At 72.4% G+C, this 226,215-nt stretch carries 205 protein-coding genes, 8 tRNA genes, 7 pseudogenes and 1 riboswitch (3 of these 221 only partly in view); of the genes and pseudogenes, 154 read left to right on the forward strand and 66 right to left on the reverse strand.

The features are described from left to right. A protein-coding gene (locus tag ACFYUZ_RS14715; protein ID WP_389308918.1) for a SulP family inorganic anion transporter crosses the window boundary here: on the forward strand, positions 1-760 show its 3' portion. The gene continues 710 nt to the left of window position 1, outside the view; only the last 760 of its 1,470 coding nucleotides appear in the window; its start codon lies beyond the left edge, outside the window; the stop codon is at positions 758-760. Positions 761-1,151: 391 nt separating this feature from the next. Here the strand turns inward: ACFYUZ_RS14715 and ACFYUZ_RS14720 are convergent, their stop codons facing one another. Then, positions 1,152-2,780 (reverse strand): amidohydrolase, encoded by a 1,629-nt coding sequence (locus ACFYUZ_RS14720; protein ID WP_389308920.1) that lies wholly within the window; start codon positions 2,778-2,780, stop codon positions 1,152-1,154. A gap of 246 nt (positions 2,781-3,026) precedes the next feature. Further along, positions 3,027-3,686 carry a TetR/AcrR family transcriptional regulator gene (locus ACFYUZ_RS14725; protein ID WP_389308922.1) on the reverse strand — a complete coding sequence of 220 codons (660 nt, stop codon included), beginning with the start codon at positions 3,684-3,686 and terminating at the stop codon, positions 3,027-3,029. A 69-nt stretch (positions 3,687-3,755) separates the two neighbouring features. On the opposite strand from ACFYUZ_RS14725, the gene ACFYUZ_RS14730 reads away from it, so the two are divergent. Then, complete coding sequence (locus ACFYUZ_RS14730) at positions 3,756-5,186, forward strand: purine-cytosine permease family protein (RefSeq protein ID WP_389308923.1); 1,431 nt, start codon at positions 3,756-3,758, stop codon at positions 5,184-5,186. A 62-nt stretch (positions 5,187-5,248) separates the two neighbouring features. On the opposite strand, the gene ACFYUZ_RS14735 is transcribed toward ACFYUZ_RS14730, so the two are convergent. The 3 genes from ACFYUZ_RS14735 to ACFYUZ_RS14745 all read right to left on the reverse strand — a co-directional run bounded on the left by ACFYUZ_RS14735 (position 5,249) and on the right by ACFYUZ_RS14745 (position 8,293). Continuing rightward, on the reverse strand, positions 5,249-5,929 hold the full coding sequence (locus ACFYUZ_RS14735; RefSeq protein WP_389308925.1) for a gamma-glutamyl-gamma-aminobutyrate hydrolase family protein: 681 nt from the start codon (positions 5,927-5,929) through the stop codon (positions 5,249-5,251). A gap of 33 nt (positions 5,930-5,962) precedes the next feature. Continuing rightward, positions 5,963-7,396 carry an ethanolamine permease gene (gene eat, locus ACFYUZ_RS14740; protein ID WP_389308927.1) on the reverse strand — a complete coding sequence of 478 codons (1,434 nt, stop codon included), beginning with the start codon at positions 7,394-7,396 and terminating at the stop codon, positions 5,963-5,965. 168 nt (positions 7,397-7,564) lie between these two features. Then, positions 7,565-8,293 (reverse strand): FadR/GntR family transcriptional regulator, encoded by a 729-nt coding sequence (locus tag ACFYUZ_RS14745; protein ID WP_389308928.1) that lies wholly within the window; start codon positions 8,291-8,293, stop codon positions 7,565-7,567. A gap of 89 nt (positions 8,294-8,382) precedes the next feature. Between ACFYUZ_RS14745 and ACFYUZ_RS14750 the strand changes: the two genes are divergently transcribed. The 4 genes from ACFYUZ_RS14750 to ACFYUZ_RS14765 all read left to right on the forward strand — a co-directional run bounded on the left by ACFYUZ_RS14750 (position 8,383) and on the right by ACFYUZ_RS14765 (position 13,315). Then, a complete protein-coding gene (locus tag ACFYUZ_RS14750; RefSeq protein ID WP_389308930.1) occupies positions 8,383-9,747 on the forward strand; it encodes a glutamine synthetase family protein in 1,365 nt (454 codons plus the stop codon). An 85-nt stretch (positions 9,748-9,832) separates the two neighbouring features. Further along, entirely contained in the window at positions 9,833-11,197 is a 1,365-nt protein-coding gene (locus ACFYUZ_RS14755) for an aldehyde dehydrogenase family protein (RefSeq protein ID WP_389308931.1), read from the forward strand. Next, positions 11,194-11,976 carry a 3-oxoacyl-ACP reductase gene (locus ACFYUZ_RS14760; RefSeq protein WP_389228302.1) on the forward strand — a complete coding sequence of 261 codons (783 nt, stop codon included), beginning with the start codon at positions 11,194-11,196 and terminating at the stop codon, positions 11,974-11,976. The genes ACFYUZ_RS14755 and ACFYUZ_RS14760 overlap by 4 nt, the downstream gene beginning before the upstream one ends. A gap of 88 nt (positions 11,977-12,064) precedes the next feature. Next, complete coding sequence (locus ACFYUZ_RS14765) at positions 12,065-13,315, forward strand: haloacid dehalogenase-like hydrolase (protein WP_389308933.1); 1,251 nt, start codon at positions 12,065-12,067, stop codon at positions 13,313-13,315. Here the strand turns inward: ACFYUZ_RS14765 and ACFYUZ_RS14770 are convergent. Continuing rightward, positions 13,312-14,514: an amino acid deaminase/aldolase gene (locus tag ACFYUZ_RS14770; protein WP_389308935.1), complete on the reverse strand. Its 1,203-nt coding sequence runs from the start codon at positions 14,512-14,514 to the stop codon at positions 13,312-13,314. The genes ACFYUZ_RS14765 and ACFYUZ_RS14770 overlap by 4 nt on opposite strands. A gap of 129 nt (positions 14,515-14,643) precedes the next feature. Between ACFYUZ_RS14770 and ACFYUZ_RS14775 the strand changes: the two genes are divergently transcribed. Genes ACFYUZ_RS14775 through ACFYUZ_RS14785 form a run of 3 tightly spaced genes read left to right on the forward strand, consistent with a single transcriptional unit; the run spans position 14,644 to position 18,117 of the window. Then, a complete protein-coding gene (locus tag ACFYUZ_RS14775) occupies positions 14,644-16,170 on the forward strand; it encodes a hypothetical protein (RefSeq protein WP_389308937.1) in 1,527 nt (508 codons plus the stop codon). Beyond that, positions 16,167-17,348 (forward strand): type VII secretion-associated serine protease mycosin, encoded by a 1,182-nt coding sequence (mycP, locus tag ACFYUZ_RS14780; protein ID WP_389308939.1) that lies wholly within the window; start codon positions 16,167-16,169, stop codon positions 17,346-17,348. Before ACFYUZ_RS14775 ends, mycP begins: the two co-directional genes overlap by 4 nt. A 34-nt stretch (positions 17,349-17,382) precedes the next feature. After that, entirely contained in the window at positions 17,383-18,117 is a 735-nt protein-coding gene (locus ACFYUZ_RS14785) for an SseB family protein (RefSeq protein WP_389308941.1), read from the forward strand. Positions 18,118-18,121: 4 nt separating this feature from the next. On the opposite strand, the gene ACFYUZ_RS14790 is transcribed toward ACFYUZ_RS14785, so the two are convergent. After that, a complete protein-coding gene (locus ACFYUZ_RS14790; protein ID WP_041128341.1) occupies positions 18,122-18,490 on the reverse strand; it encodes a DUF1844 domain-containing protein in 369 nt (122 codons plus the stop codon). A 270-nt stretch (positions 18,491-18,760) separates the two neighbouring features. Between ACFYUZ_RS14790 and infC the strand changes: the two genes are divergently transcribed. From infC to ACFYUZ_RS14840, 10 genes are all read left to right on the forward strand, one after another. Further along, entirely contained in the window at positions 18,761-19,492 is a 732-nt protein-coding gene (gene infC, locus ACFYUZ_RS14795) for a translation initiation factor IF-3 (protein ID WP_373412947.1), read from the forward strand. A 125-nt stretch (positions 19,493-19,617) separates the two neighbouring features. Continuing rightward, entirely contained in the window at positions 19,618-19,812 is a 195-nt protein-coding gene (rpmI, locus tag ACFYUZ_RS14800; protein ID WP_041128339.1) for a 50S ribosomal protein L35, read from the forward strand. Positions 19,813-19,918: 106 nt separating this feature from the next. After that, positions 19,919-20,305 carry a 50S ribosomal protein L20 gene (gene rplT, locus ACFYUZ_RS14805; RefSeq protein ID WP_225799578.1) on the forward strand — a complete coding sequence of 129 codons (387 nt, stop codon included), beginning with the start codon at positions 19,919-19,921 and terminating at the stop codon, positions 20,303-20,305. A gap of 149 nt (positions 20,306-20,454) precedes the next feature. Beyond that, entirely contained in the window at positions 20,455-21,294 is an 840-nt protein-coding gene (locus ACFYUZ_RS14810) for a TrmH family RNA methyltransferase (RefSeq protein ID WP_389308943.1), read from the forward strand. A gap of 81 nt (positions 21,295-21,375) precedes the next feature. Next, positions 21,376-22,539 (forward strand): ATP-binding protein, encoded by a 1,164-nt coding sequence (locus ACFYUZ_RS14815; RefSeq protein ID WP_389308945.1) that lies wholly within the window; start codon positions 21,376-21,378, stop codon positions 22,537-22,539. 156 nt (positions 22,540-22,695) lie between these two features. After that, positions 22,696-23,835 (forward strand): phenylalanine--tRNA ligase subunit alpha, encoded by a 1,140-nt coding sequence (gene pheS, locus ACFYUZ_RS14820; protein ID WP_389308947.1) that lies wholly within the window; start codon positions 22,696-22,698, stop codon positions 23,833-23,835. Continuing rightward, positions 23,835-26,366 carry a phenylalanine--tRNA ligase subunit beta gene (gene pheT, locus ACFYUZ_RS14825; RefSeq protein WP_389308948.1) on the forward strand — a complete coding sequence of 844 codons (2,532 nt, stop codon included), beginning with the start codon at positions 23,835-23,837 and terminating at the stop codon, positions 26,364-26,366. Before pheS ends, pheT begins: the two co-directional genes overlap by 1 nt. A gap of 283 nt (positions 26,367-26,649) precedes the next feature. Continuing rightward, positions 26,650-27,717, forward strand: a complete 1,068-nt coding sequence (locus ACFYUZ_RS14830; protein ID WP_389308950.1) for a PP2C family protein-serine/threonine phosphatase — start codon at positions 26,650-26,652, stop codon at positions 27,715-27,717. A gap of 318 nt (positions 27,718-28,035) precedes the next feature. Beyond that, entirely contained in the window at positions 28,036-29,376 is a 1,341-nt protein-coding gene (locus tag ACFYUZ_RS14835) for a transcriptional regulator (RefSeq protein ID WP_389308952.1), read from the forward strand. Between the two features lie 63 nt (positions 29,377-29,439). Beyond that, entirely contained in the window at positions 29,440-29,970 is a 531-nt protein-coding gene (locus ACFYUZ_RS14840; RefSeq protein ID WP_389308953.1) for an NUDIX hydrolase, read from the forward strand. 145 nt (positions 29,971-30,115) lie between these two features. Here the strand turns inward: ACFYUZ_RS14840 and ACFYUZ_RS14845 are convergent, their stop codons facing one another. Beyond that, complete coding sequence (locus ACFYUZ_RS14845; protein WP_389308955.1) at positions 30,116-30,976, reverse strand: 3-hydroxybutyryl-CoA dehydrogenase; 861 nt, start codon at positions 30,974-30,976, stop codon at positions 30,116-30,118. Positions 30,977-31,176: 200 nt separating this feature from the next. On the opposite strand from ACFYUZ_RS14845, the gene ACFYUZ_RS14850 reads away from it, so the two are divergent. Next, complete coding sequence (locus ACFYUZ_RS14850) at positions 31,177-32,457, forward strand: glycoside hydrolase family 10 protein (protein ID WP_389308956.1); 1,281 nt, start codon at positions 31,177-31,179, stop codon at positions 32,455-32,457. A gap of 4 nt (positions 32,458-32,461) precedes the next feature. Here ACFYUZ_RS14850 and ACFYUZ_RS14855 read toward each other — a convergent pair whose 3' ends face one another. Together ACFYUZ_RS14855 and ACFYUZ_RS14860 are read right to left on the reverse strand one after the other, a co-directional pair. Next, on the reverse strand, positions 32,462-32,665 hold the full coding sequence (locus ACFYUZ_RS14855) for a DUF1918 domain-containing protein (protein ID WP_389308958.1): 204 nt from the start codon (positions 32,663-32,665) through the stop codon (positions 32,462-32,464). 93 nt (positions 32,666-32,758) lie between these two features. Further along, on the reverse strand, positions 32,759-33,781 hold the full coding sequence (locus tag ACFYUZ_RS14860; protein ID WP_389308960.1) for a DMT family transporter: 1,023 nt from the start codon (positions 33,779-33,781) through the stop codon (positions 32,759-32,761). Here ACFYUZ_RS14860 and ACFYUZ_RS14865 point away from each other — a divergent pair. The 6 genes from ACFYUZ_RS14865 to ACFYUZ_RS14890 all read left to right on the forward strand — a co-directional run bounded on the left by ACFYUZ_RS14865 (position 33,780) and on the right by ACFYUZ_RS14890 (position 39,249). Then, entirely contained in the window at positions 33,780-35,216 is a 1,437-nt protein-coding gene (locus ACFYUZ_RS14865) for a PLP-dependent aminotransferase family protein (protein WP_389308962.1), read from the forward strand. The two genes, ACFYUZ_RS14860 and ACFYUZ_RS14865, sit on opposite strands and share 2 nt — an antisense overlap. Before the next feature lie 104 nt (positions 35,217-35,320). After that, positions 35,321-35,782 carry a GNAT family N-acetyltransferase gene (locus ACFYUZ_RS14870; protein WP_389308963.1) on the forward strand — a complete coding sequence of 154 codons (462 nt, stop codon included), beginning with the start codon at positions 35,321-35,323 and terminating at the stop codon, positions 35,780-35,782. Positions 35,783-35,851: 69 nt separating this feature from the next. Continuing rightward, positions 35,852-36,427, forward strand: coding sequence for a histidine phosphatase family protein (locus ACFYUZ_RS14875; RefSeq protein ID WP_030691956.1), 576 nt, complete (start codon positions 35,852-35,854; stop codon positions 36,425-36,427). Positions 36,428-36,469: 42 nt separating this feature from the next. Then, positions 36,470-37,633 (forward strand): methyltransferase, encoded by a 1,164-nt coding sequence (locus tag ACFYUZ_RS14880; protein ID WP_389308965.1) that lies wholly within the window; start codon positions 36,470-36,472, stop codon positions 37,631-37,633. A 152-nt stretch (positions 37,634-37,785) separates the two neighbouring features. Beyond that, positions 37,786-38,805: an MDR family NADP-dependent oxidoreductase gene (locus ACFYUZ_RS14885; RefSeq protein ID WP_389308967.1), complete on the forward strand. Its 1,020-nt coding sequence runs from the start codon at positions 37,786-37,788 to the stop codon at positions 38,803-38,805. A 39-nt stretch (positions 38,806-38,844) separates the two neighbouring features. Beyond that, positions 38,845-39,249: a MerR family transcriptional regulator gene (locus tag ACFYUZ_RS14890; RefSeq protein ID WP_389308969.1), complete on the forward strand. Its 405-nt coding sequence runs from the start codon at positions 38,845-38,847 to the stop codon at positions 39,247-39,249. 22 nt (positions 39,250-39,271) lie between these two features. Here the strand turns inward: ACFYUZ_RS14890 and ACFYUZ_RS14895 are convergent. The 3 genes and pseudogenes from ACFYUZ_RS14895 to argG all read right to left on the reverse strand — a co-directional run. Then, a pseudogene (locus tag ACFYUZ_RS14895) lies at positions 39,272-39,548 on the reverse strand (ATP-binding cassette domain-containing protein); the annotation flags it as partial. A gap of 142 nt (positions 39,549-39,690) precedes the next feature. Further along, positions 39,691-40,599: a sigma factor-like helix-turn-helix DNA-binding protein gene (locus tag ACFYUZ_RS14900; protein WP_389308971.1), complete on the reverse strand. Its 909-nt coding sequence runs from the start codon at positions 40,597-40,599 to the stop codon at positions 39,691-39,693. A 164-nt stretch (positions 40,600-40,763) separates the two neighbouring features. Continuing rightward, positions 40,764-42,218 (reverse strand): argininosuccinate synthase, encoded by a 1,455-nt coding sequence (argG, locus tag ACFYUZ_RS14905; RefSeq protein WP_389308973.1) that lies wholly within the window; start codon positions 42,216-42,218, stop codon positions 40,764-40,766. Between the two features lie 213 nt (positions 42,219-42,431). Between argG and argC the strand changes: the two genes are divergently transcribed. Genes argC through ACFYUZ_RS14930 form a run of 5 tightly spaced genes read left to right on the forward strand, consistent with a single transcriptional unit; the run spans position 42,432 to position 47,244 of the window. Then, the gene (argC, locus tag ACFYUZ_RS14910; protein WP_389308974.1) at positions 42,432-43,460 is read left to right on the forward strand and encodes an N-acetyl-gamma-glutamyl-phosphate reductase; all 1,029 of its coding nucleotides are present in this window, start codon (positions 42,432-42,434) and stop codon (positions 43,458-43,460) included. Next, positions 43,457-44,608, forward strand: coding sequence for a bifunctional glutamate N-acetyltransferase/amino-acid acetyltransferase ArgJ (argJ, locus tag ACFYUZ_RS14915; protein WP_389308975.1), 1,152 nt, complete (start codon positions 43,457-43,459; stop codon positions 44,606-44,608). The genes argC and argJ overlap by 4 nt, the downstream gene beginning before the upstream one ends. Further along, entirely contained in the window at positions 44,605-45,510 is a 906-nt protein-coding gene (gene argB, locus ACFYUZ_RS14920; RefSeq protein ID WP_389308977.1) for an acetylglutamate kinase, read from the forward strand. Before argJ ends, argB begins: the two co-directional genes overlap by 4 nt. Next, positions 45,507-46,706 carry an acetylornithine transaminase gene (locus ACFYUZ_RS14925; RefSeq protein WP_389308979.1) on the forward strand — a complete coding sequence of 400 codons (1,200 nt, stop codon included), beginning with the start codon at positions 45,507-45,509 and terminating at the stop codon, positions 46,704-46,706. Before argB ends, ACFYUZ_RS14925 begins: the two co-directional genes overlap by 4 nt. A gap of 7 nt (positions 46,707-46,713) precedes the next feature. After that, positions 46,714-47,244: an arginine repressor gene (locus ACFYUZ_RS14930; protein ID WP_389308981.1), complete on the forward strand. Its 531-nt coding sequence runs from the start codon at positions 46,714-46,716 to the stop codon at positions 47,242-47,244. A 10-nt stretch (positions 47,245-47,254) separates the two neighbouring features. Here ACFYUZ_RS14930 and ACFYUZ_RS14935 read toward each other — a convergent pair whose 3' ends face one another. Genes ACFYUZ_RS14935 through ACFYUZ_RS14945 form a run of 3 tightly spaced genes read right to left on the reverse strand, consistent with a single transcriptional unit; the run spans position 47,255 to position 49,990 of the window. Further along, complete coding sequence (locus ACFYUZ_RS14935) at positions 47,255-47,944, reverse strand: L,D-transpeptidase (RefSeq protein WP_389308983.1); 690 nt, start codon at positions 47,942-47,944, stop codon at positions 47,255-47,257. Between the two features lie 46 nt (positions 47,945-47,990). After that, positions 47,991-48,599 carry a pyridoxamine 5'-phosphate oxidase family protein gene (locus tag ACFYUZ_RS14940; protein WP_389308985.1) on the reverse strand — a complete coding sequence of 203 codons (609 nt, stop codon included), beginning with the start codon at positions 48,597-48,599 and terminating at the stop codon, positions 47,991-47,993. Positions 48,600-48,643: 44 nt separating this feature from the next. Next, positions 48,644-49,990 (reverse strand): hypothetical protein, encoded by a 1,347-nt coding sequence (locus ACFYUZ_RS14945; protein WP_389308986.1) that lies wholly within the window; start codon positions 49,988-49,990, stop codon positions 48,644-48,646. A gap of 138 nt (positions 49,991-50,128) precedes the next feature. Between ACFYUZ_RS14945 and argH the strand changes: the two genes are divergently transcribed. After that, complete coding sequence (argH, locus tag ACFYUZ_RS14950; RefSeq protein WP_389308988.1) at positions 50,129-51,556, forward strand: argininosuccinate lyase; 1,428 nt, start codon at positions 50,129-50,131, stop codon at positions 51,554-51,556. 11 nt (positions 51,557-51,567) lie between these two features. Here argH and ACFYUZ_RS14955 read toward each other — a convergent pair whose 3' ends face one another. Continuing rightward, positions 51,568-52,077 carry an HAD domain-containing protein gene (locus tag ACFYUZ_RS14955; protein ID WP_389308990.1) on the reverse strand — a complete coding sequence of 170 codons (510 nt, stop codon included), beginning with the start codon at positions 52,075-52,077 and terminating at the stop codon, positions 51,568-51,570. 85 nt (positions 52,078-52,162) lie between these two features. Between ACFYUZ_RS14955 and ACFYUZ_RS14960 the strand changes: the two genes are divergently transcribed. Both ACFYUZ_RS14960 and ACFYUZ_RS14965 read left to right on the forward strand, forming a co-directional pair. Beyond that, positions 52,163-52,714 (forward strand): TetR/AcrR family transcriptional regulator, encoded by a 552-nt coding sequence (locus ACFYUZ_RS14960; RefSeq protein ID WP_389308992.1) that lies wholly within the window; start codon positions 52,163-52,165, stop codon positions 52,712-52,714. Beyond that, positions 52,711-54,255, forward strand: a complete 1,545-nt coding sequence (locus ACFYUZ_RS14965; RefSeq protein WP_389308994.1) for an MFS transporter — start codon at positions 52,711-52,713, stop codon at positions 54,253-54,255. The genes ACFYUZ_RS14960 and ACFYUZ_RS14965 overlap by 4 nt, the downstream gene beginning before the upstream one ends. Before the next feature lie 73 nt (positions 54,256-54,328). On the opposite strand, the gene ACFYUZ_RS14970 is transcribed toward ACFYUZ_RS14965, so the two are convergent. After that, entirely contained in the window at positions 54,329-55,000 is a 672-nt protein-coding gene (locus ACFYUZ_RS14970; RefSeq protein WP_384897171.1) for a lysophospholipid acyltransferase family protein, read from the reverse strand. Positions 55,001-55,241: 241 nt separating this feature from the next. Between ACFYUZ_RS14970 and ACFYUZ_RS14975 the strand changes: the two genes are divergently transcribed. The 3 genes from ACFYUZ_RS14975 (at position 55,242) to ACFYUZ_RS14985 (ending at position 57,735) form a co-directional block, all read left to right on the forward strand. Then, the gene (locus tag ACFYUZ_RS14975) at positions 55,242-56,414 is read left to right on the forward strand and encodes a glycerophosphodiester phosphodiesterase (protein WP_389308996.1); all 1,173 of its coding nucleotides are present in this window, start codon (positions 55,242-55,244) and stop codon (positions 56,412-56,414) included. Positions 56,415-56,595: 181 nt separating this feature from the next. Further along, positions 56,596-57,210, forward strand: coding sequence for a sigma-70 family RNA polymerase sigma factor (locus tag ACFYUZ_RS14980; protein WP_389309337.1), 615 nt, complete (start codon positions 56,596-56,598; stop codon positions 57,208-57,210). Between the two features lie 36 nt (positions 57,211-57,246). Continuing rightward, the gene (locus ACFYUZ_RS14985; protein ID WP_389308998.1) at positions 57,247-57,735 is read left to right on the forward strand and encodes a GNAT family N-acetyltransferase; all 489 of its coding nucleotides are present in this window, start codon (positions 57,247-57,249) and stop codon (positions 57,733-57,735) included. Here the strand turns inward: ACFYUZ_RS14985 and ACFYUZ_RS14990 are convergent. Together ACFYUZ_RS14990 and ACFYUZ_RS14995 are read right to left on the reverse strand one after the other, a co-directional pair. Further along, positions 57,732-58,154 carry a hypothetical protein gene (locus tag ACFYUZ_RS14990; RefSeq protein ID WP_389309000.1) on the reverse strand — a complete coding sequence of 141 codons (423 nt, stop codon included), beginning with the start codon at positions 58,152-58,154 and terminating at the stop codon, positions 57,732-57,734. The genes ACFYUZ_RS14985 and ACFYUZ_RS14990 overlap by 4 nt on opposite strands. Before the next feature lie 2 nt (positions 58,155-58,156). Beyond that, the gene (locus tag ACFYUZ_RS14995; protein ID WP_389309002.1) at positions 58,157-58,519 is read right to left on the reverse strand and encodes a hypothetical protein; all 363 of its coding nucleotides are present in this window, start codon (positions 58,517-58,519) and stop codon (positions 58,157-58,159) included. Positions 58,520-59,123: 604 nt separating this feature from the next. On the opposite strand from ACFYUZ_RS14995, the gene ACFYUZ_RS15000 reads away from it, so the two are divergent. The 8 genes from ACFYUZ_RS15000 to ACFYUZ_RS15035 all read left to right on the forward strand — a co-directional run bounded on the left by ACFYUZ_RS15000 (position 59,124) and on the right by ACFYUZ_RS15035 (position 70,185). Then, positions 59,124-60,176 (forward strand): methionine ABC transporter ATP-binding protein, encoded by a 1,053-nt coding sequence (locus ACFYUZ_RS15000; RefSeq protein WP_389309004.1) that lies wholly within the window; start codon positions 59,124-59,126, stop codon positions 60,174-60,176. Continuing rightward, positions 60,173-60,841: a methionine ABC transporter permease gene (locus tag ACFYUZ_RS15005; protein ID WP_041128301.1), complete on the forward strand. Its 669-nt coding sequence runs from the start codon at positions 60,173-60,175 to the stop codon at positions 60,839-60,841. The genes ACFYUZ_RS15000 and ACFYUZ_RS15005 overlap by 4 nt, the downstream gene beginning before the upstream one ends. A 92-nt stretch (positions 60,842-60,933) precedes the next feature. Then, positions 60,934-61,788 carry a MetQ/NlpA family ABC transporter substrate-binding protein gene (locus tag ACFYUZ_RS15010; RefSeq protein ID WP_389309007.1) on the forward strand — a complete coding sequence of 285 codons (855 nt, stop codon included), beginning with the start codon at positions 60,934-60,936 and terminating at the stop codon, positions 61,786-61,788. A 221-nt stretch (positions 61,789-62,009) separates the two neighbouring features. Next, positions 62,010-62,645 carry a GNAT family N-acetyltransferase gene (locus ACFYUZ_RS15015; RefSeq protein ID WP_389309009.1) on the forward strand — a complete coding sequence of 212 codons (636 nt, stop codon included), beginning with the start codon at positions 62,010-62,012 and terminating at the stop codon, positions 62,643-62,645. A gap of 71 nt (positions 62,646-62,716) precedes the next feature. Continuing rightward, positions 62,717-63,958 carry a precorrin-6y C5,15-methyltransferase (decarboxylating) subunit CbiE gene (gene cbiE / locus ACFYUZ_RS15020; protein ID WP_389309011.1) on the forward strand — a complete coding sequence of 414 codons (1,242 nt, stop codon included), beginning with the start codon at positions 62,717-62,719 and terminating at the stop codon, positions 63,956-63,958. 333 nt (positions 63,959-64,291) lie between these two features. Further along, positions 64,292-67,795, forward strand: coding sequence for a nicotinate-nucleotide--dimethylbenzimidazole phosphoribosyltransferase (gene cobT / locus ACFYUZ_RS15025; protein WP_389309013.1), 3,504 nt, complete (start codon positions 64,292-64,294; stop codon positions 67,793-67,795). Between the two features lie 231 nt (positions 67,796-68,026). Next, positions 68,027-69,259 (forward strand): uroporphyrinogen-III C-methyltransferase, encoded by a 1,233-nt coding sequence (cobA, locus tag ACFYUZ_RS15030; protein ID WP_389309014.1) that lies wholly within the window; start codon positions 68,027-68,029, stop codon positions 69,257-69,259. 107 nt (positions 69,260-69,366) lie between these two features. Continuing rightward, on the forward strand, positions 69,367-70,185 hold the full coding sequence (locus ACFYUZ_RS15035; protein WP_389309016.1) for a TrmH family RNA methyltransferase: 819 nt from the start codon (positions 69,367-69,369) through the stop codon (positions 70,183-70,185). Positions 70,186-70,213: 28 nt separating this feature from the next. On the opposite strand, the gene ACFYUZ_RS15040 is transcribed toward ACFYUZ_RS15035, so the two are convergent. Continuing rightward, positions 70,214-71,389: a serine/threonine-protein kinase gene (locus ACFYUZ_RS15040; protein ID WP_389309018.1), complete on the reverse strand. Its 1,176-nt coding sequence runs from the start codon at positions 71,387-71,389 to the stop codon at positions 70,214-70,216. Between the two features lie 503 nt (positions 71,390-71,892). On the opposite strand from ACFYUZ_RS15040, the gene ACFYUZ_RS15045 reads away from it, so the two are divergent. From ACFYUZ_RS15045 to ACFYUZ_RS15055, 3 genes are all read left to right on the forward strand, one after another. After that, positions 71,893-72,057 (forward strand): hypothetical protein, encoded by a 165-nt coding sequence (locus tag ACFYUZ_RS15045; protein ID WP_030691991.1) that lies wholly within the window; start codon positions 71,893-71,895, stop codon positions 72,055-72,057. A gap of 192 nt (positions 72,058-72,249) precedes the next feature. Continuing rightward, the gene (locus ACFYUZ_RS15050) at positions 72,250-73,263 is read left to right on the forward strand and encodes a phosphotransferase family protein (RefSeq protein WP_389309020.1); all 1,014 of its coding nucleotides are present in this window, start codon (positions 72,250-72,252) and stop codon (positions 73,261-73,263) included. A gap of 67 nt (positions 73,264-73,330) precedes the next feature. Beyond that, positions 73,331-73,612, forward strand: a complete 282-nt coding sequence (locus ACFYUZ_RS15055; protein WP_030691993.1) for a zf-TFIIB domain-containing protein — start codon at positions 73,331-73,333, stop codon at positions 73,610-73,612. Between the two features lie 52 nt (positions 73,613-73,664). Here ACFYUZ_RS15055 and ACFYUZ_RS15060 read toward each other — a convergent pair. The 6 genes from ACFYUZ_RS15060 to ACFYUZ_RS15085 form a co-directional block, all read right to left on the reverse strand. Beyond that, positions 73,665-73,739 (reverse strand) — tRNA-Val (locus ACFYUZ_RS15060). A 29-nt stretch (positions 73,740-73,768) separates the two neighbouring features. Next, positions 73,769-73,840 (reverse strand) — tRNA-Val (locus ACFYUZ_RS15065). Between the two features lie 27 nt (positions 73,841-73,867). After that, positions 73,868-73,942, reverse strand: a tRNA-Val gene (locus tag ACFYUZ_RS15070). 34 nt (positions 73,943-73,976) lie between these two features. After that, positions 73,977-74,048 (reverse strand) — tRNA-Val (locus ACFYUZ_RS15075). Between the two features lies 1 nt (position 74,049). Next, a tRNA-Cys gene (locus tag ACFYUZ_RS15080) sits at positions 74,050-74,123 on the reverse strand. Between the two features lie 39 nt (positions 74,124-74,162). Beyond that, positions 74,163-74,235: transfer RNA gene (locus tag ACFYUZ_RS15085), tRNA-Gly, on the reverse strand. 278 nt (positions 74,236-74,513) lie between these two features. Between ACFYUZ_RS15085 and ACFYUZ_RS15090 the strand changes: the two genes are divergently transcribed. Genes ACFYUZ_RS15090 through ACFYUZ_RS15100 form a run of 3 tightly spaced genes read left to right on the forward strand, consistent with a single transcriptional unit; the run spans position 74,514 to position 77,290 of the window. After that, entirely contained in the window at positions 74,514-75,581 is a 1,068-nt protein-coding gene (locus tag ACFYUZ_RS15090; RefSeq protein ID WP_389309022.1) for a chorismate-binding protein, read from the forward strand. After that, positions 75,578-76,408 carry an aminotransferase class IV gene (locus ACFYUZ_RS15095; RefSeq protein WP_389309024.1) on the forward strand — a complete coding sequence of 277 codons (831 nt, stop codon included), beginning with the start codon at positions 75,578-75,580 and terminating at the stop codon, positions 76,406-76,408. Before ACFYUZ_RS15090 ends, ACFYUZ_RS15095 begins: the two co-directional genes overlap by 4 nt. A 42-nt stretch (positions 76,409-76,450) precedes the next feature. After that, positions 76,451-77,290: a GNAT family N-acetyltransferase gene (locus tag ACFYUZ_RS15100; protein WP_389309026.1), complete on the forward strand. Its 840-nt coding sequence runs from the start codon at positions 76,451-76,453 to the stop codon at positions 77,288-77,290. A gap of 6 nt (positions 77,291-77,296) precedes the next feature. Here the strand turns inward: ACFYUZ_RS15100 and ACFYUZ_RS15105 are convergent, their stop codons facing one another. Next, complete coding sequence (locus ACFYUZ_RS15105) at positions 77,297-77,812, reverse strand: DsbA family protein (protein ID WP_389309028.1); 516 nt, start codon at positions 77,810-77,812, stop codon at positions 77,297-77,299. Positions 77,813-77,961: 149 nt separating this feature from the next. Here ACFYUZ_RS15105 and ACFYUZ_RS15110 point away from each other — a divergent pair, with 149 nt between their 5' ends. After that, a complete protein-coding gene (locus ACFYUZ_RS15110) occupies positions 77,962-78,375 on the forward strand; it encodes a hypothetical protein (protein WP_389309030.1) in 414 nt (137 codons plus the stop codon). Between the two features lie 122 nt (positions 78,376-78,497). Then, positions 78,498-78,662, forward strand: a complete 165-nt coding sequence (locus tag ACFYUZ_RS15115) for a hypothetical protein (RefSeq protein WP_352023408.1) — start codon at positions 78,498-78,500, stop codon at positions 78,660-78,662. Positions 78,663-78,713: 51 nt separating this feature from the next. Here ACFYUZ_RS15115 and ACFYUZ_RS15120 read toward each other — a convergent pair whose 3' ends face one another. Next, on the reverse strand, positions 78,714-79,271 hold the full coding sequence (locus tag ACFYUZ_RS15120) for a CGNR zinc finger domain-containing protein (protein ID WP_030691999.1): 558 nt from the start codon (positions 79,269-79,271) through the stop codon (positions 78,714-78,716). A gap of 191 nt (positions 79,272-79,462) precedes the next feature. Continuing rightward, on the reverse strand, positions 79,463-79,876 hold the full coding sequence (locus tag ACFYUZ_RS15125; protein WP_015032345.1) for an SsgA family sporulation/cell division regulator: 414 nt from the start codon (positions 79,874-79,876) through the stop codon (positions 79,463-79,465). 190 nt (positions 79,877-80,066) lie between these two features. Between ACFYUZ_RS15125 and ACFYUZ_RS15130 the strand changes: the two genes are divergently transcribed. Beyond that, positions 80,067-80,489, forward strand: coding sequence for a TIGR02611 family protein (locus ACFYUZ_RS15130; RefSeq protein WP_093877043.1), 423 nt, complete (start codon positions 80,067-80,069; stop codon positions 80,487-80,489). Positions 80,490-80,543: 54 nt separating this feature from the next. Continuing rightward, positions 80,544-80,618 (forward strand) — tRNA-Val (locus tag ACFYUZ_RS15135). Positions 80,619-80,668: 50 nt separating this feature from the next. Here ACFYUZ_RS15135 and ACFYUZ_RS15140 read toward each other — a convergent pair. Next, positions 80,669-83,353 carry an SCO7613 C-terminal domain-containing membrane protein gene (locus tag ACFYUZ_RS15140; protein WP_389309033.1) on the reverse strand — a complete coding sequence of 895 codons (2,685 nt, stop codon included), beginning with the start codon at positions 83,351-83,353 and terminating at the stop codon, positions 80,669-80,671. Between the two features lie 92 nt (positions 83,354-83,445). Between ACFYUZ_RS15140 and ACFYUZ_RS15145 the strand changes: the two genes are divergently transcribed. Together ACFYUZ_RS15145 and ACFYUZ_RS15150 are read left to right on the forward strand one after the other, a co-directional pair. After that, positions 83,446-83,892 (forward strand): SRPBCC family protein, encoded by a 447-nt coding sequence (locus tag ACFYUZ_RS15145; protein WP_389309035.1) that lies wholly within the window; start codon positions 83,446-83,448, stop codon positions 83,890-83,892. A gap of 39 nt (positions 83,893-83,931) precedes the next feature. Then, positions 83,932-84,003: transfer RNA gene (locus tag ACFYUZ_RS15150), tRNA-Val, on the forward strand. Positions 84,004-84,058: 55 nt separating this feature from the next. Here the strand turns inward: ACFYUZ_RS15150 and ACFYUZ_RS15155 are convergent. Further along, entirely contained in the window at positions 84,059-84,787 is a 729-nt protein-coding gene (locus tag ACFYUZ_RS15155; protein WP_389309037.1) for a 3'-5' exonuclease, read from the reverse strand. Between the two features lie 121 nt (positions 84,788-84,908). Here ACFYUZ_RS15155 and ACFYUZ_RS15160 point away from each other — a divergent pair, with 121 nt between their 5' ends. From ACFYUZ_RS15160 to thrS, 3 genes are all read left to right on the forward strand, one after another. Beyond that, complete coding sequence (locus ACFYUZ_RS15160; protein WP_388852174.1) at positions 84,909-85,475, forward strand: DUF4365 domain-containing protein; 567 nt, start codon at positions 84,909-84,911, stop codon at positions 85,473-85,475. Next, positions 85,475-86,788, forward strand: a complete 1,314-nt coding sequence (locus ACFYUZ_RS15165; RefSeq protein WP_389309039.1) for a hypothetical protein — start codon at positions 85,475-85,477, stop codon at positions 86,786-86,788. Before ACFYUZ_RS15160 ends, ACFYUZ_RS15165 begins: the two co-directional genes overlap by 1 nt. A gap of 147 nt (positions 86,789-86,935) precedes the next feature. Next, positions 86,936-88,912 carry a threonine--tRNA ligase gene (gene thrS / locus ACFYUZ_RS15170; RefSeq protein ID WP_389309041.1) on the forward strand — a complete coding sequence of 659 codons (1,977 nt, stop codon included), beginning with the start codon at positions 86,936-86,938 and terminating at the stop codon, positions 88,910-88,912. Between the two features lie 12 nt (positions 88,913-88,924). Here thrS and ACFYUZ_RS15175 read toward each other — a convergent pair whose 3' ends face one another. Then, positions 88,925-89,611: a potassium channel family protein gene (locus ACFYUZ_RS15175; RefSeq protein WP_389309043.1), complete on the reverse strand. Its 687-nt coding sequence runs from the start codon at positions 89,609-89,611 to the stop codon at positions 88,925-88,927. Positions 89,612-89,676: 65 nt separating this feature from the next. On the opposite strand from ACFYUZ_RS15175, the gene ACFYUZ_RS15180 reads away from it, so the two are divergent. Beyond that, the gene (locus ACFYUZ_RS15180; protein ID WP_030692008.1) at positions 89,677-90,240 is read left to right on the forward strand and encodes an HIT domain-containing protein; all 564 of its coding nucleotides are present in this window, start codon (positions 89,677-89,679) and stop codon (positions 90,238-90,240) included. A 27-nt stretch (positions 90,241-90,267) separates the two neighbouring features. Here ACFYUZ_RS15180 and ACFYUZ_RS15185 read toward each other — a convergent pair whose 3' ends face one another. Beyond that, positions 90,268-91,923 (reverse strand): hypothetical protein, encoded by a 1,656-nt coding sequence (locus tag ACFYUZ_RS15185; protein ID WP_389309045.1) that lies wholly within the window; start codon positions 91,921-91,923, stop codon positions 90,268-90,270. Between the two features lie 176 nt (positions 91,924-92,099). Beyond that, the gene (locus ACFYUZ_RS15190) at positions 92,100-94,316 is read right to left on the reverse strand and encodes an elongation factor G-like protein EF-G2 (RefSeq protein WP_389309047.1); all 2,217 of its coding nucleotides are present in this window, start codon (positions 94,314-94,316) and stop codon (positions 92,100-92,102) included. A 280-nt stretch (positions 94,317-94,596) separates the two neighbouring features. Between ACFYUZ_RS15190 and pgsA the strand changes: the two genes are divergently transcribed. The 16 genes from pgsA to ACFYUZ_RS15270 all read left to right on the forward strand — a co-directional run bounded on the left by pgsA (position 94,597) and on the right by ACFYUZ_RS15270 (position 110,375). Beyond that, complete coding sequence (pgsA, locus tag ACFYUZ_RS15195) at positions 94,597-95,259, forward strand: phosphatidylinositol phosphate synthase (protein WP_389309049.1); 663 nt, start codon at positions 94,597-94,599, stop codon at positions 95,257-95,259. Between the two features lie 5 nt (positions 95,260-95,264). Next, the gene (locus ACFYUZ_RS15200; RefSeq protein WP_389309339.1) at positions 95,265-96,170 is read left to right on the forward strand and encodes a phosphatidylinositol mannoside acyltransferase; all 906 of its coding nucleotides are present in this window, start codon (positions 95,265-95,267) and stop codon (positions 96,168-96,170) included. Next, the gene (locus tag ACFYUZ_RS15205; RefSeq protein WP_389309051.1) at positions 96,167-97,321 is read left to right on the forward strand and encodes a glycosyltransferase family 4 protein; all 1,155 of its coding nucleotides are present in this window, start codon (positions 96,167-96,169) and stop codon (positions 97,319-97,321) included. The genes ACFYUZ_RS15200 and ACFYUZ_RS15205 overlap by 4 nt, the downstream gene beginning before the upstream one ends. Before the next feature lie 161 nt (positions 97,322-97,482). Continuing rightward, a complete protein-coding gene (locus ACFYUZ_RS15210) occupies positions 97,483-98,118 on the forward strand; it encodes an MBL fold metallo-hydrolase (protein WP_389309053.1) in 636 nt (211 codons plus the stop codon). An 11-nt stretch (positions 98,119-98,129) separates the two neighbouring features. Next, a complete protein-coding gene (locus tag ACFYUZ_RS15215) occupies positions 98,130-98,672 on the forward strand; it encodes a hypothetical protein (protein WP_116161985.1) in 543 nt (180 codons plus the stop codon). Positions 98,673-98,786: 114 nt separating this feature from the next. After that, entirely contained in the window at positions 98,787-99,701 is a 915-nt protein-coding gene (gene pdxS, locus ACFYUZ_RS15220; RefSeq protein WP_030693057.1) for a pyridoxal 5'-phosphate synthase lyase subunit PdxS, read from the forward strand. 6 nt (positions 99,702-99,707) lie between these two features. Next, complete coding sequence (gene pdxT / locus ACFYUZ_RS15225) at positions 99,708-100,295, forward strand: pyridoxal 5'-phosphate synthase glutaminase subunit PdxT (RefSeq protein ID WP_389309055.1); 588 nt, start codon at positions 99,708-99,710, stop codon at positions 100,293-100,295. Positions 100,296-100,358: 63 nt separating this feature from the next. Continuing rightward, positions 100,359-101,111, forward strand: coding sequence for a YebC/PmpR family DNA-binding transcriptional regulator (locus ACFYUZ_RS15230; protein ID WP_389309057.1), 753 nt, complete (start codon positions 100,359-100,361; stop codon positions 101,109-101,111). Between the two features lie 113 nt (positions 101,112-101,224). After that, positions 101,225-101,788 (forward strand): crossover junction endodeoxyribonuclease RuvC, encoded by a 564-nt coding sequence (gene ruvC / locus ACFYUZ_RS15235; RefSeq protein WP_190159928.1) that lies wholly within the window; start codon positions 101,225-101,227, stop codon positions 101,786-101,788. Then, the gene (ruvA, locus tag ACFYUZ_RS15240) at positions 101,785-102,417 is read left to right on the forward strand and encodes a Holliday junction branch migration protein RuvA (protein WP_093877060.1); all 633 of its coding nucleotides are present in this window, start codon (positions 101,785-101,787) and stop codon (positions 102,415-102,417) included. The genes ruvC and ruvA overlap by 4 nt, the downstream gene beginning before the upstream one ends. Before the next feature lie 27 nt (positions 102,418-102,444). Further along, a complete protein-coding gene (gene ruvB / locus ACFYUZ_RS15245; RefSeq protein WP_389309059.1) occupies positions 102,445-103,536 on the forward strand; it encodes a Holliday junction branch migration DNA helicase RuvB in 1,092 nt (363 codons plus the stop codon). A gap of 165 nt (positions 103,537-103,701) precedes the next feature. Further along, positions 103,702-104,169: a preprotein translocase subunit YajC gene (yajC, locus tag ACFYUZ_RS15250; protein ID WP_389309061.1), complete on the forward strand. Its 468-nt coding sequence runs from the start codon at positions 103,702-103,704 to the stop codon at positions 104,167-104,169. Positions 104,170-104,313: 144 nt separating this feature from the next. After that, positions 104,314-106,065, forward strand: a complete 1,752-nt coding sequence (gene secD / locus ACFYUZ_RS15255; RefSeq protein WP_389309063.1) for a protein translocase subunit SecD — start codon at positions 104,314-104,316, stop codon at positions 106,063-106,065. 1 nt (position 106,066) lies between these two features. Further along, the gene (secF, locus tag ACFYUZ_RS15260) at positions 106,067-107,137 is read left to right on the forward strand and encodes a protein translocase subunit SecF (protein WP_389309065.1); all 1,071 of its coding nucleotides are present in this window, start codon (positions 106,067-106,069) and stop codon (positions 107,135-107,137) included. Continuing rightward, positions 107,134-107,685 carry an adenine phosphoribosyltransferase gene (locus tag ACFYUZ_RS15265; protein ID WP_389309067.1) on the forward strand — a complete coding sequence of 184 codons (552 nt, stop codon included), beginning with the start codon at positions 107,134-107,136 and terminating at the stop codon, positions 107,683-107,685. Before secF ends, ACFYUZ_RS15265 begins: the two co-directional genes overlap by 4 nt. Positions 107,686-107,912: 227 nt before the next feature. Continuing rightward, positions 107,913-110,375 carry a RelA/SpoT family protein gene (locus tag ACFYUZ_RS15270; protein ID WP_389309069.1) on the forward strand — a complete coding sequence of 821 codons (2,463 nt, stop codon included), beginning with the start codon at positions 107,913-107,915 and terminating at the stop codon, positions 110,373-110,375. 65 nt (positions 110,376-110,440) lie between these two features. Here ACFYUZ_RS15270 and ACFYUZ_RS15275 read toward each other — a convergent pair whose 3' ends face one another. Both ACFYUZ_RS15275 and ACFYUZ_RS15280 read right to left on the reverse strand, forming a co-directional pair. Further along, on the reverse strand, positions 110,441-111,670 hold the full coding sequence (locus ACFYUZ_RS15275; RefSeq protein ID WP_389309071.1) for a DUF349 domain-containing protein: 1,230 nt from the start codon (positions 111,668-111,670) through the stop codon (positions 110,441-110,443). A gap of 200 nt (positions 111,671-111,870) precedes the next feature. Then, positions 111,871-112,665: a peptidylprolyl isomerase gene (locus tag ACFYUZ_RS15280; protein WP_389309073.1), complete on the reverse strand. Its 795-nt coding sequence runs from the start codon at positions 112,663-112,665 to the stop codon at positions 111,871-111,873. Between the two features lie 162 nt (positions 112,666-112,827). On the opposite strand from ACFYUZ_RS15280, the gene ACFYUZ_RS15285 reads away from it, so the two are divergent. From ACFYUZ_RS15285 to rpsD, 5 genes are all read left to right on the forward strand, one after another. Continuing rightward, on the forward strand, positions 112,828-113,544 hold the full coding sequence (locus tag ACFYUZ_RS15285; protein ID WP_389309074.1) for an MBL fold metallo-hydrolase: 717 nt from the start codon (positions 112,828-112,830) through the stop codon (positions 113,542-113,544). Between the two features lie 8 nt (positions 113,545-113,552). Beyond that, a complete protein-coding gene (gene hisS / locus ACFYUZ_RS15290; protein WP_389309076.1) occupies positions 113,553-114,815 on the forward strand; it encodes a histidine--tRNA ligase in 1,263 nt (420 codons plus the stop codon). 132 nt (positions 114,816-114,947) lie between these two features. Then, a complete protein-coding gene (locus ACFYUZ_RS15295) occupies positions 114,948-115,574 on the forward strand; it encodes a vitamin K epoxide reductase family protein (RefSeq protein ID WP_389309078.1) in 627 nt (208 codons plus the stop codon). Positions 115,575-115,617: 43 nt separating this feature from the next. Beyond that, positions 115,618-116,973 carry a replication-associated recombination protein A gene (locus tag ACFYUZ_RS15300; RefSeq protein ID WP_389309080.1) on the forward strand — a complete coding sequence of 452 codons (1,356 nt, stop codon included), beginning with the start codon at positions 115,618-115,620 and terminating at the stop codon, positions 116,971-116,973. Between the two features lie 352 nt (positions 116,974-117,325). Next, the gene (gene rpsD, locus ACFYUZ_RS15305) at positions 117,326-117,940 is read left to right on the forward strand and encodes a 30S ribosomal protein S4 (protein WP_389309082.1); all 615 of its coding nucleotides are present in this window, start codon (positions 117,326-117,328) and stop codon (positions 117,938-117,940) included. 28 nt (positions 117,941-117,968) lie between these two features. Here rpsD and ACFYUZ_RS15310 read toward each other — a convergent pair whose 3' ends face one another. Continuing rightward, complete coding sequence (locus tag ACFYUZ_RS15310) at positions 117,969-120,182, reverse strand: ATP-binding protein (RefSeq protein ID WP_389309084.1); 2,214 nt, start codon at positions 120,180-120,182, stop codon at positions 117,969-117,971. A 158-nt stretch (positions 120,183-120,340) separates the two neighbouring features. Between ACFYUZ_RS15310 and ACFYUZ_RS15315 the strand changes: the two genes are divergently transcribed. From ACFYUZ_RS15315 to nusB, 15 genes are all read left to right on the forward strand, one after another. Beyond that, positions 120,341-120,778, forward strand: coding sequence for a DUF948 domain-containing protein (locus ACFYUZ_RS15315; protein ID WP_389309086.1), 438 nt, complete (start codon positions 120,341-120,343; stop codon positions 120,776-120,778). Positions 120,779-120,784: 6 nt separating this feature from the next. Beyond that, positions 120,785-121,138, forward strand: a complete 354-nt coding sequence (locus tag ACFYUZ_RS15320; RefSeq protein WP_389309087.1) for a DUF6167 family protein — start codon at positions 120,785-120,787, stop codon at positions 121,136-121,138. After that, positions 121,138-123,807: an alanine--tRNA ligase gene (alaS, locus tag ACFYUZ_RS15325; protein WP_389309089.1), complete on the forward strand. Its 2,670-nt coding sequence runs from the start codon at positions 121,138-121,140 to the stop codon at positions 123,805-123,807. Before ACFYUZ_RS15320 ends, alaS begins: the two co-directional genes overlap by 1 nt. Before the next feature lie 2 nt (positions 123,808-123,809). Continuing rightward, the gene (gene ruvX / locus ACFYUZ_RS15330; protein ID WP_030693079.1) at positions 123,810-124,274 is read left to right on the forward strand and encodes a Holliday junction resolvase RuvX; all 465 of its coding nucleotides are present in this window, start codon (positions 123,810-123,812) and stop codon (positions 124,272-124,274) included. Positions 124,275-124,375: 101 nt separating this feature from the next. After that, positions 124,376-126,157, forward strand: a complete 1,782-nt coding sequence (mltG, locus tag ACFYUZ_RS15335) for an endolytic transglycosylase MltG (RefSeq protein ID WP_389309091.1) — start codon at positions 124,376-124,378, stop codon at positions 126,155-126,157. Continuing rightward, positions 126,138-126,980 (forward strand): shikimate dehydrogenase, encoded by an 843-nt coding sequence (locus ACFYUZ_RS15340; protein WP_389309092.1) that lies wholly within the window; start codon positions 126,138-126,140, stop codon positions 126,978-126,980. The genes mltG and ACFYUZ_RS15340 overlap by 20 nt, the downstream gene beginning before the upstream one ends. A gap of 43 nt (positions 126,981-127,023) precedes the next feature. Beyond that, complete coding sequence (locus ACFYUZ_RS15345) at positions 127,024-127,251, forward strand: hypothetical protein (RefSeq protein WP_389309094.1); 228 nt, start codon at positions 127,024-127,026, stop codon at positions 127,249-127,251. Positions 127,252-127,364: 113 nt separating this feature from the next. Next, complete coding sequence (aroC, locus tag ACFYUZ_RS15350; RefSeq protein WP_389309096.1) at positions 127,365-128,549, forward strand: chorismate synthase; 1,185 nt, start codon at positions 127,365-127,367, stop codon at positions 128,547-128,549. Then, the gene (locus tag ACFYUZ_RS15355; protein ID WP_389309098.1) at positions 128,546-129,064 is read left to right on the forward strand and encodes a shikimate kinase; all 519 of its coding nucleotides are present in this window, start codon (positions 128,546-128,548) and stop codon (positions 129,062-129,064) included. The genes aroC and ACFYUZ_RS15355 overlap by 4 nt, the downstream gene beginning before the upstream one ends. Next, positions 129,061-130,158 (forward strand): 3-dehydroquinate synthase, encoded by a 1,098-nt coding sequence (aroB, locus tag ACFYUZ_RS15360; RefSeq protein WP_093877083.1) that lies wholly within the window; start codon positions 129,061-129,063, stop codon positions 130,156-130,158. Before ACFYUZ_RS15355 ends, aroB begins: the two co-directional genes overlap by 4 nt. Next, positions 130,155-130,610 carry a type II 3-dehydroquinate dehydratase gene (gene aroQ, locus ACFYUZ_RS15365; protein WP_356904732.1) on the forward strand — a complete coding sequence of 152 codons (456 nt, stop codon included), beginning with the start codon at positions 130,155-130,157 and terminating at the stop codon, positions 130,608-130,610. The genes aroB and aroQ overlap by 4 nt, the downstream gene beginning before the upstream one ends. Before the next feature lie 131 nt (positions 130,611-130,741). Further along, a complete protein-coding gene (locus ACFYUZ_RS15370) occupies positions 130,742-131,809 on the forward strand; it encodes an AAA family ATPase (RefSeq protein ID WP_389309100.1) in 1,068 nt (355 codons plus the stop codon). 60 nt (positions 131,810-131,869) lie between these two features. After that, positions 131,870-132,982 (forward strand): aminopeptidase P family protein, encoded by a 1,113-nt coding sequence (locus tag ACFYUZ_RS15375; protein WP_389309102.1) that lies wholly within the window; start codon positions 131,870-131,872, stop codon positions 132,980-132,982. A gap of 48 nt (positions 132,983-133,030) precedes the next feature. Further along, entirely contained in the window at positions 133,031-133,597 is a 567-nt protein-coding gene (gene efp / locus ACFYUZ_RS15380) for an elongation factor P (RefSeq protein ID WP_389309103.1), read from the forward strand. Between the two features lie 2 nt (positions 133,598-133,599). Beyond that, positions 133,600-134,037: a transcription antitermination factor NusB gene (nusB, locus tag ACFYUZ_RS15385; RefSeq protein ID WP_389309105.1), complete on the forward strand. Its 438-nt coding sequence runs from the start codon at positions 133,600-133,602 to the stop codon at positions 134,035-134,037. Positions 134,038-134,221: 184 nt separating this feature from the next. Here the strand turns inward: nusB and bldD are convergent, their stop codons facing one another. Beyond that, the gene (gene bldD, locus ACFYUZ_RS15390) at positions 134,222-134,722 is read right to left on the reverse strand and encodes a transcriptional regulator BldD (protein ID WP_015032294.1); all 501 of its coding nucleotides are present in this window, start codon (positions 134,720-134,722) and stop codon (positions 134,222-134,224) included. 246 nt (positions 134,723-134,968) lie between these two features. Between bldD and pyrR the strand changes: the two genes are divergently transcribed. The 14 genes from pyrR (at position 134,969) to ACFYUZ_RS15460 (ending at position 151,524) form a co-directional block, all read left to right on the forward strand. Then, complete coding sequence (gene pyrR / locus ACFYUZ_RS15395; RefSeq protein ID WP_389309107.1) at positions 134,969-135,535, forward strand: bifunctional pyr operon transcriptional regulator/uracil phosphoribosyltransferase PyrR; 567 nt, start codon at positions 134,969-134,971, stop codon at positions 135,533-135,535. 83 nt (positions 135,536-135,618) lie between these two features. Further along, a complete protein-coding gene (locus ACFYUZ_RS15400; RefSeq protein WP_389309109.1) occupies positions 135,619-136,605 on the forward strand; it encodes an aspartate carbamoyltransferase catalytic subunit in 987 nt (328 codons plus the stop codon). Between the two features lie 2 nt (positions 136,606-136,607). Continuing rightward, the gene (locus ACFYUZ_RS15405; RefSeq protein ID WP_389309110.1) at positions 136,608-137,894 is read left to right on the forward strand and encodes a dihydroorotase; all 1,287 of its coding nucleotides are present in this window, start codon (positions 136,608-136,610) and stop codon (positions 137,892-137,894) included. Beyond that, positions 137,891-138,472, forward strand: coding sequence for a hypothetical protein (locus ACFYUZ_RS15410; protein WP_389309112.1), 582 nt, complete (start codon positions 137,891-137,893; stop codon positions 138,470-138,472). Before ACFYUZ_RS15405 ends, ACFYUZ_RS15410 begins: the two co-directional genes overlap by 4 nt. After that, a complete protein-coding gene (carA, locus tag ACFYUZ_RS15415; protein WP_389309113.1) occupies positions 138,469-139,611 on the forward strand; it encodes a glutamine-hydrolyzing carbamoyl-phosphate synthase small subunit in 1,143 nt (380 codons plus the stop codon). The genes ACFYUZ_RS15410 and carA overlap by 4 nt, the downstream gene beginning before the upstream one ends. Then, positions 139,604-142,912 carry a carbamoyl-phosphate synthase large subunit gene (gene carB / locus ACFYUZ_RS15420; protein ID WP_389309115.1) on the forward strand — a complete coding sequence of 1,103 codons (3,309 nt, stop codon included), beginning with the start codon at positions 139,604-139,606 and terminating at the stop codon, positions 142,910-142,912. The genes carA and carB overlap by 8 nt, the downstream gene beginning before the upstream one ends. Before the next feature lie 71 nt (positions 142,913-142,983). Continuing rightward, a complete protein-coding gene (locus ACFYUZ_RS15425; RefSeq protein ID WP_389309117.1) occupies positions 142,984-144,093 on the forward strand; it encodes a quinone-dependent dihydroorotate dehydrogenase in 1,110 nt (369 codons plus the stop codon). Continuing rightward, positions 144,090-144,926 carry an orotidine-5'-phosphate decarboxylase gene (gene pyrF / locus ACFYUZ_RS15430; RefSeq protein ID WP_352021711.1) on the forward strand — a complete coding sequence of 279 codons (837 nt, stop codon included), beginning with the start codon at positions 144,090-144,092 and terminating at the stop codon, positions 144,924-144,926. The genes ACFYUZ_RS15425 and pyrF overlap by 4 nt, the downstream gene beginning before the upstream one ends. A 297-nt stretch (positions 144,927-145,223) precedes the next feature. Beyond that, positions 145,224-145,547 (forward strand): integration host factor, encoded by a 324-nt coding sequence (locus tag ACFYUZ_RS15435; protein WP_030693098.1) that lies wholly within the window; start codon positions 145,224-145,226, stop codon positions 145,545-145,547. A 73-nt stretch (positions 145,548-145,620) separates the two neighbouring features. Further along, on the forward strand, positions 145,621-146,184 hold the full coding sequence (gene gmk / locus ACFYUZ_RS15440; RefSeq protein WP_389309119.1) for a guanylate kinase: 564 nt from the start codon (positions 145,621-145,623) through the stop codon (positions 146,182-146,184). 28 nt (positions 146,185-146,212) lie between these two features. After that, complete coding sequence (gene rpoZ, locus ACFYUZ_RS15445) at positions 146,213-146,485, forward strand: DNA-directed RNA polymerase subunit omega (protein ID WP_005319902.1); 273 nt, start codon at positions 146,213-146,215, stop codon at positions 146,483-146,485. A 107-nt stretch (positions 146,486-146,592) separates the two neighbouring features. Continuing rightward, a complete protein-coding gene (gene coaBC / locus ACFYUZ_RS15450) occupies positions 146,593-147,804 on the forward strand; it encodes a bifunctional phosphopantothenoylcysteine decarboxylase/phosphopantothenate--cysteine ligase CoaBC (protein ID WP_389309121.1) in 1,212 nt (403 codons plus the stop codon). A gap of 289 nt (positions 147,805-148,093) precedes the next feature. Further along, on the forward strand, positions 148,094-149,302 hold the full coding sequence (metK, locus tag ACFYUZ_RS15455; RefSeq protein ID WP_389309123.1) for a methionine adenosyltransferase: 1,209 nt from the start codon (positions 148,094-148,096) through the stop codon (positions 149,300-149,302). 92 nt (positions 149,303-149,394) lie between these two features. Further along, complete coding sequence (locus ACFYUZ_RS15460) at positions 149,395-151,524, forward strand: primosomal protein N' (RefSeq protein ID WP_389309125.1); 2,130 nt, start codon at positions 149,395-149,397, stop codon at positions 151,522-151,524. An 80-nt stretch (positions 151,525-151,604) separates the two neighbouring features. Here ACFYUZ_RS15460 and ACFYUZ_RS15465 read toward each other — a convergent pair whose 3' ends face one another. Next, a complete protein-coding gene (locus ACFYUZ_RS15465) occupies positions 151,605-152,123 on the reverse strand; it encodes a hypothetical protein (protein ID WP_389309127.1) in 519 nt (172 codons plus the stop codon). Between the two features lie 230 nt (positions 152,124-152,353). Between ACFYUZ_RS15465 and fmt the strand changes: the two genes are divergently transcribed. From fmt to ACFYUZ_RS15500, 7 genes are all read left to right on the forward strand, one after another. After that, a complete protein-coding gene (fmt, locus tag ACFYUZ_RS15470; RefSeq protein ID WP_389309129.1) occupies positions 152,354-153,286 on the forward strand; it encodes a methionyl-tRNA formyltransferase in 933 nt (310 codons plus the stop codon). 70 nt (positions 153,287-153,356) lie between these two features. Further along, positions 153,357-154,769: an RsmB/NOP family class I SAM-dependent RNA methyltransferase gene (locus ACFYUZ_RS15475; protein ID WP_389309131.1), complete on the forward strand. Its 1,413-nt coding sequence runs from the start codon at positions 153,357-153,359 to the stop codon at positions 154,767-154,769. 150 nt (positions 154,770-154,919) lie between these two features. Continuing rightward, positions 154,920-155,603, forward strand: coding sequence for a ribulose-phosphate 3-epimerase (gene rpe, locus ACFYUZ_RS15480; RefSeq protein WP_041128223.1), 684 nt, complete (start codon positions 154,920-154,922; stop codon positions 155,601-155,603). Positions 155,604-155,737: 134 nt separating this feature from the next. Then, positions 155,738-156,787 (forward strand): sugar-binding transcriptional regulator, encoded by a 1,050-nt coding sequence (locus ACFYUZ_RS15485; protein WP_225805127.1) that lies wholly within the window; start codon positions 155,738-155,740, stop codon positions 156,785-156,787. 55 nt (positions 156,788-156,842) lie between these two features. Continuing rightward, the gene (locus tag ACFYUZ_RS15490; RefSeq protein WP_389309133.1) at positions 156,843-157,271 is read left to right on the forward strand and encodes a ribonuclease domain-containing protein; all 429 of its coding nucleotides are present in this window, start codon (positions 156,843-156,845) and stop codon (positions 157,269-157,271) included. Then, on the forward strand, positions 157,258-157,626 hold the full coding sequence (locus ACFYUZ_RS15495) for a barstar family protein (RefSeq protein WP_389309135.1): 369 nt from the start codon (positions 157,258-157,260) through the stop codon (positions 157,624-157,626). The genes ACFYUZ_RS15490 and ACFYUZ_RS15495 overlap by 14 nt, the downstream gene beginning before the upstream one ends. 65 nt (positions 157,627-157,691) lie before the next feature. Then, positions 157,692-159,134, forward strand: coding sequence for a GuaB1 family IMP dehydrogenase-related protein (locus ACFYUZ_RS15500; RefSeq protein WP_389309136.1), 1,443 nt, complete (start codon positions 157,692-157,694; stop codon positions 159,132-159,134). 128 nt (positions 159,135-159,262) lie between these two features. Here ACFYUZ_RS15500 and ACFYUZ_RS15505 read toward each other — a convergent pair whose 3' ends face one another. Then, on the reverse strand, positions 159,263-160,312 hold the full coding sequence (locus ACFYUZ_RS15505; protein ID WP_389309138.1) for a GDSL-type esterase/lipase family protein: 1,050 nt from the start codon (positions 160,310-160,312) through the stop codon (positions 159,263-159,265). Between the two features lie 288 nt (positions 160,313-160,600). Here ACFYUZ_RS15505 and ACFYUZ_RS15510 point away from each other — a divergent pair, with 288 nt between their 5' ends. Both ACFYUZ_RS15510 and ACFYUZ_RS15515 read left to right on the forward strand, forming a co-directional pair. Further along, positions 160,601-162,088, forward strand: a complete 1,488-nt coding sequence (locus tag ACFYUZ_RS15510; protein ID WP_389309140.1) for an amino acid permease — start codon at positions 160,601-160,603, stop codon at positions 162,086-162,088. Positions 162,089-162,098: 10 nt separating this feature from the next. Further along, positions 162,099-162,554: an Lrp/AsnC family transcriptional regulator gene (locus tag ACFYUZ_RS15515; RefSeq protein WP_030691274.1), complete on the forward strand. Its 456-nt coding sequence runs from the start codon at positions 162,099-162,101 to the stop codon at positions 162,552-162,554. Between the two features lie 84 nt (positions 162,555-162,638). Here the strand turns inward: ACFYUZ_RS15515 and ACFYUZ_RS15520 are convergent, their stop codons facing one another. After that, positions 162,639-163,196, reverse strand: a complete 558-nt coding sequence (locus tag ACFYUZ_RS15520; RefSeq protein WP_389309141.1) for a Repetin — start codon at positions 163,194-163,196, stop codon at positions 162,639-162,641. A gap of 287 nt (positions 163,197-163,483) precedes the next feature. On the opposite strand from ACFYUZ_RS15520, the gene ACFYUZ_RS15525 reads away from it, so the two are divergent. Both ACFYUZ_RS15525 and ACFYUZ_RS15530 read left to right on the forward strand, forming a co-directional pair. After that, entirely contained in the window at positions 163,484-164,290 is an 807-nt protein-coding gene (locus tag ACFYUZ_RS15525; protein WP_389309143.1) for a carbon-nitrogen hydrolase family protein, read from the forward strand. A gap of 59 nt (positions 164,291-164,349) precedes the next feature. Continuing rightward, positions 164,350-166,047 (forward strand): flavin monoamine oxidase family protein, encoded by a 1,698-nt coding sequence (locus tag ACFYUZ_RS15530; RefSeq protein ID WP_389309145.1) that lies wholly within the window; start codon positions 164,350-164,352, stop codon positions 166,045-166,047. Between the two features lie 6 nt (positions 166,048-166,053). Here ACFYUZ_RS15530 and ACFYUZ_RS15535 read toward each other — a convergent pair whose 3' ends face one another. The 3 genes from ACFYUZ_RS15535 to ACFYUZ_RS15545 all read right to left on the reverse strand — a co-directional run bounded on the left by ACFYUZ_RS15535 (position 166,054) and on the right by ACFYUZ_RS15545 (position 169,566). Further along, positions 166,054-166,773, reverse strand: a complete 720-nt coding sequence (locus ACFYUZ_RS15535) for a DUF5995 family protein (RefSeq protein WP_389309147.1) — start codon at positions 166,771-166,773, stop codon at positions 166,054-166,056. 73 nt (positions 166,774-166,846) lie between these two features. Next, the gene (locus tag ACFYUZ_RS15540; protein ID WP_389309149.1) at positions 166,847-168,241 is read right to left on the reverse strand and encodes a uracil-xanthine permease family protein; all 1,395 of its coding nucleotides are present in this window, start codon (positions 168,239-168,241) and stop codon (positions 166,847-166,849) included. Positions 168,242-168,351: 110 nt separating this feature from the next. Next, positions 168,352-169,566: an MFS transporter gene (locus tag ACFYUZ_RS15545; protein ID WP_389309151.1), complete on the reverse strand. Its 1,215-nt coding sequence runs from the start codon at positions 169,564-169,566 to the stop codon at positions 168,352-168,354. Positions 169,567-169,675: 109 nt separating this feature from the next. Here ACFYUZ_RS15545 and ACFYUZ_RS15550 point away from each other — a divergent pair, with 109 nt between their 5' ends. Next, the gene (locus ACFYUZ_RS15550; RefSeq protein WP_389309153.1) at positions 169,676-170,800 is read left to right on the forward strand and encodes an ROK family transcriptional regulator; all 1,125 of its coding nucleotides are present in this window, start codon (positions 169,676-169,678) and stop codon (positions 170,798-170,800) included. A gap of 232 nt (positions 170,801-171,032) precedes the next feature. On the opposite strand, the gene ACFYUZ_RS15555 is transcribed toward ACFYUZ_RS15550, so the two are convergent. After that, the gene (locus ACFYUZ_RS15555; protein WP_389309155.1) at positions 171,033-173,402 is read right to left on the reverse strand and encodes a chitinase C-terminal domain-containing protein; all 2,370 of its coding nucleotides are present in this window, start codon (positions 173,400-173,402) and stop codon (positions 171,033-171,035) included. A 242-nt stretch (positions 173,403-173,644) separates the two neighbouring features. Then, positions 173,645-173,775, forward strand: a riboswitch (FMN riboswitch). 172 nt (positions 173,776-173,947) lie between these two features. On the opposite strand from ACFYUZ_RS15555, the gene ribD reads away from it, so the two are divergent. The 11 genes from ribD (at position 173,948) to ACFYUZ_RS15610 (ending at position 184,028) form a co-directional block, all read left to right on the forward strand. Then, entirely contained in the window at positions 173,948-175,042 is a 1,095-nt protein-coding gene (gene ribD, locus ACFYUZ_RS15560) for a bifunctional diaminohydroxyphosphoribosylaminopyrimidine deaminase/5-amino-6-(5-phosphoribosylamino)uracil reductase RibD (protein ID WP_389309157.1), read from the forward strand. A gap of 2 nt (positions 175,043-175,044) precedes the next feature. Then, positions 175,045-175,653 (forward strand): riboflavin synthase, encoded by a 609-nt coding sequence (locus ACFYUZ_RS15565; protein ID WP_389309159.1) that lies wholly within the window; start codon positions 175,045-175,047, stop codon positions 175,651-175,653. A gap of 44 nt (positions 175,654-175,697) precedes the next feature. Continuing rightward, positions 175,698-176,288, forward strand: coding sequence for a nicotinamide riboside transporter PnuC (locus ACFYUZ_RS15570; protein WP_389309343.1), 591 nt, complete (start codon positions 175,698-175,700; stop codon positions 176,286-176,288). Continuing rightward, on the forward strand, positions 176,285-177,562 hold the full coding sequence (locus tag ACFYUZ_RS15575; protein WP_389309160.1) for a bifunctional 3,4-dihydroxy-2-butanone-4-phosphate synthase/GTP cyclohydrolase II: 1,278 nt from the start codon (positions 176,285-176,287) through the stop codon (positions 177,560-177,562). The genes ACFYUZ_RS15570 and ACFYUZ_RS15575 overlap by 4 nt, the downstream gene beginning before the upstream one ends. Positions 177,563-177,601: 39 nt before the next feature. After that, positions 177,602-178,087: a 6,7-dimethyl-8-ribityllumazine synthase gene (ribH, locus tag ACFYUZ_RS15580; protein WP_053643767.1), complete on the forward strand. Its 486-nt coding sequence runs from the start codon at positions 177,602-177,604 to the stop codon at positions 178,085-178,087. A 35-nt stretch (positions 178,088-178,122) separates the two neighbouring features. Further along, complete coding sequence (locus ACFYUZ_RS15585; protein WP_388698617.1) at positions 178,123-178,404, forward strand: phosphoribosyl-ATP diphosphatase; 282 nt, start codon at positions 178,123-178,125, stop codon at positions 178,402-178,404. A 54-nt stretch (positions 178,405-178,458) separates the two neighbouring features. Further along, positions 178,459-179,307 (forward strand): ATP phosphoribosyltransferase, encoded by an 849-nt coding sequence (gene hisG, locus ACFYUZ_RS15590; RefSeq protein ID WP_123450278.1) that lies wholly within the window; start codon positions 178,459-178,461, stop codon positions 179,305-179,307. 38 nt (positions 179,308-179,345) lie between these two features. Beyond that, a complete protein-coding gene (locus ACFYUZ_RS15595) occupies positions 179,346-179,798 on the forward strand; it encodes a PH domain-containing protein (protein ID WP_389309163.1) in 453 nt (150 codons plus the stop codon). 241 nt (positions 179,799-180,039) lie between these two features. After that, positions 180,040-181,533, forward strand: coding sequence for a hemolysin family protein (locus ACFYUZ_RS15600; protein ID WP_389309165.1), 1,494 nt, complete (start codon positions 180,040-180,042; stop codon positions 181,531-181,533). Further along, complete coding sequence (locus ACFYUZ_RS15605) at positions 181,530-182,600, forward strand: hemolysin family protein (RefSeq protein WP_389309167.1); 1,071 nt, start codon at positions 181,530-181,532, stop codon at positions 182,598-182,600. Before ACFYUZ_RS15600 ends, ACFYUZ_RS15605 begins: the two co-directional genes overlap by 4 nt. 288 nt (positions 182,601-182,888) lie before the next feature. After that, complete coding sequence (locus ACFYUZ_RS15610; RefSeq protein ID WP_389309169.1) at positions 182,889-184,028, forward strand: CapA family protein; 1,140 nt, start codon at positions 182,889-182,891, stop codon at positions 184,026-184,028. 35 nt (positions 184,029-184,063) lie between these two features. Here ACFYUZ_RS15610 and ACFYUZ_RS15615 read toward each other — a convergent pair whose 3' ends face one another. Next, complete coding sequence (locus tag ACFYUZ_RS15615; RefSeq protein WP_389309346.1) at positions 184,064-185,983, reverse strand: AAA family ATPase; 1,920 nt, start codon at positions 185,981-185,983, stop codon at positions 184,064-184,066. 321 nt (positions 185,984-186,304) lie between these two features. Beyond that, a complete protein-coding gene (locus tag ACFYUZ_RS15620; protein WP_389309171.1) occupies positions 186,305-186,934 on the reverse strand; it encodes a uridine kinase in 630 nt (209 codons plus the stop codon). A gap of 249 nt (positions 186,935-187,183) precedes the next feature. Here ACFYUZ_RS15620 and ACFYUZ_RS15625 point away from each other — a divergent pair, with 249 nt between their 5' ends. Together ACFYUZ_RS15625 and ACFYUZ_RS15630 are read left to right on the forward strand one after the other, a co-directional pair. Further along, positions 187,184-188,581: a peptidase C39 family protein gene (locus ACFYUZ_RS15625; protein WP_389309173.1), complete on the forward strand. Its 1,398-nt coding sequence runs from the start codon at positions 187,184-187,186 to the stop codon at positions 188,579-188,581. A 92-nt stretch (positions 188,582-188,673) separates the two neighbouring features. Continuing rightward, positions 188,674-189,008: pseudogene (locus ACFYUZ_RS15630) on the forward strand (LuxR C-terminal-related transcriptional regulator); the annotation flags it as partial. A 304-nt stretch (positions 189,009-189,312) separates the two neighbouring features. Here the strand turns inward: ACFYUZ_RS15630 and cimA are convergent. Beyond that, a pseudogene (gene cimA, locus ACFYUZ_RS15635) lies at positions 189,313-190,890 on the reverse strand (citramalate synthase); the annotation flags it as partial. A 672-nt stretch (positions 190,891-191,562) separates the two neighbouring features. On the opposite strand from cimA, the pseudogene ACFYUZ_RS15640 reads away from it, so the two are divergent. From ACFYUZ_RS15640 to ACFYUZ_RS15650, 3 genes and pseudogenes are all read left to right on the forward strand, one after another. Next, positions 191,563-191,907: pseudogene (locus tag ACFYUZ_RS15640) on the forward strand (transposase); the annotation flags it as partial. Between the two features lie 501 nt (positions 191,908-192,408). After that, a complete protein-coding gene (locus ACFYUZ_RS15645; protein ID WP_389309349.1) occupies positions 192,409-194,007 on the forward strand; it encodes a M4 family metallopeptidase in 1,599 nt (532 codons plus the stop codon). 176 nt (positions 194,008-194,183) lie between these two features. After that, positions 194,184-195,155: a LuxR C-terminal-related transcriptional regulator gene (locus ACFYUZ_RS15650; protein ID WP_389309175.1), complete on the forward strand. Its 972-nt coding sequence runs from the start codon at positions 194,184-194,186 to the stop codon at positions 195,153-195,155. 721 nt (positions 195,156-195,876) lie between these two features. Here the strand turns inward: ACFYUZ_RS15650 and ACFYUZ_RS15655 are convergent. Continuing rightward, positions 195,877-196,257: an ATP-binding protein gene (locus tag ACFYUZ_RS15655; protein WP_389309177.1), complete on the reverse strand. Its 381-nt coding sequence runs from the start codon at positions 196,255-196,257 to the stop codon at positions 195,877-195,879. 483 nt (positions 196,258-196,740) lie between these two features. Between ACFYUZ_RS15655 and ACFYUZ_RS15660 the strand changes: the two genes are divergently transcribed. Both ACFYUZ_RS15660 and ACFYUZ_RS15665 read left to right on the forward strand, forming a co-directional pair. Next, on the forward strand, positions 196,741-197,505 hold the full coding sequence (locus ACFYUZ_RS15660) for a FadR/GntR family transcriptional regulator (RefSeq protein ID WP_389309179.1): 765 nt from the start codon (positions 196,741-196,743) through the stop codon (positions 197,503-197,505). 218 nt (positions 197,506-197,723) lie between these two features. Next, positions 197,724-199,232, forward strand: coding sequence for an exo-alpha-sialidase (locus tag ACFYUZ_RS15665; protein ID WP_389309181.1), 1,509 nt, complete (start codon positions 197,724-197,726; stop codon positions 199,230-199,232). 277 nt (positions 199,233-199,509) lie between these two features. Here ACFYUZ_RS15665 and ACFYUZ_RS15670 read toward each other — a convergent pair whose 3' ends face one another. From ACFYUZ_RS15670 to ACFYUZ_RS15705, 8 genes are all read right to left on the reverse strand, one after another. After that, complete coding sequence (locus ACFYUZ_RS15670; protein WP_389309183.1) at positions 199,510-200,931, reverse strand: sialate:H+ symport family MFS transporter; 1,422 nt, start codon at positions 200,929-200,931, stop codon at positions 199,510-199,512. Between the two features lie 93 nt (positions 200,932-201,024). Further along, positions 201,025-201,729, reverse strand: a complete 705-nt coding sequence (locus ACFYUZ_RS15675; protein ID WP_389309185.1) for an N-acetylmannosamine-6-phosphate 2-epimerase — start codon at positions 201,727-201,729, stop codon at positions 201,025-201,027. Continuing rightward, positions 201,726-202,628, reverse strand: a complete 903-nt coding sequence (locus ACFYUZ_RS15680; protein WP_389309187.1) for an ROK family protein — start codon at positions 202,626-202,628, stop codon at positions 201,726-201,728. The genes ACFYUZ_RS15675 and ACFYUZ_RS15680 overlap by 4 nt, the downstream gene beginning before the upstream one ends. After that, positions 202,625-203,554 carry a dihydrodipicolinate synthase family protein gene (locus ACFYUZ_RS15685; protein ID WP_389309188.1) on the reverse strand — a complete coding sequence of 310 codons (930 nt, stop codon included), beginning with the start codon at positions 203,552-203,554 and terminating at the stop codon, positions 202,625-202,627. Before ACFYUZ_RS15685 ends, ACFYUZ_RS15680 begins: the two co-directional genes overlap by 4 nt. Then, positions 203,551-204,558, reverse strand: a complete 1,008-nt coding sequence (locus ACFYUZ_RS15690; RefSeq protein ID WP_389309190.1) for an oligopeptide/dipeptide ABC transporter ATP-binding protein — start codon at positions 204,556-204,558, stop codon at positions 203,551-203,553. The genes ACFYUZ_RS15685 and ACFYUZ_RS15690 overlap by 4 nt, the downstream gene beginning before the upstream one ends. Further along, entirely contained in the window at positions 204,555-206,522 is a 1,968-nt protein-coding gene (locus ACFYUZ_RS15695; RefSeq protein WP_389309192.1) for a dipeptide/oligopeptide/nickel ABC transporter permease/ATP-binding protein, read from the reverse strand. The genes ACFYUZ_RS15690 and ACFYUZ_RS15695 overlap by 4 nt, the downstream gene beginning before the upstream one ends. 3 nt (positions 206,523-206,525) lie before the next feature. Continuing rightward, positions 206,526-207,476, reverse strand: a complete 951-nt coding sequence (locus tag ACFYUZ_RS15700) for an ABC transporter permease (protein WP_389309193.1) — start codon at positions 207,474-207,476, stop codon at positions 206,526-206,528. Positions 207,477-207,547: 71 nt separating this feature from the next. After that, entirely contained in the window at positions 207,548-209,140 is a 1,593-nt protein-coding gene (locus ACFYUZ_RS15705) for an ABC transporter substrate-binding protein (protein WP_389309195.1), read from the reverse strand. Positions 209,141-209,267: 127 nt separating this feature from the next. Between ACFYUZ_RS15705 and ACFYUZ_RS15710 the strand changes: the two genes are divergently transcribed. The 4 genes from ACFYUZ_RS15710 (at position 209,268) to ACFYUZ_RS15725 (ending at position 212,277) form a co-directional block, all read left to right on the forward strand. Next, a complete protein-coding gene (locus tag ACFYUZ_RS15710; protein ID WP_389309350.1) occupies positions 209,268-210,002 on the forward strand; it encodes a FadR/GntR family transcriptional regulator in 735 nt (244 codons plus the stop codon). A gap of 159 nt (positions 210,003-210,161) precedes the next feature. Continuing rightward, entirely contained in the window at positions 210,162-211,136 is a 975-nt protein-coding gene (locus ACFYUZ_RS15715; RefSeq protein ID WP_389309196.1) for an acetylxylan esterase, read from the forward strand. 78 nt (positions 211,137-211,214) lie between these two features. Further along, a complete protein-coding gene (locus ACFYUZ_RS15720; RefSeq protein WP_389309197.1) occupies positions 211,215-211,754 on the forward strand; it encodes a winged helix-turn-helix domain-containing protein in 540 nt (179 codons plus the stop codon). A 238-nt stretch (positions 211,755-211,992) separates the two neighbouring features. Next, positions 211,993-212,277, forward strand: coding sequence for a transposase (locus tag ACFYUZ_RS15725; protein ID WP_389309199.1), 285 nt, complete (start codon positions 211,993-211,995; stop codon positions 212,275-212,277). Between the two features lie 23 nt (positions 212,278-212,300). Here ACFYUZ_RS15725 and ACFYUZ_RS15730 read toward each other — a convergent pair whose 3' ends face one another. Then, the gene (locus ACFYUZ_RS15730) at positions 212,301-212,810 is read right to left on the reverse strand and encodes an SUKH-4 family immunity protein (protein WP_389309200.1); all 510 of its coding nucleotides are present in this window, start codon (positions 212,808-212,810) and stop codon (positions 212,301-212,303) included. A gap of 103 nt (positions 212,811-212,913) precedes the next feature. On the opposite strand from ACFYUZ_RS15730, the pseudogene ACFYUZ_RS15735 reads away from it, so the two are divergent. After that, a pseudogene (locus tag ACFYUZ_RS15735) lies at positions 212,914-213,147 on the forward strand (transposase); the annotation flags it as partial. 290 nt (positions 213,148-213,437) lie between these two features. Further along, positions 213,438-213,572, forward strand: coding sequence for a hypothetical protein (locus tag ACFYUZ_RS15740; protein WP_389309202.1), 135 nt, complete (start codon positions 213,438-213,440; stop codon positions 213,570-213,572). A gap of 66 nt (positions 213,573-213,638) precedes the next feature. On the opposite strand, the pseudogene ACFYUZ_RS15745 reads toward ACFYUZ_RS15740, so the two are convergent. Further along, positions 213,639-213,964 (reverse strand): annotated as a pseudogene (locus ACFYUZ_RS15745) (aminotransferase class III-fold pyridoxal phosphate-dependent enzyme); the annotation flags it as partial. 97 nt (positions 213,965-214,061) lie between these two features. Here ACFYUZ_RS15745 and ACFYUZ_RS15750 point away from each other — a divergent pair. Then, complete coding sequence (locus ACFYUZ_RS15750) at positions 214,062-214,556, forward strand: response regulator transcription factor (RefSeq protein WP_389309204.1); 495 nt, start codon at positions 214,062-214,064, stop codon at positions 214,554-214,556. A gap of 209 nt (positions 214,557-214,765) precedes the next feature. Here ACFYUZ_RS15750 and ACFYUZ_RS15755 read toward each other — a convergent pair whose 3' ends face one another. Both ACFYUZ_RS15755 and ACFYUZ_RS15760 read right to left on the reverse strand, forming a co-directional pair. Beyond that, on the reverse strand, positions 214,766-216,364 hold the full coding sequence (locus ACFYUZ_RS15755; protein ID WP_389309206.1) for a CocE/NonD family hydrolase: 1,599 nt from the start codon (positions 216,362-216,364) through the stop codon (positions 214,766-214,768). A gap of 215 nt (positions 216,365-216,579) precedes the next feature. After that, complete coding sequence (locus ACFYUZ_RS15760; protein WP_389309207.1) at positions 216,580-217,854, reverse strand: PucR family transcriptional regulator; 1,275 nt, start codon at positions 217,852-217,854, stop codon at positions 216,580-216,582. Positions 217,855-217,910: 56 nt separating this feature from the next. Between ACFYUZ_RS15760 and ACFYUZ_RS15765 the strand changes: the two genes are divergently transcribed. Beyond that, positions 217,911-218,225, forward strand: a complete 315-nt coding sequence (locus tag ACFYUZ_RS15765) for a hypothetical protein (protein WP_389309209.1) — start codon at positions 217,911-217,913, stop codon at positions 218,223-218,225. Between the two features lie 1,204 nt (positions 218,226-219,429). On the opposite strand, the gene ACFYUZ_RS15770 is transcribed toward ACFYUZ_RS15765, so the two are convergent. From ACFYUZ_RS15770 to ACFYUZ_RS15780, 3 genes are all read right to left on the reverse strand, one after another. After that, positions 219,430-219,744 carry a hypothetical protein gene (locus ACFYUZ_RS15770; protein WP_389309210.1) on the reverse strand — a complete coding sequence of 105 codons (315 nt, stop codon included), beginning with the start codon at positions 219,742-219,744 and terminating at the stop codon, positions 219,430-219,432. Between the two features lie 264 nt (positions 219,745-220,008). Continuing rightward, positions 220,009-220,692: an ABC transporter ATP-binding protein gene (locus ACFYUZ_RS15775; RefSeq protein WP_389309212.1), complete on the reverse strand. Its 684-nt coding sequence runs from the start codon at positions 220,690-220,692 to the stop codon at positions 220,009-220,011. After that, on the reverse strand, positions 220,689-221,777 hold the full coding sequence (locus tag ACFYUZ_RS15780) for an ABC transporter permease (RefSeq protein ID WP_389309214.1): 1,089 nt from the start codon (positions 221,775-221,777) through the stop codon (positions 220,689-220,691). Before ACFYUZ_RS15780 ends, ACFYUZ_RS15775 begins: the two co-directional genes overlap by 4 nt. A 172-nt stretch (positions 221,778-221,949) precedes the next feature. Here ACFYUZ_RS15780 and ACFYUZ_RS15785 point away from each other — a divergent pair, with 172 nt between their 5' ends. The 5 genes and pseudogenes from ACFYUZ_RS15785 to ACFYUZ_RS15805 form a co-directional block, all read left to right on the forward strand. Next, positions 221,950-223,170: a sensor histidine kinase gene (locus ACFYUZ_RS15785; protein WP_389309215.1), complete on the forward strand. Its 1,221-nt coding sequence runs from the start codon at positions 221,950-221,952 to the stop codon at positions 223,168-223,170. Further along, positions 223,167-223,805, forward strand: coding sequence for a response regulator (locus tag ACFYUZ_RS15790; RefSeq protein ID WP_389309216.1), 639 nt, complete (start codon positions 223,167-223,169; stop codon positions 223,803-223,805). The genes ACFYUZ_RS15785 and ACFYUZ_RS15790 overlap by 4 nt, the downstream gene beginning before the upstream one ends. A gap of 704 nt (positions 223,806-224,509) precedes the next feature. Further along, a pseudogene (locus ACFYUZ_RS15795) lies at positions 224,510-224,650 on the forward strand (peptidase C39 family protein); the annotation flags it as partial. 75 nt (positions 224,651-224,725) lie between these two features. Then, positions 224,726-224,872 (forward strand): SCO1431 family membrane protein, encoded by a 147-nt coding sequence (locus tag ACFYUZ_RS15800; RefSeq protein WP_389309218.1) that lies wholly within the window; start codon positions 224,726-224,728, stop codon positions 224,870-224,872. Positions 224,873-225,075: 203 nt separating this feature from the next. Further along, a protein-coding gene (locus tag ACFYUZ_RS15805) for an acyl-CoA dehydrogenase family protein (protein ID WP_389309220.1) crosses the window boundary here: on the forward strand, positions 225,076-226,215 show its 5' portion. It continues 33 nt past the right edge of the window; 1,140 of the gene's 1,173 nt are visible here — the first part of the coding sequence; its start codon is at positions 225,076-225,078; its stop codon lies beyond the right edge, outside the window. Further along, on the reverse strand, positions 226,211-226,215 hold the final stretch of the coding sequence (locus ACFYUZ_RS15810; protein WP_389309222.1) for a hypothetical protein. It continues 418 nt past the right edge of the window; the window shows 5 of its 423 coding nt (coding positions 419-423); its start codon lies off the right edge, out of view; its stop codon occupies positions 226,211-226,213. The two genes, ACFYUZ_RS15805 and ACFYUZ_RS15810, sit on opposite strands and share 38 nt — an antisense overlap.

Consider the following 226,215-nt stretch of genomic DNA (forward strand, 5'->3'; position numbering starts at 1 on the left):
CGTCCTGGGCACGGTCCTCGCCTTCACCCTGATCGCCTCCGCCGAAAGCCTGTTCAGCGCCGCCGCGGTGGACCGGCTGCACGACGGTCCGCGCACCCGGTACGACGAGGAGCTCATGGCGCAGGGCGCGGGCAACGCGGTCTGCGGTGTGCTCGGGGCCCTGCCGATGACCGCGGTCATCGTCCGCAGTTCCGCCAACGTGGCGGCGGGCGCGAAGACCAAGGCCTCCCGCGTCCTGCACGGCGTGTGGCTGCTGCTGTTCGCGGCGCTGCTGCCGGGGGCCCTGGCGCTGATCCCGCTGCCCGCGCTCGCCGGCATCCTGATCCACGCGGGCTGGAAGCTGATTCCGTTCCGCGGGGTCGCGGCGCTGTGGCGGGCGCACCGGGGCGAGGCGCTGATCCTGGTGGCGACGGCCGTCGCGATCGTCACCGTGAACATGTTCGAAGGCGTGCTGATCGGACTCGCCCTGTCCGTGGCCAAGACCGCCTGGGAGACGTCGCACGTCAGGCTGGAGGTCGTCGACAAGGGCGCGGGCCCGCTCCAGGCGCATCTGTCGGGCAACGCGACCTTCCTGCGGCTGCCGAAGATACTCGACAGTCTGGAGGCGCTGCCCCAGGACCGGCCGATCGTGGTCGACGTCTCCGGCCTGCACCACCTCGACCACGCCTGCCGTACGGCCCTGGAGACGTGGGCCGAACGGCACAGCGCGGCCGGCACGGAGCCCGTGAGGGTCACCGAGCCCGTGAAGACCGCCCCCTGACCCACCCGTTGCACGCTGCGCCCGCCGGTGCGGCGCCCCCCCGTCGCGGGCTGCGCCCGCCGCGACGGTGCCCACCCCCGCGCCCCCCCGTTGTGGGCAATCGTTCCGCAGGGCGGAACGGGTGGGCACAACGGAACGGCGCCCCTTGCCGGGCCCAGGCTCCCGCGCCCTGACCCGCACCCTTTGGCGCGCCCAGCTCGTGGTGCGGGTCCAGGCGCGGAACGCGGAGGCGCGGCTGGGCGCGCCGTCCCGTGTGCCCACCCGTCCCGCCCTGCGGGACGACTGCCCACACGGCGGTGGCGGGGTGGGCACCGCCCGCGAGGGCGCGGCCCGCACGGGCGGGAGCGGGGGCACCGCCCCAGCAGGCCGCGCGGGCCGTGGCTCGGGGCCGTCAGAGGTCCGTCGCTCGGAACGTCACCCGCCCCGCCACCGCCGTCAGGCGGACCGGGACGTCCGGGAGTTCCGTCGACGGGGTCGTCAGGGGGTCGGCCCCCAGGACCGTCAGGTCCGCGCGGTGGCCGACCGCCAGACGGCCCGCCTCGTGCTCCTCGCCCGCCGCGTACGCCGGCGCCGTCGTCATGCCCCGCAGCGCCTCCAGCGGCGTGAGCGCCTGCTCCGGCCCGTGCGGCGCCTGTCCGAGGTCACGGCTCGGGCGCCGGTGCCGGGCCCCGGCCATCACGCCCAGCGGCGGGAACGGCGCGATCGGCCAGTCCGAGCCGAGCACCACGGTCGCACCCGAGTCCACGAGGTCGCGGCAGCGCCACGCGCGCGCGGCGCGCTCCTCGCCGAGGCGCCGCGACCAGTTGTCGGTGTGGTCGGCGCGGGTGAAGTCGCAGCAGTGCGTGGGCTGCATCGACGCCAGGACGCCCAGCTCGGCGAAGCGGCGCAGCGTGTCGTCCGGCACGGTCTCGATGTGCTCGACCCGGTGCCGCACCCCGCCGCCCCCGTTCGTCCGCGCCTTCTCGACGGAGTCCAGGACGTGCCGTACGGCCGCGTCGCCGATGGCGTGCGTCGCGGTGGCCACGCCCGCCCGGTGCAGCTCCCCGATGATCCGGGTGTACGCCTCGGGGTCCGGCCAGAAGGCGTGCGTGGACTCGCCGTGGCAGTCGGGCCGCTCCAGCCACGCCGTGCCGTTGTCGATCGTCCCGTCCATGAAGAGCTTCACGCCGGCGACCCGCCACAGCTCCCCGCCCGTGCCCTGCTGCTCGATCAGCGCGCGCACGCCGTCGGCGTCGGTGCCCGGCTGGCACCAGGGCGCGACCCGGAGCCGCAGCGGCAGCTCGCCGGCCGCGTCGAGCTCCCCGTACAGGGCGAGGCTGTCGCCGTTGGCGTCCATGGCGTGGCCGCCGGTGAGGCCCGCCGCCGCCATGGACCGCAGCGCCGCCGCGAGCCGCTGCCGGCTCTCCTCGCGCGTCGGCCGGGGGGCGACCCGCTCGACCAGCTCGCAGGCGGCGTCCTCCTGGAGCAGTCCGGTGGGGCGTCCGTCGGCGTCGCAGACGACCTCGGCGGACGCCTGGTCGAAGGTGCGGGGGCCGTCGACCCCGGCGAGTTCGAGGGCCCGGCGGCTGGCCAGGGCCGAGTGCGCGTCGAAGAGGAGCAGGAAGGCCGGCACCCCGTCGAGCACCGCGTCGAAGGGGGCGGTACCGACGGGCCGGTCGCCGAAGACGTTCGGGTCCAGGCCCCAGCCGAAGAGCCACCGGCCGCGGTCGAGGGACCGCACCTCGCGCGCCAGCGCCTCCCGTACGTCGTCGAGGTCGGCGCAGTACGACAGGTCGAGGCCGTGGGTGAGTTCGGCGCCGGAGACGGGGTGCAGGTGGCCGTCGACGAAGCCGGGGGTGACGACGGCTTCCTTGAGGTCGACGACGGTCGTCGCCGGAGCGGCCAGCGCCCGGATCTCGCGGTCGTCGCCCAGGGCGGAGATCCGGCCGTCGTCGGAGACGGCGAGCGCGGTCTCCGGCAGGAACGTCCCCGTGCCGGGGTCGAGCAGACGGGCGGAGTGCAGGACGAGTCGGGTGCGCACGGTGGCTCCAGGAAGGGTGCGGGAGGTGGTCGGGGTGGCGGGGTCGGAGGGTGGGGGACGAGGCCGGTGGGCGGGCGGCGGGTCGGCGGCGGCCGTCGGCGCGGCCCGGTGTCGACCACCGGCGCAGGCGCGGCCCGGCTCGGCCGCCGGCACCGTTCGCCGCCGGCACCGTTCGCCTGCGGGACCTGCGGGACCTGCGGGACCTGCGGCGTCCCGTATCCGGTGCGGTGCGGCGGTCCTCGCTCGTCAGCGTGGCTCGGCCGGTTCCCCCGGCAGTCGTACGTCGGTCAGGGCGCCGTACGGCAGGCCGAGTTCCCGTTCCGCCGTCGTCACCGCCATCCGTGTCACCGCCTCCGGGCGGTTGCTGCGGTCGGTGTTGGCGTGGGCGCCGAGGCCGTCGAGGACCACCAGGATCTGGATGGCCGCCGCGCGCGGGTCGTCCGTGCGGAACTCGCCGCGCTCGACGCCCTCGCGGATGAGTCCTTCGAGGCGGTCGTCGGAGGCGAGCTCCTGCTCGGCGACCCGGTCGCGGAGCACGGGCCGGTAGCGGCTGAGGTGCCGGGCGTTGATCCACAGCCGGCTGATGTCGTCGTACGCCTCTCCGGCCGAGAGGGCGAAGTAGCGCGCGAGGTACTGCGTGGGGGTCCCGTCGGGGCGGTCGGCGGGCAGCAGGGCGTCGAGCTCGCCGGTGGAGGCGACGCTGAAGGCCTCGGCCACCAGGTCCTCCGCCGAGGGGAAGTAGTGGCTGATCAGACCGGGGCGCACGGCGAGCTCGTCGGCGATGCGCCGGAGCGTGACGCACTCCAGGCCCTCGGTCAGGGCGATGCGGGCCGCGCTCTCCACGATCTCCGCCCTACGGGCCTCGGGAGTTTTCCGAATTCTCTTGCGCTGGACGCTTGACGGCATACCGGCGATGCTATTGAGTGTGCGACCAATAAGCAACCAGGTGGGCACCACACGCATCCGGAGGGCCGCATGGCTTCCACGATCCCCGACCCCGGCGCCGCCCGCGCCGAGGTCACCCCGCCGGCCGACCGGCCCGGCCGCATCGAGGCCCACGGCATCGATCACATCCCCGACAGCGAGCGCCACGGACATCCGCGCGAGCTCGTCTCCGTGTGGGCCGCGGCGAACGTCAACTACCTCAGCCTCGTCATCGGCGGCGCCCTCGTCCTGATGGGCCTGGGCCTGTGGCAGGCCGTGGCGGTGACCGTCGTGGGCAATCTCTTCTGGGTGCTGACCGGGCTCCTCGCCACCTCCGGGCCGGCCGCCGGCGCGCCCAGCGAGGTGATCACCCGCGCCCTGTACGGCGTCATCGGCAACCGGGTGAACAACGCGATCGGCGGCTGGCTGGTCTCCGTCTGCTACTTCGCGCTCAACCTCGCGGCCGCCGCGACCGCCGCCTTCGCGCTCGTGGAGAAGGCCGGCATCACCCCGAACACCCCCGTCAAGGTGGTGGTCATCGTGGTGATCGCCGCCCTCACGCTGGCCATCAGCGTCTACGGTCACGCCCTGATCATCAAGCTGTACCTGCCGATCACCCTGGCCCTGGCGGGCGCGTTCACCGTCGTCGCCCTCTCGGTCTTCCGCCACGCCGACTTCTCGTACACCCCGGCCGCGCCGCTGACCGGCGTCGGCCTCTGGGCAGTGGTCATCGCGGGCGTCACGATGGTCGCCTCGGGCCCGCTGTCGTACACGACGAGCGCCGACTTCTCCCGCTACCTGCCCCGTACGGCCTCGCCGAAGGCGATCGCCGGCTGGACCGCGCTCGGCGCCTTCGTCCCCAGCGTCGTCGTCGGCTCGCTCGGCGCCTTCGCGGCGACCGCCGTCGACATGACCGACCCCCAGGACGCGCTCCAGGAGATCCTGCCGGGCTGGTTCGTGCCCGTCTTCCTGCTCGCCCTCGTCCTCGGCACCATCTCCATCAACGCCCTGACCGCGTACAGCGCGGGACTGGCCCTCCAGGCCGTCGGCCTCCGCATCCGACGCACCGTCAGCGTCCTCTTCGACGGCACCGTCGCCGTCGCCGCCACCCTCTACGGACTGCTGGTCTCCAACTTCCTGGACACCGTCAGCAACGCCCTCCAGGTGATCGTGGTCCTGATCGGCCCCCTCATGGCCGTGTACGCCACCGACATCGTGCTGCGCCGCAACCGCTACGACGGCCGCGCGCTCTCGGACGAGACCCCCGGCAGCCCCTTCTGGTTCACCGGCGGCGTCAACCGGGCGGGCGCCCTCGCCCTGGTCGTGGGCGTGGCCTCGGCCGCCCTCTGCGTCAACACCCTCTACACGGGCCCGGTCGCGTCGGCGCTCGGCGGGATCGACCTCTCCATGCCGGTCGGCATGACCGTCGCCTCGGGCCTGTACGTGCTCCTCGGCCGGCGCGCGGTGGCGGCGACGAGCTGAGTCCCTCCTGCCGCGGGACGGCCGGAGCCCACCCCGGCCGTCCCGCACCGTTTCCGGCGGAGCTACCGGCCCGCCGCCTCCACCAGGCCCCGCATCACCCGCAGGTCCTCGCCCATCTCCGGGTGCCACTGCACGCCGAGGGCCCATCCCGGGCCGTCCGTCTCCACCGCCTCCACCGTGCCGTCCTCCGCGTGCGCCGAGGCCGTGAGCCCCGTACCGAGGCGGTCGACGGCCTGGTGGTGGTAGGTCGGCACCTCGGTGAGCTCGGGAACCAGCGAGGCGTACCGCGTGCCCGGCACCGGCTTCACCGCGTGCCGGCCGATCACCCCGACCGCCTCCACGTGCCCGTCCAGGTGCTGGACCAGCGTGCCGCCGAGCGCCACGTTCAGGAGCTGCATGCCCCGGCAGATGCCGAGCAGGGGGGTGCCGGAGGCCAGGGCGGCGTCGATGAGGGCCAGCTCCCAGGTGTCCCGGGCGCGGGCCGGGGGGCCGGTCCGGGGGTCGGGCTCGGCCCCGTACCGTACGGGCTCGACGTCCGCCCCGCCCGCGACGACGAGCCCGTCGAGCCGGGCCACGGCCGCCGCCGCGTCCTCGGGGCCGCCCGGCGGCAGCATGACGGCGAGGCCGCCGCTCTCCCGTACGAGACGCGGGTACGCGGCCGGGAGCAGCGCGGCGGTCATGTCCCACACGCCCCAGCGCGCCTGGTCCAGATAGGTGGTCACGCCGATGAGCGGCTTGGTCACGGAACTTCCTCCAGAGGTGTGGAGCATCGGGGGTCAGTCGCGTTCGAGTTCGGCCTCGGCCGCGGCGAGCGCCGCGAACTCCTCCTCGGGCGCCCTGGCCACCAGATGGTGCCGACTGTAGAACGCGAAGTAGGCGAGGGCGATCACGTACACCCCCAGCGCCATGAAGGCCGCCGTCCGGTCCACCAGGAAGGTCGCGACCAGCGCCGACAGGGCCAGGACGAAGGCCACCGACGAGGTCACGGTCCCGCCGGGCGTGCGGTACGGCCGGTGCAGCCCCGGCTCGCGGCGGCGCAGCACGATGTGGGAGAGCGCCATCAGGGCGTACGAGATGGTGGCGCCGAAGACCGCGATGTTCAGCATCCGCGCCCCGTTCCCGGTCCCGGCGGCGAGGGCGAAGCCGAGGGCGCCCGGGATGAGGAGTCCCAGGTAGGGCGACTTGCGGCGGCTGGTCAGGGAGAGGAAGCGGGGCAGGTAGCCCGCCCGGGAGAGGGCGAACAGCTGGCGCGAACCGGCGTAGATGAGGGAGAAGAAGGAGGCGACCAGGCCCGCGAGGCCCGCGTAGTTCACGAAGCGGCTGAGCGCCGTCGGCTCCCCGTCGCCCTGGAGCGCCACGACCAGCGGATTGCCGGCCTCCTGGACGGCGGCCGAGCCGCGCGCCCCGGTGGCGGCGAAGAAGGTCATGACGGCGAGCAGCACCAGGATCCCCATCGCGATCGCGAGGGCCCTCGGCATCGACCGCACCGGGTCCTTGGCCTCCTCGGCGGCGAGCGGCACGCCCTCGACGCCGAGGAAGAACCACATGCCGAAGGGGAACGCGGCCCAGATCCCGAGCAGTCCGAACGGCAGCCAGGAGTTCGACCCGAAGGCGTCCGCGTCGACCGGGATGTCGTCCAGGCCGTCCACGTGGAAGTCGGTGAACGCGCCGAGCGCGAAGACGACCAGGGCCGCGACCGCGATCGCCGTCACGATCAGGCTGAAGCGCAGCGCCTCGCCCACGCCCCACAGGTGGATGCCGATGAAGAGCGCGAAGCAGACCAGGTAGACCGGCCAGCCGGACTCCAGGCCGAAGAGGCCGAGGGACTCGACGTAGTCGCCGATGAAGATGGAGATCGCGGCGGGCGCGAGGACGTACTCGATGAGGATCGCGGTGCCGGTGAGGAAGCCGCCCCAGGTGCCGAGCGCCCGTCGGGCGAAGCCGTAGCCGCCGCCCGCGGTGGGCAGGATGGCGGAGAGTTCGGCGAGCGCGAAGACCAGACAGGCGTACATCGCGCCCATCAGGACGGTGGCGACGGCGAGCCCGCCGAAGCCGCCCTTCGACAGGCCGATGTTCCAGCCGGAGAAGTCCCCGGACACGACGTACGCCACGCCGAGGCCGGTCAGCAGCAGCCAGCCGGCGCTGCCGCGGCGCAGGGCCCGGCGTTCGAGGTAGTCGTCCTTCGACTGCGTGGTGTCTTCCAGCGTCATGGCAGCGTCAGCTCCCCGCAACGGCCCAATGGATTGGAGCCATACCTTTGCGGTGGCCGATGGGGGAGCGCAACCCCCGTGCGTTACTTTCGGGTTACGCGGCGGGCGCGCCCGCCGCGTAACCCGCGTCCGCCGCGTAACCCGCGCCGCCCCCGGCCCGTCCGCCCCTCACGTCAGGAAGCCCCGCAGCAGCGCCGCCGTGCCCGAGCAGTGCTCCCGCATCACCTCGCGCGCCGCGTCCGCGTCCCCGTCGAGCACGGCCTCCACCAGGGCGGTGTGCTGGTGCTGGGAGTGCTCCAGATTGCGTACGAGCAGGGGGATGCAGTCCAGGAGGTCGTTCACCGTCGCCCGGACGGCGGCGTACCGGGCCGTCAGCGTCGGCGAGCCGGAGAGCTCCGCCAGCGTGAGGTGGAGCAGGGTGTCCTGGCGGCGGTAATCGGCCAGCGGGGCGTCATGGGTCGCCGCGAGGGCCGTCCGCAGCCGCTCGGCGCCCGCCGCGTCCAGGCCGTGGGCCGCGCACAGCCCGGCGGCCCCCACCTCCAGGACCTCGCGGAAGCGCAGGGTGTCCTCCATGTCGACCGTGGCGATCCGGCGGCGCAGCTCGTCCTCGTCGGCCGTCTGGACCCGGGGCAGCACGAACGTGCCTCCGTACCGGCCGCGCCGGCTCTCCACGAGCCCCTGCTCCTGGAGGACCTTCAGGACCTCGCGCAGGGTGACCCGGCTGATCCCCATCCGGTCGGCGAGCTCCCGCTCGGCGGGCAGCCGCTCGCCGCCGGGCACCAGGCCGAGCCGTACCACCTGGAGGATCTGCTCCAGGGCCTCCTCGAAGCCGTTCCCCGCCCGCACCGGCCGCAGCACGGGCGTCAGCCGGTCCGGCGATTCACTCGTACTGGCCACGTTCGCGTTTCCCTTCCTCCAGCACTTCCCAAGCAATGGTCTTCCGCAATACCTTATGGCTCCCGGCACGCCGAAGGAGGAGCAATCCCGTGGCAGACCGCACACCCCCGCTCACCGTCGAGGAGCTGCGCGCCCTCGTCGCGAGCGGCGAGATCGACACCGTCGTCCTGGCCTTCCCCGACATGCAGGGAAGACTCCAGGGCAAGCGGTTCGCCGCACCGTTCTTCCTGGACGAGGTCCTCGGCCACGGCACCGAGGGCTGCAACTACCTCCTCGCCGTCGACACCGAGATGAACACCGTCGACGGCTACGAGATGTCCTCCTGGGACCGCGGCTACGGCGACTTCGCCATGCACCCCGACCTCACCACCCTCCGCCGCCTCCCCTGGAACGAAGCCACCGCCATGGTGACGGCCGACCTCGCCTGGGCCGACGGCACCCCCGTCGTCGCCGCGCCCCGCCAGATCCTCCGCCGCCAGCTGGAGCGCCTCGCGGAGCTCGGCCTCACCGCCCACGTCGGCACCGAGCTGGAGTTCATCGTCTTCAAGGACAGCTACGAGCAGGCCTGGGACGCGAACTACCGCGGCCTCACCCCCGCCAACCAGTACAACATCGACTACTCCGTCCTCGGCACCGGACGCATCGAACCGCTCCTGCGCCGCATCCGCAACGAGATGGCCGGCGCGGGGCTCACCGTCGAGTCCGCCAAGGGCGAGTGCAACCCCGGCCAGCACGAGATCGCCTTCAAGTACGACGAGGCCCTCGTCACCTGCGACCAGCACGCCGTCTACAAGACGGGCGCCAAGGAGATCGCCGCCCAGGAGGGCTTCTCGCTCACCTTCATGGCGAAGTACAACGAGCGCGAGGGCAACTCCTGCCACATCCACCTCTCGCTCCAGGACGCCGACGGGCACAACGTGATGGCCGGCGACGACCCCCACGGCATGTCCGAGACCATGCGGCACTTCCTCGCGGGACAGCTCGCCGCCCTCCGCGACTTCTCCCTCCTCTACGCCCCCAACATCAACTCCTACAAGCGGTTCCAGCCCGGCTCCTTCGCCCCCACCGCCGTGGCCTGGGGCCACGACAACCGCACCTGCTCGCTCCGGGTCGTCGGCCACGGCCGCTCCACCCGCTTCGAGAACCGCCTCCCCGGCGGCGACGTCAACCCCTACCTCGCCGTCGCCGGCCTGGTCGCCGCCGGTCTGTACGGCATCGAGCAGCGCCTCGAACTGCCCCCGCCCTGCACCGGGAACGCGTACACCGCCGAGTACGCGCACGTCCCCACCACGCTGCGCGAGGCCGCCGAGCTCTGGGAGACCAGCGAAATCGCCAAGGCCGCCTTCGGCGCCGAGGTCGTCGCCCACTACCGCAACATGGCCCGCGTCGAGCTCGACGCCTTCGACGCCGCGGTGACCGACTGGGAGCTGCGCCGCTCCTTCGAACGCCACTGATCCGGACGCCGCCGAACCGGGCGCCACTGATCCGGACGCCGCCGAACCGAACGCCTCCGATTCGGACGTCACCGAGAGGAACGAGTTGCTCCAGGTACTGAACCCGGCGACCGAGGAACCCGTCGCCACCGTCCCCGCCGCCACCCCCGCCGACGTCGACGCCGCCGTCGCCCGCGCCACCGCCGCCCAGCGCGGCTGGGCCGCCGCCGCGCCCGCCGACCGGGCCCGGCTGCTCCGCCGCTTCGCCGCCGTCGTCGACGACCACATCGAGGAACTGGCCCGCCTGGAGGTCACCGAGGCGGGCCACACCATCGGCAACGCCCGCTGGGAGGCCGGCAACGTCCGGGACCTGCTCGACTTCGCCGCCGGGGGAGTGGAGCGCCTCAACGGCCGGCAGATCCCGGTGGCCGGCGGCCTCGACATCACGATCCTCGAACCGCTCGGGGTCGTCGGCGTCATCGCCCCCTGGAACTTCCCCATGCCGATCGCCGCCTGGGCCACCGCACCCGCCCTCGCCGCCGGCAACGCCGTGATCCTCAAGCCCGCGGAGACGACCCCGCTCACCGCGCTCCGCCTCGCCGAACTCGCCCTCGAAGCGGGCCTCCCCGAGGACCTCTTCCAGGTCCTCCCCGGCACCGGCCCCGTCGCCGGGAACGCCCTCGTCGAGCACCCCGGCATCGCGAAGATCGTCTTCACCGGCTCCACCGGGGTCGGAAAGTCGATCATGGCGAAGTGCGCCGACCAGGTGAAGCGGGTCACCCTCGAACTCGGCGGCAAGAGCCCCAACATCGTCTTCGCCGACGCGGACCTGGAGGCCGCGGCGGCGGCGGCCCCGATGTCCTTCCTCGACAACAGCGGCCAGGACTGCTGCGCCCGCACCCGCATCCTCGTCCAGCGGAGCGCGTACGACCGCTTCCTGGAGCTCCTCGCCCCCGCCGTCGAGGAGATCGTCGTCGGCGACCCCGCCGACGAGCGCACCCAGATGGGCCCGCTCATCTCCCGCGCCCAGCTCGACCGGGTCCGCGGCTACGTCACCGACGACCTCGAAGGGATCCGCGGCAAGGCGCCCGAGGGCCCCGGCTTCTGGTTCCCGCCGACCGTCCTCACCGGCGTCGCCGAGAACGCCCCCTGCGCCGTCGAGGAGATCTTCGGACCCGTCGCCGTCGTCCTCCCCTTCGAGGACGAGGCCGACGCGATCCGCCTGGCCAACGCCACCGAGTACGGCCTCTCCGGCTCGATCTGGACCCGGGACGTCGGCCGCGCCCTGCGCGCCTCCCGCGCCGTCCGGGCCGGCAACCTCTCCGTCAACTCCCACTCCAGCGTCCGCTACTGGACCCCGTTCGGCGGCTACCAGCAGTCCGGCCTCGGCCGCGAGCTCGGCCCCGACGCCCTGACCGCCTTCACCGAAACCAAGAACGTCTTCATCAGCACGGAGGGCCCCGCACTGTGAGCAACGAGATCATCTGCCGCCGCCTCGTCGGCCGCACCGCCGTCATCACCGGCGCCGGCAGCGGCATCGGCCTCGCCACCGCCCGCCGCCTCGCCTCCGAAGGCGCCCACGTCGTCTGCGGCGACATCGACGAGACCGCCGGCAAGGCCGCGGCCGAGGAGGTCGGCGGCACCTTCGTCCAGGTCGACGTCACCGACCCCGAGCAGGTCGAGAACCTCTTCAAGGTCGCCTTCGACACCTACGGCTCCGTCGACATCGCCTTCAACAACGCCGGCATCTCGCCCCCCGACGACGACTCCATCCTGGAGACCGGCCTGGAGGCCTGGAAGCGCGTCCAGGACGTCAACCTCACCTCCGTCTACCTCTGCTGCAAGGCGGCCCTGCCCTACATGCGCCGCCAGGGCAAGGGCTCCATCATCAACACCGCCTCCTTCGTCGCCATCATGGGCGCCGCCACCAGCCAGATCTCGTACACCGCCTCCAAGGGCGGCGTCCTCGCCATGTCCCGCGAGCTGGGCGTCCAGTTCGCCCGCGAGGGCATCCGCGTCAACGCCCTCTGCCCCGGCCCGGTCAACACCCCGCTCCTCCAGGAGCTCTTCGCCAAGGACCCCGAGCGGGCCGCGCGCCGCCTCGTCCACATCCCCGTCGGCCGCTTCGCCGAGGCCGAGGAGATCGCCGCCGCCGTCGCCTTCCTCGCGAGCGACGACTCCTCCTTCGTCAACGCCAGCGACTTCCTCGTCGACGGCGGCATCTCGGGCGCGTACGTGACCCCCCTCTAGACCCCCACCGCCGCCACCCCCCTTCCCCCACCCGACAGCCGGGCGTCGCGAGGCGCCCGGCTGTCCGCGTCCACCCAGGAGAGTGTTCATGAACGGCAAGCTCCGCACCTTCGCCGCGGCGGCCGCCCTCGCCCTCGCCGCCACCGGCCTCCTCCCCGCGGCGAACGCCGGGGCCGGGCCCGCCGGATGCCCCACCCTGAAGACCTCCGACGGCTGGTACGGCGACAACAGGGCCCGCATCGAGGCGCTGCTGGCCGACCACTGCGACGACAGGGGCGGCCGGAAGCCGGTCGCGGTCTTCGACTGGGACAACACGGTCGTCAAGAACGACGTCGGCGACGCCACCTTCTTCTGGCTGCTGCGCAACGACCGCGTCCGGCCCCCGAAGGGCGGCGACTGGTCCACCACGAGCCGCCACCTCACCCCGGAGGCCGCGACCGCCCTCGGCGCGGCCTGCCCCACCGGAGTCCGCACCCTCCCCACGGCCACCGACACGCGCTGCGCCGACGAGCTCCTCTCCGTCTACGCCACGGGCGCCACCACCGGCGGAAAGACCGCCTTCGCCGGCTACGACCACCGGCGCACGGAGCCCCAGTACGCCTGGCTCGCCCAGCTCCTGCACGGCTGGACCACCCGCCAGGCCGCCTCCTTCGCCGCCGCCGCCCGCGCCGAGAACCTCGCCGCCCCCCAAGGCGCCACCCAGCGGGTCGGCACCGCACAGGTCACCGGCTGGGTCCGCTACTACGACCAGCAGCGCGACCTCGTCCGCGCCCTCCGGGACGGCGGCTTCGACGTCTGGATCGTCTCCGCCTCGCCCGAACCCGTCGTCGACGTCTGGGCGGAGGGCGTCGGTGTCGACCCCACCCACGCCCTCGGCATCCGCAACACCACCGACCACGGCCGCCTCACCACCCACCTCAAGGGCTGCGGCACCGTCCGGGACGGCGAGGACACGATGATCACCTACATCGACGGCAAGCGCTGCTGGATCAACCAGGAGATCTTCGGCGTCCGCGGCCCCGCCGCCGAGCGCGTCCAGCCCGCCGACCGCCGCCAGGTCTTCGCCGCCGGAGACTCCGACACCGACGTCTCCTTCCTGCGGGACGCCACCGGGCTGCGCCTGGTCCTCAACCGCAACAAGAGCGAACTCATGTGCCGGGCCTACGAGAACGGCGACGGCCGCTGGCTCGTCAACCCCATGTTCATCGAGCCGAAGAAGCGGAGGACGAGCGCGTACCCCTGCGCGACGACCGGCTACACGGCGAGCGACGGGACGGGGCAGCCGGTCCGGCGGACGGACGGCAGCATCGTCCCGGACCAGCTGGACACCGTGTTCTAGAGGAAGGTCATCCCCTCGCCCCGGTACGTGGGCACGGCCGCCGTGACGCGATCCCCCTCCACCAGGTGCAGGCTCTCGAACCGCTCGCACAGCTCCCCGGCCTTCGCGTGCCGGAACCAGACCTTGTCCCCGATCCTCAGGTCGTCGGCGGGGGAGCCGAGCAGCGGGGTCTGCACCTCGCCGGGACCCTCCTGGGGGTCGTACCGGAGCCCCTCGGGCAGGTACGGGACGGGCAGCCGGTCCGGGCCCGCGACACCCGACGCCGGGTAGCCGCCGCCGAGCACCGTCACCACGCCCACACCCGGGCGGCGGACCACCGGCTGCGCGAAGAGCGCGGCCGGACGCCCGCTGAAGGACGTGTAGTCGTCGAAGAGACGCGGCACGAACAGCCCCGAGCCCGCGGCGATCTCCGTCACCGCGTCCTCGGCGGCCGTGTGCTGCACGCTCCCGGTGCCGCCGCCGTTCACGAACTCCAGGTCCGGCGCCACCGCCCGGACGGCCCGCACCACGGCCGCCCTGCGCTCCGCCAGCTCCTTGCGGGCGGCGGACTGCATCAGCCGGATCGCCCGCGAGCGCAGCGGCCGGCCCGCGACCGAGTCCCCGACGCCGGCGACGTGCCCCTCGTACGCCATGATCCCGACCAGCCGGAAGCCCGGCCGCCGCACCACGGAACGGGCCAGCTCCGCGAGCTGGGCGGGCTCCCGCAGCGGCGAGCGCCGCGCCCCGACCCGTATCCGCCCGCCGAGCAGATGCAGCGCCGTGTCCAGCTCCAGACAGACCCGCACCTCCTCCGTCCCGCCCGCGCGGGCCGCGTCGATCAGATCGAGCTGCGCCACGTCGTCCACCATCACCGTCACGGCGGCGGCGAGTTTCGGGTCCCGCACGAGCTCCCCGAACCCCGAACGGTCGGCCGAGGGGTACGCCAGGAGGACGTCCTCGAACCCGGCGCGCGCCAGCCACAGCGACTCGTCGAGCGTGAACGACATGATCCCGGCGAACCCGTCGCGCGACAGCACCCGCTCCAGCAGCGCCCGGCACCGGACCGACTTGCTCGCCACGCGGATCGGCTTGCCCCCGGCCCGGCGCACGAGGTCCGCCGCGTTGGAGTCGAAGGCCTCCAGGTCGACGATCGCCACGGGCGCGTCGAGATGAGCGGTGGCCCGGTCGTAACGGGCCCGGTCGGCGGCACGGGGAGTCATGGCCCGAGCTTGCCAGAGAGGTTTGGGGGTGGGTAGCCCCTGGGTTCCCGTGCGCGGGGGAACAGCCCGTAGAGTGACGGGCATTGTCGACACGAGCGGGGGGACGGGATGACCGGCGAGCACCGCCCCATGACCTCCCGCATCACGGACGCCCTGCTCCCGGCCCCCCACGCCACGGACCTCCCGGCGGTCGAGACCACGACCCGCCTGCGCCCGGTCCCCGCGGCGGACCGGCCCTCAGGCCCTCCGGCCCGCCCGCAGGCACCGACGCCGGCGGCCGCTCCGCCCGCCGCGCCCCTGCCGCCCCACCGGCCGACGCCCGTCCCGGCGACGTCCGCGCAGGCCGCCGTCCCGCCCCGCCCGGCAGGACCGCCCGACGACGGCGCGGCGCCGCCCGCGCCGCGCCGGCCCCTGTCGTCCCCCACGGGGCCGACGGGCCCCGGCGCCCAGCCGCCCTCCGGCCCCGGCCGGCCCGCGGGCGCCCCTGCCGGGCCCACGGCCGCGGGCGCCCCTCGCGATGCCCTCCCCGCCGGAACCACGACTGCGCCGCCCCGGCCCACGACGGCCCCGGCGGCGCCGACGGACACCCCCGCAAGGCCGACGGACGCCCCCCACGGGCCCGTCGCCCCCACCCGGCCCCCGGTCGCCCCCGCCCGGCCCCCGGTCGCCCCCGCCCGGCCCGCAGTCGGCCCCGCCCGGCCCGCGGCCGGGCCGGGCGGCCCGGGCGCCGCCCCCGGTCCGCGCCCGGGCGCCGCCCCCGGTCCGCGCCCGGGCACCGCCGCCGGGAGCCCCGGCCCGGCTCCTCACGCGGCGGTCCGCACCGCTGCCCCGTACCGCGGGCCCGGCGCGCTCCCGCCCGAGGCGCCCGTCGAGATCACCACGCGCCTGCGGCCCGTGCGGGAGCGGCGCCCCGGGCGGACCCTCGCCGTCGCCGCCTGCGCCGTGCTCGGGTTCGGACTCATCGGCGGTGCCCTCGCCGGCGTGTGGCTGGCCGCGTCCGAGCCCGGGAAGCCCGCCGAACCCGTCGGGTACGCCGAGGCCGAGGACCTCTGGCACAACGCCCCCGTCGACACCCTCTTCCCCCGCACCCTCGCCGGCCCCGGCGCCGGCCCCGGCGGCGCCGACCGCACCTGGACCCGGATCGTCGTCGCCCCGGACGCCGCCTGCACCCCCGCCGTCCTCTCCAAGGCCCTCCGCGCCACCGTCGAACCGCTCGGCTGCGAGCGCGTCCTGCGCGCCACGTACACCGACGCCACCACCACCAGCGTGATCACCGTCGGCCTCGTCTTCACCCGTGCCGACGCCGCCACCCAGCGCACCCTCGGCCGGGACCTCACCACCCGGCTCGGCGCGGACGTCCCCCCGGCCCTCGCCGGACCCGGCACCGTCGCCGCCCGCTTCGGCGCCCCGCAGCGCGCCGCCTGGTGGCTGAACGCCCCCGTCGACCTCCCCGTCGTCGTCACCGCCGTCTCCGGCTTCGCCGACGGCCGGACCGTCGACGGCGGCCCCGTCCCCGCCGACCGGGCCATGACCGCGAACCGCACCGACGCCACCGCCCAGTCCGGTCTCGGGCACGAGGCCAAGGGCATCACCGAACGCCTCGTACGACTGCTGCGCACGGCCGCCACCGCGGCCGCCAAGGAGAACGCCCGGTGATCCGACCCGCCCACCGCCGCACCAGGGGCGGCGCGGTCGCCCTGCTCGCCGCCGCCTTCTCCGTCCTGCCCGCCACCACCGCCCCCGCCCACGCCGACACCATCCGGGCCCGCCAGTGGGGCCTCGAAGCCCTCCACACCACGGAGGCCTGGCGCACCACCAAGGGCCACGGCGTCACCGTCGCCGTCCTCGACACCGGCGTCGACGCCGACCACCCGGACCTCGCGGGTTCGGTGCTCCCCGGACGCGACCTCATCGGCTTCGGCGCGGCGGAGGGCGACCGCGCCTGGGCCCGGCACGGCACCGCCATGGCCGGCATCATCGCCGGGCACGGCCACGGCCCCGGCGGCGAGGACGGCGTCCTCGGCGTCGCCCCCGACGTCCGGATCCTGCCCGTGCGGGTCATCCTGGAGTCCACCGACGGCGCCCGCGACAAGGCCCGCAAGACCCGGGGCACGGCCCTCGCCGAAGGCATCCGCTGGGCCGCCGACCACGGCGCCGACGTCATCAACCTGTCCCTCGGCGACGACTCCAAGTCCGCCCACCCCGACGCGGGCGAGGACGTCGCCGTCCAGTACGCCCTCGCCAAGGGCGTCTCCGTCGTCGCCTCCGCCGGCAACGGCGGCGAGAAGGGCGACCACATCTCGTACCCCGCCGCCTACCCCGGCGTCATCGCCGTCGCCGCCGTGGACCGCTACGGCACCCACGCCTCCTTCTCCACCCGCCGCTGGTACGCCACCGTCAGCGCCCCCGGCGACGACATCGTCATCGCCGACCCCGACCGCCGCTACTACGAGGGCTGGGGCACCAGCGCCGCCGCCGCGTTCGTCTCCGGGGCCGTCGCCCTCGTCCGCTCCGCGCACCCCGACCTCGCCCCCGCCCAGATCAAGCGGCTGCTCATCGACACCGCCCGCAACCGGCCGAAGGGCGGACGCAGCGACGCCAAGGGGTACGGGACGGTCGACCCGGCCGCCGCGATCGCCGCCGGGGGCCGGATCGAGGGCGGCGACCCCAAGGGCACCGCCACCGGCTACCGGGGCCGCTACTTCGGGCCCGGCCCCCTCCCCGCCGCCGAGGAGAGCCGCCCCCTCGGGCTGCTCGCCCCCGTCGCCGGCGGTCTCGGCGCCCTGCTCCTCCTCACCGCCGTGATGCTCCGGCGCGCCCACCGGACCTCCTAGCCGGCGGCCCGGACCCGGCGGTTAGGCTCGGGGCGTGGCGCTCAAGAACATCCCGGACCCCGGTTTCTCCGAAGACGACGGCACCGCCGACCCGCGGCTCGCCGCGGCCCTCGCGGCCTGGGCGGAGGACAGAACCGCCCACGGCCCGGTCCTCGAAGCCCTGAAGGGGGCCCGGCTGCTCGTCCCCGTGGTCGCCGTCCTCGGCGAGGTCGAGACCGACCCCGAGACGGGGCTGAAGCAGGAGAAGACGAGCGACATGGCCGTCCCCACCCTGACGGCCGGCGACCGGCGGGCCCTGCCGGCCTTCACCTCGATCGCCTCGCTCGCCCTCTGGGACCCGCAGGCCCGGCCCGTGGCCGTCCCCGTCCACCAGGCGATCGCGGCCCTCGTCCACGAGAAGGCCGACACCCTGGTCCTGGACCTGGCCGGCCCCGTGCCGTACCAGGTGACCGGCTCCGCGCTGCTCGCCCTCGCCGAGGGCCGCTCCAGCACCGACCCGCTCGACGACCCGGCCGTACGGGAGGCCGTGCGCGCCGCCGTGGCCGCCGAGCCCGCGGTGCTCCGCGCCCACCTGGGCCCCGGCACCGCCGACGGCACGGTCGCCCTGGTCCTCGCCGCGGACGCCTCCCCGGCGGAGGCGGCCCAGCGCGTGGCCCGCGCCCTGGCCGCCGACGAAACACTGAGGGCCCGCCTGGTGCGGGGCCTCGACCTGGCACTCCTGCCGGCCTCGGCCACGCCTCCTGGCGAGCCCTTCTACGTGAAGCGGTGATTTCCTAGCCGTACACGGGGCCCGTGTACTTCTCGCCCGGTCCCTGGCCCGGCTCGTCCGGGATCAGGGAGGCCTCGCGGAAGGCGAGCTGGAGGGACTTCAGGCCGTCCCGCAGGGGAGCCGCGTGGAAGGAGGAGACCTCCGTCGCGCCGGCGTCCAGGAGGCCCGCGAGCGCGTGGATCAGCTTGCGCGCCTCGTCGAGGTCCTTGTGCTTCTCGCCCTCCTCGGTCAGCCCGAGCTTCACCGCGGCGGCGCTCATCAGGTTGACGGCGACCGTCACGATCACCTCGACCGCCGGGACCTCCGCGATGTCGCGGGTCATGGATTCGAAGTCGGGGGTGTCCGTGGACTCGTTCTGGGGCGTCTCGCTCATGCCCACACGATAAGCGGACGTACGGTTCGCGCCGACCGCCGGGTCCTGCTAACCTTGTGTAACGACCGGCTGGACATCTCTGTGTCCGGCCCACAAGTGGAGGCTCCGTACTCCCACCTGACCACCCTCGCGGGTGGCGGGTCACCGGTCAGGTGGCGCCCATCGTTCCGTACGGACGATGGAGCCGCCCGATGCGCGCCCCGCGGTTCACCGTGGTGGTGCTCCGGTTTTCCGTGGAGCCCCGCCTGTGTACCGTCCGGGGCATTTTTCATGTACCGGCCCGGTTGGTCTCAACTGTTTCACGTGACGTGTCCGTCCGCCAAGGCGGTCGCGTGGTGCTACCGAGGAGGATCCATCAGCGCCGAGCCCCGCATCAACGAGCGGATTCGCGTTCCCGAGGTGCGTCTTGTCGGCCCCAGCGGCGAGCAGGTGGGCATCGTCCCCCTTGCCAAGGCCCTGGAGCTCGCGCAGGAGTACGACCTCGACCTGGTCGAGGTCGCGGCGAACGCCCGCCCGCCCGTGTGCAAGCTCATGGACTACGGGAAGTTCAAGTACGAGTCGGCCATGAAGGCCCGTGAGGCGCGCAAGAACCAGGCGCACACGGTCATCAAGGAGATGAAGCTCCGGCCGAAGATCGACCCGCACGACTATGACACCAAGAAGGGTCACGTCGTCCGGTTCCTCAAGCAGGGCGACAAGGTCAAGATCACGATCATGTTCCGCGGTCGTGAGCAGTCCCGCCCGGAGCTCGGTTACCGACTTCTGCAGCGCCTCGCCGAGGACGTCCAGGAGCTTGGGTTCATCGAGTCCAACCCGAAGCAGGACGGCCGGAACATGATCATGGTTCTCGGTCCGCACAAGAAGAAGACCGAGGCCATGGCCGAGGCTCGCGAGGCCCAGGCTGCGCGCAAGGCGGAGCGCCAGGGCGGTTCGTCCGAGGCCCCCGCCGCCGCTGCCGAGGAGACCTCGACCGAGACCCCGGCCGAGAACGCCGAGGCGTGATCCACGGGGGCTGCCTCCCGGCAGCCCCCGGATTCCGTCCGGTCCCACCCAACCGAAGAATGACGCTCCCGGTCGACCGGTGCCCGCACCGGGGGGAGCGCCACTGACGAGGAGAGAACGGCGCTATGCCGAAGAACAAGACGCACTCCGGTGCCAAGAAGCGCTTCAAGGTCACCGGCTCCGGCAAGATCCTGCGCGAGCGCGCCGGTAAGCGCCACCTGCTCGAGCACAAGTCGTCCAAGCTGACGCGTCGCCTCACCGGCAACGCCGAGATGGCCCCGGGTGACTCCGCCAAGATCAAGAAGATGCTGGGCATCTGATCTGATCTCCCGCCCTCGGCGACGAGGGCATCCGGCACCGTCCGGGACCCATCCGTTTTTCGGGTCGTGTGAGGACCACCACGACCCCGCTACAAGGAGTTAAGAAGTGGCACGCGTCAAGCGGGCAGTCAACGCCCACAAGAAGCGCCGGGCGATCCTCGAGCAGGCCTCCGGCTACCGCGGTCAGCGTTCGCGCCTGTACCGCAAGGCCAAGGAGCAGGTCACCCACTCGCTGGTCTACAACTACAACGACCGCAAGAAGCGCAAGGGCGACTTCCGTCAGCTGTGGATCCAGCGCATCAACGCCGCTGCCCGCCTGAACGGCATGACGTACAACCGCCTCATCCAGGGTCTGAAGGCCGCCAACATCGAGGTGGACCGCAAGATCCTCGCCGAGCTGGCCGTCAACGACTCCAACGCGTTCGCCGCGCTGGTCGAGGTCGCGCAGAAGGCCCTCCCGGCCGACGTCAACGCCCCGAAGGCCGCCGCCTGATCTTCCAGGCCGCAGTACTTCCGCCCGGACCCGCAGGTGCGCTCGCGCCTGCGGGTCCGGGTGCGTCGGCCCCCGAGAACCCGTAGTCCCGGCCCCAGGGCCATCGGCCCCGCCGCGCCCCGGCCCCGAAGAGAGAACCGCCGCACCCCATGGTCACCCCCGAGCTGATCTCCCCGCGTTCCCCGCGCGTCGTCGCCGCCCGGCGGCTCGCCAAGCGCAACTTCCGGGGCAAGGACCGCCTCTTCATCGCCGAGGGCCCGCAGGCCGTCCGCGAGGCCGTCGAACACCGCGGACCCGGCGGAGAGCCCACCCTCGTCGAGCTGTTCACCACCGTCGAGGCCGCCGAGCGCTACGACGCGATCGTCGACGCCGCCCGCGCCGCGGGCGCCCGCGTCCACTATGCCTCCGACGCCGTCCTCGCCGAGGTCTCCCAGACCGTCACCCCGCAGGGCCTCGTCGGCGTCTGCCGCTTCCTCGACTCGCCGTTCGACGAGATCGTCGCGGCCCGGCCCAAGCTGGTCGCCGTCCTCGCGCACGTCCGCGACCCCGGGAACGCCGGCACCGTCCTGCGCTGCGCCGACGCGGCCGGCGCCGACGCCGTCGTCCTCACCGACGCCTCCGTCGACCTCTACAACCCCAAGTCCGTCCGCGCCTCCGTCGGCTCCCTCTTCCACCTCCCGGTGGCCGTCGGCGTCCCCGTCGAGCAGGCCGTCGCCGGACTCAAGGGCGCGGGCGTGCGGATCCTCGCCGCCGACGGGGCCGGACGGGACGACCTCGACGACGAGCTCGACGCCGGCACCATGGGCGGGCCCACCGCCTGGATCTTCGGCAACGAGGCCTGGGGACTGCCCGAGGAGACCCGGGCGCTCGCCGACGCCGTCGTCCGCGTCCCGATCCACGGCAGGGCCGAGAGCCTCAACCTCGCCACCGCCGCCGCGGTCTGCCTGTACGCCTCCGCCCGTGCCCAGCGCCCCCGAACCTCCGCCTGAGGGGTCCATTCCGCCCTCCCCGCCCAGTAGAGTGACGCACTCGGGGGCCCACTGCGCTACACGGAGGGGTGGGATACGGGGATGACGGTCGGCACGGACAGTCCCGCACAGGCACGGAGCGCCGCCCCGCACGCCCAGGAACCGCCCGGACCCGGCGGCGCGCCGGGCTCCGCCGCGGCGGCGGCCGGTTTCGCGGGGATCGACCCCGACGACCTGCCCGACGGCCTCGTCATCGCCGACGAGACCGGTCGCGTCGTCTGCTTCAACGCCGCCGCCGGCCGCATCACCGCCGTCCCCGCCCGGCGCGCCCTCGGCCTCCCCCTCGACGAGGCGCTGCCCCTGGAGGACCTCAAGGGACGCCGCTGGTGGGCGCTGACCGATCCGTACGGCGGACTCTCCACCCGCCGGGGCCAGCCCGAGCGCAACCTGCTGCTCCCCGGCGGCCGCGAGGTCCTCGTCTCCGCCCGGTACGTCCGCGAGCACCCCACCGGCCCCGTCCGCCGCGTGGTGGTCTCCCTGCGCGGCACCGAGGCGCGCCGCCGCACCGAGCGCAGCCACGCCGAGCTCATCGCCACCGTCGCCCACGAACTGCGCTCGCCGCTGACCTCCGTGAAGGGCTTCACCGCCACCCTCCTCGACAAGTGGGAGCGGTTCAACGACGAGCAGAAGCGGCTCATGCTGGAGACGGTCGACGCCGACGCGGGCCGCATCAAGCGGCTCATCGCCGAACTCCTCGACATCTCCCGGATCGACTCCGGCCGCCTCGAAGTGCGCCGCCAGCCCGTCGACATCGCCGCCGCCGTCGGCCGGCACATCCAGGTGCACACCACCGCCGGCCAGTCCCCCGACCGTTTCTTCGTACGGATCAGGCCCCAGCTGCCCGCGCTCTGGGCCGATCCCGACAAGATCGACCAGATCCTCGGGAACCTCCTCGAAAATGCGGTGCGCCACGGCGAGGGAACCGTCACCATCGAGGTGGCACCCACCACGCTGGGCGACGACGGAGAAGAGGGGACGGAGGTCACCGTGAGCGACGAGGGACCCGGCATCCCCGAAGCGTCGATGAGCCGCGTCTTCACCCGCTTCTGGCGGGGCAGCAAACGCGGCGGCACCGGCCTCGGCCTCTACATCGTCAAGGGCGTCGTCGAGGCCCACGGCGGCACCATCACCGTCGGACGGGGCCCCCGTGGCGGGGCCGAGTTCCGATTTATCCTGCCCGTCGGCACCCCGGCCCACCTCCTCTGACGTCTCAGCAGTCGAGACCCCACGAGATCAGGAGCCGTCCGGCCTGCCCACGGGCCCATTCGCGTCCCCGCGCCCCGTTAGACTCGTCCTTTGGCACGTTTGCGCCCTTGACGTCGAGCGGGGCCGCCCAGCCAGCCAACGGAAGCACGGGAAGAGATGTCCGCACCCAATAAGTCGTACGACCCGGTCGAGGTCGAGGCGCTGAAACCGGAAGAGATCGAGCGCATGCGGGACGAGGCGCTCGCCGCCTTCGCCGCCGCGGGCGACCTCGACGCGCTCGCGCACGCGAAGACCGCGCACACCGGTGGCACCTCGCCGCTGGCGCTCGCCAACCGGGAGATCGGCGCCCTGCCGCCGCAGGCCAAGGCCGCCGCCGGAAAGCTCGTGGGCCAGGCCCGCGGCGTCGTCTCCAAGGCGCTCGCCGCCCGCCAGGCCGAGCTGGAGGCCGAGCGCGACGCCCGCGTCCTCGTCGAGGAGGCCGTCGACGTCACCCTGCCGTACGACCGCGTCCCGGCCGGCGCCCGGCACCCGCTGACCACGCTCATGGAGCGCGTCTCCGACGTCTTCGTCTCCATGGGGTACGAGGTCGCCGAGGGCCCCGAGGTCGAGGCGGAGTGGTTCAACTTCGACGCCCTCAACTTCGTCCCGGACCACCCGGCGCGCCAGATGCAGGACACCTTCTTCGTCCAGGGAACCTCCCCCGACGGGAAGCCCACCACGGGCGACGAGTCCGGCGTCGTGCTCCGTACGCACACCTCGCCGGTGCAGGCCCGCACCCTCATCGACCGGGAGCCCCCCGTCTACGTGGTGTGCCCCGGCCGCGTCTACCGCACCGACGAGCTCGACGCCACGCACACCCCGGTCTTCCACCAGATCGAGCTGCTCGCCGTCGACGAGGGCCTGACCATGGCCGACCTCAAGGGCACCCTCGACCACATGGTCCAGGCGCTCTTCGGCCCGGACATGAAGACCCGGCTGCGGCCGAACTTCTTCCCCTTCACCGAGCCGTCCGCCGAGATGGACATGCTCTGCTACGTCTGCCGCGGCGAGTCCGTCGGCAACCCGGACCGTCCCTGCCGCACCTGCGGCAGCGAGGGCTGGATCGAGCTCGGCGGCTGCGGCATGGTCAACCCGAAGGTGCTCGTCGCCGCCGGTGTGGACCCCGAGAAGTACAGCGGATTCGCCTTCGGGTTCGGCATCGAGCGGATGCTGATGTTCCGCCACAACGTGGAAGACATGCGAGACATGGTCGAGGGTGACGTCCGGTTCACCCGGCCGTTCGGGATGGAGATCTGATGCGGGTCCCGCTTTCTTGGCTGCGGGAGTACGTCGACCTGCCGGCGACGGAGACCGGCCGCGACGTCCAGGCCAAGCTCATTTCGGCAGGCCTCGAGGTCGAGACCGTCGAGCAGCTCGGCGCCGGACTGACCGGCCCGCTGGTGGTCGGCAAGGTCCTCACCATCGAGGAGCTGACGGAGTTCAAGAAGCCCATCCGCTTCTGCACCGTCGACGTCGGCCAGGCCAACGGCACCGGCGAGCCCCAGGAGATCATCTGCGGCGCCCGGAACTTCGCCGAGGGCGACAAGGTCGTCGTGGCGCTGCCCGGCGCCGTGCTCCCCGGTGACTTCCGGATCGCCGAGCGCAAGACGTACGGCCGTGTCTCCCGGGGCATGATCTGCTCCGGCGACGAGCTCGGCATGGGCGACGACGGCACGCACGGCATCATCGTGCTGCCCCCGGAGCACGAGGTCGGCACCGACGCCACGGTCCTCCTGGAGCTGTTCGACGAGGTCCTCGACATCGCCGTCACCCCGGACCGCGGCTACTGCCTCTCGATCCGCGGCGTCGCCCGCGAGACGGCCACCGCCTACGGCCTGCCGCTGCGCGACCCGGCGCTCCTCGACGTGCCCGCGCCCAACTCGTACGGCTACCCGGTCCAGATCGCCGACCCGATCGGCTGCGACCGCTTCACCGCCCGTACGGTCGTCGGTCTCGACCCCGAGGCCCGCAGCCCGATCTGGCTGCAGCGCCGCCTGCAGAAGGTCGGCATGCGCCCGATCTCGCTCGCCGTCGACATCACCAACTACGTGATGATCGAACTCGGCCAGCCGCTGCACGCCTACGACCGCAACCGGATCGACGGCCCCATCGGGGTCCGCCGCGCCGCCGCCGGCGAGAAGTTCACCACCCTCGACGGCACCGCGCGCGTCCTCGACTCCGGGGACCTGGTCATCACCGACAACCGCGGGCCGATCGGTCTCGCCGGCGTCATGGGCGGTGCCAACACCGAGATCGCCGACCCGGTCACCGACCCGGAGACCGGCATCGTCACGGGCACCACCGAGGTCGTCATCGAGGCCGCGCACTTCGACGCGATCTCGATCGCGCGCACGGCCCGCCGCCACAAGCTGGCCTCCGAGGCGTCCAAGCGCTTCGAGCGCGGCGTGGACCCGCAGGCCGCCGCCGCGGCGGCGCAGCGCACGGTCGACCTGCTCGTGCTCCTCGCGGGCGGCACGGCCGAGGCCGGCGTCACCGAGATCGCCGCCCCCTCCGCGCCGCACACCATCACCATGCCGGCGAACCACCCCGACAAGGTCGCGGGCGTCGCCTACGGCCGCGAGATCGTCGTCCGCCGCCTCCAGGAGGTCGGCTGCGACGTCTACGGCCAGGACGAGCTCGTCGTCACCGTGCCGTCGTGGCGCCCCGACCTCTACGTGCCGAACGACCTGGCCGAAGAGGTCATCCGCCTGGAGGGCTACGAGAACCTGCCCTCCACGCTGCCGAAGCCCCCGGCCGGCCGCGGGCTCACCGACCGCCAGCGCGTCCACCGCCGGGTGGGCCGCGCCCTGGCCGGCGCCGGCTACGTCGAGGCGCTGAACTACCCGTTCATCGGCGAGCAGGCCCTCGACCACCTCGGTCTCGACGCGGACGACGACCGTCGGCGCCTGGTGAAGCTGGTCAACCCGCTGTCGGACGAGGAGCCCGCGCTCCGCACGACGCTGCTCCCGGGCCTGCTCGGCGCGCTCCGCCGCAACGACAGCCGCGGCAGCCACGACCTGGCGCTCTTCGAGACCGGTCTGGTCTTCCGGCCGGCCGAGGGCCAGCCGGGCGTCGCCGTCCGCCTGGGCGTCGACCGCCGCCCCACCGACGAGGAGATCGCCGGGATCAACGCCGTGCTGCCCGCGCAGCCGCGCCGCGTCGCCGTCGTCCTCGCCGGTGCGCGCGAGCAGGCCGGCTGGTGGGGCAAGGGCCGTCCGTCCGACTGGGCGGACGCCGTCGAGGCCGGCCGGACCGTGGCCGCCGAGGCGGGGGTCGAGCTGATCATCAGCGCCGACCAGCACGCGCCCTGGCACCCGGGCCGCTGCGCCGCGTTCCACGTCGAGGTGGACGGCGAGAAGGTCCTCGTCGGCCACGCCGGCGAGCTCCACCCGCGCGTGGTGAAGGCGTTCGGCCTCCCGGCCCGCGCCTGCGCGATGGAGATCGACCTGGACCTCCTGGAGAAGGCGAACGAGGGTCCCGTGAAGGCCCCCCGGATCTCCTCCTTCCCGGTCGCCACCCAGGACGTCGCCCTGGTCGTCGCCGCCGACGTGCCGGCCGCCGACGTCGAGGCCGCCCTCACCGAGGGCGCGGGTGAACTCCTGGAGTCCATCCGGCTGTTCGACGTCTACACCGGCGACCAGCTCGGCGAGGGCAGCAAGTCCCTGGCGTACGCGCTGAAGTTCCGCGCCCCGGACCGCACCCTGACGGTCGACGAGGCCACCGCGGCCCGCGACGCCGCGGTGGCCCTGGCCGCCGAGCGCACGGGTGCCGTCCTGCGCGGCGCCTGACGGACCGCGGCACCACCAGGAGGGCCGCCCCGGGGAATCCCCGGGCGGCCCTCCGCCGTTCGCGGGGCCCGGGAACCGCACGCCTGCCCCGGTCCCGGCCGTCCGTGCGCGTGGCGAAGCCCTGGCGAAGGGCGGCGCGACGGGGGTGCTCACTCCTTCGGGTGAGATCGCCGGGGGCTGTTCCACGGCGCCCCACGCGCTCGGCAGAATCGACGCGGCCGCAGGGGCGGACCTGTGTGCCGCAGCGCTTCCGGGCGCTGTCGGGGCTCGGGAAGGGCCGTGCATGATCCGTACCAGGTCGTTGCCCACCGATGGCTCCCGGCTTCGCCGGCTGGCCCCGCTCGCTCTTCCCACCGCGTGGGGCGCCGTGGCCGTGGCGTGGAAGTACGGCTGTCCGCTGGCCCGGCAGCCCGGGCTGCCCATGCGGATCGCCACCGGCGTCGTCTTCCTCACCGTCGGCCTCGGCATGGTGCTGGGCGTCCGGCACGGGCTCGCGCGGGAACTCGCCCGCGTCCGGGCCGTCGCGGCCGCCACCCAGCGGGTCCTGCTGCGCCCCCTGCCGGCCCGTCTCGACGGCCTCGCGCTGGCCGCCGGGCAGCTCTCCGCCTCCCGGGGCGCGTCCGTCGGCGGGGACCTGTACGAGGCGGTCGCCACCCCCTACGGCGTGCGGCTCGTCATCGGGGACGTCCGGGGGCACGGGCTGCCCGCGCTCGGCGCGGTGGTCGCGCTCCTCGGCAGCTTCCGCGAGGCCGCGCACGACGAGCCCGACCTCGCGGGGGTGCTGCGGCGTCTGGAGCGGGCCCTGGAGCGCCACCTGCGGGAGCGGGCGCGGGAGGAGCACCCGGCGCGGGCCGGGGCGGAGCCCGAGCATCCGGCGGCGGAGGAGTTCGTCACCCTGCTGCTCGTGGAGGTGCGCTCCGACGGACGGCTCGCCGTCCTCAACTGCGGCCACCCCGGCCCGTACCGCCTCGGCAAGCGGGCGGAGCGGCTCCCGGTCGGGGACCCGCTGCCCCCGCTCGGGGTGCTGCCGCTGCCCGCCGGGATCGTGCCGTACACGGCGGTCCGGCTGCCGCCCGGCGAGACGCTGGTCCTGCACACCGACGGCGCGGAGGAGGCCCGTGACCAGCGGGGCCGGTTCTTCGCGCTCGACGCCGCACTGGCCGGGGTGCCGGGCGAGGCGCCCGCCGCCCTGGTCCGCCGGGTCCACGCGGAGCTGCTGCATCACACGGGCGGCCGGCTCGCCGACGACATCGCGCTGCTCGTCGTGCGCAACGACCGTGTCCGGGTGCCGGCGCAGCCCGCCGAACCCGGGCTGCGCCGACCCCGGCCCGCCCCCTCCTCCCACCGCTGAGCGGAGGGGCGGGGCCGGCGCCGCCCGCCCCGCCACGGAGTGTCGGGCAGATCAGCGGGGCGGGCGACGCGGACCGGGCGGCCGCACTGTACGAGGGGGAGCCGGCGGCCCGGTCGTCGCCTTGCGGCGAGAAGCACAGTCAACCGGGGCCGGGGCGGGCGTGGCAGAGCACGCGGCCCGGGAGAACGGGTACTTCGTTCACACCCCGTGCGAAATCACCGGTACGGGGGGCTTCTCTGGGGTTCGGCCCGTATGAATTCGGCCACCGCTAGGCTGAGTTCTCCGAGCGGAGCGGTTATGCGAGTGACCGGAGCGGCCATGCAGCCCAACACCTTGCTCGACGCCCTGCTCGACGAAGCGGGCGTCTCGAACGCCGGCCTGGCCGCCCATGTGAACCGGGCGGGCCGGGCCCGCGGTCTCGCCCTGCGGTACGAACACACCGCCGTGGCCCGCTGGTTGAAGGGGCAGCGGCCGCGCGGCCAGGTGCCGGACCTGATCTGCGAGGTGCTCGCCGCCCGGCTGCACCGGCAGGTGACCCTGGACGACATCGGCCTCGGGGTGCCGGGCGGCCCGCCGCCGGCCGCCGGGTCGCCGCTGTCCGGTTTCGTGGAGCGGGCGGCCGCGCTGTGGCGCTCCGACGAGCAGCAGCGGCCGCACATCGTGGACGCCCCGGCGGTGACCGGCACCCAGGCGGTGATGCCGGTGTGGGAGTGGGAGAACCCGCCGGAGGACGTGGACGTCTCGCGTACGGGCCGGACGACGGTCTCGGCGGCCGACATCGCCGTCCTGAGCGCCGCCCGGTCGCACTACGAGCAGATGTACCGCAGGGCCGGCGGCATCGCGACCAGGGCGCGGATCGTCGGCTTCCTCAACGCCGAGACCGCGCCGCTGCTCCGGGGCGCGTACGGCGACGCGCTGGGGCGGCGTCTGCACCGGGCCGCCGGCGGGCTCGTCGCGGTGGCCGGAATCTGCGCCTACGACGCGGACGCGCACGGCCTCGCCCAGCGCTACTTCCACCAGGCGCTGCGGCTCGCGAAGGCGAGTGGGGACCGGGGGCTGGGCGCGTACGTGATCGCGCTCCTGGTCAACCAGTCGCTGTTCACGGGGGAGTACCGGCAGGCCGTGGCGTTCGCGGAGGCGGCGCTGCGGGCGGCGGGACGGCAGATCACCCCGGCGCTCGCCGCCGATCTGACGGCGATGCAGGCGAAGGCGTACGCGCGTCTGGGCGACAGGACCGCGGCGCTGGCCTGCATCCGACGGGCCGAGGCGGCGGCGGAGCGGATCAGTCCGGGGGAGGAGCCGGTCGAGACGGGCTACGTCCAGCCGGGATTCGTCAACGTCCAGGTGGCGGAGGCCCTGTTCGGCCTGGGGGACTTCGAGGCCGCCCATGAGCACGCCTCGGCCGCGGTCGGCACCCCCTCGCACGACCGGGGCCGGGTGCACCGGCTCGCCATGCTGTGCCGGATCGAGCTGAGGCAGGGGGAGGCCGAGGAGGCGGCGCGCACGGCGGTGGAGATGACGGAGCGGGCGCGGGGGATGGAGTCGCGGCGGCTGCGGGACCGGCTGACGCAGGTGCGGGAGCAGCTCCTCGCGAGCGGCTGCGGGGAAGCCCGGGAGGCCGCCGCTCTCATCGAAGGGGCGCTGCGCGTTCCCCTCTGAGCCGCCAACTGCTGCGATATTGCCACCAAACAAGCACCGACCGATCGGAAGGTGGCAAGAAACGTGCAGTGGACGAAAATCAGCGAACACTCGGTCTACGAGAACCGCTGGTTCCGAGTGAACCTCGCGGACGTCGAACTCCCCGACGGCCGTCATCTCGACCACTATCTGATCCGGCTTCGCCCGGTCGCCGTCGCGACGGCCGTCAACGAGGCCGACGAAGTCCTGATGCTCTGGCGCCACCGCTTCATCACCGACAGCTGGGGCTGGGAACTGGCCGCGGGCGTCGTCGAGGACGGCGAGGACATCGAGTCCGCCGCCGCCCGCGAGATGGAGGAGGAGACCGGCTGGCGGCCGGGGCCGCTGCGCCATCTCCTCACCGTCGAACCCTCGAACGGCCTCACCGACGCCCGCCACCACCTCTACTGGGCGGAGCGGGCCACCTACACCGGACCGCCCGAGGACGCCTTCGAGTCCTCACGAAGGGCCTGGGTCCCGCTGAAGGAGATCCCCGAGCTGATCGCCCGGGGCGAGGTCCCGGCCGCCAACACGGCCGCCGGACTGCTGATGCTCCACCACCTGCGCCTCGGCTGAGACGCGGAGCGCGATGTGCCGGACGGCCCGTACCTGTGCGGGTGTACGGGCCGTCCGGCCGGAGCGCGGCATCAGGGGTCGGACGCCGGGCTCCGGGTCTGGGGGTGCTCCTCTTCCGTGAGCACGGACTTCGGGAGCAGGGGTTTCAGGAGTACGGGTAGAAGCCCGAGCCCGTCTTCCGGCCCAGCCGGCCGGCGTCCACCATGCGCTGGAGCAGCGGGGGAGCGGCGTACAGCGGCTCCTTGAACTCGGAGTACATGGAGTCGGCGATCGACGCGATCGTGTCCAGGCCGATCAGGTCGGAGAGCTTCAGCGGGCCCATCGGGTGGGCGCAGCCGAACTCCATGCCGTTGTCGATGTCCTCGCGGCTCGCGATGCCCGACTCGAACATCCGGATCGCCGAGAGGAGGTACGGCACGAGCAGCGCGTTGACCACGAAGCCGGAGCGGTCCTGGGCGCGGATCGCGTGCTTGCCGAGCACCTTCTCCGCGAAGGCCTGGGCCCGGCTGATCGTGCCCTCGGAGGTGGTGAGGGCCGGGATCAGCTCGACGAGCTTCTGCACCGGGGCCGGGTTGAAGAAGTGGATGCCGATGACCTGGTCGGGGCGGGAGGTCGCCACGGCCAGCTTCACCAGCGGGATGGAGGAGGTGTTCGAGGCCAGGATGGCGTCCGGCCGGGTCATCACCTGATCGAGGACCTGGAAGATCTCGGTCTTGACCTGCTCGTTCTCCACGACCGCCTCGATGACGAGGTCGCGGTCGGCGAACTCGCCCAGGTCGGTGGTGAAGCTGAGGCGGGCGAGCGTCGCGTCCCGCTCCTCCTCGCTGATCTTGCCGCGTTCGGCGGCCTTGTTCAGCGAGTTGTAGAGCCGCGTGCGGCCGATCTCCAGCGCCTCGCCGGTGGTCTCGGCGACCCTCACCTCGAGCCCGCTCCGGGCACACACCTCCGCGATGCCCGCGCCCATCTGGCCGCAGCCCACCACTCCGACGCGCTCAATGTCGGCCATGGAGTCCGTCACCTCGTGCCTTTCGCTCTTCTCCGGCGGCGGGGGGCCCGTGTGATTCCGGGTGCGTCCGCCTCTACCCCCACGACGTTACCGCTCATTAACCGATGATCGATCGTCCGGAGTGGGCATGCTGTCCCGGTGGGTGTGACGTATCCGACAGAGGAGGGGGACAAGTGCGGCCTTTCGGTAGAAGAGGGTTCGTGACCGGTGCCACCGGAGCGGTGCTCGCCGTGACCGGGACGACAGGGGCGGCCCTCCCCGCGACGGGCACGAGAGGCCCCGCGCTTCCCGCGACGGCCGCGGCGACGACGGCCGCCGACGCCGCTTCCGCGGCGCGCGGCAAGCCGCACCGCAGACGGGAGTTCCGCGGCATGTGGCTGGCGACGGTCGCCAACCGCGACTGGCCCTCCCGCCCCGGGCTGACCGCCGCGCAGCAGCGCGCCGAACTCCTCCGTCACCTGGACACGGCGGTCGGGCGCCGGCTCAACACGGTGGTCCTCCAGGTCCGGCCGACCGCCGACGCGCTGTGGCCCTCGCCGTACGAGCCGTGGGCGCAGTACCTGACCGGCACGCAGGGCCGGGACCCCGGCTGGGACCCGCTGGGCACGGCCGTCGACGAGGCCCACGCCCGGGGGCTCGAACTGCACGCCTGGTTCAACCCGTACCGCGTGGCGAACCACGCGGACCCGAGCCGGCTCGTCGCGGGCCATCCGGCCCGGCTCCACCCCGAGTGGGTGCTGCCGTACGGCGGCAAGCTCTACTACAACCCCGGGCTGCCCGAGGTCCGGAGCTTCGTCCAGGAGGCGATGCTGGACGCGCTGCGCCGCTACGACATCGACGCCGTGCACTGGGACGACTACTTCTACCCGTACCCGGTGGCCGGGCAGGTCTTCGCCGACGACGAGGCGTACGCGCGGTACGGCGGGGACTTCCCCGACAAGGCGTCCTGGCGGCGGAACAACACCGACCTGCTGGTCTCGGAGATGTCCGCCCGGATCAAGGAGACCGACCGGCGCACGCCCTTCGGCATCAGCCCCTTCGGGGTCTGGCGGAACGCCGCCACCGACCCGGAGGGCTCGGACACCCGCGCCGGTGTCCAGACGTACGACGACCTGTACGCCGACACCCGCAGGTGGATCCGCGAGGGCTGGATCGACTACGTGATGCCGCAGCTCTACTGGAACATCGGACTGCCCGCCGCCGACTACGCCAGGCTGCTGCCCTGGTGGGACGCGGTGGTCCGGGACACCGGCGTCGGGCTCTACGTCGGCGAGGCGCTCTACAAGGCGGGCGACCCCGCCCAGCCCGCGGCCTGGCAGGACCCGGGGGAGCTCTCGCGCCACCTGGAGCTGGCCCGCACGTACCCCTCGGTCGGGGGGCACTGCTACTTCTCCGCGAAGGAGGTCGCCGCGGACCCGATCGGGGCGATGACCACCGTGGTGGCCGATCACTACCCGACCAGGGTCCGTCCGCCGAAATAGGGACTCAGCGCGTTCCCGCCTCCGGACGGTGACGCACGACGGTGTCGGGGCCCGGGGACATCAGCGCCTCGTGACCGTCGTCGTCGAACTTCACGCGGTACGGGGGAGTGCCGTTCTCCCCCAGTACCTGCAGGACCTGGGCCGTGCGGTCGTGGTGACCGACGGTCCGGCCGTGTACCAGCAGCTTGTCGCCCACGCTCGCCTGCATCGGGCTGACCTCCTCGCGACCGGGCCGGTCCTGCCCTGGAGTGCGCAGGGCCTCTGTCTGCCATTGTGACCCGCTCTGCCCGGATCCGTCGCGTCAGCTCTTCGCCCGCTGGGTGACCGCGATGCAGACCAGGACGGCCACCGCGGCGAGCGGGGCGGCCAGCGGCAGGCTCTCGCCGAGCAGGAAGACCGACCAGAACAGGGTGAGGAGCGGCTGGGCCAGCTGGAGCTGGCTGGCCTTGGGGATGCCGATCGCGGCCATGCCGCGGTACCAGACGTACAGGCCGAAGAAGGTGGAGCCGGCGGCGACCCAGACGAGGCCGATGACGCCGTGCGCGTTCAGGTGGACAGGCTCGATCGACAGCGTGACGGCCGAGGCGACCACCATCAGCGGCAGGCAGAGCACCAGGGCCCAGCCGATGACCTGCCAGCCCGGCATGAGCGCGGCGAGCCGGCCGCCCTCGGTGTAGCCGGCCGCGCACACGAGCAGCGCTCCGAAGAGGTACAGGTCGCCCGTGGAGAACGAGCCGCCGCTCTGCTGGAGCGTGAAGCCCAGCACCACCACGGCGCCCGAGACGGCCGCGACCCAGAAGGTGCGGGACGGCCGACGCCCGGTCCGCACGGCGGCGACGGTCGCGGTGGTGAGCGGCAGGAGGCCCACGACCACGGCGGCGTGCGACGTGGTGGAGGTCTGCAGGGCCAGCGTCGTCAGGAGCGGGAAGCCGATGACGACCCCGCAGGCGACCACCGCGAGGCCCGTCCAGTGGCGCCGCTCGGGCAGCGGCACCCGGCCCGCGAGGAGGAAGGCGCCGGCGATGAGCGCGGCCAGGGTGGAGCGCACGGCCACCAGCGACCAGGGGCCGAAGCTCTCCAGGCCCCACACGGTCGACGGGAAGGTGAGGGAGAAGGAGAGCACGCCGAGCCCGGCGAGCAGCGTGCCACGGGCCCGGGGGTCGGAGGCGGTCCGGGCGGCGGAGGCGGTCCGGGCGGCGGAGGAGCCGGTCCCCGGGGCGGCGCCGGCGGCCTCGGAGACGGCGTCGGCGGCCTCGGTCCGGAGGGGTCCGGTGCTGGTGACCGCTATCGCGGTCCGGCTGGTAGCGCTATTCTGTGTCCTCATGCATGAGCGTAGCAGTGTCGCTGAATTGGCGAAATCCCTGAGAGCTGAGCTGGACCGCTACTCTCCCGGTGGAAAACTGCCATCGAGTCGGGCGCTCGTCGAGCGCTACCGCGTCTCCCCGGTCACCGTCACCCGGGCCCTCGCCCAGCTCGCCGCCGAGGGGCTCGTCGTCACCCGCCCCGGCGCCGGAGCCTTCCGCGCGGAACCGCGCACCCCCACCCCCGTCGCCGGTGACACCTCCTGGCAGGAGGTCGCCCTCAGCGCCGACAGCGCCACCGAGCTCGTCCCCCGCGCCGTCGACGCCTCCGGCGTCCTCGTCACCCTCTCCGCGCCCCCGCCCGGCGTGATCGAGTTCAACGGCGGCTACCTCCACCCCTCCCTCCAGCCCGAGAGCGCCCTCGCCGCCGCCCTCGCCCGGGCCGGCCGCCGTCCCGGCGCCTGGGGCCGGCCGCCCACCGACGGCCTGCCCGAACTGCGCGAATGGTTCGCCCGCGAGATCGGCGGCAGCGTCACCGCGGCCGAGGTCCTCGTCACCGCCGGCGGCCAGTCCGCGATCAGCACCGCCCTGCGCGCCCTCGCCCCGCCCGGCACCCCCGTCCTCGTCGAGTCGCCCACCTACCCGGGCATGCTCGCCGTCGCCCGCGCGGCCGGGCTCCGCCCCGTCCCCGTCCCCACCGACACCGACGGGGTGCGCCCCGAACTCCTCGAAGCCGCCTTCCGCGCCACCGGCGCCCGCGTCTTCGTCTGTCAGCCGCTCTTCCAGAACCCGACCGGGACCACGCTGCACCCCGAACGCCGCCGCGAGGTCGTCCGCATCGCCCGCGCCGCCGGGGCCTTCGTCGTCGAGGACGACTTCGCCCGCCGCCTCGTCCACGGGGACGCCGCGCCGCTCCCCGCGCCCCTCGCCGCCGAGGACCCCGACGGCGTCGTCGTCCACGTCCGCTCCCTCACCAAGATCACCTCGGCGAGCCTCCGCGTCGGCGCCCTAGCCGCCCGCGGCCCCGTCCTCGAACGCCTGCGCGCCATCCAGGTCGTCGACAGCTTCTTCGTCCCCCGCCCCCTCCAGGAGGCCGCGCTCGAACTCGTCGGCTCCCCGGCCTGGCCCCGCCACCTCCGCGCCGTCGCCCAGGAGCTCAGGAACCGCCGGGAGGTCATGACCGGCGCCCTCGCCCTCCACCTCCCCGAACTCGCCCTCCCGTACGTCCCCTCCGGCGGCTACCAGCTCTGGCTCCGCCTCCCCGACACCCTCCCCGAGGCCTCCCTCCTCGCCGCCGGACTGCGCGCCGGGGTCACCGCCGCCCCCGGCCGCCCCTACTTCTGCGCCGAACCCCCCGCCGGTCACATCCGGCTGAGTTTCGCGGGTGTCGCGGGCCCCACGGAGATCGTCGAGGGCGTGCGCCGCCTGCGGACGGCGGTCGACGAGCTCACCGGCTGACCCCGGGGGCGGGCCGCGCCGGACCCCGGCGCGGCCCGCCCCTCGTCCCCGGCCCCGGGCAAATTCGCCTGACAAGCTCCCGCGCCCCCTGGAAGCCTTCCCCCATGAGCGACAGCACCGCCTCCGACACCCCCCGCAGCCCCGTCATGCACGGGGCGTACGAGATCTCGGCCGACCCCGCCCGGATCGACGCGGCCCGCGTCCACCACTGGCTCTCCACCGACGCCTACTGGGCGCTCGGCCGACCTCGGGAGAAGCAGGACAGCGCCATCGCCGGCTCGCTGAACCTCGGCGCCTACCACCGGGAGACCGGCGAGATGAGCGCCTACGCGCGCGTCGTCACCGACTACGCCACCTTCGCCTGGCTCTGCGACGTCTACGTCGACCGCCCGGCCCGCGGCACCGGCCTCGGCACCGCGCTCGTCACCGCCGTCCGCGACCACCTCGCCCCCTACGGACTGCGCCGCATCATGCTCGCCACCGCCGACGCGCACGGCGTGTACGAGAAGGTGGGTTTCACGCCACTGCAGAATCCGGACAAGTGGATGGCTCTCGGACAGCAGTGAGCCCAGCCCCCTCCGGTCCCCGCGGACAACCCCTTGACCGGCGGCGCCACCGGCCCCACGATCGCGGCCATGAGTCTTCGGGTGACGCTCGTCACGGCGGCACGCAGCTCCTCCCTGCTCGCCGAACGCTTCGACGACGACCGGCCGCTCGACGAGGCCGGCTGGTACGAGGTCCAGCAGGCCGCGCCCGCGCTCATCCCGCTCGGCGCGGCCGAACTGCGCTACTGCTCCCCGACCCCCCGCAGCCGCGCCACCGGCACCGCCCTCGGCTACGCGCCCCTCGCCCAGCCCGCGCTCCGGGACTGCGACATGGGCCGCTGGCGCGGCCTGACCCTCGCCGAGGTCGCCGCCCTCGAACCGGCGGCCGTCGACGCCTGGCTCACCGACGCCCGTACGGCCCCGCACGGCGGCGAACCCCTCCTCGCCTTCATCACCCGCATAGGGAACTGGCTCGACACCCGCCCCGCCGAGGACGGCTCCATCGTCGCCGTCGCCGAGCCCTCCGTCGTGCGGGCCGCCCTCGTGTACGCCCTCAAGGCCCCGCCCGCCACCTACTGGAACGTGGACGTCCGCCCCCTCTCCACCGTCACCCTCACCGGCCGCCCCGGCCTCTGGCACCTCCACCTCGCCACCGCCCCGTGCTGACCGCGGGAACCGGCGGCCCCGACCGGCTAGCCTGAGAGCACGATGAACCGTTTGAGCACGTCATGGGGCGCCTTCACGCTGACCCGCTTCCCCGAGGACCCGCGCGACCAGCTGCGCGCCTGGGACGCGTCCGACGAGTACCTCCTCGGACACCTCGCCGAGACCGGGACCGACCTGTCCGGCACCGTCGCCGTCCTCGGCGACCGCTGGGGAGCCCTCGTCACCGCGCTGCAGGCCGCGGGACCCCGCGAACTCGTCCAGATCTCCGACTCCTACCTCGGCGGCCGGGCGACCCGGGCCAACCTCGCGCGCGCCGGAGCCGCCCCGGACGCCGTCCGGCTGCTCACCACCCAGGACCCGCCGCCCGAGCGGATCGACGTGCTCCTCGTCCGGGTCCCCAAGAGCCTCGCGCTCCTGGAGGACCAGCTCCACCGGCTCGCGCCCGCCGTGCACGAGGGCACCGTGATCGTCGGCACGGGCATGGTCAAGGACATCCACACCTCCACGCTCAAGCTCTTCGAGCGGATCCTCGGCCCCACCCGCACCTCGCTCGCGGTGAAGAAGGCCCGGCTGATCCACACCACCCCCGACCCGGCCGCCGCGCCCGGGCCGAACCCCTGGCCGTACCGCTACGACCTCCCCGCCGACACCCCCGCGCCCGGCCTCCCCGGACTGACCGTCACCAACCACGCCGGGGTCTTCTGCGCCGACCGCCTCGACATCGGCACCCGCTTCTTCCTCGCGAACCTGCCGGGCGGCCTCGGCCGGGCCCGCGTCGCCGACCTCGGCTGCGGCAACGGCGTCGTCGGCCTCGCGATCGCCCTCCACGAGCCCGAGGCGGAACTGGTCTTCGCCGACGAGTCGTACCAGGCCGTCGCCTCGGCCGAGGAGAACTTCCGCACCCACGTGGGCGCCGGCCGCAAGGCCGAGTTCCTCGTCGGCGACGGGCTCACCGCCCTGCCCGCCGGCTCGGTGGACCTCGTCCTCAACAACCCGCCCTTCCACAGCCACCAGGCCACCACCGACCGCACCGCCCGCCGGATGTTCGCGGACGCGCGGCGCGCGCTGCGGCCCGGCGGCGAGCTGTGGGTCATCGGCAACCGGCACCTCGGCTACCACGTCACGCTCCGCCGGATCTTCGGCAACAGCGAACTCGTCGCGAGCGACGCGAAGTTCGTGGTGCTCCGCGCCGTACGCCAGGCCTAGGGACCGGTCCGACGGGGTGTCCGGCCGGCCCGGCCGGACACCCCCGCCTTCGGCCCTCGGGTACCGCCCCCGGCCGCCCCGGACTTGACCCTGACGCGCGGGTCAGGGTCTACGGTCCTGCGGACCCGACCCACCTCCTCATGGAGCGCCTCATGGCCACCCATCGCGAGATCCGGCTGCGCACCCGACCCGAGCGCGGACTCCCGGCCCCCGGGCACCTCGCACTCGTCCGCACCGCCCTGCCCGTCCCCGCACCCGGCGAGGTCCTCGTCAGGAACCGCTGGTTCGCGGTCTCCGCCGCGCTGCGGACCCTCATCGGCGGCGGGGTGAAGGACGCTCCCTTCCCGCCCCTCGAACCCGGCGACCCGCTCGTCGGCGCCGCCGTCGGCGAGGTCGTGTCCGCTCCGGACGGCTGTGGCCTGCGCCCCGGAGACCTCGTGTCCCACTGGCAGGGCTGGCGCGAGTACGCCACGCCGCCCGTGGCCGGCTGCACCCCCCTCGGCGACACGCTGCCCGACCCCGTCGCCCACCTCTCCCAGGGCTGGACCGCGTACGCCGCTCTCACCCGCGGCGCCGAGGTGCGCCGGGGAGACACGGTCCTCGTCACCGGCGGGGCGGGCGCCGTCGGCACGATGGCCGGGCAGATCGCCCGGCTCCTCGGCGCGGGCCGGGTGATCGGCAGCACCGGCTCACCGGCCAAGGCCGAGCGGCTCGTCGCCGGACTCGGCTACGACGCGGCCCTCGTCCGGGGAACCCCCGTGCCCTTCGCCGCGCAGCTCGCCGACGCCGCACCCGGAGGCGTCGACGTCCTCCTCGACACGGTCGGCGGGGAACAGCTGAGCGCGGCGGTCGCCGCAGCCCGTCCCGGTGCCCGGGTCGTTCTCGTCGGCGCCCTGTCCGGCCAGCTCGACCCGGCGGGGACCGGCACCACCGCGCGCGTCGAGCTCGATTCGTACCCGCTGGTCCTCAAGCGGGTCTCCCTGCGCGGCTTCAGCCCCCTCGACCACCCGGAGTCGGAGGCCGAGTGGCGGGGCAGGTTCGGCGACTGGCTGCGGGCCGGGGCCATCACCTTCCCGCACGTCAGGGTGGCGGGCATGGATCGGGCCGCCGAGGCGTTGCGGGAAGTGATGGAGGGACGTCATCTCGGCGCCGTCGTGGTGGAGTTGCCGTGACGGCGGCGACATGTCCGCGACGAAGGGTGGACCAGCGGTATGCGGATCGGTGACGCGGCGGCAGCGGCGGGGACCACGCCCCGGGCCCTGCGCCTCTACGAGCAGCGCGGCCTCCTCCCGCCGCCGGACCGCAGCCCCGCCGGGCAGCGGCGCTACGGCCCGGACGACGTCGCGCGCGTCCGGGTCGTGCGGGAACTCCTCGCCCTCGGTCTCACGATCGAGGACGTACGCGCGTGCGTGGACCGCCTTCCCCTCCTCGACGTGGAGACGATCCGTTCCCGCCGGGCCCCCGAGGGCGTGTGCGTGCGGGCGTCCCCGGTCGTGAGCCGCCGGCTCGCGGCCCTCGACGCGGAGATCGCCCGCCTCACGCGTCAACGCGACGAACTGGCGGCCCGCTCGGCCCGGCCGCGGCACCCGGAGACCCCCTCCAGGGCAACCGGCTGACGGACCTCACGCCAGGGAGACCGGCTCCCGGTACTCCGCGCGCGGAGAGGATCCGGTCGGTGACGGTCACGGCGGGATCGGCCGCCCGGGAGTCCTGGGCGAGACGACCGACGGAGCCGGTACGGGTACGGTGCCGGCGGCCGGGGCGCGCCGCCCGGCCGGGGTGTCGAGGAGGGTGGCCCTGCCGACGCCGTTGCGGCCGACGAGACCGATCCGGTCGCCGGGGCGACGTGGAAGGGGACGCCGGACAGCAGGAGCCGGGCGTCGACGCGCACGTCGGCACCGCGAACGGTGATCACGGGATGACGCTCCGAACGTGCTTGAGGACAGACGGGTGGCGTGAGTGCGGGCCCCCAGCCAGGGGGTCCGGGGCGTCGACATGCCACCGGGGCTGGCGGAGCCGCCCCTTGGAGCGCACCGGAATGTCTCCCGGGCCGTGCCTCAGCTGTCGGGAAAGGCCAGGTCGAGGGCGCGCACCCGGTCCTCCCCGCTGGTCAGGGAGAGGGCGACGATGCGGCCCCGGCGGAGGGTGGCGCCGACCGCCGAGACCGGCCGGCCGGCGGCGAACCCGACCGCGCCGACGGCCCCGTCGACCTCTGCGGGCCGGGACACGTCCGCGCACCGTGCGAAGGCGGCGGCCGTCTCGGCGACCGCCGCGATGCCGTGCACCGGCCCGCCCTCCCCGTACGCCACGACCTCCGGGTCGAGGACCGTCACCAGCGCGCGGGCGTCACGCGCGCGTGCGGCCGCCAGGAACCGGTCCACCACCGCGCGCTGCCGTCCGCGCTCGCCCTCGGTGAGGTCCGCTCCGCCGCCCCGGAGCCGGCCCCGCGCCCGCCGGGCCAGCCGCGCCGCCGCGTCCGGGGAGCCGCCGATGATCCGGGCGGTCTCGTGCGGGGGCAGCCCGAACACGTCGTGCAGGACGTAGGCGAGCCGCTCGTCGCCATCGAGCCTCTCCAGCATCACGAGCAGTGCCAGCCACAGGGAGTTGACGTCACGGCGCGCGCTCCCCTCACTGCGGGCGCCCGCGTCCCCGGCGTCTGCTGCCCGCCCGCCCCCGCGGCCCGCGTCCTCGGCCCCCGGCGCCCGCCCGTCCCCCTCGGGTCCTCCGGGCCGCCGTCCCTCCGCTCCCCGCGCCTGGAGTTCCCGCACGGCCGCCCGGCCCACGGCCGCCGTCAGCCAGGCGCGTACCGTCGCACCGTCGTCCCGCCCGAGATCCGCCCGCGCCGCCGCCAGCGCCGTCCCGGCCTCCGCCGGGGAGCCCGTGATCCGCAGCGCGACGGTCCGCAACTGCTCCTCGTGGGCGTCGAACCACCCGGTCAGGGCGGTCGGAAACGTGTCGTCGTGCATGGCGCCTCACTCCTCGTCGGTTCCGTCACCGCGTTGACGCGAGGACCTGCCGGGTTGTGACAGCGACCGTCCGGGGAGCCCGGGGCACCGGCGCCCGGCCGACGAAAAGGCCGGCCCGACACCGAGGTGTCGAACCGGCCTCTTCGTGGGGGTGGCCCCGTGCGTCAGTCCGTGCCGAACTCCATGGCGGCCCGGTCCAGCATCTCCTCGTCCTCGGAGACCTCGCCGCGGGAGGCGATGGCCTCGGCGCCGCCCTCGGGCATCTGCGGCATGGTGCCGATCAGCCCGGTCGCGGCCGCCTGGGCGGCACCGATGGCGGGGCTGCCGGTGCCGATCAGGCCGAGGCCGGCGTACTGCTCCAGCTTGGCGCGGGAGTCGGCGATGTCGAGGTTGCGCATGGTGAGCTGGCCGATCCGGTCCACCGGGCCGAAGGCCGAGTCCTCGGTGCGCTCCATGGACAGCTTGTCCGGGTGGTAGCTGAAGGCCGGGCCCGTGGTGTCGAGGATCGAGTAGTCCTCGCCGCGCCGCAGCCGCAGGGTCACCTCGCCGGTGACGGCCGCGCCGACCCAGCGCTGGAGGGACTCGCGGACCATGAGGGCCTGCGGGTCCAGCCACCGGCCCTCGTACATGAGCCGGCCGAGACGACGGCCCTCGTTGTGGTACTGGGCGAGGGTGTCCTCGTTGTGGATCGCGTTGACCAGGCGCTCGTACGCGGCGTGCAGCAGGGCCATGCCGGGGGCCTCGTAGATGCCGCGGCTCTTGGCCTCGATGATCCGGTTCTCGATCTGGTCGGACATGCCCATGCCGTGGCGGCCGCCGATGGCGTTCGCCTCCATCACCAGGTCGACGGCGGAGTGGAACTCCTTGCCGTTGATCGACACCGGGCGGCCCTGCTCGAAGCCGATGGTGACGTCCTCGGTGGCGATCTCGACCGAGGGGTCCCAGAACTTCACGCCCATGATCGGGTCGACGGTCTCGACGCCCGTGTCCAGGTGCTCCAGGGTCTTGGCCTCGTGGGTGGCGCCCCAGATGTTGGCATCGGTGGAGTACGCCTTCTCGGTGCTGTCCCGGTAGGGCAGGTCATGGGCGAGCAGCCACTCGGACATCTCCTTGCGGCCGCCGAGCTCGGTCACGAAGTCCGCGTCCAGCCAGGGCTTGTAGATCCGCAGGTGCGGGTTGGCGAGCAGGCCGTAGCGGTAGAAGCGCTCGATGTCGTTGCCCTTGAAGGTCGAGCCGTCGCCCCAGATCTGGACGTCGTCCTCGAGCATCGCCCGGACCAGCAGGGTGCCGGTGACGGCGCGGCCGAGCGGGGTGGTGTTGAAGTAGGCGCGGCCACCCGAGCGGATGTGGAACGCGCCGCAGGTGAGCGCGGCAAGGCCTTCCTCGACCAGCGCGGCGCGGCAGTCGACCAGGCGCGCGATCTCGGCACCGTAGGTCTTCGCGCGGCCGGGCACCGAGGCGATGTCGGGCTCGTCGTACTGGCCGATGTCGGCGGTGTAGGTGCACGGGATGGCGCCCTTGTCGCGCATCCATGCGACGGCGACGGACGTGTCGAGGCCGCCGGAGAAGGCGATGCCGACGCGCTCGCCGGCGGGCAGGGAGGTGAGGACCTTGGACATGGGAAGAGTATGCATCATCGCGCATGGTCATGCAAAGGGTGGTTCATGGAGAGCGTGCGGCCCCCTCTCGTGAGGTGCCCGCACCCTCTGGTGCGGACCGCCCTCGAGCGGTGCCCCGCTGTGGTGCGGGCGCCGCCGGGCCAGTCCGTTCGATGATCGTTGCATAAAAGTTCGGCTGTGCGTATAGTCATGCCATCCATGAGGAGGGTTTCGATGACGGTACGAGTAGCAGTGGCGGGTGCGAGCGGATACGCGGGCGGAGAGCTCCTGCGTCTCCTCGTCGCCCACCCCCACGTGGAGATCGGGACACTGACCGGCCACTCCAACGCCGGCCAGCGACTCGGGGCCGTCCAGCCCCACCTGCTCCCGCTCGCCGACCGCGTCCTCGCGCCCACCACCGCCGAGGAGCTCGCCGGACACGACGTGGTCTTCCTCGCGCTGCCGCACGGCCAGTCCGCCGCCGTCGCCGAGCAGCTCGGCCCCGACGTGCTCGTCGTCGACATGGGCGCCGACTTCCGCCTCCAGGACCCGGCCGACTGGGAGACGTACTACGGCTCCCCGCACGCCGGGACCTGGCCCTACGGCCTCCCCGAACTGCCGGGCGCCCGCGCCGCCCTCGAGGGGTCCAAGCGCGTCGCGGTCCCCGGCTGCTACCCGACCGCCGTCTCGCTCGCGCTCTTCCCGGCGTACGCGGCCGGTCTCGCCGAGCCCGAGGCCGTGATCGTCGCCGCCTCCGGCACCTCCGGCGCCGGCAAGGCCCTCAAGCCGCACCTGCTCGGCAGCGAGGTCATGGGCAGCATGTCCCCGTACGGTGTCGGAGGCGGCCACCGCCACACGCCCGAGATGATCCAGAACCTCAGCGGGCCCGCGGGGGAGCGGGTCACCGTCTCCTTCACGCCCACCCTGGCGCCGATGCCCCGGGGCATCCTCGCCACCTGCACGGCCGGCGCGAAGCCCGGCGTCACCGCCGAGGCCGTACGGGCCGCGTACGAGAAGGCCTACGCGGACGAGCCCTTCGTCCACCTGCTCCCCGAGGGCCGGTGGCCGGCCACGTCGTCCGTCTACGGTTCCAACGCCGTTCAGATCCAGGTCGCGTACGACGCGAACGCGAATCGGATCATCGCCATCAGCGCCATCGACAACCTCACCAAGGGCACCGCCGGCGGCGCGGTGCAGAGCATGAACATCGCCCTCGGCCTCCCCGAGGACACCGGACTCTCCACGATTGGAGTCGCTCCATGAGCGTCACCGCAGCGAAGGGATTCACGGCGGCGGGCATCGCCGCCGGAATCAAGCAGAACGGCAACCCGGACCTGGCCCTCGTGGTCAACACCGGGCCCCGCCGCGCCGCCGCGGGAGTCTTCACCTCCAACCGCGTCAAGGCCGCCCCGGTCCTCTGGTCCCAGCAGGTCCTCGCCGACGGCGAGCTGACCGCCGTCGTCCTCAACTCCGGCGGCGCCAACGCCTGCACCGGCCCCCAGGGCTTCCAGGACACCCACGCCACCGCCGAGAAGGTCGCGGACGTCCTGGGCATCGGCGCCGGCGAGGTCGCCGTCGCCTCCACCGGCCTCATCGGCGTCCTGCTCCCCATGGACAAGCTGCTCCCCGGCGTCGAGACGGCCGCCGCCGAACTCTCCGAGCACGGCGGCGAGAAGGCCGCCATCGCCATCAAGACCACCGACACCGTCCACAAGACCTCCGTGGTGACGAAGGACGGCTGGACGGTCGGCGGCATGGCCAAGGGCGCGGGCATGCTCGCCCCGGGCCTCGCCACCATGCTCGTCGTGCTCACCACCGACGCCGACGTCGACGCCGAGGGCCTCGACTCCGCCCTGCGGACCGCCACCCGGCTCACCTTCGACCGGGTCGACTCCGACGGCTGCATGTCCACCAACGACACCGTCCTCCTCCTCGCCTCCGGCGCCGCCGGAGTCGCCCCCGCGCAGGACGAGTTCGCCGAGGCCGTACGGACCGTCTGCGACGACCTCGCCCGGCAGCTCATCGGCGACGCCGAGGGCGCCAGCAAGGACATCCGCATCGAGGTGATCAACGCCGCGACCGAGGACGACGCCGTCGAGGTGGGCCGCTCCATCGCCCGCAACAACCTCCTCAAGTGCGCCATCCACGGCGAGGACCCCAACTGGGGCCGGGTGCTCTCCGCCATCGGCACCACCTCCGCCGCCTTCGAGCCCGACGAGCTGAACGTCGCCATCAACGGCGTCTGGGTCTGCAAGAACGGCTCCGTCGGCGAGGACCGCGACCTGGTCGACATGCGCTACCGGGAGGTCGTCATCACCGCCGACCTCGCCGCCGGCACGGAGTCCGCCGTCATCTGGGCGAACGACCTCACCGCCGACTACGTCCACGAGAACAGCGCGTACTCGTCATGAGCAACACCGCGCGGAAGCACACCGCCCTCCCGAAGGCACAGACCTTGATCGAGGCCCTGCCCTGGCTCACCCGCCACCACGGCAAGACCGTCGTCATCAAGTTCGGCGGCAACGCCATGATCGACGACGACCTCAAGGCCGCCTTCGCCCAGGACATCGTCTTCCTGCACCACGCCGGCCTCAAGCCGGTCGTCGTGCACGGCGGCGGCCCCCAGATCAACGCCGCCCTCGACCAGGCGGGCCTGGTCAGCGAGTTCAAGGCGGGCCTGCGGGTCACCACCCCCGAGGCGATGGACGTCGTCCGGATGGTGCTCGCGGGCCAGGTCCAGCGCGAGCTCGTCGGACTGCTCAACCAGCACGGCCCGCTCGCCGTCGGCCTCACCGGCGAGGACGCCCACACCATGACCGCCACCAAGCACCAGCCGGTGATAAACGGCGAGACGATCGACATCGGCCGCGTCGGCGAGATCACCGCCATCGACACCGGCGCCATCAAGGCGCTCCTGGAGGACGGCCGGATCCCGGTCATCTCCTCGATCGCGCGTTCCGAGGACGACGGACATGTCTACAACGTCAATGCTGATACGGCGGCTGCGGCACTCGCTGCGGCGCTGGGTGCCGAGACGCTGATGGTCCTGACCGACGTCGAGGGCCTCTACGAGGACTGGCCGAACAGCGACGAGGTCATCAGCAGGCTGACCGCGAGCCAGCTGGAGAAGCTCCTGCCCGACCTCTCCAGCGGCATGGTCCCCAAGATGGAGGGCTGCCTGCACGCCGTACGGAACGGGGTCACCACGGCCCGCGTCATCGACGGCCGGGTCCAGCACTCGATCCTGCTGGAGATCTTCACCGACGAGGGCATCGGCACGATGGTCGTGCCGGACGGACAGGGGGACCGATGACCGGCAACACCGAGCTGACCCAGCGGTGGCAGGGCTCGCTCATGAACAACTACGGCACCCCCCGGCTGCCGCTCGTCCGCGGCGAGGGCGCCAAGGTCTGGGACGCCGACGGCAAGGAGTACCTGGACTTCGTCGGCGGCATCGCCGTCAACGCCCTCGGCCACGCCCATCCGGCGGTCGTCGAGGCCGTGTCGAAGCAGATCGCGTCCCTCGGCCACGTCTCCAACCTCTTCGTCGCCGAGCCGCCCGTCGCCCTCGCCGAGCGGCTCCTGAGCCTCTTCGGCCGGCCCGGCAAGGTCTTCTTCTGCAACTCGGGCGCCGAGGCCAACGAGGCGGCGTTCAAGATCGGCCGGCTCACCGGCCGCTCCCACATGGTCGCCACCGACGGCGGCTTCCACGGCCGGACCATGGGCTCCCTGGCGCTCACCGGCCAGCCCGGCAAGCAGACCCCGTTCCTGCCGCTCCCCGGCGACGTCACCCATGTGCCGTACGGGGACGTGGAGGCGCTGCGGGCCGCGGTCACCGAGGACACCGCCTTCGTCGTCATCGAGCCGATCCAGGGCGAGAACGGCGTCGTCGTCCCGCCCGCCGGCTACCTCCGGGCCGCCCGGGAGATCACCCGCGCCACCGGCACCCTGCTCGTCCTCGACGAGGTCCAGACCGGCATCGGCCGGTGCGGCCACTGGTTCGAGCACCAGGCCCACGAGGGCGTGGAGCCCGACGTCGTGACCCTCGCCAAGGGCCTCGGCGGCGGCCTGCCCCTCGGCGCGACGGTCGCCTTCGGCGAGGCCGCGGAGCTCTTCGCGCCCGGCCACCACGGCACCACCTTCGGCGGCAACCCGGTCGCCTGCGCCGCCGGACTCGCCGTCCTGGACACCCTCGGCGCCGACGCGGCCCTCGACCACGTGAAGTCGGTGGGGGAGCGGCTGCGCCAGGGAATCGAGGGTCTGGGGCATCCGCTGGTCTCCCACGTCCGTGGTGCGGGCCTCCTGCTGGGTATCGTGCTCACCGGGCCCCTCGCACCCCAGGTGCAGCAGGCGGCCCAGGACGCCGGCCTCCTGGTGAACGCGCCCGCCCCCGACGTCGTACGGATCATGCCTCCGCTGGTCCTCACCGACGCCGAGGCGGACGCCTTCCTCCAGGCCCTGCCCGGGGTCCTGGACGAGGCGAACGGGCAAGGACGAACCGGAGAATGAGACGACGATGACCGACGCGCAGGAGAACGAGCACGGCGGGCCGTCCGTTCCGCAGACCCGCACCGCACGCCACCGCAGGATCGTCGACATCCTCAACCGGCAGCCGGTGCGCTCGCAGAGCCAGCTGGCCAAGCTCCTCGCGGACGACGGACTGAGCGTCACCCAGGCGACGCTCAGCCGCGACCTCGACGAGCTCGGCGCGGTGAAGATCCGCAACACCGGCGGCGAGCTGATCTACGCGGTGCCCAGCGAGGGCGGCTTCCGCACCCCGCAGGCGCCGCTCGGCGAGTCCGCCAAGGAGGAGCGCATGCGCCGCCTCTCCGGCGAACTGCTGATCTCCGCCGAGGCCTCCGCCAACCTGGTGGTGCTGCGGACCCCGCCGGGCGCCGCCCAGTTCCTCGCGTCGGCCATCGACCAGGCCCAACTCCACGCCATCCTCGGCACCATCGCCGGTGACGACACCCTGCTGCTCATCAGCCGCGACCCGGTCGGCGGCCAGGCGCTCGCCGACCACCTGCTGAAGCTGGCGCAGAAGTAGACGGCCCGGCTCAGTACCGCGTGATCGCCGTCGGACCGCCCCGCGTTCCGACGGCGATGTGCGGTCGGCGCGCGGGATCCGCCCAGGCGAGGACCGCGCGCATCGCGCCGGCCGGCACGGAGACGCAACCGGCCGTCGCCCCGCCTCCGTTGACGTGCAGGAAGATCCCGGCCCCGCGTCCGCGCACCGGACGCTCGTAGTTGAAGCCGATGACGAGCGCGTACGCGTACTGCGTGCCGTACGCGGCGAGGTGCTCGGCCTCGGCGGCCCGGCAGTCGCGGGGCAGCCCCTCGACCCAGCGGTTGTACGCGCGCGAGGCGTTGTCCTGGCACCACCAGGAGCGCCCGGTGACCGGGACGTACGGGAAGCGGGTCCCGGCGGGCCTCGCCCGCACCCCGAAGGCGTACGGCAGCCGGTAGAGCCCGGTGGGCGTGGTGTTCGTGCCCTGCCGGCGCGTGGCGCCCTCGGCGAGCCCCCTCGCCCCGAACCGGGCGGGCGCGGACCCCGCCGCCACCCATCGCCCACCGCGCCGGTCCCACCAGGTCAGCGTCCCCGTCGTGGCGCCCGGGTCCGGGGCCTCGGCGGTGATCAGCTGGGAGCCCCCGCCGGTGTCGGCCATCCGCCCGGGCAGCGGTACGGGTGCGGGCGGGGCGCCCAGGGAGGAGAGCAGGACGGCGCCGAGGACGAGAAGGGTGCGCATGCCGCGACGCTAGGGGCGCGAACGGGTCCCCGCCCGTCGTACGGGGCTATTCGGCGGGCAGCGGGGGCAGCGGGGGCAGCGGGAGCGGCAGCCCCGGCAGCCCGTCGAGGCTGCTGCCGATGTGCTCCTTCCGCTCGCAGTACGCGTTGAACTCCTCGTCCGTCTTGCGGTTGAAGTACTCGGCGTGCAGCGACCGGTCCTCCCGGTACTCCATCAGCGGCACGGCGAACCCGCACGCGTCGCTGACCCGCCGCGCGTGCACGAGGACGATCGCCCGCGCACTGCCCTGCCCCTCGACGGCCTCGGCCGGGAACCGGGCGAACAGCTCGCCCCAGCGCGGGTCGTCCCGCAGCACGGCCTCTCCGGTCCCGTGCACCCGCACGACGGTCGGCGGCCCGGAGAACGCGGTCCACATCAGCGTGATCCGGCCGTTCCCCGGCTCCCGCAGGTGCGCGATCGTCTCGGCGCCGCTGCCGCCGAAGTCGACGTAGGCGAGGGTCAGTTCGTCGAGCACGACGAGCGTTCCCCGGCGTCCCTTGGGGGAGAGGTTGACGTGACCGTCGCCGCTGAGGGGAGCGGTGGCGGTGAAGAACACCGGCTGCTCCTCGATGAAGGCCCGCAGCCGTCCGTCGATGTGCGTGTATGTCTTGCCCATGACAGGCATTCTGCCCACTCCGCGGGCCCGGGGACCCGCCCGTCTCATGCCCCGGGCGCCGGGCGGCGGCCACGCCTCCACGCGAGGCGCGCCACCCGGCTCACCCACGCGCGCGTACCCCTGCCGGGAACGCCGGGAACGCCGGGAACCCCGGGAACGCCGCCGGTGCCCGGTTCCCGCCGCGGGCCCCGTTCCCCGTGCGCGACGGGCTCCGGGTGCCGGTCCGGTTCCCCGCCGGCGTCCGGCTCGCGGCCCGGCCCGGCCGCGAGGGCTCCGCCCGGGAGGTGGTCGGCCCAGGGGGCCAGGGTCTTCGCGGCCTCGCGCGCGACCCGTGGCGCGTCGTCGTCCAGCAGCGGCAGGAGGCGCTCGAAGCCGGTCGCGTCGAACCGGACGGCGTCGAGCGCGCGCAGCCCCGCGACGGCGCTCGCCCGGACCCGGGGCCGCTCGTGGTCCGTGAGCGCCCACAGCGCCGCGCCGTCCGTGGCCCGGTCGCCGCACTCGGCGAGGCCGAGCGGGGCGTGCGGGGGGACGGCGTCCCCGGCCGCGCAGGCGGCCCGGTAGAGCGGCAGGGGGTCCGTGCCCGCCTGGCGCAGGACCCATCGCGCGCAGGCGCGCACCAGCCGGGACCGGTCGTACAGGAACGGCTCCGCCTCGCCGGCCCGGTCCGTCCCGCGCAGCGCCGTGACGCCCGCCGACCTGACCCGGCCGAGCCGGGAGCCCAGCAAGGGGGCGAGGACGGCCGCGTCGACGGGCCGGCCCGCCGCGGCGATCGCCGCGTCCGCGCACAGGTCCCGCACGACCACGTCGGGGCCCGCGGCGGCGATCGCCGCGAGTCGGGCGGGGGCCAGGAGGCCGCGTTCGACGGCGATCCGGTGGGCGAGCCGCCGGACGGCCCGGTCCTCGCTGTCGAGCAGGACGAGGACCCCGGCCCCGGGCCCTTCCCGGAGGGCCGCGGTCAGCAGCTCTCCGGCGGCGGCCCCGCGCAGCCGGTCGCCGGTGCGGAGGGCCACCGCCACGAGGCGGTCCAGGGCCTCGGGCGCGAGGCCCGGCAGCTCCGCGCGCAGCACGGCGCGGGCCCGTTCCCGTACCGGTTCCACCCAGTCGGAGCACCGGACGACGACCAGGGGGAGCAGCGCGGGGGAGCGGCTCGCGCGGTCCAGCGCCGCCTCCCTGATCCGGCCGTCGGGGCCGCACAGGGCGACGGCCAGCTCGGGCGCGGTGGGGCCGCGGTCCGCGGCGGCGGGGAACCAGGTGTGGGCGGGCGCGATGCCGTCGCTCCAACGGAGGGCGGCCCGGATCCGGCGGTCGAGGTCGATCCACGCGCCCGCGTCGGAGCCCTCCAGGGCCCGGGCGAGCCGCTCGGCGACGTCGTCGAAGGTGGTGCTCGGCATGGCGTGGAGCCTAGATCCGGGAGCGTGCGGGTGTCGCCGGATATAAGGGGAGCGGCCCCGGGGGCGCGTTGACAAAACATACGGAGGATTGCATAGTTATGCCAGCGGTACACCCCACCCTTCCGAGGAGCAGTAGCTGTGAGCAGCAACAACGGTGACGTCCGGCTCTGGGGCGGACGGTTCGCCGACGGCCCCGCCGAGGCCCTGGCGAAGCTCTCCGCTTCCGTCCACTTCGACTGGCGTCTCGCGCCGTACGACATCGCCGGCTCCCGTGCCCACGCGCGCGTGCTGCGCAAGGCCGGCCTGCTCACCGAGGACGAGCTGACCCGCATGCTCGCCGGGCTCGACCAGCTGGAGGCGGACGTCGCCGACGGCTCCTTCGTCGGCACCATCGCCGACGAGGACGTCCACACCGCCCTGGAGCGGGGCCTCCTGGAGCGCCTCGGCGCCGAGCTCGGCGGCAAGCTGCGCGCCGGCCGGTCCCGGAACGACCAGGTCGCCACCCTCTTCCGCATGTACCTGCGCGACCACGCCCGGATCATCGGCGGCCTCGTCGCCGACCTCCAGGACGCCCTCGTCGGCCTCGCCGAGGCCCACCCGGACGTCGCCATGCCCGGCCGCACGCACCTCCAGCACGCCCAGCCGGTGCTCTTCGCCCACCACGTCCTCGCCCACGCCCAGTCCCTCTCCCGGGACGCCGAGCGGCTGCGCCAGTGGGACACCCGGACGGCCGTCTCCCCGTACGGCTCCGGCGCCCTCGCGGGCTCCTCCCTCGGGCTCGACCCGGAGGCGGTGGCGAAGGACCTCGGCTTCGAGCGGGGCTCGGTCGGCAACTCGATCGACGGCACGGCCTCCCGGGACTTCGTCGCCGAGTTCGCCTTCATCACGGCGATGATCGGGGTCAACCTCTCGCGGATCGCCGAGGAGATCATCATCTGGAACACGAAGGAGTTCTCCTTCGTGACCCTGCACGACGCCTTCTCCACCGGTTCGTCGATCATGCCGCAGAAGAAGAACCCGGACATCGCCGAGCTGGCGCGCGGCAAGTCCGGCCGCCTCATCGGCAACCTCTCCGGCCTGATGGCCACCCTCAAGGCCCTCCCGCTCGCCTACAACCGGGACCTCCAGGAGGACAAGGAGCCGGTCTTCGACTCCTGCGACCAGCTGGAGATCCTGCTCCCGGCCTTCACCGGCATGATGGCGACGCTCACGGTCAACCGCGACCGGATGGAGGAACTGGCCCCGGCCGGCTTCTCCCTCGCCACCGACATCGCCGAGTGGCTGGTCAAGCAGGGCGTGCCGTTCCGCGTGGCGCACGAGGTGGCCGGCGAGTGCGTGAAGGTCGCCGAGTCCGAGGGCAAGGAGCTGGACGAGCTGACGGACGAGCAGTTCGCCAAGATCTCCGAGCACCTCACCCCCGAGGTCCGCACCGTCCTCAACGTCCCCGGCGCCCTCGCCTCCCGCGACGGCCGCGGCGGCACCGCCCCCTCGGCGGTCGCCACCCAGCTGATCGAGGTCAAGGCGGACCTGGTGATCCAGCACGCCTGGGCCGAGGCCAAGAAGTAGCCCTCAGCACGTCACAGCGCCGCCGCCCACTCCGCGAGCGCGTCGAAGTCCGGCCGGGTCAGCCCGATCCGTTCGTCGACGCGCAGCAACAGGGCGGCGGCGAGGTGGTTCTGCTCCGCGTACTCGTGGTCGTACGGGGTGATGTCGTCGTCGATCCAGGCGAACGGCCGCCCCGCCGCGTACTCCAGGATGTACTGCGTCTTCCAGAAGGTCCCGCGAGGGGCCTTTCCGTGCATCCGGGGCCAGTCGACGTACGGCAGCTCCGGCAGCCCGAGCCGGGGTCCGATCCAGTCGTTCGCCTCGCCCTTCCAGGTCGTCGCCCACACCAGCTCGTAGGCCTCCGCCAGTGCGAGCAGCTCGTCGCCGTGCTCCGGCGCGAGCCACACCCGCAGCGGCTTCGCCCCCGTCCAGCCCGTGGGGCGCATCCGGTGGGTCTCGTACCCCGCCGGGCGCCGCTCGGGCTGCGCCGCATAGGGATTCAGCGGCCCGTCGACGTCGATCAGCAGCAGCGGCTTCCTCATGATCACAGCATTCCGTTCCTGCCCCCGGTGAGGCTTCGAAATATCGAATGAGACATTGATGTCTCACGCGGTGTACTCTTGTCTCATGTCAGTCGATCGCACCCAGGTGCTCCGCGCCGCCGCAGCCCTGCTCACCCGCAAGGCGACCGCCACCATGGACGAGGTCGCCCGGGCCGCCGGGATCGGGCGCGCCACGCTGCACCGGCACTTCGCCGGGCGGGACGCCCTGGTGCGGGCGCTCGAGGAGCTCGGGCTCCAGGAGCTGGAGGCGGCCCACGACCGGGCCCGCATCGACGAAGGCCCCGCCGACGAGGCCGTACGGCGGCTCGTCGCCGAGGTCGAGCCCGTCGCACCCCTGCTGTCGTTCCTCGTCACCGAGAACCAGCTCTTCGAGGGCGACCAGCAGAACGAGGGCTGGGAACGCCTCGACGCCCGCGTCTCCGCGCTCTTCCGGCGCGGACAGGAGCAGGGCGCCTTCCGCATCGACCTGACCCCCGCCTGGCTCACCGAGGCCTTCTACGGGCTCGTCGGTTCCGGCGCCTGGGCCGTGCAGGACGGCCGGGTCGCCGCCAAGGACTTCCAGTACATGATCGCCGAGCTGCTGCTCGGCGGAGCGCGCAGGAGCGTGGAGAAGTGACCACCAGCAGCATCAGGACCGAGAGCCATATCGAGGGCGTGCGCCGCCCCGGCCGGTGGCTCGCCCTCTCCGTGCTCGTCCTGGCCGTCCTCCTCGTGGCGGTCGACGCCACGGTGCTCGGCCTCGCCACCCCCTTCCTCTCCGAGGACCTCAAGCCCTCCGGCACCCAGCTCCTCTGGATCGGCGACGTCTACTCCTTCGTCATCGCCGGACTCCTGGTCTCCATGGGCAGCCTCGGCGACCGCATCGGCCGCAAGAAGCTGCTGCTGACCGGCGCCACCGCCTTCGGCGCCCTCTCGGTCCTGAACGCCTACGCGACCAGCCCCGAGATGATGATCGTCGCCCGCGCCCTCCTCGGCGTCGCCGGCGCGACCCTCATGCCGTCGACCCTCGCGCTCATCCGCAACCTCTTCCACGACCCGCGCGAGCGCAGCCTCGCCATCGGCATCTGGGGCGCCATGGCCTCCGCCGGCGCCGCCGTCGGACCGGTCGTCGGCGGGTTCCTCCTGGAGCACTTCTGGTGGGGCTCGGTCTTCCTCATCAACCTGCCCGTCATGGCCGTCCTCGTCCTCGTCGGCGCCAGGCTGATCCCCGAGTCGAAGAGCCCGGGCCACGGCCCCTGGGACCTCCCCAGCGTCGCCCTCTCCCTCGTCGGCGTCATCGGAATCGTGTACGCCGTCAAGGAGCTGGCCTCCCACGGCCCCACCGTCGACGCCGGCGCCGCCGCCCTCGTCGGCGTGGCCGGCCTGACCTGGTTCGTCCGCAGGCAGCTGACCCTGCCCTCACCGCTCCTCGACATGCGGCTCTTCCGTCACCGCGGCTTCTCCGGAGCCGTCCTCGCCGACCTGCTGACCATCCTCGGCCTCTCCGGCCTGGTGTTCTTCCTGTCCCAGTTCTTCCAGCTGGTCCAGGGCCGCCAGCCCCTGGAGGCCGGACTCGCCGAACTGCCGGCCGCGATCGGCGCGGTGACGGCCGGTCTGGTCGCCGGCGCCGTGGCCCGCCGCTTCTCCGTACGGTCCGTGGTGGCCGGCGGCCTCGCTGCGGTCGGCCTCTCCCTCGCCGTCCTGACGACCCTCGACCAGCACACCGGCTACCCGCTGCTGGGCGGCACCCTGCTCGTCGTGGGCGTGGGCGCGGGCTTCGCCTTCACCGTGACCGCCGACGTGATCCTCTCCAGCGTCCCGAAGGAGCAGGCCGGATCCGCCTCCGCCGTCTCCGAGACCGCGTACGAACTGGGCGCCGCGCTCGGCATCGCCGTCCTCGGCTCCATCGTGACCGGCGTCTACCAGGGCTTCGTCACCCCGGCCGGCATCCCCTCGGACGTCGCGTCGGCCGCCCACGAGTCGCTCGGCGGCGCGGTCGAGGCCTCCGGCGGCCTCGACCCCGCGACGGCCACCGCCCTGGTGTCCTCCGCCCAGGAGGCCTTCGTCGACGGCCTGCGGATCGCGGCCGGGGTCGGCGCGGCGGTCCTCCTCGCGACGGCGGTCGCCGCCCTGTTCCTGCTGAAGGGCCAGAGGCTGGAAGAGGGCGTCGGGCACTGACGCACCCGGTGAGCACGGAAACGCCCCGTACGGCCGACAGCCGTACGGGGCGCTTTCCCGTATGCGGGCGGAGCTACGCCGCCTTCGCCTTCGTGGCGTACATGTCCACGTACTCCTGCCCGGACAGCCGCATCACCTCGGCCATCACCGAGTCCGTCACCGCCCGCAGGACGTACCGGTCGCGGTCCATCCCGTCGTACCGCGAGAACTCCATCGCCTCGCCGAAGCGGACCGTCACCCGGCCCGGGCGCGGGAAGCCCGCACCGCCCGGCTGGATCTTGTCGGTGCCGATCATCGCGAACGGCACCACCGGCGCCCCCGTCATCAGGGTCAGCCGCGCGATGCCCGTACGGCCCCGGTACAGCCGGCCGTCGGGGGAGCGGGTGCCCTCCGGGTAGATCGAGAAGATCTTGCCCTCCTCAAGCACCCGACGGCCCGTCATCAGCGCCGCCACACCGCCGCGGCCGCCGTCCCGGTCCACCGGGATCATGCCGACGCTGGTGAAGAACCAGGCCATCGCCCGGCCCTTGAGGCCCTTGCCCGTCACGTACTCGTCCTTGCCGATGAAGTAGACCGGACGGTCCAGGCAGATCGGCATGATCATCGAGTCGATGAAGGTCAGGTGGTTGCCCGCGAGGATCACGGGACCCGTCCCGGGGATGTTCTCGGCGCCCTCCACGCGGGGGCGGAACATCAGGCGCATGACCGGCCCGAGCACTGCCTTGATGATCGCGAGACGGGACAACGGTTCCTCCGGTGGGAAGCGGGTCGGTCGAGTGGGCGGGACGACGGTTGCAGCTGGCGACGATACTCGCGGGTCACCCTCACGCGCACATCGGGTTCACCGAGGCGATACACAGTGTTGACGCGTGTTTCCGCCATGTTCCGCCGAGGTCTGCCGCCCGTAGGGCCCCGCTGCCTAGCGTCGGGGACAACAGTTGACAGGTGCGGGACATCACACCGCGGCTCACACAGGAGGATCCCTCATGACCCAGGGCGAACGCCGGACCCCGGCACGGCGGACGGTTCTCGGAGCGGCGGGCGCCACCGTCCTCGGCGCCTCCGCGGCCCTCACGGCCGGCACCGGCACCGCGCGGGCCGCCGGCCAGGACCGCACGCCCGGCCACGGCCACGGCTACCGCTCCCTCCCCGTCCCCACCGTCATCGGCCACCGCGGCGCCAGCGGCTACCGCCCCGAGCACACCCTCGGCTCCTACCGGCATGCCCTCGACCTCGGCGCCCACGTCGTCGAGCAGGACCTCGTCCCCACCCGGGACGGGCACCTGGTCTGCCGCCACGAGAACGACATCACCGGCACCACCGACGTCGCCGACCACCGCGAGTTCGCCTCCCGGAAGACCACCAAGACCGTCGACGGCGTCGCCCTCACCGGCTGGTTCACCGAGGACTTCACGCTCGCCGAGCTCAAGACCCTGCGGGCCAAGGAGCGCATCCCCGGCACCCGCCAGGAGAACACCCTCTACGACGGCCGCTGGACGGTCCCCACCTTCGAGGAGGTGCTGCGCTGGGCCGAGGAGGAGGGCCGCCGCCGGGGCCGCGAGATCTGGCTCCACGTCGAGACCAAGCACCCCAGCCACTTCCGCTCCCTCGGCCTCGGCCTGGAGGAGCCGCTCGCGAAGCTCCTGCGCCGGTACGGGCGTCACCGCGCGAACTCCCCGGTCTTCCTCCAGTCCTTCGAGCCCAGCAGCATCCAGCGCCTGGCGAAGCTGGTGGACGCCCCGGGCGTCGTCCTGCTCTCCGGCGCGAGCAGCCGCCCCTGGGACTTCGTCGAGGCCGGGGACCCGCGCACGGTCGCCGACCTGGTCACGCCCGAGGGCCTCGCCTGGATCGCCTCGTACGCGCGGGGCATCGGCCCCACGCTCGACCTGGTCATCCCGAAGGACGCGAGCGGCCGGCTCGGCACCCCGACCACCCTGGTCCGCGACGCGCACGCCGAGGGGCTGATCCTCCACCCGTACACGCACCGCAACGAGAACGCCTTCCTGCCCGCGGACTTCCGCAGGGGCACGGACCCGACGGCGTACGGCGACGCCTTCGGGGCGCTCAAGCGGTACCTGGAGACGGGGATCGACGGCATCTTCTCCGACAACCCGGACACGGCGCTCCTCGCCGCCGCGGACCTCACCGCCCGCGGCTGACCCCGACCCCGACGAGGGGGCCGTGCGGGCGGACCACCGGACCGTACGACCCCCTCCCGGGTGGTTTACGCCCCGCGCCGCAACCGCGGCCGCGCACCCCGGCATCGTGCCGGTCATGACGACCCCCGAGACCATCCCCGCGCCGGAGGACCTGGCCGTCCAGGGCCCCGAGACCGCCCCCATGCCCGGGACCCCGGGCGGCCGGGACGCCGAGACCACACCCGCCCCCGAGGCCCCGGACGTCCGGGACCGGGCCGCCGTCCCCGCCCCCGGTCTCCTCGCCGCCCTGGCCCCCCTCCTCTCCGCCGAGTCCGACGCCGAGGCGCCGGCCGCCGGCGTCGATCCGGGCGACCTCGAACAGGCCGTCTGGCTCCGCCTCCTGGAGCAGCTCCGGCAGACCGGCGCAGCCCCCGAAAGGCCCGCCGAATGGCTGCGCCGCGCCGTCCGCGCGGAGGCGCGCCGCGCCCGCAGGACCCACGACCGGGAACGCCCCTACCGGGACGAACCCGTCCACGAGCCGGGCGGCGCCGAGCCCCACGGCTCCCCGGAGCACTCCCTGCTGGTCGCCGAGGGCCGCCGCACCCTGCGCGCCGCCGTCACCAGGACCCCCGGCCGCTGCCCGAAGGTGCTCACCGCGATGCTCGATCCGGAGGACCCCACCTACCGCGAAATCGCAGGGGAGTTGGGTATCTCACAGGGCAGTCTGGGGCCGATGCGTTCCCGTTGCCTGGGATGCCTGCGCAGAATGCTGGCTGCGGAGGTTCCCGCCCCCGGCCGACGGGGAAAGGTGCGGTAAACCGATGATCGACAGATGAGCGGGAGGCGTGCACACATGGGCCTGAGTGTGACCATCTCAGCGGCGGACGCGCAGGACGCGGAGCACATCCTGAAGCTGCAGTACCTCTGCTACCAGAGCGAGGCGGAGCTGTACGGGGACTGGTCCATCGAGCCCCTCACCCAGTCGCTCGACGCCCTGCGCGCCGAACTGGCCGAGGGACACGGACTCGTGGCCCGGCTCGGCGACGAGGTCGTCGCCTCCGTGCGGGCCCGCCTCGACGAGGACGGCACCGTGCGGATCGCCAAGCTGATCGTCCACCCGCGCATGCAGCGGCACGGCCTCGGCGGCCGCCTCCTCGACGGCATCGAGCGCCACTTCGCGGCCGCCGCCGGGGCGGCGACGTCCGCCAAGCGCTTCCAGCTCTTCACCGGCCACCGCAGCGAGGGCAATCTGCGCCTCTACCGCAGCAAGGGGTACGAGCAGGTCGCCACCCGCGAGCTCGGCCCGAGGCTCACCCTGGTGACCCTGGAGAAGGCCGCCTAGGCGGCCTTCGACCTCCGCAGCCACCAGATGCCGGTCAGCGGCAGCAGCACCGGGATGAAGACGTAGCCGTAGCCGAAGTCCGACCAGACCGTGGCGTCCGGGAAGGCGGAGGGCTCCACCAGCGTCCAGGTCCCCACGACCAGCACGCCCGCGAGCTCGGCGGCGCAGCACACCAGCGCCGCCCTGCGGGCCTTCTCCCCGCCGCGCACCAGCGTGTACGTGATGAAGACGTAGACGACGGCCGCCACCGCCGACAGCGCGTACGCCAGCGGCGCGCGGTCGAACTCGGTGGCGATCTGGTAGATCGAGCGGGAGACCGCGCCGACCGACATCACGCCGTACAGCCAGACGAGCAGCATGCCCGGGCCGGTGACGAGACGGGTCTTCCCGCCCGCCGCCCTCTCCTGCGTCTCGGTCATGGTCAGCCCACCGTCCAGATGTCGTAGAGACGCACTTCGAGCACGGCCAGGACGACCGCGCCGGCCGCCACCGTCGCCGAACCCCACCGGCTGCGCTCCGCGAGCGACATGAAACCGGCGATGGGCACCGCGCACAGCGCGCCGAGCAGATAGGCGACGAAGATCGTCGCGCCCTCCTCGGCCTTCTCGCCGCGCGCCAGCTGCACGATGCCGACGATCAGCTGGACCAGGACCAGGAAGGTCACCACGGCCATGCCGATGAAGTGCCAGTCCTTGGTCGACTGGTCCCGGAAGGCGGCGAGGCCGCACCAGGCGGCGAGGGCGAGCGCGGCCGCGGAGACCGCGACCGTCAGGGCGTCAAGCATGCGCCCGAGGGTATTACGGCCCGCCCGCCCCGCCGCGCCCGCCCCCGGCTCGCCGAGGCCTCCTGCCCCGCTCCCTCGGGGCCCCGCCCCGCCCCCTCGGGGCCCCGCCCGCCGCGTGGCCTTGGCCACACCCCCGCACCCCGCGGCGGTCCCGCCGCGGCCGGGGCGGAGGCGGCTCCCGCCAGGCCAGGCACGGGAAGGCGCACCGCGAGCCGCCCCCGACGTGTCCGCCTGGCGTCTCAGCGATGTCCGCTATTCGGACAAGCCGCTTCCCTTCGCAGCTGCGCATGTTTTACTTGCAGCCATGACCACGACGAGCAGCCGCACCCTTGCGACCGAGGCGAACACGACGCCCGGTGCTCGTTGTACGTGTCGAATGTGCGCCATCTGAGGGCCCCCGCCTGAGCCTCGCGCCCCGAAGCGAGACCCCGACGGCCGAGCCGATCCGCCCGCCACCCGGCGCCGGACCGTGCCTGCCCCGCGCACCGCTGTCCACCGGCCACCAGCCGGCCGGAACGGCCCCCCGTGCGCCTGACTGTCCGAAGACGAATGCCCCGTGCGCGACGGACCCCGCGTCGCGCACTCGACAGTGACGGAAACCCCTGTGATCACCACTTCGGGCCTGACCAAGGTCTACGAGTCGCGCGGCCGACAGGTCACCGCTCTGGACGGAGTCGACCTCCACGTCCGCGAGGGCGAGGTCTTCGGCGTCATCGGCCAGAGCGGCGCCGGCAAGTCCTCGCTCATCCGCTGCGTCAACCTCCTGGAGCGCCCCACCTCCGGCACCGTGACCGTCGACGGCGTCGACCTCACCGCACTGGCCGGGAAGAGCCGCCGCGCGGGCAAGGACCTGCGCCGGGCGCGCAGCAGCATCGGCATGGTCTTCCAGCACTTCAACCTGCTGTCCTCCCGCACGGTCAAGGACAACATCGAGCTCCCCCTGGAGATCCTCGGCGTCTCCGGCGCCGAGCGCTCCCGCCGGGCCCTGGAACTCCTCGACCTGGTCGGCCTCGCCGACAAGGCGAAGTCCTACCCCGGCCAGCTCTCCGGCGGCCAGAAGCAGCGCGTCGGCATCGCCCGCGCCCTCGCCGGCAACCCCAAGGTCCTGCTCTCCGACGAGGCCACCAGCGCCCTCGACCCGGAGACCACCCGCTCCATCCTCCAGCTCCTGCGCGACCTCAACCGGCAGCTCGGCCTCACCGTCCTGCTCATCACGCACGAGATGGACGTCGTCAAGACGATCTGCGACTCCGCCGCGCTCATGCAGAAGGGCCGCATCGTCGAGTCCGGCACCGTCGGCGAACTGCTCGCCACCCCCGGCTCCCAGCTGGCGGCCGAACTGTTCCCGGTGAGCGGCGCCCCCACGGGCCCCGACCGCACCGTCGTCGACGTCACGTTCCACGGCGAGGCCGCGACCCAGCCGGTCGTCTCGCAGCTCTCCCGCACGTACAACATCGACATCTCGATCCTCGGGGCGGCGATGGACACCGTCGGCGGGAAGCAGATCGGCCGGATGCGGATCGAGCTCCCCGGACGGTACGAGGACAACGTCGTCCCGGTCGGCTTCCTGCGCGAACAGGGCCTCCAGGTCGAACTCGTGGAAGACGACGCACAGCCGGCCGCCGCGCCCGTGCTGGTGAAGGAAGGTGCCAAGTGACCTGGTCGGAGATGCAGCCCCTCCTGGAGCAGGGCACCGTCGACACGCTCTACATGGTCCTGTGGGCCACCGTCGTCACCATCGTCGGCGGCCTGCCGCTCGGCATCCTCCTCGTCCTCACGGACAAGGGCGGACTGCTGCAGAACCGGCCGGTGAACAAGGTCGTCGGTGCGATCGTGAACGTCGGGCGTTCGCTGCCGTTCATCATCCTGCTGATCGCCCTGATCCCCTTCACGACCTTCGTCGTCGGCACCTTCATCGGCCCGACCGCGATGATCGTGCCGCTCGCCATCGGCGCCATCCCCTTCTTCGCGCGCCTCGTCGAGACGGCGATCCGCGAGGTCGACCACGGACTCGTCGAAGCCGTCCAGGCCATGGGCGGCGGCATCCCCACCATCGTCCGCAAGGTCCTGCTCCCGCAGGCCCTGCCGTCCCTCGTCTCCGCCGTCACCACCACCGTGATCGTGCTCATCGGGTACTCCGCGATGGCCGGCGCGGTCGGCGGCGAGGGCCTCGGCTCCAAGGCCGTCACCTACGGATACCAGCGCTTCGACACCACGTTCATGCTCGTCACCGTCGTCGTCCTGGTCGCCATCGTGACCGTCGTCCAGCTCATCGGCGACGGAGTCGTCCGGCTCCTCGCCCGCCGGGGCCGTACCGCCTGACGGCCCCCGGCCACCCCAAGACTTCGTTTTCGAAGAACAGCCCGGACTTGTTGTCCAGGCGTCCACCGCTCCACCGGAAAGAGGCACTCTTCGTGCGTAAGAACATCAAGCTCACCGCCGGTATCGCCGCCACCGCCGCCCTCGCCCTCGGCCTCACCGCCTGCGGCACCTCCTCGGACCCGTCCTCCGCCAAGGACTCGGCCGGCTCCGCCGACAAGCCCCTCGTCGTCGCCGCGTCCCCGACGCCGCACGCCGACATCCTCAACTTCGTCAAGGACAACCTGGCCGAGAAGGCCGGCCTGAAGCTGGAGGTGAAGGAGTTCACGGACTACGTCCTGCCGAACACCGCCACCCAGTCCGGCCAGGTCGACGCCAACTTCTTCCAGCACAAGCCGTACCTCGACGACTTCAACAAGAAGAACAAGACCACCATCGTCCCGGTGGTCAACGTCCACCTGGAGCCGCTGGGCCTCTACTCCAAGAGCCTCAAGTCGGCGAAGGACATCAAGGCCGGCCAGACCGTGGCCGTCCCGAACGACACCACCAACGAGGGCCGCGCGCTCCACCTCCTCGCCGAGAACGGCCTCATCACCCTCAAGGAGGGTGTCGGCACCGACGCCAAGCTCTCCGACATCACCGACAAGAAGGGCCTGGAGTTCAAGGAGCTGGAGGCCGCCACCGTGCCCCGCGCCCTGAACGACGTGGACGCCGCCGTCATCAACGGCAACTACGCCATCGAGGCCAAGCTCTCCCCGGCGAAGGACGCCCTGGTCCTGGAGAAGGCCGAGGGCAACCCGTACGCCAACTTCCTCGCCGTCAAGGCCGGCAACGAGAAGGACGCCCGCGTGCAGAAGCTCGCCGAGCTCCTCAACTCGCCCGAGGTGAAGAAGTACATCGAGGACACCTACAAGGGCTCGGTCATCCCGGCCTTCGGCGCCGCCCAGTAAGGCCCGACGGGCGACCACCACGTCCGAGGGGCCGTCAGGCCGGTTCCCCCGTACAGTCCTTGAGCAGAAGGCCCCCCGCATCCCGTCCGGTGCGCGGGGCCTTCGGCACGCCCACCCCCCGCACCCCCGGCACACCCGACCCGGCCATGCGCACCGGCGGCCGCATGCTGCATGCTGTGCGTTCACGGTCGATTCGGACGGTCCACGGCATGGAGCTGCGCATGACTACCACCTTCCCGGACATCTCCATCAACACGGACCGGCTGGTGCTGCGCGCGCTCGAGGAGACGGACGCCCCCGCCCTCGCCGAGATGATGAACGACGAGATGGTCGCCGCCTGGACCGCCGTGCCCCAGCCCTACACCGAGGCCGCCGCACACCGCTGGATCACCGAGTACGCCCCCACCGAACGCACCGCCGGCCGGGGCCTCGACCTCGCCGTCACCGAGTTCCTGACCCAGCGTCTCGTCGGCATCGTCCAGCTGAGCAACACCGACTGGCGGGTCCGCTCCACCGAGATGTCCTACATCATCGCCCCCTGGGCCCGCGGCGAGGGCTACGCCTCCGAAGCCGCGCTCGCCACCGCCCAGTGGCTCTTCGGCGACCAGAAGTTCGAACGCCTCGAACTGCGCACCGCCGCCGACAACACCGCCTCCCAGCAGGTCGCCCAGAAGATCGGCTGCATCAGCGAGGGCGTCCTGCGCAACGCCTGCATAGCCCGCGCCCGCACCGAGGACGGCAGCTGGACCGAACTGCGCACCGACTTCATCGTCTGGGGCCTCCTCCCCGAGGACCTCGACGGCGTCGCCGACCAGATGGCCGAGGCCGGCTACTCCTCGTACACCGACTGGAGCTGAGCCCCCCCAGCGATCCCGGGGTACGCTCGGCACGCCCCCGACCTGCGACGACACCAGGGAGACAGACGACGATGGCCGACCGCGTCACGGTGATCGGCTGGGACGGCTCGCCCCTCACCGCGGCGGCCCGGTCCGCGCTCTCCGCCGCCACCCTCGTGGCCGGCGCCGGCCACCACCTGACGCTGCCCGAAGTGCCGCCGGACGCCGAACGCATCCGCCTCGGCAGCGTCGACCTCGCCGCCCGCCGCATCGCCGGCCACCGCGGCACCGCCGTCGTCCTCGCCGACGGCGACCCCGGCTTCTTCGGCGTCGTCCGCACCCTGCGCGCCCCCCAGCACGGCCTGGAGGTCGAGGTCGTCCCCGCCGTCTCGTCCGTGGCCACCGCCTTCGCGCGCGCCGGCATGCCCTGGGAGGACGCCCGGATCGTCGTCGCCCACCAGCGCACCCTGCGCCGCGCCGTCAACGTCTGCCGCGCCCACCCCAAGGTCGCCGTCCTCACCTCGCCCGGCGCGGGCCCGGCCGAGCTCGCCCTCCTCCTCGAAGGCGTCCACCGCACCTTCGTCGTCTGCGAGGAGCTCGGCACCGACCGCGAACAGGTCTCCGTCCTCACCTCCGACAAGGCCGCCGACCACACCTGGCGCGACCCGAACGTCGTCCTCGTCATCGGCGGCGCCCTCGGAGGCGCCCCCACCACCCCCTGGCTGATGGGCCGGGACCCGGCCACGCGCACGGTACGCGGCTGGGGCCTTCCCACCGAGGAGTACGACTCCGAGGGCGAAGGCCCCGGAACCGGACCGGCCCACACCGGCGCCGGCGCGGACCCCGCCCTCCGAGCCGCCCAACTGGCCCGCCTCGGGCCCCGCACCGGCGACCTCGTCTGGGACATCGGCTGCGCGGGCGGCGCCTTCTCCGTCGAGGCCGCCCGCTTCGGCGCCGCCGTCATCGCCGTGGACACCGACCCGGCCGCCTGCGCCCGCACCGAACGGGCCGCCCGCCGCCACGGGGTCCTCCTCCAGACCGTCCCGGGCCGCGCCCCGCACGTCCTGGAGAGCCTGCCCGAACCCGACGTCGTACGGATCGCGGCCGGCGGCGTCCCCGTCGTCACCGCCTGCACCGACCGGCGCCCGGAACGCATCGTGGTCCACGCCTCCACCCGCGACGAGGCCGAGGCGATCGCCACCGCCCTCGCCGACGGCGGCTACGCCGTCGAGACCGTCCTCCTCCAGACCGTCGGGCTCGACCCGGACGACTGGTCGGAACGCGAGCGCTCGGTCGTCTTCCTGCTGTCCGGACGCAGGACGAACTCGCCCTAGCCCCGCCGGGGGACCCCCACCCGTGACCAGGCCGCCCGACCGGGGCAGGGTAGGCTGGCCGATTGTTGTACCGCACCGGGACGTTCGGCACTCTGTTCGCCAATGTCCCGAATGGGTGGCCGCTTTGTGCCACTGATGTGGTACTTGACAACGGGGGGACCGCGCGACGTGGCGCAGTCCACAGCGCACCGTGGCAGATCTCCCTGCCACGATGGCCGAAGGCCGCGACAATGTGTGGGTGTCCGCGCGTGTTTCGTGCCGCGCGGCGCGCGCGCTCGTTCTTGTCGACGGGCGCAGGTCTGAAGGAGCACAAGCGATGGGCGAGGGGTACGCATGACGGACACCGGCCAGGTCCCGGGCGAGGGGCTGCCGGAGAACGCAGGCATGGTCGAGCAGCCGGGCATCCCCGCTCCGGACGCGTACGCCTTCCTGGACCCCTCCGGCCACACCACCGAGGACGACGACCTGCTCCTGATGCCGGGCGCCCAGGGCGCCTGGAGCGAGCACCCGCCGGGCGTCGTGCCCGCGCCGCCGGTCGCCGTCCCGGCCCCGCCGGCGGCCCCCGTCGTCCCGGAGGCGCAGGTCCCGATGGGCGACCCGCTCACCGCCCCGCTGCCGGACCCGCTCACGGGTCCGCTCCCCGACGGGGTCGCGCTCGCCGACGTGCTGACCGCCCCGCAGGGCCACACCCCGGCGCAGGGCGTGCCGCTCGGCACCCCGGCGCACGGCGTCCCCGTGGCCACCGAGCACGGCTACGAGCCCGGCATCCTCGACACCGGCGCCCACGAGGCGGCCGGCCGCGACTCCGGCTCCGTCGACCTCGGCGGCGTCCGCATGCCCCCGCCGGCCGCGGCCCCGACCCCGCCGCCGGCCCGCCGCCCGCTGCACATGGGCCCGCCGGTGCCCGAGGCCGGCGGTGGCGTCGTCCTCTCCCTCGCCGACCGCGGCCCGGCCACCGCACCCGCCCCGGCCCCGCAGCCCGCGCCGGTCCCCGAGCCGGTCGTGGCCACGGCCCCCGCCCCGATGCCGGTGCGGAACCCGGGCCCGCCGACCACCGGCCCCGAGTACTTCGAGATCGCGCAGGACCAGCAGCTCGCCCCGCAGGGCGCCGAGCCCTGGGTCGCGCAGCCGCAGGAGCAGGCCGCGCCGCAGGCACCCGCAGAAACGGTCGTCCCGCCGACGGCCCAGTTCGTCCAGGTCGAGGGCTCCGTCCCGACGACCCCGCACCTGGCCCCGACCCCGGCCGCCGAGGCGCCCCAGGCCACCGAGCCGGAGCCGGTCGCGGAGCAGGCTCCGGCGGAGGAGCCGTCGCCTCAGGCCGAGGACCCGTCGTTCCCGGTCGAGGAGCCGTCGCTTCAGGCCGAGGAGCCGTCGCTTCCGGTCGAGCCCGTGGCGGAGGCGCCCGTGGAGCCGGTGGCGGAGGCTCCGGCCGAGGGGGTCGAGCCCGTCGTGGAGGCCGCCGAGCCCCTCGCGGAGACCGTGGACGCCCCGGCGACCGTGCCCGCGCCCCGCGAGGGCGAGCCCGCCGACCCGGTGCGGGTCCCCGAGCCGCAGGCGGCCGAGCCCGTCGTCGAGCTCCCGGCCGAGCCCGTCGCCGAGGCCCCGGCCGAGCCCGTACAGCCCGTGCAGGAGCCCGTCCCGGCCCAGCCGGTGGAGATCCCGACCGCCGAAGCCGCCCCCGCCGAGGTCCAGGCCGAGGCCGTTCCCGAGACCGCTCCCGAGGTCGCGGAGCCGGTCGCGGAGGTCTTCGTGGACCCTGCGGTCGAGCAGCCCGCCGAGCAGCCCGCCGTCGTCGAGGCCGTGGCGGAGGCGCCGGCCGTGGCGGAGGCGCCGGTCGAGGCCCAGGCGGAAGGACCGGCGGAGGCGGTGGCCGAGCAGCCCCCCGTCCTCGCGGAGGAGCAGCCGGAGCCGACCACCGAGCCCGCGCCGGCCCCCGAGGCCGAGGCCGACCGGCCGGAGCCCCGGGCCGAAGCAGCGACGTCCGAAGCACCGACGTCCGATTCCCCTGCCGAGGTCCAGGCGGAAGAGCCGGCCGAGGTCCAGGCGGAAGAGCCGGCCGAGGTCCAGGCGGAGGAGCAGGAGGAGCAGGCGGAGAGCCGTCCCGACTCCCCGGCCCCGGGCTACGACGACGCCGAGCGCGAGGCCGTCCTCCGCGTGATGCGCGAGCGCCGCGACATCCGCAACGGCTTCCGCAGCGACCCGATCCCGCACGAGGTGCTCCTGCGCGTCCTCGAAGCGGCCCACACGGCGCCCAGCGTCGGCCACTCGCAGCCGTGGGACTTCGTCGTCATCCGTTCCGCCGAGACCCGGCAGACGATGCACGAGCTGGCGCAGCGTCAGCGCGAGGCCTACGCCAAGTCGCTGCCGAAGGCCCGGGCGAAGCAGTTCAAGGAACTGAAGATCGAGGCCATCCTCGACACCCCGGTGAACATCGTCGTGACCGCCGACCCCACCCGGGGCGGCCGCCACACGCTGGGCCGCTACACGCAGCCGCAGATGGCCCCGTACTCTTCGGCGCTCGCCGTCGAGAACCTCTGGCTCGCGGCCCGCGCCGAGGGCCTCGGCGTCGGCTGGGTCAGCTTCTTCGACGAGCGCGAGATGGTCCGTGCGCTCGGCCTCCCCGAGCACCTCGAAGTGGTCGCGTACCTCTGCGTGGGCTACGTCGACGAGTTCCCCGAGGAGCCCGAGCTGATGCAGGCGGGCTGGTCCAAGCGCCGCCCGCTGGCCTGGGTCGTCCACGAGGAGACGTACGGCCGCCGGGCGCTCCCCGGCGAGGAGCCGCACGACCTGCTCCAGGAGACCGTCGCGAACATCCGCCCGCTGGACGCCAAGGCGCTCGGCGAGGCGTGGGAGCGGCAGAAGCGCATGACCAAGCCCGCCGGGGCGCTGGGCATGCTGGAGATCATCTCCGCACAGCTCTCGGGCCTCTCCCGGGTCTGCCCGCCCCCGATCCCGGAGCCGGCCGCCGTGGCGATCTTCGCCGGCGACCACGGTGTCCACGCCCAGGGCGTCACCCCGTGGCCGCAGGAGGTCACGGGCCAGATGGTGGCCAACTTCCTCGGCGGGGGAGCGGTCTGCAACGCCTTCGCGAACCAGGTGGGCGCCGAGGTCTGCGTCATCGACGTGGGCGTGGCCTCGGAACTCCCCGCCACCCCGGGCCTCCTGCCCCGCAAGGTCCGCCCGGGCACGGGCGACTTCACCACGGGCCTCGCGATGACCCGTGAGGAAGTGCTGGCCGCGATCGAAGTGGGCGTCGAAACGGCCCGCGACCTGGTGGCGGCGGGCAACAAGGCCCTCCTCACCGGTGAGATGGGCATCGCGAACACCACCGCGTCCGCCGCGCTGATCTCGGTCTACACGGGCGTGGACGCCGCCGAGGTCACGGGCCGGGGCACCGGCATCAACGACGAGACGCACGCCCGCAAGGTGGACGTGGTCCGGCGCGCCCTCGACCTGCACAAGCCGGACCCGGCGGACCCGATCGGCGTCCTGTCGGCGGTCGGCGGCCTGGAGCACGCGGCCCTGGTGGGCCTGATCCTGGGCGCTGCCTCGCTCCGTACGCCGGTGATCCTGGACGGCGTCTCCACGGGCGCGGCGGCCCTCGTCGCCCGCGCCATCGCCCCCGAGTCCCTCGCGGCGTGCATCGCGGGTCACCGCAGCGCCGAGCCGGGCCACGTGGCGGCCCTCAACAAGCTGGGCCTGCGCCCGCTGGTCGACCTGGACCTCCGTCTCGGCGAGGGCACGGGCGCCCTGCTGGCCCTGCCCCTGGTCCAGAGCGCGGCCCGGGCGATGCACGAGGTGGCCACGTTCGACTCGGCGGGAGTCACGGAGAAGTAGCACCACCCGCGCGTCCCCCGCCCACCGACGGAAGCGGGGGACGCGCGCCGGAGCAGGGTCCGGCGCGTCCCCGTGCGCACCCCCGCGCGGGGGACATCCCTCACACCCTGCAAACCCCAGGTCACGGATATCGTGACGGTGCACGGCCACGTACGACCGTGCACGAGCCGCTCCACCGCCGCAGCGGCCCCCTCGCCCGCACCGCACCGCTCTCCGAGGAGCCGCTCACACATGGCCGAGAACGCCGAGCACCCCGCCTACCCCGTCGGACTGCGCCTCGCCGGCCGCCGCGTCGTCGTCCTCGGCGGCGGTCAGGTGGCCCAGCGCCGACTCCCGGCCCTCATCGCCGCGGGTGCCGACATCACCCTGATCTCCCCGTCCGCCACCCCGTCCGTGGACGCGATGGCGGAGACGGGCGAGATCACCTGGATCAAGCGCCGGTACGAGGACGGGGACCTGGCCGACGCCTGGTACGCCCTGGTGGCGACCACGGACCCGGTGGCGAACGCCGCCGCCTCCGCCGAGGCCGAGCGGACCAGGACCTGGTGCGTGCGCGCGGACGACGCCGAGGCGGCGACGGCCTGGACCCCGGCGACGGGCAGGGACGCGGGCGTCACGGTGGCGGTGCTCACCGGTCACGACCCCCGCCGCTCCGCCGCCGTGCGCGACGCGATCGTCGAGGGCCTCCGCGACGGCTCGATCGCCGCGCCCGCGCACCGCTCCCGCACCCCCTTCGTCGCCCTGGTGGGCGGCGGCCCCGGCGACCCGGACCTCATCACCGTCCGGGGCCGCCGGCTGCTCGCGGAGGCGGACGTGGTCATCGCGGACCGGCTCGGCCCCCGCGACCTCCTGGACGAGCTGCCGCCGCACGTCGAGGTGATCGACGCGGCGAAGATCCCGTACGGCCGCTTCATGGCCCAGGAGGCCATCAACAACGCGCTCATCGAGCACGCCAAGCAGGGCAAGTCCGTGGTCCGCCTCAAGGGCGGGGACCCGTTCGTCTTCGGCCGGGGCATGGAGGAGGCCCAGGCGCTGCTCGCCGAGGGCATCGCCTGCACGGTGGTCCCGGGCATCTCCAGCTCGATCTCGGTCCCCGGCGCGGCCGGCATCCCGGTGACGCACCGCGGGGTGGCCCACGAGTTCACCGTGGTCAGCGGCCACGTGGCCCCCGACGACCCGCGCTCGCTGGTGGACTGGGCGTCCCTGGCGAAGCTGACGGGCACGCTGGTCATCCTCATGGGCGTCGACAAGATCGGCAAGATCGCCGAGGCGCTGATCGCCCACGGCAAGTCCCCGGACACCCCTCTGGCCCTGGTCCAGGAGGGCACGACGGCGACCCAGCGCCGGGTGGACGCGACGCTGGCGACGGTCGCGGAGACGGTCAGGGCGGAGGAGGTCCGCCCGCCGGCGGTCATCGTCATCGGCGAGGTGGTCACCGAGGGCCCCGACAGACTGACGAAGTGACCCCCGCCCGCCCGCACACGACGGCAGGCGCGCAACCGGGGGCGACCGGACGACAGGTCGCCCCCGCACACATTGGCACCGCACCCCGGACAAGGCAGTATCACCTCGTGGCCGAACTCATCACGATCGACGACCCCGACGACCCGCGCCTGCGCGACTACACCGGCCTGACCGACGTCGAGCTCCGCCGCAGGCGCGAGCCGGCCGAGGGCCTGTTCATCGCGGAGGGTGAGAAGGTCATCCGCCGGGCCAGGCAGGCCGGGTACGAGATGCGGTCGATGCTGCTCTCCGCCAAGTGGGTCGACGTCATGCGCGACGTCATCGACGAGGTGCCGGCGCCGGTGTACGCGATCCAGCCGGACCTCGCCGAGCGCGTCACCGGCTACCACGTGCACCGGGGCGCCCTCGCCTCCATGCAGCGCAAGCCGCTCCCGGAGGCCGCCGAGCTGCTCGCCGGCGCCCGCCGGGTGGTGATCATGGAGTCGGTCAACGACCACACCAACATCGGAGCCATCTTCCGCAGCGCCGCGGCCCTGGGCATGGACGCGGTCCTGCTGTCCCCGGACTGCGCGGACCCGCTGTACCGACGCTCGGTGAAGGTCTCCATGGGCGCGGTGTTCTCGGTCCCGTACGCCCGCCTGGAGACGTGGCCCCGAGGTCTGGAGGCGGTACGGGAGGCGGGCTTCAAGCTCCTCGCCCTCACCCCGGCGGAGAAGGCGACCTCGATCGACGAGGCTGCCCCGCACCGCCTGGACCGGGTGGCGCTGATGCTCGGGGCGGAGGGCGACGGCCTCTCCACGCAGGCCCTGCGCGCCGCCGACGAGTGGGTCCGCATCCCGATGGCCCACGGCGTCGACTCGCTCAACGTGGGCGCGGCGGCGGCCGTCGCGTTCTACGCGGTGGCGACGGGCCGCCCGGAGGCCTGACCCCCCGCCCCTGCGGGGCCCGCGCGCTCTACCCCTGCAGGGCCTGCGCGGCGGCGATCCCGAGGGCCACGACGAGGGTCACGACCACGAAGACGAAGAGCCGCTGCCGCAGCAGCCGGGGATTGGCGGGCCGGCGCCCGGTCGACGTGGAGCGCGCGCCGGGCCGGGTCCCGGGACGGGACTGAGGCCCTCGCGAGCCGCCGGTCCGGGGCCCCGCCGAGGGCCGGGACGAGGGGCCGGCACCCCGTCCCCGCTCGCCACCCCGCTCACGCTCCGGACCGCGGCCGGGCACGTCCCGGTCGGTGTACCGCTCGGTGGGCCGGACGGCGCTCCGCTCCTCGGCGCGCTCCCGCTGCACCGGCGGCCGGGAGACCGGCAGCCCCTGGGCCTCGCGCGCCGCGATCTCCTTGAGCCGCATCGACAGCTGCAGGGTGCTGGGACGGTCCTCCGGGTCCTTCGCGAGACAGGCCCTGATGAGCGGCGCCAGCGCGTCCGGCACCCCGTGCAGCTGGGGCTCCTCGTGCACGACGCGGTAGAGCATGACCTCGGAACTGCCGTGCCCGAAGGGGGAGTCGGCCATCGCCGCGTACGCCAGGGTGGCGCCGAGCGAGAAGACGTCGGTGGCGGGGGTGACGGCCGCGCCGCGCACCTGCTCGGGGGCGAGGAAACCGGGTGAGCCGACGGCCGTCCCCACGTGGGTCAGGGTGCTGGCGCCGGTGGCCCAGGCGATGCCGAAGTCGATGATGCGGGGGCCCTTGGGGGAGAGCAGGATGTTCGAGGGCTTCAGGTCGCGGTGGACGACCCCGGCCTCGTGGACGGCGACGAGGCCCTCGGAGAGCGCCGCCCCGATCGAGGCCACGTCGGCGGCCCGCAGGGGACCCTCCTCGGCGACCCGGTCGTGCAGCGAGGGGCCCGGCACGTACTGGGTGGCGAACCAGGGGCGGTCGGCCTCCAGGTCGGCGGCGACGAGCCGGGCGGTGCAGCCGCCGCGGATCCGCCGGGCCGCGGACACCTCACGGGCGAACCGCGAACGGAACTCCTGGTCCTCGGCCAGGTCGGGCCGGATCACCTTCAGCGCCACCCGCTGGCCGCGCCGGTCGGACCCCAGGTACACGACGCCCATCCCGCCGGCCCCCAGCCTGCGGTGGAGCCGGAACGACCCGACGATCCGCGGATCCTCGCGCCGGAGCCGCATCATCGCCATGTCCGTCCCCTCGTCCGTTCGACGTGGCACAGCTTACGTAGTGGCGCCCGTACGCGCTCATAGGCCGCGCCCTCGCACCGGGATCGATTGTCAGTGCTGAGGGGGAGACCGGGGGACCGGAGGCAACGGAACCGGCCCCCAACCCCCCTGCCGGGAGACCCACTTGACGTGCGGACGCGAACACGACGGCAGACCCCGAAGAGCACCGCCGGGGACCGCCGGACCGGGCCCGCGCCCCTGGTCGCACATCCGGGGGCCGGGGAAGTGAGCGATGTCACTCGGGCGCCGTCCCCTCCGGGAAGACCCGGGGTTCCGGGCCGCCGTCTCCACCCAGGGGAGTACGTCGCACGGGCGGGCGTCATCCTTCGGGAGGCCCGGAAGTCGGTACGCGGGCATGACGTCCCGGCGCCTCCCGCTCCCTAGTGTTGAGGTCATGCGGCGGGTGCAGCACTCGTCCCCCGAGGTCACGCACCCGCCGCGCCAGACACGACAGGAGAGGAACCATGGCCTACACGGCACCGCGGACCACCCGGCCCTCCGGCCGCCGTCACCCCCTGGTGGCCACGGCCATGGTCCTCCCTCTCGCGGCCCTGCTCGTGGTCGTCTTCGGCGGCTGGGAAGCGGTGGTCACACAGGCGTCGTCCGTGGGCGTGATGCTGGGGCGCTGAGCGGCGCCCCGGACCCGGGAGAGCGGCCCGGGTCGGGACATCCGGCCATCAACCCCGTGGGGACGGGGGTGCGGCGGACGGCAGCGTGGGGCCGGTCAGCTGGGGAGCTGACCGGCCCTCGCGCGTTCCCGACAGGACCGGCCGTCCACCGAGCGGCAGCCGGCGCGAGCGGCCACCCCGTACGCTCCCGGAGTGGCCCCAGCACCCCCGACCTCGCTCCCGTCCTCCGCGCCCGACGGCCAAGGCCCGCTCCACCGCCTGGCCGCCCTCGCCCGCACCGCCGCCCACCCGTCCGGCGAGCCCTGCCGTTGCGAGGGCGGCCTCGTCGGGGTGCTGGCGGACCGGGACGACGGGACCGTCGTACGGCACGGGGGGCTCGTCGCGAAGGCGCACGCGCCCGGCACCGACCCCGAGGCCCATCGCGTACGGCTCGCGCTGGCCGCGCACCAGGACGTCGGAGGCGTCTTCCTGCCGCCCCTCCCGCTGCCGAGGACGAGCCCCGACGCGCTGGACGACCGCCCGGTCACGGTCTGGCCGTACGGGCCGCCCGTCGCCCCGGAGGACCCGGACGCCGCACCGTGGGAGGAGGCGGCGCGGCTCCTCGCCCTGCTGCACCGCACCCCGCCCCCGCCCGGCTGGGCCGACCGCCTCCCGGACATGCGGGCCCCGGAGAAGGCGGCCCTCGCCGTGGAGCGGATGCGCCGTACGGCTCCGGACCATCCGGCGGCGGCCACGGTCCTGGACGCCTGGCGGACGGTGCCCGAGGGCCCCGCGACGGCGCACCGGCTCCTGTGCCACGGCGACTTCCACCTCGGCCAGCTGGTCCGCGACACCCGCCGCGCGGCCGGCGTCGTGGCCGGCACCCCGGCCCGCTCCGACGGCGGGGCGCCCTGGCGGCTCATCGACATCGACGACCTCGGCCTGGGCGACCCCGCGTGGGACCTGGCCCGGCCCGCCGCGTGGTTCGCCGCCGGTCTCCTGCCGCCCGAGGTCTGGACGCGTTTCCTCGGCGCGTACCAGGAGGCGGGCGGCCCCGCCGCGGGCGCGGAGCCCTGGAGCCGGCTCGACGTGCCCGCCCGGGCGCTGACGGTCCAGACCGCGGCCCTGGCCCTGGCCAAGTCCACGGCCGAGCGCCGGCCGCTCGACGAGGTCGAGGAAGTGATGATCGACACCTGTGCCCGCATCGCCGGACATCGAACCGGGTAGGCCCTTTCGGCGTCCACGTAAGGTGAAGCCACCATTCGAACGGCAATGTCAGGGAGTTGAGCCGAGCATGCAGTGTCCCAAGTGCCATGCGGCCATGCACACGTACAACCGCAACGGCGTCCAGATCGAGCAGTGCAGCGGTTGCCGGGGCATATTCCTGGACTACGGCGAGCTGGAGGCCCTGACCCGCCTGGAGTCCCAGTGGGTCCAGCAGGCCCCGCCCGCCCCGCCGGCCTACCCGGCGCAGCCCGCCCCCGCCGCGCCCGCCTGGGGCGCCCCGCACCACGGCGGTCACCACGGCGGCCACTACCGCAAGGGCGGCTTCGGGCGGATGCTCTTCTCCTCCTGACCCGGGACGCGAAGAAGCCCCCGGCCGCGAGCTGCGGCCGGGGGCTTCTTGCTGGTGCGCGATACTGGGATTGAACCAGTGACCTCTTCCGTGTCAGGGAAGCGCTCTCCCGCTGAGCTAATCGCGCGGGTACACCCGAGGGGTGCCGGTACTGTGTGCGCGATACTGGGATTGAACCAGTGACCTCTTCCGTGTCAGGGAAGCGCTCTCCCGCTGAGCTAATCGCGCTGGCGCACCCGAGGGGTGCGTGAACTGTGGTGCGCGATACTGGGATTGAACCAGTGACCTCTTCCGTGTCAGGGAAGCGCTCTCCCGCTGAGCTAATCGCGCGGGGGATCCGAAGATCCAGGACCCGAAGGTCCAGTGGACGATACTGGGATTGAACCAGTGACCTCTTCCGTGTCAGGGAAGCGCTCTCCCGCTGAGCTAATCGTCCTTGGAGGTGGAGACGGGATTTGAACCCGTGTAGACGGCTTTGCAGGCCGTTGCCTCGCCTCTCGGCCACTCCACCAGGAGTGAATACGGGGGTTCGGGAAGATCCCCCACATCGAGCGGACGACGAGATTCGAACTCGCGACCCTCACCTTGGCAAGGTGATGCTCTACCAACTGAGCCACGTCCGCTTGTCGTTTCCGTTCCGCTTGCGCGTCCCGGCGACGTGTTGAACTCTAGCGGATTCCTGGGCCAGTACAAAAACGCGTTTCCGCAGCGTGCTGACCTGCGGGCCCTTCCCCGTGCCCCGCCGGGCCTCACGGAGGGTTCGTGCGGCGTTCACCCGCCGTGTCCCCGGGGTGGCGGGGAGCCCCCGTCGGACGCCCCTCCCGTGCCCCGTCCCGCACGCCCCTCGTGGCCCGGAGCACACGAGCCCGTGCCCCCGCCCCGGCGGACCTAGACTCGATGCGTGCACGACCTTGCTCCCCTGGCCCGCTTCGGCGGCCTCGTCGCGACCGACCTCCGGGACGTCACCCACGACCCCGAGGCGCTGGACTCCGCGGGCTTCTGGGCCGTCTGCGCGGACTTCGAAGGGCGCCTCACCTGCGCGCGCTTCGGAGACGTCCGGCTCGACCCGGTCTCCACGCCCGTCCCCGGCGCCTGGCGCGGACCCGCCGCCGGTGACTGGACGTCCTCGCTCGACCGCGCCGCGTACACCGCGGGCGTACGGCGCGTGCGCGAGCACATCGCGCGCGGCGAGGTCTACCAGGCGAACCTCTGCCGGGTGCTGACCGCGCCCCTGCCGGACCCGGCCGGCGCCGACGTCGACGCCCTCACCGCGCTCCTGGCCCGGGGCAACCCGGCCCCCTACGCCGGAACGATCCGGCTGCCCGCCCACGGCGTGGAGATCGCCACCGCCTCCCCCGAGCTGTACCTGCGCAAGGAAGGGGCCCTGATCTCCTCGGGCCCCATCAAGGGGACCGGCCGCACCGCCGCCGACCTCCTGCCCAAGGACCACGCGGAGAACGTGATGATCGTCGACCTGGTCCGCAACGACCTGGGCCGCGTCAGCGAGACCGGCACCGTCGCCGTCCCCGAGCTCTGCGCCGTCGAGGAGCACCCCGGTCTCGTCCACCTCGTGTCCACGGTCACCGGACTGCTGCGCGAGGACGCCGGCTGGCCCGAGCTGCTCGCCGCCACCTTCCCGCCCGGCTCCGTCACCGGCGCGCCCAAGTCCAGCGCGCTGCGGATCATCGAGGCGCTGGAGACCGCGCCCCGGGGACCGTACTGCGGAGGCATCGGCTGGGTCGACGCCGACGCGGACACCGCCCAGCTGGCCGTGGGCATACGCACCTTCTGGATCGACCGCCCCGAGGGCGTGCTCCGCTTCGGCACGGGCGCCGGGATCACCTGGGGTTCCGATCCGGAGCGCGAGTGGGAGGAGACCGAGCTGAAGGCGGCCCGCCTGGTCGCGATAGCGTCGGGCGCCTACGAGTCAGGCGCCTCTGAGGCGAGCGGAAAGGCCATCTCTCGATGAAACTCTGGGTCAACGGCGGGCTGCACGACGCGGAGACCGCCCGGGTCTCCGTACTGGACCACGGACTGACCGTCGGCGACGGCATCTTCGAGACGGTCAAGGCGGAGCGTGGCGAAACGTTTGCTCTCACGCTCCACCTGGAGCGGCTCACCCGCTCCGCCCGCGGCCTCGGCCTGCCCGACCCCGACCTCGACGAGGTCCGCCGCGCCTGCGCGGCCGTCCTGGAGGCCAACCCGATGGAGCTCGGCCGGCTCCGCATCACGTACACCGGCGGACTCTCCCCGCTCGGCTCGGAGCGCGGCGACGCCGGGACGAGCCTGGTCGTCGCCCTCGGCGAGACCGGCCGCCGCCCCGACTCCACCGCCGTGATCACCGTCCCCTGGACGCGCAACGAGCGCGGAGCCCTCACCGGTCTCAAGACCACCTCGTACGCCGAGAACGTCGTCGCCCTCGCCAGGGCGCGCGAGCAGGGTGCCTCCGAGGCGCTCTTCGCCAACACCGTGGGGCAGCTCTGCGAGGGCACCGGCTCCAACGTCTTCGTCGTGGTCGACGGCCGGATCCTCACCCCGCCCGTCTCCTCCGGCTGCCTCGCGGGCATCACCCGGGCCCTCGCCGTGCAGTGGACCGGCGCCGAGGAGGCCGACCTGCCGCTGGAGGTGCTGGAGAGCGCCGACGAGATCTTCCTGACCTCGACCCTGCGCGACGTCCAGGCCGTGCACCGGGTCGACGGCCGGGAGCTCGCGGGCGCGCCCGGCCCCGTCACCGCCAAGGCGATGCGGGTCTTCGACGAGCGGGCGGCCGGGAACCGGGACCCGCGGCTCGCGTAAAACCGGATGACGGGTGCCGGGCGGATGGGTAGAACACCCATGATGACCACCACCCTGCGGCCGTCCGAGCCGCTTCAGCAGTCCGCCGACGGCGGCCGTTCCCGCACCTTCGACATCTGCGTGAACAGCCGCCGGGTCGGCTCCGTACACCTCGCCACCGATCCGGCCTTCGGTACGGCCTCCGGCCTGATCGAGCGCCTCCTGGTCGACGAGCCCGACCGGGGCCGCGGCCGGGGCACGGTGGCGGCGCTCGCCTCGGAGGAGGTGCTGCGCGGCTGGGGCTGCGGCGAGGTGCAGATCTCGGTTCCCGCCGAGGCGGAGGCCGCCCTGCGGATGGCCCGCTCGCTCGGGTACACCGAGCGCAGCCGGAACATGGTCAAGGAGCTGCCGGCCGAGCCGCCGCGGCTGCCCGGGGGTTTCGAGCACCGGCCGGTGACCGAGGCGGAGTTCGAGGAGTGGTCGGCGAAGTCCCGGGCCGCCTTCGCGCAGAGCTGGATCGACCGGGGCGTCCCGGAGGAGCAGGCGCTCGCCAAGGCCGAGGACGGCCGTCGCCGCTTCCTCCCGCAGGGCCTCGCGACCCCGGGCGTCACCGTGACCGTCGGCGTGCGGGACGGGCGGGTCGTCGGCTATCTGTGGGTGGGCCGGCTGGAGCGCGAGCCCGGGAAGGCGACGGCCTTCGTCTTCGAGGTCGAGGTCGTCGAGGGGGAGCGCGGGAAGGGGTACGGCAGGGCCCTGATGCTGCTGGCCGAGCAGATCGCCCTGGAGGCCGGGGAGAGCCTCCTCGAACTGCACGTGTTCGCGGGCAACGCCCCGGCGATCCGGCTCTACGAGTCGCTCGGCTACCGCACGAGCCTCGTCAACAGCGCGAAGCCGCTGCTCTGAGACGCCCTACCGCTCCAGGAGGCGGTCGACGATCGTCTCGATCCGCTCCCGCAGGCCCTCCTGGCTCCGGCCGCCGTCCAGTCGCTCGCCGCCGATGACGTAGGTCGGGGTGCCGGTGACCTTGATCGCCTTGCCCTCGGCCTCGTCGGCGTCCACGGTCAGCAGGTGCCGGCCGTCGATCAGCGCGGTGTCGAACTCCTCGGCGTCCAGGCCGAGCCCGGCCGCCACCTCCAGGAGGACCGGCTCGCCCCGCTCGCCGAGCTCGGCGGTCCTGGCGAGCAGCGCCTCCGCGTACGGCCAGCCCTCGCCCTGCTCCACGGCCTCCTCGGCGGCCTGGGCGGCGGCGTACGCGTGCTTGTGCTTGGCCAGCGGGAAGTGACGCAGCTGCACGTCGAGCCGGTCGCCGTACTTCTCGCGGAGCGCGCGGACGTCGTCGAGGGCCTGGAAGCAGTCGGGGCACTGGAGGTCGAACCACGCCTCCAGGACGACGGGGGAGGCGGGTGCGGTGGTGGAGTCGTTCATGGCAGCAGTCTCCCTCACCGGGACCCGGGGAGGAGATCCCGGCCGGGACGACCCGGAGATCTCCCTGAGACCGGGCCCGGCCCATGGCCCCGGGCCGTCCCCGCGGTGCAGGATGGAAGGGACGTATCGCCCGGCACCTGGAGGACCGCATGCTCGCCGAGACCATCTGTTCCGCGGTGTCCGCGGCGGGCCTGGGCATCGCCGCGATCGCGGCGTACCGGAAGCGATTCCTGTCCGCCGCCCGGATCGCGGCCTACGCCCTGGTGCCGCTCGGTCTGGTGATGACGGGCGCGGTCGACTGGATCGCCGACACGGCCTTCAGCCCGGTGGCCTGGGTCGGCTTCGGCGTGCTGGGCGTGGCCTGGCTGCTCTTCATGTCCACCCGGGCCGTGGAGCGGCGCCGGGCCGGCCGCGAGGTGACCGCCGGGGGAGCCGAGCCGAGAGCCGTGGCCCCGGCCGCGGCTTCGCCCTCCCGCGGCGTGACGGCGAAGCCGCGGGCCGAGCGGCCCGCCGGCGAGGACTTCAGCGACATCGAGGCGATTCTGAAGAAGCACGGAATCTGATCACTTCTGGCGGTTCCGGTGTCCGTCCCCTTTCCGTGATCCACGGGAAGGGGTGAACGGCCCCCGCCGCGGGGCGTGTTGCGGGATTCGCCGGGTGCGGGGTGCGCCATCATCCCCCCGAGATGCTGGATACCTCGCGGGAGCCCGTGCCCGCCGCCACCGACGCCCCCGCCGAAGAGCCGCGCGGCTGCCTGTTCGCGCTCTCCCAGCCGCCGCTGATGATCTTCCTCGGGGTGATCGGCTGTCTGCTGCTGATGGCCGCGCTGCACGATCTCTACGTCCTGTGACCTCCAGGCCCCGGGGTCCCGGCCCGGATCGGGCTCCCCGGTGCGGGGCGGTCAGCCCGCGGCTTCCTTGCGGCGTGCCCGGTAGGCGGCCACGTGCAGACGGTTGCCGCAGGTGCGGCTGTCGCAGTACCGGCGTGAGCGGTTGCGCGAGAGGTCCACGAAGGCCCGGCCGCAGTCCGGCGCCTCGCAGCGCCGCAGCCGCTCCTGCTCGCCCGCCACGACGATGAACGCCAGGGCCATGCCGCAGTCGGCCGCGAGGTGGTCCGCCACCGAGGCGCCCGGCGCGAAGTAGTGCACGTGCCAGTCGTAGCCGTCGTGGTCGGTGAGCTGGGGGGTGGTGCCCGCGCCCGCCACCAGCTGGTTGATCAGGGGGGCCGCGATCCGGGCCTCGGGGGCGGAGAAGACCGCCGCGAACTTCTCGCGCACCTCGCGCACGGCGCGCAGGTCGTCGGGGCCGAGCTCGCCCACGCCGCTGACCTTGTGCGCGTCCAGGAAGTCGTGGAGCTCCGGGACGCCCGCGAGCTCGTCGGCGCGGTCGCCCTGGGGCGCGGTGTTCATCAGATCGACGACGGTGTCGAGGGCGATCCGGGTGTCGTGGGGGATCAGCACGATTCGCTCCCTGGCCGGCCGCGGGCGGGCGCCCGCGGAATGGCGCTGACTTTAGCGCGCCCCGGAAGACGACACCGGCGCCCACCACCGCGCCGGCTGCGCGGTGGGAGCGCCGGATCTCGTGCCTATGTGACTGTCCGCGCGGCGCCGTCTCCCCGAGTCGGACGGCGCCGTGCGGTTCTCGGCCTGGCTCAGCTGTCGGCCAGGATGTGGGAGAGCTCCGTATCCAGGTCGAAGTGCCGGTGCTCGGTGCCCGGTGGCACGGCGGCGTCGGTCCTCTTCAGGAACGACTCCAGGGCCCGCGCCGGGGCCTCGAGCAGGGCCTCCCCCTCGGGGGAGCTCAACGCGATGCAGACGACTCCCTGACCGTGGCTGCGGGACGGCCAGACGCGGACGTCGCCCGTGCCGGTGGGGCGGTGCAGCCCCTCGGCGAGAAGGTCGCGGGCGAAGACCCACTCGACCGTCTCCTCGGCTCCGGTGTGGAAGGTGGCGTGCACGGCATACGGATCGGCCGTGTCATACCGCAGGCCCGCGGGTACAGGCAGTGAGGACTCGCTCGACACAACGAGGCGCAGGTGCAGCTCGCAGCTGACCGTGGTGTTCATAAGCGCCAGGGCCTTTCGCTCAGTGTGCGCTCGGGGATTCGCACGTCGGCGAAATCGACATGCCACCTCCGGTGGCGTTGTAAACCCCTCTGTCGGTTTTGTGATCGTTCAGGTAGCTCGTATGGGGGCGTGTGACCTGCGGTAATACCTCCATTCCGGTGGGGGCTCCCCGTCCGGTAGGTTGGGGGGCATGAATGCGGAGAGTGACGAGCGCGCCGGGGAGTCCGCAGACGGCCAGGAAGCCGAACTGGGATCCCGCGCGCCGGAGTTCATCAAGTCCCGGCGAGGCCTGCACCTGAGCTGGCAGGTCGGCGTCTTCGTCGTGGGACTCGCCGTGGTCGGCGCCGGAGTGGTGATGCTGCCGCTCCCGGGGCCCGGCTGGCTGGTCATCTTCGGCGGCATGGCGATCTGGGCGACCGAGTTCGTCTGGGCCCAGCTCGTGCTCCGCTGGACCAAGCGCAAGGTCACGGAGGCCGCCCAGCGCGCCCTCGACCCCAAGGTCCGCCGCCGGAACATCATCCTCACCACCATCGGTCTGGTGATCGTCGCCGCCCTGCTGGGCGTCTACCTGTGGAAGTTCGGCTTCGTCATGCCGTGGAAGATCGACGAGTGACCTTCCGATGGTTCGGAAGCACCGCTGACATGCGGTAATGTTTGCGGTGCGCCGGGGCGATTAGCTCAGCGGGAGAGCACTTCGTTCACACCGAAGGGGTCACTGGTTCGATCCCAGTATCGCCCACCACCCGGCCCGAAGGCCCGGAGACGGAACACCGTCTCCGGGCCTTCGGCGTCTCACCGCATCCGCCCGAGCCGCTCCCGCAGCCTCCGGGCGTCCCGCAGCCGCTGCTCGTACGTGGCGCCCACCGCGAGCAGCAGCAGCCCCGCCAGGGCCGGCGGCAGCCAGCGCGGCAGCGCGCCCACCGCCTGCACCACGTACGGCGCCAGCTCGTGCAGCCCGTCCAGGGCGAGCACCACGCCGCCCAGCACCAGGAGCGCCTGGAGCCGGAAGCGGGCGCCGAGGAGCGTCACCACGAGCGCCGCGACCCCCAGGAGCAGCGGGCGCGCCCACTCCGGGTCCACCCAGGCCGCCGGCAGGCTCGGCAGCAGCGTCACCGCCAGGCCGGGGCCGTACGCCGTCCACGACGAGGCCTCCGGGTCCCGGCGCCGCCGCAGGTACCCCACGGCCAGCGCGGGCACCGTCACCGGCAGCGTGTACGCCTCCGGGGCCGTCACGTCCCAGACCGCGAGCCGCACCCACGTGGCGAGCAGGAACAGCACCGCCGCCGCCCACGAGGCGAACCGCCGCCGCTCGGGCCGCACGGCCGTGGCCGCCGCGATCACCCCGCCGAGGGCCAGCGCGAGCGCGAGGAACGCGGGCCGGGACGCGGCGATCCCGAGGGCGAGCAGCCCCACGGCCCCGCCCGTGACCTCGGCCGCCAGGGCCACCGGGCGCGGCGCCCCGGAGCCGAGCGCGGCGGTCGCCGCCGGGACGAGCAGCAGCGCGAGCGCCGTCCACCGGTCCTCGAACCCGCCGGCGGCCGCCACCGCGAACACGAGCCCCGTCGCCGCGAGCACCGCGCCGACGGCGGAGACCACCCGGCGCGCGTCCGCGCCGAGCACCGCGACGCCCGTGAGGAGCGCGAGCACCGCGCCGAGCGCGGCGAAGGTGGCGCCCCGCACGTCCAGGGCCAGGGCCACCGCGCTCAGGGCGGACGCGAGACCGCCGGCGTACGCGATCCACCCGAGAGCGGTCCCGGGCTCCACGTCCGGAGCCTGCGCCCGGGGCCGGGAGGGCGCCCAGGCGGGCCAGGGGGCCCCGGAACCGGGGGCCGGCGGGACGGCCGGACCGGCGGCCGTCGGCGCGGAGGCCCCGGGCGTGGCCGGGCCGGCTTCCCGGGGAGCGGTGTGCGGGTCCCGCGTGTCCGCACCGTGCGCGGCGGGGCGCCCGGCCCGGCCGGTGGCCGCGGGCAGGCCGCGCGTCAGCGGGCCGGGACGGACCGCGAGGCCCAGGGCCGCCGCCGTCGTGAGCAGCTGGAGGGCGAGCGCCGCCCCGTACGGGAGGCCGAACGAGACCGGCAGGGCGGTCGGCAGCGCCCAGGCCAGGGCGAGCGCCCCGCACCGGGCCCAGAGGCGGGGGAGGGTCGCGAGGGCCACGGCGGCCACCGCCAGGACGAGGAGGGCCGACGCGGGGTACGCGGTCAGGGCACGCGCGGCGTGCTCGCCCGACCAGACGTCCGTCGTCCGCGCCACCGGCCCGAGGAGCCCCGCCGCCACCGGCGGCAGCGCCCAGACGACCCCGAGGGCCGCGACACCGGCGCCCGCGCCGGCCAGACCGAGCCGGATCCCGCGCGGCAGGCGTCCACCGGCGGGGGCCGCCGGGCCCGAGCCGTGCGGCGACCGGCCGCCGCCCGCCACCGCCGGACCGGCCGGGTCCGTGCCGGGCGCCGCGGAACCGCCGCCGGTCGCACCCGGCGCCGGGGCGCTTCCGTCCGTGGGAGTCGCGGCGCCCGGGCGCCACACCGAGGTCAGCGCCAGGGCGCAGAGGACGTAGCCCGGCACCGCCCAGTCCGCCGGGAGGGCCGTGCGCAGGAGACCGCCCGAGGCCGTCAGGACCGCCAGGCCCGCGACCGCCGAGGCCGCCGCGGCGAAGGCGGGGACCCGCCGGGCCGCGTACAGGGCGACCGCGGCCCCCGCGAGGAGGAGCGGTGCGCCGCTCCACGGGGAGACGAGGGAGAGCCGGCCGCCCGTCAGCAGGGCCCAGCCGCCCAGGGCGGCCGCGGCCGTGCCCCCCGTGATCCGGACGGCCACCGGCCGGGTCCACAGCACGACCGCCGCGTCCGCCGTCGCCGTCAGGAGCGCCGCCCACGCGAAGGCCGTCGACCCGCCCCCGGCCGCGAGCACGCCCAGCGGCAGCGGCAGCTGCGCCGCGACCACGGCGGCCGGCAGCGGGATCCGGAGCCGCGGCAGCACCGAGCCGTACGCCGTCCACGCGCCCGCCAGGACCGCCGACGCCACGGCCGCGTACCCCAGGCCGTCCGTCTCCGCCAGCGCCACCCGGTGCAGCGCGTACGCGTCGAGCAGCATCAGGACGAGCCCCAGCGCCGCCACCGACTCGGCCGTCGACACCAGGCCCCTGCGCAGCAGCGCCACCGGCGCCGCGAGCGCCGCACCCGTCACCACGGCCAGCACCGTCGCGCGGGCGCCGATCCCCATCGAGCCCCAGCTCACCAGGGTGAAGGCGACCGCCGCGATCGTCAGCAGCGTGCCGCCGAGCGTCAGCAGCACGTTCTGCGCGCCGCGGGGCGTCGAGTCCGCGAGCGGCGGTCGCGGGCGGAGCGGCGCCGCCGCGACCGGCGGGTACAGCACCTGGACCAGCCAGGCGCGGCGGGCCAGCAACTGGGACCGGCGCGCGTCGAGTTGCGCCAGCTCGCGGTCGACGAGCACCAGCTCGTCCGCGGGCGGCAGGGAGTTGTCCATACCCGGAGTGTGGCTCCGGCCACAGGCCGCGGGAATGCGTCCCGGTACTCAGATTCCCGCGATTCCCGCCTGAGTACGTCCACACTGGGGGCATGGACTGGTGCCGGTACCGCTTCCGCTGCGTCTGGCGGCTCGCCGCCCCGCCCGACACCGTCTACGCGGTCCTGGAGCGCGCCGAGGACTACCCCCGCTGGTGGCCCCAGGTCCGTGAGGTCGCCCCCTGCGACGACACCACCGGCACCGCCCGCTTCCGCTCCCTCCTCCCGTACGACCTCGTCGTCACCGTCCGGGCCCTGCGCCGCGACCCGGCCGCGGGCGTCCTGGAGATCGGCCTCGGCGGAGACCTGGAGGGACGGGCCCGCTGGACCCTCACGGCGGACGGGGCCGGCACCCACGCCCTGTACGAGCAGGAGGTGGAGGTCCGCGCCCGCCTCCTGCGGGCCCTCGCCGTCCCGGGGCGGCCCGTCTTCCGCCTCAACCACGCCCTGATGATGCGCGGGGGACGGCGCGGACTCGCCGCCCTGCTCGGCGCGGTTTGAACGAAGGGCGCGCGGGCCTGTATGGTTCAACCCGTTCCCGGGCGATTAGCTCAGCGGGAGAGCACTTCGTTCACACCGAAGGGGTCACTGGTTCGATCCCAGTATCGCCCACCGGGAGAGGCCGGTCCGTCGAAAGACGGACCGGCCTTCCGCATTCCCGGCCCCGTCACGCCGCCGTGCGCAGCTCCGGCCGCAGCGGCCACGCCGGGTCCACCGTCTCCGGCGTCCCCTGCCGGGTGAACCAGGCCTGGAGCCCCCGCGCCTGCGCCGCGTGCCACACCGCCTGGAGCGTGTGGAGCTCCGCCGGCGTCAGCCGCTCCAGACGGGACGAGAAGCGCCGCCCCACCGCCCGTACGACGTCCATGGCGGCCGTCGCGTCCGCCGCCGCGTCGTGCGCGCCCGACAGCTCCACCTCGTAGTGGGCGCACAGGTCCGTCAGCGTCCTGCGGCCCTTCCGGTAGCGGTCCAGGTGCTTGTCCAGGACCCGCGGGTCGAGCACGGTCAGCGGGCTGGCCGCCGTGTAGTTCCCCAGTGAGGACGCCCGGTGCCGGCGCAGCTCGCGGTCCAGGATCGTCAGGTCGAACGGCGCGTTCATCACCACCAGCGGCCGTCCCGCCGCCGACTGCTCGGCCAGCGCCCGCGCCAGCTCCTCCATCACCGGGGCCGGCCACCGGCCGTTCCGCTGGAGGTGATCGTCCGTCAGGCCGTGGACCGCCGTGGCCCCCTCCGGCACGGGTATGCCGGGGTTGACCAGCCAGCGCGTCACCCGCGGCCGCGCCCCCTCCGTGTCCTGGACGACGAGGGCGGCCGAGACGATCCGGTCCTCCTCGACGTCAACTCCCGTGGTCTCCGTGTCGAAAGCGGCCAGGGGCCCTTCGTACCAGTGCATCGACATCCCCGAACTCCCTGCACACCTGCGGCAGATGGCCAACCCCCTGCCCCGAAACGGTGATACCCGGACTGTTTGCGTCGTACGCGGACCGGTCACAACACAAGGGACGGGGAAGGAAGACGACATGGCGCTCGCCCAGCCCGAGTCGGGAGGGCTGCCGCCCCAGCGGGTGGCACCGACGCGCGGCTCACTCGCCACCACCGCCTGCATGGAGACCCTTCAGGTGGGATACCTGCACGCCGTCGCCGCCGCGGCCGGCTGCTCGCTGTCCCAGCCCTTTCCGGACAACGGCATCGACTGGCACGTGAGCCACAGCGCTCCCGGGCACACCGTCGACGACGAAGTGACCATCAAGGTGCAGCTCAAGTGCACCTACCAGATACCGCCGCGCCCGCCGGGCAGCGCGTTCTCGTTCACTCTCGACAACGACCACCTGGTGAAGCTCGCCCGGACGCCGGTGTCCGTCCACAAGATCCTGGTGGTGATGCTCGTCCCGAGGGCGCAGGAGGACTGGCTGAGGGCGAGCCACGACCGGCTCGACCTGCGGCACTGCTGCTACTGGATCAACCTGGCCGGGCACCCGGTCACGGGACGGCGCCGGACCACCGTGCGCATCCCGACGACGCGGATCTTCGACGACCGGGCGCTCTGCGAGATCATGACCCGGGTCGGGGTGGGAGGGAGACCTTGATGCACCGACCGATCGACGAACCAGGGTTCGGGGACGAGGGGGACGGGGCCGGGCACGGCCCCGTCCCCCCGCCCTACCGGCCCCATCCGGCACCCGGCGAGACCCCCGGGCCCTGGACCGGCGTCCCCGCCCCGCCCCTCGGGCCCTGGGCCGACACCCAGGGCCCGCCCGATCCGGGCACGGTCGACCCGAGGGTCCTCGGCGCGCTGCTCGCCCGGCACGGCTGGCGGCGGCGCGGCGGCGCCGTGGGCCGCTACAGCCGCTGGACCCCGCCCGGCAGCGGCGCCGGCACCAGCCTCCTCGTCCCGGAGAGCCGCGCCTTCCCCGACTGCGAGGACCTGCTCGGCGAGGCGCTCACCGCCCTCGCCCGCAGCGCCACGCCCTCCGCCCGCGAGGTCCTCACCGGCCTCTCCGTGCCCAGCGACGAGATCCGCTGGTGGCGCGACGTGCCCCCCGGCCCGGCCGGCACCGTGCCCTGGACCGTGCAGGAGCAGCTCAGGTCCGCCGCCCGCCAGCTCCTCCTCGCCGGGGCCCTCGCCGTGCGCGGCCGGGCCGGCTACCACGGCGCCCGCCACCGCCGGGCCGCCCAGGCCTCCCTGGAGACCGTCGTCGTCGGCGCGGCGCCCGGAGGCCGCGGCCTCACCGCCTTCCTGCCGGTCGAGCAGGGCCGCCCGATCGCCGTCCGGCTCTACCACGCGCTCCACGCGGCCCGCGAGGCCACCGACTACCAGCGGGCCACCGGCGGCACGGAGGCCTTCGACGCCGCCGTCGAGGCGGGCGTCAGCCGCGAGCTCACCGAGGCCCTCGTCGCGCTCGTCCGGGGCACCGAAGGCGCCCGCGTCGCCCTGGAGTGGGCGCCGGCCGCCGGCGCGCCCGCGGGGTGCGCGGCCCGGCCCGAGCCGGTCGAGTTCTCGCCCGGCGACCTGCCCGCCCTGCGGGAGGCGAGCGCCCGCTATCTGACCGACGAGCCGTCCGTGCCGGTCCGGCTCACCGGCGTCGTCGTCCGCATGCGCCGCTCCGGGCCCCGCGGCGAGGGGATCGTGCGGCTGCGGGTGCTCGGCGGCGCGGAGGTCCCGCACGTCCGGGTCGCCCTCGACGAGGAGGCGTACCGCACGGCCGGCCACGCCCACCTCGTCGGCCTCCCGATCCGGGTGGCGGGCCGGCTGGAGAGCCGCGGCGGCTTCCGCCGCCTCACCGACGCCACCGGGGTGGTCCCCGTCCAGGTCGACGAGACGGAGCGGGACCGGCTGCTGAAGGGCCTGCACGAGAACCTCGACTTCTTCGGGGAGACGTGCGGGCCCGGGGAGGAGTAGCGGCGGGGGAGCGGGGGCCCGGGAAACCCTTTCGCGAGGGGTGCGGACCGCTCGGTAGGATCGGTGACGACGCGGCACCTCGTCTCTGCCGCGCGTCGCCGGCGCCGGCACTTCGTGTCTGCCTGCGCCCTTATGTATGGAGCACCCGTGTCTGATGTCCGTGTGACCGTCCAGTCCGCCTCGGAGGCAGAGGAGAGGGCGGTGAGCGCGGGCACCACCGCCGGCGCCCTGTTCGCCGACGACCGCACCGTCATCGCCGCCCGCGTGGGCGGCGAGCTGAAGGACCTGTCGTACGAGCTCGCCGACGGCGATGTCGTCGAGGGCGTCGAGATCTCCTCCCCGGACGGTCTCGACATCCTGCGCCACTCGACCGCGCACGTCATGGCCCAGGCCGTGCAGGAGCTCTTCCCCGAGGCCAAGCTGGGCATCGGCCCGCCGGTCCGGGACGGCTTCTACTACGACTTCGACGTCGAGAAGCCCTTCACCCCCGAGGACCTCAAGGTCATCGAGAAGAAGATGCAGGAGATCCAGAAGCGCGGCCAGCGCTTCGCCCGCCGCGTGGTGACCGACGAGGCCGCCCGCGAGGAGCTGGCGGACGAGCCGTACAAGCTGGAGCTCATCGGCCTCAAGGGCTCCGCCTCGACCGAGGACGGCGCGAACGTCGAGGTGGGCGGCGGCGAGCTGACCATCTACGACAACCTCGACGCCAAGACCGGCGAGCTGTGCTGGAAGGACCTCTGCCGCGGTCCGCACCTGCCGACCACCCGGAACATCCCGGCGTTCAAGCTGATGCGCAACGCGGCCGCCTACTGGCGCGGCAGCGAGAAGAACCCGATGCTCCAGCGCATCTACGGCACCGCCTGGCCGTCGAAGGACGAGCTGAAGGCGCACCTCGACTTCCTGGCCGAGGCCGAGAAGCGCGACCACCGCAAGCTGGGCAACGAGCTCGACCTCTTCTCCGTCCCGGACGAGATCGGCTCCGGCCTCGCGGTCTTCCACCCCAAGGGCGGCATCATCCGCCGGGTCATGGAGGACTACTCGCGCAAGCGCCACGAGGAGGAGGGCTACGAGTTCGTCTACTCGCCGCACGCCACCAAGGGCAAGCTGTTCGAGAAGTCCGGCCACCTGGACTGGTACGCCGAGGGCATGTACCCCCCCATGCAGCTCGACGAGGGCGTGGACTACTACCTCAAGCCCATGAACTGCCCGATGCACAACCTGATCTTCGACGCGCGCGGGCGCTCCTACCGTGAGCTGCCGCTGCGCCTGTTCGAGTTCGGCACCGTGTACCGGTACGAGAAGTCCGGCGTCGTCCACGGCCTCACCCGGGCCCGTGGCTTCACCCAGGACGACGCGCACATCTACTGCACCCGCGAGCAGATGGCGGACGAGCTCGACCGCACCCTGACCTTCGTCCTCAACCTGCTCCGCGACTACGGTCTGACCGACTTCTACCTGGAGCTGTCGACCAAGGACCCGGAGAAGTTCGTCGGCTCCGACGAGGTGTGGGAGGAGGCCACCGCGGTCCTCCAGCAGGTCGCCGAGAAGCAGGGCCTCCCGCTGACCCCCGACCCGGGCGGCGCCGCCTTCTACGGCCCGAAGATCTCGGTGCAGGCGCGGGACGCCATCGGCCGCACCTGGCAGATGTCGACCGTGCAGCTCGACTTCAACCTGCCGGAGCGCTTCGACCTGGAGTACACCGCCCCGGACGGCACCAAGCAGCGCCCGGTCATGATCCACCGCGCCCTGTTCGGCTCGATCGAGCGCTTCTTCGCCGTGCTCCTGGAGCACTACGCGGGCGCGATGCCGCCGTGGCTGGCCCCGGTCCAGGCGACCGGCATCCCGATCGGCGACGCGCACGTCGACTACCTGCACGAGTTCGCCGCCAAGGCGAAGAAGCAGGGCCTGCGGGTGGAGGTCGACTCCTCCTCGGACCGGATGCAGAAGAAGATCCGGAACGCCCAGAAGCAGAAGGTCCCGTTCATGATCATCGCGGGTGACGAGGACATGGCCGCCGGCGCCGTCTCCTTCCGCTACCGCGACGGTTCGCAGGAGAACGGCATCCCCGTCGACGAGGCGATCGCCAAGCTCGCCAAGATCGTCGAGGACCGCGTCCAGGTCTGACGACCCGAGCCTTCAGGAGGCCCCCGGGGGATCCCCCGGGGGCCCCTTCTCGTCCTCCCGGGTGAACGCCTGGATCAGCCAGGACGAGAACGAACCCGTCACCGCGCCGAGCAGGGCGAGCCCCACGCCCATCATGCCCACCGCCGTCAGGCGGCCCATCGGCGTCACCGGGGTCACGTCTCCGTAGCCCACCGTCGCCAGGGTCGCGCACGCCCACCACACCGCGTCCCCGAACGTGCGGATCGTCGCCCCCGGGGCGGTGTACTCGTAGTGGTAGACGGTCAGCGCCCCCGCGAAGCCCAGCAGCCCCGCCGTCATCCCCGCGTACGCCATGACCCGGGCGTAGAGCGTGAGCCGGGGCTTGTCGTGGCGGCGCTGCACCCGGTCGTACACGCTCACCACCCGGAGCGGGCGCAGCAGCGGCAGCACCACCACCACCGTGTCGAGGAAGTGGTGGCGCATGAAGCGGAACAGGCCGATACCGCTCAGCCTGACCCGTACGACATAGTCGGCGATGAAGACCGCCCACGCCGCGTACGTCAGCGCGAGGCACAGGTCGCGCAGGGGCCCCGCCAGGTCATGACCGAGGATCCGCACCGCGTAGGCGGCGAGATAGACCAGGGCCATCACCGTCAGCGGGGTCTCCATCAGATCGTCCCAGCGTTCCTGCGCGGGCGGGATCAGCGGCCTCTCTCTCATCGGATCAGCATGGCCGCTGCATGGATCTTCCGCCCCGGCGACACGTTCCGAACGGACGACGCAATATGCTGCTCAGCATGACGACTGAGCCGGAGCAGCAGATCGGAGTGGGGACGCAGGACGCGTTCCAGCGCCTGTGGACGCCTCACCGGATGGCGTACATCCAGGGCGAGAACAAGCCGACCGGGCCGGGGTCCGAGGACGGTTGCCCGTTCTGCGTGATTCCGTCGAAGTCGGACGAGGACGGTCTGGTGATCGCGCGCGGCCAGGGCGTGTACGCGGTGCTCAACCTCTACCCGTACAACGGCGGTCACCTGATGGTCGTCCCGTACCGCCACGTCGCCGACTACACCGACCTCGACGAGGCGGAGACGGTCGAGCTCGCCGCCTTCACCAAGCGCGCGATGGTCGCGCTGCGGGCGGCGTCCGGCGCGCACGGCTTCAACATCGGCATGAACCAGGGCGCCGTCGCCGGCGCCGGCATCGCCGCGCACCTGCACCAGCACGTGGTGCCGCGCTGGGGCGGGGACACCAACTTCATGCCGGTCGTCGGGCACACCAAGGTGCTGCCCCAGCTGCTCGCCGACACCCGGAAGATGCTGGCCGACGCCTGGCCGGCCACCCTGTGAGCCGCTGAACGCCGAGGAGGACCCGGGTCAGGCCTCGTAGACGTCGGCCTTCTTCGGGCCCGGGTCCTGGACGCCGCCGCTGAGGAACAGCGAGCGGGCGGTGAAGCGCTCCGTGTCCACGTTGTGCTCGTCGAGCACCTTGAGCGTGGCGGCGTGGACGGCCCGGAGCACCGGCGTGGCCATGCGGATGGCGTCGTCGGCCATGAAGCGGTTCTTCCAGAGCGGCCCGGCCCAGACGTGCCGCAGGCCGAACGGCTCGGGCAGGGTCATCTTGCCGCCCAGGAAGTCCAGGACCGGCGGGTACCAGGTGAGCGGGGCGCGCACCGCGAGCCGCACGATGTCGTTGGTCGTCAGCAGCGGCTGCTGGATCTCCTTCGTCTCCCAGAAGCGGACGGTCTTGGAGACCTCCTTGGTCTTCGCCTTCGGCTTCGTGGTGAAGAGGCCGTGGACGGGGCCGAGCGCGTGGCCGGTGACCTCGATCCGGAGCGTGTGGTGGAGCGAGGTGACGGTGACCATCATGGTGAGGACGAGGTTCCCGTCCCAGAGCGTGAACTGCACGCCGAGGTAGTGACGGTTGCCCGCGCCGAACTGCTGGTCGTTGCAGATGCGCTGTATCTCGTGCGGCTTGACCTGGTAGTGGACGATGTTGTCGCCCTCGGGGCGGGTGACCTCGTCGGCGCCCTCGCCGACCGGGGAGACGATCCAGTGCTTGACGGTCGGCTTGGGGAAGCCGGTCTTCAGGGAGCCGCGCTCCAGGAGCGTCAGCTCGTCGTGGATCCTGCGGATGACGTCCCAGGCGCGGAAGGCGTGGATCTCCCGGCCGGGCTGGGGGACCAGCTCCTCGGCGAGCGTCCAGCTGCCCCAGCGGGTGCCCAGGCCGAGGATCCCCTTGGTGCCGGCGTAGAAGACGATGTTGGACTGCTGCTCCGCGGAGAGCTTCTCCAGGTTGACCCGGAGGGCCTCCGCCGACTTCTCGCCCGGGTCCTGGGGGACGGACTTGGGGACGTGCGGGCCGATCCCGCCGCCGCCGAGGAGGCCGGACCAGCGCTCGCGCAGGTCCACCGCGGCGTTCAGGCAGATCCGGCCCGCGAGGTACCAGCCGACGACCGGGGCGACGACCATCGCGCGCAGGTAGTTCGGCAGGATGCCGTCGAAGGGCAGCCTGACCAGGACGAGCACCGCGAAGAGCCCGGCGGCCCACAGGAGGGCGGTGCCGAGGGCGCCGTTCCGCTTGTTCTCGGAGCCGGCGACGAGACGGCGGAGCTGGATGACGCCGAGCCAGAGCAGCAGCCCGGGCAGGAAGAGGACGCCGCAGAAGAAGGTGACCAGGGTCAGCTTGATGTCGCGCTGCCTGCGCAGGTGGGTGGCGGCGAGGCAGTGCTCGACCACCGGCTGCGGCTCGGCCCCGAAGGACTGGATCAGGGCCTTGCGGGCGCCGCCCAGCATGCGGACCTGGACCGCGCGGGAGAAGGCCTCGCCGAGATCGGGGCTGAAGAGCCCCCACTTCCCCTCCTTGACCGTGGTCTTGTAGAGGTCGTTGTCGGCTTCCTGGATCGTCTTGAGGGGGCTGTCCCGGTACGCGGCGGACGCGAGCGCGTTCGTCGCACCCGTACCGCCCCCCGAGCCCTGGAGGGGGATCTGAGCCCCCGGTCCGAAACCGTCGATCGCCACTGCCGCCCCCATCGCGCGCGAGTACCTGTGCGGGCTGTTCCCAACTGCCGTGCCCCGCACACCTTCTGAGCTGGGCACCACAGCGTAACCGGGTGCGGCCGGATGCGTCACGGCCTGTGGATGTCGTCGGCCGAATGACGTCCGCCCGGCAGCCGCCGGGCGGACGCTCATCCCCGTCGTTCCGTCAACTAGGAACCCTTTCCGGCCTGTTCGCGGAGCTTCGCCGCCAGGTGCGGCGGCATCGGCTCGTGCCGGGCGTAGGTGCGGTCGAACCGTCCGGTGCCGTGCGAGATCGAGCGCAGGTCGATCGCGTACCGCCCGATCTCGAGCTCCGGCACCTCGGCCCTGACCACGGTCCGCCCGGGACCGGCCTGGTCGGTTCCGACGACCCGGCCGCGCCGCCCCGACAGGTCGCTCATGACCGGACCGACGTACTCGTCCGGGACGAGGACGTCGACCTGGGCGACCGGTTCGAGGAGGTGGACGGGCACGTCGGCGGCCGCCTCGCGCAGCGCGAGCGCCCCGGCGGTCTGGAAGGCGGCGTCGGAGGAGTCCACCGAGTGGGCCTTGCCGTCCCGCAGGGTGACCCGGATGTCGACGAGCGGATGACCGGTGGCGAGGCCGCGCGCCGCCTGCGCCCGCACCCCCTTCTCGACGGAGGGGACGAACTGGCGCGGGACGGACCCGCCGACCACCTTGTCGACGAACTCGATGCCGCTGCCCGGCGGCAGCGGCTCCACGTCGATCTCGCAGATGGCGTACTGGCCGTGGCCGCCGGACTGCTTGACGTGCCTGCCCCGGCCCGAGGAGGCGCCCCCGAAGGTCTCGCGCAGCGCCACCTTGTACGGCACGGCGTCGACCTGCACGCCGTACCGTCCGCGCAGACGCTCCAGGGCGACGTCCTGATGGGCCTCGCCCAGGCACCACAGCACCACCTGCCGGGTGTCCTGGTTCTGTTCGAGCCGCAGGGTCGGGTCCTCGGCGACGAGCCGGGCGAGGCCCTGCGAGAGCCGGTCCTCGTCGGCCTTGCCGTGGGCCTGGACGGCCAGCGGCAGCAGTGGCTCCGGCATGGTCCACGGCTCCATCAGGAGCGGATCGTCCTTGGCGGAGACGGTGTCGCCGGTCTCGGCGTGGCCGAGCCGGGCGACGCAGGCGAGGTCACCGGCGATGCACTCCGCGAGCGGGCGCTGCTGCCTGCCGAAGGGAGAGGTGAGCCCGCCGACCCGCTCGTCCGCCTCGTGGAGGTCGTGGCCGTCGTGGGACCGGTCCGCGAGGCCGTGACCGGAGACGTGCACGGTCTCGTCGGGGCGCAGGGTGCCGGAGAAGACCCGGACCAGGGAGATCCGGCCCACGTAGGGGTCGGCCGCCGTCTTGACGACCTCGGCGACCAGCGGCCCCTCGGGGTCGCAGGTGAGCGGGGGGCGGGAGCGGCCGTCGGGGGTGGTGACGGTGGGCGCCTCGTGCTCCAGGGGGGAGGGGAAGCCGCCGGTGATCAGCTCCAGGAGTTCGAGGGTGCCGAGGCCCTGCGTCCCGCCGTCGGCGGCGGGGGCGGCCGCGAGCACCGGGTGGAAGGCACCCCGGGCGACGGCCTTCTCCAGGTCGTCGACGAGGGTCTTCAGGTCGATCTCCTCGCCGCCGAGGTAGCGGTCCATGAGGGTCTCGTCCTCGCTCTCGGCGATGATCCCCTCGATGAGCCGGGCGCGGGCCTCCGCGATGAGTTCCCGCTGCGCCCCGTCGGGCGGGTCCTCCCGGCGCACCCCGGAGGAGTAGTCGAAGATCCGCTCCGAGAGGAGGCCGACGAGGCCGGTGACCGGGGCGTGTCCGTCGGCTCCCTCGGCGCCGCGCACCGGCAGGTAGAGGGGGAGGACGGCGTCGGGGTCGTCCCGGCCGAAGAGCTCGGCGCAGACGGCGGTGAGCTCGGTGAAATCGGTGCGCGCGGTGTCGAGGTGGGTGACGACGATGGCGCGGGGCATCCCGACGGCGGCGCACTCCTCCCAGATCATGCGGGTGGAGGCGGCGACGGCGTCGGCCTCCTGGGCCGCCGAGACGACGAAGAGGGCCGCGTCCGCCGCGCGCAGACCGGCCCTCAGCTCCCCGACGAAGTCGGCGTACCCGGGGGTGTCGAGGAGATTGATCTTGTATCCGTCCCAGCCGACCGGGACGAGGGAGAGCTGTACGGACCGCTGCTGGCGGTGCTCGATCTCGTCGTAGTCCGAGACGGTGGCGCCGTCCTCGACCCGTCCGGCCCGGTTGACCGCCCCGGCGGTCTGCGCCAGGGCCTCGACGAGGGTCGTCTTGCCCGATCCGCTGTGGCCGACCAGCACCACGTTCCGCACGGCCGAGGGCCGGTCGGCCGTAGGAGCCCTGCCGGCGGCTCCGGCGGGCGTCTTCGCCTTGTCACCCATGATGTTTCCTCCCGACTGCTCGCACGATGCGGCGGGACGCGGGCGCGGGGGAGTGGTGTGTCGCGGTACGGCTCCTGCGGTGCCCGCGGTGGTCCTTCGAGCTTTGCACCGTCGCCAGGAAGCGTCCATACGTCGTACGCGCCGGAGCCCCCGAGGGGGACGCTGACGGGACGCCGACGCGACGGGGCGGGTGCCCGCCGGTGCGCCGCGACGCGCGTGGCTACGATGGGCGAGCCGGTGGTCGTAGGGGCCGCGCGGCCCACCGAACCTCGGGAAGGCCATGCTGAACAAGTACGCGCGTGCCTTTTTCACGCGTGTCCTCACACCGTTCGCCGCGTTTCTGCTCCGGCGGGGCGTCAGCCCCGACGCGGTCACGCTCATCGGCACGGCGGGGGTGGTGGCCGGCGCGCTGGTCTTCTTCCCCCGCGGAGAATTCTTCTGGGGCACGATCGTCATCACCCTGTTCGTCTTCTCCGACCTCGTCGACGGGAACATGGCCCGGCAGGCGGGGATCTCCAGCCGCTGGGGGGCCTTCCTCGACTCGACGCTCGACCGGGTCGCCGACAGCGCGATCTTCGGCGGCTTCGCGCTCTGGTACGCCGGCAAGGGCGACGACGACATCCTGTGCGCGGTGGCGATCTTCTGCCTGGCGAGCGGCCAGGTCGTCTCGTACACCAAGGCCCGAGGAGAATCGATCGGCCTGCCCGTCGCCGTGAACGGCCTCGTCGAGCGCGCCGAGCGCCTGGTGATCTCGCTGGTCGCCGCGGGCCTCGCCGGACTCCACGCGTTCGGCGTGCCCGGCATCGAGGTCCTGCTCCCGATCGCCCTGTGGATCGTGGCCGTCGGCAGCGCCGTCACCCTGGGCCAGCGGGTCGTGACCGTGCGCCGGGAATCGGCCGAGGCGGACGCCGCCGCGGCCGGGGGCGGCGGGGCGGCCTCGTGAGCACCCTGAGGGAACGCCTGAGCGACGGGCTGTACGGCGCCGGATGGGCGACCGTGAAGAAGCTGCCGGACCCGGTGGCGGCGGGCCTCGGCCGGCGGATCGCCGACCTGGCGTGGAAGCGGCGCGGCAAGAGCGTCCTGCGCCTGGAGTCCAACCTCGCGCGCGTGGTGCCGGACGCCACGCCCGAGCGGCTCGCCGAACTGTCACAGGCCGGCATGCGCTCGTACATGCGGTACTGGATGGAGTCCTTCCGGCTGCCGACCTGGAGCAAGGAGCGGGTCGAGCGGTCCATCGACATCAAGGACCGCCACTACCTGGAGGACGGCCTCGCCTCCGGGCGCGGGGTGATCCTCGCCCTGCCGCACCTGGCCAACTGGGACCTCGCGGGCGTGTGGGTGACCCGCTCCCTCGGCGTGCCCTTCACGACGGTCGCCGAGCGGCTCAAGCCCGAGTCGCTGTACGACCGGTTCGTCGCCTACCGCGAGTCCCTCGGCATGGAGGTCCTGCCGCACACCGGCGGCTCCGCCTTCGGCACCCTCGCGCGCCGGCTGCGGGCCGGCGGCCTGGTCTGCCTGGTCGCCGACCGCGACCTGTCGGCCTCCGGCACCGAGGTCACGTTCTTCGGGGACACGGCACGGATGCCGGCCGGCCCGGCGATCCTCGCCCAGCAGACGGGCGCCCTGCTGCTGCCCGTGACGCTCTGGTACGACGACACGCCCGTCATGAAGGGGCGGATCCACGCGCCGATCGACGTACCGGAGTCAGGTACGCGCGCCGAGAAGACGTCCTTGATGACACAGGCCCTGGCCGACGCGTTCGCCGGCGGCATCGCGGACCACCCGGAGGACTGGCACATGCTGCAACGACTGTGGCTCTCGGACCTGGACGGGCGGGAGGGACCGGGCGCGTGAAGATCGGGATCGTCTGCCCGTACTCCTGGGACGTGCCCGGCGGCGTCCAGTTCCACATCCGCGACCTCGCCGAGCACCTCATCCGGCTCGGCCACGAGGTCTCCGTCCTCGCCCCCGCCGACGACGACACCCCGCTGCCGCCGTACGTCGTCTCCGCGGGCCGCGCCGTGCCCGTGTCCTACAACGGCTCGGTGGCCCGGCTCAGCTTCGGCTTCCTCTCCGCCGCGCGGGTCCGCCGCTGGCTCCACGACGGCACCTTCGACGTCGTCCACATCCACGAGCCGACCTCGCCGTCGCTCGGACTGCTCACCTGCTGGGCGGCGCAGGGGCCGATCGTGGCCACCTTCCACACCTCGAACCCGCGCTCGCGGGCCATGATCGCCGCGTATCCGATCCTCCAGCCCGCCCTGGAGAAGATCAGCGCCCGCATCGCGGTCAGCGAATACGCGCGGCGCACGCTCGTGGAGCACCTCGGCGGCGACGCGGTCGTCATCCCCAACGGCGTCGACGTCGACTTCTTCGCCCGCGCCGAGCCGAGGAAGGAGTGGCAGGGCGAGACCCTCGGCTTCATCGGCCGCATCGACGAGCCGCGCAAGGGCCTGCCCGTCCTCATGCGGGCCCTCCCGAAGATCCTCACCGAACGGCCCGGGGCCCGGCTCCTCGTGGCCGGACGCGGCGACGAGGAGGAGGCCGTGGCCTCGCTGCCCGCCGAGATGCGCTCCCGGGTGGAGTTCCTCGGCATGGTCAGCGACGAGGACAAGGCGCGGCTGCTGCGCAGCGTCGACGTGTACGTGGCGCCCAACACCGGCGGCGAGAGCTTCGGCATCATCCTCGTCGAGGCGCTGTCCGCCGGCGCGCCCGTCCTCGCCTCCGACCTCGACGCCTTCGCGCAGGTCCTCGACCAGGGGGCGGCGGGCGAGCTCTTCGCCAACGAGGACGCCGACGCGCTCGCGGACGCGGCGATCGCGCTCCTCGGGGACGGGGAGCGGCGCGCGGAACTGAGCGCGCGGGGGTCGGCGCACGTGCGGCGCTTCGACTGGTCGACGGTGGGGGCGGACATTCTCGCCGTGTACGAGACGGTGGCGGACGGGGCGGCGGCGGTGGACACGGACGAACGCACGCCCGGCCTGCGCGCGCGCCTGCGCCTGTAGGCCTCCGCCCCGCGGGACGGTGCCCCCTCCCGCACCCCCGTGTGGGCTCGCGCCGGCCGGGGCGGTGCCGCCACCCGCCCGTGCGGGCTGCGCCCCAGCGGGTGCAGCCCGCGGCGGGGTGCGGAGTGGTTGCCCGCCGTCGGCGTGGGCAGGGTCGCCGCATGGAGACGATCACCCGGCTCGACCTCGGGCACTTCACCCGCCCCGCCGAAGAGTGGGACGGCCCCCACGCACGCGTGGAGCCCGTTCTCGGTTATCTCGTGCGCCACGCGGGCGTGAGGCTGCTGTTCGACACCGGCATGGGGACCGGCTCCCCGGAGACCGACGCGCACTACCGGCCCGTCCGGCACCCCCTGCCGGTCGGCCCCGACGACGTCGACCTCGTCGTCAACTGCCACCTGCACTTCGACCACATCGGCGGCAACCAGCTCTTCCCCACCACCCCCGTCCTCGTCCAGCGCACCGAGCTCGCCCTCGCCCGCGCCGGCGGGCACACCATCGACTCGCTGCTGCCCGGCGTCCGGTACGAGGAGCTCGACGGCGAGCACGAGATCGCGCCGGGCGTGCTGATCGTGCCCACGCCCGGCCACACCGAGGGCCACCAGTCGCTCGTCCTCGACCACGGCGACCGGATCACGGTCCTGGCCGGCCAGGCGTACGACTTCGCCCACGAGTTCGGCAGCCCGTACCTCCCCTGGCTCGACCGGCTCGGCGAGCTCGCCGCCGGTCGTCCCGCGCGTGTCCTCTTCGCCCATGACCGCGACCTTTGGGAAGGTGTGCTGCCGCCGCCCCGGTAGCCTGTGCGCCCGTGACCGAAACCCTGATCTGGACCGTCGTCGCGCTGATCCTCATCGGCGTCTATCTGAGCTGGACCGCCGGCCGCCTCGACCGGCTGCACACGCGCATCGACGCCGCCCGCGCGGCCCTGGACGCGCAGCTCCTGCGCCGGGCCTCGGTCACCCAGGAGCTCGCCACCTCCGGCGTCCTCGACCCGGCCGCCTCGATCGTGCTGTACGAGGCCGCGCACGCGGCCCGGCAGGCGGAGGAGGACCACCGGGAGGTCGCCGAGAGCGAGCTGAGCCAGGCGCTGCGGGCGGTCTTCGGCGAGCCCGAGCAGGTGGAGCTCGTACGGCAGGCGCCCGGTGGCGAGGAGGCCGCGGGGGAGCTGGCCGCGGCCGTCCGCCGGGTCCCGATGGCCCGCCGCTTCCACAACGACGCCGTCCGGGCCGCCCGCGCCCTGCGCCGCCACCGCAAGGTCCGCTGGTTCCGGCTCGCGGGCCACGCCCCCTTCCCGCTGGCCTTCGAAATGGACGACGAGCCGCCCGTGGCCCTTGCCGATCGTCCGGCCTGACGCTCGTAACCTGGGAAAACGATCCACCGGGTCCACATTGGCCCTTGATGTGGACCGCGAGTGGCCTGTTTCCTCGTCTTGTCGTCAACCCCCGTTGTCACGAGTGAGGTATCCGTGTCCACCACGCCTTCCACCAACTTCCAGTCCCCCGAGACCGGCACCGCGCGCGTCAAGCGCGGCATGGCCGAGCAGCTCAAGGGCGGCGTGATCATGGACGTGGTCAACGCCGAGCAGGCGAAGATCGCCGAGGACGCCGGCGCCGTGGCCGTCATGGCCCTGGAGCGGGTCCCCGCGGACATCCGCAAGGACGGCGGCGTCGCCCGCATGTCCGACCCGAACATGATCGAAGAGATCATCGGCGCGGTCTCCATCCCGGTCATGGCCAAGTCCCGCATCGGCCACTTCGTCGAGGCCCAGGTCCTGCAGTCCCTCGGCGTCGACTACATCGACGAGTCCGAGGTCCTGACCCCGGCCGACGAGATCAACCACTCCGACAAGTGGGCCTTCACGACCCCCTTCGTCTGTGGCGCCACCAACCTGGGCGAGGCCCTGCGCCGCATCGCCGAGGGCGCGGCCATGATCCGCTCCAAGGGCGAGGCCGGCACCGGCAACGTCGTCGAGGCCGTCCGCCACCTGCGCCAGATCAAGAACGAGATCGCCAAGCTGCGCGGCTTCGACAACAACGAGCTGTTCGCCGCCGCCAAGGAGCTGCGCGCCCCGTACGAGCTCGTCAAGGAGGTCGCCGAGCTCGGCAAGCTGCCGGTCGTGCTGTTCTCCGCCGGTGGTGTCGCCACCCCCGCCGACGCCGCGCTCATGCGCCAGCTCGGTGCCGAGGGCGTCTTCGTCGGCTCCGGCATCTTCAAGTCGGGCGACCCGGCCAAGCGCGCCGCCGCCATCGTGAAGGCCACCACCTTCTACGACGACCCGAAGGTCATCGCGGACGCCTCCCGCAACCTGGGCGAGGCCATGGTCGGCATCAACTGCGACACCCTCCCCGAGTCCGAGCGCTACGCGAACCGGGGCTGGTAAGCACCCATGAGCACGCCCGTAATCGGTGTCCTGGCCCTTCAGGGCGACGTACGGGAGCACCTGATCGCCCTGGCCGCGGCGGACGCCGTGGCCAGGCCGGTCCGGCGTCCCGAGGAGCTCGCCGAGGTCGACGGCCTGGTCATCCCCGGCGGTGAGTCCACCACCATCTCCAAGCTGGCCGTCCTCTTCGGCCTGATGGAGCCGCTGCGCGAGCGGATCGCGGGCGGCATGCCCGTGTACGGCACCTGCGCCGGTCTGATCATGCTCGCCGACAAGATCCTCGACCCGCGCTCGGGCCAGGAGACCTTCGGCGGCATCGACATGATCGTCCGCCGCAACGCCTTCGGCCGGCAGAACGAGTCCTTCGAGGCCGGCGTCACCGTGACGGGCATCGACTCCCCCGTCGAGGGCGTCTTCATCCGCGCCCCGTGGGTGGAGTCGGTCGGCGCCCAGGTCGAGGTGCTCGCCGAGCACGACGGCCACATCGTCGCCGTCCGTCAGGGCAAGGCCCTCGCAACCTCCTTCCACCCCGAGCTCACCGGCGACCACCGCATCCACGAGCTGTTCGTGGACATGGTGCGCGCGGAACGGTGACGCGATCCCGGTAGGATCTCTGGGGTTCGTTAAAGAAGTTGGTTACGCGAAGGAGACAGGCAGATGTCCGGCCACTCTAAATGGGCTACGACGAAGCACAAGAAGGCCGTGATCGACGCCAAGCGCGGCAAGCTCTTCGCGAAGCTGATCAAGAACATCGAGGTCGCGGCCCGGACCGGCGGCGCCGACCTGGACGGCAACCCGACGCTGTTCGACGCCGTTCAGAAGGCGAAGAAGAGCTCGGTCCCGAACAAGAACATCGACTCCGCGATCAAGCGCGGCGGCGGCCTCGAGGCCGGCGGCGTGGACTACGACACGATCATGTACGAGGGCTACGGCCCGAACGGCGTCGCGGTGCTCATCGAGTGCCTCACCGACAACCGCAACCGCGCCGCCTCCGACGTGCGCGTCGCCATGACCCGCAACGGCGGCTCCATGGCGGACCCGGGCTCGGTCTCGTACCTGTTCAACCGCAAGGGCGTCGTCGTGCTCCCCAAGGGCGAGCTGTCCGAGGACGACGTCCTCGAGGTCGTCCTCGACGCGGGCGCCGAGGAGGTCAACGACCTCGGCGAGAACTTCGAGATCATCAGCGAGTCCACCGACCTGGTCGCGGTCCGTACCGCCCTCCAGGGGGCCGGCATCGACTACGACTCGGCCGAGTCCCAGTTCGTCCCGACCATGCAGGTCGAGCTCGACGAGGAGGGCGCGCGCAAGATGTTCAAGCTGATCGACGCCCTGGAGGACAGCGACGACGTGCAGAACGTCTTCGCCAACTTCGACGTCAGCGACGAGGTCATGGCGAAGGTCGACGCCTGATCGCGGTCTTCCCAGCAGCGGGCCGACGGGACACACCCCGTCGGCCCGCTGCGTTGTCAGTGCGGGCCGATAGCCTGCACAAACAGACTTGCGATCGGGAAGGGGGCGGCGGCATGCGCGTACTAGGGGTGGACCCCGGACTGACCCGCTGCGGCGTCGGCGTCGTCGAGGGCGTCGCCGGCCGGCCCCTGACCATGCTCGGCGTCGGCGTCGTCCGCACGGCGGCGGACGACGACATCGGCATGCGCCTGGTCGGCATCGAGCGCGGCATCGAGGAGTGGCTCGACCGCTTCTCGCCCGAACTCGTCGCCGTGGAGCGGGTGTTCAGCCAGCACAACGTGCGCACGGTGATGGGCACGGCCCAGGCCAGCGCGGTCGCCATGCTCTGCGCCTCCCGGCGCGGCATACCCGTCGCCCTGCACACCCCCAGCGAGGTCAAGGCCGCCGTCACCGGCAGCGGCCGCGCCGACAAGGCCCAGGTCGGCGCCATGGTGACCCGGCTGCTCCGGCTCTCCGCCCCGCCCAAGCCGGCCGACGCCGCCGACGCCCTCGCCCTCGCCATCTGCCACATCTGGCGGGCCCCCGCCCAGAACCGTCTGCAGCAGGCCGCCGCCCAGAACCGTCTCCAGCAGGCCGCCGCCCGGCACGCCTCCGCAGTGAAAGGCCGAACCCGATGATCGCCTTCGTCAGCGGCCCCGTCGCCGCCCTCGCCCCCACGACCGCCGTCGTCGAGGTCGGGGGAGTGGGCATGGCCGTCCAGTGCACCCCCAACACCATCGCCGGCCTGCGCCTCGGTGAGCACGCCCGGCTCGCCACCTCCCTCGTCGTCCGCGAGGACTCCCTCACCCTGTACGGCTTCGCCGACGACGACGAGCGGCAGGTCTTCGAGCTGCTCCAGACCGCCAGCGGCGTCGGCCCCCGCCTCGCCCAGGCCATGCTCGGGGTGCACAGCCCCGACGCGCTGCGCCTCGCCGTCTCCACCGGCGACGAGAAGGCCCTCACCGCCGTCCCCGGCATCGGCAAGAAGGGCGCCCAGAAACTCCTCCTCGAACTGAAGGACAAGCTCGGCGCCCCGCTGGGCAGCAGCGGCCTGGTCGGCGCCCAGCGCGCCGCCGCCTCCGGCCCCGCCCCCTGGACCGAGCAGCTGTCCGCCGCCCTGATCGGCCTCGGCTACGCGAGCCGCGAGGCCGAGGAGGCCGTCAGCGCCGTCACCCCGCAGGCCGAGGCCGCCCTCGCCGAGACCGGCACCGCCCCCGTACCGCAGCTGCTGCGCGCCGCCCTGCAGACCCTCAACCGGGCCCGCTGACCTCCCGTACGAAGGAAGACCATCACCGTGAACTGGGACGACGACAGCACCGCCGAGCCGGACGCGCGCCTCGTCGGCGCCTCCGCAGAGGGCGACGACCAGGCCGTCGAGGCGGCCCTGCGCCCCAAGGACCTCAGCGAGTTCGTCGGCCAGGAGAAGGTCCGCCAGCAGCTCGACCTGGTCCTCAAGGCCGCCCGCCAGCGCGGCGCCACCGCCGACCACGTGCTGCTCTCCGGCGCCCCGGGGCTCGGCAAGACCACCCTCTCGATGATCATCGCCGCCGAGATGAACGCGCCGATCCGCATCACCTCCGGCCCCGCCATCCAGCACGCCGGAGACCTCGCCGCGATCCTCTCCTCCCTCCAGGAGGGCGAGATCCTCTTCCTCGACGAGATCCACCGCATGTCCCGGCCCGCCGAGGAGATGCTCTACATGGCGATGGAGGACTTCCGGGTCGACGTCATCGTCGGCAAGGGCCCCGGCGCCACCGCCATCCCGCTCGAACTGCCGCCCTTCACCCTGGTCGGCGCCACCACCCGGGCCGGACTCCTGCCGCCCCCGCTGCGCGACCGCTTCGGCTTCACCGCCCACATGGAGTTCTACGACCCGGCCGAGCTCCAGCGCGTGATCCACCGCTCCGCCGGACTCCTCGACGTCGAGATCGACCCCGACGGCGCCGCCGAGATCGCCGGCCGCTCCCGCGGCACGCCCCGCATCGCCAACCGCCTGCTGCGCCGGGTCCGTGACTACGCCCAGGTCAGGGCCGACGGAGTGATCACCCGGGAGGTCTCCGAGGCGGCCCTCAGCGTGTACGAGGTGGACAGCCGCGGCCTCGACCGGCTCGACCGCGCGGTCCTGGAGGCCCTGCTCAAGCTCTTCGGCGGCGGACCGGTCGGCCTGTCCACCCTCGCGGTCGCCGTGGGGGAGGAGCGCGAGACCGTCGAGGAGGTCGCCGAACCCTTCCTCGTACGGGAGGGTCTGCTGGCCCGCACACCCCGTGGCCGGGTCGCCACACCGGCGGCGTGGACCCACCTCGGACTCGTTCCGCCGCAGGCAGCGGGCCCGGGCGGCGGGGGGAACGCCCTGGGAACGGGACAACAGGGGCTCTTCGGGGCGTGACGGTGCGGACACTCGCCCGGACCGGAACCGCGGTGCGATGCTGGACGTTGTTCCATCGATGCGGACTCGCCTAGACTCCGCCGATGCCGCCCTTTCTGGTCGGCGCACCCACCCCCGAAGATCAGGCCGCGGGTTCTCCGCGACCGTGCGAAGGAAACCCGTCCCGTGAGCATCGTGACCCTCCTCCCCTTCATCGTCCTCATCGGGGCCATGTTCCTGATGACCCGCTCTGCCAAGAAGAAGCAGCAGGCGGCGGCGCAGATGCGCAACGAGATGCAGCCCGGCACCGGCGTACGGACGATCGGGGGGATGTACGCCACCGTCAAGGAGATCGGCGACGAGACCGTTCTCCTGGAGGTCGCGCCGGGCGTGCACGCGGTCTACGCCAAGAACGCGATCGGCGCGGTCCTCGAGGACTCCGAGTACAACCGGATCGTCCACGGCGACGACGAGGAGTCGGACGCCGACACCGTCGTCCCGGACGACGCCTCCTCGCTGACCGAGGCCGCCGAGGACACCCAGACCGTCGAGGACGCGCCGAAGGCCGACCTGACGAAGAAGTCGGACGCGGCCGAGGCCGACGCCGAGGGTCAGAAGGACGGCAAGGCCGACGGCGAGACCGACGCGAAGTAGTCGCGGCCGGGGACCGCGCGCACGCCCACCGGCGTGGGCGGTCCCCGGAACGGTTCCACGTCTGCGGGGGCAGGTCCCCACACACACTTCGTGGCCGTCCCGCGCATACCCGGCGTGAGGCGGTTGGACAGGGAGATACGACAGGTGGCAGCACCGAAGAAGGGCCGAAGGCCGGCGGGGGGACAGAGCCGTCCGGGCCGCGCCCTGGCACTCATCCTGATCGCCATGGTCGCGCTCACCGGCGGGATGTTCTGGTCGGGGCACACCACCCCGCGCCTCGGCATCGACCTCGCCGGCGGCACGTCGATCACGCTCAAGGCGAAGGCCGAGCCCGGCCAGGAGTCGGCGGTCAACGAGACCAACATGAACACGGCGGTCGGCATCATCGAGCGCCGTGTCAACGGTCTGGGTGTCTCCGAGGCCGAGGTCCAGACGCAGGGCGCCGAGAACATCATCGTCAACATCCCTCGCGGGACGAACGAGAAGCAGGCCCGCGAGCAGGTCGGCACCACCGCCCAGCTCTACTTCCGGCCCGTTCTCGCCGTGACGAGCGGCGCGCCCCAGCCGGCGCCGAGCGCCAGCTCCTCGGCCTCGCCGAAGCCGTCCGCCTCGGCCTCCTCCGGCGCGAAGGTCGGTGAGAAGTCGGCCACCCCGACCGCCACCGCCTCCACGCAGGGCCGTGCGCTCACCGAGGCCCTCAAGGCCCCGAGCCCCACGCCCACCGCGAGCTCCTCCTCCGCGAAGCCGAAGGCCACGGGGACCCCGCAGGCGACCCCGAAGCCCGACGCCGCGACCGCGGCGCTGGAGAAGAAGTTCACCGCTCTGAACTGCCTCGACCCCAAGCAGCGCGCCGCCGCCGGCCAGGGCGTCAAGCCGACCGAGCCCACCGTGGCCTGCGGCGAGGACTCCCCGGGCGTGTGGTCGAAGTACCTGCTCGGCCCGGCCGAGGTCGACGGCAAGGACGTCGACGACGCCAAGGGCATGCTCGACCCGCAGCGCGGCATGTGGATCGTCACCATGGACTTCACCGACGCCGGCTCGAAGAAGTTCCAGTCGATCACCAGCAAGCTGTCGCAGCAGGCCGACCCGCAGAACCGCTTCGCGATCGTCCTCGACGGCGAGGTCGTCTCCGCCCCCTCCGTGCGGCAGACCCTGAGCGCCAGCGCGGAGATCTCCGGCAACTTCAACCAGCAGTCCGCCCAGGACCTCGGCAACATCCTGTCCTACGGCGCCCTGCCGCTCACCTTCCAGACCCAGAGCGTCGACACCGTCACCGCCGCGCTCGGCGGCGACCAGCTGCAGGCCGGTCTCATCGCCGGTGCCATCGGTCTCGCCCTCGTCGTGATCTACCTGGTCGTCTACTACCGCGGCCTGTCGCTGATCGCCATCCTCAGCCTCGCCGTCTCGGCGCTGCTCACCTATGTGCTCATGGCCCTGCTCGGCCCGGCCATCGGCTTCGCGCTGAACCTGCCGGCCGTCTGTGGCGCCATCGTCGCCATCGGCATCACCGCGGACTCGTTCATCGTGTACTTCGAGCGCATCCGCGACGAGCTCCGCGAGGGCCGCACGCTCCGCCCGGCCGTCGAGCGCGCCTGGCCGCGCGCCCGCCGCACCATCCTGGTCTCCGACTTCGTGTCGTTCCTGGCCGCGGCCGTGCTGTTCATCGTCACCGTCGGCAAGGTCAAGGGCTTCGCGTTCACGCTCGGCCTGACCACCCTGCTCGACATCGTCGTGGTGTTCCTCTTCACCAAGCCGGTCATGACGCTGCTCGCCCGGACCAAGTTCTTCGGCAACGGTCACGCCTGGTCCGGTCTGGACCCGAAGCGGCTCGGCGCCAAGCCGCCGCTGCGCCGCGCCCGCCGTACCCACGCCCCCGTCGACGCGAAGGAGGCGTGAGATGTCGAAGCTCGGCGATCTCGGCGCCCGGCTCCACCGCGGTGAGGTCGGTTACGACTTCATCGGCAACCGCAAGATCTGGTATGGCCTGTCCATCCTGATCACCATCACCGCCATCGTCGCCCTGGCCGTCCGCGGCCTCAACATGGGCATCGAGTTCCAGGGCGGCGCCGTCTTCACCACCCCGAAGACGGACGTCTCCGTCAGCCAGGCCCAGGGGTACGCGGAAGAGGCCTCCGGCCACGACGCGATCGTGCAGGAGCTCGGCAGCGGCTCGCTCCGCATCCAGGTCGGCGGTCTCGACACCGCGAAGTCCGACCAGGTCCGCGCGGAGCTCGCCAAGGACCTGAACGTCCCCGAGGACAAGATCGCCGCGGAGATCGTCGGCCCCAGCTGGGGCGAGCAGATCGCCGCCAAGGCCTGGACCGGCCTCGGGGTCTTCATGATCCTCGTGGTGATCTACCTGGCGATCGCCTTCGAGTGGCGCATGGCGGTCGCGGCACTCGTGGCCCTCATCCACGACCTCACGATCACGGTGGGCATCTACTCGCTGGTCGGCTTCGAGGTCACCGTGGGTACGGTCATCGGTCTGCTGACGATCCTCGGCTACTCGCTGTACGACACCGTCGTCGTCTTCGACTCCCTCAAGGAGCAGACGAAGGGCATCACGAAGCAGACCCGCTACACCTACAGCGAGCTGGCCAACCGCTCGATCAACGGCACCCTGGTGCGTTCGATCAACACCACCGTCGTCGCGCTGCTGCCGGTCGCCGGCCTGCTCTTCATCGGTGGCGGCTTCCTCGGCGCCGGCATGCTCAACGACATCTCGCTCTCGCTGTTCGTGGGCCTCGCCGCCGGTGCGTACTCCTCGATCTTCATCGCCACCCCGCTCGTGGCGGACCTCAAGGAGCGCGAGCCGTCGATCAAGGCGCTCAAGAAGCGCATCCTGGCCAAGCGCGCCAGCGCCGCGGCCAAGGGCGAGCCGCTGGACGCGGCGGACGACGCGTCCGCCGAGGCCGCCGTCGTGGGTCCCCGGGCGAGCCGCCGCGGCACCCAGGAGCACCGAGGATGACCGCGGAGGCCCAGGACGTCGTCGAGCTCCTGCTCGGCCGCATCCGTGACGTCCCCGACTACCCGAAGCCGGGCGTGCTGTTCAAGGACATCACGCCGCTGCTCGCGGACCCGGCGGCGTTCACGGCGCTCACCGACGCCCTCGCCGGGCTGTGCTCCGCGCACGGCGCGACGAAGATCGTCGGCCTGGAGGCCCGCGGCTTCATCCTGGCCGCCCCGGTGGCCGTCCGCGCGGGCCTGGGCTTCATCCCGGTCCGCAAGGCCGGCAAGCTCCCCGGGGCCACGCTCCGCCAGGCGTACGAGCTGGAGTACGGCACCGCCGAGATCGAGGTGCACGCCGAGGACCTGGCCGCGGGCGACCGCGTCATGGTCATCGACGACGTCCTCGCCACCGGCGGCACGGCCGAGGCCTCCATCGAGCTGATCCGCCGCGCGGGCGCCGAGGTGGCGGGCGTCGCCGTCCTCATGGAGCTCGGCTTCCTCCCGGGCCGAGCCCGGCTGGAACCGGCCCTGAACGGCGCGCCGCTCACCGCGCTGATCACGGTCTGACATCGGGGTTCCTCCCGATCGGGGCGCTCCGGGGAATTCCCGGGGCGCCCCGAGGCGTTCTCCCGTACGTCCCCCGGGCCCCAGGCGCTGCCCGTTCGGGAGCCGTCCGAAACCCGGGCGCGTGAGCACGGGCACTCCTGGCTCGATACCATGGCCTTTCCGGGCCTGACCGGGGGACCCGGAACCTCCCCCAGACTCCGTCCGGGGGGACCCCAGAGGAGCGCTTCTTGCCAGACGAGGCCCAGTCACTCTCCGCCGCGCAGCCCGACCCGAAGGCCGAAAAGGCCGCGCCGGGGACCGGCACGCCCCAGAACAAGCCGGCGGAGACCAGGCCCGCGCCTGCCGCACCCGCCCCCGCGCCCGCCGCCCCCGAGCGGCCCGCGCCCGCCCGCTCCGGCGGCTCGTCGAACCGCGTCCGCGCCCGCCTCGCCCGCCTCGGCGTCCAGCGCTCCTCCCCGTACAACCCGGTCCTCGAACCGCTGCTGCGGATCGTCCGCTCCAACGACCCCAAGATCGAGACGGCGACGCTCCGCCAGATCGAGCGGGCCTACCAGGTCGCCGAGCGCTGGCACCGCGGCCAGAAGCGCAAGAGCGGCGACCCGTACATCACGCACCCGCTCGCCGTCACCACCATCCTCGCCGAGCTCGGCATGGACCCGGCGACCCTGATGGCCGGGCTGCTCCACGACACCGTCGAGGACACCGAGTACGGCCTGGAGGACCTGCGCCGCGACTTCGGCGACCAGGTCACGCTCCTCGTCGACGGCGTCACCAAGCTCGACAAGGTCAGGTTCGGCGAGGCCGCGCAGGCCGAGACCGTCCGCAAGATGGTCGTCGCCATGGCCAAGGACCCGCGCGTCCTGGTCATCAAGCTCGCCGACCGCCTGCACAACATGCGCACCATGCGCTACCTCAAGCGGGAGAAGCAGGAGAAGAAGGCCCGCGAGACCCTCGAGATCTACGCGCCCCTGGCCCACCGCCTGGGCATGAACACCATCAAGTGGGAGCTGGAGGACCTCGCCTTCGCGATCCTCTACCCCAAGATGTACGACGAGATCGTCCGGCTCGTCGCCGAGCGCGCCCCCAAGCGGGACGAGTACCTCGCCATAGTGACCGACGAGGTCCAGGCCGACCTGCGGGCCGCCCGGATCAAGGCCACCGTCACCGGCCGCCCCAAGCACTACTACAGCGTCTACCAGAAGATGATCGTCCGCGGCCGTGACTTCGCGGAGATCTACGACCTGGTCGGCATCCGCGTCCTCGTGGACACCGTCCGCGACTGCTACGCGGCCCTCGGCACCGTCCACGCGCGATGGAACCCGGTCCCCGGCCGGTTCAAGGACTACATCGCGATGCCGAAGTTCAACATGTACCAGTCGCTGCACACGACGGTCATCGGACCCAACGGCAAGCCCGTCGAGCTCCAGATCCGCACCTTCGACATGCACCGGCGCGCCGAGTACGGCATCGCCGCGCACTGGAAGTACAAGCAGGAGGCCGTCGCAGGCGCCTCCAAGGTGCGCACCGACGTGCCGAAGAAGACCGGCAAGGACGACCACCTCAACGACATGGCGTGGCTGCGCCAGCTCCTCGACTGGCAGAAGGAGACCGAGGACCCCGGCGAGTTCCTGGAGTCCCTGCGCTTCGACCTCTCCCGGAACGAGGTCTTCGTCTTCACGCCGAAGGGCGACGTCATCGCGCTGCCCGCCGGCGCCACCCCCGTCGACTTCTCGTACGCGGTCCACACCGAGGTCGGCCACCGCACCATAGGGGCGCGGGTCAACGGGCGCCTCGTGCCGCTCGAATCGACCCTCGACAACGGCGACCTGGTCGAGGTCTTCACCTCCAAGGCCGCCGGCGCCGGCCCCTCCCGCGACTGGCTGGGCTTCGTCAAGTCCCCGCGCGCCCGGAACAAGATCCGCGCCTGGTTCTCCAAGGAGCGCCGCGACGAGGCCATCGAGCAGGGCAAGGACGCCATCGCGCGGGCCATGCGCAAGCAGAACCTGCCGATCCAGCGGATCCTGACCGGCGACTCCCTCGTCACCCTCGCCCACGAGATGCGCTACAGCGACATCTCCTCGCTGTACGCGGCGATCGGCGAGGGCCACGTCACCGCCCAGTCCATCGTGCAGAAGCTGGTGCAGGCGCTCGGCGGCGAGGAGGCCGCCACCGAGGAGATCGACGAGGCCGCCCCGCCGACCCGCGGCCGCTCCAAGCGCCGCTCCAGCGCCGACCCCGGCGTCGTCGTCAAGGGCGTCGAGGACGTCTGGGTGAAGCTGGCCCGCTGCTGCACCCCGGTGCCCGGCGACCCGATCATCGGCTTCGTCACCCGCGGCAGCGGCGTGTCCGTGCACCGCAGCGACTGCGTCAACGTCGAGTCGCTGTCCCGGGAGCCCGAGCGGATCCTGGACGTCGAATGGGCGCCCACCCAGTCCTCGGTCTTCCTCGTCGCCATCCAGGTCGAGGCCCTGGACCGCTCCCGGCTCCTCTCGGACGTCACCCGCGTCCTCTCGGACCAGCACGTCAACATCCTCTCGGCGGCCGTCCAGACCTCCCGCGACCGGGTGGCCACCTCCCGCTTCACCTTCGAGATGGGCGACCCGAAGCACCTCGGCCACGTCCTGAAGGCCGTGCGGGGCGTCGAGGGCGTCTACGACGTCTACCGCGTGACCAGCGCCCGGCGCCCGTAGCGACGCGCACACGAGGAAGGCCCCCGGCACGGAGCCGGGGGCCTTCCTCGTACAGCGGGCGGGCGTCAGCCGCCGAACTCCTGCAGGCCCTTCAGAGCCTGGTCGAGCAGGGCCTGGCGGCCCTCCAGCTCGCGCGCCAGCTTGTCGGCCTTGGCGTCGTTCCCGGCGGCGCGGGCGGCGTCGATCTGCTTGCGCAGCTTCTCGACGGCGTCCTGGAGCTGGCCGGTCAGACCGGCGGCACGCGCACGCGCCTCCGGGTTCGTCCGGCGCCACTCGGCCTCCTCGGCCTCCTGGATCGCCCGCTCCACCGTGTGCATCCGGCCCTCGACCTTGGGACGGGCGTCCCGCGGGACGTGGCCGATGGCCTCCCAGCGCTCGTTGAGGGAACGGAAGGCCGCACGCGCCGCCTTCAGGTCCGTCACCGGCACCAGCTTCTCGGCCTCGGACGCGAGCTCCTCCTTCAGCTTGAGGTTCTCGGTCTGCTCCGCGTCCCGCTCGGCGAAGACCTCGCCGCGCGCCGCGAAGAAGACGTCCTGGGCGCCGCGGAAGCGGTTCCACAGGTCGTCCTCGTGCTCGCGCTGGGCGCGGCCGGCCGCCTTCCAGTCCGCCATCAGCTCGCGGTAGCGGGCCGCCGTGTTGCCCCAGTCGGTGGAGTTCGACAGCGACTCCGCCTCGGCGACCAGACGCTCCTTCGCCTTGCGGGCCTCCTCGCGCTGGGCGTCCAGCGACGCGAAGTGGGCCTTGCGGCGCTTCGAGAACGCCGAGCGGGCGTGCGAGAAGCGGTGCCACAGCTCGTCGTCGGACTTGCGGTCGAGCCGGGGAAGGCCCTTCCAGGTGTCCACGAGCGCCCGCAGCCGCTCGCCCGCGGAGCGCCACTGCTCGCTCTGGGCCAGCTCCTCGGCCTCGGTGACGAGCTTCTCCTTGGCGGCACGCGCCTCGTCGGTCTGCTTGGCCTTCTGGGCCTTGCGCTCCTCGCGGCGCGAGTCGACCGTCTCGACGAGCTTGTCGAGACGGGTCGCGAGCGCGGCCAGGTCGCCGACGGCGTGGTGCTCGTCGACCTGCTGGCGGATGTGCTCGATCGCCGCGGTGGCGTCCTTCGCCGAGAGGTCGGTGGTCCTCACCCGCTTCTCGAGGAGGCCGATCTCGACAACCAAGCCCTCGTACTTGCGCTCGAAGTAGGCCAGGGCCTCCTCAGGGGTGCCGGCCTGCCACGATCCGACGACCTTCTCGCCCTCGGCCGTCCGCACGTACACGGTGCCCGTCTCGTCGACGCGGCCCCACGGGTCGCTGCTCACAGCGCCTCCTCACCATGATGCCGTCGCGGGGTCGTACCCCCCGGGCATCGTCCACAGTTTCCCGGCGGGCCTCGCCCGCCTTCCGCAGCGCGGCCGACGGCCCACGCTGCACAACGCCAATCTAGGCGAACGGCGGCCCGGCTGTCCGCACTCAGCGCGACCGAGATTCGGCGGTCACGCGTGCGTGCGGACGAGCGGGCTCACTTCTTCGCGACGGTCGCCTTCTCGATGGTGACGGGCTTCTTCGGAGCGCCGTCCGTCGCGCCGCCCTCGACGCCCGCCTTCGCCACGTCCTGGACCGCCTCGAGGCCGGCCGCGTCGATCTTCCCGAAGGGGGTGTAGGTCGGCGGCAGCTTGGTGTCCTTGTAGACGAGGAAGAACTGCGAGCCGCCGGAGCCCGGCTGCCCGGTGTTGGCCATGGCGACGGTGCCGGCCGGGAAGGTCACGGTGCCGTCCGCGCCCGCCTTGCCGAGGGCGCCCAGGTTCTCGTCGGGGATCGTGTAGCCCGGGCCGCCGGTGCCGTCGCCCTTGGGGTCGCCGCACTGGAGCACGTAGATGCCCTGGGTCGTGAGGCGGTGGCACTTGGTCCCGTCGAAGTACTTCTTGTCGGCGAGGTGCTTGAAGGAGTTCACCGTGTGCGGGGTCTTCGCCGCCTCCATGGTGATCGTGATGTCGCCCTCGTTCGTCTTCAGGGCCATCGCGTACGTGGCCTTCGCGTCCACGGTCAGCTTCGGCTCCGCGCTCTTCGACTCGCTCTCCGAGGGCGCCGGGGTGGTGGGCGTGTCGCCCGCCGCGGCGTCCGAGCCCTTCGAGGACCCGTCCGTCAGGGCCACGGAGGCGTAGACGGCGCCGCCCGCGGCCAGTACCACCGCGAGGGAGGCCGCGATGACGGTGTTGCGGCGCTTCGTCTTCCGCCGGTTCTCCTCCCGCCGCTGCTGCTGGCGCGCGTACTTCTCCCTGGCAAGCTGCCGCCGCCGCTGATCGCTGGTGACCACCGGGTCCGCTCCTGTCGCTCGGTTGTTCCTGTCCTGGCCGGATGTGCCCGTACCGTATACGGGTTGGCTGTGGAAGCGGCACCGCCGGTAGGCTCTGATCTGCCGCATTCCGTGTTTCCACGAGTTCCGCGCCCCCGTGCCGGACGACACCTAAGGACGAACGTGCTGATTGCCGGGTTCCCCGCCGGGGCCTGGGGGACCAACTGCTACCTGGTCGCCCCCGCCGCAGGCGAGGAGTGCGTCATCATCGACCCCGGCCACCAGGCCGCGCAGGGTGTCGAGGAGACGCTGAAGAAGCATCGGCTCAAGCCCGTCGCCGTCGTCCTCACCCATGGACACATCGACCACGTCGCCTCCGTCGTCCCGGTGTGCGGCGCCCATGACGTCCCCGCGTGGATCCACCCGTCCGACCGCTACATGATGAGCGACCCGGAGAAGGCCCTCGGCCGCTCCATCGGGATGCCCCTCATGGGCGAGCTGACCGTGGGAGAGCCCGACGACGTGCGCGAGCTCACCGACGGCTCCCAGCTGAAGCTCGCCGGTCTGGAGTTCTCCGTCGCCCACGCGCCCGGTCATACCAAGGGGTCGGTGACCTTCCGGATGCCCGAGACCACGGAGATCCCCTCCGTGTTCTTCTCCGGGGATCTGCTGTTCGCCGGCTCCATCGGACGCACCGACCTTCCCGGCGGTGACATGGACGAGATGCTCGCGTCGCTGGCCCGCGTGTGCCTGCCGCTCGACAACTCGACCGTGGTCCTGTCGGGACACGGTCCCCAGACGACCATCGGCCAGGAACGCGCCACGAACCCCTATCTGCGGGAAGTGGCGGCCGGCCGCCAAGGGAGCGGCAGCACGGACGCTCCCCGACGAGGAATGTGACGACTCACGTGAGCAGCTTCAAGGCCCCCAAGGGCACGTACGACCTGATCCCGCCGTTCTCCGCGAAGTACCTGGCGGTCCGTGACGCGATCGCCGCGCCGCTGCGGAAGTCCGGCTACGGCTACGTCGAGACCCCCGGCTTCGAGGACGTCAACCTGTTCGCCCGCGGTGTCGGAGAGTCCACCGACATCGTCACCAAGGAGATGTACGCCTTCGAGACCAAGGGCGGCGACAAGCTCGCCCTGCGCCCCGAGGGCACCGCCTCCGTACTGCGCGCCGCGCTGGAGGCGAACCTGCACAAGCAGGGCAACCTCCCGGTGAAGCTCTGGTACTCCGGCTCGTACTACCGCTACGAGCGCCCGCAGAAGGGCCGCTACAGGCACTTCTCCCAGGTCGGCGCCGAGGCGATCGGCGCCGAGGACCCGGCGCTGGACGCCGAGCTGATCATCCTGGCCGACGAGGCCTACCGCGCCCTCGGCCTGCGGAACTTCCGCATCCTGCTGAACTCGCTCGGCGACAAGGAGTGCCGCCCCGTCTACCGAGAGGCCCTGCAGACCTTCCTGCGCGGTCTCGACCTCGACGAGGAGACCCTGCGCCGCGCCGAGATCAACCCGCTGCGCGTCCTCGACGACAAGCGGGCCGACGTCCAGAAGCAGCTGGTCGACGCGCCGCTCCTGCGCGACTACCTCTGCGACGCGTGCAAGGCGTACCACGAGGAGGTGCGCGTGCTGATCACCGCGGCGGGCGTCGTCTTCGAGGACGACCCGAAGCTGGTGCGCGGCCTGGACTACTACACCCGGACCACCTTCGAGTTCGTGCACGACGGTCTCGGCTCGCAGTCCGCGGTCGGCGGCGGCGGCCGCTACGACGGGCTCTCCGAGATGATCGGCGGCCCCGCGCTGCCGTCGGTGGGCTGGGCGCTCGGCGTGGACCGCACGGTCCTCGCCCTGGAGGCGGAGGGCGTCGAGCTCGACATCCCCGCGGCCACCAGCGTCTTCGCCGTCGCCATCGGCGAGGAGGCCCGCCGGCTCCTCTTCGGCAAGATCACCGAGCTCCGCAGGGCCGGCGTCGCCGCCGACTTCTCCTTCGGCGGCAAGGGCCTCAAGGGCGCCATGAAGGACGCCAACCGCTCGGGTGCCCGCCTCGCCGTCGTCGCCGGTGAGCGCGACCTCGCCGAGGGCGTCGTGCAGCTCAAGGACATGGAGTCCGGCGAGCAGCAGGCCGTCGCCCTGGACGGTCTCGTCGAGGCCGTGCGGGCCAAGCTGGCCTGACCCGTCGTGAGCAGGGGCCCGGACCGCACCGTGGTCCGGGCCCCTCCTTATCTCCCGCGAACGGCCGGACGACGGGTCGGTGTTGCAGAATGACCGTGCCCACAAGGCCGGTCGAGCGAGGGAAAAGGTGACATGGCGAAGGCAGCGGTGGACGAGATCGGGTCCGGCCGGGACGGCGGCGGCACGATCGGGGCGAGCCGGGCCTTCTCCTGGCTCCTCGTGATCACCGGAGCGGCCGGACTGCTCGCCGCCTGGGTCATCACCATCGACAAGTTCAAGCTGCTGGAGGACCCCAGCTTCACGCCGGGGTGCAGCCTCAACCCGATCGTCTCCTGCGGCAACATCATGAAGAGCGAGCAGGCCTCGGTCTTCGGCTTCCCGAACCCCATGCTCGGCCTCGTCACCTACGCCATGGTGATCGCGATCGGCGTGGGCCTGCTCGCCGGAGCCCGCTACCGCCGCTGGTACTGGCTCGGCCTCAACGCCGGAACGCTCTTCGGGGTCGGCTTCTGCACCTGGCTGATGTACCAGTCGCTGTACGAGATCAACTCGCTCTGCCTGTGGTGCTGCCTCGCCTGGGTCGCCACCATCGTCATGTTCTGGTACGTGACCTCGCACAACGTGCGCCTCGGCGTGATCCCCGCCCCCGGCGGCCTGAAGACCTTCTTCGACGAGTTCACCTGGATCCTGCCCGTCCTGCACATCGGGATCATCGGCATGCTGATCCTGACCCGCTGGTGGGACTTCTGGACCGGCTGAGCGGGGGCGGCTCTGTCGGTGCCCTGACTTAGGCTTCATCACTGTGGAGCCCGACCTCTTTACCGCAGCAGCCGAAGAACGCCAGGAGAAGGACCCGGCCAGCAGTCCGCTGGCCGTCCGGATGCGCCCCCGCACCCTCGACGAGGTGGTGGGCCAGCAGCACCTGCTCAAGCCCGGCTCGCCGCTGCGTCGGCTCGTCGGGGACGGGGACGGCGGCCCCGCCGGCGCCTCCTCCGTGATCCTCTGGGGGCCGCCGGGGATCGGGAAGACCACCCTGGCGTACGTCGTCTCGAAGGCCACGAACAAGCGCTTCGTGGAGCTGTCCGCCATCACCGCGGGCGTCAAGGAGGTCCGGGCCGTCATCGACGGCGCCCGGCGCGCGGTCGGCGGCTTCGGCAAGGAGACCGTCCTCTTCCTCGACGAGATCCACCGCTTCTCCAAGGCCCAGCAGGACTCGCTCCTGCCGGCCGTCGAGAACCGCTGGGTGACGCTGATCGCCGCCACCACGGAGAACCCGTACTTCTCCGTGATCTCCCCGCTCCTCTCCCGCTCCCTGCTCCTCACCCTGGAGCCGTTGACCGACGAGGACCTGAAGGGCCTGATGGCCCGGGCCCTCACCGACGAGCGGGGACTCGGCGGGGCCGTGACCCTGCCGGAGGACGCCGAGGCGCACCTCCTGCGCGTCGCCGGCGGCGACGCCCGGCGGGCCCTGACCGCCCTGGAGGCGGCGGCGGGCGCGGCGATCGCCAAGGGCGAGGCGGAGATCACCCTCCAGACCGTGGAGGAGACCGTCGACCGGGCGGCCGTGAAGTACGACCGGGACGGCGACCAGCACTACGACGTGGCGAGCGCGCTCATCAAGTCGATCCGCGGCTCGGACGTGGACGCGGCCCTGCACTACCTGGCGCGGATGATCGAGGCGGGGGAGGACCCGCGCTTCATCGCCCGCCGGCTGATGATCTCCGCGAGCGAGGACATCGGCCTCGCCGATCCGAACGCCCTGCCGATCGCCGTCGCCGCCGCCCAGGCCGTCGCCATGATCGGCTTCCCCGAGGCGGCCCTCACCCTGAGCCACGCCACCATCGCCCTGGCCCTGGCCCCGAAGTCGAACGCGGCGACGACCGCGATCGGCGCCGCCCTCGCCGACGTGCGGGGCGGCCTGGCGGGCGCGGTCCCGCCGCACCTGCGCGACGGCCACTACAAGGGCGCGGCCAAGCTCGGCCACGCCCAGGGCTATGTGTACCCCCACGACGTACCGGGCGGCATCGCGGCCCAGCAGTACGCCCCGGACACGATCCACGGCCGCCGGTACTACGAGCCGACCCGCTACGGCGCGGAGGCGAGGTACGCGGACGTGGTGGAGCGGGTGCGGGAGCGACTGAGGGGCGAGGGGAGCTAGGGCCCCGGCGGTGCGAGCGCGTCCTCCGGAGCCGGTACACTGGTGCGGATCGCTGCGTCCCGTGTCCGACTTCGGTCGGCACCACCAGAACGGGACAGTCAGCCGGAGACCCGGCCCCCGGGCGGGGTCTCCAGGAGCGTCGCGCACCTTCGAAGGTGTCGCGGGCCACCCATCACCACCCGGATTCCCGGGAGCGGCGATGGGTCGTTCGCGTGCTGCACGTATGTGCCCAGACCTGGGAGCGGCTGCCCGGCAGGTCCGTCCCGTACGGACCCGGCGGGTTTCCCGGCTGCGGATGCGACCTCCCCTAACCCTGGTGAAGCCGTATTCGTACAGATAGAGAGGTTGGTTCATGGCGAACCAGTCCCGTCCCAAGGTCAAGAAGTCGCGTGCCCTCGGCATCGCGCTGACCCCGAAGGCCGTCAAGTACTTCGAGGCCCGCCCCTACCCGCCGGGCGAGCACGGCCGTGGCCGCAAGCAGAACTCGGACTACAAGGTCCGTCTGCTCGAGAAGCAGCGTCTGCGCGCCCAGTACGACATCAGCGAGCGCCAGATGGCGCGCGCCTACGACCGCGCCAAGAAGGCCGAGGGCAAGACGGGCGAGGCGCTGGTCGTCGAGCTCGAGCGTCGCCTCGACGCCCTGGTCCTGCGTTCGGGCATCGCCCGCACCATCTACCAGGCCCGCCAGATGGTCGTGCACGGTCACATCCAGGTCAACGGTGGCAAGGTCGACAAGCCGTCGTTCCGTGTCCGTCCGGACGACGTCGTCATGGTCCGCGAGCGCAGCCGCAACAAGCCGCTGTTCGAGATCGCCCGTGAGGGTGGCTTCGCCGCCGACGGCGAGACCCCGCGCTACCTGCAGGTCAACCTGAAGGCCCTGGCCTTCCGCCTCGACCGCGACCCGAACCGCAAGGAGATCCCGGTCATCTGCGACGAGCAGCTGGTCGTCGAGTACTACGCCCGTTGATCCAGGCCTAGTACCACCCCCGCGGTGTTCAGCCCGCCGCTTCCCCGCCCTTTCCGGTGGGGGAGCCGGCGGGCTTCCGCGTTCCCGGGACCGCCGTCGCCCTGGCCGTACGGAACGGCCGCGGGGCCGTCGCGTCCGCCGGGCCGCCGAGGGCCGCCGGATCCCGGAGCCCGGCGAGCGCGCGCTCCACGACCTCGTCGAGCGAGAGTCCCCGGCCCGCCCGGACCGCGGCGTCGAACGCCTCCGCGCCCAGGGCCTCCGCCGCCCGCTGCTCGCACAGCGCCCGCGGTCCGTCGAAGGCCTCCGAGCCGAAGAGGCGGATGCCCACCGTGTCCCACACCGGCACCGCCGCCCCCTGGAGGACCGCGGCCTCCGCCGGATCGCCCTCGCTCACCGTCACGAGCGCGAGCAGCTCGATCGCCAGCACGAGACCCACCAGGTCACGGAAGGTGTGGTTGATCGAGACGCACTCGGTGAGCAGCTCCCGCGCCTCCCCGTACGCCTCCCGGGTCCACGCCGAGAAGGCCAGGACGTACAGGGCGTAGGCCCGGGTCCAGAGCTCCCCGCGCTCCTCGCAGACCTCCCGGACCTCCCGGCAGATCGCGACCGCTCCCTCCAGGTCGCCCCGGAAGGCCAGCGCCATCGCCACCTCGACCTGCCCCATGAGCACGTTGCTGTTCAGCTCGCCGAGCTCCCGGTAGGAGTCGAGCGCCCGCCCGATCAGCGACTCGGCCCGAGGCAGATCGTCCGAGAGCAGCGCGAGACAGCCCATCCGGTGCGTCGCGTACGCCTCCGCCAGCGCGTTCCGCGAGGAGCGGGCCCGCTCCCCGCACTCGTGGAGCGCCGCCACCGCCGCCGTGCCGTCCCCCTGCAGGACCGTCACGTATCCGAGCACCCACAGCGCCTTGAGCCGGGCCTCCTCGTGCCCCGACTCGAGCGCGAGCGCCCGCTCCAGCCAGTGCCGGCCCTCCGACAGGCGCCCGCAGCCCACCCAGGCGAACCAGAGCGTGCCCGCCAGGTGCTGGGCGAGGTGCGCGTCCTCCGGGAGTTCGAGGCACAGGTCGAGCGCCGCCCGCAGATTGGGCAGCGCCGCGTCCGTACGGGCCGCCACCTCCGCCTGGCGGGGGCTGAACCACTCCAGCTCGCACCAGGTGGCCAGGCCCATGTACCAGTCGCGGTGCCGGCGCCGCATCCGCTCCGTGTCGCCGAGCGCCGCCAGCCACTCCGCCCCGTACGCCGCGACCGTGTCCAGGAGCCGGTAGGCGGGGCCCGCGGGGGTGTCCTCGCGTGACACCAGCGACTGCGCGAGCAGGCCCCCGAGGTGGTCCAGGACCCGCTCCGGCGGCAGCTCCCGGCTCCCGCACACGTACTCCACCGCCTCCAGGTCGAAGGGGCCGGCGAAGACGGAGAGCCGTGCCCAGAGCAGCCGCTCCTCCGGGGTGCACAGCTCGTGGCTCCAGCCGATCGCGGTGCGCAGCGTCTGATGGCGGGGGAGCGCCCCGCGTCCGCCGTCCGCCAGGAGCCGGAAGCGGTCGTCGAGACGGTGCAGCATCTGCTCGACCGAGAGGAGGGGGAGACGGCCGGCCGCCAGTTCGAGGGCGAGCGGGATCCCGTCGAGCCGCCGGCACAGCTCCCGCACGGCCGCCGCGCCGGGCGCCGGGGCCGCCCCCGCCCCCGGGACGGGCGGCGCCGCCGGGTTCACCGGCACCACCGGCGCGCCCGCCTCCGCCGCCCGCTCGGCGAGCAGCGCCACCGCGTCCGCCTCGTCCATCGGGGCCAGGGGGAACACCGCCTCGCCCGCCACCCGCAGGGGCCGCCGGCCGGCGGCGAGCACGGTGAGCCCGGGCGCGTGGGCGAGGAGGTGCCGCAGCAGCGGCGCGCAGCTCTCCACCAGGTGCTCGAAGCCGTCCACCACCAGCAGCATCCGCCGTTCCGCCAGGTGCTCGACCAGCACCTCGCGCGGGGCCTTCGGCGTGTGGTCGGTCAGCCCGAGGGCCTCCACCAGGGCGTACGCGACCAGGCCCGGGTCGCGCAGCGGTGCGAGCTCGGCGAGCCGGACCTCTTCGCCGTAGCGTTTCTGCGCCCCCGCGGCAGCCCGCAGTGCCAGCCGCGTCTTGCCGACACCGCCCACGCCCACGACCGTGACCAGGCGGGATGTCTCCAGGAGCGCCGTCAGTGCGGCCTGCTCGGCGGTCCGTCCGACGAACCGGTTCAGCTCCGCCGGGAGATTGCTCCGTCGCATGGGACACGGAGCGTACTCACCCGCGCGCGCTCCGTACAATCGGGATCCCGTAACTCCCGCCCCACGGGCGGTAATGCGGTACGGCGGGACAGCCCGGGCGCGATAGGGTCGGGGGACGACTTTTCACAAGGCCCAACGACAGCAGAGAGCGGTGCACAGTGACCGGTGGAGAGGTTGCCGGGATCCTGGTGGCCGTGTTCTGGGCGATCCTCGTCTCCTTCCTCGCCGTGGCGCTGGTGAGGCTGGCACAGACGCTCAGGGCGACCACCAGGCTGGTGGCGGACGTGACCGAACAGGCCGTTCCCCTGCTGGCCGAAGCGTCCGCGACCGTGCGCTCGGCGCAGACCCAGCTCGACCGGGTCGACGCCATCGCCTCGGACGTCCAGGAGGTCACCTCCAACGCCTCCGCGCTCTCCACGACCGTCGCCTCCACCTTCGGCGGCCCGCTCGTCAAGGTGGCCGCCTTCGGCTACGGCGTCCGCAAGGCGCTGGGCCGGAGCCGCGAGGCGCAGGACGCGCCGCGGGCCACCGACCGCCGTACTGTGATCGTCGGCCGTACCGTGCCGTCCTCGCGACGCCGGAAGCAGAAGGGCTGAGCCGCGATGTTCCGCCGCACGTTCTGGTTCACGGCCGGCGCAGCCGCCGGCGTGTGGGCCACCGCCAAGGTCAACCGGAAGCTGAAGCAGCTGACCCCCGAGAGCCTCGCCGCCCAGGCGGCGAACAAGGCCGTCGAGACCGGGCACCGGCTCAAGGACTTCGCCCTCGACGTGAGGGCGGGCATGCTCCAGCGCGAGGCCGAGCTGGACGAGGCCCTGGGCCTGGCCGCCCCCGTCGAGCCGGGCCGGGAACTCCCCGAGCCGCGCCGCAGGGCCGCGCTCGGCCCGGCCGCGCGCCCCACCACCTATTCGTTTTCCAAGATGCCTTCGAGTTCGTACAACCGGAATGAGGACCACTGATGGAGTCGGCTGAAATCCGCCGCCGCTGGCTGAGCTTCTTCGAGGAGCGCGGGCACACCGTCGTCCCTTCGGCGTCGCTCATCGCGGACGACCCGACTCTGCTGCTCGTCCCCGCCGGCATGGTGCCGTTCAAGCCCTACTTCCTGGGCGAGGTCAAGCCGCCCTTCACGCGCGCCTCCAGCGTGCAGAAGTGCGTGCGCACGCCGGACATCGAGGAGGTCGGCAAGACCACCCGGCACGGCACGTTCTTCCAGATGTGCGGCAACTTCTCCTTCGGCGACTACTTCAAGGAAGGCGCCATCAAGCTCGCCTGGGAGCTGCTGACCACCCCGGTGGAGCACGGCGGCTACGGGCTGGAGCCGGAGAAGCTCTGGATCACCGTGTACCTGGAGGACGACGAGGCCGAGCGGATCTGGCGCGACGTCGTCGGCGTCCCGGCCGAGCGCATCCAGCGCCTCGGCAAGAAGGACAACTACTGGTCGATGGGCGTCCCCGGCCCCTGCGGTCCCTGCTCCGAGATCAACTACGACCGCGGCCCCGACTTCGGCGTCGAGGGCGGCCCGGCCGTCAACGACGAGCGGTACGTGGAGATCTGGAACCTGGTCTTCATGCAGTACGAGCGCGGTGAGGGCTCCGGCAAGGAGGACTTCCCGATCCTCGGCGAGCTGCCGTCGAAGAACATCGACACGGGCCTCGGCCTGGAGCGCCTGGCGATGATCCTCCAGGGCGTCCAGAACATGTACGAGACGGACACCCTCAAGGTCGTCATCGACAAGGCCACCGAGCTCACCGGCGTCGACTACGGCAAGGCCCACGACAGCGACGTCTCGCTCCGCGTGGTCGCCGACCACATGCGCACCTCCGTGATGCTCATCGGCGACGGCGTCACCCCCGGCAACGAGGGCCGCGGCTACGTGCTGCGCCGCATCATGCGCCGCGCTGTCCGCAACATGCGCCTGCTCGGCGCCACCGGCCCGGTCGTCCAGGACCTCGTCACCACCGTGATCGACACGATGGGCGAGCAGTACCCGGAGCTGGTCACCGACCGCAAGCGCATCGAGACCGTCGCCCTCGCCGAAGAGGCGGCCTTCCTGAAGGCCCTCAAGGGCGGCACCAACATCCTCGACACCGCCGTCACCGAGACCAAGGCCGCCGGCGGCACGGTCCTCGCCGGCGAGAAGGCCTTCCTGCTCCACGACACCTGGGGCTTCCCGATCGACCTCACCCTGGAGATGGCCGCCGAGCAGGGCCTCTCCGTGGACGAGGACGGCTTCCGCCGCCTGATGAAGGAGCAGCGGGACCGCGCCAAGGCCGACGCCAAGGCCAAGAAGACCGGCCACGCCGACGTCACCGCGTACCGGGAGATCGCCGACACCAGCGGCGCCACCCAGTTCACCGGCTACACCAACACCGAGGGCGAGACCACGGTCGTCGGCCTCCTGGTGAACGGCGTCCCCTCGCCGGCCGCCTCCGAGGGCGACGAGGTCGAGGTCGTCCTCGACCGCACCCCGTTCTACGCCGAGGGCGGCGGCCAGATCGCCGACCAGGGCCGCATCAAGCTGCACAGCGGTGCCGTCATCGAGGTCCGCGACGTCCAGCAGCCGGTCCCGGGCGTCTCGGTCCACAAGGGCTCGGTGCAGGTCGGCGAGGTGACCGTGGGCGCCACCGCCTACGCCGCCATCGACGTCAAGCGCCGCCGGGCCATCGCCCGCGCCCACTCCGCCACGCACCTGACGCACCAGGCCCTGCGCGACGCGCTCGGCCCGACGGCCGCCCAGGCCGGTTCCGAGAACCAGCCCGGCCGCTTCCGCTTCGACTTCGGCTCGCCGAACGCCGTCCCCGGCCAGGTCCTCACCGACGTCGAGCAGAAGATCAACGAGGTCCTCGCGCGCGAGCTGGAGGTCCACGCCGAGGTCATGCCGATCAACGAGGCCAAGCGCCAGGGCGCCATCGCCGAGTTCGGCGAGAAGTACGGCGAGCAGGTGCGCGTCGTCACCATCGGCGACTTCTCCAAGGAGCTGTGCGGCGGCACGCACGTCGGCAACACCGCCCAGCTGGGCCTGGTGAAGCTGCTCGGCGAGTCGTCCATCGGCTCCGGCGTGCGCCGCATCGAGGCCCTCGTCGGCGTCGACGCGTACAACTTCCTCGCCAGGGAGCACACGGTCGTCGCCCAGCTCCAGGAGCTCGTCAAGGGCCGCCCGGAGGAGCTGCCGGAGAAGATCTCCACCATGCTCGGCAAGCTGAAGGACGCCGAGAAGGAGATCGAGAAGTTCCGCGCGGAGAAGGTCCTCCAGGCCGCCGCCGGTCTCGTCGACTCCGCCCGCGACATCCGCGGCGTCGCCCTCGTCACCGGGCAGGTCCCGGACGGCACCGGCGCCGACGACCTCCGCAAGCTCGTCCTGGACGTGCGCGGGCGCATCTCCGGCGGCCGCCCGGCCGTCGTGGCCCTGTTCACCACGGTCAACGGCAAGCCGCTGACGGTCATCGCCACCAACGAGGCGGCCCGCGAGCGCGGTCTCAAGGCCGGCGAGCTGGTCCGCACGGCCGCCAAGACCCTCGGCGGCGGTGGCGGCGGCAAGCCGGACGTCGCCCAGGGCGGCGGTCAGAACCCGGAGGCCGTCGGCGAGGCCATCGCCGCCGTCGAGCGCCTCGTGGTGGAGACGGCGTGACGATGCGCCGCGGCCGCCGACTCGCGGTCGACGTCGGGGACGCCCGGATCGGGGTCGCCTCGTGCGACCCCGACGGGGTCCTCGCGACGCCGGTGGAGACCGTGCCGGGACGTGACGTCCCGGCCGCCCACCGGCGGCTCCGCCAGATCGTCGAGGAGTACGAGCCGATCGAGGTCGTCGTAGGCCTGCCCCGCTCGCTCAGCGGGCGGGAGGGCCCGGCCGCGACCAAGGTCCGCGCCTTCGCCCGGGAGATGGCCAAGGGCATCGCCCCGGTCCCGGTCCGGCTGGTCGACGAGCGGATGACGACCGTCACCGCGACCCAGGGCCTGCGGGCCTCGGGCGTGAAGGCGAAGAAGGGGCGGTCCGTCATCGACCAGGCCGCCGCCGTGATCATCCTTCAGAACGCTCTTGAGTCCGAACGGGTATCAGGTAATCCGCCCGGTGAGGGCGTCGAAGTGGTCATCTGATCGCGATACGGTAACGTTCCGCGCGATGCGGCAGTGTTCGAACAGCTGCCGCACTACGTAGAGGCGGATCGTCCGGACGCCTCGCGGCTGTTTGGGGATCGATGACTGAGTATGGCCGGGGCCCGGGCTCCGAACCGTGGCACCCTGGGGACCCGCTCTACGGGGACCAGGGGTGGGAGGGCCAGCAGCAGTACCCGCACCCGCAGCAGCCGAGCCAGTACGGCCACGACGGTCAGGGCTACGCGGACCCGTACGGCCAGGGCGGTCACGCCGACCAGGGCTACGGGGGCGATCCGTACCAGCAGCAGGGTCAGCAGTACCAGCAGCAGCCGCAGCAGTACGGGCAGCCGCAGTACGAGCAGCAGCAGCCGCAGCAGTACGCCGATCCTCGGTACCAGCAGCAGTACCAGCAGGCGCAGCAGCAGTACGAGACGGGGTACCCGGGCGGCGGTTACGACACGCCCGGGAACCTCGGACAGCAGTACGACGGCAACTGGGAGACCGGTCAGGCGGCGATGGCCTACGGCGCGCCCCCGGCCGATCCGTACGGCGGCCAGAACCCGGACCTCTACGGCACGCCCGAGGCCTATCCGCCGCCCCAGCCGCCCGGCCGCCGGCAGCACCCGCCGGAGCCGGTCGTCGACTGGGCGCCGGAGGAAGAGGCGCACCCGGAGCCGGAGGAGGAGAAGCACCCCTTCTTCACCGGCGACGACGAGGCGGACGACGACGGCCACGACGAGGAGCCGGGACGCGGCCGCGGCTCCCGCGACGGCGACCGCGAGCGCCGGAGCAAAGCGAAGAAACGCAAAGGCAAGAACGGCGTGGCCTGCCTGGTCGTCGCCCTCGTCCTGGTCGGCGGCGTCGGCGGCGTCGGCTACTTCGGCTACCAGTTCTGGCAGGGCGAGTTCGGCGCGGCGCCCGACTACACGGGCAGCGGCAGCGGCGAGGTCCAGGTCGAGATCCCGAAGTCCGCGGGCGGCTACGAGATCGGCAACATCCTCAAGAAGGCGGGCGTCGTCAAGAGCGTCGACGCCTTCGTCTCGGCGCAGCAGAAGAACCCCCGGGGACTCTCGATCCAGGCCGGCGCCTACACGCTGAAGAAGGAGATGTCCGCGGACAGCGCGGTCACGCTGATGCTGAACCCGGCCAGCCAGGCCAACCTCATCATCCCCGAGGGCAAGCGCAACGCCTGGGTCTACGAGAAGCTCGACGAGCGACTGGACCTGAAGCCGGGCACCACCAAGGAGATCGCGTTCGCGAAGGCGGACTCCCTCGGGCTGCCCGCCTGGGCCAAGAACCACGAGGAACTCAAGGACCCGCTGGAAGGATTCCTCTTCCCGGCGAGCTACCCGGTCGCCAAGGGCAGCAAGCCCGAGGACGCGCTGCGCAAGATGGTGACCCGGGCGAACCAGGAGTACACCAAACTGGACCTGGAGGCGAAGGCCAAGGGCCTCGGCGTCAAGGGGCCGTGGGAGCTCCTCACGGTCGCGAGCCTGGTCCAGGCGGAGGGCAAGACCCACGAGGACTTCCGCAAGATGGCCGAGGTCGTCTACAACCGCCTGAAGCCGGAGAACCAGGAGACCGTCCAGCTGCTGCAGTTCGACTCGACCCTCAACTACCTGAAGGGTCAGAGCGAGATCAAGATCTCCGAGCAGGAGGCGAACTCCAACACGGACCCGTACAACACGTACAAGCACAAGGGCCTGCCGCCGGGACCGATCGGCAACCCGGGCAACGAGGCGCTCGCCGCCATGCTCAACCCCACGAACGACGGCTGGCTCTACTTCGTCGCCACCGACGGCATGAACAAGACCGAGTTCGCGAAGACCCTGGCCGAGCACAACAAGTTGAGGGACAAGTTCAATGCCAACACGGGCCAGTGAGACGCGTCGGCGCGCGGCCGTCCTCGGTTCGCCGATCGCCCACTCCCTCTCCCCGGTCCTGCACCGGGCCGCGTACGCCGCGCTCGGGCTCGACGACTGGTCGTACGACCGCTTCGAGGTCGACGAGGCGGCGCTGCCCGGGTTCGTGACCGAGCTGGACGAGACCTGGGCCGGACTCTCGCTCACCATGCCGCTGAAGCGGGCCGTCATCCCGCTGCTCGACGAGATCAGCGGCACGGCCGCCTCCGTGGAGGCCGTCAACACCGTCGTCTTCCGGGAGGACGGGCGACGGTTCGGCGACAACACCGACATCCCCGGCATGATCGCCGCGCTGGGCGAGCGGGGCGTCGAGAAGGTGGAGTCGGCGGCCGTCCTCGGCGCCGGTGCCACCGCCTCCTCCGCGCTCGCCGCCCTCGCCCGGATCTGCGGGGGACCCGTCACCGCGTACGTGCGGAGCGAGGCGCGCGCCGAGGAGATGCGCGGCTGGGGCGAGCGGCTCGGCGTGGACGTCCGCACCGCCGACTGGGAGCGGGCGGCGGAGGCCTTCGACGCGCCGCTGGTCATCGCGACCACCCCCGCCGGCACCACGAACGCCCTCGCGACCGCCGTCCCCGACGGCGTCGGCACGCTCTTCGACGTGCTGTACGACCCCTGGCCCACCCCGCTCGCCGCGGCCTGGTCCGAGCGCGGCGGGAAGGTGGTCGGCGGCCTCGACCTCCTGGTCCACCAGGCGGTCCTCCAGGTCGAACAGATGACGGGCGTCCCGAAGGGGCCGCTCGCGGCCATGCGCGCGGCGGGAGAGCGGGCGCTGGCCGCGCGATAGGCTGCGCCGCCACGTCGGGCGGAACACGGGGGAGTGCGACGGCATGAGCGAGGGACTGGTGCTCGCGTCCAAATGGGACGCGGCGGACGACGTCGTGCGCTTCCTCTGGCTGGTGACCTCCCGGCACCTGCCCGAATGGGTGCGGCATCCGCTCATCGCCATCGGTCTCACCCTCCTCGTCCACGAGGGTCTCCAGTGGCTGCGCACCCGCTTCGGCGAGTCGGACGAGGGGAACCGGCCCGTCCAGGAAATCGACTCCTCCGTCCGATAGCTGGACCGGAGGGCGGCTTCACCCCTCGGACGTGGGAGGATCGGGGGTGGCGGGCCAGGGCCGCGCACCCGGTCGTGCCGTCGCAGTGCCAGGCGCGAGCATGAGGAGCATCGTTGAGCAGGTTGCGTTGGCTGACCGCGGGCGAGTCGCACGGACCCGCGCTGGTCGCGACGCTGGAGGGTCTTCCCGCCGGCGTCCCGGTCACCACCGAACTGGTGGCGGACCACCTCGCGCGGCGACGCCTCGGCTATGGGCGCGGCGCCCGCATGAAGTTCGAGCAGGACGAGGTCACCTTCCTCGGCGGCGTCCGGCACGGACTCTCCCTCGGCTCCCCCATCGCCGTCATGGTCGGCAACACAGAGTGGCCCAAGTGGGAGAAGGTCATGTCGGCCGACCCGGTCGACCCCTCGGAGCTCAAGGAGACGGGCCGCAACGCGCCCCTGACCCGGCCCCGCCCCGGCCACGCCGACCTCGCCGGCATGCAGAAGTACGGCTTCGACGAGGCCCGGCCGATCCTGGAGCGCGCCAGCGCCCGGGAGACCGCCGCCCGTGTCGCCCTCGGCGCCGTCGCCCGGTCCTTCATCAAGGAGGCCGCCGGCATCGAGATCGTCAGCCACGTCGTGGAGCTCGCGGCCGCCAAGGCCCCGTACGGCCTCTACCCGATCCCCGCCGACGTCGAGAGGCTCGACGCCGACCCGGTGCGCTGCCTCGACGCCGACGCGTCGAAGGCGATGGTCGCGGAGATCGACCAGGCCCACAAGGACGGCGACACCCTCGGCGGCGTCGTCGAGGTCCTCGCCTACGGCGTGCCGGTCGGACTCGGCTCGCACGTCCACTGGGACCGGCGGCTGGACGCCCGGCTCGCCGCGGCCCTCATGGGCATCCAGGCGATCAAGGGCGTCGAGGTCGGCGACGGGTTCGACCTCGCCCGCGTGCCCGGTTCGAAGGCGCACGACGAGATCGTCCGCACCGAGGACGGCATCAAGCGCACCTCCGGCCGCTCCGGCGGCACCGAGGGCGGTCTGACCACCGGCGAGCTGCTGCGCGTCCGCGCCGCGATGAAGCCGATCGCGACCGTCCCGCGCGCGCTGGCCACGATCGACGTCGCCACCGGCGAGGCCGCGGCCGCCCACCACCAGCGCTCCGACGTGTGCGCCGTCCCCGCCGCCGGCATCGTCGCCGAGGCGATGGTCGCGCTGGTCCTGGCGGACGCGGTCGTCGAGAAGTTCGGCGGCGACAGCGTCCCCGAGACCCGCCGCAACGTGCGGTCGTACCTCGACAACCTCAACATCCGGTGACCGGCGGACCCCTGGTCGTCCTCGTCGGCCCCATGGGCTCCGGCAAGTCCACGGTGGGCGCGCTCCTGGCCGAACGGCTCGGCGCGCCCTACCGGGACACCGACGCCGACATCGTCGCCGCCGAAGGACGCGAGATCTCCGACATCTTCGTCGAGGACGGCGAGGAGCACTTCCGCGCCCTGGAGCGGGCCGCCGTCGCCACGGCCGTCGCCGAGCACGAGGGCGTCCTCTCCCTCGGCGGCGGCGCGATCCTGGACGCGGGGACCCGCGCCCTGCTCGCCGGGCTGCCCGTCGTGTACCTCTCGATGGACGTCGAGGAGGCGGTCCGCCGCGTCGGCCTGAACACCGCGCGGCCCCTGCTCGCCGTCAACCCGCGCCGCCAGTGGCGCGAGCTGATGGAGGCGCGCCGCCACCTGTACGAAGAAGTCGCACGTGCCGTCGTCGCCACCGACGACCGCACCCCCGAAGAGGTCGCCCAGGCGGTCCTCGACGCACTGGAGTTGAAGGACGTATGACGGACCAGGACCAGGTGACCCGAATCCAGGTCGGCGGTTCCGCGGGCACCGACCCGTACGAGGTACTGGTCGGACGGCAGCTCCTCGGTGAGCTCCCCGCCCTGATCGGCACCCAGGCCAAGCGGGTCGCCGTGATCCACCCGGAGGCGCTCGCCGACACCGGCGAGGCGCTCCGCGCCGACCTCGCCGAGCAGGGCTACGAGGCCGTCGCCATCCAGGTGCCGAACGCCGAGGAGGCGAAGACCGCCGAGGTCGCCGCCTACTGCTGGAAGGCGCTGGGCCAGACCGGCTTCACCCGCAGCGACGTCGTCGTCGGCGTCGGCGGCGGCGCCACCACGGACCTCGCCGGCTTCGTGGCCGCGACCTGGCTGCGCGGCGTGCGGTGGATCGCCGTGCCGACCACCGTCCTGGCCATGGTGGACGCGGCCGTCGGCGGCAAGACGGGCATCAACACCGCCGAGGGCAAGAACCTCGTCGGCGCCTTCCACCCGCCCGCCGGGGTCCTCTGCGACCTCGCGGCGCTCGACTCGCTGCCGGTGCACGACTACGTCAGCGGTCTCGCGGAGATCATCAAGGCCGGCTTCATCGTCGACCCGGTGATCCTCGACCTCATCGAGGAGGACCCGCAGGCCGCCCGCACCCCGGCCGGCCCGCACACCGCCGAGCTGCTCGTCCGCTCGATCAAGGTCAAGGCCGAGGTCGTCTCCGGCGACCTCAAGGAGTCCGGCCGCCGGGAGATCCTCAACTACGGCCACACCCTCGCCCACGCCATCGAGAAGAACGAGCGGTACAAGTGGCGCCACGGCGCCGCCGTCTCCGTCGGCATGGTCTTCGCCGCCGAGCTCGGCCGCCTCGCCGGGCGGCTCGACGACGCCACCGCCGACCGGCACCGGACGATCCTGGAGTCCGTCGGACTGCCGCTGACCTACCGCGGCGACCAGTGGCCGAAGCTCCTGGAGACGATGCGGGTCGACAAGAAGTCCCGCGGCGACCTGCTGCGCTTCATCGTCCTCGACGGGATCGGCAAGCCGACCGTCCTGGAGGGCCCCGACCCGGCCGTCCTGATCGCGGCCTACGGCGAGGTGTCCGCGTGAGCGAGGCGCGTCCGGGCCGCCCGGTCCTCGTGCTGAACGGCCCGAACCTGGGCCGTCTCGGCTCCCGCGAGCCCGACATCTACGGCGCGACCTCCTACAAGGGTCTCGTCGAGTCCTGCCGGAGCCTCGGGGCGGAGCTCGGCTTCGACGTCGAGGTGCGGGAGACCAACGACGAGGGCGAGATGATCCGCTGGCTCCACGAGGCCGCGGACGGCTCGATCCCCGTCGTGATCAACCCCGGCGCCTTCACGCACTACTCGTACGGGATGCGGGACGCCGCCGCGCAGCGGACCGCCCCGCTGATCGAGGTGCACATCTCGAACCCGTACGCCCGCGAGGAGTTCCGGCACACCTCGGTCGTCGCGGCCGTGGCGACCGGCACGGTCGCCGGGTTCGGGATCGGCTCCTACCGGCTGGCGCTGCGGGCGCTCGCCGAGGAGCTCACCGACTGACACGGCCTGACAGGGCACCAGGGGGAGCCCCCGGCCGTTCCCCCTCGGGGGGCCGGGGGCGGTAACGTTCCGCCGTCCACGGACACACCGGTCCGGGGATCCGACAGGCGTACGAGACGGAGTGGCACCGGATGCAGCACGCAGTGGGGGGCCCGCTGCCACCGCCCGAGCGGTCGGGCCGGACGACCGGCCCCGGACCGGGACCCGCCCCCGGTCCCGCACCGGCCCCCGGCGCCGGCGGCGGGGACCTCGGCGGGCAGCCGCCCGTCCCTCCGCCGGTCCCGCCGGGCGCTCCGTACGCGGGCCCGGCGTCCGGGCCCCGGCCCGGTGCGCACCCGACGGCCCAGGTCGGCACCCCCCGGCCCCCGCACGCCCCGCCGCCCTCGGCGCCCGGAGCGGGCTGGGGCGGTCCCGGGGGCATACCGCAGCATCCGGCGGCCCCCCAGCACCCCGCCGCACCCCACCAGGCCGGCGCGCCGCACCCGGGGCCTCCGCAGCATCCCGCCGCCGGGCCGCAGCATCCGGGGGCCCCGCAGCACCCCTCCTCCGTCCCGCCGCGCGCGGACCTGACCGGGCACGTGCCGCTGCCGCCCGTCAGCGCGCCCCTCGCGCCGCCCGTCGAGCACGGCGCCGGGACCGGCGCGGCCACCCTCGCCGTCCTGCTCATCGGCCCCGCGGGCGCGGGCAAGACGACCGTCGCCCGGCACTGGGCGCAGCGCCGCCGCGTGCCCACCGCGCACATCAGCCTCGACGACGTCCGCGAGTGGGTCTGCTCCGGCTTCGCCGACCCGCAGTCCGGCTGGAACGAGCACTCCGAGGCCCAGTACCGGCTGGCCCGCCGCACCTGCGGCTTCGCCGCGCGCAACTTCCTCGCCAACGGCATCTCCTGCATCGTCGACGACGCCGTCTTCCCGGACCGGCCCGTCGTCGGACTCGGCGGCTGGAAGCGTCACGTCGGCCCCGGTCTGCTGCCCGTCGTCCTCCTGCCCGGCCTGGAGGTCGTCCTGGAGCGCAACGCCGAGCGCAGCGGCAACCGGCGCCTCTCGGACGAGGAGGTCGCCGCCATCCACGGCCGGATGGCCGGCTGGTACGGCTCCGGCCTGCCGATCATCGACAACTCCACGTACGACGTGGAGACCACCGCACGCGTCCTCGACGACGTCCTCGCCCGCGCGATCGCGAGCCCGCCCACCTGGTGATCGCGCCCGGACGGCTCTTCTGAACAGGACGCCCCGCCCTCACGCTCGTAGGCTCGGAGCATGTCAGAGGTGTATGCGGACCGCCGTGTGCGGCTGCGCGACCGGTGCGCGGCCGCGGGCAGCCCGGCGGCCCTGGTCTCCCGTCCCGCCAACGTCCGCTATCTCGCGGGTGGTTCGCCGCCCGGCGCCGTCCTGCTCGTCGGGCCGGAGCCGGAGACGGACGTCCTGCTCTGCCCCGTCGCGCCCGGGGGCGAACCGGCCGACGGGCGGCTCGACGAGCTGCTCCGGCAGCAGGTGCTGCCCGCCGGGGGAGGCGATCCGGCGGTCACCGCCGTCGGCCTCGCCCACCGGGCCGGAGCCGACGCGCTCGCGGTCGAGGAGCACCACCTGACGGTGGCCCGGCACCGGGCCATGGGCTCCGCCGCCCCCGCGCTGCGCCTCGCCGACCTCTCCTGCGCCGTGGAGCAGCTCAGGATCGTCAAGGACGAGGACGAGATCGCCTGCCTGCGGATCGCGGCGGAGATCGCCGACCAGGCCCTCGGCGAGCTCCTGGAGTCCATCCTGGTGGGGCGGACCGAGCGCCACCTCGCCCTGGAGCTGGAGCGGCGGCTCGTCGACCACGGTGCCGACGGGGCCGCCTTCCCCACCTCGGTGGGGACCGGTCCGCACTCCGGGCGCCGCGGGCACCGGCCCACCGACCGCAGGGTCGAGGAGGGTGATTTCCTCTCCGTCTGCCTGGGCGCGGACTACCGCGGCTACCGGTGCGAGATCGGCCGCACCTTCGTCATCGGCACCACCCCCGCCGACTGGCAGATCGAGCTGTACGAGCTCGTCTTCGCCGCTCAGCGGGCCGGACGCGAGTCCCTCGCACCCGGCGCCGAGTACCGGGACGTGGACCGGGCGGCCCGCCAGATCCTGGACGCCGCGGGGCACACGGAGGCCGCCGTGCCCCTCACCGGGCACGGAGTGGGGCTCGAAATCGACGAGGACCCGCAGCTCTCACCCTCGGCCATGGGTAAACTGGACGCTTGTGTGCCGGTCACCGTCGAACCGGGGGTCCACCTCCCGGGCCGGGGCGGAGTCCGGATCGATGACACGCTCGTCGTACGCCAGGAGGCGGACGGCGGACCCGAGCTACTCACCATCACGACCAAGGAGCTGCTCGCGCTGTGAGGCGCGTACGCCTCCTCGGTCCACGTCAGTCCAGGAGATTCCGCAACCGTGGCTTCCACGAACGACCTCAAGAACGGCATGGTGCTCAAGCTCGAAGGCGGCCAGCTCTGGTCCGTCGTCGAGTTCCAGCACGTCAAGCCCGGCAAGGGCCCGGCCTTCGTGCGCACCAAGCTCAAGAACGTGCTGTCCGGCAAGGTCGTCGACAAGACCTTCAACGCCGGTGTGAAGGTCGACACGGCCACCATCGACCGCCGCGAGATGCAGTTCTCCTACATGGACGGCGACTACTTCGTCTTCATGGACATGGAGACCTACGACCAGCTGATGGTCGACCGCAAGGCCGTCGGCGACGCCGCCAACTTCCTCATCGAGGGCTTCAACGCCCAGGTCGCGCAGCACGAGGGCGAGGTGCTCTACGTCGAGCTCCCGGCCGCCGTCGAGCTGACCATCCAGCACACCGACCCGGGTGTCCAGGGCGACCGCTCCACCGGTGGCACCAAGCCCGCCACGCTGGAGACCGGCCACGAGATCCAGGTCCCGCTCTTCGTCACCACCGGTGAGAAGGTCAAGGTCGACACGCGTGACAGCAGCTACCTCGGCCGGGTGAACAGCTAACCGTGGCTGCTCGGAGCAAGGCGCGCAAGCGCGCCTTCCAGATCCTCTTCGAGGCCGACCAGCGCGGCGCCTCCGTCCAGGAGGTCCTCGCCGACCAGGTCAGGCTCGCGCGGTCGGACGACCGTCAGCCGCCGGTCAACGACTTCACCATGCAGCTGGTCGAGGGGTACGCGGCCCACGTGGCGCGGATCGACGAGCTCATCGCGACCTACGCGGTGGACTGGGACCTCGACCGGATGCCCGTCGCCGACCGGAACATCGTGCGCCTCGGCGCGTACGAGCTGATCTGGGAGGACGAGACGCCCGACGCGGTCGCGATCGACGAGGCGGTGCAGCTCGCCAAGGAGTTCTCCACGGACGAGTCCCCGACCTTCGTCAACGGCCTGCTGGGGCGCTTCAAGGACCTGAAGCCGCGCCTGCGCCGGGACGCGGACGTCTAGTCCCGTACGGCACGCGAAGGGGCCCGCAGCACTCGGTGCTGCGGGCCCCTTCGCGTGCCGTACGCACCCCTTCGCGCGGGGCCGGCCCCTCCGGGAGGGATCTCGGGGAAAAGCGCCGGGCCCGTGGACGTCGGATGACGTCCACGGGCCCGGCGGTACGTTTCTGCTGCGCCCTCGTAAGGGGTCAGTTCTCCTCGTGGGCGACCGCGCGGCGCGCGTCCGCGTCCAGGACGCCCCAGCTGATCAGCTGCTCGGTGAGGACCGAGGGGGACTGGTCGTAGATGACGGCGAGCGTGCGCAGGTCGTCCTGGCGGATCGACAGCACCTTGCCGTTGTAGTCGCCGCGCTGCGACTGGATCGTCGCCGCGTAGCGCTGGAGCGGGCCCGCCTTCTCCTGCGGGACGTGCGCCAGGCGCTCCAGGTCGAGGACCAGCTTCGGCGGCGGCTCGGCGGCGCCGCCCGGGGTCGTGCCCGGCAGGAGCTCCTGCACCGGCACCCCGTAGAAGTCCGCCAGCTCGGCAAGACGCTGCACGGTCACCGCGCGGTCCCCGCGCTCGTAGGAGCCGACCACGACCGCCTTCCAGCGGCCCTGGGACTTCTCCTCCACCCCGTGGAGGGAGAGACCCTGCTGGGTGCGGATGGCGCGGAGTTTGGCCCCGAGCTGCTTTGCGTATTCGCTGGACATAACGCTCCCGGACGCTGTGACGACATGCGGCTGCGCCGCGCGGCTGGTAACTCACTGTGAGGTTACGCAGCGTTACACCCACCCGTCAAGCCGAATGGTCCGTACCGCCCCCTCCCGAGGGACGGCGCCCGGAGGGACGGCAGGGGTGCACGAGAAACGGGGCGCCTACCCCTGGTAGAGTGAACGGCGCAAATCCGACGTCCTTTAAGAGCCGTCCCGTGAGGCGGAGAAGGAGGTCCGTTCACCATGGACACCCAGCAGCAGTACGGCGACGACGCGCGGCCCGTTCTCGAGGCCCCGGACATCGCGCGGGTCCTGACCCGCATCGCCCACGAGATCGTCGAGCGCGCCAAGGGCGCCGACGACGTGGTCCTCCTCGGCATCCCCACACGCGGCGTCTTCCTCGCCCGCCGGCTCGCCGAGAAGCTCGAATCGATCACCGGAACCAAGATCCCGGTCGGCTCCCTCGACATCACCATGTACCGGGACGACCTGCGGATGAAGCCGGCCCGCGCCATCGGCCGCACCGAGATCCCCGGTGACGGCGTCGACGGCCGCCTCGTCGTCCTCGTCGACGACGTCCTCTTCTCCGGCCGCACCATCCGTGCCGCCCTCGACGCCCTCGGCGACATCGGCCGCCCGCGCGCCGTCCAGCTCGCGGTCCTCGTCGACCGCGGCCACCGCGAGCTCCCGATCCGCGCCGACTACGTCGGAAAGAACCTCCCCACGTCGCTGCGGGAGACGGTCAAGGTCCAGCTCGCCGAGGAAGACGGTCGCGACACCGTCCTGCTCGGCAGCAAGCCCGCCTCCTGACCGGACCGGCACCCCCGACGGGGCCGGGGCACAGCCCTGCGCACCCGCATGCCCTCACCCTCCCACCACGGAGCGAAACCCCGATGATGCGTCACCTCATCTCGGCCGCCGACCTCACCCGCGACGACGCCGTCCAGATCCTCGACACCGCCGAGGAGATGGCCCGGGTGGCCGACCGGCCCATCAAGAAGCTGCCGACCCTGCGCGGCCGTACCATCTGCAACCTCTTCTTCGAGGACTCCACCCGCACCCGGATCTCCTTCGAGGCCGCCGAGAAGCGCCTCTCCGCCGACGTGATCAACTTCGCGGCCAAGGGCTCCAGCGTCTCCAAGGGCGAGTCCCTCAAGGACACCGCGCAGACCCTGGAGGCCATGGGCGTCGACGCGGTCGTCATCCGGCACAGCGCCTCCGGCGCCCCGTACCGGCTCGCCACCTCCGGCTGGATCGACGCCCCCGTCATCAACGCCGGCGACGGCACCCACCAGCACCCCACCCAGGCCCTCCTCGACGCCTTCACCATGCGCCGCCGCCTCGTCGGCCGCGACGCCGGCCTCGGCCAGGACCTCGCCGGCAAGCGCATCACCCTCGTGGGCGACGTCCTGCACAGCCGGGTCGCCCGCTCCAACGTCGACCTGCTCCACACGCTCGGCGCCGAGGTCACCCTGGTGGCCCCGCCCACCCTGGTCCCCGTGGGCGTCGAGACCTGGCCCTGCGACATCTCGTACGACCTCGACAGCGTGCTGCCGAAGTCCGACGCGGTGATGATGCTGCGTGTGCAGCGCGAGCGGATGAACGCCGCCTTCTTCCCGACCGAGCGCGAGTACTCGCGCCGCTACGGGCTCGACGGCCAGCGGATGGCGAAGATGCCCGAGCACGCCATCGTCATGCACCCCGGCCCCATGGTCCGCGGCATGGAGATCACCGCCGAGGTCGCCGACTCCGACCGCTGCACGGTCGTCGAGCAGGTCGCCAACGGCGTCTCGATCCGCATGGCCGTCCTCTACCTGCTGCTCGGCGGCAACGACTCCGCCGCCTCCGCCACCCCCGCCCGTACCGAGGAGAGCAAGTGACCATGAGCAAGACCCTTATCCGCGGTGCGAAGGTCCTCGGCGGCGACGTCCAGGACGTCCTCGTCGACGGCGAGGTCATCGCCGAGGTCGGCACCGGGCTCTCCGCCGAGGGCGCGATCGTGATCGAGGCCGACGGCCAGATCCTGCTGCCCGGCCTGGTCGACCTCCACACCCACCTGCGCGAGCCCGGCCGCGAGGACTCCGAGACCGTCCTCACCGGCACCCGCGCCGCCGCCTCCGGCGGCTACACCGCCGTCTTCGCCATGGCCAACACCCACCCGGTCGCCGACACCGCCGGCGTCGTCGAGCAGGTCTACCGCCTCGGCAAGGAGTCCGGCTACTGCGACGTCCAGCCCATCGGCGCCGTCACCGTCGGCCTGGAGGGCAAGAAGCTCGCCGAGCTCGGCGCCATGCACGACTCCGCCGCCGGCGTCACCGTCTTCTCCGACGACGGCAAGTGCGTCGACGACGCCGTGATCATGCGCCGCGCCCTGGAGTACGTGAAGGCCTTCGGCGGCGTCGTCGCCCAGCACGCCCAGGAGCCCCGCCTCACCGAGGGCGCCCAGATGAACGAGGGCGTCGTCTCCGCAGAGCTCGGCCTCGGCGGCTGGCCCGCCGTCGCCGAGGAGTCGATCATCGCCCGCGACGTCCTCCTCGCCGAGCACGTCGGCTCCCGCGTCCACATCTGCCACCTCTCCACCGCCGGCTCCGTCGAGATCGTCCGCTGGGCCAAGTCCCGCGGCATCGACGTCACCGCCGAGGTCACCCCCCACCACCTCCTCCTCACGGACGAGCTGGTCCGCTCGTACAACCCGGTCTACAAGGTCAACCCGCCGCTGCGCACCGAGAAGGACGTCCTCGCCCTCCGCGAGGCGCTGGCCGACGGCACGATCGACATCGTCGCCACCGACCACGCCCCGCACCCGCACGAGGACAAGGACTGCGAGTGGGCCGCGGCCGCCATGGGCATGGTCGGCCTGGAGACCGCCCTCTCCGTCGTCCAGCAGACGATGGTCGAGACCGGCCTCCTCGACTGGGCCGGCGTCGCCGACCGGATGTCCTTCGCGCCCGCCCGCATCGGACGGGCCCAGGGCCACGGACGCCCCGTCTCGGCAGGTGAGCCCGCGAACCTGACGCTGGTCGATCCGGCTTACCGTGGTGTCGTGGACCCCGCGGACTTCGCCTCCCGCAGCCGCAACACCCCCTACGAGGGCCGTGAGCTGCCGGGACGCGTCACCCACACCTTCCTGCGGGGCCGGGCAACGGTCGTGGACGGGAAGCTGGCGTGACACCACTCATCGCAATCGCCGCAGAGGCTGCCGAGCAGAAGTCGGCGGAGGTGACCGACTGGGCCGGGCGGCTCGGCTGGGTCGCCGGACTGCTCCTCTTCGTCGCCTTCGTGTACTGGCTCATGCGCCAGGGATGGAAGTGGCGAGGCAGCCTCCAGTCGGACCTGCCCGGGCTTCCCACCGCGCCCCCGGCGCCCGGTGAGGCGACACTGACTCTCAGCGGGCGCTACCACGGGTCCACGACCGCCGGGCAGTGGCTCGACCGGATCGTCGCCCACGGCCTCGGCACCCGCAGCCGCGCCGAGCTCACGCTCACCGACGCCGGGATCGAGGTCGTCCGCCCCGGGGCGAACGACTTCTTCGTACCGGCCACCGCCCTGCGCGGCGCCCGCCTCGACAAGGGCATCGCCGGCAAGGTCCTCGCCGAGGGCGGGCTCCTGATCGTCACCTGGGAGCACGGAGGCAAGCTGCTCGACTCCGGCTTCCGCTCCGACCGGGCGGCCGAGCACACCGCCTGGGTCGAGGCCCTCAACTCCATGAACGCCGTATCCACCACGACGGAAGGCATCGCACGATGACGACCTCCACCAGGGGAACCACCAAGGTTCCCGCCGTACTCGTCCTGGAGGACGGCCGCATCTTCCGCGGCCGCGCCTACGGGGCCGTGGGGGAGACCTTCGGCGAGGCCGTGTTCTCCACCGGCATGACCGGCTACCAGGAGACCCTCACCGACCCGTCGTACCACCGGCAGGTCGTGGTCATGACCGCCCCCCACGTCGGCAACACCGGCGTCAACGACGAGGACCCCGAGTCCGGCCGCATCTGGGTCTCCGGCTACGTCGTCCGCGACCCCGCCCGCGTCTCGTCCAACTGGCGCTCCCGGCGCTCGCTGGACGAGGAGCTGCGCGACCAGGGCGTCGTCGGCATCCAGGGCATCGACACCCGCGCCCTCACCCGCCACCTGCGCGAGAGCGGCGCCATGCGCGTCGGCATCTTCTCCGGCAACGCGCTCCCCGACGAGGGCACCATGCTCGCCGAGGTCCGCCAGCAGCCCGAGATGAAGGGCGCGAACCTCTCCGCCGAGGTCGCCACCCAGGAGACGTACGTCGTCCCCGCGATCGGCGAGAAGAAGTTCACCGTCGCCGCCGTCGACCTCGGCATCAAGGGCATGACCCCGCACCGGATGGCCGAGCGCGGCATCGAGGTCCACGTCCTGCCCGCCACCGCCACCGCCGAGGACGTCTACGCCGTCGACCCCGACGGCGTGTTCTTCTCCAACGGCCCCGGCGACCCGGCCACCGCCGACGGACCCGTCTCCGTCATGCAGGCCGTCCTGGAGCGCAAGACGCCCCTCTTCGGCATCTGCTTCGGCAACCAGATCCTCGGCCGCGCCCTCGGCTTCGGCACCTACAAGCTGAAGTACGGCCACCGCGGCATCAACCAGCCGGTGCAGGACCGCACCACCGGCAAGGTCGAGGTCACCGCGCACAACCACGGCTTCGCCGTCGACGCGCCCCTCGACAAGGTGTCCGAGACCCCCTTCGGGCGGGTCGAGGTCTCCCACGTCTGCCTGAACGACGACGTCGTGGAAGGCCTCCAGCTGCTCGACCAGCCGGCCTTCTCCGTCCAGTACCACCCCGAGGCGGCCGCGGGCCCGCACGACGCCGCGTACCTCTTCGACCGCTTCGTATCCCTGATGGAGGCCGAGCGTGCCTAAGCGCACCGATATCCAGTCCGTCCTGGTCATCGGCTCCGGCCCGATCGTCATCGGCCAGGCCGCAGAGTTCGACTACTCCGGCACCCAGGCCTGCCGCATCCTCAAGGCCGAGGGCCTGCGGGTGATCCTGGTCAACTCCAACCCGGCCACGATCATGACCGACCCGGAGATCGCCGACGCCACCTACGTCGAGCCGATCACCCCCGAGTTCGTCGAGAAGATCATCGCCAAGGAGCGCCCCGACGCCCTCCTGCCCACCCTCGGCGGCCAGACCGCGCTCAACACCGCGATCTCCATGCACGAGCAGGGCGTCCTCGAGAAGTACGGCGTCGAGCTCATCGGCGCCAACGTCGAGGCCATCCACAAGGGCGAGGACCGCGACCTCTTCAAGGGCGTCGTCGAGGCCGTCAAGGCCAAGATCGGATACGGCGAGTCCGCCCGCTCCGTCATCTGCCACTCCATGGACGACGTCCTCAAGGGCGTCGAGACGCTCGGCGGCTACCCCGTCGTCGTCCGCCCCTCCTTCACCATGGGCGGCGCCGGCTCCGGCTTCGCCCACGACGAGGAGGAGCTGCGCCGCATCGCCGGCCAGGGCCTGACGCTCTCCCCGACCACCGAGGTGCTCCTGGAGGAGTCCATCCTCGGCTGGAAGGAGTACGAGCTGGAGCTCATGCGCGACAAGAACGACAACGTCGTGGTCGTCTGCTCCATCGAGAACTTCGACCCGATGGGCGTCCACACCGGCGACTCGATCACCGTCGCCCCGGCGATGACGCTCACCGACCGCGAGTACCAGCGCCTGCGCGACATCGGCATCGCGATCATCCGCGAGGTCGGCGTCGACACCGGCGGCTGCAACATCCAGTTCGCGGTCAACCCGGACGACGGCCGGATCATCGTCATCGAGATGAACCCGCGCGTCTCCCGCTCCTCGGCGCTCGCCTCCAAGGCGACCGGCTTCCCGATCGCCAAGATCGCGGCCCGTCTCGCCGTCGGCTACACGCTGGACGAGATCCCGAACGACATCACGGAGAAGACCCCGGCGTCCTTCGAGCCCACGCTCGACTACGTCGTCGTCAAGGCCCCGCGCTTCGCCTTCGAGAAGTTCCCGCAGGCCGACTCCACCCTCACCACCACCATGAAGTCGGTCGGCGAGGCCATGGCCATCGGCCGCAACTTCACGGAGGCCCTCCAGAAGGCCCTGCGCTCCCTGGAGAAGAAGGGCTCGCAGTTCACCTTCACCGGCGAGCCCGGCGACAAGGCCGAGCTGCTCCGCGAGTCGGTCCGCCCGACCGACGGCCGCATCAACACGGTCATGCAGGCCATCCGCGCCGGCGCCACCCCGCAGGAGGTCTTCGACGCCACGAAGATCGACCCGTGGTTCGTCGACCAGCTCTTCCTGATCAAGGAGATCGCCGACGAGCTGGCCGCCGCCGAGAAGCTGGAGCCCGAGCTCCTCGCCGAGGCCAAGCGCCACGGCTTCTCCGACGTCCAGATCGCCGAGATCCGCGGCCTGCGCGAGGACGTCGTCCGCGAGGTCCGGCACGCCCTCGGCGTCCGCCCGGTCTACAAGACGGTCGACACCTGCGCCGCCGAGTTCGCCGCCAAGACCCCGTACTTCTACTCGTCCTACGACGAGGAGTCCGAGGTCGCCCCGCGCGAGAAGCCCGCGGTGATCATCCTGGGCTCCGGCCCGAACCGCATCGGCCAGGGCATCGAGTTCGACTACTCCTGCGTCCACGCCTCCTTCGCCCTGAGCGACGCGGGCTACGAGACCGTGATGGTCAACTGCAATCCGGAGACCGTCTCGACGGACTACGACACCTCCGACCGCCTGTACTTCGAGCCGCTGACGCTGGAAGACGTGCTGGAGATCGTCCACGCCGAGACCCTCGCCGGCCCCGTCGCCGGTGTCGTCGTCCAGCTCGGCGGCCAGACCCCGCTGGGCCTGTCGCAGGCGCTCAAGGACAACGGCGTGCCGGTCGTCGGCACCTCCCCGGAGGCCATCCACGCCGCCGAGGACCGCGGCGCCTTCGGCCGCGTCCTCGCCGAGGCCGGGCTCCCCGCGCCGAAGCACGGCACCGCGACCACCTTCGCCGGCGCCAAGGCCATCGCCGACGAGATCGGCTACCCCGTCCTCGTGCGCCCCTCGTACGTGCTCGGCGGCCGCGGCATGGAGATCGTCTACGACGAGGCCCGCCTGGAGTCGTACATCGCCGAGTCCACCGAGATCAGCCCCACCCGGCCGGTCCTGGTCGACCGCTTCCTCGACGACGCCATCGAGATCGACGTCGACGCGCTCTACGACGGCGAGGAGCTCTACCTCGGCGGCGTCATGGAGCACATCGAGGAGGCCGGCATCCACTCCGGCGACTCGGCCTGCGCCCTGCCCCCGATCACCCTCGGCGGCTTCGACATCAAGCGCCTGCGGGCCTCCACCGAGGCCATCGCCAAGGGCGTCGGCGTCCGCGGCCTGATCAACATCCAGTTCGCCATGGCCGGCGACATCCTCTACGTCCTGGAGGCCAACCCGCGCGCCTCCCGGACCGTCCCCTTCACCTCGAAGGCGACCGCCGTGCCGCTGGCGAAGGCCGCCGCCCGCATCTCGCTCGGCGCCACCATCGCCGAGCTGCGCGCCGAGGGCCTGCTGCCGAAGAACGGCGACGGCGGCACCCTGCCGCTCGACGCGCCGATCTCCGTCAAGGAGGCCGTGATGCCGTGGTCGCGCTTCCGCGACGTGCACGGCCGCGGCGTCGACACCGTCCTCGGCCCGGAGATGCGCTCCACCGGCGAGGTCATGGGCATCGACGCGGTCTTCGGCACGGCCTACGCCAAGTCGCAGGCCGGCGCCTACGGCCCGCTGCCCACCAAGGGCCGCGCGTTCATCTCGGTCGCCAACCGCGACAAGCGCTCGATGATCTTCCCGGCCCGCGAGCTCGTCGCCCACGGCTTCGAGCTGCTCGCCACCTCCGGCACCGCCGAGGTCCTCAAGCGGAACGGCATCAACGCCACGGTCGTCCGCAAGCTCAGCGAGGGCGAGGGCCCGAACGGCGAGAAGACCATCGTCCAGCTCATCCACGACGGCCAGGTCGACCTGATCGTCAACACCCCGTACGGCACCGGCGGCCGCCTCGACGGCTACGAGATCCGTACGGCCGCGGTGGCGCGCAGCGTCCCCTGCCTCACCACGGTCCAGGCGCTCGCCGCGGCCGTCCAGGGCATCGACGCGCTCAACCGCGGCGACGTGGGCGTCCGCTCGCTCCAGGAGCACGCGGAGCACCTGACCGCGGCCCGCGACTAGCAGCCCGTACCAGGAGGGGGACACCGGCAGGACCTGCGGTGTCCCCCTCTTCATGACCTGGAGCCACCAGCATGTACAAGTTCTTCTTCAACCTGGTCTTCAAGCGCATGGACGCCGAGCAGGCCCACCACATGGCCTTCCGCTGGATCCGCCTCGCCGCCCGGATCCCGGTCCTGCGCACCCTCGTCGCAGCCGTCCTCGACCCCCGCCACACGTCGCTGCGCGTCGAGGCCCTGGGCCTGCGCATGCACGGCCCCTTCGGACTCGCCGCCGGCTTCGACAAGAACGCCGTCGCCATCGACGGCATGTCGATGCTCGGCTTCGACCACGTGGAGATCGGCACCGTCACCGGCGAGGCCCAGCCCGGCAACCCCAGGAAGCGACTCTTCCGGCTCGTCCCGGACCGCGCCCTGATCAACCGCATGGGCTTCAACAACGAGGGCTCCGCCGCCGTCGCCGCCCGCCTCGCCGCCCGCAACCCCGTCTTCAGGACGGTCGTCGGCGTCAACATCGGCAAGACCAAGGTCGTCCCCGAGGCCGAGGCCGCCGCCGACTACGTGAAGTCCACCGAGCGCCTCGCCGCCCACGCCGACTACCTCGTCGTCAACGTCTCCTCGCCGAACACCCCCGGGCTGCGCAACCTTCAGGCCACCGAGTCCCTGCGCCCGCTGCTCACCGCCGTCCGCGAGGCCGCCGACCGCACGGTCACCGGCCGCCGGGTCCCCCTGCTGGTCAAGATCGCCCCCGACCTGGCCGACGAGGACGTCGACGCCGTCGCGGACCTCGCCCTGGAGCTCGGCCTCGACGGCATCATCGCCACCAACACCACCATCGCGCGCGAGGGCCTCGGCCTGAAGTCCGACCCCGCGCTGGTCAAGGAGACCGGCGGCCTGTCCGGCGCGCCCGTCAAGGAGCGCTCCCTGGCCGTCCTGCGCCGCCTCCACGCGCGCGTGGGCGACCGCCTGGTCCTGGTGGGCGTCGGCGGCATCGAGAACGCCGAGGACGCCTGGCAGCGCATCCTCGCCGGCGCCACCCTCGTCCAGGGCTACAGCGCCTTCATCTACGAGGGCCCGTTCTACGCCCGCGCGATCCACAAGGGCCTCGCGGCGCGCCTCGCGGCCTCCCCGTACGCCACCCTCGCCGAGGCCGTCGGCGCCGACAACCGAAAGGCCGCGAAGTGACTCTCTCCTTCGGCACCCGCCTGCGCTCCGCCATGGACGAGCGCGGCCCCCTCTGCGTCGGCATCGACCCGCACGCCGCCCTGCTCGACTCCTGGGGCCTGGCCGACGACATCGCCGGCCTGGAGCGCTTCACCTTCACCGTCGTCGAGGCCCTCGCCGAGACCGTGGCCGTCTTCAAGCCGCAGTCCGCCTTCTTCGAGCGCTTCGGCTCGCGCGGCATCGCCGTCCTGGAGCGCGCCACCGCCGATCTGCGCGCGGCGGGCGGCCTGGTCGTCATGGACGCCAAGCGCGGCGACATCGGCTCCACCATGGCCGCGTACGCGGAGACCTTCCTGCGCAAGGACTCCCCGCTCTTCTCCGACGCGCTGACGGTCTCCCCGTACCTCGGTTACGGCGCCCTGAAGCCCGCCGTCGACCTGGCCCGGGAGTCCGGCGCCGGCCTCTTCGTGCTGGCCCTCACCTCCAACCCGGAGGGCGCCGAGGTCCAGCGGGCGGTCCGCGAGGACGGCCGCACCATCGGCGCGACCATGCTCGCCCACCTCGCCGAGGAGAACGCGGGGGAGACCCCCATGGGCTCCTTCGGCGCGGTCGTCGGCGCCACCCTCGGCGACCTGTCCTCCTTCGACCTGGACATCAACGGGCCGCTCCTCGCCCCCGGCATCGGCGCCCAGGGCGCGACCCCCGCCGACCTCCCGGCCGTCTTCGGCCCGGCGGTCGGCAACGTCGTCCCGAACGTCAGCCGCGGCGTCCTGCGCAACGGCCCGGACGTGGCCGCCCTGCGGGACTCGGCGCACCGCTACGCGGACGAGATCCGCGCGGCCGTCGCCGGCTGACGCGTCTCCCGGACAATCCGCAGGTCGGAGCGGACGGGGTGCCCGGCGGTGAGCCGTCTCACTCCTTGACGAAAACTTGGCTCAAAACCGGGTCGATATGCCGGAAAAGTCCTGGTCGGTCGATGCTGACCAGGACTTTTCCGCTGTTCTCGCTGACTGGAGCGGTCTCGGCCGCTAGTCTCCGGGGCAGAGCAGGCGTTCAACGACCACTCCGTTGACCGTTGCTCCACTGGTGTGGGGCGTCCAGGTTCCTCACCGGTCCGTATCCGACAGATCGACATCCGAGGTGACGTAGGCGTGGCTCTTCCGCCCCTTACCCCTGAACAGCGCGCAGCCGCGCTCGAAAAGGCCGCCGCGGCTCGCCGGGAGCGGGCCGAGGTCAAGAATCGACTCAAGCACTCCGGCGCCTCCCTCCACGAGGTCATCAAGAGCGGCCAGGAGAACGACGTCATCGGCAAGATGAAGGTCTCCGCGCTGCTCGAGTCGCTGCCCGGCGTCGGCAAGGTCCGCGCCAAGCAGATCATGGAGCGCCTCGGCATCTCCGAGAGCCGTCGCGTCCGTGGTCTCGGCTCCAACCAGATCGCCTCCCTGGAGCGCGAGTTCGGCAGCACCGGCGCCTGATCCGGCGGCCGGTCCGGCCTCCGATCCGGGACGGGCGTCCCGGGCATGCCGGTAAAGCTGGAATAATCGCTGCATGGCAGCAGAGGTACGTCCGCGGCTGACCGTGCTCTCCGGCCCCTCAGGGGTGGGCAAGAGCACGGTCGTCGCTCATATGCGCAAGGTCCACCCCGAGGTCTGGCTCTCGGTGTCGGCGACGACTCGGAAGCCCCGCCCCGGCGAGAAGCACGGCGTCCACTACTTCTTCGTCGCGGACGACGAGTTCGACAAGCTGATCGCCAACGGTGAGCTCCTCGAGTGGGCCGAGTTCGCGGGCAACCGCTACGGCACCCCCCGCGGCGCCGTCCTCGAGCGTCTCGACGCCGGCGAGCCCGTGCTCCTGGAGATCGACCTCCAGGGCGCCCGCCAGGTGAAGGACTCCATGGCGGAGTCCCAGCTGGTCTTCCTGGCCCCGCCGAGCTGGGAGGAGCTGGTCCGCCGGCTCACCGGCCGCGGCACCGAGTCGCCCGAGGTCATCGAGCGCCGGCTGCAGGCCGCGAAGGTCGAGCTGGCCGCCGAGTCGGAGTTCGACACCACGCTCGTCAACACCTCCGTCGAGGACGTCGCACGCGAGCTGCTAACGTTGATGCACGTTGTCTGATCTTTTTTCCATCTTCGGAAGGTAGAGCGTGTCCTCTTCCATCACCGCGCCCGAGGGCATCATCAACCCGCCGATCGACGAGCTGCTCGAGGCCACGGACTCGAAGTACAGCCTCGTGATCTACGCGGCCAAGCGCGCGCGTCAGATCAACGCGTACTACTCCCAGCTCGGCGAGGGCCTGCTGGAGTACGTGGGTCCGCTCGTCGACACCCACGTCCACGAGAAGCCGCTCTCGATCGCCCTGCGCGAGATCAACGCGGGTCTGCTGACGTCCGAGGCCATCGAGGGCCCCGCGCAGTAAGCACAGCTTGTAACGCTTGTCACCACAGGCCCGGCGGAACATCCGCCGGGCCTGTGGTGTCTCATGGAGTCGTACGCATCCGAGTGCGGGGAGCAACAGTGAGCGTGGTGGCCAAGCCGAAGGTCGTCCTGGGCGTGAGCGGCGGCATCGCCGCCTACAAGGCGTGCGAGCTGCTGCGCCGGCTGACCGAGTCCGGCCACGACGTGCGCGTCGTGCCCACCGACTCCGCCCTCCACTTCGTCGGCGCCGCCACCTGGTCCGCGCTCTCCGGCAACCCGGTCTCCACCGAGGTGTGGGAGTCCGTCCACGAGGTCCCGCACGTGCGGATCGGCCAGGCCGCCGACCTCGTCGTCGTCGCCCCCGCCACCGCCGACATGCTCGCCAAGGCCGCCCACGGCCTCGCGGACGACCTGCTCACCAACACGCTGCTCACCGCGCGCTGTCCGGTCGTCTTCGCCCCCGCCATGCACACCGAGATGTGGGAGCACCCGGCGACCCAGGAGAACGTGGCCACCCTGCGCCGCCGCGGCGCCGTGGTCATCGAGCCGGCCGTCGGCCGCCTCACCGGTGTCGACACCGGCAAGGGCCGGCTCCCGGACCCGGGGGAGATCTTCGAGGTCTGCAGGCGGATCCTCGCGCGGGGCGTGACCGTCCCCGACCTCGCGGGCCGTCACGTGGTCGTCAGCGCCGGCGGCACCCGCGAGCCCCTCGACCCCGTCCGCTACCTCGGCAACCGCTCCTCGGGGAAGCAGGGCTACGCCCTCGCGAAGGCCGCCGCCGCCCGCGGCGCCCGGGTCACCCTCGTCGAGGCGAACACCGGCATCGCCGACCCCGCCGGAGTCGACGTGGTCCACGTCGGCACCGCCGTCCAGCTCCGCGAGGCCGTCCTCAAGGCCGCCGCCGACGCCGACGCGGTCGTGATGGCCGCCGCCGTCGCCGACTTCCGCCCGGCCGTCTACGCGCCGGGGAAGATCAAGAAGACGGACGACGGGGGCGCGCCCACGATCGAACTCGTCCGCAACCCCGACGTCCTCGCCGAGCTGTCCGCCGACCGCGCCCTGCCCGGGCAGGTGGTCGTCGGTTTCGCCGCCGAGACCGACGACGTCCTCGCCAACGGGCGCGCCAAGCTCGCCCGGAAGGGCTGCGACCTCCTCGTCGTCAACGAGGTGGGGGAGCGGAAGACCTTCGGCTCCGAGGAGAACGAGGCCGTCGTCCTCGCGTCGGACGGCGCCGAGACCCCCGTGCCGTACGGGCCGAAGGAAGCGCTCGCCGAGACGGTCTGGGACCTGGTCCTGCCGCGGCTGCGCCCCGCGACCTGACGCATCCCCGTCGTCTCCGGGGGCGCCGCGCCCCGCCGCCTCCGGGGGCGCGAACCGGTCCTCACGGAGGCGCGAAACACCGCCTGACGAGTGATTTGCGCCCCACCCGCGTGGGCAGGTCTGCCTTGCCGGAGGCCGGTTCCGCCCGTCCACCGGCATTCGCCAGGCGAGACACCTGGTCCATTGCACGACCACGACCGATAGACTGTTCGTGGAACGTCGCGGGGCGCAGCCCCCTGCCGGTCCGCGTCACGAGTAGCCAGCAGCCGCTGCAACCCCAGGGAGCGTTGTGTCCCGTCGTCTGTTCACCTCGGAGTCCGTCACCGAGGGCCACCCCGACAAGATCGCTGACCAGATCAGCGACACCATTCTCGACGCACTGCTGCGCGAGGACCCCACCTCGCGCGTCGCCGTCGAGACGCTGATCACCACCGGTCTGGTGCACGTCGCCGGTGAGGTGACCACCAAGGCGTGGGCGGACATCCCGACCCTCGTCCGGAACAAGATCCTCGAGATCGGTTACGACTCCTCGAAGAAGGGCTTCGACGGCGCCTCCTGCGGCGTGTCGGTGTCCATCGGATCCCAGTCCCCGGACATCGCCCAGGGCGTGGACACCGCGTACGAGAAGCGGGTCGAGGGCGACGAGGACGAGCTCGACAAGCAGGGCGCCGGCGACCAGGGCCTGATGTTCGGCTACGCGTCGGACGAGACCCCCGAGCTGATGCCGCTGCCGATCCACATCGCGCACCGGCTCTCCCGCCGCCTCACCGAGGTCCGCAAGAACGGCACCATCCCGTACCTGCGTCCCGACGGCAAGACCCAGGTCACCATCGAGTACGACGGCGACAAGGCCGTCCGCCTCGACACGGTCGTCGTCTCCTCGCAGCACGCCTCGGACATCGACCTCGAGTCGCTGCTCGCGCCCGACATCCGCGAGTTCGTCGTGGAGCACGTCCTCAAGCAGCTCGTCGAGGACGGCATCAAGCTCGACACCGACGGCTACCGCCTGCTCGTGAACCCGACCGGCCGCTTCGAGATCGGCGGCCCGATGGGCGACGCCGGCCTCACCGGCCGCAAGATCATCATCGACACCTACGGCGGCATGGCCCGCCACGGCGGCGGCGCCTTCTCCGGCAAGGACCCGTCCAAGGTCGACCGCTCGGCCGCCTACGCCATGCGCTGGGTCGCCAAGAACGTCGTCGCCGCGGGCCTCGCCTCGCGCTGCGAGGTCCAGGTCGCCTACGCGATCGGCAAGGCCGAGCCCGTCGGCCTCTTCGTCGAGACCTTCGGCACCCACACCGTCGAGACCGAGAAGATCGAGAACGCCATCGGCGAGGTCTTCGACCTCCGCCCGGCCGCGATCATCCGCGACCTCGACCTGCTCCGCCCGATCTACTCCCAGACCGCCGCCTACGGCCACTTCGGCCGCGAGCTGCCGGACTTCACCTGGGAGCGCACGGACCGCGTGGAGGCCCTGAGGCAGGCCGCCGGCCTGTAATCCAGGACTCGGACGACGAAGCCCGGCACCCCGTGGGGGTGCCGGGCTTCGGCCGTGTCCGGCTGTCGGCGGCGTCTGGTAGGTATGGGGCTGTGAGCAGCGAGAACGAGAAGTCCGACGAGCCCGAGCAGCTCGCGCTCATCCGGGAGACCGTCCGGAAGGCGAAGGTGCCGCGGGCCAAGCCGCGGACGTGGCGGGGGGCCGCGCTGGCCAAGGAGCTGCCGGTCGCGCGGGTCGTCGTGAACAAGGGGGCGCTCCACCTCGACCAGTTCTTCGACTACGCGGTCCCCGAGGAGCTGGACGAGGCCGCCCGCCCCGGGGTGCGGGTGCGGGTGCGGTTCGGGGCGGGGGCCCACCAGGTCAAGAACGGGCGGCGCGAGGGCGGGCGGCTCATCGACGGGTTCCTCGTCGAGCGGCGGGCCACCTCGGAGTACTCCGGGCCGCTGGCCGCGCTCGCCGACGTCGTCTCGCCCGAGCCGGTGCTCGGGCCCGAGCTGCTCGGCCTCGCCCGGGCCGTCGCCGACCGGTACGCGGGCAGCCTCGCCGACGTGCTCCAGCTCGCCGTGCCGCCGCGCAGCGCCAAGGCGGAGGGGCGGCCCTCGCCCGCCCCGCTGCCGCCGCCGAGGGCGCCGGAGCCGGGGAGCTGGACGCGGTACGAGCGGGGCCCGGCGTTCCTGGACTCCCTCGCGCGCGGCGGGGCGCCCCGCGCCGTGTGGAACGCGCTGCCGGGGCCGTACTGGGCCCAGGAGATCGCCCGCGCCGTCGCCGCCACCCTCGCCTCCGGGCGGGGCGCGCTCGTGGTCGTCCCCGACGGGCGGGCCGCGGGCCGGGTCGACGCGGCGCTGACCGAGGTCCTGGGGGAGGGGCGGCACGCGCTGCTCACCGCCGACGCGGGCCCCGAGAAGCGGTACGCGCAGTGGCTCGCCGTCCGGCGCGGCGCCGTGCGGGCCGTCGTCGGCACCAGGGCGGCCATGTTCGCGCCCGTACGGGACCTCGGCCTCGCCGTCATCTGGGACGACGGCGACGGCAGCCACAGCGAACCGCACGCCCCGCAGCCCCACGCCCGCGAGGTGCTGCTGCTGCGCGCCGCCCACGATCGGTGCGCCTTCCTGCTGGGCTCCACCAGCTGCACCGTCGAGGCCGCGCAGCTCGTCGAGTCCGGCTGGGCCCAGCCCCTCGTGGCCGGGCGTGACCAGGTGCGGGCCGCCGCGCCGCTCGTGCGGACCGTCGGCGACACCGACCTCGCCCGCGACGAGGCCGCGCGGGCCGCCCGACTGCCCACGCTGGCCTGGCAGGTGGTGCGGGAGGGCCTCAAGACCGGGCCGGTGCTGGTCCAGGTCCCCCGCCGGGGGTACGTGCCGAGGCTGGCCTGCGAGCGCTGCCGCACGCCCGCCCGCTGCCGGCACTGCGCCGGGCCCCTGGAGGCCCCCGAGCAGCAGGAGCTGCGGTGCGGCTGGTGCGGCCGCGGCGCCCCCGACTGGCACTGCGTGGAGTGCGGCTCGACCCGCCTGCGGGCCCAGGTGGTCGGAGCCCGGCGGACCGCGGAGGAGCTCGGCCGGGCGTTCCCCGCCGTCCCCGTACGGACCTCCGGGCGCGACCACGTCCTGGACAGCGTGCCCGGACGCCCCGCGCTCGTCGTCTCCACCCCCGGAGCCGAGCCCGTCGCCGAGGGCGGCTACGCGGCCGCGCTGCTCCTCGACGGCTGGGCCATGCTCGGCCGGCCCGACCTGCGGGCGGGCGAGGAGGCGCTGCGCCGCTGGATCGACGCGGCCGCGCTGGTCCGGGGGCAGGCCGAGGGCGGCACCGTCGTCGTGGTCGCCGAACCGACCCTCCGGCCCGTCCAGGCGCTCGTCCGCTGGGACCCGGCCGGGCACGCCCGGCGGGAGCTGGCCGAGCGGGCCGAGCTGGGCTTCCCGCCGGTCTCCCGGATGGCCGCCGTGACCGGGGCGCCGGAAGCCGTCGAGGGCTTCCTCGCGGCGGCCGGGCTCCCCGCCGACGCCGAGGTCCTCGGCCCCGTGCCGCTGCCCGTCGTCCGCCCAGGCGGGCCCCGCAGGCCCGGCGATCCGCCGCCGGGCGAGCAGTGGGACCGGGCCCTGGTCCGGGTCCCGCCGGGCAGCGGCGCGGCCCTCGCGACCTCGCTCAAGCAGGCCCGGGCCGGGCGCCTCGCGCGGGGTGGCGGGGACCCGGTGCGGATCCGCGTGGACCCGCCGGACATCGGCTGACGGGGCCCCGGCCGGCGGGCCCCGGAAACGCCACGGCCGCCCGTCCCCGGTGGGGCGGGCGGCCGTGCGGCGCTCGGCGGTCAGGCGTTGCGCGGGCCGGGGAAGGCCGACGGGCGCGGGTCCTCGCGGAAGGCGGAGCTGCCCGAGGTGGGCTGCGGCGGCATCGAACGGGCGGCGGGGACCGAGGGGAGCGCGCGGGCCACGCCCGGCTCCACCGCGTGGTCCTGGTCCACGGCCGCGCCCGGCTGGGGCGCGCGCCGGGCGCCGTAGCGCCGGTGGACGGCCTGCTTGGTGACCCCGAGCGCGGAACCCACCGCGTCCCAGGAGAAGCCGAGCGAGCGGTCGAAGTCGACGGCCGCGGTCACCAGGGTCTCGACGCTGTCCCGCAGCTCCTGGGCGAGGCGTACGGTCGGGGCGGGCGCGCGCCCGTAGACGACGAAGCCCGTGGACGGGCCGGAGCGGCGAGGGCGGTAGACATTGCCCAGCTGGGCCGTGAGCGTGCGCAGTGCGTCCACCTGCCGCCGGACCCGCTCGATGTCCCGCACCAACAGATGCAGACTTGCCCGGGCTTGGGCGTCGTGGGTTGCGTGGTCGGCCATGTGAAAGCCTCTCGAACCGGCGTTTAAGGGGGCGGGCCGCGGAGGGGGGGAACAGCGGCCCGATTCGGTCAATCTCTCTTGACCAACGCGCCACCGGGAGTTGGGTCACGCTGCGGGGGCGTACACGCATATGCGCGGGCCGCTCGTCCTCCCGTACGCCCCCTGCGCCCCGGCCGCCTAGACTGGTGCGCTGCCCGCAACGCCCCCGGAGAGACAGGCAGTCGCCACCCATGAAGCTCGTCTTCGCAGGCACCCCCGAGGTCGCCGTTCCCGCCCTGGACGCCCTGCTCGCCTCCGGGCGGCACGAGGTGGCCGCCGTGGTCACCCGGCCCGACGCCCCGGCGGGGCGCGGCCGGCGGCTCGTCGCCAGCCCGGTCGCCCAGCGGGCCGAGGAGGCGGGCATCGAGGTCCTGAAGCCGGCCAGGCCGCGCGACGAGGAGTTCCTCGCCCGGCTGCGGGAGATCGCGCCGGACTGCTGCCCGGTCGTCGCGTACGGCGCGCTGCTGCCCAAGGCCGCGCTCGACATCCCCGCCCGAGGCTGGGTCAACCTGCACTTCTCGCTGCTGCCCGCATGGCGGGGCGCGGCGCCCGTCCAGCACTCCCTGATGGCCGGCGACCAGGTGACGGGCGCCTCCACCTTCCTCATCGAGGAGGGCCTCGACTCCGGCCCGGTCTACGGCGTCGTCACCGAGGACATCCGCCCCACCGACACCAGCGGCGACCTGCTCACCCGGCTCGCCTTCGCGGGCGCCGGACTGCTCGCCGCGACCATGGACGGCATCGAGGACGGCACCCTCCAGGCCGTCCCGCAGCCGGTCGAGGGCATCACCCTCGCCCCGAAGATCCAGGTCGAGGACGCCCACGTCGACTTCGCCGCCCCCGCGCTCCGGGTGGACCGCGTGGTCCGCGGCTGCACCCCGGCCCCCGGCGCCTGGACCGTCTTCCGCGGCGAGCGCCTCAAGCTGATCCAGGTCGCCCCCCTCCCGGACCGCACCGACCTCGCCCCGGGCGCGCTCGCCGTCGGCAAGAACAACGTGTACGCGGGCACCGGCTCGTACGCCGTGGAACTGCTCTGGGTCCAGCCCCAGGGCAAGAAGCCCATGAGGGCCGCCGACTGGGCCCGGGGCGTCCGGATCGCCCCCGGCGAGCGGCTGGGGGCGTAGGGCGCGGGCGGCTCCGCGGGCGACGTAGGCTGGGAGCGTTCGACCCCTCATTTCGTCACGCGGAGCACCTTTGAGCGAGCAGGCACGTCGCCGTCCCCACAAGCCCTACCGGCGGCCCCAGAAGGACCCCGTCCGGATGCTCGCCTTCGAGGCGCTGAGGGCGGTGGACGAGCGGGACGCCTACGCGAACCTGGTGCTGCCGCCGCTGTTGAAGAAGGCCCGTGACAAGGGCGATTTCGACGGGCGGGACGCGGCGCTCGCGACCGAGCTCGTGTACGGGACGCTGCGCCGCCAGGGCACGTACGACGCGATCATCTCGGCCTGCGTCGACCGGCCGCTGCGCGAGGTCGACCCGCCCGTGCTCGACGTCCTCTCGCTCGGCGCCCACCAGCTCCTGGGCACCCGGATCCCGACCCACGCCGCCGTCTCCGCCACCGTCGAGCTGGCCCGGGTGGTGCTCGGCGACGGCCGCGCCAAGTTCGTGAACGCCGTGCTGCGGAAGATCTCGCAGCAGGACCTCGACGCCTGGGTGGAGCAGGTCGCCCCGCCGTACGACGAGGACGCCGAGGACCACCTCGCCGTCGTCCACTCGCACCCCCGCTGGGTCGTCTCCGCGCTCTGGGACGCCCTGGGCGGCGGCCGCGCCGGGATCGAGAGCCTGCTGGAGGCCGACAACGAGCGGCCCGAGGTCACCCTCGTCGCCCGGCCCGGCCGGATCACCACCGAGGAGCTGGCCGCCACGGCCGAGACCGAGCCCGGCCGCTGGTCGCCGTACGCCCTGCGGATGGCCGAGGGCGGCGAGCCCGGTGCCATCGAGGCGGTCAAGGAGGGCCGGGCCGGCGTCCAGGACGAGGGCAGCCAGCTCGTCGCGATCGCCCTCGCCGACGCGCCCCTGGAGGGCTCCGACACCCGCTGGCTCGACGGCTGCGCGGGCCCCGGCGGCAAGGCCGCGCTGCTCGCCGCGCTCGCCTCCGAGCGGGGCGCGGCGCTCCTCGCCTCCGAGAAGCAGCCGCACCGCGCCCGCCTCGTCGAGCGCGCCCTCGCCGGCAACCCCGGCCCGTACCAGGTGATCGCCGCCGACGGCACCCGCCCGCCGTGGCGCCCCGGCTCCTTCGACCGGGTCCTCATGGACGTGCCGTGCTCGGGGCTCGGCGCCCTGCGCCGCCGCCCCGAGGCCCGCTGGCGCCGCCGCCCCGAGGACCTGGACGGCTTCGCCCCGCTCCAGCGCGCCCTGCTCACCGAGGCGCTCGGCGCGGTGCGGGTCGGGGGAGTGGTGGGGTACGCGACCTGCTCGCCGCACCTCGCCGAGACCCGCGCGGTCGTCGACGACGTCCTCAAGAAGGTGGGCGGCGCCGAGCTGATCGACGCCCGCCCGCTGCTGCCCGGCGTCCCGGACCTCGGCGACGGTCCGGACGTCCAGCTGTGGCCGCATCTGCACGGTACGGACGCCATGTACCTGGCGCTGCTGCGCCGGACCGCCTGAGTCCCGGTCGTCCGGCCGTTCGACCGCCCGACCGTAATCTCCCGGTCTGTACGGGTCCCGGACTCGTCACTTCGTACCGAAAGTGGTCTGGACCGGATCCGAAACCGCTCAGCGGCAAAGAAGCGCCCAAGAACGTGGGAGGCTTGGCTCATGGCGCAGATCAACCCCAGCATCCTGTCCGCGGACTTCGCCCGGCTCGCCGATGAGGCGAAGGCCGTCGGCGGTGCCGACTGGCTGCACGTCGACGTGATGGACAACCACTTCGTGCCCAATCTGACGCTGGGCGTCCCGATCGTGGAGTCGCTGGCCCGCGCGACGGACACCCCGCTCGACTGCCACCTGATGATCGAGGACCCCGACCGCTGGGCCCCGCAGTACGTGGAGGCGGGCGCCGGCTCGGTGACCTTCCACGTCGAGGCCGCCGCGGCGCCGGTCCGGCTCGCCCGGGAGATCCGGGCCAAGGGCGCGCGCGCCTCGATGGCGCTCAAGCCGGCCACGCCCATCGAGCCGTACGAGGACCTGCTCCCCGAGCTCGACATGCTGCTCATCATGACCGTCGAGCCCGGCTTCGGCGGCCAGGCCTTCCTCGACATCATGCTCCCCAAGATCCGCCGGACCCGTGAACTGATCTCCAAGCACGGTCTGGAGCTGTGGCTCCAGGTCGACGGCGGGGTCGCCGAGTCCACGATCGAGCGGTGCGCCGAGGCCGGCGCCGACGTCTTCGTCGCGGGCTCCGCGGTCTACGGGGCGGCGGATCCGGCCGCGGCCGTCGCCTCGCTCAGGGCCCGCGCCGAGGCCGCGACCGCTTCCGCCGCGTGGGCGTGTGGCCACTGAGCCACCGGCGGATGAACGCGGTCCGTCGGGCCGCCGACAGGACTGATCAAGGCCCGCCGGATCTGACAGGATGAACGGCGAGTCCAGAGTGTGAACGACATCGGTATGTGACTTCCGTACGTGAACAGCGGTACGTGAACAGCAGTGAGGAGATCGCGGTGGCGGGTATGTCGGCGGGACGGTCAGCCCTGCGGATGGGCCCCGCGGAGCTGGTGCAGGCGGCGGCCATGGCCCGTCGCTTCTACCTCGAGGGCAAGTCCAAGATCCAGATCGCCGAGGAGTTCGGCGTGAGCCGCTTCAAGGTGGCCCGGGTCCTGGAGACCGCCCTGGAGCGTGACCTCGTGCGGATCGAGATCCGCGTACCGGCCGAGCTGGACGCCGAGCGCTCCGACGCGCTCCGCGCCCGCTACGGGCTCCGCCACGCCGTCGTCGTCGAGTCCCCGGCGGAGGGCGACGACGAGTCGCCCGACCCGGAGAACCTCGGCGAGGTGGCGGCCGACCTGCTCGGCGAGCTCGTCACCGAGGGCGACGTCCTCGGCCTGGCCTGGGGCCGCTCCACCATCCACATGGCGGCGGCCCTCGACCGGCTGCCGCCCTGCACGGTCGTCCAGCTCACCGGTGTGTACGACGCCGGGACCGCCGAGCGCGGCTCCGTCGAGGCCGTGCGCCGCGCCGCCCAGGTCTCCGGCGGCGAGGCCCACCCCATCTACGCGCCCATGCTGCTGCCCGACCCGGCGACCGCGGCCGCGCTGCGCAGCCAGACCGGCATCGCGCGGGCCTTCGAGTACTTCGACAAGGTCACCGTCGCCTGCGTCTCCATCGGCTCCTGGGAGCCGGGCATCTCGACCGTCCACGACATGCTCTCCGACGCCGAGCGCGCCCACTACGCCTCGCTGGGCGTCGCCGCCGAGATGTCCGCGCACCTCTTCGACGCCGAAGGACGCCGGGTCGGCCGCGACCTCGGCGAGCGCTGCATCACCGTCGAGGCGGACCGGCTGCGCCGGATCCCCGAGGTCGTGGCGATCGCCGGCGGCCAGCGCAAGGCCGCCGCGATCGGGGCGGTGCTCCGCTCCGGGCTCGTCACCAGCCTGGTCACCGACCGCGCCGCGGCGGACTACCTGCTCACCGAGTCCAGCCCCGGCACGCACCCGGCGCTCGAGCGCAGGGACCCCGACGGCAACTGAGCGGAGCCGCACGGCGGCAGGGGCCGGAGCCATCCCGTAACGGTATGTTCGGGACATGCTGCTCCGGCCCCTGCGCGTGCTCCTCGCGCTCGTCCTCGCCGTCTTCCTGGCCGGCTGCTCCTCGGCGGGCGGCGGCGCCCCCGTGGCCCAGGCCCCGACCCGCACCACCGCGGCCGCGCCCACCGGCACCTCGGGGCTCCCCACCGTACGGGTGTCGGAGCTGCCTCCCGAGGCGCGCGGGACGCTCGGCCTCATCGCGCGCGGCGGTCCCTTCCCGTACGCCAAGGACGGCGCCGTCTTCTCGAACTTCGAGCGCGTCCTGCCCCGGCACGCACGCGGGTACTACCACGAGTACACGGTGAAGACCCCCGGCGAGAGCGACCGGGGCGCCCGGCGCATCGTCACCGGGCGGAGCGGGGAGACGTACTACACGGACGACCACTACGAGACGTTCCGGGAGGTGGTCGCGGATGAGGATCGATGACGCCGTCGTCCTCGACCTGCACGGGGTCACCGACAAGACCGCCTTCATGAACCGCTGCGTGCGCGCGCTGCCGCTGCCCATCTGGTTCGGCCGCAACTGGGACGCCCTCGCCGATTCCCTCGCCGATATGCGCGAACCCATGGCGGTCGTCGTGACCGGCTGGCAGCCTTATGCCGAGGCCAGTCCCCAGGACTGGGCCATCGCCCAGGAGGTCTTCTCGGCGGCGGCCCGGGCCAGCTCCGCCGGCCTCGCGGTCCTCCTCTCGCTCGGTCATTTGGAGGATCCGACAGCACCCCCTGCCCAAGGCTCGGACGATTCGCCCGCACCGCCTGAGCCACCCCCCGTGGGACAATGAACTACGTGCTTTTTCCCCTGGCTGAAATGCCTAGGGGCCGATCCGAACGACTGGGATGTCAGCACGTGCGTTTCCTCAATGACGTCAAGCCGCCCTACGACCTGACGTACGACGATGTGTTCATGGTGCCGAGCCGCTCGGCCGTCGGTTCCCGCCAGGCCGTGGACCTCTCCTCCCCGGACGGGACCGGGACGACGATCCCGCTCGTCGTGGCCAACATGACCGCCATCGCCGGCCGCCGGATGGCCGAGACCGTCGCCCGCCGCGGCGGCCTGGTCGTCATCCCGCAGGACATCCCGATCGAGGTCGTCACCGACGTCATCTCGTGGGTGAAGAGCCGCCACCACGTGCTGGACACCCCGATCGTCCTGGAGCCGCACCAGACCGTCGCCGACGCGCTCTCGCTGCTCCCCAAGCGCGCCCACGACGCCGGTGTCGTCGTCGACGAGAACCGCCGCCCGGTGGGCGTCGTCACCGACGCCGACCTCTCCGGCGTGGACCGCTTCACGCAGCTCTCCGAGGTCATGTCCAAGGACCTGCTGCTCCTGGACGCCGACATCGACCCGCGCGAGGCCTTCAACACCCTCGACGCCCACAACCGCCGCTACGCCCCGGCCGTGGACGCGGAGGGCAAGCTCGTCGGCATCCTCACCCGCAAGGGCGCCCTGCGCGCGACCCTGTACTCCCCGGCCGTCGACGCCCAGGGCCGGCTCCGCATCGCCGCCGCCGTCGGCATCAACGGCGACGTGGCCGGCAAGGCCAAGCAGCTGCTCGACGCGGGCGTCGACACGCTCGTCATCGACACCGCGCACGGCCACCAGGAGTCGATGATCAGCGCGATCCGCACCGTGCGCGCGCTCGACCCGCAGGTCCCGATCGTCGCGGGCAACATCGTCGCCGCCGAGGGCGTCAAGGACCTCATCGAGGCGGGCGCGGACATCATCAAGGTCGGTGTCGGCCCCGGCGCGATGTGCACCACCCGCATGATGACCGGCGTCGGCCGGCCGCAGTTCTCCGCCGTCCTGGAGTGCGCCGCCGAGGCGAAGAAGTACGGCAAGCACGTCTGGGCCGACGGCGGTGTCCGTCACCCGCGCGACGTCGCCATGGCGCTCGCCGCCGGCGCGTCCAACGTGATGATCGGCTCCTGGTTCGCCGGCACGTACGAGTCCCCGGGCGACCTCCAGCACGACGCCAAGGGCCGTGCGTACAAGGAGTCCTTCGGCATGGCCTCGGCCCGCGCCGTCCGCAACCGGACCTCGGACGAGTCCGCCTACGACCGCGCCCGCAAGGCGCTGTTCGAGGAGGGCATCTCCACCTCGCGCATGTTCCTCGACCCGCAGCGTCCGGGCGTCGAGGACCTGATCGACTCGATCATCGCGGGCGTCCGCTCCTCCTGCACCTACGCCGGCGCCGGCTCGCTGGCCGAGTTCGAGGAGAAGGCGACCATCGGCATCCAGTCCGCCGCCGGTTACGCGGAGGGCAAGCCGCTCCACGCCAGCTGGAGCTAGTCGCTCGTCGCCGTACGCCGTGGGCCCCCGGGAGACCTCTCCTCGGGGGCCCACGGCGTTTCCGTCGCGTGCCCCGCCCCCGGCCCCGCCCGCTCCGTTCTGGGCGGGCGGGGTTCGGGGTCGTGCGTTCAGGAGCCCGCGTCCAGGAGCCCGCGCAGGGCCTCCGCCACCGCCTCCGCCATCCGCGCGTGCCCCGCGTCGTTCGGGTGGAGACCGTCCGCCAGGTGCTCCGGGCCGAGGAGGGGGCGGCCGGGGAGGACGTGGAGGTGGGGATCGCCCTCGGCGGCCAGGTCGCGGCCCGCCCGCTCCATGGCCCTGCGCAGCTCCGTGAGGGTGGCACCGAGGGCGTTGCGCGTGTGTTCCGCCTCCGGGCGCAGGACCGGCGAGACGATCAGGAGCGGTGTGTCCGGGTGGCCCCGGCGGACCAGGCCCACGAAGGCGCGGACCGTCGCGTAGAGCCAGTCCGCCGTGGCCGGAACCCGGGACCAGCAGTTGGTGCCGAACGCGAGGGTGATCAGATCGCCCGGCAGCCGGGCCAGGTGCTCCGCCAGGGGCAGCTCGCCCCTCGCCCCTCCCGCGTACCCCAGGTTCACCGTGTCCAGGCCCAGGAGGCGGCCCGCCGTCGCGGGCCAGGAGTGCGCGGGGCGGGTCGACCACCAGCCCTCGGTGATGGAGTCTCCGTGGACGAGCCAGCGGGGCCGGACCGGGGCGGGGGAGAGGGCCCCGCCGACGGCCCGCAGGGCCAGCGGCAGGGGCGCCTGGCCCTCCGGGAGGTGGACGGTGAACACCCCGCCCCCCGGGGGCAGCGGGAGCCTGACGACGGCCTCGGGGGCCGGGGCGGTGCACGTCTCGCCGACGAGCCGGGTGCCCTGCCAGAGGGCGAAGCAGTGGCGCAGCCCGTGCAGGGGGTCCTCGGGCCCCGGGACGGCCGCCCGGTAGCGCAGCTCCACCGCGCGCGTGCCGGGCGCGGCCGTGAACTCGATCCGTACGCCGATGGGCAGCGCGGCCCGCTCGGCGATGTCCCACGGCAGCCGGTCGAGGTCGTCGGGGTCGGCGCGTACGGGCCGGTCGCCGTCCAGCCAGGCCGTGCCGCGCAGGAACGGCGAGGGATCGAGCCACGGCACCGCGGCCTCCGATCGTGGGGCGGTCAGGGGCTCGCAGCGTCGGTCATCCGGCATGAGTAGTCCATGCGCGCGAGCGGGCCGGTTCACACCCGGATGTGTCGATTCATGCGGGGGCGCGCAATGTTCGCCCGTCTGTGCCCGAAGAGCGCAATGATCATCCGGCACTGCGCAACAACCCTGCATTACGAGTGCGAAGCTTCGCCCCTTAGGCTCATGCCTCGTACCAGGAGTGGCGGCGACCGCCTGCTCGGCGGTTTTCGTCCCCCGTGGGCCTGCTCAGGCATGCCCGTGCACCGCCGCGGTCGCCTCCGTACCCACAGGCAGCGATAAGGAGCCTCCGCAGTGCTGGATCACGGCGCAGCCCCACCGGTCGACGACACGACCACCCCGAAGACCTCCGCTCTCGGCGCTCTCGTCCGCCGCAAGCCGGTGGAACGCCTGGTCGACGAGGGTGGCCAGGGAGAGGGCGGCAGCCTCCGTCGTTCGCTCTCGATGTGGCAGCTGACCATGATCAGCATCGGTGCGACGCTCGGCACGGGCATCTTCGTCGTCCTCGGCGACGCCGTCCCGAAGGCCGGCCCCGCCGTCACGATCGCCTTCGTGATCGCCGGTCTCACGGCCCTGTTCTCGGCGCTCTCGTACGCCGAGCTGGCCGGCTCCATCCCGGTCGCCGGGTCCTCGTACTCGTACGCGTACGCAACGATGGGCGAACTCGTCGCCTGGGTCTGCGGCTGGTGTCTGGTCCTGGAGTACGGCGTCTCCGTCGCCGCCGTGGCCGTCGGCTGGGGCGAGTACCTCAACGAGCTGCTCGACGGCACGATCGGCGTCACCATCCCCGACGTCCTGTCGTCGGCCCCCGGCGAGGGCGGCGTCATCAACCTGCCCGGTCTGATCGTCGTCCTGCTCGCGATGGTCTTCCTGCTCGGCGGCGCCCGCGAGTCCGCCGTCGTCAACACGATCATGGTCGGCGTGAAGATCGTCACCCTCGTGATCTTCTGCGCGATCGGCTTCATGGGCTTCAAGTCCGGCAACTACCGGGACTTCATGCCGCTCGGCATGACCGGCGTCGGCGCCGCGAGCGCCACCCTCTTCTTCTCGTACATCGGCTTCGACGCCGCCTCCACGGCCGGCGAGGAGGCCAAGGACCCCAAGCGCGACCTGCCGCGGGCGATCATGCTCTCGCTGCTCATCGTCACCGTGCTGTACGTCCTCGTCGCGGCCGTCGCCGTCGGCGCCTGGCACTGGAAGGCCTTCGCGGGCTCCGAGGCCACGCTGGCCGCGATCATGAACGACGTCACCGGCCAGACCTTCTGGGGCACGATGCTCGCCGCAGGCGCGGTCATCTCCATCGCCAGCGTCGTCCTCACCGTGCTCTACGGCCAGACCCGCGTCCTCTTCGCGATGGCCCGCGACGGTCTCGTCCCCAAGGTCTTCGGCAAGGTCAGCGGCAAGACAGGCACCCCGCGCATCAACACGGTCATCGTGTCGCTCTTCTGCGGCCTGCTCGCCTCGGTCATCCCGCTCGGCAAGCTCGTCGACGCGACCAGCATCGGCACCCTCTTCGCCTTCGCCCTGGTCAACATCGCGGTCATCGTGCTCCGCTACACCCGACCCGACATGCCGCGCACCTTCAAGGTGGCCCTCGGTCCGGTCTTCCCGGTCCTCGGCTTCATCTTCTGCGCCTACAACATGTTCAGCCTCGACGCCGTCACCTGGGTGGTCTTCGGTTGCTGGATGGCCGCCGGGCTCGTGTTCTACTTCCTGTACGGCATGCGCCGCTCCCGACTGGCCACGGCCCCGGCCCTGGCAGAGGCTCCAGCAGAGAAGTGATCCACCCGTAGTGCGACTCAACGACCTCGACGAACGCATCGTCCACGCCCTCGCGGAAGACGCCCGCCGCAGCTACGCCGACATCGGCTCGCTCGTCGGACTCTCCGCGCCCGCCGTGAAGCGGCGTGTGGACCGGCTCCGGGCCGAGGGCGCCATCACCGGCTTCACCGTCCGGGTGGACCCGGCGGCGCTCGGCTGGGAGACCGAGGGCTTCGTCGAGATCTACTGCCGCCACAACACCTCGCCGGAGGACATCCGGCGAGGTCTGGAGCGGTATCCCGAGGTGGTGTCCGCGTCGACCGTCACCGGTGACGCGGACGCCGTCGTCCAGGTCTTCGCCTCGGACATGCGCCACTTCGAGCGCGTCCTGGAGCGCATCGCGGGCGAGCCCTTCGTGGAGCGCACCAAGTCCGTTCTGGTGCTCTCGCCGCTGCTGCGGCGCTTCTCCTCGGGCTCGCCTGCGTAGTCCCCCCCGGGGCAGCGGCCGGCCGGGGCGGTGCGGGCCGTGGTTCCCGCACCGCCCCTCACCCGCCTACCCCCGTGGGGCGGTCTATTCGGTCGGGTACTCGATCTGCCACGGCAGCACCGTGAAGTCGCCGGTGCCGGCCAGCACCTTCTCGAAGGGCGGCATGCTCTGGCAGGGCGGCAGTTCCGTGGTCTGGCCCCGGGTCATCCAGCTGTAGCCCAGCCGGTCGTGCCGGCCGAGGTCGTGCACGGACACCCCGACCCGCTTGTTCCGGAATCCCTCCACGTCGGTCTCGGTGACGACCCCCGTCACCACCGCGACCTTCCCCCCGGTGACCAGGCAGTCGACCTTCGCCACCGCGTAGCCGCCCTTCCCGTCCTTGTAGTGGCTGAACCGGAAGGTGCCGGTCGCCGACTCGGGGTCCTTGTTGTCCTTCGCCGCCAGATGCGCGTCGAATTCGAACGTGATGTCGTCCCCGGCCGGCCGGTACAGCTTGGCGGTGCCGGTCAGCGCGGCGGCCTCCCTGACGGTGGCGGCGGCCGGCGCGGGGGCGTCGTTCCCCGAGGCGACGGCGACACCCCCCGCCCCCAGCGTGAGCAGCACCGCGGCGGCTACGGCGACGATCTTCGTACGACGGTTCATCGTGGTCCCTTTCGGCAGGCCGTCCGGCAGGTCTTGCGGACGACCACCACTCTTCCGCCCGTGCCGCGGCCGGGCGTCGGGCCGCAGAAGGGTTCCCGTCTCCGCCGCGCGGCGGGGGAGCCCTCCGCCCCCGGGCGGAGCCGTACGCAACGAATCGACGCCCCGACCGTCGATCGCGCAACGGTTCGACGGTCGGTCCGCAACGCTGCCGCCTTGTCCCGGTGGAGCGCGAAACCGTACCGTTTTTGACGTCTTCCCCTTGTACTTTCGACCGCCGAGGATCGCCGATGCCCGCGCTGCGCACCGCCCTGCTCCAGAGCTCCGGTGAGCTCGGTGACGTGGCCGCCAACCTCAAGATCCTCGACGAGGCCGCCGCCCGTGCCGCGGCCGCCGGCGCCGACCTGCTGCTCGCCCCCGAGCTCTTCCTGACCGGCTACGCCATCGGCGCCGACATCGCGCGCCTGGCCGAGCCGGTCGACGGCCCCTCCGCCCGCGCCGTCGCGGCCGTCGCCGTGCGTCACGGCCTGGCCGTCGGCTACGGCTACCCGGAGCGGGACACCGAGCGGCACGGCGTCCTGTACAACTCCGCGCAGCTCATCGGCGCCGACGGCGTCCCGCTGATGCGGTACCGCAAGACCCACCTCTTCGGGGACTTCGAGCTGAAGTGGTTCACGCCCGGTGACCGCCCCGTCGTCCAGGCGGAGCTCGGCGGACTCACCGTGGGCATGATGATCTGCTACGACGTCGAGTTCCCCGAGAACGTCCGGGCGCACGCCCTGGCCGGCACGGACCTCCTCCTGGTGCCGACCGCGCTCATGCACCCCGCCGAGGTCGTCCCCCTGTCCGTGGTGCCGGTCCGCGCCTTCGAGAACCAGCTCTACCTCGCGTACGCCAACCGGACCGGCCCCGAGGGCGACTTCGAGTTCGTCGGCCTCTCCACCCTGGCCGGTCCCGACGGCACCGCCCGGGCCCGCGCCGGACGCGGCGAGGAACTCGTCCTCGGCGACGTCGACCCGGCCCTCCTCGCGGCCTCCCGCGCGGAGAACCCCTACCTGCGCGACCGGCGCCCGGGCCTCTACGGCTCCCTCGTCTGAGCCGCCGCCCCGCCCCCCTCCCCGCCTCACCCTTTTTCCGTGCAAGGAGTCCGTACCCCATGACGTCCACGGTGCCCACGACCGCCGTCCCGCACAGCGACGGCCAGCCGCCGATCACCATGTTCGGTCCGGACTTCCCGTACGCCTACGACGACTTCCTGGCCCACCCGGCCGGGCTCGGCCAGATACCGGCCACCGAGCACGGCACCGAGGTCGCCGTCATCGGCGGCGGGCTCTCCGGCATCATCGCCGCGTACGAGCTGATGAAGATGGGCCTCAAGCCCGTCGTCTACGAGGCCGACGAGATCGGCGGCCGGCTGCGCACCGTCGGCTTCGAGGGCACCGGCACCGAGGGCCTCACCGCCGAGATGGGCGCCATGCGCTTCCCGCCCTCCTCGACCGCGCTCCAGCACTACATCGACCTGGTCGGCCTGGAGACCAAGCCCTTCCCGAACCCGCTGGCCGAGTCGACCCCGTCGACCGTCGTCGACCTCAAGGGCGAGTCGCACTACGCCACCACCGTCGACGACCTCCCGCAGGTCTACCGCGACGTGATGAACGCGTGGAACGCCTGCCTGGAGGAGGGCGCCGACTTCTCCGACATGAACCAGGCCATGCGCGAGCGCGACGTCCCGCGCATCCGCGAGATCTGGTCGAAGCTCGTCGAGAAGCTCGACAACCAGACCTTCTACGGCTTCCTCTGCGACTCCGAGGCCTTCAAGTCCTTCCGCCACCGCGAGATCTTCGGCCAGGTCGGCTTCGGCACCGGCGGCTGGGACACCGACTTCCCCAACTCCATCCTGGAGATCCTCCGCGTCGTCTACACCGAGGCCGACGACCACCACCGCGGCATCGTCGGCGGCTCGCAGCAGCTGCCGCTGCGCCTGTGGGAGCGCGAGCCGGAGAAGATCGTCCACTGGGCGCAGGGCACCTCGCTCAGCTCCCTGCACGACGGCGCCCCGAAGCCGGCCGTGACGCGGCTGAACCGGACCGCCGGCAACCGGATCACGGTCACCGACGCCTCCGGCGACATCCGCACGTACCAGGCGGCGATCTTCACCGCCCAGTCCTGGATGCTGCTCTCCAAGATCGCCTGCGACGACTCGCTCTTCCCGATCGACCACTGGACGGCGATCGAGCGCACCCACTACATGGAGTCCTCGAAGCTCTTCGTCCCCGTCGACCGGCCCTTCTGGCTGGACAAGGACGAGGAGACCGGCCGTGACGTCATGTCGATGACGCTGACCGACCGGATGACCCGCGGCACCTACCTCCTGGACGAGGGCCCGGACAAGCCGGCCGTCATCTGCCTCTCGTACACCTGGTGCGACGACAGCCTGAAGTGGCTGCCGCTCTCGGCGAACGAGCGGATGGAGGTCATGCTGAAGTCGCTCGGCGAGATCTACCCGAAGGTCGACATCCGGAAGCACATCATCGGCAACCCGGTGACGGTCTCCTGGGAGAACGAGCCCTACTTCATGGGCGCCTTCAAGGCGAACCTGCCGGGCCACTACCGCTACCAGCGCCGCCTGTTCACGCACTTCATGCAGGACCGGCTGCCCGAGGACAAGCGGGGCATCTTCCTCGCCGGCGACGACATCTCCTGGACGGCCGGCTGGGCCGAGGGCGCGGTGCAGACGGCGCTCAACGCGGTCTGGGGCGTGATGCACCACTTCGGCGGCGCGACCGACGGCACCAACCCGGGTCCGGGCGACGTGTACGACGAGATCGCCCCGGTCGAGCTGCCGGAGGACTGATCCCCGTCAGGGCCTGGTCAGGGGCGTGAGCAGCATCCGCCCCACCAGGCCCACCGACCGGTCGAGGCGCTCGGTGAACTCGCCCGCGAGCTCGGGCAGGCCGCGCAGCTGCCAGAGCGAGCGGGCGGCGAGCCAGGCCCCGTCGCGGGCCCGGTCCAGGCTCCAGCAGCCGAGCAGATGCGTGAGCGGGTCCGCGACCTCCAGGAGGTCCGGGCCCGGCATCAGTTCCTCCCGGATGCGCTCCTCCAGGAGGACGAGGATGTCGCCGACCCGGTCGAACTCGTCCTCCAGGTCGGCCGGGGCGCACTCCAGGACCCGGCAGGCGTCCACCACCGCGAGCGCCAGGTCGTGGCCGATGTGGGCGTTGATGCCGGCCAGCGCGAACTGCAGCGGCCGTACGCCGGGATGGCGCCGGTAGTGGAAGAGGGGCCGCCAGCAGGCCGGTGCGGGACGGCCGCCGGCGACGGCGTCGACCGCCGCGAGATAGCGCTCGGCGAACCGTACGTCCAGGGTCGCGGCGGCCCGCCGGTCGGTGAAGGTGCCCGCCTCGATGGCGTGGCCGATCTCCTCGGTGACCGTCAGATAGACCCGGTTGAAGACGGCGACGCCGTCGGCCGGATGCCAGGCCGAGCGGAGCGCCCGCATCCGGTCCACCACGGGGTCGACCGCGACGAAGGGGCCGATGCGCGGTCCGGTCTGCTGCCCGATCTGCTGGGTCTGCGCCATGGGGGCAGGCTCCCAGCCGCCGGGCCCGGGAGGGAACTCCTCGGGCCCGGCTTCCCCAGAACGGGCGAATCACTCAGCTCTTCGAGACGCCGTCCGCGTCCGTCTCGTACGAGCTGGTGCCGGCGTCCAGGAGCGGCTCCTGCGTCTTGAGGTGGGCCGGGGCGAAGGCCCGCAGCACGTGGTAGCCGGTGATGACGACGATCGTGCCGAGCGCGATGCCGCCCAGCTCGAAGGTGTCGGTGAAGGTCAGCTTCACGCCGCCGACGCCGATGATGATGCCGGCGGCGGCCGGGACCAGGTTGAGCGGGTTGCGCAGGTCCACCCCGGCGTTGATCCAGATCTGTGCGCCGAGCAGGCCGATCATGCCGTAGAGGATCACGGTGATGCCGCCGAGGACGCCGCCGGGGATCGCGGCGACGACCGCGCCGAACTTGGGGCAGAGGCCGAAGAGGAGCGCGAAGCCGGCGGCGGCCCAGTAGGCGGCGGTCGAATAGACGCGGGTCGCGGCCATGACGCCGATGTTCTCGGAGTACGTGGTGTTGGGCGGACCGCCCACGCCGGTGGACAGCATCGACGCGACGCCGTCGGCGGCGATGGCGGTGCCGAGCTTGTCGTCCAGCGAGGCGCCGGTCATCTCGCCGACGGCCTTGACGTGACCGGCGTTCTCGGCGATCAGGGCGATGACGACCGGCAGCGCGACCAGGATCGCGGACCACTCGAAGCTGGGGCCGTGCAGGGTCGGCAGGCCGATCCAGTCGGCCTTGGAGACGCCGGAGAGGTCGAGCCGCCAGTGGTCGGTGATCTGGCCGCTCGCGGACTGCGAGTGGATCTTTCCGAAGACGAGGTCGAAGATCCAGGAGACGGCGTAGCCGAAGATCAGGCCGAGGAAGATCGCGATCCGGGACCAGAAGCCGCGCAGGCAGACCACGGCCAGACCGGTGAACAGCATCACGAGCAGGGCCGTCCACTGGTCCTGCGGCCAGTACGTCGCCGCCGTCACCGGCGCGAGGTTGAAGCCGATCAGCATGACGACCGCGCCGGTCACGATCGGCGGCATCGCCGCGTGGATGATCCGCGCGCCGAACTTCCGCACGGCGAGACCGGCCAGGAAGAGCACCCCGCCGACGACGAACACCGCGCCGGTGACGGTGGCGCTGGTGCCGCCCGAGGCCCGGATGGCGGCGGCGACGCCGACGAAGGAGAGCGAGCAGCCCAGGTAGGACGGGACGGTGCCGCGGGTCGCGAGCAGGAAGATCGCGGTGGCGACACCGGACATCATGATCGCGAGGTTCGGGTCGAGGCCCATGAGCACCGGGGCGACGAACGACGCCCCGAACATCGCGACGACGTGCTGGGCGCCGAGGCCGACCGTACGGGGCCAGGAGAGCCGCTCGTCCGGACGGACGACGGCTCCCGGAGCGGGTGTTCTCCCGTCGCCGTGCAGGGTCCAGCGCACGCCGAGGTTCATGAGGTCGCTCCCGTTCTCCGGTTCCGGCGGCCGCGTCGGGACCGCAAAAGATCAGCCATATGCTATGCGCCGCCGGCGGCCCGGGGCCTTCGGGACGCCGAGCCCCCGCGCTACCCCACCGGACCGGCGCTCCTCGCGGGCGCGGGCTTCCCCGACGCCGTCTCCCGCTCCCCGGTCCTGAGCACGCCCGCGCCGAGCACCAGACCCAGGGCCAGCAGGGTGACCAGGCCGAAGGAGAAGACCAGGGAGGTCGCGTCGGCGATCCCGCCGATCGCCGAGGGGGCGATGAGACCCGAGGTGTACGTGATGGTGGCGACGCCCGCGATGGCCTGGCTCGGGTTCGGGCCGCTGCGCCCGGCCGCGGCGAAGGCCAGCGGGACGACGACCGCGATCCCGAGCCCGATCAGACCGAATCCGGCCATCGCGAAGGCGGCGTGCGGGGCGAGGACCACCAGGACCCCGCCGAGGGTGGCGACGGCGCCCCCGACCCGTACGGTACGGACCGCCCCGAAGCGGTCCACCACCCGGTCGCCGGCCAGCCGGGCCACCGCCATCGTCAGTGCGAAGGCGGTCGTGGAGGCGGCCGCGAGCCCCGCCGAGCTGCCCAGCTCGTCCCGGAGGTAGACGGCCGACCAGTCGAGGCTGGCGCCCTCGGCGAAGACCCCGCAGAAGCCGATGGCCCCGATGACCAGCGCGGACCTCGGCGGCAGCGAGAAGCGCGGCGGCGGCTCCTCCTCGGGGGTGCTGCGCACGTCGAGCACGCCCTGGCAGAGGACCAGGCCGAGCGCGGTGAGGACGAGGGCGGCGGTCAGGTGGTGCAGCCGGGCGTCGCCGCCGAGGTGGGCGGCGACCGTGCCGGCGGCGGAGCCGAGCAGGGCGCCGACGCTCCACATCCCGTGCAGGCTCGACATGATGGACTTGCCGAGCCGGTTCTCGGTCTCGACGCCGAGCGCGTTCATCGCCACGTCGGACATGCCCGCGGTCGCCCCGTACACGAGGAGCGCGCCGCACAGTCCCCAGACGTTCGGGGCCAGCGAGGGCAGCGCGAGCGAGAGGGTCCACAGGGCGAGCAGGCCGCGCAGCGCCGTGCGGGCGCCGAAGCGGTGGGAGACGGCCCCGGCGAGCGGCATCGCGAGGGAGGCGCCGAGGGCGGGGAAGGCGAGCGCGAGCCCGAGCTGTCCGGCGCTCACGCCCGCGTGCTCCTGGATCCAGGGGATCCGGGTCGCGAAGCTGCCGGTCACCGCGCCGTGGACGCAGAAGACGGCGGCGACGGCGAAGCGCGCCCGCCGGAGGCGATCGGTGCTGGTGACGGTCTCCGCCGCCATGGGCCCTCCCTGGGGTCGTGGTGTGCCGTGGGCTGGCGCGTAAACTATCAGGAACCCTGCCTGATAAATAGACCGCAGGGCGGGCCCTCGCGTCTGAGAGGATCACCGCATGGCCGCATCCCCGAGCACCGCACGGGCCATCAACGACCGGTTCGCCCTGCGACTGCTCCAGGACGAAGGCCCGTTGACGGCCACTCAGCTCAAGACGCTCACCGGACTCTCCCGCCCGACGGTCGCCGACCTCGTGGAGCGGCTCCGGGATTCCGGTCTCGTCCACGTCGTCGGCGAGGCCGGAGCCGAGCGCCGCGGTCCCAACGCCAAGCTGTACGGCATCGTCGCCGACCGCGCCCACCTCGCCGCCCTCGACGTCCGCACCCGCTCGGTCTCCGTCACCGTCGCCGACCTCCTCGGCACCACGCTCGCCGAGGCCTCCGTCCCCGTCGGCGACGACAGCGGCACGGGACCCGCCGTCGAGAAGGCGGTCGCGCTCCTGGAGCGGGCCGTGAAGGAGGCGGGCGCCGACCGCCTGCACAGCCTCGTCGTCGGCGCCCCCGGACTCATCGACCCCGCCACCGGCGAACTGCGCGACTCCTCGGGACTGCCCGCCTGGCACCGCCGGCTCGTCGGCGTCCTCCAGGAACGGCTGCCCGCCCACGTCCTCGTCGAGAACGAGACCAACCTCGCCGCCGTCGCCGAGCTCCGCGAGGGCGCGGCCCGCGACCGCGAGGACTTCGTCCTGCTCTGGCTCGGCCAGGGCGTCGGCGCCGCCGTCGTCCTCGACGGCCGGCTGCGCCGGGGAGCCTCCGGCGGCGCGGGGGAGATCGGCTTCCTGCCGGTCCCCGGCACCTCCGGACTCCCCTCGGCCACCGGCTGCGACGGCGGCTTCCACGAGCTGGCCTGCGCGGCGGCCGTCGGGACCCTCGCCGCCGCCCACGGCCTCGACCCGGCCGACGCCCTCGCCCCGGGCCACGGACCCTTCCTCGACGCCCTGGCCCGCCGCCTCGCCGTCGGCGCGGCCGCCGTCGTCTCCGTCCTGGACCCCGGCTGCGTGGTCCTCGCCGGGGAGACCGGCCACGCGGGCGGCGCGGAGCTCGCGGCCCGCGTGGAGGCGGAGCTCTCCGCCCTCTCGCCCCTCCGCACGGAGGTCCGCCCGACGGCCCTCGGCGACGCGGCGGTCCTCCGCGGCGCCCTCCTCCGGGCCCGCGACGCGGCCCAGGACGAGCTGTTCCCGTAGGAGGGGGAGGGGCAGCCCTCCTGCCGGCGCCGCACCGGCTGAAGAGGTTGCGCGGACACCGGCTCGGGAATCCGGCCGCCCACGGCGAACGCGCACACGATCGTGAACGCGAACACGAGCGCGAGCGTGAACGCCACCGCGCCGCGCCCCGGACAGGGGAGCGCGGCGCGGTGGGCCCGGCGACGGCAAGGGCCGTGAGGTTCCGCCGCCGGGGGTCAGGGGAGGGGGCGCGTCAGCAGGTGCCGAGGTCCTTCCAGACGCCCCACTCGCCGGTCGTGCCCGGCTCCTCGTTCTGGGTCCACCACTGGGCCTTCCACTTGTGGCCCTTGTGGGAGACCTCGTTGCCCGCGTTGTAGACCGTGCCGGCCACGTACGCCGGGGCGGTGCAGCCCGTGGTGGGCGGCGTCGTCGGAGGCGTGGTCGGGGGAGTCGTCGGCGGGGTGGTGGGCGGGGTCGTCGGGGGCGTGGTCGGCGGAGTGGTGGTGCCCGGCTCCACGACCGTCGTGCCGCGCGCCAGGTCACCGGCGAGGGCGTACGTCGTCCCGTTGATGTTCACCGTCCAGTTGGAGGGGGTGGACACCGGCAGGTAGTAGTTGAAGGCGAGGTCGATCGTCGCGCCCGGGGCCAGCGACTGCCAGGCCGGGAGCTTCAGGGAGACGCGGTGGAAGTCGCCCTTCAGGCCGCCCACGTTGGAGCCCGTGTGGTCGCTGCTGATGACCTTCGTGCCGAATCCGGACTGGTCGGAGGCGTTGGCCGGGGCCGAGGTGGAGTAGTCGAACTGGAACTCCGTGCCGCCGGGCAGCGTCGTCGCCGTGTTGTTGGTGATCTTGATCTTCGGCGTGATCGGGTAGTTCGAGTCGCCGAGCTTGAACTCGGTGAACTGCGTGTCGATCTTCACGGCCCGGGTCGGCAGCGCCTTGTTCGACTTCTTCGCGCCGTACGGGGTGGCCGCCTTGAACTTGTCGTACATCAGCGAGGTGAGCGTGGAGCCCATCTCGTACTGGCCCTTGGTGGCGTTCCAGGCGTAGTCGCCGGCCATCTCCCAGACCATGGTGCCGCCGATGCCGCGGTCGACCACGTAGTCGGCCTTCGCGGCCACGGACTGCTCGTCCTCGGTGGAGAGGAAGACCTTCTTCTGCGCGTTCCACAGCCACGGCGCGACCAGGGTCGCGTCGTACTTGCGGGCGTAGGTGCCGGTCAGCGTGGTGTTCGCCGGGAAGCCGTACTGGGTGACGTAGTCGCCGACGATCCCCTTCTCGAGGTTCTTGGCGTGCCACATCGGGTTGGAGCCCGCGGGCGACTCGGTGCCGTTGGTGTCCTTGTCGTGCCAGAGGTTGTCGATGCCGGTGGCGCCGTCGCCGCACTTGGTCAGGCCCGCGCCGGCCGGGCAGGTGGCCGCGGAGGCCTTGCCCCACAGGCCGTCGGTGCCGCCCTGCACGTTCTTGTGGCCGCGGGTGTAGTAGGGCAGGCCGATGTTGATGCGGCCGGCGGGCATGGAGCCGCGGAAGTAGTGGTAGGCCCAGTCGGTGTTGAGGTAGCCGATGGAGCCGTACTGCGAGGAGCCGTAGACGTTGGCCGCGGCGAGCTCGGCGTCCTTGCCGTCGTCGAAGAGGGAGGCGTTGGGGCCGACGTACTCGTTCCAGGCGCCGTGCAGGTCGTAGGACATGATGTTGACGTAGTCCAGATACTTCTGCATCTGGAAGGTCTCCATGCCGCGCAGCAGGTAGCCGGAGGAGGGGGCGGCGACGGTCAGCAGGTAGTGCTTTCCGTCGGCGGCGCCGGCCGTGTCCAGCTTCTCGCGCAGGGACTTCATGAGGGCCGCGTAGCCCTGCACGAGCCCGGCGCGGCGCGCGTTGGCGAGCTGCCAGTCCAGCGGGTTGCCGGCGTCCTTCATCGTGGTCGGGTACTCGTAGTCGATGTCGACGCCGTTGAAGCCGTACTTGCGGATGAAGTCGACGGCCGAGGTCGCGAAGGTGTCGATCCCGGCCTGGTTGACCGAACCGTCGGCGTTGGTCGCCATCGAGTAGAAGCCGCCGGAGTTCACCCGGTCGCCGTTGTCGGCGAAGTAGCCGCCGGTCTCCGCCCAGCCGCCGACCGAGATCAGCGTCTTGACGTTCGGGTGCTGCTTCTTGAACTTGTTGAGCAGGTTGAAGTGGCCCTTGTAGGAGTACGCGGGGTCCATCTCGGCGCCGGCGACACCGGGCCAGGTCATCCCGGTGGCGGCGTTCTCCGGGCCGTCCGTGCCCACGGAGAGCTTGTTGTCGCCGCCGATGTGGCCGAAGGCGTAGTTGATGTGGGTGATCTTGTCCCACGGGATGTCCTTGGCCAGGTACGCGGGCTGGCCGTTCTTGCCGGTGCGCCAGCCGGTGAAGTAGCCGATGACCCGGCGCTGGTGGTCCGCGCCCATCTTCTCGCGGCCCTCGGTGTCGTAGACCGAGCAGTACGGGACGTCGACGCCCGGGGTCTTGTAGAGCCCGTCGGGGCGACAGGACTCGTTGTCGGCCGCGTACGAGACGCCGCCGGAGAGCGAGCCGAGCAGCAGCCCGGCGACGGCGGCACCGGACGCGAGCAGCGAGGCTCTCTTGGTCGTGGGGGACAGCACGATCGGTTCCTCCTGGGGCGGGGGAAAACACGCAACGAACAAGGGGGTGGTACGTGTTGGGTCCGTGGAGTGCGCACGCCGACGGACCGTTACCTCGGAGGTGACACGGAGATTAAGAGGACTAGACCAGTGCGTCAATAGGTCTGGACCATCGGAGATCCGCAGGGGGCCTGTGAGCCAACCCACAGGGTTCCGGCCTATCGCTCCCGGCGAGCCGTGGCACACTGGCCCTGTATCAGCAGCAGCGCACTCCGGGGTCGGTGTAATTCCGAACCGGCGGTATAGTCCGCGACCCGTCCGCAAGCCAGCGGCCGGTTGACCAGGTGAAATTCCTGGACCGACGGTGAAAGTCCGGATGGGAGGCAGTGCGCGGCGGGCGACCCCTTTCCAGGGGTGTGCCGGCCGTACGTCCGCTGGTCGCCGCGTTCCGTCGGCGCACCCGCAGACCTCCGGCCGTACCGGCACACCCGTGCGAAGCGTCGTACCCGCTCCCTGTCGTCATCGACAGGCCCCGGAGTCCGTGCCCGAAGAGGCAGGAGGACCCGGTGGCCCAGCAGGCCGACATCACCGCCATGCGACGCGCCGTCGAGCTCGCCGCACGCGGTCTCGGCGCCACCAGCCCCAACCCGGTCGTCGGGTGCGTCATCACCGACGCCTCCGGCCACCAGGTCGGCGAGGGCTTCCACCAGCGCGCCGGCGGCCCCCACGCCGAGGTCCACGCCCTGCGCGCGGCCGGCGTCCTGGCCCGCGGCGGCACCGCGTACGTCACCCTCGAACCCTGCGACCACACCGGCCGCACCGGCCCCTGCTCCCAGGCCCTGATCGAGGCCGGGATCAGCCGGGTCGTGTACGCGGTCGGCGACCCGAACCCGCAGGCCACGGGCGGTGCCGACACCCTCCGCGCCGCCGGCGTCGAGGTCGAGCAGGGCCTCCTGGAGGCCGAGGCCGAGGCCGGCAACATCGCCTGGCTCACCTCCGTCCGCGAGGGCCGCCCCTTCGTCCGCTGGAAGTACGCCGCCACCCTCGACGGCCGGATCGCCGCCGCCGACGGCACCTCCCGCTGGATCAGCTCCGCCGAGTCCCGCGCCGACGTCCACCGGCTGCGGGCCGAGGCCGACGCCGTCCTGGTCGGCGGCGGGACGCTGCGCGCGGACGACCCGCACCTCGCCGTCCGAGGTATCGAGAACGCCACCCAGCCGCTGCGGGTCGCCCTCGACACCCGCGCCGAGCTCCTGCCCACCGCCCGGATCCTCGACGACGCCGCGCCCACCCTGCTGGTCGTCGGCGAGGACGCCGACACCCGGCACCTGCCCGACGTCGAACTGCTCCGGCTGCCCCTGCACGACGGCCGCGTCGGCGTGCACGAGCTGCTCGCCCAGCTGCACGCGCGCGGCATCCGCTCCGTCCTCCTCGAAGGCGGCCCCACCCTGGCGGGCGCCTTCGTCGCCGGGGGCGCCGTCGACCAGGTCGTCGGCTATCTCGCCCCGGTCCTGCTCGGCGCGGGCCCGGCGGCCCTCGCCGACTCCGGAATCACCACCCTCACGCGCGCGTTGCGCCTCGACGTCATCGACACCGTGCGCATCGGATCCGACATCCGCGTCACCGCCGTCCCCGCCGTCACGACCCCCAAGGGAGCCTGACCGTGTTCACCGGAATCGTCGAAGAACTGGGCGAGGTCGTCGCCGTCGAACAGCTGGAGGACGCCTCCCGCTTCCGGCTGCGCGGCCCCCTGGTCACGGAAGGCGCCCAGCACGGCGACTCCATCGCCGTCAACGGTGTCTGTCTCACGGTCGTCGAGTTCGGCGACGGCGAGTTCACCGCCGACGTCATGGCCGAGACCCTCAAGCGGTCCAGCCTCGGCGCCCTCGAAGTCGGCTCCCGGGTCAACCTGGAGCGGCCCATGGCCGTCGGCGGCCGCCTCGGCGGCCACATCGTCCAGGGCCACGTCGACGGCACCGGCACCATCCTGGAGCGGACCCCGTCCGAGCACTGGGAACTGGTCAAGGTCGGCCTCCCCGCCCACCTCTCCCGGTACGTCGTCGAGAAGGGCTCGATCACGGTCGACGGCGTCAGCCTCACCGTCGTCGAGGTCGCCGACGACTGGTTCACCATCAGCCTCATCCCGACCACCCTCGACCTGACCACGCTCGGCACCAAGCGGTCCGGCGACCCGGTCAACCTCGAAGTGGACGTCATCGCCAAGTACGTCGAGCGGCTGCTCGGCACCGACGCCAAGGAGAACGAGAAGTGAACTGGCTCAACTCCGAGGCGTTCGCGGTCTTCGGCCAGCACATCATGTGGTCCGACATGATCGGCAACACGATCGGGCTCATCGCCCTCGCGCTCGGCTGGCGCCGCTCCATCCTCACCTGGCCCGCCCAGCTGCTCTCCGGCGTCGTCCTCGTCGGCGCCTACGCCTCCGCCCACCTCTCCGGCGGCGTCGGCAAGCAGCTCCTCGTCATCGGCGTCGCCGCCTGGGGCTGGTGGCAGTGGAACCGCGGCAAGCAGCAGGCCCAGGACGGCTCCATCGCCGTCCGCTTCGCCACCTGGAAGGAGCGCGGACTGCTCCTGGCCGGCGCGGCCCTCGGCACCCTCGCCGTCGGCGGCCTCTTCACCCTCTACCCGTCGCTCTCCTGGAGCCCCTGGGCCGACGCGTACATCTTCGTCGGCACCCTCGTCGCGATGATCGCCCAGGCCCGCGGCCTCGTCGAGTTCTGGTTCGCCTGGCTCCTCGTCGACCTCGTCGGCGTCCCGCTCGCCTTCAACAGCGGCCTCGCCTTCTCCGGCCTCGTCTACGTCATCTACTTCGCCCTCGTCGTCTGGGGCATGCGCGACTGGTGGCTCCGGACGCGTACGACCTCCGCTCTGGAAGGAGCCACGGCATGAGCGCGCTTCCGATCTGGGACGCCACCGACCTGGCCCTCGACCCCGTCGAGCAGGCCATCCGCGACATCGCCGCCGGCCGCCCCGTCGTCGTCGTCGACGACGAGGACCGCGAGAACGAGGGCGACCTCGTCATCGCCGCCGAGAAGGCCACCCCCGAGGTCGTCGCCTTCATGATGAGCGAGTGCCGCGGCCTGATCTGCGCCCCCATGGAGGACGAGGAGCTGCGGCGCCTCCAACTCCCGCAGATGGTCGAGCACAACACCGAGTCGATGCGCACCGCCTTCACCGTCTCCGTGGACGCGTCCGCCGACCACGGCGTCACCACCGGCATCTCCGCCGCCGACCGCGCCACCACCCTGCGGATGCTGGCCTCCGGCCGCCACGAGCCCGGCGACTTCGTCCGCCCCGGCCACATCTTCCCGCTGCGCGCCAAGCCCGGCGGCGTCCTCGTCCGCAACGGACACACCGAGGCCGCCGTCGACCTCGCCCGCCTCGCGGGCCTCCGCCCGGCCGGTGCGATCGTCGAGATCGCAGGCGAGGACGGCGTCATGCTCCGGCTGCCCGAGCTCGTCCCGTTCGCCCGCAAGCACGGTCTGACGATCATCTCCATCGAGGACCTGATCGCCTACCGCCGCTCCGCCGAGCCGACCGTCCGCCGCGAGGCCGAGGTCCAGCTCCCCACCGCGCACGGCGAGTTCACCGCGTACGGCTACCGCTCCACCGTCGACGGCGTCGAGCACGTCGCCCTCGTCCACGGCGAGATCGGCGACGGCGAGGACGTCCTCGTCCGGGTCCACTCCGAGTGCCTGACCGGCGACATCTTCCAGTCGCTGCGCTGCGACTGCGGCCCCCAGCTGGAGGCCTCCATGGAGCGGATCACCGAGGCCGGGCGCGGCGTCGTCGTCTACCTGCGCGGCCACGAGGGCCGCGGCATCGGCCTGCTGTCCAAGCTGCGCGCGTACGAGCTCCAGGAGCGCGGCCGCGACACCCTCGACGCCAACCTGGAGCTCGGGCTGCCCGCCGACGCCCGCGACTACGCGGCCGGCGCGCAGATCCTCGGGGACCTCGGCGTCCGCAGCCTGCGCCTGCTGACCAACAACCCCGACAAGATCGACGCCCTCACCCGGCACGGCCTGAGGGTCGAGGGCCGGGAGCCCATGCCGGTCCAGGCCGGCGAGCACAACCTCCGCTACCTGCGCACCAAGCGGGACCGGATGGGGCACGACCTGCCCTGGCTGGACGGCTCCCCGGCCTCCACCTGCGGCAACCAGTAACCACGTACGTACGAAATCGGCTGATCGTCTAGGAGAGACATGAGCGGCAAGGGCGCACCCGTCCTCAGCGTGAAGAACTGCGGCGACCTCCGGGTCGCGGTCATCGCGGCGCAGTGGCACGAGAAGATCATGGACGGTCTCGTCGACGGCGCCCTGCGCGCCCTCGGCGAGCTCGGCATCGACGAGCCGACGCTGCTGCGCGTCCCCGGCAGCTTCGAGCTCCCGGTCGTGGCGAAGGTCCTCGCCGGGCGCGGCTACGATGCCATCGTGGCGCTCGGCGTCGTCATCCGCGGCGGCACGCCGCACTTCGAGTACGTGTGCCAGGGCGTCACCCACGGCCTCACCCAGGTCTCGATCGACACCGGCGTACCCGTCGGATTCGGCGTCCTCACCGTCGACAACGAGGAGCAGGCGCTCGACCGCGCCGGCCTCGAAGGGTCCTCCGAGGACAAGGGCCACGAAGCGGTCACCGCCGCCGTCGCCACCGCCACCACGCTGCGCACGGTCAGCGAACCCTGGCGCTGAGTGGCGCCTCCCCACCCCGTACTCTTAGGACCATCATGGCGAACGGAACCCGTAAAAGCTTCGAAGAGCTCTTCGCCGAGCTCAAGCTCAAGGCAGAGACCGGCGACCCGGCGACGTCCCGCACCGCGGAACTGGTGGACAAGGGCGTCCATGCCATCGGCAAGAAGGTCGTCGAGGAGGCCGCCGAGGTCTGGATGGCCGCCGAGTACGAGGGCAGGGAAGCGGCCGCCGAGGAGATCTCGCAGCTGCTGTACCACGTCCAGGTGATGATGGTCGCCCGCGGGATCTCGCTCGACGACGTCTACGCCCACCTCTGAGCACCACCAGCTGCACACCCTCCCCAGAACTCCCAGGCAAAGGAAGCTCATCCCATGCTGCGCATCGCCGTCCCCAACAAGGGTTCCCTCTCCGGACCTGCGTCGGCAATGCTCCATGAGGCCGGCTACCGCCAGCGCAAGGAGTCCAAGGAGCTCGTGGTCATCGACCCCGACAACGAGGTCGAGTTCTTCTACCTGCGGCCGAAGGACATCGCGATCTACGTCGCCTCCGGGAAGCTGGACATCGGCATCACCGGCCGTGACCTGCTCCTGGACTCCGGCGCCAGCGCCGAGGAGATCCTCGCGCTGAACTTCGGCCGCTCCACCTTCCGCTACGCCACCCGCCCGGGCACCGCGAACGGCCCGGAGGACTTCGGCGGCATGACGATCGCCACCTCCTACGAGGGCATCGTCGCCAAGCACCTCGCCGACCAGGGCATCGACGCCTCCGTCGTCCACCTGGACGGCGCCGTCGAGACCGCGATCCAGCTGGGCGTCGCCCAGGTCATCGCGGACGTCGTGGAGACCGGCACCAGCCTGCGCAACGCGGGCCTGGAGGTCATCGGCGAGCCGATCCTGACCTCCGAGGCCGTCGTCGTCCGCCGCCACGGCGCCTCGGACGACCACCCGCAGGTGCAGCAGTTCATGCGCCGTCTCCAGGGCGTCCTGGTCGCCCGCTCGTACGTGATGATGGACTACGACTGCCGGGCCGAGCACCTGGAGCAGGCCGTCGCCCTCACCCCGGGCCTGGAGTCGCCGACCGTCTCCCCGCTGCACAACGAGGGCTGGGTCGCCGTCCGCGCGATGGTCCCCGCCAAGGAGGCGCAGCGGATCATGGACGACCTGTACGAGATCGGCGCCCGCGCCATCCTCACCACCGCCATCCACGCCTGCCGCCTCTGACGGCCGGCCCGCACGTCCACCAGGCACCGAGGAACCCGATGTCCCAGACCGCACCGCCCGCCCTCCCGGTCACCTTCCGTCCCGGGCGCACCCGGGCCGTCCTGCTGACCATGAGCGTCGCGATGTTCGTGGTCATCACCGCCGTCGCGATGATGCTGGAGCGGCTGGGAGCGGGGGAGCGCGCCAGCTTCGTGTTCACCGCCGTGCTGCTGTCCGGCGTCCTCGTCCTGCTGAGCCGCCCCAAGGTCGTCGCCGACGACGAGGGCGTCAAGGTCGTCAACATCGTCAGGACCCGGCGCCTCGCCTGGGCGGAGATCCTCAAGGTCAACCTCCGCCCCGGCGACCCCTGGGTCTTCCTCGACCTCAGCGACGGCACCAGCCTGCCGGCGCTCGGCATCCAGCCCGGCATCGCCAAGGAAGCGGCGATCCGCGACGCCCGCGCCCTGCGGGCCCTCGCGGACAGCCACGGGACGGGCTCGGAAACCCACTGAGACCCTGAGCCGGACCGGGGCGAACCCCGGTCCGTCCCCCATCCGGGGCCGACCCCCTGCCCCTCGGGGCGTTCACGTGACTACTCTGGAGACGGTGGTGCCGAGCGGCACCACCGTCTCGCGTGTGCAGGGCCGCTGCCGCGGCCCGCGAGACCACCCTTCGACCCGAGGAGTGACTCCCTCCAGCAATGGACGGATCGTCCGGTAGTACCTGCGCCGCCCCCTCCCTGGAGGCGGCGGCATGATCATCTCCCTTCTGCTGCTCTTCGCGGCCTTCCTCCTGATCCTCGCCAACGGCTTCTTCGTGGCCGCCGAGTTCGGTCTCGTGACCGTCGAGCGCGCCGACGCCGAGCGGGCCGCGGCCGAGGGCGACCGGCGTGCCCGCACCGTCGTCACCGCGCTGCGCGAGCTGTCCTTCCAGCTCTCCGGCACCCAGCTCGGCATCACGATCACCTCGCTGGTCGTCGGCATGCTCGCCGAGCCCGCGCTCGCCGGGCTGCTGCACGGGCCGCTCACCGCGACCGGACTGCCCGAAGGGGCCGTCTCCGGGATCTCGGTGGTGATCGGCATGCTGCTCGCCTCCGCCGTCCAGATGGTGGTCGGCGAGCTCGTCCCGAAGAACTGGGCGGTCTCCCGGCCGCTCCAGGTCGCCCGCTTCGTCGCCACGCCGCAGCGCCGCTTCTCGGCGCTGTTCCGGCCGGTGATCTCCCTGCTCAACCGGGTCGCCAACCGGCTGGTACGGCTCCTGGGCGTCGAGCCCACCGAGGAACTGGACTCGGTCCGCACCCCCGGCGAGCTCGTCTCGCTGGCCCGGCACTCCGCCCAGGCCGGCGCGCTCGAACAGGACACCGCCGACCTCTTCGTACGGACCCTGACCCTCGGCGGCCTCACCGCCGAGCAGGTCATGACCCCGCGCGTGAAGGTGAGCGCCCTCCAGTGGGACGCCACCGCGGCCGACGTCCTCAACCTCACCCGGGCCACCGGCCTCTCGCGCTTCCCGGTCTACCGCGACCGCATCGACGAGATCGTCGGCATGGTCCACCTCAAGGACGCGCTCGCCGTCACCCCGAACGCCCGCCTGCGCACCCCCGTCGGACGGATCGCGGTCCCGCCGCTCCTCGTCCCCGAGACGCTGCCCGCCCAGACGCTCCTGGAGCGGCTGCGCCGGGAGCAGCCGATCGCGGTGGTCGTCGACGAGTACGGCGGCACGGCCGGCGTCGTCACCCTGGAGGACATCGTGGAGGAGCTCGTCGGCGAGGTCCGCGACGAGCACGACACCGCCGCCGACGGGCGGCCCGAGCTGGCCGCGGCGCCCGCCGAGGACGGCCGTCCCGCCTGGGAGGCCGACGGCTCCTGCCGGGTCCACACCCTGCGCCGGATAGGCCTCGACGTGCCCGACGGGCCGTACGAGACCGTCGCCGGGCTCGTCGCCGATCTCCTGGGACGCATCCCGGCCCCCGGTGACCGGGCCGAGCTGCCCGGCTGGCGGCTCTCGGTGCGCCAGGTCGACCGCTACCGCGCCGAGCGCGTACGGATCGTCCGAACGGCCCCCGACACGGACCCGGCCGGGACGTCGGCCTCCGGCCCGGACGCGGTCGGGGCCCCGGTCTCCGACGCGGACCGGGTGAGGGCGTCGGCCTCCGGTCCGGACCCGGTCGGGGCCCCGGACCCCGGGGCGGGGCCGGGCGCGGTGGGCGCCGCCCCCGTGCCCGTTCCTGCGGAGGCGGGCCGATGAGCACCCTGCAACTCCTCTTCGCCGTCCTCCTGGTCCTCGCCAACGGCTTCTTCGTCGGCGCCGAGTTCGCCCTCGTCTCCGTCCGGCGCAGCCAGATCGAGCCGCTCGGCGGCGCCAGGGCCAAGCAGGTCCTGCACGGCCTGGAGAACCTGCCGCAGATGATGGCCGCCGCCCAGTTCGGCATCACCGTCTGCTCCCTGACGCTCGGCGCCGTCGCCGAGCCGACCGTCGCCCGGCTCCTCGAACCGGTCTTCCACGCGGTCGGCGTCCCGGAGGGGCTGATCCATCCGCTCGGCTACGTCATCGCCCTCGCCGCGGTCGTCTTCCTCCACCTCGTCATCGGCGAGATGGTCCCGAAGAACCTGGCGATGGCGGACCCCGAGCGCACCGCCCTCTGGCTCGCCCCCGGCCTCGTCGGCTTCGCCCGGCTCTGCCGGCCGGTCACGGCCGCGCTCGGCGCCTGCGCCCGGCTGGTCCTGAAGGCGTTCAAGGTCGAGCCGAAGGACGAGGTGGAGGCGGTCTTCACCAGCGTCCAGCTCGGCCGGCTCGTGGAGGACGCGGGCCAGGCGGGGCTGCTCGACCCGGTCGAGCAGGAGCGCCTGGAGGACGCCCTCGAACTGGGCAGCCGCCCGGTGACGGACGTCCTCATCGCCCCCGCCTCCCTCGTCACGGTCCCGCCGTCGGTCACCCCGCGCGAGATCGAGGAGCTGACCGTACGGACCGGTTACTCCCGCTTCCCGGTCCGCGCCGAGGGCCGGGCGACCTTCATGGGCTTCGTGCACGTGAAGGACGTCCTGGACCTGGAGGAGCGGGAGCGGGCGGTGCCGCAGCGGCTGTGGCGCCCGATGGCGACGCTCCGCGCCGAACTGCCGCTCGACGACGCCCTCACCGTGATGCGCCGCGCCGCCACCCATCTGGCGCAGGTCGCCGACGGCTCGGGCCGGGTCCTCGGCCTGGTCGCCCTGGAGGACGTCCTGGAGATGCTGGTGGGCGAGGTCCGCGACCCCGCGCACCGCGTCCAGTCGCCCTCCGGACCGGCTCGGGCCGCCGTTCCGGCTCGGGGGTAGGCCGTGTCCTGCCGGCCCGACCGGCAGGACACGGGCCGGCACGGGGCGGGCCCGTGACGTCCGCCGTCAGGTCAGGACGTCACGGGCCCGCCGAGCACCGAACGGCTCCGCGCCTAGGGCCTGTCTTTCGGATCGTGCCGGGCTCGCGGGGCCCGGTACGCACGCTCGCCGCGTTGTCGTCGGTCGCCGACGCTCCGCGTCGGCTCCCTCCTCCGCCTTGCGGGCGCACGTACCGGGCCCCGCTCCCTGATCCGGACTGATCCGAAGGACAGGCCCTAGCCTGGGAGCATGGGCGGCGGCGGTCTGACCGGACTGTTCCTCTGCGGAGACGTGATGCTCGGCCGGGGAATCGACCAGATCCTTCCCCATCCGCTGGATCCCGCCCTGCCCGAGCGGTACGTGCGGGACGCCCGCGACTACGTGGCCCTCGCCGAGGCGCGCTCCGGGCCCGTGCCCCGGCCGGTCGCCCCCGCCTACCCCTGGGGCGAGGCGCTCCGGCTGATCGACGAGGCCGGGCCGGACGCCCGCGTGGTCAATCTGGAGACCTCCGTCACCCACCACGGGGTGCCGACGCCCGGCAAGGCCGTCCACTACCGCATGTCGCCGGCCGATCTGCCCGCGCTCACCGCCGTCCACCCCGATGTCGTCGTCCTCGCCAACAACCACGTCCTCGACTACGGGCGGCGCGGACTGGACGACACCCTCGACGCCCTCGCCGACGCCGGGCTGCGCACCGCGGGCGCCGGGCGGGACGCCGAGGAGGCCGCCCGGCCCGCGGTGGTCCCGCTGCCGGGCGGACGCCGACTGCTCGTCCACGCGCTCGGCCTGGCGTCCAGCGGGGTGCCCCGGGAATGGGCCGCCACGGATCGCGGGGGAGGGGTGCACTACGCCGAGGGGCCGTACGACGGAGCCGCGACCCGGCTGGCCGGCCGGCTGCGCACGGACCGGCGCCCCGGAGACCTGGTCGTCGTCTCCGTCCACTGGGGTTCCAACTGGGGCTACCTCCCGGGCCGCGCCCAGGTCGCGTTCGGGCACGCCCTCGTCGACGCGGGCGCCGACATCGTGCACGGGCACTCCTCGCACCACCCGCGGCCCCTGGAGGCGTACGGGGGCCGGCTCGTGCTGCACGGGTGCGGCGACCTCGTCAACGACTACGAAGGGATCACCGGCCAGGAGCGGTACCGCGACGACCTGCGCCTGCTGTACTTCGTCACCGTCCACGACGAGGACGGCACCCTGGCGGAGGTCCGGCTCGTGCCGCTGCGCAGCCGGCGGCTGCGACTGGAGCGGGCCCCGCGGGAGGACGCGCGATGGCTCCACGACGTGCTCGGCCGGATCAGCCGCCCCTTCGGCATGCGGATCGACTCCGCGCCCGGGGGAGAGGACGACGGCCCGGCCCTGACGGCCCGGCCCCTGCGAGGGTCCTGAGACCCCGCGAGCCCGGCATCATCCGAAAGACAGGCCTAGTAGCCCGGCGGCTCCTGCTGGGGTCCGCGGTCGACCGGACCGCGGCCCGACAGGACCTCGCCGTACGCCTGCATGAGGTCGGCGAGCCGGAGGGTGGCGAGGTCCTCCCGGCTCGGGGTCCCCGGGTATCCGGAGAGCCGCAGGTCCCGGTAGGCGCAGGACTTCTCGTACAGGGTGCGCAGGAAGCGGCCGTTGCCGAGCTCGTCGATCCAGCCCTGGTCGACGACGTGTCCGCTGATCGAGCGGAGCTCGTCGAGGGCCTCCTCGTCCCAGCCGTCCCCGTTGGCCGCCGCGAGGACCTCGCCGATGGCGGTGAGTTCCAGCGGGCGGTACGAGGGGAAGTCGACGCGGGTGGTGAACCGGGAGGACAGGCCGGGGTTGGTGCTGAGCAGCCGGTCCATGCCCTCGGGATAGCCGGCCAGGATGACCACGAGGTGGTCGCGGTTGTCCTCGGCCCGCTTCAGGAGGACCTGGAGGGCCTCGTCCCCGTAGGCGTCGCCCTTGCTGTAGCCGGTGTTGGAGAGCGCGTAGGCCTCGTCGACGAACAGCACCCCGCCGACCGCCGAGTCGATCAGCTCATTGGCCTTGACCGCCGTCTGGCCCAGGAACTCACCGACCATGTCGGCCCGTTGGGCCTCGACGAGATGGTCGCCGCCGAGCAGCCCGAGGGCGTAGAAGACCCGTCCGAGGATCCTGGCGACCGTGGTCTTCCCGGTGCCCGAGGGGCCGGAGAAGACGAAGTGGCGCTTGGGCGGCTGGACCGGAAGGCCCTGCCCGGCCCGGAGCCGTGCCATCTCCAGCTGCGCGGAGAGGGCCTTGACCTGGCGCTTGACCGGTTCGAGCCCGACCATGCCCTCCAGTTCGGCGAGCGCCTCCGCCAGGAGCACCGGATCGGTGGGCCCGGCCGGGAAGCGCGGCGGGGAGGGCTGCCCGGGCAGCGGGGCCTTGTGCCGTACGGTCTCCGGCGGTACGACGGGGGCGGTCGGGGGCGTCGGTTCGGGCGCGAGCCGCAGCCCGTCGCCGAGTCCGCCCGCCTCGGGCTCGGCGCCCGGCACGGTGTCCACCGCGTCCTGTCCGAGGCCCCCGCCGAGGGTGCCCGTCGCGACCGTCGCGAGCCCGGCCGGGTCGTCCACCCCGTCGTAGCCCTCGAAGCCGTCGTACTCGGCGATCGCCGCGAGCCGCGCCGCCGTGTCCATGAACGCCGGGTCGATCCGGTGCACGGCCCGGTAGAGGGGCAGCGCGGCGGCGCTGCGCCCGGTGCCCTCGTGGGCGCGGGCGAGCCAGTAGCGCAGCTCCTTGCGCTGCGGCTGCTCGCTGCGGCACCGCATCAGCGAGGCCGACAGGAGCGGCTCGGCCTGGCTGTACATCTCCAGGCGCACCCGGGCCATGCCGCCGAAGAGCCCGGCCTCGATGCCGAGCAGCGGGTCGTCGACGAGGGTCTCGGTGTGCCGGACGAGCTGGTCCCAGTCCTTGACGAGATAGGCGCGGCAGGCGTGCAGGAAGCGCACCTGCGGATCGGTGTCGACCGGGGGGAGGCCCGCGAGGGCCCGGTCGAGCTCCGGCACGTGGCGGCCGTCGAGCCAGTGGGAGGCGTGCGCGAGCAGCAGGTCGCGGGGGCTCTCCAGGACCGGCTGCACCCACCAGCCCAGCCAGTACCAGGAGTTGAGAGTGCGCCGGTACCGGGTCCGCTGCTCGCCGAAGCGGTCGCGGTTGCGGTACATGCGCAGCAGCGCGGTCGTGGTGTCGACCCGGAGCGCGTGCAGCCCGAGCCAGGCGTCCGCCATCCCGGGATCGATCCGTACCGCCGTCCGGAACTCGTCCTCCGCCTGCGGATACGCGCCCATCGTGTAGGCGTCGACTCCGCGCAGCCAGGCGAGCTCGGCCGGGGCCTGCGACCCCTGTGTGCCGATGTCCATCGGGTCCCCCACAACCGTCATCGCATGGACGGGATTTGACCGCACCTGGGGGCATCGTACCTGCGCAGGGGGTGCGTGCTTAAGGAGAAGCGCATGATCCGGAAGCGGTGACCCTGGGTGAGCGTCAGGGGTGGCGAAGGGGGTGTAAGGGGGGCGCGGAGGGGGCTCCCGAGGGCAGAACGAAGCCCCCGATCACGGGGGAACAACCGGGGGCTTCGTGTCCGCGGCGGCTCCGAAAAGCCGCACATTCAGAACGTAAGACCTGTACGCCCCCTCGGTCAAGCGAAGTTGGGGGACTTGCGGAAGCGGACTTCCACCCCCTCAGATCACGGACAGGAAGCCGTCACCGTGCGTGATGATCTGGTGCGCGCCCGCTGTCACGGCCGGCCCGGGAAGCCAGTCGTACCCCTCCTGGCACTCCCGTACCAGGGTGTCGGCGAAGGGCCGGGAGGGGTCCTCGGCGAAATGGCGAGTCTCCGCCACGGTCCAGCCGTCCCAGAAGGAGGCCTGCTCCGGCCCGTCCCGCCGGCGTCCGCGCGCCCAGGAGTCCCCGGCGGCGCGCTCCATCCACAGCAGCCACGCCAGGAACGGCCGCACCGTCCGCCGGCCGGCGCCGACGCCCTCGACGAGGACCACCGGGGCCGGGGGCAGTGCCCGCGCCTCCCCGAAGCGCCGCAGCCGCCAGTCGTACGGGCGGTAGGAGGCGGTCTCGCCCCGGGAGAGCGGCTCCAGGACCTGTTCCCGCAGCCGGCCGGTCCACGCGAACGGCTCCTCGTGCGTGGCGAGGTCGTCGAGGTGGAGGACGGGGGCGTCGCCGAGGGCGGCGGACAGCCGGGCCGCCAGGGTGGACTTGCCGGAGCCCGCGTGGCCGTCGACCGCCACCAGCCGGACCGGTCCGCAGGAGGGCGGCAGCCGGAGCAGCGCGTGTGCCGCGCGGTCGAGGTCGTTCATGGCCCCAGGGTAGGGGAGCGGGAGACCGCCGCAGGTCAGCGAGGTGCCGCCGCCAGTGGTGGAGACCAATATTGGTGCGGCGACGCGAGCCGAAGTGCTGGCGGAGGCCCCGCGGAAGCCGGGATAGTGGGCCCGCGCAGCCCCGCACGTCCACCGGTGCGGAGGCGGTCCACCCTGCCTCGGCACCGTCGTACGCCCACATCCCGGCTCTCCCGTACGCCCACCGTTCTCGACTGGGGGTCACCGCCCATGACCAGCTCCACCCCGCGCAGAACCGTCCTCGCCGCGGCGCTCGCGGCCGCGGCGGGAACGGCCGCCGCCGCTCCCGCCACCGCCGCGGACCCCGCGACCGCCGCCGACCCCACCGCCTCCGACGGCGCGGCCGACGGCGCCGCGCGGGGTCACGCCCCCGCCGCCGGGCTCGTCGACAACCGCTTCTGGTCCTCGTACACGGACTGGAGGTGCGGCACGACAGCGGGTACGAAGGCGGTCGCCGGCCTCCGGCCCGGCCTGGTCCTCGCCACCCCCGCCGGGCGCGTCGACTACACCGACCCGCACACCGGCCGCACCTCCTCCTGGGAGTACGCGAGCTGGACCTCGCCCGTCCACACCCCGGCCGTGCCCGCCACCGAGGTCATCGCCTCCTGGAACGCCACCACCCCGCCCGGCACCTGGCTCCAGGTCGAACTGTCCGGCACGTACTCCGACGCCACCGCCACCCCCTGGTACGTGCTCGGCCGCTGGGCCTCCGGCGACGGCGACATCCGCCGCACCTCGGTCGACGACCAGACCGACGGCAGGAGCACCGTCTGGACCGACACCTTCGCGATCGACGACGCGGCGAGCGGCCTGCGGCTGAGCGCGTACCGCCTGCGCCTCACCCTCCACCGCGCCCCGGGAAGCGACGTCACCCCGACCGTCTGGCGGCTCGGCGCGATGGCCTCGGACATCCCGGACCGCTTCACCGTACCGGCCTCCGAGCCGGGCCTCGACCACGAGCTGGACGTCCCGCGCTACTCCCAGAACACCCACGTCGGCCAGTACCCCGAGTACGACAACGGCGGCGAGGCCTGGTGCAGCCCGACCTCCTCCCAGATGATCGTCGAGTACTGGGGACGCCGTCCCTCCGCCGAGCAGCTGGCCTGGGTGGACCCGGCCTTCGCCGACCCGCAGGTCTGCCACGCCGCCCGCTTCACCTACGACCACCAGTACCAGGGCTGCGGCAACTGGCCCTTCAACGCCGCCTACGCGGCCACCTACCCCGACATGAACGCCGTGGTCACCCGGCTGCGCTCGCTCACGGAACTGGAATCGCTGGTCCGCGTCGGCATCCCGGCCATAACGTCCCAGTCCTTCCGCAAGGAGGAACTGACCGGAGCCGGATACGGCACCTCGGGCCACCTGATGACCGTCATCGGCTTCACGGCGGCCGGCGACGTCATCGCCAACGACCCCGCCTCCCCCAGCAACGAGGCCGTCCGCCGGGTCTACCGGCGGCGCGAGTGGGAGAACATCTGGTTGAGGACAAAACGGTACGACGCAAACGGCAAGGTCAGAGGCGGTACGGGCGGTATTTGCTACATCTTCTGGCCGGTCAGGTCAGCACCAAGTCAGCACCGCGCACTGCAGGCCCTCGGCCTGGTGTGAGCATGTGCGGCCCGACGGCCGTGGTTGATGCGCTCGTGCGCTTCCGGGGCGCTCGTGGAAGCGGCCCTCTGCGCCGGCCAGTCGTCCGCGTGGCCAGCGCTACTGGCTACCTCCTCAAAGAGACGCCCCGCCCGAGGACCTGGCCGCCGCTGTACGCACCGCCGCCGCGGGCCGCACCACGCTCGCCCCCACCGTCGCGGACCGGCTGATGGACCGGCTGCGCGCCCCCGGCACCTCCCTGACCCGGCGTGAGGCCGAAGTGCTCTCCCTGGTCGCCGACGGCCTGTCCAACCAGGCCATCGGCGACCGACTCCACCTGACCGAGGGCACCGTCAAGTCCCACCTCGTCCGCGGCTACGCCGAACGCGGCGTCGACTCCCGCACCGCCGCGGTGGCCACCGCCACGGAACTCGGCCTCATCCGACGGCAGACGGCGTGCGGAATCCTTCCGTTCGCCGGGGCTGGGAGGGGACCGGGTGCGGTTCGGTGACGGTCAGCGTGTCCACCATGCGGTGCAGCCTGCCACGCGCTCGGGTGGCATGCGCGCGGGGCACCCGGATCTCGGCGGTGGCCCGGTCGGTGTCGCCCACCACGTACGAAAGTGCCAGTACCGGGATGCTGCTCAACGTGGCGGCGATCCGCCCCAGGACCCCAGGGCTCTCACGGAGCGTCAGGTTCAGCACGCATGCCGTCTCGCCGCTCGACGGCCTCGGTTCGACGGTGCCGTCACCGTCGATCCCGGCGCGCAGCAGGCCGTACGTGAAGGCGTCCTCCAGGGCCTGCCAGGACGCGGCGATGACGTTCTCGCCGACGCCGACCGTGGACCACTCGCCGTTGCCGTCGCTGGTGGTGATCAGGACCCGGGTCGTGGACTCGGTGCCGTGGCGGCCCTCCAGGATGCGGACCTTGTAGTCGACCAGCTCGAACTTGGCGAGCTGCGGGTAGATCCGCTCCAGGCCGGTCCGGATCGCCTTGTCGAGGGCGTTGACCGGGCCGTTGCCCTCGGCGGTGGCGACGATCCGCTCGCCCTTGGCCCAGAGCTTGACCGTGGCCTCGTTGGCGTGGGTGCCGTCGGGGCGGTCCTCGACGATCGCCCGCCAGGACTCCGTGCGGAAGTAGCGGCGGGCCCGGCCCTCGGCCTCCTCCCGGAGCAGCAGCTCGAAGGAGGCGTCGGCGGCCTCGTACGTGTAGCCCTTGAGCTCACGCTCCTTGACCCGCTCGACGACCCGGGCGACGAGCTCGCGGTCGCCGCCCAGGTCGACGCCGAGCTCCTTGCCCTTGAGCTCGATGGAGGCGCGGCCGGCCATGTCGGAGACGAGCATCCGCATGGTGTTGCCGACCAGCTCGGGGTCGATGTGCTGGTAGAGGTCGGGGTCCACCTTGATCGCGGAGGCGTGCAGTCCGGCCTTGTGGGCGAAGGCGGAGACGCCGACGTACGGCTGGTGGGTGGAGGGGGTGAGGTTGACGACCTCGGCGATGGCGTGCGAGATCCGGGTCATCTCGGCGAGCGCGCCCTCGGGAAGGACCTTCTTGCCGTACTTGAGCTCCAGGGCCGCGACGACGGGGAAGAGGTTGGCGTTGCCGACCCGCTCGCCGTAGCCGTTGGCGGTGCACTGGACGTGGGTGGCACCCGCGTCGACGGCGGCGAGGGTGTTGGCGACGGCGCAACCGGTGTCGTCCTGGGTGTGGATGCCGAGGCGGGCGCCGGTGTCGGCGATGACGGTGGCGACGACGGCCTGGATCTGGGCGGGGAGCATGCCGCCGTTGGTGTCGCAGAGGACGACCACGTCGGCGCCGGCCTCGTGGGCGGCGCGGACGACGGCCTTGGCGTAGTCCGGGTTCGCCTTGTAGCCGTCGAAGAAGTGCTCGCAGTCGACGAAGACCCTGCGGCCCTGGGAGACGAGGTGGGAGACGGTGTCGCGGACCATCTCCAGGTTCTCGTCGAGGGTGGTGCGCAGGGCGAGCTCGACGTGCCGGTCGTGCGACTTGGCGACCAGGGTGATCACCGGAGCGCCGGAGTCGAGGAGCGCCTTGACCTGCGGGTCCTCGGCCGCGTTGCCGCCGGCCCTGCGGGTGGCGCCGAAGGCGACGAGCTGCGCGTTCTTGAACGCGATCTCCTGCCGGGCGCGGGCGAAGAACTCCGTGTCGCGCGGGTTGGCGCCGGGCCAGCCGCCCTCGATGAAGCCGACGCCGAACTCGTCGAGGTGCCGGGCGATGGTCAGCTTGTCCGCGACGGTGAGGTTGATGCCTTCACGCTGCGCCCCGTCGCGCAGGGTCGTGTCGAAGACATGGAAGCCGTTGTGTGTCATGGCAGGTGTTTCCTGTTCAGGTCTGCCGGGCCGGGTAAGGCCGCTGCGTCAGGGCTGCTGATGAAGAAAACAAAAAGACCCCTCGCGGAACGCGAGAGGTCTGCGTGCGGGCGGTGAGCCGCCTGGGAGGGATTGCCCCCAGGTCACCTCCGTGCCGGCACGCTGGTGCTAATAATGAGCTGGCGCTGCATGGCGGCGATGCTCTCACAGGCCTTCCCGTAGGGAAAAGCCATCTCAAGATCTGGACGACGGTTATTTCTGGGCGGCATTGACGGAGGGACAGCGGAATCAGGTGTTGGCGGCCGAGAGGGAAGGGCGGGGCCCCGGCCGAGGCAGGGCCGGATCGTAAGAGGACGCCATGCCCAGAACTACTCCCGCCGTCGCTTTCGGCGTGTCCCCTTCCCGGTAACCAACGTTTCGTCACCGGTGCGCCCGCGCACCCGAACCAGGGCTTCGCCTGCCTCGCCGGGCTCGCTCCAGGACGGGATCCGTCCGCCGTCGTTCTCGGCTGCTCCGGCTCCCGTCTTGCTGCTGAGATCGTCTTCGACCAGGAGCCTTCGGGGAGCTGTTCGCCGTTCGAAACGCCGGTCATGCCCTCGGTCCCGAGGTGCTGGTGAGCGTTGAGTATGCCACCAGCGTTCTTGGAGTCCGTCTGGTCATGGTGCCAGGACCCAGCCGGGGGTGGACACGTTGCTGCGGACGGTATTCGAACAGCTCGGCTCCGACGCGGTGAGGGCGTAAACGTGCCACGTCCTGGGTGTGCTGGAGGCCAAATTCTCCGAGGCGTCAGTCCCCTTGGACACTGCCCAGCACGACCTGTCGGCCTTCGCGTCCTTCCCGGGCGAGGTCCGGAAGCAGATCTGGTCGAACGACTCGCAGGAGCGGCTGAACAAGGAGATCCGCCGCCGCACCGGTGCCGTCGGGAACTTCCCTGACCGCACCGCCGTGATCCGCCCGGTCGGCGCGGTCCTGCTCGAGCAGGACGACGAATGGACCGAAGCCCGTCGTCACATGGGCGTCACATGGGCCGAGAATTCCTCGCCAGGCCCGCCTCTACTCGAATTCTAAGTGGTCTTCGACCACGGCAGAGTCCCAGGGCAAGGAGGCCGGCGATGACGTGTCACGGTCGCGGTCAATACCTGGGGCGAGTGTCGACGTTCACGGAGCCGGTCCGGGCTGAGCGCGTTTCGGGTGCTGACGCGATTCGGCATGTCGGGTAGACGACAGCTCTTATCGGGTCACTGTCATTCATGCATTGGTTACTGGCAATGTCTGCCGCGTTCATCCGAAGTCGACGGACACCGCGTCCGGCAGGCGTTCTCCCCCACGAGGCGTGCTTGGCGGGCGGTGCGGTTCCTGCTGCTCGGGTGAGCTCCTGACAGGACGGCGCCGGCATCCCGCCCGTCACCCCCCTCGGCCTCGATCCGTATGTGGCCTTTGCTTAGGAGTATTTGAGTGACACTTACCACCACCCGCAGCGTGACCACCCGGGCCGCGGCTCTCACCGCCTGCGCCGCCATGGTCGTCGTCGGGATCCAGTCCGGTTCCGCGACCGCCAGTTCCGACGGAACGGCAGGGGCGACGGTGTCCGCGCCCGCTCCCTCCGAACGAATTGCCGCGCTGAAGTCCGCACAGGCCGAGGCGCGATCCGAGGCGAAGGCGCTCGGGCTGGACGACCGCGAGAAGCTCGTGGTCCGCGACGTGATCAAGGACGCGGACGGCACCGTGCACACCCGCTACGAGCGCACCTTCGACGGCCTGCCGGTGCTCGGCGGGGACCTCGTCGTCCACCAGAGGAAGGGCGGCAAGCGCTCCGTCACCAAGGCGACGGACGCCGGCATATCCGTGCCCGGCACGTCCGCCGAGCTGCCGGCCTCGGCCGCGAAGAAGACCGCGCTGAAGGTGTCGGGGAAGCAGGGGAACACCAAGGCGGCGGCGAAGAGCGCGCGCACGGTGATCTGGGCCGCCTCCGGCAAGCCCGTGCTGGCCTGGGAGACCGTGGTCACCGGCGTGCAGCACGACGGCACCCCGAGCGAGATGCGCGTCGTCACCGACGCGGCCACCGGCGCCGAACTGTTCTCGCGCGAGACCGTCCACACCGGCACCGGTACCGGTGACTACAACGGCACGGTCCCGCTGGCGACCACCGCCAACGGCAGCACGTTCGACCTCAAGGACGGGGCGCGCGGCGGTCACCGGACCTTCGACCTGAACCAGGGCACCTCCGGCACGGGAACGCTGTTCAACGACGCCGACGACGTGTGGGGCGGCGGCCGGCAGAACGCGGGCGTCGACGCGCACTACGGCGCGGCCGTCACCTGGGACTACTACAAGAACGTGCACGGCCGCAACGGCATCAAGAACGACGGCGCCGCCGCCTACAGCCGCGTTCACTACGGCGACAACTACGTCAACGCCTTCTGGTCGGATTCGTGCTTCTGCATGACCTACGGGGACGGCGACGGCAACAGCAAGCCGCTCACCGCGCTGGACATCGCCGCCCACGAGATGACGCACGGCGTCACCTCCAACACCGCCGGTCTCACCTACCGGGGTGAGTCCGGTGGCCTCAACGAGGCGACCAGTGACATCTTCGCCGCAGCTGCCGAGTTCTACGCGAACAACAGCAGCGACCCGGGCGACTACCTGGTGGGCGAGAAGATCGACATCCGCGGCAACGGCGCCCCGCTGCGCTACATGGACAAGCCCAGCAAGGACGGAGCTTCCAAGGATTACTGGTCCAGCACGCTCGGACAGATCGACGTGCACTACTCGTCGGGTCCGGCCAACCACTTCTTCTACCTGCTCTCCGAGGGCTCCGGCGCGAAGACCGTCAACGGTGTCGCGTACAACAGCCCGACCTTCGACGGCAAGCCGGTCGGCGGCATCGGCATCTCCAAGGCCGAGCGGATCTGGTATAAGGCGCTGACCGCGTACATGACGTCCACCACCACCTACCAGGGCGCGCGTACGGCCACCCTTTCCGCGGCGACCGACCTGTACGGCGCGGGCAGCGCCGAGTACCTGGCGGTCGACGCCGCCTGGGCGGCGGTCAACGTCAAGGCCACTTCCGGCACCAAGGGCAAGGGGGGCAAGCTCGCCCGGAACGGCGGCTGACCGACTGACCCGGAGTACCGGCTCCGGATGAGCCAACGGCCGTGCCGCACGATGTGCGGCACGGCTGCCCCATGTTTTCGAAGTGTTATTGCGTAATGTGCTCCGGCTCACATGGGCGATGTGGGACATCTGACATCATCTCTCCCGTCTGGAACGGCAAGTCGGAGGAGGATCCCATGGCGGAGTCCGAGCGCAGGGGTCGCATACTGCCGGTCGACGACCCCCTCCTGGAGCAGGTCTACGTCGAACTCGCCCGCTCGCCGTGGCACGACTCCGAAAGCCTGGCCGCCGCGACGGGGCTGACCCGAGGGGCGGTGCGCAAGGTGCTGGACCGGCTGCTGGAGATGGGAGCGGCCGAGGCCGCCACCGGTGTACCGCTGCAGGCGGCGGTCCGGCCGCCCGGCGCGGTGTCCGCCGAGTGGGTGAGCAGGATGGAGGAGCAGGTGCTCCTCTCCCACCGAGCCGTCGAGTGCCTCACCCAGCAGTATCTGGCGGCCCGCGGTGCGGGGAACGGTGCGACGGTCCGCTCCGTGCCCGCCGAGGAGTTGTTGCGTCTGTTCGTCGTCGGTCAGGACAACTGCCGTTCCAGCGTGCGCGGGATCGCGGCACCGCCCTTCGCGCAGGCGGTCGGCGCCAACGACGAACGCCAGATTGCCGCCATGGACCGGGGCGTGGCCTACCGCACCATCTACGCGGCGGACGCGCTGAAGTTGCCGGCCGTCCGTGCGAGCATGCGCCGCACCCTGGCCCGGGGCGAGGAAGGGCGTTTCATCGCCAGGACGCCGATGAAGCTGGTCATCTTCGATGACGACCTGGCGCTGGTGCCCGCGGCGTCGTCCAACCGCAGCTCCGAGTCCCTGGTGATCGCACGTTCCGCTCTGTTGGACGGCTTCATCAGCCTTTTCGAGACGGTGTGGGAGATGGCGATGCCGCTCGGCGGCGAAGGCGAGGTGGGCGTCGATCTCGGCGACCAGGAGCGGGAGCTGTTGTGCCTGATGGCTGCGGGCTCGACCGATCTGCGGATCGCCCGCCATTTCGGTGTCTCGCCGCGCACGGTCGAACGCCGGATCAGAGCGGTCCTGGACCGGCTGGGTGCCACGAGCCGGTTCCAGGCGGGTGCGCTCGCCGCCCGCCGGGGCTGGCTCTGACCGCTGACCACTCCGGTGGTGTTCGGTCAGCCGCGTCCCGTCGGCGGGTTTCCGGGCGGCGGTCTTGCGCGCCGTCCTGTCCGCGGGCGGGCGGTCGGCGCCGGGCCGCTGCCCGACCTGGTGCGCAAGAGCTGGTGCGTGATCGCGGGGTGGGCCGGTCAATGCCCCTGCGCGGTAGGGGCACTGTCGTGACCGTGTTCCCCGGGATGCGGATGCGGGTGGCGGGACGAAGGCCGACGCTGCCGTGGCCTCGGTCCCCTCGTCATCTCGGCCACTTCGCGTTCCCCCGGCGGTCGGCCGCCAGGCCGCACCGAGATGTGTGTCGACCTCTGTCCCGGTCCCTTCCTGCTCTCCACCGCCCCCGTCGCCCACTCAAGGACCAACGTCCGCGGCGACCCGTCCGCCGGGCACGGGCGGCGCCGCTGTGTTCCGCCGGCGCGATACTCCGCCGGCTGCGCGCGCCTTCTCCTGATGGTCCCGGCCGGAGGGCGGTGTCCGCCGTGTCGCACAGGCCGCGGGCGGTCGGCTGACGGCAGGCGACGCGGGCGCCGATTTCGGCCGTGGGCTCGCCTCGGTCCACGCGTACGCCGTGGACGGGTTCGCCCCGCATGCCACCAAGGGCACTCCGGTGCGGGCCGTCATGCTCGCTGGCACCAGATCTACCGGTGCATCGTGTGGACAGTCCTGTCCTCGACCCGCTCGCTCCGCTTCTGCCGGGTCCTCACGGTGCGTAGGCCTCGGTGAGACGGTCGGCCCGCAGCCGGGCCAGGACGGTCGTTCCGTGCTCTCTGAGGTGAAGTTCGACGTGATCCGCGTACGCCTCCACCAGGGCGAGCCCGCGGCCGCACTCGGATTCCTCGGCGTCGGTACGGCTGCCCTCCCGCCAACGGCCCTGGTCGTACACGCGTACTTCCACAAGATCATGCAAGACCGTCATCAGCAGGGCGACCTCGTGGCTGCCGCTGTGTCGGACGCTGTTGGAGACCAACTCGGTCACGATGAGGCGCACCGCCCACTCGGTGTCGTCGCACAGTCCCCACCGGCGGGCCGCCCTGACCGCGAGCGCGCGCAGTGCGGGAACGGCGTCGAGCGAGGCTTTCATGGAGCACCCCATACTCTGGGTCACGGCCGAGGACGCCGGCGGGCAGGGTGCGGGCGGTGGGGTATGCCGCGGGAAAACCCTGCCGGGCAGGGATTTCGCTGTCGCGGGCGACGGGAAGGGCGACGCGTCCGTGTGCGCGGAGGGGAAGCCTGTGAAGGTTGCCATCTGTAGTGCCTCCACGTCTGGTGGACTCATCGTCCACGACGGGAATAGGTCGACGTTTCCAAGAGGGAGGTAAGACATCCGATGTCGTCTCTTTGGAGGCTAATGTCCGCTTGGAGGTCGGTCAAGGCGTTCGGAGGCATGAAACGGTGCTGCCCGAACGGTTCGGGGTGGTGTCCGCGACGCCGTGCGAAGCGTTCGGGGGTGCCTGGTGCCACTCCGGCCGCGTGTGACATGGGCGTGACTCTCGGGCGGGCTCGGCGCGAGGGGTGTCAGACGTACGATGTCCTCGTATGGCACTTTCATGGAGGGTGTGAGGTGATGGGTGAGCGGACAGTGACAGCCCGTGTCGGCAGGCCGATGTTGCGGCAGGAGGTGTCCGAGGGCATCAAGCGCTACATCCTGGACCATCACCTCAAGCCCGGTGATCCCCTGCCCACGGAGAGCCAGCTCTGCGACGTTCTGGGGGCGAGCCGCTCCAGCGTGCGCGAGGCGGTCAAGATGCTGAACGCCCTCGACATCGTCGACGTGCGCCACGGGCACGGAACCTATGTGGGTCGCCTGAGTCTGTCGGCGCTCGTGGAGAGTCTCGCCTTCCGTGGTCTCCTCGACCCCGGAGACAACTGCCAGGTGCTGGCCGACCTCGTGGAGGTGCGGCAGCTCTTCGAGTCCGGTATGGCGGACCAGATCGTGGCCCGGCTCGACGAGGGGCATCTGGATGAGCTGGACCGCTTGGTCGACGCGATGCGGACGCAGAGTGGCGGCGGCTCGGGCGACCGGGCGGCCGGCCTCGTGGAAGTCGACCGGGCCTTCCACGCGGCGCTCGTGAGGCCTTTGGGCAACGAGTTGATAGGCAAGATGTCCACGGCTTTCTGGGACGTCTACGAGATCGTGGCGCCGCAGCTGTCACTGTTGACGCCCGCCGACGAGGTGGACATCGTCGCCATACACCAGGACATCGTGACCGCCGCCAGGGCGGGCGATACCGACGGGTTCGTCGCGGCTGTCGTGGCCCACTACGCCCCCCTTCGCCGCCGCATCCGCGAGTCCGCCGTCCGCCCTCGAGGTGACGGGGAACCCTCCTGAAGGAAGTCGCCGTCGGTCATCTCCGCAGGCGCAGCCGCCCCGCTCCGAGCGGGGCGGCTTTTCCGGTTGTCGGCCCCGGACCGCTCGGGTAGCGGCCGGGGCCGGCATCGCGATGCCGGTTCATCAACCTCTTGACGCACCTGTTCGCACTCCCTAGGGTCCGACAGACATCAGACGTCATGCGTCTGTTTTCTTCATTGCGAAGGAGCGATCGAACCATGAGCCGTAAGAGAAGGCCCTTCAGATCACGACTGGCCGGCACCGCCGCGGCCCTGATCCTCGGGGCCCTCCTGCCCGCCGTCGCGCCCTCCGCCGCCCACGCGGGCCCCGGCGAGCTGTCCGCCACCGTCAGTGCCGACTGCACCAGCGGCCGGCTTCAGCTGACGCTGAGCAACAAGTCCGGCGCCGACCAGACCTTCACGGTGAACGGTCCGGACGGTTCCGCCTCCTACACCCGGACGGTCCCCACCGGAGGCAGCTCGCTTCTGTACTGGACCCGCGCCGATGGCGCCCCGTACACCCTGACCGCGACCACGCCGGGCGGATTCTCCAAGACCGAGTCCGGATCCGTGGGGTGCGGGCTCGGCGCCGGGAAGCCGCAGATGAACAAGACCACCTTGTTCACCACGACCACCGTTTTCCACGGACTGAACCGCAAGAACGCCGACGGCACCCACTCCGAGACCGATGCCACGGTCAAGTCGGTCCGCATCCCCGCCATGGCCGTCACCAACAGCGGAACGATCATCGCGATGACGGACGCGCGCGTGAACGGCACCGCGGACCTGCCGGCCGACATCCAGATCGGCATGAGGCGCAGCACCGACAACGGCGCCACCTGGAGCCAGGCGGACATCATCCACCACGAACCCACGACCGCCGAGGGCGCGGGCGACGTCAGCCTGCTGGTCGACCGCAAGACCGGCCACGTCTACTGCTTCTACACCTACGCCCCGCCCGGCATCAGCTTCTGGTCCGCCGGATCCGGCCTCAACACCGCGAACGACACCAAGAGCCTGCACGCCCGGTACATCAAGAGCACCGACGACGGCGCCACCTGGGGCGCGCCCGTCGACCTCAACCCCCAGGTGAAGAACCCGGCCTGGCAGCAGCTGTTCACCTCCTCCGGCCACGGCATCCAGGCCAGTGACGGTCGCCTCGTCCAGCCCATCGCCTACCGTGACGCCTCCGGCGTCAGCCACGCCGCCAACATCTACAGCACCGACGGCGGCGCCACGTGGAAGGCCGGGGGCTCCGCCGGCGCCAACATCAACGAGAGCAAGGCCGTCGAACGCAGCAACGGGACCATCGTCCAGAACATGCGCCACGACACCGAGTACCGGCGCTACTACGCCACCTCCACGGACGGCGGCGCCACCTTCGGAACGGCAAGCGCCACGAGCATCACCGACGCCCGGTGCAACGCCGACGAACTCTCCTACCTCAAGCCCGCCGACCGCGGTGCGACCGGGGCCCCGCTGCGGACGGCCACGACGCTCTACAGCGGCAACCCCGGAACCACGCGCGACAACCTGACCGTGTGGCTGTCCGACAACGACAGCACCACCTGGCAGCCGGTCGGCGGCGCCGTCCTCGCTGCGGGCGCCGCAGGCTACTCCACCATGGCCGTTCTCGGCGACGGTTCGGTCGGCAACCTCTACGAAGTCGGCGGTACGGGCGGCATCTACTTCAGCCGCTTCACAACCGACTGGATCAGGAACGCCTGAGGGGTCGGCTGCCGGGCGCGGTGAAAGGCGCCCGGCGGCTTCGCGTCGGACTGGTGGGGCAGGCTGCGACTCCGCGTGGCCGCCTCACCCCCTCGCTGCCGGTAAGGGTGGTGAAGGTGCATGGCCTGCCGGATGTGAGCGGGGATCGGCAGGCCATGCGGTGGGGTGGGGCAGGCTTCCTAGAGCCCACCTTGTCAGGCATCGTACATCTGATGTCTTCTGTTGTGGAGAGGGTTGACAGAGCGAGCAGTCCTTGTCGAAGTCCCTCAGCGAGACCTCATCCAGCCAGGTGATCGACTCCGGAACCGGGATCGGTCAAGTAATGCAGCCGCCTCGGAACGTCGAACCCGACCAGCACGACGACCACGAGGCTCAGCCCGAAGGTCAGCACCGCGAGCGACGTCCCCAAAGCCATGTCCCGCGCCATCCACGCCCCGAGCACCGGCGCGACCGCACCGCCCAACGCCCCCACGTTGTAGGTGAACCCAAGCCCCGCCGCTCGCCGCTCAGGCGGGAAGTGGCCGCCGACATAGCGCGGCAGAAGTCCCGCGACGCCGAAGTTCAGCGCTTGGAGCACGAACAGGAGCACCCCGAGCAGGGGCAGGTTGTCGTCCACCGCGAACACCGGGAACACGAACGCGAGCGACGCGGTCAAGGTCCAGGCATACGCCCGCGAGAGGCCGAACCTGTCGCCGGTGAAACCCGACAGCCAGCACCCCGCCACCGTGCCGAACCCGGCGTAGTACAGCACCTGGGTCACCTGCTCCGGCGTGTAGCCCAGTTCCGTTTTCAAATACGTGGGCAGCAGAGCCTGCAAGGGCCAGCTGTACAAGAACGCGCCGAATACCGTCCCGATCAGGGCCAGATACAGGGTCCACCCCCGTCGGCCGCCCAACTGCACGGCGAACGCGACCATGACCGCGCCCGCCAGCGCTGCCAGCGGTGCCGTGGCACCGCCCGCCATGCCGGCGAACACCACAAACAGTGCCGCCAGAGCCACCGCCGACAGCACCGCGTTGACCACCGCGCGCGGCAAAGACGAGAACAGCGGCCGAAAGGGGCTCGGCCGCGTCGCCGTCTCCGCGACGGCCTCCTCCCAGTCCTTCGCCTCGGGCAGCGCTCTCCGCACCCAGAGAGCCGCTACGACCGGCAGCACACCGAGGTAGAACATCCAGCGCCAGCCGTGCTCCGGCACGACGAGGCTGTACGTCTGGGCCGCGAGGACCGTCCCCATGGGGAAGCCGGAGATGAGGAACCCGCTGGCCCGCCCACGCAGCCGGGGCGGCCAGCTCTCCATCACGTAGATCGCGCTCGCGCTGTACTCGCCCGCCATACCGAGCCCGACCACCAGACGCGCCGCGAAGAGACTCCCGTAGTCCCAGGCGAGGCCGCATGCCAGCGTGCCCAGAGAGAACAGGCAGATGCTGAGCACCATGGCGGCCCGGCGTCCGAATCGGTCACCGATCCCGCCCAGTACGGCGCCGCCCAGCCAGCGTGTGATGAAGGCGGCGGACACCAGGCTCGCCGCCTCCACCGCTTCCAGCCCGAACTCCTCGCTCACCTCGGTGAGCACCAGGGCGATCAGGACGAAGTCGAAGCCGTCGAGGAGGTACCCGACCCACGCTCCGGCGAACGCCTTCCAGCTGGTCTTCCCGATCTGCCGGTACCAGGGCCGGGGGTCCCGCGTGTCGTCGTCCACGGGGACAGCATGCGGGGCGTGGCCCTCTCCGCCCGGGAAGGCCACGCCCCATGACGCCGCCGGAGGCACCAGACCGTACCGCCGGCGACGGGATCAGCCCCGGCCCTCCGTGATGGCGGCCGTGAACCACCCGGTCAGGGTGGTGGGATGGGTGATCGCCGTGCCGACGACCACCGCATACGCCCCGTGCTCCAGCGCACGGGCCGCCTGCGCGGGGGAGTGGATCCGGCCCTCGGCGACCACCGGAACGTCAAGTGCCTCGGAGAGACGTTCCACCAGGTCGAGGTCCGGTCCGGTGGTCTTGCGGTCGTACGTGGCCGGGGTGTAGCCGGAGAGCGTGGTGCCCACGAGGTCGGCGCCGAGCGCGGCGGCCCGTACGCCTTCCTCGTACGTGGACACGTCGGCCATCACCAGGCCGCCGGCCGCCCGTACCGCGTCGATCGACTCGGCCAGGGGGCGCCCGTCGGGGCGGGGCCGGTCGGTGGCGTCCAGGGCGACGATGTCCGCCCCGGCCTCCAGCACGGCGAGGGCGTGTCGGGCCGTCGGGGTGATGTACACGCCCTCCGCCCCGTCCTTCCACAGCCCGATCAGCGGCAGGTCGAGGGCGCCGCGAATGGCCCGGACGTCGTCCAGGCCCTGAGCCCGGATGCCGGCCGCGCCGCCGTCACGCGCGGCCAGCGCCACGCGGCGCATGGTGTCGGGATCGCGCATGGGCTCACCCGGATACGCCTGGCAGGACACGATCAGCGTTCCGCGTAGCCGATCGACGACCGAGGTCTTGTCCGTACGGTCGGTCATCGCAGCACCTCCAGGGCGAGGCGGGCCGCGCCGAGGACGGCCGCGTCGCCGCCGAGTGCCCCCGTACGCAGTTCCACGTCCTTGAGAGGCGGCAGGACTTCCGCGGCGAAGGCCGCGCGCAGCGGTTCCCACCACTCCGGGCCGCAGTTGCTGACGCCTCCGCTGACGAGGACCAGTTCGGGGTCGGTCATGTTGACGATGCCTCCCAGGGCCTCGCCGAGTGCCCGTGCGCCGCGCCCGAGTACGTAGCGGGCCGCGCGGTCGCCGACACCTGCCCGGGTCGACACCTCGGCCAGCGAACCGGCGGGCGCCTCGCTGTACCGCAGGTACTCGGCGAGCAGTGCCGGTCCGCTCGCCACCGCCTCCGCGTGACCGGATCCGCCACAGGTGCAGGACACCCCGGCGGCCGACGGTACGGGCACGTGGCCGGCGTGGCCGGCGACCGACCGCGCGCCGTGGTGCACGTGGCCGTCGACGAGCTGCGAGGCTCCGATCCCGGTGCCGACGGCGACGAGCAGCACGTGGCGGCGGCCTGCGGCGGCCCCGAGCCATGCCTCGCCCAAGGCATGGGCGTGGACGTCGTTGTCGACCGCCACGGGAACGCCGAGCGCCTGCTCCAGGTCCTGGCGCAGTTCGGTTCCGGCCCAGCCGGGCAGGGCGTCGGTGGCCGAGACGATCCGGCCGGCGACCGGATCGACGACGCCGGCGCTGCCGACGCCGACCGCGGCCACCGGAGCGCCGAGGTCGCGTACGAGGCGCGCCGCGGCCGCCACGACGGCCGCGGGGCCGTCGGCAGCAGGGGTGGGCACGGTATGCCGGTGCTGGAGGGTGCCGTTCGCGTCGACGAGGCCGGCCGCGGTCTTCGTGCCGCCGATGTCGATTCCGGCGACGAGGGTCATCGCAGACCCGCCCGCTCCAGGATCTGGGCGATCCGCGCGGTCTCCTCCGCGTCGAGCGGGCGCATCGGCGGGCTGACGACGTTGGTGTCGATGATCCCGCGCACCTTCAAGGCGGTCTTGAACGCGCCGAGGCCGCCGGCGGTCGCGGAGGCGGTGCCGGGCTTGGCGACGGTCACGATCTCGAAGAGGCGGGCGATGCGGTCCTGTTCGGCCTTGGCGGCGGCCCAGTCACCCGCGGCGGCGAGACGGTCGAGGCGGACGTAGCCGTGCGGGTCGACGTTGCCGAGGCCCGGGACGGCACCGTCGGCGCCACCGAGGAGCATGGCGTCGACGACGACCTCGTGGCCGGTCAAGACGGAGAACTCGGGCAGCTCCCGGGCGCCGAGACACAGGTAGCGCAGGCCCACGTCGTCGCCGCTGGAGTCCTTGATGCCGGCCAGGACGCCGTCGGCGGCGAGCCGCAGCACCAGGTCGGTGGAGAGCTTGCTGTGGACGCAGACGGGAACGTCGTAGGCGAGCAGCGGGAGGTCGACGGCGTCGGCGATGAGCCGGAAGTGCCGGTCGATCTCGGTCTCGTGGGTGCGGGTGTAGAAGGGAGCGGTGGCGACGATCGCGTCGGCGCCGCTCTTGAGGGCGGCCCGGCCGCGTTCGATGGCGCGGTTGGTGGTCTGCTCGATGGTGCCGGCGACGACGGGCACCTGGCCCGCGTTGGCGCCGACGATGGTGTCGACGACGGTGTCCTTCTGGGCGTCGGTGAGGTAGGCGGTCTCACCGGAGCTGCCGAGGGCGAAGAGACCGGTGACCCCGCCTTCGAGGAGGAATCCGACGAGCCGCTCCAGGGAGGCGGTGTCGATCTCGCCGTCGGCGGTCAGCGGGGTGACCACGGGCGGGATGACTCCGGTGAAGCGGGGGGTACGGGCGTTCACGACGTGCTCCTGTGCAGGGGGACGAGGGGGGTGGGGGCGGAGGCTGCGGCGTCCGTCAGGGGATGGACGCAATGCCATTGGTGGCCGTCCGCGGCACTCTCCGCCGGAGGGAAGACGGTCGCGCAGGCGTCGTCCGCCTTCCAGCAGCGGGTGCGGAACGGGCAACCGGTGGGCGGGTTCACGGCCGAGGGCACGGGGCCGGTCAGGATGATCCGCTCGGTGTGCTCCAGCAGACTCGGTGTCGCGGAGAACAGGGCCTCGGTGTACGGGTGGGCGGGCGCCGCGGACACTGCGGGGGCCGGGCCTTCCTCGACGATCCGCCCCAGGTACAGGACGGCGAGGCGGTCGGAGAGGTGGCGCACGGTCTGGATGTCGTGCGAGATGAACACCATGCCGAGTCCCAGCCGCGCGCGCAGGTCGACGAGCAGGTTCAGGACCTGGGCGCGGACGGAGACGTCGAGGGCGGAGGTGGGTTCGTCGGCCACGATGATGTCGGGTTCCAGCGCGAGCGCCCGTGCGATCGCGACGCGCTGGCGCTGGCCGCCGGACAGCTGCCCGGGCAGGGCCCGCAGGGTGTGGCCGGGGAGGCCGACGAGGTCGAGGAGTTCCTCGACGCGTTCGTCGCGCTCCCGCTCGGTGCCGCGCTTGTGGACGTCGAGCGGGTCGCGGAGGATCCGGCCGACGGACATGCGAGGGTTGAGCGCGGTGGAGGGGTCCTGGAAGACGACGCCGACAGTGGCGCCGAACTCCTTGCGGCGGCGCGCGGCGGGCATCCGCCACAGGTCCTCGCCGCGGAAGCGGACCGTGCCCTCGGTGGGCTTCTGGAGGCCGGTCAGGACGCGGGCGAGCGTCGACTTGCCACAGCCGGACTCGCCGACGAGCCCGAGGATCTCGCCCTTCGCCACCTCAAGTGAGGCGTCGGTGAGGGCGTGGACCGCATGGTGGCGGAAGAGCCCGCCCCCGCGGGCCTTGTGGCGGACGTGGATGTTCTCCAGGCGGATCATCGGACCGCCTCCTTCTGAAGCTCGGCGGCCGTCGCCGGGTGGTGGCAGGCGAACCCGTGGGCCCGTCCGGTCGGCGCGGTCAGCCCCGGGGGCGTCGTACGGCAGAGCTCCGTCGCCGCGTCGCAGCGCGAGGCGAACCGGCATCCGTCGCCGAACTGCCGGGGAGCGGGGACCACACCGTGGATCTGGTGGAGCCGTTCCGCGCCGGCCTCCAGGGAGACGACCGAACCGAGCAGGCCACGGCTGTAGTGATGTGAGGGGGAGACGAGGACGGACCGGGTGTCGCCGACCTCGGCGAGCTGACCCGCATACATGACCGCGACCCGGTGGGAGAGGTCGCCGACGAGGGCGAGATCGTGGGAGACCAGGACCATCGCGAAGCCGAGTTCGTCGCGGAGCCGGACGAGGAGTTCCACCACCTGGGCCTGGACGGTGACGTCCAGAGCCGTGGTCGGCTCGTCGGCGATCAGGAGCTTGGGGCTGCGGGAGAGTGCCATGGCGATGAGGACGCGCTGGCGCTGGCCGCCGGACAGCTCGTGCGGGTAGCTGCGCAGGGTGCGCTTCGGGTCCAGGCCGACCAGTTCGAGGAGTTCGGCCGGGGTCCGCGTGCCGCCGCGGGAGGTGAGCTGGCTGAGCTGCCTGCCCACGAGGATCGAGGGGTTGAGGGACGACATGGCGTCCTGGTAGACCATGGCGATCTCGGGACCGGCCAGTGCCCGGCGCTCCTTGCGGTCCATCGTCAGCAGGTTTCGGCCGCGGTACTCGATGGTGCCGGAGACCTCGGCGTTGCGGGCGAGCAGACCCATGACCGCGAGGCTGGTGATGGACTTGCCGCAGCCGGACTCGCCGACCAGGCCGAGGGTCTCGCCCTCGCGGACGGTGAAGGAGATGCCGTCGACGACGTTCACGTCGCCGTACCGGTCGGGGAAGCGGATGGCAAGGTTTTTCACCACCAGCAGCTCGGCCGCGTCGTCGGCCACCGGCCGGGTGGCCGGCGGGGCGGCCTCGATGACCTCGGCGAGCCGGACGAGGGCGGCGTCGACCTCTTCGCGCGAGCGGGGATCCGCCACCGGGAGGGTGCTCTCGCGCTTGGCGTTCCCGTTCTCCGTGCGGGCCGCCTTCGGCGCGGCCGAGGCGTCGGTGAGGCCCTCGGAGAGGATGTTGAGCGCCAGGACGGTGACCAGGAGGACCAGGCCGGGGAAGAAGGTGGCCCACCAGCCGCCGGAGAGCATGATCTGGCGTCCGTACGACAGGACGTTGCCCCAGCTGGGGTTCGGGTCCTGCACGCCGGCGCCGATGAAGGACAGGCTCGCCTCGAAGGTGATCGCCTCGGCGACCAGGACGGTCGCGAAGACCATGACCGGGGCCGCGCAGTTCACGGCGACGTGCTTGAGCACGATGTGGCCGCGGCGGGCGCCGATGACCTTCTCGGCGGCCACGTAGTCCTCGCCGTACTGGGCGAGGACGTTGGCGCGGACGACCCGGGCCAGTGACGGGACGTACACGAAGGCGATACTGCCGATGATCACCGGGACGCTGGGCCCGAACACGGCCACCAGGACGGCGGCGAGCGCGATCGGCGGGAAGGACATGACCACGTCGAGGGTGCGCATGACCGACTCGTCGCCGAGCTTGCGCGAGGTGGCCGCGAAAGCGCCGAGGAGCGCGCCGCCGACGACGGCGAGAGCGGTGGCGCCAAGGCCGATGAGAAGGGAGTAGCGGGCGCCGTGCACGACCCGCGAGAAGACGTCGCGGCCGACGCGGTCGGTGCCGAACCAGTGCTCGGCGCCGGGGGCCTGTACGGGGGCGCCGGTGGCCAGCGGATCGGAGGCGACCAACGGTGCGAGGACGGCGGCGGCGGTGACGATCAGCAGGATGCCGACGGCGACGCGGGAGGTGAGCGGCAGTGCCCGGAAGCGGATGCCGGGTCGGGAGAGCCTCTGGGCGAGGCGACCGGTGAACATGCGTCACACCGTCCTGATACGGGGGTTGACGAGCAGGTACAGGAGGTCGACGACGACGTTGACGACCAGGAACGCGAGGGCGATGGTGAGCACGGTGCCCTGGACGAGGGCGGTGTCGCCTCCGGTGACGCCTTCGAGGATGAGCTTGCCCATGCCGGGCAGGTCGAAGATCGTCTCGATGACGACGGCGCCGCTGAGCAGGTAGCCGACCTTGATGCCGAGTACGGTCAGCGGGGTCACCAGGGCGTTGCGGAGGACTCCGCGGATGACCAGGGCCCGGGGGAGGCCGTTGCCGGTGGCGGTGCGGACGTAGTCCCGGTCGAGCTCGGCGACCATGGAGGTCCGGATGAGCCGGGCGAGTGACGCGGCGACGGGGACGGCCAGGGAGATTGCTGGCAGGGCCATGGCGCGCAGCCATCCGGAGAAGGACTCGGCCGGGTTGACGTAGCCGCCCGTCGGGAAGGCGGGCGTGTTGAGCGCGAACTGCTGGATGAGGACGACGCCGAGCCAGAAGGAGGGGATCGCGATGCCGGCCATCGACAGGATCCGGGTGACGTGGTCGGGCCAGCGGTCGCGCTGCACGGCGCCGGTCACGCCCATGGCGACGGCGAGTGCGACGGCCAGGACGAGGCCCAGCGCGGTGAGCTGGAGGGTGACGGGGAGCGCGATCGCGATCCGGTCGGCCACGGGCTGACCGGGTGGCATGGTGAAGCCCAGGTCGCCGCGCAGCAGCTGGCCGAGGAAGTCCACGTACCGGACGGGGAGCGGATCGTCGAGCCCGTGTTCCTCGGCGAAGGCGGCGCGGGCCTCGGGGGTGGCGCCCTCGCCGAGCGCGTTGAACGCGGGGTCGGCGGGGGAGAACTGCAGCACCACGAAGACCAGCAGGGTGATGCCGAGGATCATCACCGGCATGATCGCGATGCGGCGCATGGCGAGCCGGAGGAAGACAACCATCGTTCGGTTCCTAGCGGTTGGAGGGACACCCGGGCCGGCCCGGAGTCAGGGGCGGGCCGGCCCGGGGCCGGTCAGGAACGGCCGACGTTCAGGAACGACATGCCGGTGGTGGGCAGCGGGTTGAAGTCGGTCAGTGCCTTGTCGTTCCAGGCGGTGGGCAGCTTGCGGTGCAGGATCGGGTAGATCGGGGCCTCGTCGGAGACGATGTCCATGACCTGGTTCCACAGCCGCTTGCGCTCGGCCGCGTCGGAGCTCCGGGCCGCCTGGTCGAGCAGCGCGCGGACCTGCTTGTCGGGGGCGGTGCCGTTCCAGCGGTACCGCTTGGTCGGCCAGGTGCCGTCGTAGAACCAGCGGAGCAGCAGGTCGACGTCGTTGCCGAAGACGGACGGGTCGCCCGGTGCGACGAGGACCTGGTACCGGCCCTGATCGACCTTGCCGTACTGGGCGGAGGACTGGTTGATGTTCAGCGTGGTCTTCACGCCGACCGCGTCGAGGCTCTCCTTGATCAGCGGGGCGATGTCCTTGACCCAGCCGGTGTCGGTGGTGAGCAGCTCGATCGAGAGGTTGTTGACGCCTGCCTCGGCGAGGAGCTTCTTCGCCTTGGCGGGGTCGTAGGTGTAGACCGTGGACGCCTTGTGGAAGTCGGGGTGCGTCGTCTGCAGGTAGCCCTGAGAGGCGGTGCCGTTGCCCATCATCGCGGTGTCGATGATCTTGGGGACGTTCAGTGCGTAGTGGAAGGCCTGGCGGACGCGCTTGTCGTCGAACGGCTTCTGCCGGGTGTTGAACATCATGAAGAGCTGACCGAAGGACTGGACCGAGTCGACGGTGGTCTTCTGGGACAGGCGCTTCGCGTCGATGTAGGGGACGTCCTCGATGGCCTGGACACGGCCGGACTCCAGGGCGCTGACGCGCGCGGCCGGGTCGGACATCAGCCGCCAGGTCATGTTCTTGACCTTGGCCTTGTTGCGGCCGTTGTACTTGTCGTACGCCTCGAAGACGATCTTGTCTTCCTTGACGGCGGAGACCAGGCGGTACGGCCCCGAGCCCACCGGCTTGGCGTCGAACCCCTTGGGGTCGGCCAGAACCAGCTTCTTGGGGACGATCTTGGCGACGGTGACCCGCGACGGGAACAGCTCGAAGGGGTACTTGAGCTTGAACTCGACGGTCTTGGCGTCGACGGCCTTCACCTTGTCGAGGAACGGCAGGAACTGCGCCATGAGCGAGGCGTTCTTCGGGTCGAGGATGCGCTCGAAGCTGAACACCACGTCCTCGGCGGTCACCGGCGAGCCGTCGTGGAAGGTGGCGCCCGCGCGCAGGGTCACCCGGTAGGTGGTGTCGTCGACCTTGGCTGGCAGGGCGGTGGCGAGCGCGGGGCGGGCCACCAGGGTGGCCGGGTCGAGGTCGGCGAGCCCCTCGAAGACGTGCGTGTTCGCGGCGACGGGGGTGGCACCGGACGCCGTCATCGGGTCGAAACCGGTGGACAGCGCGTACGAGATGCCCGCCTCGATCGTGCTGGTGTTGCCACCTGCGCCGGTCGCAGAACCTGTGGAGGTAGGACCGCCACACGCCGCGAGAGTGCCGGTCAGGACGGCCGCCGTGCCGACGACACCGGTGTAGCGCAGGAAGCTGCGACGACGAAGTCCTGCGGGTGTCCGCTGCGACATGGGGTTCCTCCTAGGGGCAACGTTCACTCGGGGAGAGCCTGGAGTTCGGACGTCTGATGTCCGATGGCTGATAGTGTGTGAACGTAGCTGGACGAGGGAGAGGGGTCAATAGGTGGCCAGTCCTGAAATTTCGGAAGCGCGCCTGGGACGCGCGTCACTCCGCAAGACGGTCGCGGATGAGATCAAGCGGTTCATGCTGGAGAACCGGATGCGTCCCGGGGACCCCCTGCCCACCGAAGCGGAGCTGTGCCTCGCTCTGGGCGCGAGCCGTTCCAGCGTCCGTGAGGCGGTGAAAACCCTGGCAGCCCTCGACATCGTCGAGGTGCGCCACGGTCACGGCACCTACGTCGGCCGGCTGAGCCTCTCCGCGCTCGTCGAGTCCATGACCTTCCGCGGCATGCTGAGCCCCGACGACGACTTCCAGGTATATGCCGACCTTGTCGACGTCCGCGAGCTCTTCGAGCGCGGAAATGCCGACCGGATCATCAGGGCTCTGAGCCCGCAGCATCTCGATACTCTCGACAGCCTGGTCGCCGAGATGGAGGGGCAGGGCCCGGGCGACGGAAACCGCTTCATCGCATCGGACCGAGCCTTCCACGCCTTGCTGGTGGAACCCCTCGGCAACGATCTCATCAGCCAGTTGACGCTCGCATTCTGGGATGTCTACTCGATCGTCTCCCCCCATCTGAATCTGATGACCATCGAGGACGAGAAGGTGACGGTGGACGTGCATCGCCGGATCGTCAAAGCAGCACGCGCTGGCGACCAGGCCGCCTTCGTGGACGCGATCGCCGATCACTACGCCCCGGTGCGACGACGCCTTGCTGCCGCCCGGAGCCGGACAGGTCACGCGGCAACCTGATCGGTTCGCAGCTCGACGCGACATGACGGCGCCCCTGGCGGAACCTAGGAGGGCGTCGTCATGTTGTTGGATTACTCCTTGACCGATCAGCAGGGTGCTCCTTACTGTCTCCGGAAATCGGACATCATATGTCTGATTTCTACTATGGAGGAGACCCCCGTGCCCTTGACCGATCTGACCCTCGAGGAGTGCCTGGCATATCGGCCCGAACTGCCGATCGCCACCGACTTCGACGCCTTCTGGTCCCGCACTCTTGCCACGACCGCTGTCACGACTGTCGGCACTACTCCGGCGCTCCGCCCGGTCGCCAACGGCTTGACGCTGATCGATACCTACGACGTGACGGTCGCCGGCTTCGACGGACAGCCTGTACGAGGCTGGCTGCGCATCCCGTCTAATGCGACTGGCCCCCTGGGGTGCGTCGTCGAGTTCCTCGGATACGGCCGCGGGCGCGGCCTGCCCCACGAGAACCTCCTATACCCGGCCGCTGGATATGCTCACTTCCTTATGGACACGCGAGGGCAGGGCTGGTCTGCCGCCCCCGGCGTCACTGCCGACACGGCACCGGACCAAAGCGGCTCCGTCCCGGGATTCCTCACCCTCGGTGTATGCAGCCCTGAAACCCACTACTACCGCCGACTCTTCACCGACGCCGTTCGATGGACCGAAGCCGCTCGCTTGCTACCGATGGTTGACCCGCATCGGGTCGTCGTCACCGGCTTCAGCCAGGGTGGGGGCATCGCCCTGGCCGTTGCTGGACTGGTCCCTGGGCTGGCGGGAGTGATGCCCGATGTGCCGTTCCTCTGCAATATCAGGCGTGGCGCCCAGATTGCGCAAGAACCCCCGTATACCGAAATCGCCCAGTACCTAGCCCTCCACCGAGACCGTATCGATCAGGTATTCACCACCCTGTCCTACTTCGACGCCGCGCACTTCGCCGCCCGAGCCGACGCCCCTGCGCTGTTCTCAATCGCCCTGATGGACTCGATCTGCCCGCCATCCACCTGCTTCACCGCCTACCACCGCTATGCCGCGGACAAGGCGGTTGAGGTGTACGCCTTCAACGGCCACGAGGGTGGAGGTCGTGTGCACGAGCAGGTTCAGCTCGCCTTCGTGCATGATCGCATTAGCTGAACACCGTACTTAACTTGATTGGGTGATGTCGGAACCGTTCGCCTGGCGGCGGCCGGTCCGCTCCGGTAGCCCTGCAACATGAGGTACGCGCAGGGTGGAGGGCTGACCGACGCCGGGAGGGCCGCGCGGGAGCGGGTCCGGCTGCAGGCTGTGGAACGTTTCGAGGGCGGGCAGAAGAGCAGGGAGATCGCCGCCGCGCTGCGGGTCAGCGAGCGGTCGGTGGAGCGGTGGCGCCGTCAGTGGCGCGAGCGCGGTGAAGCGGGGGTCCTGTCGAAGGGGTCGCCGGGGCGGCCGAGGCTCAGCGACGCGCAGATCGCGAGGCTGGAGCGGGAACTGGAACGCGGGCCGCTGGTCCACGGCTGGGCGGACCAGCGCTGGACCCTCGCGCGGATCAAGACGCTGATCGGCCGGCTGTTCCACGTGAGCTACACGGTGGAGGGCACCTGGCTGCTGCTGAAGCGGCACGGCTGGTCCTGGCAGCAGCCGGCCCGGCGGGCGATCGAACGCGACGACGCGGCGGTCGAGGTCTGGAAGAAGGAGACCTGGCCGCGGGTAAGAGCACCGCGGCGGCGTGTGACGGCTGGATCGTCTTCGAGGACGAGGCCGGACAGTCGATGACTCCGCCGCGTGCCAGGACCTGGGGCCGGATCGGACAGACACCGGTCGTGAGGGTGCGGGGCCGGGGCTCCGGCCGGGTGTCGATGGCGGGCATGACCTGCTACAAACCCGGCAAACGGTCACGGCTGATCTACCGCATCCGCGAGCACCGAGGACGCAAGGACGAGCCGAAGGGCTTCGGGTGGCGCGACTTCCGGAATCTGATCGTCCGCGCCCGTATTCAGCTCGGGGCCCGATCGTGCTGGTCTGGGACAACGTCCGCCTCCACCTGACCAAGCCGATGCGGGAGTTCATCGCCGCGAACGCCGACTGGCTCACCGTTTTCCAGCTGCCCACCTACGCGCCGGACCTCAACCCGCTGGAGGGCGTCTGGTCGCTGGTCAAACGCGACATCGGCAACCTCGCCGCCGCCGACCTCGGCCAGATCACTCGGGCCGTGAAGCGCCAGCTCAAACAGATCCAGCATCACCCCGACCTGGTCGACGGCTGCCTCGCCGGGACCGGCCTGCTCATGGACGGCTGACCGACGCCGGGAACTCGTCCGGATCACGCATCCCAGTCCGGATAGTCTCCCATCGCCACGTCGTCGCAGAAGGTCTCCCAGAACCCGTTGCCCGCGAGAGCGGTCTCGTCGATGCCGGAGACGAGAACGCGCAGCTCTTCCGCCACCTCCCCGAACCTCTCCTCGTCGCCCTCCGCATAGAACGGGAAGCGTGCGATCACGGCCGCGACACATCGGTTGAAGGAGTCGAGGTCCCTGTTCACGTGACTGGCTGTCACTGACTCGACCTTGGGGATCTGCACCACACGACCACTGGCCACATCGACGGCGATACGTCCCAACAGGCCACTCGTCGCGATGGCGACCAGCCCCCGTTCGCCGATCCCCCCGAAGTACACCGGCTGGCTCAGCGGCCGGTACTCGTATCCGATCAACCCGCCTGGGATACCGGTCTCCCTGAGACCGACAGCGATCTGGGCGGGCACCTCGGGTGGGACCTCGACGGGGGTCAAGACGAACTCGGGCTTCTGCAACTGCGGCAGGGGCTGGCTCACGGGAGGATCCTCTCCCGACGGGCTGCCCGGCAACACCCATGGGACCGCGAGACGGGCGACTCATGCCGAGCGTCCAGCTCCGACATCACGCATTCAAGTTCAGTACCCGGGCACCGGACTCGTCATCCCGCACCGCCGGCAGCGCGGCCAGGCCGAACTCCCGGACTGGAAAGAGGAACACAACAAGTTCCACAAGCAGGTCCGAGCCCGTGTCGAGCACGTCTTCGCCCGGATGAAGACCTGGAAGATCCTCCGCGACTGCCGCCTCAAGGACGACGGGGTCCACTACGCCATGCTCGGCATCGCTCGGATGCACAACCTCGCCCTCGCCAGGTAGAGCAGCGAGCCGCACAGCGGCCAACGGTGCCCAAGGCGATACGAAGAGCATTTACGGGACAACCCATCCCCGCCTTCACCGAGGCCATCAACAATGTCAACCTCGGCCAGGCCGCCACCCCGGCCGGGCGAACGCGGGCTGGATCGAGGGAACGTTCAACTCCCCGCCGGGCATCGGCGGTGAGGACGGTGTCATGGTCGTTGGCGACGTGCGGACGCTGGCCCGGCAGTACTGCACCACCAGCAACAAGTCGATCAAGTAAGAGCAGTACAACCTGCTCAGTCACCAAAGTGCGGTGCCGTACTGGGCACCGCGCGATCGACTGGATCGACGACCGCTTCGCCGGCCGGACCGCCCCCACCAGCTGCGGCAGCATCCCCGCTGGTAACTCGCTGGCGCCGGAGCGGCCGACCGTCACGGGCTGACCCGCCTGGACGGCGGCAGTGCGGCCCCGCGTGTGATGGGACCGCACTGCTGTGAGGTGGCATGCGCTACGACAGGACCTTCCGCAGGGCCGCGAGCGCGAGCGCGAGTTCCTCCTCGGTGATGGTCAGCGGCGGTGCCAGCCGGATCGTGGACTCATGGGTGCCCTTGACCAGCACGCCTTCGGCGAGGAGCCGTTCGCTGATCCGCGGCCCAGGCCCGACTGGATCTCGTCCGCGATGAAGAGGCATCCCGCGCGTTGGGTCAGCTCGCGTACGTCGGTGAGGTAGCCGTCGTCGGGGATGACGACGCCGGCCTCGCCCTGGATGGGCGCGATCAGCACGGCCGCCGTCGTCTCGTCCATGGCGGCTTCGAGCGCGGCGAGGTCGTTGTAACTTCCACGGCCGCACGACGACGATCGTGAGCTTCTCGACGGACGAGACGGGCCGCGCCGGTTTCGGGCCCTTCACCCCCGGCGAGGCCGCCCTCCTGTGGACCCGCGGACTTCTCGCCGAGCACACGGGCGGACGGCCGAGGCCGTTGCGTCCTACGAACGCAGCGCCGCCGCGTACCGGGCGCTGCCCCGGCCGTACCACGCGGCCCGCACCGCCGAGGCCACCGCCCGCTCCACCCTCTCCCTCGGAGAGGACATCGCCCCGGCTGTAACCTGGCTCACCGACTGCGCCACAGCCTTCGACGCGCTCGGCGCATCCTGGAGTGCCGCCCGTACCCGCGCCGACCTGCGCCGGCGCCGGCCCGCGGCGGAACGTTGGCCTCCCGGCCGTCCCGGCTACGGCGACATGCTCTCGCCGCGGGAAGCGGAGGTAGCCGAACTCGCGGCAGACGGCATGTCCAACAAGGAGATCGCCACGACACTGCACCTGTCTCCGCCGACTGTCGAGCAGCACGTTGCCCGTGCCCTTCAGGAGACCGGTGCGCCCTCCCGCAAGAAGCTCGTGCAGGCCCTTGCTGCGGATTCTGATTGATTGCCTATCCGTGAATTCCCGCTTCCGGATAGGACGGGCCGTTCCATTCGCGCCATGATTGTCCCGGGCGGCGCCGCATCCGCACCCCGTGCGGTGCCGCAACGGGCCATTGGTCACCGCTGCGGCCCCATGCAGGCGCGCATTCCGGCCACCCGGACCAGGTCCGGCCAGGATGCACGCCTGCAGGCCTCTCAGTCCGGCGACACCGGTCAGCGGAGGGGGACGTTCAGTTCCGCGCCGCCCGCGAAGTCGATCGCCTGGAACGCGGTGTTGTAGTTGTTGTAGAGGGTGTCGACACCGTCGATGACGAGGGCGAGTCGGTTTCCGGCGGGGACGTCGTAGGCGGTGGAGGACATCTCGACGTCGAGGGTGAACGGCTGCCCCGGCGTCTTGCCGTGGAAGCTCACGGGGCCGTGGCTGACCAGCTCGCCGATGCCGAGCCCGTTGACGCTGTAGAGGTAGGCGACCACCGTGCCGTCGGACCGGTTGCTGGTGACGGTCGCGCGCATGGTCGGCGTGCCGCGTACCTTCTGGACGGTGTCATAGCGCTCGGTCTGCCAGACGGCCGCGCTGATGCTGGGCAGCAACGGGATGGACACCGTCGGGGAGACCCGGGCGAACTGGTCCAGCATGCTGGACAGGAAGGAGATGCCGGCGTTCGCGCCGGACTCCAGCTGCGGGAGGATGTCCTCGTCGTCCGTGAACCGGAGGTTCTGCGTGCGGCTTGGGACGGCGGCCCAGCTCGCGTAGCCCTCGTACTCGCCGCCGGAGCGCGACTTGAGCTGGACGGGCTCCTCGGTGTCGATGCCGTTCTGGACGCCCTTGAGATGGTGGTCGAACCAGCGGAAGGTGTTGTTCCAGACGTCGTTGGGCAGCCCGAGCAGGCCGAGGCCCTCCGCGGTGGCGTGGTCGCCGGGGCGCAGCTCCAGGCGCTTGGGGCCGCTCAGCTTCTCGTAGAAGGACGCGTACTGGTTGGGGGCGAAGAACGAGTCGCCCCATGCGTTGGCCAGCATGATCGCGGTGTCGTTGGTGTTGAGCCGGTCCACCTGGTGTACGACGGAGCGCTGCTCTGCCCAGGGGATGACCTCGTCGATGCGGTCGGTCTTCCCGCTGAGCATGATCTCCATCTTCTCGGCGGCCTCGGCGCTGGGTCGGCCCGTCGCGTAGCCGAGGCTGGCGAGTATCGCGGTGGCCTGCGTGTGCTGTGTCTCGCCCTTGTACAGGGACTCGACGAGGTCCGCCCAGCCGCTCATCGCGGATACGGCGTCGACGCGGGCGTCCTGGGCGGCCGTGAGCAGGCTGATGCCCGCGCCGTAGGAGACTCCGGCCATGCCGATCAGCTCGGGGTCCGCGGCGGTGTTGGCCAGGGCCCAGTCGATGACCTTGCGGGCGTCGGCGACGTCCTTGGGACCGGCCACCTCGATCTCGCCCTCGGACTGCCAGAAGCCGCGTACGTTGTACGAGACGACGACGTAGCCCTTCTCGGCCAGCTTCGTCGCCTGTGCGATGTACTCGATCTGCGGCATCGCCCAGCTCGTGGGGAGCACGATGACCGGGTAGTCGCGGCTGGTGTCGGTGGGGGCGACGACGTTCGCGGCGAGTGTCACGCCCTCGTAGCCGGCGATGTCGACAAAACGCGTCGTGGTGGGAAGCGTCTGGGAGGCCGTGGCGGCCGTCGGGGCCTCGACGGCCTGCGTGACGGGTGCGAGGCTGATCCCCGTTCCCGTCACGATAGCGGCCGTCAGCGCGGTGGCGGCGATGCGGGATCTGTGGGGACGGAGAGGGGCGGTGGGGGTGATGCGGCTCATGTGACGCGACTCCTGGACTCGGTGCCGTCGGCAGGTGGGGATCGGCACGCAGCGGAAGTACGCCCGCCGGGTCCGATGCCGACGGGTTCTCGCCTCGTTACCCGCCCGCGAACCGAGGGTTACCGGCAGGTAAGTCGTCGCTCCAGGATGGGGCCGAGTCGGCCAAGATCCGCTTGGTTCCACCGTTAGAAGTTTTCGGGGGAGTTGGTGACAGGTCACAAAGAATCGGGGGCGTCATACGCCACCATAGCCGCCTGCACCCGTGCCAGATCCGCTGGCCGGGTCGCGTCGAGGCCCGTCAGAGCAGTGATCCGCCGCAGCCGGTAGTCCAGGGTGTTGGGATGGACGCTCAGCCGCTCCGCAGCGCCGCGCCGGTCCATGCCGCTGGACAGATAGGCCCTGAGCGTCGCCAGCAGTTCAGGCTTCCCGGCCAGCGGTGCGAGCAGCGAGGAGAGCTGTGCCAGTGCGGGCCCGGGACGGGTCAGCTGGTACTCCAGCACCACGTCCGTCAGCCGGTACGGTCCCGGTGGGCGGCCCACGGCCTGGGCGACCTTGCGGACGTCGTCGGCCAGCCGTGCCCCGTTGCGCACACCGTCCGGCGCCGCGATCACGATCCCCGCGGTGATCGTCGCACCCGACACCCGCATCATGTGCCCGAGGACGCCGTCCACCCACTCCGCCATGGCCGCCGGTACGTCACCGGCCAACCCGGCCGCGCCCTCGCCGGTCGGGTCGCCCGGAACCGGCAGCAGGGCCAGACCACCGTCCACGGACAGTGCCGACAGCACCACTCCGCTCACGTGCCGCTCCAGCTCCATCCGCAGCCGCCGCAGTTTGCGACGCCCGGCGATCGCCGGGTCCACGCCGGGCGTCCGCTCGTCCGGATGCGCGTCGACGGCCAGGCTCAGCACGAGGAACCGCGCTGGCAGAGCGATACCGGCCCGGTCGGCCGCTTCCCGCGCGGGTGAGCCCGCCAGCAGCGCTTCCAGCAGCGCCTGCTGGGCGAAGTGCTCGACACCGAACGCCGCCTGCCGCTCCTGGAAATAACCTCCCACGCCGGCCGCCGTGACGCGCTGCAGGTACTGCATCAGCACCCGGTTCAGCGCGAGGACGTCCTGTACGTCCTGCGGCCTCACCGACGGCGCCAACGTGTCGATCACCACCTGCGCGCCCAGATGGTAGGCACTGATCACCGAGTCGAGCATCAGCCCCTCCTCGGCACGGTGAGCCGCCGCCTCCCGGATGACGGCGAGCCGCTCACGCCCCGGCAGCTCCCCGGTGCGGAGCACCTCGGCGAAGCCGTGAATGCCTTGGTACGCCACCCTCATGGTCTCGTTGCGCAGCTCCTCCGAAGGCAGTGCGCCGTACGCGGGCAGCTGGCCCACGAGCTCGTCCACCACACGCCTGGCGAGGTCACGGGCGTTTGCCGAGAGCTGCCGGTGCACCGGTACTCCGCCGAAAGAGATGTCCGCGAGGTGAGGATCGGTCACACGACGACTGTCGCAGACGGCGATTGTGCGGTGGCGGATTTGAGGTGATGGTCACAGTGGCGGAGACCAAGGTTCAGCGGTCGGTTGCTCCGGAGACCTCGGTCGGGGCGAGGAGCCGTCGGCGGAAGAGGTCGAGGACCTTGCGGGTGGGTTGGCCGGCTGGCTTCCTCGAGTCCGTACCGAAGGCGGGTCAAGGTGGACTCAGCTCGTTCCAATACGTCGCGGAGTTGGACGAGTTCTGTTCGCAGTTCGTCGTCGCTGCGTGGATCCTAGGCGATCAGGAAGGCGCTTACGTCGGCATGCTCGGCGATCTTGGCTTTCATCTCATCCGCGAGGTCGCTGTACATGCGCTTGAGCTGAGGGGGCGGTGAGGCCAGTGCCGGAGAAGGGCGCGATATGCGTCACCGGCCTGGCCTCGGCCCCACGCGGTGCGTTCTACGAGGATCCCGGATCGAGGGCCTGCCCTGGCCGAGGTGTCGCCGTCTCCGCATCGGCTTGCGCGAATGCCCGGCAGAAGGGGCACAGGCTCTGTTGACGGTCTTCTCTCTCGGGTGAGTCCCTCCAGTAAGGGTCCGCAGGTCCGGTGCGTACCCCGGAGACGTACTCGTCATGTTCGCGTGGATGTTTCTTCATGCTTGGCCAACGGCAACCAGGCGGTAATGGGGATGAGTCGTGCCGTTCGCTGACCGGAACTGAACATTTGCGGATCATTGAAACGAATCTGTCTTCATCCGGTCATAAAAGGTTGAGTTTGGCTCTGTTCGGCGTGGGAGCTGTGTCATGAACAAGGCTCGGGTCCTGCTGATGCCGCCTTCGGCATCAGCAGGACCCGAGCCGGGACGAACAACTCCAACTCGCCTATGCGAGACCACATCGGCCTACCGCCGCTGTCTCGCCGCGGTTCCTTCTCCACGCTGCTGCCTTTCACTCGTCCCCGCTGGGAGAACGCTGTCGTGGACCGGCTCTGCGCACGATGTGACTCGCGCCACCAGCCAGAACCCGCAGAATGATCTGGTCCCAGGCGAAGACGATGCGCCGCCGGGCAATCCCAGGCCCTGGTGAATGGAGGCGATGTCCTGGGCGCGGCGGGAAGGCTCTGTCAGAGGCGAAACGATCACTGAACCGCACAATGCCAGGGCGCCGGTGGTGACGACCTGGCAGTGAACGAGGAATCCGTCGCGGCAGCCATCCCGTCACCAGAGCACTCGCGGAGACATGAGAGCGTGACGCTCAGGATCCGCGGCGCTCGGGCGCGCCCCGGCAGGCTTGCGAAGACACCATCGGAGAGGTGCCCGTACACAGGGCCGTACCACCACTCACCAGAGTGACCGCGTCGCGTCGGAACACCGGGCTTCGTCTCCGGCAGTGTGCCGGTCCAACAGAGCGCAACCACGGGCTGCCCCCAAGTGGGCCTGCCTGCTGTGTCACCGGGGTGATCTCTGGCTACGAAGATCTCGACAGAGCCACGTTCATGTGTACATCGGCAGCCCAGGGCCCTTCGGCGGGTCGAGGCAAAAGCCCCTCACATAGGAGTGGCAAGCCGGGCGAGGGCGGTACGGGAGTGGAACAGGCCGTTCAGAGCGCCGGGCGGACCGCTTGCGAGCGTGGTGTGCCGGCGGCGTGGTGGCGGGTGTGGGGGACGTCTGCCGCCTCCGCGGTGCCCGGGGACGGGGGAGTGGGCGTCACCTCGATCACGTCGACGAGCCTGCGCAGTTTGTGCTGGGCGCGCAGGGCGTCGGACTGTGCCACGCATACGACGGCTGTGGCCGTGTTCGCCGGTGCGGTGGTGTAGGTCAGGTCCAGCACGTGGTGGTTGTTGAGGGTGGCGGCGAGCCGCGCGAGTGTTCCGTGGCCGGGCTGGAGCGTGACGGTGAGCCGGGTGTGTTCCATGGGTGGTGGTCCTGTTCACGGGGCCCTGGTGGGGCCGGAAAACGGAAAAGACCCCTTGCGAGGTGCGAGAGGTCTACGTGCGGGCGGTGAGGGTCACTTTCCCGGACTCGCTGCCGACACGCTGCCGCTGATGATCAGCTGCTGCCGCATGCCCGGCATGCCGGCACGATCCGGCCATGGACCGGAAGGCCATCTCATACTGCGGGCGGCCTGAGAGGGGTGGCCCCTGCACCGAAGGGGCCACCCCTCGTGGCGGCTGCCGGTTCAGTGCATTGACGCCGGCAGCCGCAGGCGTCCGTCGTGGACTTCGGCGATCTGATCCACGTCGGTGAGGTGGGTCCGGTCGTGGGTGACCAGGACGGTGGCAGTGGCCTGCTGGTGGGTCAGGCGAGTGATCAGATCAAGGACGGCGGCGCCGCGTTCGTGGTCGAGGGCGCTGGTGGGTTCGTCGACCAGGAGGACGGTGGGCTCGTTCATCAGGGCGCGGGCGATGTTCACGCGCTGGCGCTGACCGCCGGAGAGCTGGTGGGGGCGGCGCCCGGCCTGGTCGGCCAGGCCGACCGCGTCGAGGAGTTCGAGCGCGCGGGCACGGGCGGTGCGCGGTTTGCGGCCGTCGATCTGGGCCATGACCTGCAGCTGTTCGGCGGCGGTGAGGGAGGGCAGCAGGTTGGGCTGCTGGAAGACGATGCCGATCTTGTGGCGGCGCAGCTCGGTCAGTTCGCCGCGGGTCATGCCGGTGGTGGAGGTGCCGTCGAGGGTGACGGTGCCGGAGTCCGGGGCGATCAGGGTGGCGGCGACCGCGAGGAGGCTGGACTTGCCGGAGCCGGAGGGGCCCACCACGGCGGTCAGGCTGCCCTGGGGCACATCGAGCGTGACCTGGTCGAGGGCGGTCAGGCGGGAGTCGCCGTCGGGGTAGGTGAGGGTGATGTCGGTCAGGGTCAGGCTCATCGGGCGCTCCCCAGGGCGGTCAGCGGGTCGACGGAGGTGATGCGGCGGATGGACAGAGCAGCTCCGAGGGCACCGAGGAGGATCATCACGGCGGCCGGAAGCAGGACGGTGGCGGGGGTGAGGAGGAACGGCACCGCGCTGCCGGAGACGAGTGCTCCGAGGCCGGCGGCGATGCCGGTGCCGAGCAGGGTGCCGCCGGCGAGCAGGATCACGGCCTGGCCGAGGGCGTCCTTGAGCAGGTTGGCGGTGGAGGCACCCAAGGCCTTCAGAACGGCGACGTCACCGCTGCGCTGGATGGTCCAGACGGTGAAGAAGGCGCCGATGACAAGAGCGGAGATGGCGAACAGGAAGCCGCGCATCAGCTGCAGGGAACCGTTCTCGGAGGTATAGGAGCCGATCGCGGACAGCGAGTCCTCGATGGAGACCGTCTTGGTACCGGTCTGCTGGTCGGTGGCCGCCGTATCGGACCCGGAGGTGGTGCTCAGGGCGATGACGGTGGCGGTTGAGTCATGGCCGCTCCCGGTGGGCGGTGCGACCTTCTGCCAGGTGTCCAGGCTGGTCCAGACGACCGGGGTGTGACTGAAGGACGCGTCGCCTTGGACTGCGGCCACCTTCACCTGCTGACCGGCCAGTGTGAGGGAGTCGCCGGCCGCCACGCCGAGGTCGTCGGCGGCTGCGGTGGACAGCACCACCGCGCTGCCGCTGATCTTGTCGCTGTGCGGGGCGAGGCGGGAGCCGGGCTCGACGCCGAAGGCCGAGACCCCGGTGCTCTTGTCCCCGGCGGTGGCCTTGGTGACGGTGATCCCCAGCGGGTCGGCGCTCTCGACGCCCGGCGCCGTGGACCACTTCTGCCACTGCTGCTCGGTGACGGTGGAGTTGGAGTACGACAGGGCCTGACCGCCGCTGGGAGCCTGGAAGACGATTTTGTCGGCGGGCAGTCCCGTGATCGCGGAGATGTTCTGCTGGCCCAGTCCGGCGGTCAGTCCGGACAGCAGCCCGACCAGCAGGGTGATCAGCACGATGACGGTCCCCATCAGGGCGAAGCGCCCCTTGGCGAACTTCAGGTCTCTCCAGGCGACAAACACGGCCTCGGCCTGTCCTTTCCAGCGGTGGAAGCGGTATGACCCCACCGTCGCCGCCACCCCCCTGCCTGCGCGTCTGGCGCAGGACTGCACTTGGCGGGCCGAAAGACAGCACACGGGTTCTAACTTTCGATGGAGCCCCCAGGACGCCGGCCTCCGTAACCTGGACCGCACTGTGAACACCACTGCTCCTGCCCTGACCCCCACCACCCGGGCCCTGGCCTGGTGCCTGCACCTTCTCGTCGTCGGACTGCTCGCACTGGCCGCCGGCCGGGCCGCGACCGACGATCGGCCCCACGCTGGGTGGATCGTCGTCGTGGCCGCAGCGTGTGGCCTGATCTATGCGGTCGGCCCGGCGCTGCCTGGGGTGAGCCGCTCGCGGCGGGCCGCCGCGCTGTGGCTGGCCGCCGTGGGGGCGTGCTGGCTGGTGCTCCTGGCCCTGTCGGCCGACGGGGTGTGGGTGGCGTTCCCGCTGTACTTTCTCCAGCTCCACCTGCTGCCCCGCCGTGCCGGCGTGGCCGCCGTGGCCGCCACCGCAGTGGTGGCCATCGCGGGTTTCGCCGTGCACCAGGACTCCTTCAGCCCCGCGATGGCGATAGGGCCCGCCCTTGGCGCCGCCGTCGCGGTGGCCGTGGTGTGGGGGTACCAGGCCCTGTACCGGGAGAGTGAACACCGCCGCAGGTTGATCGAGGAACTCACCGCCACCCGCGCCGACCTGGCCGCCGCCCAGCACACCGCCGGCGTGCTCGCCGAACGTGACCGCCTGGCCCGCGAGATCCACGACACCCTCGCCCAGGGCCTGTCCAGCATCCAGCTGCTGCTGCGCGCCGCCGAACGAGCCCTGCCCCAGGCACCGCAAAACGCGGCCCGCTACGTCGACCAGGCACGGCAGGCCGCCGTCGACAACCTCGCCGAGGCCCGCCGCTTCGTCGCCGCCCTCACCCCACCCACGCTGGAAGGCACCACCCTGGCCGGCGCCCTGGAACGCCTGTGCACCACCACTTCCGCCCGGCACCGGCTCACCGCACGCTTCCACCTCACCGGCAACCCCGCCCCGCTCGCCACCGCACACGAGGTCGCGCTCCTGCGCATCGCCCAGTCCGCCCTGGCCAACACCGTCCGCCACGCCGAAGCCACAACTGCCGAAGTCACGCTCAGCCACCTCGGTGACCACATCGCCCTCGACGTCGTCGACGACGGACGCGGCTTCGACCCCGCCCGCCTGCCCGCCCCCGACCCCGAAAACGGCGGGTTCGGGCTGGCCGCCATGCGCGCCCGCGTCCAGGCCCTCGGTGGCACCCTCACCATCGAAACCGCCCCCGGCCACGGCACTGCCCTGGCCGCCCAGCTGCCCCTCACCCCATCAGCCGAGACCGAGCCCGAGGCCCGCCCGTGACCGACGACACCCCCATCCGCCTGCTCCTGGCCGACGATCACCCCGTCGTACGGGCCGGGCTGCGCGCCGTACTGGAAACCGAGCCCGACCTCCTCGTCATGGCCGAAGCCGCCACCGCCGAGGACGCCGTCACCCGTGCCGCCGAGGGCGACATCGACGTCGTGCTGATGGACCTGCAGTTCGGCAGAGGCATGGGCGGTGCCGAAGCCACCGCCCAGATCACCGCCCGACCCGGCGCCCCCCGTATCCTGATCGTCACCACCTACGACTCCGACGCCGACACCCTGCCCGCCATCGAAGCCGGCGCTACTGGCTACCTCCTCAAAGACGCCCCACCCGAGGACCTGGCCGCCGCTGTACGCACCGCCGCCGCCGGACGCACCACGCTCGCCCCCACCGTCGCCGACCGGCTGATGAACCGGCTACGCGCCCCCGGCACCACCCTGACCCGACGCGAAACCGAAGTCCTCGCCCTGGTCGCCGACGGCCTGTCCAACCAGGCCATCGGCGACCGACTCCACCTCACCGAAGGCACCGTCAAGTCCCACCTCGCCCGCATCTACGCCAAACTCGACGTCGACTCCCGCACCGCCGCCGTCGCCACCGCCACCGACCTCGGCCTCATCCGCCGCTGACCGTGTGGTTCTCACCGATGACCAGTTGCGAGAGTTCTGCGCCAGCCCCGATCGGATCACGTTTCCGCAGGTCGGGATTCGCGGAGAACCTCTCGAAGCTCCGGCGTTCTGCGAGACGGTTCCGACAGGCTTCCGGAGTGAATCCGACGCCCGATCAAGCCTGGATCACCGTAGAACGAAACAGTCTCATGAGGCCGCGGCAGATTGGTCTGCATATTTCCTCAACCACGCGTTGAGACCACCCGCGCCGACTCTACGAGGACAAATGGAACGGCAGGTCACGCCGACATCAGAGAACTCACCGGGTGCAGTGAGGGGAGTTGTCGTGTGGCAGACGTATTCGGCCGGTTCGAGCCGTACGAGCGCATTCTGCGCTGATCTTCCAGCCGTCTCCTGGCTTCCGCCGATGAGAACCGAACTGGCCAGCTTGCATGGAAGCTCGGCATTTTTTCCTTGAGACGGTTGCCGTACGCCGAGGAAAGACGGCCCCACCGAGCGGGTGGAGGACTGTCGCGCGTCGAGGGCCCCGGAGTCAGCACCGATCCAGCACGACGCACCCGAACGGACCGGAACGGACGCCGGCGGAAGTCAGCACCAGGTCAGCACCAGCGCGTTCGCGCTCGACTTGCCTCGTGCGGCACATTCCTCTGACCTGCATGTTTGCGCGGGAGGGTGCCGCGTGGTAAGCGGCGCCCTCCCATTTGGAGAACATCTGGCTGCGGACCAAGCGGTACAACGCGAGCGGCAAAGTGGTGTCGGGCACAGGAGGGGTCTGCTACCTCTACTTCCCCGAGCGCCCCTCGGCCGCCCAGCGCAAGGCGTTGGAGGCCCTCGGCATCGTCTGACGCGGCTCGGCGGTCCCGGGGGACGTGACCGACGTCTCTACCCCCGGGCCGCCCCGGTGTCGCAAGGTGGTCGGCATGACCTCCACCACCCACTCCCGCCTCCTCGTCCGCGCGCGGACGGGCGGCCCCCGCGACGCCGGCCCCAAGATCCTGGAGCACGTCCTCGGCTGGACCCTGGTCGTCCTGCTCGCCGTCCTCGTCACCCGGGCGGGCCTCATGTAGGGCGGCCACGGCGCACGGGCCCCCTGCCCCCGTGTGCGCCCCGGCTTCCCCGGCGCCCGCGTGCGTCCCGGCGCCGGCGCGGCCCCCGGCAACCGTGTGCATCCCCGGCGTCCGTGTGATGCTCCGGGCCGGAACGGGCATACTCCCCGCGATCTCGGCACTCCGCGCGCGCCCGCGCGTCCGGCAGGGAGGAGCGTCCGGCCATGACCGACAGCGCCGCGGACGGTGTGGAACGCCGGCTGCCCACCGACGAGGCCCGGGAACTGCTCTCCCTGGTGCGTGACATCGCCCGGCGGGAGATCGTCCCGCGCGCCGCCGAGGAGGAGGCCGCCGGCCTCTTCCCGCGCGAGCTGTTCGCGCTGCTCTCCCGATCCGGGCTGCTCGGACTGCCGTACGACCCGGAGCACGGCGGGGGCGGTCAGCCCTACGAGGTCTACCTCCAGGTCCTGGAGGAGTTCGCCGCCGCCCGGCTCACCGTCGGGCTCGGCGCGAGCGTCCACACCCTGGCCTGCCACGCGCTCGCGGGCCACGGCACCGACGGGCAGCGGGCCGCGCACCTGCCCGGGATGCTGGGCGGCGGCCTCCTCGGCGCGTACTGCCTCTCCGAGCCCTCCGCCGGATCGGACGCGGCGGCCCTGCGGACCCGGGCCGTCCGGGAGGGTGGGGACTGGGTCCTCGACGGCACCAAGGCCTGGATCACCCACGGCGGGATCGCGGACTTCTACACGGTCATGGCCCGTACCGGCGGCCCGGGCGCGCGCGGCATCACGGCCTTCCTGGTGCCCGGGGACGCACCGGGGCTGAGCGCCGCCCCTCCCGAGCGGAAGATGGGCATGAAGGGCTCCCCGACCGCGCAGCTCCACTTCGACGGGGTGCGGGTGGCCGACGACCGGCGGCTGGGCGGGGAGGGACAGGGCTTCGCGATCGCCCTGGACGCCCTGGACTCGGGGCGGCTCGGCATCGCCGCCTGTGCCGTGGGGCTGGCCCAGTCGGCCCTGGACGAGGCCGTCGCGTACGCGAGGGGGCGCCGCCAGTTCGGCCGGCCGATCGCCGACTTCCAGGGACTCCGCTTCCTGCTCGCCGACATGGCGACCCGGATCGAGGCGGGCCGGGCGCTGTACCTGGAGGCGGCGCGGCTCAAGGACGAGGGGCGGCCCTTCGGCCGGCGCGCGGCGATGGCCAAGCTCTTCTGCACGGACGCCGCCATGCAGGTCACGACGGACGCCGTGCAGGTGCTCGGCGGCTACGGCTACACGGCGGACTTCCCCGTGGAGCGGTACCTGCGCGAGGCGAAGATGCTCCAGATCGTCGAGGGGACCAATCAGATCCAGCGCGTGGTCATC

The organism is Streptomyces sp. NPDC004266 (genome assembly GCF_042874095.1).
Taxonomy (GTDB): domain Bacteria; phylum Actinomycetota; class Actinomycetes; order Streptomycetales; family Streptomycetaceae; genus Streptomyces.

Excerpts from the sequence above, each read along its gene's own strand:
- ACFYUZ_RS14975 (WP_389308996.1), top strand. The coding sequence starts at position 55,242 with ATGACCCAGGGCGAACGCCGGACCCCGGCACGGCGGACGGTTCTCGGA.
- ACFYUZ_RS14765 (WP_389308933.1), top strand. The coding sequence starts at position 12,065 with ATGAACGGCAAGCTCCGCACCTTCGCCGCGGCGGCCGCCCTCGCCCTC.
- ACFYUZ_RS14930 (WP_389308981.1), top strand. The coding sequence starts at position 46,714 with ATGACCGACGCGCAGGAGAACGAGCACGGCGGGCCGTCCGTTCCGCAG.
- ACFYUZ_RS15645 (WP_389309349.1), top strand. The coding sequence starts at position 192,409 with ATGGTCGTCGTCGGGATCCAGTCCGGTTCCGCGACCGCCAGTTCCGAC.
- ACFYUZ_RS15545 (WP_389309151.1), bottom strand. The coding sequence starts at position 169,566 with ATGGCGGCGGAGACCGTCACCAGCACCGATCGCCTCCGGCGGGCGCGC.
- ACFYUZ_RS14830 (WP_389308950.1), top strand. The coding sequence starts at position 26,650 with ATGATCCGTACCAGGTCGTTGCCCACCGATGGCTCCCGGCTTCGCCGG.
- ACFYUZ_RS15585 (WP_388698617.1), top strand. The coding sequence starts at position 178,123 with ATGGCGAACGGAACCCGTAAAAGCTTCGAAGAGCTCTTCGCCGAGCTC.
- cobA (WP_389309014.1), top strand. The coding sequence starts at position 68,027 with ATGGCCGAGAACGCCGAGCACCCCGCCTACCCCGTCGGACTGCGCCTC.
- ACFYUZ_RS15425 (WP_389309117.1), top strand. The coding sequence starts at position 142,984 with ATGTACAAGTTCTTCTTCAACCTGGTCTTCAAGCGCATGGACGCCGAG.
- ACFYUZ_RS15595 (WP_389309163.1), top strand. The coding sequence starts at position 179,346 with ATGTCCCAGACCGCACCGCCCGCCCTCCCGGTCACCTTCCGTCCCGGG.
- ACFYUZ_RS15505 (WP_389309138.1), bottom strand. The coding sequence starts at position 160,312 with ATGCCGGATGACCGACGCTGCGAGCCCCTGACCGCCCCACGATCGGAG.
- ACFYUZ_RS15575 (WP_389309160.1), top strand. The coding sequence starts at position 176,285 with ATGAGCGCGCTTCCGATCTGGGACGCCACCGACCTGGCCCTCGACCCC.
- ACFYUZ_RS14960 (WP_389308992.1), top strand. The coding sequence starts at position 52,163 with ATGTCAGTCGATCGCACCCAGGTGCTCCGCGCCGCCGCAGCCCTGCTC.
- ACFYUZ_RS14810 (WP_389308943.1), top strand. The coding sequence starts at position 20,455 with ATGGTCACCCCCGAGCTGATCTCCCCGCGTTCCCCGCGCGTCGTCGCC.
- ACFYUZ_RS15125 (WP_015032345.1), bottom strand. The coding sequence starts at position 79,876 with ATGAACACCACGGTCAGCTGCGAGCTGCACCTGCGCCTCGTTGTGTCG.
- ACFYUZ_RS15145 (WP_389309035.1), top strand. The coding sequence starts at position 83,446 with ATGGACTGGTGCCGGTACCGCTTCCGCTGCGTCTGGCGGCTCGCCGCC.
- ACFYUZ_RS15015 (WP_389309009.1), top strand. The coding sequence starts at position 62,010 with ATGACTACCACCTTCCCGGACATCTCCATCAACACGGACCGGCTGGTG.
- ACFYUZ_RS14945 (WP_389308986.1), bottom strand. The coding sequence starts at position 49,990 with ATGCCGAGCACCACCTTCGACGACGTCGCCGAGCGGCTCGCCCGGGCC.
- ACFYUZ_RS15175 (WP_389309043.1), bottom strand. The coding sequence starts at position 89,611 with ATGAGAGAGAGGCCGCTGATCCCGCCCGCGCAGGAACGCTGGGACGAT.
- ACFYUZ_RS15535 (WP_389309147.1), bottom strand. The coding sequence starts at position 166,773 with ATGGCGCAGACCCAGCAGATCGGGCAGCAGACCGGACCGCGCATCGGC.
- ACFYUZ_RS14790 (WP_041128341.1), bottom strand. The coding sequence starts at position 18,490 with ATGAGCGAGACGCCCCAGAACGAGTCCACGGACACCCCCGACTTCGAA.
- ACFYUZ_RS15675 (WP_389309185.1), bottom strand. The coding sequence starts at position 201,729 with ATGACCGACCGTACGGACAAGACCTCGGTCGTCGATCGGCTACGCGGA.
- ACFYUZ_RS15310 (WP_389309084.1), bottom strand. The coding sequence starts at position 120,182 with ATGCGACGGAGCAATCTCCCGGCGGAGCTGAACCGGTTCGTCGGACGG.
- ACFYUZ_RS14995 (WP_389309002.1), bottom strand. The coding sequence starts at position 58,519 with ATGCTTGACGCCCTGACGGTCGCGGTCTCCGCGGCCGCGCTCGCCCTC.
- ruvX (WP_030693079.1), top strand. The coding sequence starts at position 123,810 with ATGCGCCGCGGCCGCCGACTCGCGGTCGACGTCGGGGACGCCCGGATC.
- pheS (WP_389308947.1), top strand. The coding sequence starts at position 22,696 with ATGTCCGCACCCAATAAGTCGTACGACCCGGTCGAGGTCGAGGCGCTG.
- ACFYUZ_RS15800 (WP_389309218.1), top strand. The coding sequence starts at position 224,726 with ATGACCTCCACCACCCACTCCCGCCTCCTCGTCCGCGCGCGGACGGGC.
- ACFYUZ_RS14865 (WP_389308962.1), top strand. The coding sequence starts at position 33,780 with ATGCATGAGCGTAGCAGTGTCGCTGAATTGGCGAAATCCCTGAGAGCT.
- ACFYUZ_RS15045 (WP_030691991.1), top strand. The coding sequence starts at position 71,893 with ATGGCCTACACGGCACCGCGGACCACCCGGCCCTCCGGCCGCCGTCAC.
- rpsD (WP_389309082.1), top strand. The coding sequence starts at position 117,326 with ATGGCGAACCAGTCCCGTCCCAAGGTCAAGAAGTCGCGTGCCCTCGGC.
- ACFYUZ_RS15615 (WP_389309346.1), bottom strand. The coding sequence starts at position 185,983 with ATGGACATCGGCACACAGGGGTCGCAGGCCCCGGCCGAGCTCGCCTGG.
- ACFYUZ_RS15345 (WP_389309094.1), top strand. The coding sequence starts at position 127,024 with ATGAGCGAGGGACTGGTGCTCGCGTCCAAATGGGACGCGGCGGACGAC.
- ACFYUZ_RS14990 (WP_389309000.1), bottom strand. The coding sequence starts at position 58,154 with ATGACCGAGACGCAGGAGAGGGCGGCGGGCGGGAAGACCCGTCTCGTC.
- ACFYUZ_RS15775 (WP_389309212.1), bottom strand. The coding sequence starts at position 220,692 with ATGAGCCTGACCCTGACCGACATCACCCTCACCTACCCCGACGGCGAC.
- pheT (WP_389308948.1), top strand. The coding sequence starts at position 23,835 with ATGCGGGTCCCGCTTTCTTGGCTGCGGGAGTACGTCGACCTGCCGGCG.
- ACFYUZ_RS15190 (WP_389309047.1), bottom strand. The coding sequence starts at position 94,316 with ATGGGTGACAAGGCGAAGACGCCCGCCGGAGCCGCCGGCAGGGCTCCT.
- ruvA (WP_093877060.1), top strand. The coding sequence starts at position 101,785 with ATGATCGCCTTCGTCAGCGGCCCCGTCGCCGCCCTCGCCCCCACGACC.
- ACFYUZ_RS15570 (WP_389309343.1), top strand. The coding sequence starts at position 175,698 with ATGTGGTCCGACATGATCGGCAACACGATCGGGCTCATCGCCCTCGCG.
- ACFYUZ_RS14890 (WP_389308969.1), top strand. The coding sequence starts at position 38,845 with ATGCGGATCGGTGACGCGGCGGCAGCGGCGGGGACCACGCCCCGGGCC.
- ACFYUZ_RS14880 (WP_389308965.1), top strand. The coding sequence starts at position 36,470 with ATGAACCGTTTGAGCACGTCATGGGGCGCCTTCACGCTGACCCGCTTC.
- ACFYUZ_RS15610 (WP_389309169.1), top strand. The coding sequence starts at position 182,889 with ATGGGCGGCGGCGGTCTGACCGGACTGTTCCTCTGCGGAGACGTGATG.
- ACFYUZ_RS14875 (WP_030691956.1), top strand. The coding sequence starts at position 35,852 with ATGAGTCTTCGGGTGACGCTCGTCACGGCGGCACGCAGCTCCTCCCTG.
- bldD (WP_015032294.1), bottom strand. The coding sequence starts at position 134,722 with ATGTCCAGCGAATACGCAAAGCAGCTCGGGGCCAAACTCCGCGCCATC.
- ACFYUZ_RS15115 (WP_352023408.1), top strand. The coding sequence starts at position 78,498 with ATGCTGGATACCTCGCGGGAGCCCGTGCCCGCCGCCACCGACGCCCCC.
- ACFYUZ_RS14985 (WP_389308998.1), top strand. The coding sequence starts at position 57,247 with ATGGGCCTGAGTGTGACCATCTCAGCGGCGGACGCGCAGGACGCGGAG.
- ACFYUZ_RS15700 (WP_389309193.1), bottom strand. The coding sequence starts at position 207,476 with ATGGTTGTCTTCCTCCGGCTCGCCATGCGCCGCATCGCGATCATGCCG.
- pgsA (WP_389309049.1), top strand. The coding sequence starts at position 94,597 with ATGCTGAACAAGTACGCGCGTGCCTTTTTCACGCGTGTCCTCACACCG.
- ACFYUZ_RS15755 (WP_389309206.1), bottom strand. The coding sequence starts at position 216,364 with ATGAGCCGCATCACCCCCACCGCCCCTCTCCGTCCCCACAGATCCCGC.
- carA (WP_389309113.1), top strand. The coding sequence starts at position 138,469 with ATGACGACCTCCACCAGGGGAACCACCAAGGTTCCCGCCGTACTCGTC.
- ACFYUZ_RS15180 (WP_030692008.1), top strand. The coding sequence starts at position 89,677 with ATGCTGCTCAGCATGACGACTGAGCCGGAGCAGCAGATCGGAGTGGGG.
- cobT (WP_389309013.1), top strand. The coding sequence starts at position 64,292 with ATGACGGACACCGGCCAGGTCCCGGGCGAGGGGCTGCCGGAGAACGCA.
- ACFYUZ_RS15185 (WP_389309045.1), bottom strand. The coding sequence starts at position 91,923 with ATGGGGGCGGCAGTGGCGATCGACGGTTTCGGACCGGGGGCTCAGATC.
- ACFYUZ_RS15165 (WP_389309039.1), top strand. The coding sequence starts at position 85,475 with ATGCACCGACCGATCGACGAACCAGGGTTCGGGGACGAGGGGGACGGG.
- fmt (WP_389309129.1), top strand. The coding sequence starts at position 152,354 with ATGAAGCTCGTCTTCGCAGGCACCCCCGAGGTCGCCGTTCCCGCCCTG.
- gmk (WP_389309119.1), top strand. The coding sequence starts at position 145,621 with ATGGCAGCAGAGGTACGTCCGCGGCTGACCGTGCTCTCCGGCCCCTCA.
- ACFYUZ_RS15295 (WP_389309078.1), top strand. The coding sequence starts at position 114,948 with ATGGCGAAGGCAGCGGTGGACGAGATCGGGTCCGGCCGGGACGGCGGC.
- eat (WP_389308927.1), bottom strand. The coding sequence starts at position 7,396 with ATGACGCTGGAAGACACCACGCAGTCGAAGGACGACTACCTCGAACGC.
- secF (WP_389309065.1), top strand. The coding sequence starts at position 106,067 with ATGTCGAAGCTCGGCGATCTCGGCGCCCGGCTCCACCGCGGTGAGGTC.
- ACFYUZ_RS14955 (WP_389308990.1), bottom strand. The coding sequence starts at position 52,077 with ATGAGGAAGCCGCTGCTGCTGATCGACGTCGACGGGCCGCTGAATCCC.
- ACFYUZ_RS15690 (WP_389309190.1), bottom strand. The coding sequence starts at position 204,558 with ATGATCCGCCTGGAGAACATCCACGTCCGCCACAAGGCCCGCGGGGGC.
- ACFYUZ_RS15495 (WP_389309135.1), top strand. The coding sequence starts at position 157,258 with ATGAGGATCGATGACGCCGTCGTCCTCGACCTGCACGGGGTCACCGAC.
- ACFYUZ_RS15705 (WP_389309195.1), bottom strand. The coding sequence starts at position 209,140 with ATGTCGCAGCGGACACCCGCAGGACTTCGTCGTCGCAGCTTCCTGCGC.
- pdxT (WP_389309055.1), top strand. The coding sequence starts at position 99,708 with ATGAGCACGCCCGTAATCGGTGTCCTGGCCCTTCAGGGCGACGTACGG.
- ACFYUZ_RS15620 (WP_389309171.1), bottom strand. The coding sequence starts at position 186,934 with ATGAACGACCTCGACCGCGCGGCACACGCGCTGCTCCGGCTGCCGCCC.
- argG (WP_389308973.1), bottom strand. The coding sequence starts at position 42,218 with ATGTCCAAGGTCCTCACCTCCCTGCCCGCCGGCGAGCGCGTCGGCATC.
- ACFYUZ_RS15110 (WP_389309030.1), top strand. The coding sequence starts at position 77,962 with ATGCTCGCCGAGACCATCTGTTCCGCGGTGTCCGCGGCGGGCCTGGGC.
- ACFYUZ_RS15660 (WP_389309179.1), top strand. The coding sequence starts at position 196,741 with ATGGGTGAGCGGACAGTGACAGCCCGTGTCGGCAGGCCGATGTTGCGG.
- ACFYUZ_RS15370 (WP_389309100.1), top strand. The coding sequence starts at position 130,742 with ATGCAGCACGCAGTGGGGGGCCCGCTGCCACCGCCCGAGCGGTCGGGC.
- ACFYUZ_RS15665 (WP_389309181.1), top strand. The coding sequence starts at position 197,724 with ATGAGCCGTAAGAGAAGGCCCTTCAGATCACGACTGGCCGGCACCGCC.
- aroB (WP_093877083.1), top strand. The coding sequence starts at position 129,061 with ATGACGGACCAGGACCAGGTGACCCGAATCCAGGTCGGCGGTTCCGCG.
- ACFYUZ_RS14730 (WP_389308923.1), top strand. The coding sequence starts at position 3,756 with ATGGCTTCCACGATCCCCGACCCCGGCGCCGCCCGCGCCGAGGTCACC.
- rpe (WP_041128223.1), top strand. The coding sequence starts at position 154,920 with ATGGCGCAGATCAACCCCAGCATCCTGTCCGCGGACTTCGCCCGGCTC.
- argB (WP_389308977.1), top strand. The coding sequence starts at position 44,605 with ATGAGCAACACCGCGCGGAAGCACACCGCCCTCCCGAAGGCACAGACC.
- ACFYUZ_RS14935 (WP_389308983.1), bottom strand. The coding sequence starts at position 47,944 with ATGCGCACCCTTCTCGTCCTCGGCGCCGTCCTGCTCTCCTCCCTGGGC.
- ACFYUZ_RS15655 (WP_389309177.1), bottom strand. The coding sequence starts at position 196,257 with ATGAAAGCCTCGCTCGACGCCGTTCCCGCACTGCGCGCGCTCGCGGTC.
- ACFYUZ_RS15055 (WP_030691993.1), top strand. The coding sequence starts at position 73,331 with ATGCAGTGTCCCAAGTGCCATGCGGCCATGCACACGTACAACCGCAAC.
- ribH (WP_053643767.1), top strand. The coding sequence starts at position 177,602 with ATGAGCGGCAAGGGCGCACCCGTCCTCAGCGTGAAGAACTGCGGCGAC.
- ACFYUZ_RS15340 (WP_389309092.1), top strand. The coding sequence starts at position 126,138 with ATGCCAACACGGGCCAGTGAGACGCGTCGGCGCGCGGCCGTCCTCGGT.
- hisG (WP_123450278.1), top strand. The coding sequence starts at position 178,459 with ATGCTGCGCATCGCCGTCCCCAACAAGGGTTCCCTCTCCGGACCTGCG.
- ACFYUZ_RS15600 (WP_389309165.1), top strand. The coding sequence starts at position 180,040 with ATGATCATCTCCCTTCTGCTGCTCTTCGCGGCCTTCCTCCTGATCCTC.
- mltG (WP_389309091.1), top strand. The coding sequence starts at position 124,376 with ATGACTGAGTATGGCCGGGGCCCGGGCTCCGAACCGTGGCACCCTGGG.
- ACFYUZ_RS15320 (WP_389309087.1), top strand. The coding sequence starts at position 120,785 with ATGTTCCGCCGCACGTTCTGGTTCACGGCCGGCGCAGCCGCCGGCGTG.
- ACFYUZ_RS15605 (WP_389309167.1), top strand. The coding sequence starts at position 181,530 with ATGAGCACCCTGCAACTCCTCTTCGCCGTCCTCCTGGTCCTCGCCAAC.
- ACFYUZ_RS15405 (WP_389309110.1), top strand. The coding sequence starts at position 136,608 with ATGAGCAAGACCCTTATCCGCGGTGCGAAGGTCCTCGGCGGCGACGTC.
- ACFYUZ_RS15155 (WP_389309037.1), bottom strand. The coding sequence starts at position 84,787 with ATGTCGATGCACTGGTACGAAGGGCCCCTGGCCGCTTTCGACACGGAG.
- pyrR (WP_389309107.1), top strand. The coding sequence starts at position 134,969 with ATGGACACCCAGCAGCAGTACGGCGACGACGCGCGGCCCGTTCTCGAG.
- ACFYUZ_RS15160 (WP_388852174.1), top strand. The coding sequence starts at position 84,909 with ATGGCGCTCGCCCAGCCCGAGTCGGGAGGGCTGCCGCCCCAGCGGGTG.
- ACFYUZ_RS15230 (WP_389309057.1), top strand. The coding sequence starts at position 100,359 with ATGTCCGGCCACTCTAAATGGGCTACGACGAAGCACAAGAAGGCCGTG.
- ACFYUZ_RS15265 (WP_389309067.1), top strand. The coding sequence starts at position 107,134 with ATGACCGCGGAGGCCCAGGACGTCGTCGAGCTCCTGCTCGGCCGCATC.
- ACFYUZ_RS15140 (WP_389309033.1), bottom strand. The coding sequence starts at position 83,353 with ATGGACAACTCCCTGCCGCCCGCGGACGAGCTGGTGCTCGTCGACCGC.
- ACFYUZ_RS15695 (WP_389309192.1), bottom strand. The coding sequence starts at position 206,522 with ATGTTCACCGGTCGCCTCGCCCAGAGGCTCTCCCGACCCGGCATCCGC.
- ACFYUZ_RS14885 (WP_389308967.1), top strand. The coding sequence starts at position 37,786 with ATGGCCACCCATCGCGAGATCCGGCTGCGCACCCGACCCGAGCGCGGA.
- ACFYUZ_RS15490 (WP_389309133.1), top strand. The coding sequence starts at position 156,843 with ATGCTGCTCCGGCCCCTGCGCGTGCTCCTCGCGCTCGTCCTCGCCGTC.
- ACFYUZ_RS15465 (WP_389309127.1), bottom strand. The coding sequence starts at position 152,123 with ATGGCCGACCACGCAACCCACGACGCCCAAGCCCGGGCAAGTCTGCAT.
- ACFYUZ_RS14775 (WP_389308937.1), top strand. The coding sequence starts at position 14,644 with ATGACCTCCCGCATCACGGACGCCCTGCTCCCGGCCCCCCACGCCACG.
- ACFYUZ_RS15770 (WP_389309210.1), bottom strand. The coding sequence starts at position 219,744 with ATGGAACACACCCGGCTCACCGTCACGCTCCAGCCCGGCCACGGAACA.
- argC (WP_389308974.1), top strand. The coding sequence starts at position 42,432 with ATGACGGTACGAGTAGCAGTGGCGGGTGCGAGCGGATACGCGGGCGGA.
- infC (WP_373412947.1), top strand. The coding sequence starts at position 18,761 with ATGTACCGGCCCGGTTGGTCTCAACTGTTTCACGTGACGTGTCCGTCC.
- ACFYUZ_RS14835 (WP_389308952.1), top strand. The coding sequence starts at position 28,036 with ATGCAGCCCAACACCTTGCTCGACGCCCTGCTCGACGAAGCGGGCGTC.
- ACFYUZ_RS15650 (WP_389309175.1), top strand. The coding sequence starts at position 194,184 with ATGGCGGAGTCCGAGCGCAGGGGTCGCATACTGCCGGTCGACGACCCC.
- ACFYUZ_RS15040 (WP_389309018.1), bottom strand. The coding sequence starts at position 71,389 with ATGGCGATGATGCGGCTCCGGCGCGAGGATCCGCGGATCGTCGGGTCG.
- ACFYUZ_RS15130 (WP_093877043.1), top strand. The coding sequence starts at position 80,067 with ATGAATGCGGAGAGTGACGAGCGCGCCGGGGAGTCCGCAGACGGCCAG.
- ACFYUZ_RS14770 (WP_389308935.1), bottom strand. The coding sequence starts at position 14,514 with ATGACTCCCCGTGCCGCCGACCGGGCCCGTTACGACCGGGCCACCGCT.
- rpmI (WP_041128339.1), top strand. The coding sequence starts at position 19,618 with ATGCCGAAGAACAAGACGCACTCCGGTGCCAAGAAGCGCTTCAAGGTC.
- ACFYUZ_RS14855 (WP_389308958.1), bottom strand. The coding sequence starts at position 32,665 with ATGCAGGCGAGCGTGGGCGACAAGCTGCTGGTACACGGCCGGACCGTC.
- ACFYUZ_RS14860 (WP_389308960.1), bottom strand. The coding sequence starts at position 33,781 with ATGAGGACACAGAATAGCGCTACCAGCCGGACCGCGATAGCGGTCACC.
- ACFYUZ_RS15540 (WP_389309149.1), bottom strand. The coding sequence starts at position 168,241 with ATGAACCTCGGCGTGCGCTGGACCCTGCACGGCGACGGGAGAACACCC.
- ACFYUZ_RS14845 (WP_389308955.1), bottom strand. The coding sequence starts at position 30,976 with ATGGCCGACATTGAGCGCGTCGGAGTGGTGGGCTGCGGCCAGATGGGC.
- ACFYUZ_RS15720 (WP_389309197.1), top strand. The coding sequence starts at position 211,215 with ATGAGGTACGCGCAGGGTGGAGGGCTGACCGACGCCGGGAGGGCCGCG.
- ACFYUZ_RS14900 (WP_389308971.1), bottom strand. The coding sequence starts at position 40,599 with ATGCACGACGACACGTTTCCGACCGCCCTGACCGGGTGGTTCGACGCC.
- ACFYUZ_RS15680 (WP_389309187.1), bottom strand. The coding sequence starts at position 202,628 with ATGACCCTCGTCGCCGGAATCGACATCGGCGGCACGAAGACCGCGGCC.
- ACFYUZ_RS15375 (WP_389309102.1), top strand. The coding sequence starts at position 131,870 with ATGTCAGAGGTGTATGCGGACCGCCGTGTGCGGCTGCGCGACCGGTGC.
- ACFYUZ_RS14980 (WP_389309337.1), top strand. The coding sequence starts at position 56,596 with ATGCCCGGGACCCCGGGCGGCCGGGACGCCGAGACCACACCCGCCCCC.
- ruvC (WP_190159928.1), top strand. The coding sequence starts at position 101,225 with ATGCGCGTACTAGGGGTGGACCCCGGACTGACCCGCTGCGGCGTCGGC.
- ACFYUZ_RS15520 (WP_389309141.1), bottom strand. The coding sequence starts at position 163,196 with ATGAACCGTCGTACGAAGATCGTCGCCGTAGCCGCCGCGGTGCTGCTC.
- ACFYUZ_RS14815 (WP_389308945.1), top strand. The coding sequence starts at position 21,376 with ATGACGGTCGGCACGGACAGTCCCGCACAGGCACGGAGCGCCGCCCCG.
- ACFYUZ_RS14725 (WP_389308922.1), bottom strand. The coding sequence starts at position 3,686 with ATGCCGTCAAGCGTCCAGCGCAAGAGAATTCGGAAAACTCCCGAGGCC.
- ACFYUZ_RS15095 (WP_389309024.1), top strand. The coding sequence starts at position 75,578 with ATGAAACTCTGGGTCAACGGCGGGCTGCACGACGCGGAGACCGCCCGG.
- ACFYUZ_RS14940 (WP_389308985.1), bottom strand. The coding sequence starts at position 48,599 with ATGGGCAAGACATACACGCACATCGACGGACGGCTGCGGGCCTTCATC.
- ACFYUZ_RS14925 (WP_389308979.1), top strand. The coding sequence starts at position 45,507 with ATGACCGGCAACACCGAGCTGACCCAGCGGTGGCAGGGCTCGCTCATG.
- ACFYUZ_RS15530 (WP_389309145.1), top strand. The coding sequence starts at position 164,350 with ATGACGTCCACGGTGCCCACGACCGCCGTCCCGCACAGCGACGGCCAG.
- ACFYUZ_RS15105 (WP_389309028.1), bottom strand. The coding sequence starts at position 77,812 with ATGAACGACTCCACCACCGCACCCGCCTCCCCCGTCGTCCTGGAGGCG.
- cbiE (WP_389309011.1), top strand. The coding sequence starts at position 62,717 with ATGGCCGACCGCGTCACGGTGATCGGCTGGGACGGCTCGCCCCTCACC.
- ACFYUZ_RS14870 (WP_389308963.1), top strand. The coding sequence starts at position 35,321 with ATGAGCGACAGCACCGCCTCCGACACCCCCCGCAGCCCCGTCATGCAC.
- ACFYUZ_RS15100 (WP_389309026.1), top strand. The coding sequence starts at position 76,451 with ATGACCACCACCCTGCGGCCGTCCGAGCCGCTTCAGCAGTCCGCCGAC.
- ACFYUZ_RS15550 (WP_389309153.1), top strand. The coding sequence starts at position 169,676 with ATGGCCGCATCCCCGAGCACCGCACGGGCCATCAACGACCGGTTCGCC.
- ACFYUZ_RS15525 (WP_389309143.1), top strand. The coding sequence starts at position 163,484 with ATGCCCGCGCTGCGCACCGCCCTGCTCCAGAGCTCCGGTGAGCTCGGT.
- ACFYUZ_RS15400 (WP_389309109.1), top strand. The coding sequence starts at position 135,619 with ATGATGCGTCACCTCATCTCGGCCGCCGACCTCACCCGCGACGACGCC.
- ACFYUZ_RS15210 (WP_389309053.1), top strand. The coding sequence starts at position 97,483 with ATGGAGACGATCACCCGGCTCGACCTCGGGCACTTCACCCGCCCCGCC.
- alaS (WP_389309089.1), top strand. The coding sequence starts at position 121,138 with ATGGAGTCGGCTGAAATCCGCCGCCGCTGGCTGAGCTTCTTCGAGGAG.
- argJ (WP_389308975.1), top strand. The coding sequence starts at position 43,457 with ATGAGCGTCACCGCAGCGAAGGGATTCACGGCGGCGGGCATCGCCGCC.
- ACFYUZ_RS15625 (WP_389309173.1), top strand. The coding sequence starts at position 187,184 with ATGACCAGCTCCACCCCGCGCAGAACCGTCCTCGCCGCGGCGCTCGCG.